Origin of the sequence: Herbaspirillum sp. NPDC101396, from assembly GCF_044767365.1 — a bacterium.
In the GTDB taxonomy this organism is placed as follows: Bacteria; Pseudomonadota; Gammaproteobacteria; order Burkholderiales; family Burkholderiaceae_D; genus Herbaspirillum.
Genome location: NZ_JBIWNT010000003.1, coordinates 511,741 through 734,741, shown reverse-complemented (window position 1 = coordinate 734,741; position 223,001 = coordinate 511,741). Strand labels below are relative to the sequence as shown.

Genomic DNA, 223,001 nt, shown 5'->3' with positions numbered 1-223,001 from the left:
TTCCGTGAGATGAAGGAGATGCGCTACCTGTGGCAACAGCCGGTGCGCATGGACAATGCGCGCCTGCTGCAGGTGCTGGGTGAAGAGCCGCACACGCCGCTCGATGAGGCCGTGCGCGCGACCCTCCGTGGGCTTGGTTGTCTGCCCGCGCAAGCCGGAACACAGACTCGCGCGGCGTAGGCAATACGTTCAAGCGCCAATCACACTGCCAGCCATGGCGGCGCAGCTTCCTTCACGTCGATCTTCTTCGGAATCAGTTTCAGGTCGAAGAAGGTATCGGCGATGCGCTGCTGCTCGGCCAGGATGGCGCCGGTGATCGGTTCGGTGCCGAAGCTGTAACGGCTGACCATGATGTCGACCACCGTCTTCGGCAAGCCGAGCACCGCCGACAGTTCCGCCGACAAGGCAGCGTGGTTGGCCTTGGCCCAGACGTCGATCTGGTTGAGCTCGTCGATGATGATGTTGATGACGTCCTTGTTCTTCTGCGCATAATCCTTCGACGAAAAATAGTAGGCGCGATTCTTCACCACGCCATTGGCATCCGCCAGGATTTGCGCGGACAAGGTGCTTTGCGCAGCGGCCAGGTAAGGCTCCCAGATCGCCCATGCATCGATGGCGCCTTTCTCGAACGCGGCGCGCGCGTCGGCCGGCGACAACCACACCGGATTGACGTCGGCGTAACGCAGTCCGGATTTCTCCAGCAGCTTGACCAGGAAGTAATGGACGTTGGAACCCTTGTTCAAGGCGATCTTCTTGCCCTTCAAATCGGCCACCGACCTGATCGCGGAGCCGGCCGGGAGCAGGATGCCTTCCAGACCGGGGCGCGGTACGGTGGCTGCGGCATAGATCAGGGGCGACCCTGCCGCCTGCGAAAAGATTGGCGGCGCTTCACCGACGTCGCCGAAGTCGATGGACCCCACGCTCAATGCTTCCAGTTGCACCGGACCGGCCGAGAATTCTATCCACTTGATCGAGACGCCCAAAGGGGCCAGGCGTTTTTCCAGCGTGCCCCGTCCCTTCAGCAGGCTGAGCACGCCCTTCTGATAACCGATGCGCAACTCGCGCGCAGCGGCCGATGCAGAGAGCGGGAACAACGACGTCAAGGCGGCGAAGGCGCTGAATCCGGCCCCGCCTCTCAGTACTTTGCGACGCAAGGTATTGGTGGCGGAGGCGGCGTTTGATTTCAAAGTAGTTGTTTTTTTCATGTGCTTCCCATGGTTGTAGATTTGCTTACTCTAAAGAGCAGAGCAGACCTCAGGGAACGAATAAAAAACCATATCAATATGCGGTAGCCGACGCTCTGCATCCTCTGTGCTGTATTCATCCGAGCACTCTCTGCCGCTCGTTCTGCGCTATCGCTTATCTGTTTTTCGAACTAGCGAACTCGTTTTTATTCGTTTTGTTTCAAATTGGCGGCCCGTACATTTATGTCAACGGCCTGCTGTCGTCTATCGCCACCAGAATGACCGCAATTGCGAGCAGGTCCGAGTCGATTCGTTGTCAGAACGTCAGAACAATCATCGAGGTCTCCTTCATGTCCGTCGCTTATTCGTCCGCACCTGTTCAATCCCCCGTATCCACTGCGGCCTTGCCTGAGGAGCTGGTCTCCATCAAGGCCGAGGCCACATCGTCTTCCCTGCCCTATGCCGGCGGCGTTCCGCCGGTGCTGGCCTGGAAGCTGTTCTCCACCCAACAGGTATTGCTGGTGGACGTCCGTACCAATGAAGAACGCAAGTTTGTCGGCCATGTTCCCGGCAGCATCCATGTACCGTGGGCGACCGGCACCGCGCTGACACGCAATCCGCGCTTCGTGCGCGAGCTGGAAAGCAAGATCGGCGGCAAGGATGTCGTCGCGCTGCTGCTGTGCCGCAGCGGCAAGCGCTCGGCGCTGGCGGCTGAAGCCGCAGCCAAGGCGGGTCTCACCTGTATTTTCAATGTCCTGGAAGGCTTCGAAGGCGAGATAGATTCGGAGCAGCAGCGCGGCAAGGCCGACGGCTGGCGCTTCCATGGATTGCCCTGGATTCAGGACTAAATGCAGGACTGAACAAAAAAATAAAAGTAAAGGAACAGCGTGGCCACTTTCGACATTCCCAACATCGTGCAGTCGCTGCATGAAGCGCGCCTGAACTGGCGCCAGGCGCAACGGCGCGCCAGCGAACCGGGGGGGCGCGAGTTTCCTTCGCGCGATGCGCTGTCGGAGGTCATCGAGAGCCTCAAGGGCGTGCTGTTCCCGATGCGTCTCGGCCCGCCCGACCTGCGCCAGGAAAGCGAAGACTTCCACGTCGCCCATGCACTCGATGCGGCCCTGCATTCGCTGCTGAAACAGGTGCGCCTGGAATTGAAATACAACGCGGCGCTCCACAGCGTGACCGGCGCCACCGACCGCGACATTGACCATGACGCACTGGCGGCAACCCGGACCTTCGCAGCAGCGCTTCCCGGCATCCGCACCCTGCTCGACAGCGACGTGCTGGCGGCCTACCAGGGCGATCCGGCGGCGCGCAGCGTGGACGAAGTCCTGCTGTGCTATCCCGGCGTGCTGGCGATGATCCACTATCGTCTCGGCCACCAGCTGTATGTCCTGGGCCTGCCGCTGCTGGCGCGCATCGTCGCTGAACTCGCGCATGGCGCCACCGGCATCGACATCCATCCGGGCGCCACCATCGGCGCCGGCTTCTTCATCGATCACGGCACCGGTGTGGTGATCGGCGAGACCGCGGTCATCGGTGAACGCGTACGCGTCTACCAGGCGGTCACGCTAGGCGCGAAACGTTTCCCTACCGATGCCGAAGGCAACCTGCAAAAAGGCCTGCCCCGCCATCCGGTGGTGGAAGACGACGTCGTCATCTACGCCGGCGCCACCATCCTCGGCCGCATCACGCTGGGCAAAGGCGCGGTCATCGGCGGCAATGTCTGGCTGACGCATGATGTGCCGCCGGGCGGTCGCATCGCGCAGGCGGAGTCGCGCGAAGGCGCGTTTGCCAACGGCATCGCTTCCACGTGAACACCATCGTGAACCGCCTCATCCGGGGGAGCTGACATGAATACAAGACAACACGCCGGCAAGCGCACCGACAAGGATGCGAAACCAGACCTCACCGACGACAACATCCCCAGCCCGTTGGTGCAGAGCTTCGGCATCGGCGTGCGGCAATTGCGCGAGGCGCAAGGCTGGTCGCAGGAGCGCCTGGCCGAGAACTCCAACCTGAACCGCTCCTACATCGGCGAAATCGAACGCGGCGGCGCCATTGCCTCGCTGGTTACCGTCGAGAAACTGGCCTTCGCGCTGAAGCTGACGCCCTCCGCGCTCGTGACACGCGGCGAAGCGATCAGCCAGATGAATCTGGTGCGCGGCATCAAGTTGATGGCTATAGCATGTTGAGGCATCGCTGCGCTGACGCCACACTCTGACGGTCAGTTTTCAGTCGTCTTTTTTATCTCACTTATTGAATTGGAGTCACGATGTCGGCAACAGTTGGCGGTACCACCGCGCTTGGCGATAACGCCGCACGGCAACTAGCAAACGCAACCAAAACCGTACCGCAACTGGAAACCATCAGCCCTCGCTGGCTGACGCATCTGTTGCAATGGGTTCCCGTCGAGGCCGGCATCTATCGCCTCAACAAGGTCAAGAATCCCGAATCGATCAAGGTCACCTGCACCGCACGCGAAGAAGAAAACCAGCTGCCGCGCACCTTCGTCGACTACGAAGAAAATCCACGCGAATACTTCCTCAACGCGGTCTCGACCGTGCTGGACGTGCATACCCGCGTCTCCGATCTGTACAGCAGCCCGCATGACCAGATCAAGGAGCAACTGCGCCTGACCATCGAGACCATCAAGGAAAACCAGGAAAGCGAACTGATCAACAATCCCGACTACGGCCTGCTGGCGCAAGTCACGGATGAACAGCGCATCTTCCCGCTGACCGGCGCGCCGACGCCGGACGATCTGGACGAGCTGCTGACCAAGGTCTGGAAAGAACCGGCCTTCTTCCTCACGCATCCGCTCGCGATCGCCGCCTTCGGCCGTGAAGCCACCCGCCGCGGCACGCCGCCGCCGACCATCAGCCTGTTCGGTTCGCAATTCATCACCTGGCGCGGCATCCCGCTGATCCCGTCGGACAAGGTGCCGGTCGCCGACGGCAAGAGCAAGATCCTGCTGCTGCGCGTGGGCGACAAGCGCCAGGGCGTGGTCGGTCTGTTCCAGCCGGGTCTGCCGGGCGAACAAAGCCCAGGTTTATCGGTGCGCTTCATGGGCATCAACAACCATGCGATTTCGTCGTACCTGATTTCCTTGTATTGCTCGCTCGCGGTGCTGACCACCGACGCGCTGGCGGTGCTCGACGATGTCGAAATCGGCAAGTACCACGACTATCCCGACACCTATAAATAAGCCGCGACGTGAGCCTACTTTCGCCCCCACCCTCATTGCCGTCCGGCCAGCCCGTCGGCGTTCCTGAAGCGTCAGGCGCGCCGTTCGATCCGGCGGTGCTGGCGCGCCTGGCGACCGAGTTCTTCTCGGCCCCGCCGGCGCCGCCGTTTGCGCCGCATGGCGTGCAGGCGCCCGCCAACATTGCACCGCCCGGTTCGCCGCTGGTCAGTCCGGCAGGTTTTGGACCAGGCGTACCCGGCACACCGATTCCGCAGGGCCAGATTCCCGGCACCAACCTGATCCCGGCGTCGCCGACTCAGGTGCTGTCGCTGGGCAATCGCGCTCCTGCGCTGGCGCCTGTTGCGCCGGCCGGCAACGGCGTTCCGGACAAGCTCCTGAGCGCCGGACCGGCCTACGATCCACGCAGCGGCGGCGGTTTGCTGGGCGTACCTGAATCAGTGGGTGGCGCCCGGCCGCAAGCCGGTGCATCACCTTACTACTTCCTCAGCGACAGCTATGGCCAGCCGGGCGCAGGCACATCCGTACCGGCGACACCGGATGCGCATCTGCCTTCGCCGTCGATCCCGGAACATCGCAGTCTGACTGCGCCGCCGGCAACCGGCATTCCGGGTGCGGCGTCGGCATCATCGTCATCATCGACACCCTCGCCATCGACTACACCGCAGTACTACTTTGTCGATTCAGTAGTCCTGCCGAGCGGTTACGTCACCCCTGCCAAGGCGCAGCCGCATGCGACGGCGCCGCTGGCCGGCGGCGATCGTCATCCGCCGTTCGACGTGAATGCGGTGCGACGCGATTTCCCGATTCTTCAGGAACGCATCAACGGTCGCCAGCTGGTCTGGTTCGACAACGCGGCAACGACGCACAAGCCGCAGTCGGTGATCGACCGCATCAGCTATTTCTACGAGCACGAAAACTCGAATATCCACCGCGCTGCACATGAACTGGCAGCACGCGCCACCGACGCCTACGAAGGCGCGCGTGAACGGGTGCGTCGATTCATCAATGCGCCGGACGTCAACGAAGTCATCTTCGTGCGCGGCACGACAGAAGCCATCAACCTGGTGGCCAAGAGCTGGGGCGCGCAGCATGTCGGCGAAGGCGACGAGATCATCGTCTCCAACCTCGAGCACCACGCCAACATCGTTCCTTGGCAGCAGTTGGCCGCCGCCAAGGGCGCCAGGCTGCGCGTGATTCCGGTGGACGATTCGGGTCAGATCCTGCTGGACGAGTATCGCAAGCTGCTCAACGACCGCACCAAGATCGTTGCGATCACCCAGGTGTCGAATGCACTAGGCACGGTCACGCCGGTCAAGGAAATCGTCGAGCTGGCCCATCGCGCCGGCGCCAGGGCGCTGGTCGACGGCGCGCAGTCGGTGTCGCACATGCGCGTCGACGTGCAGGAGTTGGGTGCGGACTTCTTCGTGTTCTCGGGCCACAAGGTGTTCGGTCCGACCGGCATCGGCGTGGTCTGGGGCAAGCGCGAAGTGCTGGAAGACATGCCGCCATGGCAAGGCGGCGGCAACATGATCGCCGACGTGACGTTCGAGAAGACGGTGTTCCAGCCGATTCCCAACAAGTTCGAAGCAGGCACGGGCAACATCGCCGACGCGGTCGGACTGGGCGCTGCGATCGACTACGTCAACAAGATCGGCATCGAAAACATCGCCCGCTACGAGCATGACCTGCTGGTCTACGGCATGCAGCAGCTGCGCGAAATCAAGGGCGTGCGCCTGATCGGCACGGCCGACGACAAGGCCAGCGTGATGTCCTTCGTGCTGGCCGGCTACAGCACAGAAGAAGTCGGTCACGCGCTCAACGAAGAAGGCATCGCGGTGCGTACCGGCCATCACTGCGCCCAACCGATTCTGCGCCGTTTCGGCGTCGAAACGACGGTGCGGCCGTCACTGGCTTTTTATAATACCTTCGACGAAATCGACCGTCTTGCGACGGTCATCAGCAGGCTCGCCGGACAACGGCGAACAGGCTGAACGGGTAATCGGCAGTCGGATGTGAAAACGGCCATGGAGCATTCCATGGCCGTTTTTTTAACTGCGGTGCTTGTGTGCAATCAGTGCGAGCTCGGCTCATTGAGCGCCGCCACGATGTCGGCGCGCTTGAGTTCCGGGGCGAATTGCAGGATGAAGTCGTAGGTGTAGGCGCGCAGGTAGGCGCCGCGACGCACTGCCAGACGCGTGATGTTGGAGGCGAACAGATGCGAGGCTTCGATCGCCTGCAGGCCGTGATGCTTGCCCTGCTCGATCGCCATCGAGGCGACGATGCCGACGCCCAGCCCAAGCGCGACGTATTGCTGGATCACGTCCGAGTCCATTGCGGTGAGCACGATGTCCTTCTCGATGCCGGCCTTGCGGAAGGCGTCGTCGATATGGCCGCGGCCCGTGAAGCCGACGTCATAGGTGATCAGCGAATGCGCCGCCAATTCCTCCAGCGTGATCGGATGCTTGAGCGACAGCAGCGGATGTCCTTGCGGCACCACGACGACGTGATGCCAGGTATAGCAGGGGAACGACACCAGGTCCTTGAACTGGCTCAGGCCTTCGGTAGCGATGCCGACGTCGGCCTTGCCCGACATGACCCATTCGGCAATGTGTTCCGGTGCACTTTGTTGAAGCGCAATACGGACCTGCGGAAACGCCGCGCGGAACGCCTGCACCACGCGCGGCAGCACGTAACGCGCTTGCGTGTGGGTGGTGGCGATGGTCAGCGTGCCGCTTTGCTCGCCGGCGTACTCCTGGCTGGCCTGGCGCAGGTTTTCCGCTTCCAGCAGCAGTCGCTCGACGATGTGCAAGATGCCCTTGCCCGGCTCGGTCAGGCCGATCAGGCGTTTGCCGTTGCGTTCGAAAATCTCGACGCCGAGCTCTTCTTCGAGCTCGCGAATCTGGCGGCTCACACCGGGTTGCGAGGTGAACAGCACATTGGCCACTTCAGTCAGGTTGAAACCGCAGCGGGCGGCTTCGCGGATCGAGCGTAATTGTTGGAAATTCATCGTGCATCCTTATTCCGGGCGGCTTCGGTAGAGGCCGCGTTGTCGACGAACACGTGCAGGCGGCGCGGTCGCACCACCAGCGTTTCGCCGTCTTTCAGATTCAATTGTGCAAAGCGTTCATTGGAGATGACGGCTTCGATCAGTTGCGCATTGTCTTTGCGCTCCAGTTCCAGTTGCGCCAGCGGACCGATGGCATGCGAGCGCCTGAGCTGAGCCACGATGCCTTCGGCGCCGGGCGAATAGCGGTCGACTTCGAGGTCGTGCGGACGCACGTAGCCGATGCCTTTTTCGTCCTGCGCCTGCGCGTGGTTGGGGGCGTCGAAGGTAACGCCGCCGGCTTCCAGCACGCCTTCGTGCACGCGGCCGTGGAACAGGTTGACGTTGCCGAGGAAACCGTACACGAACGGCGACGCCGGATGGTTGTAGACCTCGGCAGGCGACCCGATCTGCTCGACGTTGCCCTTGTTCATCAGCACGATCTGGTCAGCGACTTCCAAGGCTTCTTCCTGATCGTGGGTGACGAAAATACTGGTGACGTGCAGTTCGTCGTGCAGGCGGCGCAACCAGCGGCGCAGTTCCTTGCGCACCTTGGCGTCGAGCGCGCCGAACGGTTCGTCCAGCAGCAGCACGCGCGGCTCCACCGCCAGTGCGCGCGCCAGGGCGATACGCTGACGCTGGCCGCCGGACAATTGCGGCGGATAACGATCGGCCAGCCAGTCGAGCTGGACCAGCTCCAGCAGCTTGGTGACCTTGTCGCGAATCTGCGCTTCCGACGGACGCTGGGCGCGCGGTTTGACACGCAGGCCGAAGGCGATGTTTTCAAACACGGTCATGTGCTTGAACAAGGCATAGTGTTGAAAGACAAAGCCGACCTGGCGTTCGCGCACATGGCGCGCCGAGGCGTCGTCGCCGTCGAGCAGGACCTGGCCGGAATCGGGCGACTCCAGGCCGGCGATGATGCGCAGCAGCGTGGTCTTGCCGCAGCCCGACGGTCCCAGCAAGGCAGTCAGTTCGCCTGCAGGGAAATTCAGGGAAACGTTGTTGAGCGCGACGAAATTGCCGAAACGCTTGTTAATGTCTTTGACTTCGATGCTCATAATTGCTCCAGATCTGCGCCGGGATGGGCGACGTGTGCGGTCAACTGCTTGTGCAGACGCCACTCGATAAAGCTCTTGATCGCCAGCGTCACCAAAGCCAGGAAGGCCAGCAGCGACGCCACCGCAAATGCGCCGACGATATTGAATTCGTTGTAGAGAATCTCGACCTGCAGCGGAATCGTGTTGGTCTCGCCGCGGATATGGCCGGACACCACCGACACCGCCCCGAACTCGCCCATGGCGCGGGCGTTACACAGGATCACGCCGTACAGCAGGCCCCATTTGATATTCGGCAGGGTCACGTGCCAGAAGGTCTTCCAGCCCGAGGCGCCCAGCACCAGTGCGGCCTCTTCTTCTTCACTGCCCTGCGATTGCATCAGCGGGATCAGCTCACGCGCCACGAACGGGAAGGTCACGAACACCGTCGCCAGCACGATGCCCGGCACCGCGAACAGGATCTTGATGTCGTGCTCGCGCAGCCATGGACCGAAGTAACCCTGCAGGCCGAACAGCAACACATAGATCAGGCCCGAGATCACCGGCGACACCGAGAACGGCAAGTCGATCAGCGTCAACAGGATGTTCTTGCCGCGGAATTCGAACTTGGCGATCGACCATGCCGCCGCCACACCGAACACCAGGTTCAGCGGCACGGCGATGGCGGCGGTCAGCAGAGTCAGCTTGATGGCGGACCAGGCATCCGGTTCGATGATGTTGTCGATGTAGACGTCCCAGCCTTTTTTCAGGCCTTCATAAAACACGGCGACCAGCGGCACGAACAGGAACAGGGTCAGGAAGGCGAAGGCGATCCCGATCAGCAGGATGCGCACCCACAACGGTTCCAGCGTGGCGGCGGGCGCGTGGACAGGCTCGCCGCGCGGCGCGATGGAAGCAGCAGGAAGTCCCGGGGTAATGACGGCGCTCATGTCAGACTTTCTCGGCCTGGCCGCGCTTGCGGACCCAGGCTTGCAACAGGTTGATGGTCAGCAGCAAAGCAAACGACACGATCAGCATGACCACGGCGATGGCGGTGGCGCCCGTGTAATCGTATTGCTCCAGCTTGGTGATGATGAACAGCGGCGTGATCTCCGACACCATCGGCATGTTGCCGGCGATGAAGACGACCGAACCGTATTCGCCGGTGGCGCGCGCAAAGGCCAGCGCAAAGCCGGTCAACAATGCCGGGAACACGGTGGGGAAAATCACGCGCGCAAAGGTCTGCAGGCGTGAAGCGCCCAGACTGGCGGCGGCTTCTTCAAGCTCGCGCTCGGCGTCTTCCAGCACTGGTTGCACGGTGCGCACGACAAAGGGCAAGCCGATGAAGGTCAGCGCTACCAGCACGCCCAGCGGCGTGAACGCAACCTTGATGCCGAGCGGCACCAGGTAACGGCCGATCCAGCCGTTCTGCGAATAGAGTGTGGTCAATGCAATGCCGGCCACCGCGGTCGGCAGCGCAAACGGCAAATCGACCAGCGCATCGATGATGCGCTTGCCGGGGAATTTGTAGCGCACCAGCACCCAGGCCACGATGCCGCCGAAAATCACATTCAGGAAAGCGGCTAATAAAGAGGCGCCGAACGTCAGCCGATACGAGGCCATCACGCGCGGCGAGGTCACGGCGCTGACGAAAGCGTCCCAGGTCATCGTGAAGGTCTTGAGGAAGACCGCCGACAACGGGATCAGCACGATCAGGGTGAGATAGAACAGCGTGAAGCCGAGCGACAGGCGGAAGCCCGGCAACACCCGGAACGGCGCTTTCTTGTTCGTGGCAATGGAGACGGTCACGCTTGCACTTCCTTTTTATTGTCTTCTCCGGGGCTGGCTCGACACCTGCAAACGCGTATCAGCGCGACAACAACCGGAGGAATCTCTTATTACAAATACGACTAATGAGCGAGGATAATCGCATCGCATTGTTATAAAGAGAACGAATTTTTTTGCATGTCCATAGAAGTTTTACGCATAAAGAAGGGCTTCCCAAGTGATTTACCGAGGGATCGAAACCAGCCGTCAAAATCTGCGCAAAGTCGCTTCGGCGCTAGTCATCCGACGACTGATCACTCACGGAATCAACAAGTGGTCAACCACTTAACATCATGTAAAAGCCCATGCTTACAGCCCTGTAAGCCTTATAAAACAAGGATTCGGTCCACCGAAAAATAAACCGGCCAGACCATATTGCAATATTGGTCAGGCCAACTTAGAATGGCCTGACCAATTTTCAGGGACCTCCCCTTCAGCCCGTCATGCTCAAAGTCGTCACAGCCCTTGCCGAACTCAGCGCGCCCGAAACGCGCCTGTATCGCGTGGTCGCCGATCGTGTCCAGGCATACATCCGCGATGAACACATTGCGGCCGGCGAACGCCTGCCGTCGGAACGCGACCTGGCGGCGCAACTGAAGGTCAGCCGCGCCTCGGTGCGCGAAGCGCTGATCGCATTGGAACTGACCGGCGTGATCGAAGTGCGCGGCGGCTCCGGCATCTACGTGATTGAAAAGAAAGGCGCGGCGCCGGCCATCCAGGAAATCGGCCCGGGTCCGTTCGAGATCTTGTCGGCGCGCTGCCTGATCGAGGGCGAAGTTGCCGCGATCGCCGCGCGCATGGCCACCGACGGTGCGCTGGACGCCATCCTGCGCGCACTCAACGACATGGAGCGCTTCTATCACGACCGCCCCAACAATGAAGAAGCCGACCGCACCTTCCACCTGTCGATCGCCCGCGCCACCGGCAACAGCGCACTGGTCAGCGTGATCGAAAACCTGTGGGACCAGCGCGGCCGCCTGTGGATCAAGATGGAAGAACACTTCCATACCGAAGAATTGCGCCAGCAGACGCTGGTCGACCATCGCCGCATCCTCGAGGCCATCGTCGACCGCGATCCCGAAGGCGCGCGTAAAGCGATGCACTCCCACCTTGAACGCGTGACCACCGAGTTTTCGCGCGGCTGGGGCGGCGGCAAGGCTTATATGCCGCATCACCAGGAGTAGCAGCGCCAGATTCAACACGATAGACGCGACGACGTCCGCCAGAGGCCCGGGTAGCCAACACCCGACAGAGCCGAGGATGCCGGAAGCGATAAAGCCAGACTTTGGAATTCAGGAGACGACATGCCATTGCTGCACCCAGACCGACTGTTCCCCGCCGACCACGACACGCGCTCGATCGCGCGCCGCCTCTATAAAGAGATCAAGGACGCGCCCATCGTCAGCCCGCACGGCCACACCGACCCGGCCTGGTTCGCCGACAACGCCGCCTTCCCCAATCCGTCGGCGCTTCTGATCCAGCCCGACCACTATGTCTTCCGCATGCTGTTCAGCCAGGGCGTCAAGCTGGAAGAGCTGGGAATCCCGACCCGCGACGGCAGTACGGTCGAAGCCGATCCACGGCGCATCTGGCGCATCCTGGCGAAACACTGGCCGCTGTTTCGCGGCACGCCGTCGCGCATGTGGCTCGATCACGTGTTCGAAGAAGTGTTCGGCCTCGAAGAAGGCCTGACCGAAGTCAATGCCGACCGTCTCTACGATCACATCGACGCCTGCCTGCAGCGTCCCGAGTTCCGTCCGCGCGCACTGTTCGAACGCTTCAACATCGATGTCATCGCCACCACCGAGTCACCGCTGGATCCGCTGGCGCATCACGCCAAGCTGAAGAGCGATCCGTGGCAAACCGCCAAAGGCCGCGCCCGCGTGGTGACGGCTTATCGTCCCGATCCGGTGGTCGATCCGGAGTTCGAAGGTTTCACCGCCAACGTCGAACGCTTCGGCGCACTGACCGGTGAAAACACCCGCACCTGGGAAGGCTACCTGCAGGCGCACCGCATCCGCCGCGCCTTCTTCAAGGAACACGGCGCGACCTCGACCGACCACGGCCATCCGAGCGCGCGCACCGCCGATTTGCCGTTGGCCGAATGCAAGGCGCTGTTCGACAAGGCGCTGTCGGGCAAGATCAGCCGCGACGAAGCCGAACTGTTCCGCGCCCAGATGCTGACCGAGATGGCGGCGATGAGCATCGACGACGGCCTGGTCCTGCAGATCCATCCAGGTTGCTGGCGCAGCCATAGCCCTGCGATGCTGGCGCGTTTCGGTCGCGATAAAGGTTTTGATATCCCGATGCAGACCGAATACGTCGGCGCGCTCAAGCCGCTGCTGGATCGCTTCGGCCTCGATCCGCGTCTCTCCGTCATTCTGTTCACGCTGGACGAAACCAGTTACTCACGCGAACTGGCGCCGCTGGCCGGCGTGTATCCGGCCCTGAAACTCGGTCCGGCCTGGTGGTTCTTCGACGCGCCGGAAGGCATGCGCCGCTTCCGCGAGCTGACCACCGAGACCGCCGGTTTCGCCAACACCGTCGGCTTCAACGACGACACCCGCGCCTTCCTGTCGATCCCGGCCCGCCACGACGTCAGCCGCCGCATCGATTGCGGCTATCTGGCGCGCCTGGTGGCCGAGCATCGCCTGCATGAAGACGAAGCGCTCGACCTGGCGCATGACCTGACTTATCGATTGGCCAAGCAGGCTTATCGTTTGTAACCGTTTTTGAAAGAGAGCCACCGCAATCGCAGTACGGTTTGAAGATTCATCAGAGCGTCACAAGACGTCCGCTTTATCCCGGTACCCAACAATTCCATCTCTAGGAGGAGACATCAATGAAACAGGTTTTGAACACCTTGCACAAGGCGACTCGCCGCACCATCATGGCTGCCGCCATCAGCGTCGGCTTCGCTGCCATGGTCGGCAGCCCCGCTGCGCATGCGCAAGCAGCCGTCACTATCAACGTGGTCGACGTCGCCGGTTCGCTGGCACTGTTGCAGGAAGCGATCGAGTCATACAAGACCACGCACCCCAACGTCAAATTCACCTTCACCAAAGCGCCGGCGCCGGAACTGCCGAGCAAGCTGAAGGCGATGCAGAACGCCAAGCGCAGCGACATCGACCTGGTCCTCGGCGGCACTGACATTCTGGCGGCCGGCATCGAGCAGAATCTGTGGGTGACGCTGCTGCCCGAGAACAACGCCAAGTTCGCACCGTTGACCGAGAACTATCTGCCGGAAGTGAAGAAGATGCAGGAACTGGCGCATAACCAGGGTCTGGCCGTGGCCTTCATGCCGGCCGGTCCGCTGCTCGAATACAACCCCGACAAGGTCAAGCAGGTACCGACCTCGCCGCAGGAATTGCTGGCATGGTGCAAGGCCAATCCGAACAAGCTGATCTATGCGCGCCCGGCCAACTCCGGCCCCGGCCGTACTTTCCTGATGGGTCTGCCTTACCTGCTCGGCGACAAGGATCCTAAAGATCCGGTCAAGGGCTGGGACAAGACCTGGGCCTACCTGAAAGAACTGAACACCTGCATCGAGTACTACCCGGGCGGCACGGGCGCCGTGATGAAGGAACTCGGCGAAGGCTCGCGCGACATGACGGTCACCGTGACCGGCTGGGATATCAACCCGCGTGCACTGGGCGTAGTGCCGAAGGAATTCAAGGTCGGCGCCTTCAAGAACATGACCTGGGTCAACGACACCCATTACATGATCGTGCCGAAGGGCCTGGCCCCCGCCAAGCAAGCCGTGGTGCTGGACGTGATGGCTTACCTGCTGCAACCGAAGCAACAGGCGCAGACCTACGACAAGGGCTACTTCTACCCTGGTCCTGCGATCAAGAACGTGCCGGTGACCATGGCGCCGCAAGCCAGCCAGGACACTCTGAAGGAATTCGGCCGCGCCGAGTACGCCGACTGGATCGCCAAGTTCCCGCACGTGCAACCGCTGGACGCGCAGGTGATGGTGAAAGCATTCCGCATCTGGGATGAACAAGTCGGCGCTCAAAAGTTTAAATAAGCAAAGTAGCAGAGACAAAGCAGAACCAGCCGGGCGGCAACGAAACATTCCACGTCGCCCGGCTCATTACGATCAATTAGAGGCAAGCATGAAACCTGACTTCAAGACATTGCGACTGGATCGCGTGACACGTCGCTTTGGCGGCCCGGCTAAAACCAACGATGCACCGCAGATTGCTGCGCTGGATGGTTTGCAGATGGACATCGCGCGCGGCGAATTCATCGCCCTGCTCGGCCCTTCCGGCTGCGGCAAGTCGACTGCATTGAACTGCATCGCCGGCCTGCTGCCCTTGTCGGACGGTGGCATCTATCTTGACGATCACCGTATCGATACCTTGCCGCCTGAACAGCGCGGCTTCGGCATGGTGTTCCAGAACTACGCCCTGTTCCCGCACATGACGGTGGCCAAGAACGTCGGCTTCGGCCTGCTGATGCGCGGCGTTCCCGCCGCCGACATCCAGACCCGCGTCAAGCGCGCCCTTGATCTGGTGCAACTGGCGCAACACATGAACAAGCTGCCCGGACAGTTGTCCGGCGGCCAGCAGCAGCGCGTGGCGATCGCGCGCGCCATCGTCATCGAACCGCCGCTGATCCTGATGGATGAGCCGCTGTCCAACCTCGACGCCAAACTGCGTCTGGAAATGCGCTCCGAAATCCGTCGCATCCATGGCGAACTTGGCCGCACCACGCTCTACGTCACGCATGACCAGGACGAAGCGCTGTCGCTGGCCGATCGCATCGTCGTCATGAAGGACGGCAAGGTGCAGCAGATCGGCACGCCGCCGGAAGTCTACGGCCAGCCGTCCAATCTCGCCGTGGCGCGCTTCATGGGTTATCGCAACGAGTTGATCCTGGATGTGGTCGGCCAGGATGCTCAGACCGTGACCCTGGCCGGTCCCGGCGTCAATCTGGTCGGCATTCCGAAGATGCGCCTGAACGCCCGCGCTGCTGTATCGATCCGTCCGGAAGAATTCAGCATCTGCGCCGATGGCAGCAACCCATCCAACAGCATCAGCGCGCGTGTCGAGTCGGTTGAATATTACGGTCGCGAATCGCTGTTCATGCTGCGCACGCAAGACAACACGCGCCTCTACGTACGCGCCGAAGGCAAAGCTTCTCCGGGCGAGACCATTCGCGTCGCGGTCGCAGCCGATCGCGTGCTGGCCTACCCTTCCGAACAGGTGGCATGATGCTGACGTCCTCGCAAACCGCCGGCGCGCGCTGGCGCGATCCTGCCATGTGGATGGCGGCACCTGCCGTGATCTTCATGCTGGCCGTGTTCGTCTATCCGTTCATCCACGGCCTGATCCTGTCGTTTCAGCCGCTCGAAGGCGGCGGCATGCTGTCGAACTACATCAAGTTCTTCAACACCGAGAACCTGTGGATGACCATCGGCGTGACGCTCAAGCTGGCCTTGCCGGCGACGCTGATCAATATCCTGATCGCGGTGCCGGTGGCTTATCGCCTGCGTCACAAGACGCCGTATCAAAAAATTGCCACGACGATCCTGGTGATTCCGATCACGCTGGGTACGGTGTTGATCGCCGAAGGCATGCTGACTTACTTCGGCCCGAAGGGCTGGTTCGCACAGATCCTGCAGACGCTGCATATCTATGAAGGCGCGATCCGCCTCACTCACAACTATGCGGGCGTACTGATCTCGCTGGTGATCTCGGGTTTCCCGTTCGCCTTCCTGCTGATCCTGTCGTACATCACCGGCATCGATCCGGTGCTGCCGCGCGCGGCGGCGACACTGGGCGCCAATCCGTTCAACCAGTTCCGCTACGTGATCTTCCCGCTGATCCTGCCGGGCCTGGCGATGGCGTTCTGCCTGTCGTTCGTGCAGGCGTTCTCGGTCTTCCCGTCAGCCGTGCTGCTGGGTTCACCGGCCGGGGCGACGCGTGTGATTTCGATTGCGGCGTATGAAGCGGCGTTCGAAAACTACGACTATTCCATGGCCTCGGCAGTGGCGATGATCATGGGTGCAGTACAACTGGGCGTGGTGGTGATCGTGCTCGGCGCACGCAACCTGTTCTATCGCGGTCCGGTCACCGGCGGCAAAGGCTAATCATGAATCAAGCAACGACAACTACTTCTCCCATGATGACATCGCAATCCATCTCCAGGCAGCCAGCACCGAAGCGCCGCACGCATTGGGGCAGCCGCGCCTGGAGCGGGCTGGTGGTCGGCCTGATGACCTTCTTCCTGATCAACGTCGGCCTGATGATCGCCTCGGTCGCCACCAACTCGGTGGCCAAGCGCTGGCTCGGCACCTGGCTGCCGAGCGGCTGGACGCTGGAATGGTATTCCGCCGCCTGGCAGGAGTTCCAGCTCGGCGACGTCTTGCTGGTGACTGTGCAGGTAGTGCTGTCGGTGGTAGTGCTATCGATCCTGATCGGCGTGCCGGCGGCGTACACGCTGGCGCGGCGCAACTTCCGCGGCAAGAAACTGCTGACCGGCCTGTTCCTGCTGCCGCTGATGATCCCGCCGATTACTTACGGCATCCCGCTGGCGACATTGATGTATGAACTGCACCTGGCCGGCACCCTGCCTGGCGTGATCATCGCCAACCTGTTGCCGGCGCTGCCGTTCGTGATCCTGGTGATGACCCCATTCATCGAGCAGATCGATCCGAACCTGGAGTCAGCCGCACGCGTGTTCGGCGCACGCACCTTCACGATGTTCCGCCATGTGCTGGTGCCGCTGCTGGCGCCGGGCATCCTGGCCGCTTCGCTGCTGGTGCTGGTGCGCACGATCGCGATGTTCGAGCTGACCTTCCTGACGGCCGGCGCGGATACGCAGACGCTGGTGGTGGCGCTGTACTACTCGGTGTTCGCGGCGGGTGTGCGCGCTTCGCAATCGATCGATGCGATGGCGATGGTGTACATGATCGTCACGCTGATCTGGCTGCTGATCGCGATGCGCTTCGTCAGCCCGACACAACTGGTGTCGCGCGTCAAAGAACATCCGCAAAACTGATGAACATTGACGCGGGAACACGATGAAGCTGAACAAGCAAACGCTAACGCATGCCGGCAAGCAGGCGACGCTCCCGACCTACGACAGAACCGCCCTGCTGCCCGGCATCGTGCATCTGGGCTTGGGCGCCTTCCATCGTGCGCACCAGGCGGTCTACACGGACACGGTGCTGGCGCAGGGCGATCTGCGCTGGGGCATCGTCGGCGTATCGCTGCGCAGCCCTGATACGCGCGATGCGCTGGCGCCGCAGGACAACCTCTATACGCTCGGCATCAGAGGCACGGAAGGCGAGCAACTGCGCATCATCGGCTCGCTGATCGAGTCGCTGGTCGCGCCGGAGTCGCCCGCCGCCGTGCTGGCGGCGATGAGCCACCCGCATTGCCACATCGTCAGCCTGACCGTGACGGAAAAAGGTTACTGCCACGATCCGGCGTCCAATACCCTGCGCTTCGATCATCCCGACATCGTCCACGACCTGGCGCACGCAGATGCCCCGAGTTCGGCGATCGGCTTCATCGTGCGCGCCCTCGACAAGCGCCGCGACGCGGGCTTGCCGCCGTTCACGGTGCTGTCCTGCGACAACCTGCCGTCCAACGGCAACACCTCGCGCGCGCTGGTGCTGGCGTTTGCCGAGCGCGTCGATCCTGAATTGTCGAAATGGATTTCCCAGCATGGCGCTTTCCCCAACTCCATGGTGGATCGCATCGTGCCCAAGACCACCGATGAAGATCGCGCCGCCATCGCTGCGCGCCTGGGCCTCGACGACGCGTGGCCGGTGGTGACGGAGCCGTTTTCGCAATGGGTGATCGAAGACCGTTTCGCCGGCCCGCGACCTGCCTGGGAGACCGCCGGCGCGACGCTGGTGGAAGAAGCCGAACCCTACGAACACGCCAAGCTGCGCATGCTCAACGGCAGCCATTCCAGCCTCGCCTACCTGGGTTCGCTGGCGGGCTACGTTACCGTTGATCAAGCCATCCGCGACGACGGCTTGCGCGATTTCATCGAACAGATGATGACGCAGGAAATCGCACCGACTTTGCAACGCCCCGGCCTGACGGAATATCGCGACGAGCTGGTGGCACGCTTCCGCAATCCGGCGTTGAAACATCGCTTGCAGCAGATCGCCATGGACGGTTCGCAGAAATTGCCGCAGCGTCTGCTCGGCACCATCCGCGCGCGTCTCGATGCGGGACTGCCTTGCGCGCGGCTGTGTTTTGCGGTGGCGGGTTGGATGCGCTATCTGCGCGGAGTCGATGAAGCCGGCCTGGCGTATCCGGTCTCTGATCCGCTGGCGGATGCGTTGCAAGCAGCAGCACGCATCGCCGACATTAATCAGCGCGTGGACGCCTTGCTGGCGCTGGAAGCCGTGTTCGGCAATGACTTGGCAAAACGGGTGGAGTTTGTTACTGCGGTGAAGACATTCCTGCGCAGTATCCAAGAACAAGGAGTTTTACAGGCGCTGAGCAGAATCGATGCAAAGAATGCCTGATTAGCGGATTAAAGAAAAGCGCCCCCCCGTTTCTTGTGGGCGCGCCTTTCTGATTTTTCCATGCCATATCAGCACACAGATACCGTCCGGGTCGGATAGTCTTTGGACGGTATCTTCCACAGGCAGTCGATGACAAGCTATTCACGCATCGCACTGGCCCATGTCACGATGGATTGTTACAACAAGAACACAACGCGCGGCACCAGATATCCACCGCCTTCACGCAATGTCCCGGTTTGTGTGGAAACGTAGCTGCTACACAACGCTCCCGCGTCCTCGTCGCTTTGTACAGGGAATATCGGCTGGCCCTTGGAGTCTTGAGTCAACAGGGCAATTTCTTTATCGGTGAAAGCGCTTTCACGTTGTAAATCTTCCATGTCGCCCATACGTCCATTGAAGCGCGCATTCTCCGCCTGTCTGGCCAACTCAGCCTTGTCGTCGAAAATCTTTTGCAGTTCAGGATTCTTGACCTTGGCCTTCTCAAAATTCTGCCAGGCCTGATGGTTATAGCGATCGTGTTCCGACGGCGGCTTGGTTTGCCAGGTGCGCAACTTCTCAGTCTTCTCTTCCGCGCTCACGTAGCCGCCCAGATAGAACCCGGCCAGAGAATCATGCACTTGTTCTTCCAGCAGAGCGATACCGTCGGCTCTCGACTGACCTCGTTGTTCTTCAAATACCTTCAAGGCCAGGGTTTCCGTGGCGTCGGGAGCCTGACGTGTATCCGCACGCAACAGCTGCTGTTGATTGGCAAGATGACTGTGGCCCGGCCCGTAGAATTTGATTTCATCGCCATTGTCTCTATACCTCCTTGGAGGACCGCCCTTGGTGCGCTCGCGCAGCAGTTCCATGTCGCCCTTGAACAGTGCATCGTAGCTGGCGATATCCTGCTGCTCTTGGGGCGTGGCGCGCTGATATGCCGGCAGTTGCGCCATGCGGCCCAGCCAATGGCTGCGAAAACGGTAGTACATGCGCAGGTGTTCGCGCACCTGTGCTTCATAGGTGCCGGCGAAATCCCCTGCCGCCATATACGCGTTCCAGTTGGCCGCCAGTTCTGGGCTGAGGGCGTAGTCGGCCTGCAGGTCTGAAGCCATGCCCCTGTAACCTAGTAACGGTACGCCCGCCAGGCGCGCGATTTTATGCATATGCAGCAGCGGCACTTGCGACACCATCTGTCCCACCGTCATGCCACGGCCTTGCTCCTTGGGGCAGTAGCCGCCGCCCACATCAGCATGCATGCCGGGATACAACATTTCCTGCACGTTGTTTCCTTGGACGCGCGTGACGGGGAAGTTCATGCGCTGTTCGTGTGCGGCGATGTAGTGCACCGTCTTTTTGACCAGCGAGGGGAGCGGCGTCAAGGTCTCCGCCGCCCAGCTGAAGTGGCCGTCAATGAAGCGGAACGGCGTGGTTTGCGCAGCCGAATGCGGCAGGCCGACCGAGGCGACTGAGTCGAACAAGCCGAGAAAGTTGATCTCGATGGGCATGCCTGCGAGCGTGGATTTCTCTTCCAGCGCGGCGTGAAGCCAGTAGCAGAAACTGCGCGCTTCTATCGCGCCGCGTGAGAAACCGAATAAGGCTACGCGAATTTTAGGAATGCGCGGCTGGATGATGATGTTGCGCCGGGCTTGCAGCGTGTCGTTCAACTCATCGCGCAATTGGGCGAACCAGCGTTTGCGGCGCTCGTGTTCGGGGTATTCCTTGTCGTAATTCGTCTCGACGTCGCGGACGTAGCTTTTTAGTTTGGCTGTGAGTTGGGCTTCTTCATATAGAGGCGCTCCGTAGTTAAACGCACGATAGACAGCATCATAAACACGCAAGATGCCGTACAAGATTCGTGCTTGCCCGCCTTTACCCATGGCTTTGCCTTCCTGGGTCTCTTTCCATTCTTGATTTTCTGGGAAGCGTGTCCCGACACCGGGAATATAAAAACTAAAGCAACTGGAATCCTTAAGATGACCTTCGCCCTTGATATCTTTGTGTGCATTAAACAGCTTGACGATATTGGTATGCGCTTGATTAGGTTCATCCCGATATTTGTTGTTACTAGTGCCATCGAAAAACAGACCAATGCGCACCAGCTTTTGACAGGGCGGTAGTTTATTACCACTCGGTGCGTACTGCGCAGGCATGTCGTCAAGCCGGCTGATCGCGATATATTCGCACATGGTGAATTCGAGTTCTGCACTTGCAGTGTCCGCTATCGTCGGCGGGGCTGAATGAATTGGTGTACTCACGATTATTGCTCCTCCGGTGGCGGGACGGTGGCATTTTCCGATATAGGATGTTTTGGGCTTTCTGGATAAAAAATGGAAGATACAACTCGAACCTGATCATTCGGAAAGAAATGAACAACTACCTTGTCAGCTTTCTCATACCGCATGATATTGGTCGTCTTTTCCACCCATTCCCGCCCATTGGGTTTCCAGCGAACTTTGACTTTCATCCCAGGAAACCAGGTCTTGGGCAGAGCGTAGCCCGCCGCAATGATGCCCCCGCAGTTAGTGCCGCCCGCTTCCCGACCACCCAACCGACTGCTTGAAGCCGGTTCTTCAATGTAAAAAGAATGGATATAGCCTGTCCCGTGTGTCACGCAAGAGACCGAGACATATTCTCTCGATATAGGTACATACGACAGCGTGGATGTCTTTGCAGGCGCTTCCGGCGCGGTCGCATTGCAAGCCGTCAAGGTAGAGATGCTGGCAAATAGCAGCAGTGGCAGCAGTAGCCTTTTAATCGTCATCGTTGTTTTCCTTGGCAAGTACTTCTTGAGAAAAATACAGTCTGCCAATGTCCGTGAAGATACGAAGCTTGTAAATATGCGCGGAACTACAGGCCAAAAGAATCAGGAAAAACCGTTAAATATGGAGAAAGGATTCCTGCCGGCTATTGAATTGATTTGTCAGTTGGCGGGATTTAGCAACGTGTTCATGCTCGTCCCGAGAAACCGGGCAATACGAGATTTGAAGAGATTGTTCTCCCGCTGCAGATAAAAAGGAGGCATACGAAGCCGTGCCACGGTAGATTTATACGAAGTATTCTGCACGTTGCACATCAAGGATGCTGCTCGAAGACCACCGAATATGGAAAGACGCATTGCTACTTTGCAGCGTGGAGCGGGCCCGACCCGGATGGCATAAGCGTATTGAAGAGGTGCTTGAGAAATCAGGTGAGCGCGGCCTACGAGAAACTGAACGCGACGCCAGTTTGTAATTCTCCAATCCTACATCCTTGTCGGGATTGCTCAGGATATCGTGACCGAGTTTTAGGCGGAAGCGCGTACCTTGCTCTTCGCCTCTTCGGTATCCTTTACCGGCGGCAGGCCGAACATCCTGCCGTATTCGCGCGTGAACTGCGGCACGCTTTCATAGCCGACCGCAAACGCCGCACTGCTGGCGCTGACGCCGTCGGCCAGCATCAGTCTCCTGGCCTCGATCAGGCGCAACTGCTTCTGGAACTGCAGCGGCGACAACGATGTCACGCTGCGGAAATGCTGATGGAACGACGACGGGCTCATACCTGCCACCTCCGCCAGGCGTTCCACCGGCAAGGCCTGCGCGAAATCGCTTCGTAACACCTCCACCGCTCGCGCCACGCGCCGCGCCTGGCTGTCCGGCCATCCCAGATTGCGAATCGCCGCGCCATGTTTGCCCGCCAGCAGCCAGTAATGCAGCTCGCGCGTCAATTGCGCCTGCAGCACCGGCAACGCCGCCGGACGATCGAGCAAGCGCATCAGCCGCAGCGCGGCGTCGGCGACTTCGGCATCGGTCGGATCGACGCGTACCGGCGCCTGCACAACAGCCGGCGCCGCTTCCATCTGCATCGCCAGGTCGGCAATCACGGCAGGATCGAGTTCCAGCACCAGCGACAGATAAGGCGCGGCGAGACTGGCCCGCGTGATCTGGCTGACGGTCGGCACATCGGCCGTGATCAGCAACGAATCTCCCGCCGAGAAGGAGAAGGCCTGCGCGCCCATGGCAACGCGCTTGCCGCCCTGCACGACCAGGCACACCAGCGGCCGTGAAATGGCGTAGAGCAACTCGCTGACTTCGGTCGCGCGCACGATGGTGAGCCCGGCGATGGGCGTGTGCGCCAGCCCGTCCCGTTCGGCATGGGCGTCGGCATAGCGGTGTACGGCAGTGAGCAGGGTCGTCATGATGCAAGCCTACCTTGTCGGCGACTGTCTTGCACGCGACTTGCGCGCGACTTGGAGGATCAGGCAAGGAACGTCGAGTTTCCGGTAACCGGGCCTGTCCCCTGCGTCTGATACTGCGGTCTCCATCAACGCACCAGCACAGGAGCCCCATCATGACCATGACCAAGATCACCCTCGTCACCGGCGCCAGCCGCGGACTCGGCCGCAACACCGCCCTCAGCATCGCCCGCCATGGCGGCGACGTCGTGGTCACCTACCACAGCCGCAGCGATGAAGCGCAAGCCGTGGTCGCCGAGATCCACTCCCTCGGCCGCAAAGCCGTCGCGCTGCAACTCGACACCGGCGACGTCGCCGCATTCGCCTCCTTCGCCGACCGCCTGCGCGCCGCGCTGCGCGACACCTGGTCGCGCGACACCTTCGATCATCTGGTCAACAACGCCGGCCACGGCGACTACGCCTTGATCGGCGACACCACGGAAGCGCAGTTCGACGGCCTGGTGAACGTACATTTCAAAGGCGTGTATTTCCTGACGCAAACCCTGCTCCCACTGATCGCCGACGGCGGCCGCATCGTCAACCTGTCGTCAGGCCTGACGCGCACCTCGTTCCCCGGCTATGCGGTCTATGCGGCCGCCAAAGGCGCGGTCGAAGTGCTCACGCGCTACATGGCAAAAGAATTGGGCGCACGCGGCATCGCGGTCAACACGGTTGCGCCCGGCGCCATCGAAACCGACTTCGGTGGCGGCGCCGTACGCGACAACCCGGACATCAACAAACTGTTTGCAGGACTGACCGCACTGGGCCGCGTAGGCGTACCGGACGACATCGGCCCGATGATCGCGAGTCTGCTGTCGAAGGACAATCGTTGGGTGACGGCGCAAAGAATTGAAGTGTCCGGCGGACAAGGAATTTAAGAAGGGAACGAGGGAGCAGGAGTAAAAGAAACCAACGATCTCAATACCATCTCAGTCCCCTGGCGATGCGCAGCGAGCCAGTCTGGAATTCCGCTTGCGAGTAGCCGGTGGCGGCAGGTGCAAATCGGATAAAGAGGGGAAACTTGTCTGAGCGCAGCGAGTTTGTTTCCCCTCCCGATTTGCGCCTGCCGCCGCCGGGAACCCCGAAGGGGCTACGAACTTGCGGTCGCCTTCTTTTGCTTACTTTTCTTGGCGAAGCAAGAAAAGTGAGCGGCTGCCGGGCCGCCCCCGGCTTGGTCGATCGAAGAAAGAAAAGATTTAACGAGAACAGGAAGACAGATCAGGCAGAAGCCACAGAATTGCGGTTACCAACCCGCTTGACCAACGCCGCCAACACATCCTGCCCGTCAAGCCAGTCGCCCAACCCCGAAGCAGTATTGATATGCCCCACCGCCCCCGCATTGACAAACTCGCTCCCCCAAACGCCCGCCCAATATTCAGCGCGTTCCGCCGACATCCAGGGATCATCAGTACTGCCGATCACGACCGAAGGAAACGGCAACCGCGTCTGCACGACATCGGCCACCTTGAATTTTTCAGGATCCGCCGGCGCCACCAGCAATGCACCGACGATATGACCTGCATCCAGACCCACACGATGCACCGTCGTCAGACAGCCAAAGCTGTGCGCAACGATCACGGTCGGACGCGCATCCTGTGCCAGCACCTCCTGCAAACGCGACGACCACACCGGCAAATCAGCAACATCCCAGTGATCCTGCTCAACCCGCTCGAAGGCCGGATACAACCGCTGCCAGCGCGACTGCCAATGCTCGGGACCGCTGCCGTCAAGTCCCGGCACCACCAGCACACGGAAATCCGCAATGCGTGGGACACCGGAGCTGCCTTGATTGCGTGCGGTCGTGTTTCCCATGTCAGGCCACCTTGCTTTCGGCGTTTGGAATCGGAGGCAGGAGCGCCAAGGTAGATTTCGGCGTATCCCACAGATAGCCCTGAGCATACACCGGCGTTGCCAGCTTGCCGCCAAACTCCTGCAGCCGCGCGAATACGTCCGGATTCTCGACGCGTTTGAACACGACGCGAATGCCAAGTGAGCCTGCCTGGCGCAGCAGCTTTTCAGTGCCCTCTTCATCGACCAGTTCGCGCGCGTCGACCTTGATCATGTCAGGCTTGACCTTCTCCAGCAAGGCCAGCGCGTCGCGCGCATCGGCGGCGCTGATGCCGAGCCGGAAACCGTTGCGCCGGTAATTGTCCAGCACATAGTTGAGCAGCCAGCCCTGGTTCTGCGTCACCACCGGCATCTGCAGCACGATCTTGTCATGCGGCAGCTCCAGCAGGTTGAGGATGCGACGGAAAGCGATGCCGTGATTGCTGTCCACGGCTGCCAGCAAACGCGCATGCACGCTCAGGTGCAGACTGACGTCGTGGTCCACCTGGCGATAGAAATTGATCGAATGCAGCATGCGGCACAGGCGGTCCAGTTCGACCGACTCGTCATCGCTGGCGGCCTGGTCGAGCAGGCGCCACAGATGCAGGCCGCTGTCGTCTTCGGAATAACTGCGCGCAAAACCTTCATGCGCGACGATGGCGGCGTCCGGCGTGCCGGCGCTGCCGAATACGCGTATCGGCTGGAATGCAGAAGTGAGCGTGGTGTTGAAATACTTGCCCTGCGCCCGCCCTTCCGCATCCAGCCAGACCCTGGATTCTTCTTTCACAGACCCGTTGAGGCGGGCAAGATATTTTTCCAGGGCTTGATACTTCATCAATGGCTCCGTGATGGAATCGGATCAGAGCTTGGCGATCGAGACTTCGGTCGCCTTGACCAATGCGACGACTTCGCTGCCGATCACCAGGCCCAGGTCCTTGACCGAGCGAGTGGTGATGACCGATGTGACGATGCCGGCAGGGGTTTCGACATCGACTTCGGAGACGACGGAGCCTTCGATGATGGCTTTGACTTTGCCCTTGAATTGATTGCGGACGTTGATGGCTTGAATGGTCATGCTTGACTCCTGGTGAGGTAGAAAACTGCGTTAAAAAATAAAAACAAAAACTTAAATTGCCCACTGCACCTGATTGACGGTCTTTTGCAGCGAGACATCGCCGAGCGCGCTGTCCGGCGCATTGGCCGGATGTTGCAGCACGCGCGACAGGATGTACTCTTCCATCTGCGCGAACGCAGGGTTGCCGCGGGCCCGCGGACGCGGCAGGTCGATGGCCTGGTCGAGCGTGATGTTGCCGTCTTCGATCAGCACCACGCGATCGGCCAGCGCGATTGCTTCCTGTACGTCATGCGTGACCAGCACGGCGGTGAAGCCGCGCTTCTGCCACAGCGATTCGATCAGCTGCTGCATTTCGATGCGGGTCAGCGCATCGAGCGCGCCCAGCGGTTCGTCCAGCAACAATAATTCAGGGTCGTGCACCAGCGCGCGCGCCAACGCCACGCGTTGACGCTGGCCGCCGGACAGCACGGCCGGCCATTCGCCGGCGCGTTCTTCCAGCCCGACCTGGCGCAGAGCTTGCGACGCCGAGGGCAAGGCCGCCTTGGGCAAGCCCAGCGCGACATTGTTGAGCACGCGTTTCCATGGCAGCAGGCGCGAGTCCTGGAACATGATGCGGGTCTCCGGCTCGAAGCCCGGTTGACGTCCGCCGGCATCCTTGGCGAAGACGACTTCGCCGCGGGTCGCCGTTTCCAACTTGGCGATCAAACGCAACAAGGTGCTTTTGCCGCAGCCGCTGCGACCGACGATAGCGACGAATTCACCGGGCTTGACGTCGAGCGCGACGGTTTTCAGTACTTCGCGGCCGGCATAGGATTTCGACAGGCCGTCGATGGCGACGCGCACACCGCGGCTCTGCTTGTCGGACTGCGCTTCGGCGGCATGCTTTACTTGCGTGGTTTCGACCGGATTGTTTTGCATCGCGACGTCCTTGTTCGTTGCTTGGTTCGTTGCCGTGTTCATTGATAGCCCGGATGCCAGCGCAGCCAGAATTTTTCCAGGCCGCGCGCCAGTACGTCGGCCAGTTTTCCAAGCAGCGCGTACAGCAGGATGCCGACCAGCACCACGTCGGTTTGCAGGAATTCGCGGGCGTTCATGGTCATGTAGCCGATGCCGGCCTGCGCCGAAATGGTTTCGGCCACGATCAGCAGCACCCACACCAGGCCGAGCGCAAAACGCACGCCGACCAGGATCGACGGCAACGCGCCGGGCAGGATCACGTCGCGATACAGCGGCCAGCCGGACAAGCCATAGCTCTTCGCCATTTCGATCAGGCCCTTGTCGACCGAGCGGATGCCGTGGAAAGTATTGAGGTAGATCGGAAAGAACACGCCGACCGATACCAGGAACAGCTTGGAAGTCTCGTCAATGCCGAACCACAGGATCACGAGTGGAATCAAGGCCAGCGCCGGGATGTTGCGCACCATCTGCAGCGTGGTGTCGAGCAGCACTTCCGCCTGGCGGAAGGTGCCGGTCAGCAGCCCTAGCAGCAGGCCGAGCCCGCCGCCGACGGCGAAGCCCGAAGCGGCGCGCCCGGTGCTCACGCCCAGATGCGTCCACAACTCGCCCGACGCCGACAGGTTCCAGGCTGCACGCAGCACAGCCCACGGCTCGGGCAGGATGCGGCTGGACAGCCAGCCTGCCTGCGCGGCGATCTGCCACACGACGATCAGGCCGACCGGCAAGGCCCAGGACAATAATTGCGTGGCGCCGAAACGATTGCCACTGCCGCTACTTTTAGCGGCAGCGATCTTGCGTGGAGTTTCGGTGGTGTCGACGCCAGAGCTGGCGATGCTTGCACTCATGATGGATCCTTAACTCTCGGACACTTGCTGCGCCGGCTTGGCGGCCGGTGGCGGCACGTGGGTGTTGCCGACGATCTCGCCGAACGGACCGGTCAGGTTGAAACCGGGCAGCGTTTCCTTCTGCTTGCGCGGCAACAGCGGGAACACCAATTCGGCAAAGCGATACGATTCTTCCAGATGCGGGTAGCCGGACAGGATGAAGGTGTCGATGCCGAGGTCAGCGTACTCCTTCAGGCGTGCCGCCACGGTCGGACCGTCGCCGACCAGCGCGGTGCCGGCGCCGCCTCGCACCAGGCCGACGCCGGCCCAGAGGTTCGGGCTGACTTCCAGCTTGTCGCGCTTGCCGCCATGCAGCGCGGCCATGCGGCGCTGTCCCTCGGAGTCCATCTTGGCGAAGGTCTTCTGCGCCTTTTCGATGGTGGCGTCGTCGAGCTTGCTGATGAGCTCGTCGGCGGCGCGCCAGGCGGCTTCCGTGGTTTCTCGCACGATCACGTGCAGGCGGATGCCGAAGCGCAAAGTGCGGCCGGCTTTGGCGGCGCGTGCACGCACGATGGCGATCTTCTCGGCGACTGCTTCGGGTGGTTCGCCCCAAGTCAGGTAGACGTCGACCTGCTCGGCGGCGAGGTCGATCGCTTCGTCCGAGGAACCGCCGAAATACAGTGGCGGATACGGCGCCTGCACCGGTGGATAGAGCGCCTTGGCACCCTTGACGCTGAGGTGCTTGCCTTCGAAATTGGTTTCGCCACCGGTGTGCGTCTTGCTCAGCACGTCGCGCCAGATCTTGAGGAACTCGTCGGAGATTTCATAGCGCTCTTTGTGCGTGCCGAAGATGCCGTCGCTTTCCTGCTCGGCAGGATCGCCGCCGGTGACGACGTTGACCAGCAGGCGACCGCCGGACAGGCGGTCGAAGGTGGCGGCCATGCGTGCCGACAGCGTCGGTGCGCTCAGGCCGGGACGCACTGCGACCAGAAATTTCAATTGCTTGGTTTCACCGATCAGGCTGGCGGCGGTGACCCAGGCGTCTTCACAGGAACGTCCGGTCGGCAGCAACACGCCGTCATATCCCAGGGTATCGGCAGCGACCGCGACCTGCTTCATGTAGTCATGACTGACCAGACGTCCGCCTTCTGCGGTGCCGAGGTAGCGGCTGTCGCCGTGCGTGGGGATAAACCAGAAAACGTTCATTGCAAACTCCAATCGATATCAGGTGAAACCAGCGGTGCGCCGATCTCTTGCAAGCCGGCGCATCCATGATGCGTATTGCGCGTATTTACTTCAGCACGGCGTCCTTGACGCTGAGTTTTTTCGGGATCAGCTTGAGCTCGAAGAAGGCGTCAGCGATGCGTTGCTGCTCTTCCAGCACCTTGGCGTCGATCGGCCGGAAGATGTGTTCGTAGCGCTTCAGGCTGACTTCGATGACGTCGGTGTCCAGGCCCTGGATAGGCGCGAGCTGGGCCGCGGCTTCCTTGGTGTTCGCGCGGATCCATTGGCCTTCCTTGGTGATTTCTTCCAGCAGCACCTTGAGGACGGCGGCATTCTTTTCCGCGAACGGACGCGCGCTCAGGAAGAACTGGTGATGGCTGACTGCGCCCACACCGGTTGCCAGGCGACGCGCGCCGATCTGTTTTTCAGCCGCGGCCTGGAACGGATCCCAGATGGCCCACGCGTCGATGGCGCCTTTTTCAAACGCGGCGCGGGCATCGGCCGGCGCGAGGTAGACCGGCTGGATGTCGCTGTAGTTGAGGCCGGCTTTCTTGAGCAGGGCCACGACCAGCCAATGCACGTCGGAGCCTTTGTTGAAGGCGATTTTCTTGCCCTTCAGTTCGGCCACGCTCTTGATCGGCGAATCCTTTTGCACCAGCAGGCCTTCGGCGTTCGGCGTCGGGATTTCATAGGCGGTGTAGACAAAGTCGGCGCCTGCCGCCTGGGCAAATACCGGCGGCGCTTCGCCGACATAGCCGAAGTCGACCGAGCCGACGTTCAGCGCTTCCAGCAATTGCGGACCGGCAGTGAATTCCGCCCATTTGACTTCCACGCCTTGCGCTTGCAGACGTTTTTCCAGCGCGCCGTGCGCCTTGAGCAGCACCAGCGTGCTGGCGGCTTTTTGATAGCCGATGCGCAGCACTTGCTTGGACTGGGCCGCGGCGAAGTTGCTCACGCCAAGGCCTGCAGCGGCGATGGTCAGTGTGGTCAGCGCGGACAGCAGGCCGAGGGTACGGCGTCTGGCGGAACGTTGTTGTGCACTCATCTGGTTTTCCCGTAACTGTTATTTTGTGTAATTTGGCGTAACAAGGCCCCTCCGCTCCTGCCGCGGATAGCGGGTCTTGCACGAGTGATCAATGAAGCGGGAGGACGCGGCCCGCGCTTAAACGCTACATCGGATCTGCGAAAACGGTATATCGGTGAATACGCCCGGCGCGGTCTTGTGCAAGGCCAGCAGGCTGCTCGACAACTGGTCGACGCCTTCCTGCACGCGCGCCACGATGGGCGCATCGAGCACCAGGCCGTCCTGCTCGGACCAGATCACCTGCGCCTCGGTGGCGTAAATACTCGGCAGCACATGTTTGGGATTCAGCGACGACAGCACAGGACGCAGCGCGTAATCGAGCGCCAGCATGTGCGACTGACTGCCGCCGGTAGCCAGGGGCAACACCAGCTTGTCGGTCAGGCCGAACTGCGGCAACAGGTCGAGGAAAGCCTTGAGCGCGCCGCTATAGGCCGCCTTGTAAACCGGTGTCGCCACAACCACGGCCGAAGCCTCTTCGACACGCGCCAGTGCGGCCTTGATCTCGGGATCGTTGAAGTCGGCGCGGATCAAGGCCTGACCCGGCAGATCGCGCACGTCCAGTTTGGAATAGCGGTGCCCGAGCGCGGCCAGCTTTTCGCCGACGTGGTGCAGCAAGCGGGTGGAACGGGACGGAGCGGAAGGACTGCCGGCCAACAAGAGAATCGTCATGGTCAACTCAAAGGGTGAATCTGGTACCTGGTGATGATTCCGGAAGCCCTGCTGCGGGCTTCCGGAGTGTGATGCCGATGTGCCGCAATTACTTCTTGTTCGGCACGTACAACTGGTCGAAGCTGCCGCCGTCGGAGAAGTGATCCTTCTGGGCCTTCTGCCAGCCGCCGAAGGTATTGTCGACCGTGATCAGGTTGACCTTCGGATATTGCGAGGCGTACTTCGCAGCGATCTTCGGGTTGATCGGACGGTAGTAGTTCTTGGCGATGATTTCCTGGCCTTCGTCGGAATACAAATGCTTCAGGTATTCTTCAGCGACCTTGCGGGTGCCGCGTCGGTCAACGACTTTGTCGACCACAGCAACAGGCGGTTCAGCCAGGATGGAAATCGATGGGGTGATGACGTCGAACTTGTCCGGGCCCCATTCTTTGAGCGAGATCAGCGCTTCGTTTTCCCATGCCAGCAAAACGTCGCCCAGACCGCGCTCAACAAAGCTGATGGTGGCGCCGCGTGCGCCGGAATCCAGCACCGGCACGTTCTTGAACAGCTTGGAGATGTAGTCGCGCGCAGCGGCGTCATTGCCGCCCTTTTTCAGCGCGTAGGCCCATGCCGCCAGGTAGTTCCAGCGTGCACCGCCGGAGGTCTTCGGATTCGGCGTGATCACCGAGACGCCAGGTTTGATCAGGTCGTCCCAGTCCTTGATCTTCTTGGGGTTGCCCTTGCGCACCAGGAACACGATGGTCGAGGTGTACGGCGAGCTGTTGTGCTCGAGGCGCTTTTGCCAGTCGGGCGGCAGCAGCTTGGCCTTTTCGGAGATTTCGTCGATGTCATACGCCAGCGCCAGCGTCACGACGTCAGCGTCGATGCCGTCGATGACGGAGCGTCCCTGCTTCCCGGAACCGCCATGGGATGCTTTGATGGTCACGTTGTCGCCGGTCTTGGCTTTCCAATACTTGGCGAAGGCCTTGTTATAGTCGGCGTAGAGTTCGCGAGTCGGGTCGTAGGAGACATTCAGCAAGGAAACATCCGCGGCGTGGGCCAGCGGCACAACCTGCGAGAACAAGGCTGCGACGGCAACCGACTTGATAAGCTTTTTCAACATGATCTGCATCCCTCTTGGTTCAGTTTTGTTCTGGAGAGCACAGGTTAATGAGGCGGCAAGAAAAAACGAACGAATACTTTCTTCTCTCAATATGCGGAAAACAGATAAGCAACAACAAGGCTGCCGAATATAGAGAGGCGCTGTTCATATCAAATTCGCATAAGAGAATCACCTGCAGCAATATAGCCGGGAGGCATGGGCGAACGGGGAATTCCCGGCGAATCGTAATATCGGCCTTTATGACGCAATCACGGAACTGCCCTCTCCTTTGAACCTGTCGTCGCCGTTTCATTTTTGTCCTCGTAAAACTACCATCCCGCCCGGAAAACGCCTCTTCCTGGCGCACCGCCTTCTTCTCCTTTTCACAATGTGGTATAAAGAACCTATTGCAATGCATCAGAAATCGAGATGAAAAAAGAAGCCCACGACGAGACAGGCGCGATATCGATCCAGGTCATTGAACGGATGGTGTCCCTGCTGGACGCGCTGGCGATGTATCCGGATCCGGTCAGCCTGAAGGAATTGTCGGCCGCCACCAAGCTGCATCCCTCCACCGCCCACCGCATCCTCAACGACCTGGTGGTAAAGCGTTTCGTTGATCGCTCGGAGCCCGGCACCTATCGCCTCGGCATGCGTCTGCTTGAACTCGGCAACATCGTCAAGAGCCGCCTGAGCGTGCGCGAAGCGGCGCTCGACTTCATGCGCGCCCTGCATCGCAAGACCCATCAGACCATCAACCTGTCGGTGCGCCAGAGCGATGAAATCGTTTATATCGACCGTTCCTTCTCCGAACGCTCGGGCATGCAGGTGGTACGCGCCATCGGCGGCCGCGCGCCGCTGCACCTGACCTCGACCGGCAAGCTGTTCCTCTCCATTGACGACCCCAAGGCCGTGCGCGCGTACGCCACGCGCACCGGACTGGCCGGCCACAACAAGAATTCGATTACCGATCTGAGCAAGCTGGAGCGCGAACTGAGCATGGTGCGCGCGCTCGGTTATGCACGCGACAACGAAGAGCTGGAGCTGGGTGTGCGCTGCATGGCGGCAGGCATCCGTGACGACTCCGGCAAACTGGTCGCGGGACTGTCGATTTCGGCGCCGGCTGATCGCCTGCAGGAAGATTGGGTGGAAGATCTGGTCACCACGGCGGCGCAGATCTCCTCAGCGCTGGGCTTCGTGAGCCAGCAAAGCCTGCAGGATGGCGCGGCATAGTTTGAACGACTTCTACGTGCCGGGGCAGGAATAAAAAAGGCGAACCGAAGTTCGCCTTTTTTTATTGTCTGGTGACTTTAAAACCCGGATCAGCCTTCGTCCGCACGTGCACGCAGGTTCACGCGGGTCAGGTTTTGCGGGCCTTGCTCGGACAGCCATTTGCGCATGCGTGCAGCATCGCCCACGTGCGACAGCTTACCCTTGGAATCGAGGAACACCATCACTACCGAACGGCCTTCGATCTTGGTCAGCATGACCAGGCAATGGCCTGCTTCATTGATGTAACCGGTCTTTTGCAGGCCGATGTCCCAATCCTTGCTGGCGACCAGGCGGTTGGAGCTGGCGTATTGCAGGGCGTGGCCGCTGGGCTCGACCATGTATTTGGCGTCGGTCGAGTATTGGCGAATGATCGGATAGTTGTAAGCCGCGACCACCAGTTTGGCAAGGTCGCGTGCGCTGGCGACGTTGTTGCTGGAGAGGCCGGTTGAATCAACGTAGTGCGTATCCATCATGCCCAGCGAGCGCGCCTTGGCGTTCATTGCGGCGACGAATGCCGGCAGTCCGCCCGGATAATTGCGACCGAGCGCCGATGCCGCGCGGTTTTCGGAACTCATCAGCGCAATGTGCAGCATGTCGTCGCGCGACAATTGTGCGCCGACACGCAGGCGCGAGCTGCTGTGTTTTTGACGATCGACGTCGTCATCGCTGACGGTCAGGACTTCTTCCATGTTCTGGCGCGCTTCAACCACCACCAGCGAAGTCATCAACTTGGTGACGGACGCGATCGGCAAGGCAACAGAGGAGTTTTTTTCAAACAGGACTTGCGAGCTGGCCTGGTCGATCACCAGCGCGACATTGGAACGCAGCGCCAACGGGTCTTGCGTCAGGTTGAGGCCGGCCATGTCGCCGGCGGTCATGACGGGCGGCACCACCGGGACAGTCGGCATGGCGGCTACGCGCTGATACACCACGCGGCGCTTGCCGTGGACCACGGCGACCTTCTTGACCAGTTTTTCACGGCGATCCAGCGAGGCTTGGGGAGCGCGCCTGGGCGCGGCGACTGGACGACGATTGACGACGTTCTTCTTGATTACAGTCTTTTTAACGACCGTTTTCTTGGAATTAGGTGAAGTTTGCGCTTGCACCGAGGATATGCCGACCAAGACCAGAAGTGCCGTAGCGACGGCAGCTAGCGCAGATTTGAGCATTGGTGAACCTCCCCCTGATTGATACATACAAGAAACTGTTGGCAGTGTAGCAAACCAAGGGAAAATCGCAAGATAATTAGGTAGTTAGCGCAACTTTTTAATCAATTTTCTTGAAAAAGTGCGCTTTTTTAATTTTTGGAAACCCCGCGCGACTTTTTAACGGTCGCGATACCTCTGATTTGCTATAAACAGACCCGCCAGTACAAAAATAAAACCCACAGCATGATACCAGTGTAACGTCTCCCCCAGCCAGGCCATCGCGATAACAGAGGCGAATACCGGGACCAGATGAACGCATTGCGATGCCCTCACGGCGCCGATCCGATCAATGCCGTAGTTGCACACGAGCGTGGCCAGGATACTTGGAAAAACAGCCAGATAAAAAACACCGGTCACACTGGTTTGGCTGAGCGATATAACGAACGTCCGCCCGCCTCCGTTGACGAGCATCAGCAAAGTCAATGCAAACAATCCGAGCACGCCCGTGACCCACAAAAAACAGAAGCTCGGCAAGACACGCGGGCGACGCGGCAACAGCAAGAGATAGACACTCCACATCACCATCGCCACCAGCATCCAGGCATCGCCGCGATTGAGCTGAAAGCTTGCCAGGCCGGTAATCGAGCCATGGCTGATGATGGCGGCAACGCCGCAGAGGGAGACGCTGACGCCTAGCAGCTCCATGCGACCCGGCCGACGCCTGTGTATCAGCACGGAGAGCAACACGGTCCAGACCGGAATCGAGGAATTGAGCAAGGCGGCGTTGGTCGCGCTGGTGAAATGCAGCGCGCCGAAAATCAGCGCGTTGTACAAGCCGGTGCCGAGCAAGGCCAGCAAGCTCAGCAGCGGTAAAGCCGCACGGATGTCCGCACGATAACGTACCACGTCGCGCCACACGAACGGCGCCAGGATCGTCAGGATCAGCACCCAGCGCCAGAACGCCAGCGTCAGCGGCGCGACCTGCTCATTGAGCGCTTTGCCGACCAGCATGTTGCCGGCCCAGAACAGGGCCGCGGTGGCGAGCGCGAGGACGGCGAGGAAATCGGAGGAGCGCAGTGCTTTCATGGCTGAGCGGCGTGCCTGACGCTGACGTAAGGAAAATGCCGCCCAGCATAAGCATCGACTCATATGGGGTCCAATATATTATTAGACGCCCTTTAAGTCGGTTTCCGTATGAGTTGCCTGCTCCCGCCGGTTACTTCTTGATCGCCTCCACCAGCACGGTGTCGATATCGAAGGAATAATCCTCGGCCACGTTGAAATAGGTGCGCACTTCCGCCGGCGCGGCGCGCCACAACGACTTGATGGCGGCAATGTGTTCCGGCGAAGTGCGCATGCGCGCGACCCAGGAGGAGAATTCCAGCGTCAGTTTCCAGCTCTTGGAGAACTCGACCTGCAGGCCGGTCTGCGCAATCAATTTTTTCCATGACGACAGACTGACGTTGCGCACATGCGAAGTGTCGCGCAGCAGCTCGATGCCCTGCACGTAGGTGTCGGCCAGCACATCTGCGGGCGCTGCAGTGTCGATCATCACAAAGCGGCCGCCCTGCTTCAGCACGCGTGCGGCTTCGTGCAAAGCCTGCGGCAGATTGCGCCAGTGGTGTGCGCTGAAACGCGTGCACACGACGTCGAACGAGGCATCGGCAAATGGCAGGCGGTCGGCGCTGCCCTGCTGCACCTCGATGTTTGGCAGCTTGCGTTCGACGGCGGCGGCGCGCACCACTTCCAGCATCTGTGCCGACAAGTCGTAGGCGACTACCTGCGCGGCGAACGGCGCCGTCGCAAAGCTGGCATGACCGCCGCCACAGCCCAGATCCAGTACGCGGGCATGCGGATAGGCAGCGGCATACGCCGCGAGGTCTTGCAGATCCGCCCCCTGCGCATGGACGGCGCTGGTCAGATACGAGGCGGCGGTGGTGCCGAACTGTTCGGAAATCACTTCATTGTGGCTACGCATTCCTGGCTCCTGTGTGATGTGCTACGTGGTTGTTGACTGGCTGGAGACGCAAGTTTAGTTGTTCTGTATCCTGGTACAAGTTCACCATTTATACTATTACCAAAACCAATAGCCTGAACCCTCCGCCATGCCCTCCGACGACACCAGACAGGATAAAACCCTCAAACCCGACATCAAGCGCAAGGCGCTGGGTGAGTTCATCAAATCGCAGCGCGAACAGATCTCGCCGACGCTGGCCGGACTCGGTCATCTGGCGCGCGGCACGCGCCGCCGGACACCGGGACTAAGGCGCGAAGAAGTGGCGCAGCTGTGCGGCATCAGCGTGACGTGGTACACCTGGATAGAACAAGGCCGCACCGATTCGATTTCTCCGCAAGCGCTGGCGCGCATCGCCGACGCGCTGCACCTGCCGCGCGCCAAACGCACCTATCTGTTTGAACTGGCGGAAAAGAAGGATCCGGTACATCAGGACGATCACACCGAAAGCATCGCGCCGGAAATCCTCGAGGTCGTGCGCAGCATCCGGCAGCCGGCCTATGTGCTGGACCGCTACTGGAATGCGCTGGCCTGCAACGCGCCCGCGCGCAAGCTGTTCACGGGCTGGCTCACCGCCGGCAGCGAATACGACAATCTGCTGTTTTTCACGTTCTGCACCACGGCCTCGCAAGAGTTGATCACCGACTGGGAACAGCGCGCACGCCGCCTGGTCGCGGAGTTTCGCGCCGATTGCGGGCAATACCTGGACGATCCGCAGATCAAGACGATGGTGGAAGAATTATCGGCGCGCAGCGCGCTGTTCAAGCGCGCCTGGGGCCTGCAGGATGTGGTCGAACGCGAAGGCGGCAAGCGCCTGTTCCGCCATCCCGTACAAGGCGAGCTGACTTACCAGCAGGTGAATTTCCGCGTGGCGAACCGGCCGGATCTGAAGCTGATCACCCTGATGCCGGTCTGAACGGATTACTTGCGCACCACGAAAGCGACGCCAATCACGGCCACCACCATGCCGATGATGCCGACCACGCTGAAGACTTCGCCGAACATCAGCCAGGCCATCACTGCAGTGGTCGGCGGCGTCAGGTACAGCAGGCTGGTGACGGCCGTGGCCGCACTGCGCCGGATCAGCGCGAACAGCAGGAAGATGGCGCCGATCGACAGCGCCAGGATGGACCACAGCAAGGCGCCGATGAACTGCGGCGTCCATGCGACCGCGTGCAAACTCAGGTCGAAGTCTTCCACGAAAATCGCAAACGGCAGCACCACCAGCAACGAAGCGACGAACTGCACGATGGTGCCGGTGCGCAGGTCGAAGTGCGGGCAGAAACGCTTCTGATACAGCGTGCCGATGGTGATCGTCACCAGCGCCATGACGCACAGGGAAATCGCTTCCCATGACAGGCCGATCAGTGAAATCTTGTTGGCCACGACCAGCCCGACGCCGCACAAACCCAAGCCCAGTCCCAGCCATTGGCGTCCCTTGACGCGCTCGCCGACGAAGGGTGCCGCGAAGGCCGTGAGTACCGGTTGCATGCCGACGATCAACGCGGTCAACCCGGCCGGCATGCCCATCTTGATCGCGCTCCACACGCCCGCGAGATAACCGGCATGCAACAGCACGCCGGCGACGGAGATGTGTGCAACCTGCAGCCCTTGCGGCCATGGCGCGCGCAAGATCAGCACCAGCGGCACGAGGAAGATCAGCACGCCGACGAAGCGCAGGATCAAAAAGGTCAGCGGCGGCGCATACGGCAGGCCAAACTTGGCGACGATGAAGCCGGTGCTCCAGATCAGCACAAAGGACAGCGGAACGAGATTGAGCAACAGGGGATTCCAGGAACGTTTGTCCTGGGCTGCGCCGGCGGCGATGCGAGTCATAGTTATCCAAAACACACTGCGGGAAGTCTGCGCCGGAGTGCGGTGAACGTTTTGGCTCCGGAGCTCAGTTCCAGTCGGCAGCGTATCGACTGGCAAGCGTTATTGTTTGTACGTGGACGGCGACGGTGTCTTCGATGTTTTTTCCGTAACCGCCCGCCATCGTAACCGCGATCGGAATTCTTTGCTGACGGCCCAGTTCGAACACCAGCGTGTCGCGCGCCGCCATGCCGGCCATGCTCAGTTTCATGCGCCCGAGGCGGTCGCCTTCGTGCGGATCGGCGCCGGCCAGGTAGATGATGAGTTGCGGATCGAAGCGTGCCATCAGCTGCGCCAACGCCGCCTCCAGTGCCGCCAGGTAGGCGGCGTCGCCGACGCCGTCGGGCAAGCCGACATCGAGATCGCTGCGTTCTTTCTCGAATGGGTAGTTGTGCTCGCCATGCAGCGATAAGGTAAACACCGAATCGTCCGTCGCCAGAATCGATGCAGTACCGTTGCCCTGATGGACGTCGAGGTCGACGATCGCCACGCGTGCGGCGCGACGTTCAGCCTGCATCAGGCGGGCGGCGACGGCGGCGTCATTGAACACGCAAAAGCCGGCGCCGCGATCGGCATAGGCGTGATGCGTGCCGCCGGCCAGGTTGACCGCCACGCCCTGCTCCATGGCGCTGCGACAGGCGGCGATGGTGGCGCCGGCGGATCGGCGCGAACGCTCGACCATTTCCGGCGACCACGGGAAACCGATGTCCTTTTGCACCTGCTCCGGCAACGCGCCGCGCGAGACCAGATCGACATAGCGCGGATGATGCGCCAAGGCCAGCACGCCATCAGTGGCGGCCTGGGCTTCGTGGAATTCCAGATCCGCCACTGCACGCGCGGCTCCCTCGCGGATGAGGCGATACTTGATCATCGGGAAACGATGTCCGGCCGGCAGCGGCAGGACGAAGTGGTCGCTGTAATAGGCTCTCAACAATAGGCTTTCAAAAACAGACTTTCAATAGGCTTTCGTTAGCCTGATACAGACGTGATACTGGCGAAATACTGGCCAGAAAAAACCGACTCGGAAGTATGTTTGACGCCTGCGGAAAATAGACCACAATCTTTTTCAAAATCGTCGGCAAACCTATTGACATGCCGGTGTTTTCACCTAAAATCCGAATTGTGCACCGCACAAAAGAGTGTCCAACAATAGCGTGCATTTTCCCCTGCCCCATTCCATTCAATCTTGATATCGGACCAAAGGACTACGCAAAATGACGACTCTCACCGAACAATTCTCCGTCGCAACCAAAGCAAACTTCGAAGCGCAAATCGCACTGTTTAGCCAGTTCGCTAACAAGACCTTCGAGGGCGTCGAAAAGCTGGTCGACCTGAACCTGAAAGCCACCAAGTCTTCCCTGGAAGAATCCCGCGAAGCAACACAAAAATTGCTGACGGCGAAAGACGCGCAGGAATTCTTCTCGCTGTCGACCGCGCAAGCCCAGCCTACCGTTGAAAAGAGCCTGGCATACGGCCGCCATCTGGCCGGCATCGTGTCGACCACGCAAGCAGAACTGACCAAGACTGCCGAAGCGCAACTGGCTGAAGTCAATCGCAAGGTGATTTCGCTGATCGACGAGGCTTCCAAGAACGCCCCAGCCGGTTCGGAGAACGCAATTACTTTCGTCAAGACAACCATCGGCAACTTCAATGCCGGCTACGAACAGTTCACCAAGAGCGCCAAGCAAGCAAGCGAAGCGCTGGAAGCAAATGTCTCGAGCGCCGTTGATCAGCTGTCGCAAGCAACCGTAAAAGCAACAGCCCGTGGCAGCAAGAAATAATTTCAACGAATAATTCGAGCTTCAACAACACCCGGGCAGACAATATTCGTTATGATGACTGTTCTGCCCGGTTTGCTTTACAGGTTTGTTGACACAGTTGTAACGCTGCAAGATTTTCTGCAGGTGGTTGCAAGTAGTGCTTGTGCAATACCCGTTATTCAGCAATGAGGCGTATCCCCGTTCTACCCGTAGCGCCTCAGAGCAATCTTTGTCTCCTCGGTATCTGATTTCCTCCTAAGATACCGTTTCTGATGCCTCGGTGAGCCGGGGCATTTTTTTGCCCACGGCATTCACTTCCGCTCAGATCAGCCTGCTTGCTGGTAATCAGCCTTCAACTGGCGCAGGCCTTCTTCCATCTTGCGGAAAGCATCTTCCACTTGCGATGGATCGCCTTTGACACCGAGGTCAATGTGGCGACGGGTCTTGTCGTCGCCCACGTGCGGCAGGCTGAATACTTTCACCAGCGCAAACTCTGCCTCGATGGCTTCCATCAGCGGCGTCAGCGTCGACTCCGGCATCTCGAACACCAGCACCGATTTTTCCGCGCGTGCGACTTGATGGAACAGATGCGCATAGTGCGTATCGAGCACCCATTCGAACATCGGCCACGCCATCACCGGGAAACCCGGGGCGAAATAATGCGCGCCCTCGCCGCTGACGTTCGGCACAAAGAAGCCGGGAATCTTGTTGAACGGATTGGGAATAATCGAGGAACCAACCGGAAACTCACCCATCTTCAGGCGATGCAGGTTTTCCGGTGCGTCGAACACCGGCGTGATGCCGGCTTCGCGTGCGGTATCGGCGATACGCTCCTGGATTTTCACCTTGGCATCGGGATGCAGCGCGAGCCCGACGTCCAGCGCCGCCGCCGCGCACTGGCGCGTGTGATCGTCGGGTGTGGCGCCGATGCCGCCGGTGCAAAACACGATGTCTTCGCTGGCGAAGGTGCGCCTGAGCGTGTTGGTGATGCGTTCGGGATCGTCGCCCACATACTCCACCCAGGCCAGTTGCAGGCCACGTGCGGTGAGCAATTCAAGTACTTTGGGAAAATGTTTGTCGACGCGTTTTCCGGAAAGGATTTCGTCGCCGATGATGATGAGTCCGATAGCCATAAATATCCGTTCGCTTCTGCAGGTGGTAACCCGGAATTATGCCCTGATCCGGATAATCCGGCTGCGCCCGGCTCAGTTGCCGGCGGAAGAAGCGGCAACCGTGTCGGCGTTAGTTGCAGCGCGCAGGCGGCTCAACGCTTCCAGGCAATAATATTGGAACCACAGTCCCGTGAACACGAACACCAGCACGTACAGCCAGATCGCACCGGCCGCGAGGATGGGAAAAAAAATCACCGACAGGGCGCCGCCCAGCCACAGCAGGGTCGGCGCGGCGCCCATGGTGCCGGCGATGGCGCCGACCAGCAGCAGCGGCCAGCGATGCGCATGCAGGATGGCGCGGCGCTCTTCCGGCGTGGCGTAGTCAGCCAGCGTGTCATAAGCCATCACGCGATACGTCAGCCAGCCCCACAGCAGCGGATGGATCACGAACGCCAGCGGCGGGAAAATCGACAGAGGCAAGGTCACGATCCAACCGAACACGAACACCGCAAAGCACCACAGCGAGGTCCACAGGCTGCCCGCCACCGAACCGCCGTGGCGCTGCTCGAGATATGAATAATGACGACCGCCGACGTGGCGTGCGATGGCCGGCACCGCCCACAAGCCGACGAACACCAGCGCCGTCAGGATCATCAGCGGCAGCAAGGCCCACATGGCGATCAGCGGCACGATGACGGTCTTGAGCGCGCCCATGTTGAACCAGCTGAGAATGGAGCCGGCCACGCCAAAGCCGTTGTGGCCGACGAAGTAATCCTGCAGCCAGTCGATCATCGGCTGCAGCCCGAGCCACAGCGCCACACCCCAGAGCACGATGGACATCACGAACGGCAGCACCGTCAGCAGCAGCATGCGGATATGCAGCTGCGACAGCAGCGCGCGTCCGAAGGAGACGGTCATCAGGCGCATCAGCGCGCCGCCTTGCGGGAAAATTCGACGATGCGCTTCAGGCCCAGCCATTGCTGCGCCCAGAAGCCACGACCGTAGTTGCGCCCCTTGCCGGCCGGTGGCGGCAGCTGGTCGCGCACGCCGGTCATGGCGAAGCCGGAACCGACGTGGCGGGTGCGGAACAGCACATCCCAGATCGGGAACAGCACCGCGAAGTTATGACCACCCAGCGAATTCTTGCCGCGGCTCTCATGACCGATGCCGATCGCGTGATGCAGACGATGGAAGCGCGGCGACACCAGCAGCCACTCCCCAATGCGGCCGAAATGGATGCGCACATTGGCATGCTGCAGACTTTGCAACATGCGCGACGCCGACACCAGCAGGATGTATTGACCCGGCTGTACGCCGATAGCCAGCGCCACGATGCCCATCAGGACGTCGCGCACCAGGTCGTCGAGCAGATGGTTGCGGTCGTCGCTCCACAGGTTCATGTTTTCCTGGCTGTGATGCAGGCTGTGCAAGGCCCACAGCCAGCGCACGCCATGTTGTGCGCGGTGATACCAGTAGTCGCAGAAATCCAGCACGATCAGGTAAAGCAGGAAGCTCACCAGCGCCTGATCGGTGACGCCCGGCCAGACGTCGTCGAGGTTGAAGGTGCCCCAGCCTTCCCAGTGCAGGAATTCGCTGAGAGTAGACATGAGCGGGTCAAGCAGGAAAAACACCAGGATCGAGAACGCGCCGAGACGATGCAAGGCGGTATAGATGAAATCGTTCCAGCGCGCGCGCCGGTCGGTGAACGCATGCACGGGAATCCAGGCCTCCAGCGGGCGCAGGATGATGAACAGCACCGCCAGCTCGCACACGCCGACCAGGAACCATTCGGTGCCGGTGAACGCCTCTTCGACGAATTCTCCGAGGCCGAGATTGAACACCATCGGCTGGACGACGGTTTCAAACAACCATCCCTGGACGGTGGCGAACAAATCGGAAAATGCCTGAATCATGTGCATCATGAGGATTGCCTGGGTAAATGCTGTAATTACTGAAGACGCTGCGCTGGTGCGTGCTTATTTGATAACGGCGGTCTGCTGCCTGTCGAGCGCAGCCCGGTAAGCCGGATGTTCGCGCAAGGTGGCGAAGCAGAAACCCTTCCGCTCCAAGCCGGAAATCAACGGCTCCAGCACGGCCGGCGCCCATGGATCCTTGCGCGACCAGATGCCAAGATGGGCCATGACGATGTCGCCATCTTTCAGTTTGCGCAAAGCTCGTTGCAGCAACATGGCATTGGGCCACTTTTCGCTCGGCAACTCGTCGCCCGAGAAACCGGCTTCGGCCCACGCCACATGAGAATAACCGCAAGCGCGCCCTGCCGCCAGCAGCTGCGGCGTCAGCTTGCCGCCGGGCGCGCGCCACAGATGGTCGAGCGTGGCGCCGGTCAGTTCCTTGAAACGATCCGCCACGCGCTGCAGCTCGCTGCAATACTGGGCGGCGCTCCAGACCTGCTTCTGGCCGGCGTGCGCGCCAAATTGTGGTTTGACTTCGATGCGGCCGTCGGGCAGATCACGCTGGACGTAGACATGGTCGAAGGTGTGCGTGCCGAAAGCATGGCCTTCGGCGACACGCGCTTTCCAGTATGGTGCCCAGGCCGGATCGAGCGTGTAATCGCCGTTGACGGTTTTTTCGTTGGCGAGGAAGAAGGTCGCCTTGATGTGATGCTTGTTGAGCGTTTTGGCGATGAACTCGGCCTGCGACTGGCTGCCGGTATCAAAACTGAGGTAGATCGTGCCCTTGCAGGATGATGCGGCATTGTCGGTCGCCGCCTGCACCGGCCAGATCGAGACCACTGCGGCTACCGCAGCGCCCATGGCAGCGAACCTGCCAAGGCGAAGCGAACCTGCTTGCAGCGCCCTCTGCATCAGAGGTCGGCAGCCCGATTGATGAAGTAGATGCCGTGCGGCGAACGGCCGACCGGGATGATTTTCGTGATCTTCTTGCTGGCAAGATCAATTACGGCGACCTTCTTGACCCAGCGCAACGTAACCCACATGGTCTTGCCGTCGTCAGTCACTTCCATGCAATCCGGGCCGCCGGGCACGGAAATGACGCCGACGCTTTCCAGCGTTTGCAGGTCGATGATGTTGATGGTATTGGAGACGCGATTCGAGACATAGACATAGCGCTTGTCGCCGTGGGCGCGGAAGTTGTGCGCGCCTTCGCCGGTGCGGATGGTCTTGACGGTCTTCTGCGTGCGCCAGTCGATCACCTGCACGTAATCCTTGCCCATGATGCCGACCAGCAAATACTTGTTGTCCGGGGTCATGAAGATACCGGCAGGCAACTTGCCGACTGGCATGGTCCATTTGACCTGCTGGGTGGCAAGGTCAATGGCGCTGATCTCGTTGCTGCCCTGCTGAGTAATGAAAGCGGTGGTGCTGGCGGCGTCGAAGGCGATATGGCTCGGCGTCTTGGCCAGGCGCACGCGCTTGGCCAGGTCGAGGTTATGGCCGTCGTAGCGGTACACGTCGACGCGGTCCAGGCGCAAGCCGTTGGCGATGAACCATTTCTGGTCCGGGGAGAAGCCGATCTGGTACGGATCGATGATGCCGCGCAGCTGGCGCTGCACTGCGCCCGTCTTGGGATCAAGGAAAATCAGCTGGTTGCCGGTAGCGCTGGCGACGATGAGCGACTTGTTGTCGGGCGTCGCCATCAGGTGATGCGGCTCCTTGCCGACCGAGAAAGTGTTGATTTCCTTGTAAGTCGACTGATCCAGCAACGTCACCGTGGCGTCGCCGGAATTGAGGACCACCACCACGTTCGCAGATACCGGCGCAGTGATGACAGCGGACAGCGCGCACAGCGCCAGAAGAGAGAGCCGGGAAAACCGGGCAAAACTATGCAGCATGAAGAACTTTACTTTAAAAATTGCGATCTTACCGTGCATGAAATCCGTAACAAATCCGTAAAAAAAGCACGCCCCACGGTACCTAACGCTTGTGATGCCGATTTGGCTGACACGAGTGGCGTTGATCCCGGTGTTTTGCGGTGTTTTGGTTTACACTGCCACCAACCCCGTTCAGCAACGCAGCATGTACATGCGCAGAACGCAGGGAGGACGGGCCTTTCAGCGCCCTTTTCTCCCGGACGCGCGGCTAAAAACACAGCACAAACAAACTCTTTGAAAGGAACAAAATGTCTACTATCGCTACCTCCTCTGGACTGCAATACGAAGAAATCCAGGTTGGCGCCGGCGACGAAGCCAAGGCAGGAAACCATGTCAGCGTGCATTACACCGGCTGGTTGCAAAATCCGGATGGCACCGCCGGCAGCAAATTCGACTCGAGTAAAGACCGCAACGATCCATTTGCGTTCCCTTTGGGCGCAGGTCATGTGATCAAGGGCTGGGATGAAGGCGTCCAGGGCATGAAGGTCGGCGGCGTCCGCAAGCTGATCATCCCTGCTGCGCTGGGCTATGGCGCACGCGGCGCCGGCGGCGTGATTCCGCCGAACGCGACACTGATTTTCGAAGTCGAACTGCTCGCGGTCTAAGCGGTTTAACGCCGTCCCAAGGCCATTCAGGAGGAAACATGAGTTTGCAGGAACAATTTGAACAGACCGTCGCCGAGTCCAAGAACCTCTCGGAACGCCCCGACAACATGACCCTGCTGAAGATGTACGGCCTGTACAAGCAAGGCAGCAGCGGCGATGTGCAAGGCGATCGTCCTGGCATGACCGACTTTGTCGGTCGCGCCAAATGGGACGCCTGGGAAGCCCTCAAAGGCTTGCCGCAAGAGGAAGCGCAGCAGCAGTATATTGACCTGATCGCCGATCTGAAGGGCTGATCTATTCCTTGAAAACAGCGTCCGGAAAATAAAAAACCCGCCTCGGCGGGTTTTTTATTGCCTTCATGACAATGCCGGATGAATGCCAGATGATTACGGCTTCGGCTGGACATCACGATTCAGCAGGTTCGGCGGCGTCTGCCCCGACAGCGCGGCGATCAGGTTATCGGCCGCGCAGTTTGCCATCGCCAGTCGCGTCGGCGTCGAGGCGCTGGCGATGTGCGGCGTCAGCACGACGTTCGACAAACCGAGGAAATCCGGATTGAAGGCAGGTTCGTTCTCGAACACATCGAGGCCCGCAGCAGCAATCTTCCTGTCGCGCAAGGCGGCGATCAGCGCCGCGTCGTCGACAATCCCGCCGCGCGCCAGATTGATCAGCGTGGCCTGCGGTTTCATCAGGGCCAGATCGGCGGCCTTGATGGTGTGATGCGATTCTTTCGAATACGGCAACACCAGGATGACGTGATCGGCGGTACGCAGCAGTTCTTCCTTGCCGACATACTTTGCATTGTTGGCGCGCGCTTCCAGTTCCGGTGAAAGTTGCGAACGGTTGTGATAAATCACATTCATGTCGAAACCCAGCGAACGCCGTGCGATGGCCTGGCCGATGCGGCCCATGCCGATGATGCCCAGCGTCGAACCATGCACGTCCGATCCGGTGAAACTGTCGTAGCTCCACTTTTTCCAGTGCCCGGCGCGCAGCCAGTGTTCCGACTCGGTGACGCGGCGCGCGGTCGCCATCAACAGCGCCCAGCCGAAGTCGGCGGTGGTTTCGTTGAGAACATCAGGCGTGTTGGTGGCTTGCACGCCGGCCTTGGTGGCGGCGGCGACGTCGATATTGTTGTAGCCGACCGCCATGTTGCACACCGCCTTCAATTGCGGATTAGCCGCGAACAAGGCGGCGCTGACCGGTTCGCTCGGCGTCGAGAACAAGCCGGCCTTGCCCTGTACCTTGGCAATCAGTTCATCGGCCCCGAAAATGCGGTCTTCCTGATTGGACTCGACGTCGAAATGTTGCGCCAGGCGCTCCAGCACTTCAGGGAAAACGGCGCGTGCAACGAAGATCTTTGGTTTCATGCTTGTCTCTTTATCGTTAAACAAAAAACAGGAAGGTCATGATGACGAACAGCGGCACCAGGATGGCGAACGACCAGGCCATATAACCGAAGAAGGACGGCATCTTGATGCCGCGCTCTTCGGCGATGGCCTTGACCATCATGTTGGGCGCATTGCCGATGTAGCTGTTGGCGCCCATGAACACGGCGCCGGCCGAAATCGCCGCCAGCGTCGAACTCAACTTGGTCATCAGCGTATGCGCGTCACCCGACGCGGTGTTGAAGAACACCAGATAAGTCGGCGCGTTATCGAGGAATGACGACAGCAGCCCCGTGATCCAGAAATACATCGCGTCGACAGGCTGGCCGTCCGGGCCGGTGACGGCACGCACGACGGCGCCGAACGCACCCGCTTCGCCTGCCCGCAGCATGGCGATCACGGGAATGATGGTGATGAAGATACCCGCAAACAACTTGGCCACTTCGAGGATCGGCCCCCACGAAAAATCGTTGCCGGCACGTGCAGATTTCGGTGTACTCCACAGCGAAATCACGATGATCGCGACCAGCGCGAGGTCGCGCAGCAGGTTCTGCAATTCGACCGGCGTGCCCATGACATCGAATGCCACGCCTGACTTCCAGAAGCCGCTCATGAGCACCAGCGCGATCACCGCCAGCAGCAGCACGAAATTGAATTTCCCTTCGAAGCTGATGCCCGAGTCGGGCGTCGGATCGCGCGCCGGCGGCAAGGCTTCTTCCTTGTTCTTGTAGTAGTGGCTATCGAGCAGATAGAAAATCACCAGCAGCGACACGCAAACGAACAAGGTCTCGGGGAAGATGTTCTGCATGGTCCAGAAAAAATCCACGCCCTTGAGGAAACCGAGGAACAGCGGCGGATCGCCCAGCGGCGTCAGCGAGCCGCCCGCATTGGCAACCAGGAAGATGAAGAACACCACAATGTGCACCGCATGCTTGCGGTTGTCGTTGGCGCGGATCAGCGGACGGATCAGCAGCATCGACGCGCCGGTGGTGCCCATGATGCTGGCCAGCACGGTGCCCAGCGCCAGCAGGCCGGTATTGAGCGCCGGCGTGCCGTGCAGGTTGCCGCGCACGCAGATGCCGCCGGCCACCACGAACAAGGCGGTCAGCAAGGCGATGAAGGGGATGTACTCGGCCAGCAGCGCATGGACGGTACCGGCGGCGGCCGTATGCACGCCGAACGTCGCCGCAAATGGCAGCAGGAATGCCGCGCCCCAGGCCAATGCGATCTTGCCGAAATGATGGTGCCAAAAATGTTCGAAGAGCAAAGGCCCGAGCGCAATCGAGAGCAACAAACCGATGAATGGAATACCCCACAACGCAGACAATGCGCCGCCGTCAAGATCGGCTGCATGAGCCAGTTGAGGAAGCATCAAAGCAAGGCCGAGACCGGCCGATGTCGTGAGGAGTTTTGTGCGCAATGTGAGACCTTGTGAAGAGGAAAAACCGTAACAAACGAGGCCACACTATACCAGCAAGACCGGCCATGGCGGCCGGAATCCGAATGCATTAAAACATTTCAACCAAGACTTTGGGGCAGAATCTGAACCGGCGAAAATTCTCTCGCCGCGGCCATGCTGCGAGGGCTTACTTGATCTCGAATACCTGCCGCAGATACTTCACGTAGGCTTCATCGTCGCACATGTTCTTGGCCGGCGTATCGGACAGTTTCGCCACCGGCTGGCCGTTGCAGCGCACCATCTTCATGACCACCTGCAGCGGCGTGTAGCCGAGATCGTTGGTCAGGTTGGTGCCGACGCCGAAGGCCACTTTTGCGCGATCCTTGAAGCGCAAATACAGCGACACCACCTTGTCGAAATCGAGGCCATCGGAAAACACCAGCACCTTGCTCTTGGAGTCGACGCGGTTGTTGTCGTAATGCTTCAGCAGGCGCTCGCCCCATTCGAACGGATCGCCGGAATCATGGCGTGCGCCGTCGAACAGCTTGCAGAAATACATGTCGAAATCGCGCAGGAAGGCGTCCATGCCGTACACGTCCGACAAGGCAATGCCGAGGTCGCCGCGGTATTCGCGCGCCCACATTTCAAAGCCGTAAATCTGCGAATCGCGCAGGCGTGGACCGAGCGCCTGGCAGGCTTGCAGGTATTCATGCGCCATCGTACCCAGCGGCGTAAGGTCGTGCTGCATGGCGAACTGGACGTTGGAGGTGCCGGCAAAATGACTGCCCATGTGGTCCTTCATCGCCAGGATCACTTCGGCGTGCCAGCTGCGCGAGAAGCGGCGGCGTGTGCCGTAGTCGGCGATCTTGCAACCGTCCAGCGCCGGGTTGTCGGTCAGCAGCGCGATCTTGTCGCGCAGGCGCGCACGGCCGGTCTCGTAGTCGGGAGCGCGCTGAGTGGCGCGAAAATACACTTCATTGACGATCGCCAGTACCGGCACTTCAAACAGGATGGTGTGCAGCCACGGACCTTTGACCTGAATCTCGATCTCGCCGTTGTCAGCCGGCGACGGCGTGACGCTGATGTACTTTTCGTTGAGATGGAACAGATCGAGGAAGTCGACGAAATCGCTCTTGATGAAACGGAAGCTACGCAGGTAGGCCAGTTCCGATTCGCGGAAGCGCAAACGGCACAGCGCGGCGATTTCCGCCTTGATCTCATCGATATACGGCGTCAGGTCGACATCGTCGTTGCGGCATTTGAAACGGTACTCGACCTGCGCTCCCGGGAAATGATGCAGCACCACCTGCATCATGGTGAACTTGTAGAGGTCGGTGTCGAGCAAGGAAGAAATAATCATGGCGCCTGACGAGTCAAAAATGATCGTGTGCTGGAGAGGACAAGGGGCACTATCTTACCTTGGATAGGGAAGATCGTGCCCCGCCCGCGTGGAGGGTTAATCAGTCAGCCGATCAGCCGGCCGGATCGATCATGCGCCGCGCAAGGATTGCGGCATGATCAGCGCATCGCCGAAGCCGGCCTGCGTCCCTTGATGTAATTGTCGTCCGGCATGTAGCGCGCGCCGTCGAGGTAATGCCATTCGGTCATGTTGCTGCGCCCATCCTTGCACACCAGCGTCGCGACGAACGCCCCCATGCTCGACTGCTGGTCGTGGGCGCGGAAGGTGATCGGCCCGACCGGCGTCTCCACGCTCAGGCCGCGCATGGCCGTCACCAGTTTTTCGGAATCGACCGATCCGGCCTTCTTGATCCCGGCGGCGATCGACATCACGGTGCTGTAGCCGAACACCGCCTGCAACAACGGACGATCGTTGAAACGCTTCAGGTAGGCCTCGCGGAAGCGCTGATGCTCGGGCGTGGCGAGTTGCTCCGACGGATAACCCAGCACCACCCAGTTTTTGGTGCCTTCATATTGCGCCAGCACATCGCCCAGCGCCGGGCCGGCCGACATTGAAAACACCGTGCTGGCGGCGAACAAACCCTGACGGCTGCCCTCTTCCGCGAATTGCTGCAGGTCGCTGCCGAAGGCGGCGTTGAAGATCGCATCAGGGCGCGCCTGGCGCAAGGCCTTGACGACCACCTCGGCGCGCATCTTGCCCAGCGCCGGCCATTGCTCGGCGACGAATTCAATGTCCGGACGGCGCTCTTTCAGCAGCAGCTTGAAGTTGGCGACCGCGCTTTGTCCATATTCGTAATTGGGCGCGACGATGGCCCAGCGCCGTCCCGGCACCTTGGCGGCCGCTTCCGCCAGCATGGCGGCCTGGGTATAAGTCGACGGCCGCAGGCGGAAAGTGTAGCGATTGCCCTTGTCGAGCGTGATGGCGTCCGACAAGGCATCGCCGACGACAAACAGCTTCTTTTCGGATGCAGCTGTCCTGGCGACTGCCAGCGCCACGTTCGACAGCATCGAGCCGGTCAGCACATCGACGCGATCGGTCTTGATCAGCGCCTCGGCGTGCCGTACGGCCTCATCGGGGCTGCCGCTGTCGTCGCGCGAAATCAGTTCGAGGTTGCGTCCCAGCAGGCCTCCGGCGGCGTTGATTTCGACCACGGCCAGGTCGGCGCCGTTGCGATAGGCCTGGCTCGACTGCGCCACGCCGGTATGACTGTTGATTTCGCCGATGCGGATGTTCTCGGCCCGAGCGGCAACCGCCAGCGCCAAACCCAGCCCCAGCGCCGCCGTCAGCCCGGTCAGCGCGCGTGTCACGAAACCCGTCTTTGCTTGTTCGTCGTTCACTTTTGATCTTGTCCTTGGACGAATGAATATTTCATATTTACTTATACGTAATTTGTATAAGCCTCATTTGTGAGAAAAGTTGAATTGCCTTAAAATACAAGGCTTTCCAGCCGGTTGTATAGGGATTGTCGCGCGACCAGAAGATTTGCCTCAGATCTGCCTGCAAATTGCGAAGCAATCAAGGAACAATCAGGAATTCCGGCTGCAATCGAAATTTGCCTCGATTGAACCGCGCCATATTGCCACTAATTCCGGCTGAGTTTGCCCAGGTTTTAAAGAAATTTTACAGATAGGACTGTTATGACCCACGTTGTGACCGACTCCTGCATCCGCTGCCGTTACACGGACTGCGTCGATGTATGCCCGGTTGATTGCTTCCGCGAAGGCCCGAATTTCCTCGCCATCGATCCCGACGAGTGCATCGATTGCGCCGTTTGCGTAGCCGAGTGCCCGGTCAATGCGATCTATGCGGAAGAAGACGTACCGGCCGATCAGCAGGAATTCATCAAGCTCAATGAACAACTGGCGCGTTTCTGGCCTTCAATCACCAAAACCAAGGCGCCGCTGGCCGAAGCCGAGGAATGGAAAGACGCCAAGAACAAACTGGAGTTCCTGCAGCGCTGAGCCTGACAGCGCCGCAACGGAGCGGCGCCGGCAACCGGCCGGCACGCTCCTTCAACAGACAGCCTTCACTTCTAGCCATACAGCCAAGATCGGGAATGCACGCGCAAGCCGCTACGCAAACCTGCCTTGGCCGATAGCCAATTGAGTCTGGAAACACCCTCAACTGAAACGGAAATTGGATTTTTTTATGGACAACTTCAAGATTGCCGCGGCTGACGCCGGCAAGACAACGCCGATCGAAACCGATGCCGTCATCGTCGGCGCCGGCCCGGTCGGCCTGTTCCAGGTATTCGAACTCGGCCTGCTGGAAATCAAGGCGCACGTCATCGACTCGCTCGCCAATGTCGGCGGCCAATGTGTCGAACTGTATCCGGACAAGCCGATCTATGACATTCCCGCCGTGCCTGTCTGCACCGGCCAGGAACTGACCGACAACCTGCTGAAGCAGATCGAGCCCTTCGATCCGACCTTCCATCTGGGCCAGGAAGTCACCGTCGTGCAAAAGCGCGAAGACGGCCGTTTCGACCTCGAAACCTCGGCAGGCACCAAGTTCATCACCAAGACCATTTTCATCGCCGCCGGCGTCGGCTCGTTCCAGCCGCGCACGCTGAAGGTCGACGGCATCGAAGCCTTCGACGGCTCGCAACTGTTCTACCGCGTCAAGAATCCGGCCCAGTTCGAAGGCAAGAACATCGTCATCTGCGGTGGCGGTGACTCCGCGCTGGACTGGGCGCTGAACTTCGTCGGCAAGGCCGAATCCGTAGTGCTGCTGCACCGTCGCGAAGAATTCCGGGCGGCGCCGGCATCGGTGGCCAAGATGAAGGAACTGTGCGAACAGTACGAAATGCAACTCATCGTCGGCCAGGCTACCGGTTTTGAAGCCAAGGACGGCAAGTTGTCCGAAATCAAGGTCACGGGCGCCGACGGCGTCACCCGCCGCTTGCCGCTGGACATGTTGCTGGTGTTCTTCGGTTTGTCGCCAAAACTGGGCCCGATTGCCGAATGGGGCCTGGACATCGAGCGCAAGCAGTTGAAAGTGGTCGACACCGAAAAGTTCGAAACCAATGTGCCGGGCATCTTCGCGGTCGGCGACATCAACACCTATCCGGGCAAGAAGAAGCTGATTCTGTCGGGCTTCCACGAAGCCGCGCTGGCCGCTTTCGGCGCTGCGCCGTACATCTTCCCGGACAAGAAGATCCACATGCAGTACACGACGACATCGCCGAAACTGCACAAGATTCTCGGCGTGGAAACTCCGGTCTTCGATTAAATCCGATCACCCGTGCTTCACAAAAAAAGCCTCTTCCATTCGGACAGAGGCTTTTTTCTTTGTGCATTGGCGTGCATATTGATTCAAAATCAACATTCTGATGCCGATAATGTCGCTATAAATCGTTGAATAAAAAGGCATAATTTGTTCCACAACCTGAAAATTCTTTGTCGACATTTAGTGTTTTTATCATGCCCCGGCGCACCACGGTGAACACCGAACCGTGTTAAAATATTGCATTGCAACATAGCAAGAAAATAGAGCTATAACAGAGCAATACTTGTAGTCTCGACAGCACACAATGCCGTTATGGACTAACCAGCCAGCTTCATGCGTACTATGTGTAAAGGTCAGCCATGCTTTATCAAATTCACGAATTAAACCGTGCCTTTCTCACCCCCCTGATGCAATGGGCGGAGACCTCGGCAAAACTGTTTTCCGATCCTGTTTCCCCGCTGGCCCACACGCCATTCGCACAACGTATCGCCGCCGGTTACGAACTGCTCTACCGCCTCGGCAAAGACTACGAAAAACCAGAATTCCAGATCGAATCGACCGAAATCAATGGCAAGACCATCGGGATCGTCGAGAAAACCGCTGAAACCAAGCCCTTCTGTCGCCTGATTCATTTCAGCAAGGACCTGGACAGCAAGCAGTACGCCGCGCTCAAGCAGCCCACCGTGCTGCTGGTTGCACCGCTGTCCGGTCACCATTCCACGCTGCTGCGCGACACCGTGCGCGGCCTGCTGCCGAATCACGACGTGTTCGTCACCGACTGGACTGATGCACGCATGGTGCCGCTCGATAAGGGCGCGTTCCATCTGCATGACTACGTTTATTACATCCAGGACTTCATCCGCACCCTGGGTCCGGACGTGCACGTGATCTCCGTGTGCCAGCCGACCGTACCGGTGCTGGCCGCGATCGCCCTGATGGCGAGCGCCAACGATCCCAAGCTGCCCAAGAGCATGACCATGATGGGCGGTCCGATCGACGCGCGCAAATCGCCGACCGCGGTCAACGACCTGGCCACCGAAAAGCCGTTCAGCTGGTTTGAAAACACCGTGATCTACAGCGTGCCGGCCAACTTCCCCGGCTTCGGCCGCAAGGTCTACCCGGGCTTCCTGCAGCACGCCGGTTTCGTCGCCATGAACCCGCGCCGCCATGCGCAGAGCCACTGGGATTTCTACATGCACCTGCGCGACGGCGACGACGAGTCGGCCGAAAGCCATCGCAAGTTCTACGATGAATACAACGCCGTGCTCGACATGCCGGCCGAGTTCTACCTGGAAACCATCAAGATCGTATTCCAGGACTTCGACCTGCCGCAAGGTACGTGGAAGATTGACGGCAAGCTGGTGCGTCCGCAGGATATCAAGTCGGTGGCGCTCTTTACCATCGAAGGCGAACTGGACGACATCTCCGGCTCCGGCCAGACCCAGGCGGCGCAAGACCTGTGCTCGTCGATTCCGAAGTCGCGCAAGCAGCACTTCACCGCGCCCAAGTGCGGCCACTACGGCATCTTCTCGGGCCGCCGCTGGCGCGAAGTGATCTGTCCTAAAATCGGCGAATTCATCAAGGCGAATTCCTGAGCGGTCTGCAGTCCAAGATCCGCAAGCCTTTGCCCGTAACAAGGCAAAGGCTTTTTTATTGCCTGCACGCAGCGATTCCCTCACGGCGCCGGTTTCCGGGATAATACGGCTTCCCGTCCGTTCAGCCATTTTTTACCAGCCATCCAACGTGTCTTCCTCCGCTGTCCTCACACTCGCCGACCAGATCGAAAACCTGCTGCCGCAAACCCAATGCGGCAAGTGCGGCTATCCCGCCTGCCGGCCGTATGCGGAAGCGATCGCCGACGACAGCGCAGGCTACAACCAATGCCCGCCGGGCGGCGCCGAGGGCGTGGCGCGCCTGGCGCAACTGCTGTCCCGCCCGCTGCTGCCGCTCAACCCGGTCAACGGACTGGAGCGTCCGCGCACGCGCGCCGTCATCGACGAAGCCGCCTGCATCGGCTGCACGCTGTGCATCCAGGCCTGCCCGGTCGACGCCATCGTCGGCGCCGCCAAACAGATGCACACCGTGCTGCCCGATTTGTGCACCGGCTGCGATCTGTGCGTGGCGCCCTGCCCGGTCGACTGCATCGCCATGGTTGAAGTCACGCCGGGCCTGACGGGCTGGCAGGCATGGTCGCAGGAACAGGCCGATGCCGCCCGCGCGCGGCATGACTTCCGCAGCTTCCGCCTGCGTCGCGAGAAGCAGGAAAACGACGACCGCCTGGCCGCCAAAGCCGCCGCCAAGTTGAAGGAGGTGGAAGCCGCCGATGCGCTGACGCCAGCTGAGAAAGCCGAGCAGGACCGCAAGAAAGCCATCATCCAGGCCGCCATCGAACGCGCGCGCCTGAAAAAAGAACAAGCCGCCGCCAATGATCAACCAACAGCCAAGCCCGTCCGCCAGCCATGAACAGCGAAAAGCGCCGTGAAATATTCAGCCGTCTGCGGCAAGCCAATCCGACTCCGACCACCGAGCTGGAATACACCACGCCGTTCGAACTGCTGATCGCCGTGCTGCTTTCAGCGCAGGCCACCGACGTCTCGGTCAACAAGGCCACGCGCAAGCTGTACCCGGTCGCCAATACACCGGCCAAGATCTACAAACTGGGCGTGGACGAGCTGATTCCCTATATCCAGACCATCGGCCTGTTCCGCACCAAGGCCAAGAACGTCATCGAAACCTGCCGCATCCTGCTGGAACAGCACGGCGGCGAGGTGCCGCAGACGCGTGAAGAACTGGAAGCCCTGCCGGGCGTGGGGCGCAAGACTGCCAATGTGGTGATGAATACGGCCTTCGGTCATCCGACTATCGCTGTGGACACGCACATTTTCCGCGTGTCCAATCGCACCGGCATTGCGCCGGGCAAGGACGTCGATGAGGTCGAACGCAAGCTGATGAAATTCGTCGCTCCGGAATTCCTGCAGGACGCCCACCACTGGCTGATCCTGCACGGCCGCTACACCTGCATCGCGCGCAAACCGCAATGCTGGAACTGTCTCATCGCCGATCTATGCGAGTTCAAGAAAAAGACGCCTCTGCCCGAAAAAGGCGTGTAGCCGCCCGGGTCAGTTGGCGCTGCCGCTGATGACCTTCCTGACCACCCAACTTTGGTTTTCCACCTCGTAAATGGTGAAGGTGGGATTGTTGAGGTCGCCGTCCTGGTTGAACGAGATCGTGCCCGTCATGCCGTTGAAGCGGATTTCATGCAGCGCCTCGGCGACCTTCTTGGGATCCGTTGAATTGGCCTGCCGCATCGCTGCGATCAGCACTTGCGTGGCGTCATAGGCGAACGGTGCAAAGAGCTCGATGTTGCTGTCGAATTTCTGCATGTAATTCTTTTCAAAATTCTTCCAGCCCGGCATCTTGCCCATCGGCAGCCCCGGCTCCAGCACCACGCTGCCGTTGCCGTCGGCGCCCGCCGCGCGCAGGAACGGCAAACCCACGGTGCCGCTGGAACCGATGAAGCGGACCTCGGGATTGCGCCGCTTCAGGCTGCGCGCCAGCGTCGAGGCCTGCAGCTCGAGGCCGCCGAACATCACCGCGTCGGGACGCAGCCTGGCGGCGTCGGTCAGCACTGCATTGAAATCCGAGGTCTTGTCGCTGACGCTGTGGGAGCCGACGATCTGCGCGCCCTGCTCCTTGGCCGAGCGGATGAATTGTTCGACGAAACCACGCCCGAACGCCGTGCCGTCATCCACCACCAGAAAGCGCTTGGCCTGGAGCGTGCGGACCGCATAGTCGGCGGTGTGGCTGCCGGCGCTGCCGTTGTTGCCGATGGTGCGGAAGGCGGCGCGATTGCCTTGCTGAGTGTATAGGGTGCTCATGCTGGCCGGCGAGATCTGGATCACGCCGCCGGCATTGTAGATCGGCGCGGCAGCCAGGCTGGCGGCGCTGTTCCAATGGCCGATGACGCCCACCACGCCGCTGCGCACCAGATAGCGGGCGATCAATTCGGCGGTGCGCGGATTGCTGCGGTCGTCCTGGATCAGCAATTTCAATTGGACCGGCCGGCCCTGGATTTGCAGGCCGCGCTTGTTGGCCTCATCGACCGCCAGTTGCGCGGCGTTGGCCATGCTTTTGCCGACGGCGGACGACGTGCCGCTCAACGGACCTGCATAGCCGATCAGCACGGTGCGGCTGTCGTCGTCTTCCGGGCTGGTCTTGGTGACAGCGGTGGCCGAGGCGATTGAGGCGTACGAGGAAATGGAAAACAACGAGAGCAACAGCAGCGACGACGACAATAGCGCCGGCAACAGGAACGCGAGCTGCACCCTGCAGAGCCTGAGTTTCATGAATGGTGTCCCCTCATTTCGCGAGATGTGACGATGTTTTTGCTCGTCTTGTAGGGACATATTACCGCAGGACAATTTCGTGCGTATGACTGGTTTTTCCTGCGCCGGCCGAGTTGGCCGACACGGCGTACAATACGGCTTTTACGCGTTTCGCCAGCCGCCGCAATGTTCAACCCCTCCCAGCATGATGTCCGCCGCTTCTTTTGCGAAGCATTCCGCAAGTATCGCGCCAACGAAATTCTGACTCCTCTCGAAGCCATCGCCCGCGACTGGATCGTCGAGCATCCCGAATACGATGATTCGCTCAAGGACGTCGAGCAGGCGCTGGCCGCCGATTACTCGGTCGAGCAAGGCCACAACCCCTTCCTGCACCTGTCGATGCATCTGTCGATCAGCGAGCAGATTTCCATCGACCAGCCGCCCGGCATTCGCAAGGCTTTCGAAGCGCTGGCGCAGCGCAAGGGCTCGGCCCACGACGCACATCATGAAATCATGGAATGCCTGGGCGAGATGATCTGGAATTCGCAGCGCAGCGGCCTGCCGCCGGACGGTGCGGCCTATATCGAAAGCATCAAGCGCCGCTGATCTTCCCGTTCTGGCGCAGCGTCCATGAAAAAAGCCACGGCATGCCGTGGCTTTTTACGTTGAGGCCAGGCCTCGGCTACCGGTTTTACTTCTCCAGCACCAGCGAACCAGGCAGCTTGTGCAGGTAAGCGGCGATATCCTGGATATCCTTGTCGGTCAGCACCTTGGCCTGACCGGCCATGATGGCGTTGGTGCGGCCGTTCATGCCGTCGTTGCCGCGGCGATACGACACCAGCGCATGCTGCAGGTAATCCTGATGCTGGCCTGCCAGCTTCGGATACGAAGGATCGATCGGGGAATTGAAATCTTTGCCGTGACAGGAAGCGCAGTTGTATTTTTCAACCAGCAGCTTGCCAGATTCGGCATTGCCCGCCGCAGCTGCTTGCAGGGAAACAACGGAGGCAGCGGCGAAAGCTGCCAAGGTCAGGATCTTGTTCATCTCGTGCTTCCCTTATTTTTGCTGTGAGTAGTAAGCAGCCAGTTCAGCGATGTCCTTATCGGACAGGCTGCCGGCGATGCCCTGCATGGACGGATGCTTACGCTCGCCTTTTTGATAGGCCTTCAGCGCGTTCTCGATATATTTTTCAGACTGGCCGCCCAGCATGGGGACCTGGTAGACCTCGGGGAAAGTCGCCTTGTAGCCTGGAATCCCGTGACAGCCGATGCACATCGACACATTGACCTTGCCGGTGTTACCTGCAAGATCGACGGCCGAGGCCGCGCTGGCAACACCCGCGAGAGCGAGCAGTACGAAGAGTTTTTTCATATTGGCAGGGGTAAATAAAATCAACTAAAGCGAAACACATGACTGTTCGAAGCTGGTTTCACAGGTTTGGCTATACATTATTGGCTCAACCAATTTGGCTTATTGGATTACTTGAGCATTCTCGCCCGTCCCCTGCGACGCCAAAAAACCGGTTGATTTTACCCCAACAACGCCGTGAGTCAATCTGTCGCAGCGCTCCAAATTACAACATCCCCCTCTGCGCCCACCCCATATTGCGGTGCTTCACCGCTCCTCTTCGGTCTCCGATTCGCTCGGAACGGGCCTTAAGGCGGCGCTGGCGGCCTTTTCAGGGAATAAAAACGTCCACGGCGAAGCCGCAAAACGTCGCAATACAGCACGAAAAACCACGCGCCGGATGCGCGCCGGGATTTCCCGCGCGCGCAAGGCCAGCGCCATCGCACACAAGAACGCGATGCCGACGTTGAGCGCGCCGATCACCATGATGCCGCTGACGGCCAACCAGAATGCCGGCGTCGACACAATACCCCAGCCAAGACTGGCCCCGGCGGCCACCAGCGTGCCGGTCGCCAGCGTGACGTGGCGCACGTCCAGCGGCAGTCCGAAGAACTCGGCCACCACCGGCCCCATACCGAGCAGCACGCCCAGCGAGACATTGCCGACGATGGCGGCGACATGGCGCTCCAGCCAGATGGCCCAGCGCGCCGCGCGTGCAGCGCCCAGCGCGTGCACCAGCCGGCGCTGATGCGCCAGTGCTTCGCGCAGGCGGCGCAAGGCGAACCAGTTGTCGGCAAATCCCGCCGCCAGGCTCGACAGCCACAGCAGGATGCCGGTCAAGGCTGCGTACAAGGGCGCCGGTCCGACCAGCGACAGGCTGTGCAAGGCCGCGCGGGCTTTTTCCGGCGTCATCAGCGTCGCGCCGGAGGCCAGCAGGAAGCCGGCCGTGATCAGCAGCATCGTCGGGATCACCGCAATCAGGTTGCCGAAAATCGCCGCCGCCTGCGAACGCAGCAGCATGGCGGTCTCGCCGATCAGTGCCCGCAGGCCGTCAACGGTGTCCAGCTCGCCCATCTTGGCCGCCAGCGCCGGTGCAGTCACGGCCGGCTGTTTGGTTGCCAGTACGCCACCCAGGGCGGCAATCAGCAGGAAGCTGAAGGCGTAATTGATTGATGCGAACACGCCCTCGAAGAAATGCGCCAGTCCCAGCCTGGCCAGGGCGATCTTGCCCAGCACCGTGAACGCCGTGACCACGCCGCCGATACAGGCGGCCTTGAGCATCGCACGGTAACCGGCGCTGTCGCGCGCGATGTAATGTTCGCCGTGATCGGCGCTGCGTTCGACCATCTTGCGCGCCAGCAGCGCGAAGCTGCGCCGCACCAGGCTGCGCACCGACGAGCGGCTGTGATGGGCGGCGATCAGGTCGGCCAGCAGCAATTGCACGCGACCGGCTCCGCGCCCCGCCTTGGGTTCCCGCCAGGTAGCCGAACGCACGTCGATGAGACGCCCCATGCGCGTCAGTTGGGCGCGCATGCGCTCGATGCGGTAGACCAGGCTGACCGAAACGCCGTATTCATCCAGATGCGCATAAATGCGATCGGTCTGCGCCTGGCACACCGCGATCAGCATGCGCGCGCTGCGCAACGGGCCTTCGTCGTGCGGGCTGGCCCGCAGATAGGCTTCCATTTCGCGTCGCAGGGCCATGAAAGGCGTGGCCTGCAGCGGCATCTTCGGCTCCAGCCGCTGGCGGAACGCCGGGCTGATACCGTCGGCCACCACCACCGTGGTGAGATAAGTCAGCGCCTCTTCAATCTGCTGCCAGTAGGTATGCGAGATGCCGTCGTCGGCTGCCAGCTTCCACAGCCGCTCCTGCAGCTCCTGATCCAGCTCGAGCAGCCATTCGGCGTCGTCCGGATCGGGGAACATCGCGGCGAACAAGGTCGGCAACTCGCTGGGCGACAAATGCCGCGGCAGCACCATCTTGAAAGCGCGTTCAGTCAGCTCGGTAAAAAAGGCCGGTTCATGCGGCAAGCCGGTGACCGAGAACAGTTCCGGCCCACTCGCCTCGCGCAGGGTCTTCTGCAGGCAGCCCTGCACCTGGCGGCGAATGTCGCGATGCGCGTCGAGCCAGTCCAGCATGGCGCGCACGCGCTGGTGCTTGACCCGGCGCCAGCCTTCAGCGTCGAGCAGGGAAACCTTGGGTTGATGGCGCACCCATTCGGCGACGTCGATCATCCAGTTGGCGCGGTCATGCCAGGCGGAATCGGGATCGGCGCGGCGCATCAGCACTTCCAGCTGCGGCCCATGTTCGCCGTGGTGTTCGTAACGCGCTTGCAGACCATGGCGGAAACGCCGCCAGATCACGCGCATCTTAAGAAAAAGAAACTTCATGCCTCACTCTGTTTTTATAAGGAAAATCACATGCAGCAGCATCAGCGCCGCAGCAAATTCCTCTGATTTCACTATATGGGGACGAAAAGCCCGTTTTCAAGCAAAGCCGGACCGTCTGCGCCGGCAGGTACGCGGGAAGCCTGAATCTTTTTACCTTATACTCGGATTTATTTTCGTCCTGATGACACCCCCGCCATGCGACAAGAAACACGCTTCGAAGGTTCCTCCAGTTACGTCGCGACCGACGACCTGAAACTTGCGGTGAACGCCGCGCTGACCCTGCAACGCCCCTTGCTGATCAAAGGCGAGCCCGGCACCGGCAAAACCATGCTGGCCGAAGAAGTCGCGGCAGCGCTTAACCGGCCATTGCTGCAATGGCACATCAAATCCACCACCAAGGCGCAACAAGGCCTGTATGAGTACGACGCAGTGTCGCGGCTGCGCGATTCGCAGCTCGGCGATGAGCGCGTCAAGGACATCCACAACTACATCCTCAAGGGCGTGCTGTGGCAAGCCTTCACCGCCGACGAGCCGCAGGTGCTGCTGATCGATGAAATCGACAAGGCTGACATCGAGTTCCCCAACGACTTGCTGCGCGAGATCGACCGCATGGAATTCTATGTGTATGAAACCCGCGAAATGGTGCGCGCCAAGCATCGCCCGCTGGTGATCATCACGTCGAACAACGAGAAGGAATTGCCGGACGCCTTTTTGCGCCGCTGCTTCTTCCACTACATCAAGTTCCCCGACAAGGACACCATGCAGCAGATCGTCGACGTGCATTTCCCGCACCTCAAGCGCGATCTGCTGGCGCAGGCGCTGCAGACCTTTTATGAAGTGCGTGACATTCCGGGCCTGAAGAAGAAGCCGTCGACCTCGGAACTGATCGACTGGCTCAAGCTGTTGCTGGCCGAAGACATCCCGACCGAGACCCTGCACAGCAAGGACGGCAAGGCCGCCATCCCGCCGCTGCACGGCGCGCTGCTCAAGAATGAACAGGACGTGCATTTGTTCGAACGCCTGGTGTTCATGTCGCGCAATAATCGATAATTTCGACAGCCCGATCCATTCAGTCACGCAAGGAGTCCGCCATGCAATTCCTGCATCCGATCACGCTCAAAGGCCACTACGCCACGCTCGAGCCGCTGTCGCTCGACCACCACGATGCGCTGATCGCGGCGGCCTCCGACGGCAAGCTGTGGAAGCTCTGGTACACAGCGATTCCCAAACCGGAAAACATGCGCGCCGAAATCGAGCGCCGCCTGCGGCTGCAGGAACAGGGCTCGATGCTGCCCTTCGTCACGCGCCGCCACGACACCGGCGCGCTGTGCGGCATGACCACCTACATGAACGCCGACGCCGTCCATCGCCGCGTCGAAATCGGCTCGACCTGGACCGCCGCCAGCGCCCAGCGCACCGGCATCAACACCGAGTGCAAGCTGATGATGCTGAGCCATGCCTTCGAGACGCTGCACTGCATCGCCGTCGAATTCCGCACCCACTGGATGAACCAGCAATCGCGTGCAGCCATCCTGCGCCTGGGCGCGAAGCAGGACGGCATCCTGCGCAATCATCAACGTGCGCCCGACGGTTCATTGCGCGATACGGTGGTGTTTTCCATCATCGAATCCGAATGGCCGGCAGTCAAACGCCATCTGCAATTCAAGCTCGGACACTGATTCGGATTCAATTATTTCTTCTATGCTGATCGACTTCTTTTTCACGCTCAAGGACGCACGGATCCCGGTCTCCATCAAGGAGTTCCTGATCCTGCTTGAAGCCATGCAAAAGAACGTGATCTCGCCGGACATCGACGACTTCTACTATCTCTCGCGCATCACGCTGGTCAAGGACGAGGCCAATTACGACAAGTTCGACAAGGCCTTCGGCAGCTATTTCAAAGGCATCGAAACCATCTTCGAAAAGAACCCCGAGATCCCGCTCGACTGGCTGTTGAAGCGCATGCAGCGCGAACTCACGCCGGAGCAGAAAGCGGCGCTGGAGAAGTTTGGTTATGACAAGCTGATGGATCGCCTCAAGGAGTTGCTCAAGGAGCAGCACGAGCGCCACGAAGGCGGCAACAAATGGATAGGCACCGGTGGCAGTTCGCCCTTCGGCAACAGCGGCTACAACCCGGAAGGCATCCGCATCGGCGGCGAGAGCAAGAACCGCAGCGCGGTCAAGGTGTGGGACGAACGGACCTACAAGGACTACGACAGCGAACGTGAACTCGGCACGCGCAACATCAAGGTGGCGCTGCGCCGCCTGCGCAAGTTTGCACGCGACGGCGCCGAGGAGGAACTGGCGCTCGACGACACCATCCGCGCCACCGCCAACAATGCCGGCTACCTCGACATCCGGATGCAGCCGGAACGGCGCAACAACATCAAGGTGATGATGCTGTTCGATGTCGGCGGTTCGATGGACGACCACATCGCACGCACCGAAGAACTGTTTTCCGCAGCGAAGACGGAATTCAAGAACATGGAGTTTTTCTACTTCCACAACTGCGTCTACGACTACGTATGGAAGAACAACCGCCGACGCCATGCGGAGCGCTTTCCGACCTGGGATCTGCTGCACAAATACTCGCCGGACACCAAACTGATCTTCGTCGGCGACGCCACCATGAGCCCTTACGAGATCGTCCAGCCGGGCGGCTCGGTGGAATACAACAATCCGGAAGCCGGCGCGGTCTGGCTGCAGCGCTTCACCAGCACCTTCGCCAACTTCGCCTGGCTCAATCCGGAACCGGAAGGCCTGTGGCAATACCGCCAATCGATTTCCATCATCCAGCAACTGATGAGCCAGCGCATGTTTCCGCTGACCATCGACGGCCTGGAACGAGCGATGCGTCTGCTCAGCAAGTAGCCAATCTAGGCGGCTACAGGCGTATAACCGGCTTCCTTGATCGCCTCTTCAAACTCGGCTGCGGCGACGCTGCTGTCGATGTTGACGCGCTTTTCAGCAACCTGGACGTCGACCTTGGCGTCGGCGTCGACTTCCTTGACGGCACGCGTAATGGCGCTCGCGCAGTGGTTGCAGGTCATGTCCTGGACGTTGAATGTCAGCATGGTGTTGCTCCTTCGTGATGGAAAGATGTCAGCTTAAACCTTCCCACAAGGAGAAGGTCAAGCACCTCATTGCGTGATATTTCATGAATCATGTCAAAATAGGCCTTGACCTTACCATGATGGGAAGGATCATGCTGAACCCGTGATCAATCCCTCAATGAGCCAAACATGAACTCCGCCACACCCGCCCCAACGCTGCAGGAAGTGACGCTCGCCGTCGAAGGCATGACCTGCGCCTCCTGCGTCGGTCGCGTCGAGAAAGCCTTGCGCGCGATTCCCGCCGTCCATGACGTCAGCGTCAACCTGGCCACCGAACGGGCGACCATCCAGGCTGAACCGGGCGTGCACGCCGACCAGCTGATCGCCGCCGTCAACAAGGCCGGCTACGACGTCAAGCAACAGGAAATCACGCTCGACATCGACGGCATGACTTGCGCATCCTGCGTCGGCCGCGTGGAGAAGGCACTCTACAAAGTAAGCGGCGTCAGCGCCGTCTCGGTCAATCTCGCCACGGAAAAAGCCACGCTGACCACCACCAGCGAAGTCACGGTAGACACGCTGATCGCCGCCATCGACCGCGCCGGGTACTCCGCCAGCCTGCCCGCCGCAACACAGGCAAGCGCACAGAAATCCCCCGCCGCGCCGTCGTGGTGGCCGGTAGCCGCCGGCGCCCTCTTCACCGCGCCGCTGATCCTGCCGATGCTGCTGATGCCGTTCGGCATCGAATGGCAATTGCCCGGTATCTGGCAATTGCTGCTGGCGACGCCGGTGCAGTTCTGGCTCGGCGCCCGCTTCTATCGCGCCGGCTGGCGCGCCGTGAAGGCATACGCCGGCAACATGGACCTGTTGGTCGCGCTCGGCACCAGCGCCGCCTACGGTTTGTCGCTGTATCAGTTATTCAATCAATGGCAAGGCGAATATGCTGGCCATGCCGGCCATGGCGCGGCGCATTTCTACTTCGAAGCTTCGGCTACCGTCATCACCCTGGTGCTGCTCGGCAAATGGCTGGAAACCCGCGCCAAGCGCCAGACCGCCGACGCCATCCGCGCGCTCAATGCATTACGGCCGGACACGGCGACGGTGCGGCGCGACGGCGTCGACAGTGAAGTCGCCTTGTCGGCCATCCGGCTCGGCGACCTGGTCGTGGTGCGTCCCGGCGAACGCGTCGCAGTCGACGGCGTAGTGCGCGAAGGCGCCAGCCATCTGGACGAATCCATGCTCACCGGCGAAAGCCTGCCGATGGAAAAACACGGCGGCGACCACGTCACCGGCGGCGCCATCAACGGCGACGGCTTGTTGCTCATCGAAACCACCGCCGTCGGCGCGGAAACCGTGCTGGCCCGCATCATCCGCATGGTGGAACACGCCCAGGCCGCGAAGGCGCCGATCCAGCGCCTGGTCGATCAGGTCAGCGCGGTGTTCGTGCCGGTGGTGCTGGTGCTGGCCTTGCTGACGCTGCTGGGCTGGGGCCTGATCGCCGGCGACTGGGAGCAGGCTCTGCTCAACGCCGTGGCCGTGCTGGTGATCGCCTGCCCGTGCGCGCTCGGTCTGGCCACGCCGACTGCCATCATGGCCGGCACCGGCGTCGCAGCGCGTTACGGCATCCTGATCAAGGATGCGGAAGCGCTCGAAATCGCCCATCGCATCGGCGTGGTCGCCTTCGACAAGACCGGCACGCTGACCGAAGGAAAACCGGTGCTGGCAGCCATGCATGCGATCGACCACGATGACGACAAGCTGCTCGCTCTCGCCGCCGCATTGCAACGCAACAGCGAACATCCGCTGGCGCATGCCGTGATGGCTGTCGCAGCACAAAAACAAATTGCTCCGGCTGCGGCCGACGACAGCAAAGCCGTCCCCGGTCGTGGCACCCAAGCGCTGATCGGCGATCGCCTGACCTACCTCGGCAGCGCGCGCTGGATGCAGGAACTCGGCGCGACACCCGATCAACACGCGGAACTGGCCGGCATTGCAACGACACTGGAGCAGCAAGGCCGCACGATTTCCTGGTTGGCGCAAAGCGAAGCCGAGGGTAGCAACATCGCCCTGCTCGGCCTGCTGGCCTTCGGCGACACACTCAAGGCCAGCGCGCGGCAAGCCGTGGACAGCCTGCATGCGCTCGGCGTACGCACCGTCATGCTCAGCGGCGATAACCACGGCGCCGCTGCACACGTGGCGCAGCAACTGGGACTCGACGATTTCCGCGCCAACATCCTGCCGGCCGACAAGGCGCAGGCGATCGGCGGATTGCGCAAGGACGGCGCATTGGTCGCCATGGTCGGCGACGGCATCAACGACGCGCCGGCACTGGCTGCGGCCGACGTCGGCATCGCCATGTCGACCGGCACCGACGTCGCCATGCAGGCCGCCGGCATCACGCTCATGCGCGGCGATCCATCGCTGGTGGCGGACGCCATCGACATCTCGCGACGCACTTACGGCAAGATCCGCCAGAACCTGTTCTGGGCATTCATCTACAACATCGTCGGCATTCCGCTGGCAGCATTCGGATTGTTGAATCCGATGATCGCCGGCGCGGCAATGGCGATATCCAGCGTGAGCGTGGTCAGCAATGCGCTACTGCTCAAGCGCTGGAAGCCGCAACAAACCCGCCAATCAGAGGGAGAAAAATCATGAGCATGAATATCGGCGAAGCTGCACAGGCTTCCGGCGTCTCCGCCAAGATGATCCGCCACTACGAAGACATCGGCCTGGTGCCGAAAGTGGCCCGCACCGACGCCGGCTATCGGATCTACGGCGAGCGCGACGTGCACCTGCTGCGTTTCATACGACAGGGTCGCGTGCTCGGTTTTTCGATGAAGCAGATCGGCGACCTGATGGGATTGTGGCTGGACCAGTCGCGCCCCAGCCGCAAGGTCAAGCAACTGGCGAATGACCACATCGCCGAACTCGATATCAAGATCCGCGAACTGCAGGCGATGAAATCAACCTTGCAACAACTCGCCCACGATTGTCACGGCGACAGCCGGCCCGATTGCCCCATCCTTGACGCATTGAGTGCGGAGCTTCCGGGTGAACACATCGAAACACATTGATTATCGGATCAGGCCTATGACAAGTACGCTTCCCGACACCATTCGCTGGGGCATCATCGGCTGCGGCGCCGTCACTGAACGCAAAAGCGGTCCCGCCTATCAGCAAACGGCCGGCTTCGCGTTGCATGCCGTGATGCGCCGCGACGCCGCCAAGGCTGCCGACTACGCGCGCCGGCACGGCGTGCCGCGCCACTACGATGACGCCGATGCGCTGATCGCCGATCCGGACATCGACGCCGTCTACATCGCCACGCCGCCCGACACGCACTTGTTCTACGCCCTGAAAGTGGCGGCGGCGAACAAGCCCTGCTGCATCGAGAAACCAATGGCGCCCACGTTCGCCGAATGCGAAACCATCTGCGCGGCATTTGAAAACCGCGGCCTGCCTTTGTTTGTCGCCTATTACCGGCGTTCGCTGCCGCGCTTCGCGCAAGTCAAACGCTGGCTCGACGAAGGCCGCATCGGCGCGCCGCGCAGCGTCAACTGGCAATTCAGCCGCACACCCTCGCCGGTCGACCTGAGCCGCGCTTACAACTGGCGCACGGATGCGGCGATCGCGGCCGGAGGTTACTTCGACGACCTGGCCAGCCACGGCATCGACCTGTTTGCACATTTGCTGGGCGAGGTGGTGCAGGCGTCCGGATGCAGCGCCAATCAGCAGGGATGGTATTCAGCGGCCGATACGGTCAGCGGTGCCTGGTTGCACACCTCGGGCGTCACCGGCAGCGGCAGCTGGAACTTCGGCAGCTTCGAGCGCTGCGACAAGGTGGAGATCACCGGCAGCCTCGGCAAGATTGCCTTTTCAGTGTTTGAAGAGGCTCCTCTGCAGCTGACTACCGCTGCCGGCGTCGAAGAGGCTGTCATCGCCAATCCCGACAATATCCAGCTGCACCACGTACGCAACATGCACGAGCATCTGCGCGGCAGTGCGGCTCACCCATCAACAGGGCGCACCGCCGCGCGTACCAGCTGGACGCTGGATCGCATTCTGGGAAAAATTTCTTAGAAGGGTTCGACCTTTTTGACGTCGATGGTGGCGTCCTTGCCGAAATGCTTGTCGACCTTGCCGTAGATGCGCACCTGGGTGGTTTCACTGATCGGCGTGGACGGGAAATGCTTGTCGTCGATTTCGATCTCGATCTTGCCGCTGCCGTCCTGGAAGGTGTAATGCTCGTCGCGCAGCTTCGCAATGATGGCGCCGACCAGCACTACATGCGTGTCGTCGGCGGATTTGGCGGCGCTGGCGACGGTCTGGATTGACGGCTTGTGCGAGGGGCCGGTGTATTGCGCGAACGCTGGAATAGCGGTGGCGGTCAATAGCGCCGAAAAGGCGAGCGCGCAGGCGGAGGATTTTTTCATGGCTGTTCCTTGTTTTTCATCTCGGGAGGAACAGGTTGGAAAACTCCATGCAGTATTGGTTCCGGCTTCACCCGTTTGCGGGAGACAACATGTTCACCGCGAGCGGACACGGTATTTGCCCAAGGCGATGCGCTCGCCGTGGACTGCAATCTGTCCGGCATCCGCCAGATATTGCAAACGCGAGCTCCAGAAGACATCCCCTTGCGCATTCCGCGGGTCCACTCGCCCCATCGCTTCACCCACGACCGCCACGGCGCGCTGCCATTCCCGGGAACAGCAAGCCAGCAACAGATCGTCGTGTACGTTCATGGGGCGGCAATGCAGGCGATCATTTTCATCGCACTCGCGCAACATCTCAGGTTGCGCGGCAATCGCTGCGAATTCGCGTGCATACTCGTCCCGCTGCAATGGCGACAATGGCACGGCATGCGCGATGAACTCCCTCAATTGTCCTGGCGGCCATGCCGCCGTCGCATGAACGCCGTCGCGCGCAGGCACCCGGACCGTCAGCAAGGCATGGTGAAGTCCGGCCAGCCGATGACAGGCCATCCGGAGGAACACCTGTTCCGACCCGCTTCCGCTATGCCAGACACATATCCTGGAAGAAGCCGCGGCGGCCAGCGTCGATTTCATCTCATGCCATGGCGCGAAACAATCAGGCGCTTCCTTCAGCCATTCTTCGCTGTATCCTCGCCCCATGTCGCGCCAGAAAGCGCCTCGTTCATTGCCATCCTCCAACGGACCCAGACTGTAATCGTCCCCGGCGCAAAACACGCGCGCGTCCGGGAATGCGATGCGCAGTGCGTTGGCGGTGCTGTCAAAACTGACCAAGTGAAATTCCATCATGAACGCCTTTCGTTTCAATAAGCATCACTCCTGAAGCGTCGCGCCGCGGAGGAATGTCATTGGAACAGGCTTGGCTGTCTGCGTTCGTCGTAAAAATTCTGGAAACGGCGCTTAGCGCCGCAGGCAAGGAGGAGCAATGCGGCCAGCGGCGTTTTGTCAGCGACTCTTAATGACAACCGCTGCCGTGGCTCCCGAGATTGACCGGCTTGCTGTCGTCGCTCATGTTGGCCAGGCCTTGCAGGATGCCGCAATCGCGCGTCGCCTGCGCCGTGTCGCATTGCGCGCGCAGGCCTTTCAACTGCACCTGCAGCTTCTTCAATTCGGCAATGCGCTGCGCGACGTGGCCGATGTGCTTGTCGAGCAAGGCATTGACCTCGCCGCAGTTTTCCTCGGGCGCATCACGGAATTGCAACAGGCTGCGCACCTCGTCGAGCGTCATGTCGAGCGAACGGCAATGGCGGATGAATTGCAGCCGTTCAACATGCGTGTCGCCGTACAGGCGGTAATTGCCCTGTGAGCGCGTGGGCGCGGGCAGCAAGGCCTCGCGCTCGTAGTAGCGGATGGTTTCAACCGGGCAATCGGTGCGCGCCGCCAGTTCGCCTATCTTCAGTGCATCCATGCTTTCTCCAGAACAACCAGCCTGCAAGCAAGGTTATAAAAGGCTTGACCTTGTAGCTGGTTCAGGGTTTTTAATATACAGCAAGCCTAGGGCCTGCTATCAAGTAATTTGCGAATGCGAACGCGCGGCAGGCGTTGACTGCCTAGGCGCAGCGACGCGACGTAGCGGCACTACGGCAAGGAGCTGCAACAACGGCAGGCGACGCCTGCAGCCGTTCCCGAAGGGTTTCAACCAGAAGGCGCTGGCGGCGTTGCATGGCTTGCAGGTGGGCCCACCACCTGCGACGCCACGCGCCTTGCCAACACGCCTTCTGGTTGAAACGCATCTCGCAAATTACTTGATAACAGGCCCTCATCTCGCTTGTCAGGAGCACGCATGTCGAATTGCTGTAATCACGATCACGACCATAATCATGGCAAGAAAGCCGGCCATGTCCACGAGCACGCCCATGAGCATGCGCACGACCACGCAGCATCGTCGGCGGACAACGCCAAACCGGCCGGCCTCGCCGACGCCGAAGAAGCGGTGTTCTTCATCCAGAAGATGGACTGCCCCACCGAAGAAAAGCTGATCCGCGAACGCCTGGCCAACATGGACGGCATCGCCGCCATGCAGTTCAACCTGATCCAGCGCGAACTGACGGTGCAGCATCGCCTGCCTTCGGTCGAGCCCATCGTCAAGACGCTGGCAGCACTCGACATGCTGCCCAAGGTCAAGAGCGACACACTCGATGCCGAGGCCGGCAGCGATGACGATCACAGCGCATCGTATGCGATTCCCGCGCGTAAATGGCTGATGGTCGGCGTCGCCGGTGTGGCGGCTCTAGCTGCCGAAGTGGTGGCCTGGAATAGCGGCGATGACGGCTCGCTGACGGTGATTGCGCTGGCGTTGTTTGCGATTGCGGTCGGCGGTCTCGACACGCTCAAGAAGGGCTGGATCGCGCTGCGCCACCTGTCGTTGAACATGAACTTCCTGATGTCGCTGGCCGTGATCGGCGCCACCATCATCGGCCAGTGGCCGGAGGCTGCGGTCGTCATCGTGCTGTTCACGCTGGCCGAGATGATCGAGTCGCTGTCGCTGGACCGGGCACGCAACGCCATCGCCGGACTGATGGCGATGTCGCCCGACAAGGCTACCGTGCTGCAGGACGGCGCCTGGATCGAGGTCGCGGCGAAACAGGTGGCATTGAACACCGAAGTGCGCGTCAAGCCGGGCGAGCGCATCCCGCTCGACGGCGTGGTCACGCAAGGACAGCCGGCGATCAACCAGGCGCCGATCACCGGCGAAAGCATGCCGGTCGCCAAGCAAATCGGCGAGCAGGTCTTTGCCGGCACCATCAACGGCAACAGCGCCTTCGACTATCGCGTCACGGCACTCCAAAGCGAATCGACGCTGTCGCGCATCGTCAAAAGCGTGCAGCAGGCGCAAGGCCAGCGTGCGCCGACGCAACGCTTCGTCGACCAGTTTGCGCGTTATTACATTCCTGCGGTCGTCATAGTTGCGGCACTGGTGGCGATCGTGCCGCCGCTGTTGCTGGGTGCGGCTTTCTATCCCTGGCTCTACAAGGCGCTGGTGCTGCTGGTGATCGCCTGCCCTTGCGCGCTGGTGATTTCCACGCCGGTGACCATCGTCAGCGGACTGGCCGCAGCGGCGCGCCACGGCATCCTGATCAAGGGCGGCGTATATCTGGAGCAGGGACGCCAGATCAAGGCGCTGGCGCTCGACAAGACCGGCACCATCACGCACGGCAAGCCGGTTGTGACCGATGTGCAGTTGCTGTCGGACGGCGACCAGGTCCTGGTATTGCAGCAGGCCGCCAGCCTGGCGCTGCGCTCCGATCATCCGGTGTCGGCGGCGATTGCGGCCTACTGGACCCAGCAGCAAAGCCAGCAACAACCCCGTGCAGACGAAGTCACCGACTTCGAAGCGCTGAGCGGACGCGGCGTCAAGGGACGCATCGGCGACAGCGAATTCCTTCTCGGCAATCACCGTCTGGTGCATGAAATGGGCATGTGCAGTCCGGAGCTGGAAGCACGTCTGCAGGTACTGGAAAAACAAGGCAAGACCACCACCATCCTGTGCCGCGACGGCCGCGTGCAATTGCTGCTGGCGGTCGCCGACACGGTGCGCGACAGCAGCCGCGACGCCATCGCCCAGTTGAAGCAACTCGGTGTCAGCGTCACCATGCTGACCGGCGACAACGCGCACACTGCGCGCGCCATCGCCGACATCGTGCAGCTCGACGATGCGCGCGGCGACCAGCTTCCTGAAGACAAATTGACGGCAATCGGCGAGCTGATCGACCGGCACGGTTACGTCGGCATGGTCGGCGACGGCATCAACGACGCGCCGGCCTTGGCGCGCGCGCAGATCGGTTTCGCCATGGGTGCGGCCGGCACCGACACCGCGCTGGAAACCGCCGACGTTGCCCTGATGGACGACGACCTGCGCAAGATTCCCGACTTCATCCGCCTGAGCAAAAAGACCCACAGCGTGCTGATGCAAAACATCACGATTGCGCTCGGCATCAAGGCGGTCTTCCTGGCGCTCGCGCTGGCCGGCGAAAGCTCGCTGTGGATGGCGGTATTCGCCGACATGGGTGCGAGCCTGATCGTGGTGTTCAACGGCTTGCGATTGGTGCGCTCTCTGTAGAAATCCTCACCACACCGGCTGCGCCGACCCGAGCGGCGCAGCCGGCCTGTCCCAGGCCATCGCCGTTCCACCCACCGTCACTGCACCGCGCACACGTTGCGCCGGCCCCCAGAAAGTCTGTTCGATCGCCGGCGCCAGATCGCCGGCGTTTTCCGCTGCCAGCGCCGCATCAACCTGATTGCCCGATCCCGTCACCAGCAACTGCGCCATGCGCGCCAGCGACGTGCGTACCTCGCTCCCCTTGCCGGTTTTCAAACGCTGCGTCAATCCACGGATCGCCGCTGTCGCCATCAGGTAACCGGTGGCGTGGTCCAGCGCCTGCACCGGCAACGGCGTCGGCTTGTCGCGGCCGAGGCGGCGCATGCCGGCTTCGGCGATGCCGCTGCTCATCTGCACCAGGCTGTCGAAACCGCGCCGCGTTTTCCACGGACCGCTCCAGCCGTAAGCGTCGAGGCTGACGTCCACCAATGCGGGATTGACGCGGCGGCGATTGGCGGCGTCGAAACCCATGCCGGCCAGCGCATCGGAACGATAGCCGTGCACCAGCACGTCGGCCTGCGCCAGCAATTGGGTGAAGATTTCCTGCCCCTGCGACGTGCGCAGATCGAGCCGAGCGCAACGCTTGCCCGGCACGAGGTCGGGCACCACGCCCGGCTCGTCCCAGCTGGGCGGGTCGAGCCGCAGCACGTCGGCGCCAAAGCCGGCCATGAAGCGCGTCGCGGTCGGCCCCGCCAATACACGCGTCAGGTCGAGCACGCGAATCCCTTGCAAGGGACGTTGCGGATTGACAGGCCAGCCGGGCTTCGCGCTCGCGGGTGCATCGGCGACGTGCAGCAGCGGTTCGGCGTTGACGGCGACTCCCTGCGGATGAACCCGCCATTCCTCCATGGTCCGCATTCTGGCGGCGCACCCGCCTTGCGCGACGACGGCGGTTTCCAGTTCCTCGGCGGTCCATCGCGCCACGACCTGTGCGACGGCGGTCCGGTCGACCGGCGGCTTCAGCACCGCCAACGCCGCCGCACGATGATGCGGCGCGTTGGTGTGCAGGCGTATCCAGCCGTCGGCCGTCCGGTAGTCGCCGGCAACCGCATCCCACAAGGGCGGCGCTTCCCAGCCTTGCGGCCGCAGCGAGGTGCCGAACCAGAACGAGGCCAGCCGGCGGTCGACCGCCACTTCCCGTTCAGCGCCGCCGACGGCTTGCACCAGCTCCGCAACCGCCAGGCCGGCGGCCCCGACGGACCCCGCCGCCAGATCGGTCACTGCGAAGACCGACGGCAGACTACCCTCGCCGCTCATGCGGACTTGTTCAAGGAAAGCCGACTCGCCCTGCGCGGCCAGCCAGATCTCGCGCAGGAAAGCCTGCGTGCTTGGGTGTGATTGAGCAGACATCATGACCTTTCATCGGAAGATTGGTGGAGATGACTGAAGCATATTCCGCTCGTTTTAATTGTCAATATTGATTAATATAATCAACATAACTCTCTACCGGAACGACTATGCCCACCTACCTCAGCTCCGCCGAAGCCGCTGCTGCGCTCGGCGTTTCGCGCCAGACCCTGTATGCCTACGTCAGCCGCGGCCTGCTCAGCGCGCAGCCGGACGGCACTGCGCGTGAAAGCCGTTACCTGGAAGAAGAAGTCACACGCCTGGCGACCCAGCGCACGCGCGGACGCAAGCCGAAGGAAGTCGCCAAGGCCACGCTCAACTGGGGCTTGCCGGTGCTGGAATCGGCCATCACGCTGATCGAAGACGGCCGGCTCTACTATCGCGGCCGCGACGCCGTCGCCCTGGCCCAATCGGAGTCCGTAGAAGACCTCGCCGCACTGCTGTGGAACGCCGAAGTACGGCAAGCATTCGGCCCCGGCGAGGTGGCGGCTCATCCCGCTTACGCCGGTTTGCTCAAACATTTCGCCGGACGCCGCGCGGAAGAATCGCTGCTGCCGTTGTTCACCGTCGCCAGCGATGACGCCGCCACCGCGCAATGGCAAACCTCGCCCGAGCGCACCGCCGAAGGCAGCGGCGCGCTGATGCGCCTGCTCGCCGCCTGCCTGCTCGGCACGCGACCATCGGCAGCGCCCATCCACGAACAATGCGCCAAGGCGTGGAAGCTGGATGCGCATGGCGCGGCGCTGGTGCGCATGGCGCTGGTGCTGTGCGCCGACCACGAGCTCAACGCCTCGAGTTTCACCGCACGCTGCGTGGCGTCCACCGGCACCAGCCTGCGCGCCTCGGTGATCGCCGGACTGGCGGCACTGACCGGCGGCAAGCATGGTGGGACCACGGCGCGCGTGGAAGCCTTGCTGGATGAAATCGGTGAGCATGATGTCGCTCCCGGACTGCAACGGCGCCTGGCGCGCGGCGACGACTTGCCCGGCTTCGGTCATCATCTCTATCCGGACGGCGACGTGCGCGCCAACGCCTTGCTGGCGGAAGTGTTGCCCCATCATCCGGCATGGGGCGACATCATCGCCGCCACCCGCGGCCTGATCGGCCAGCATCCGTCGGTGGACTTTGCGCTGGTGGCGCTGCGCCGTCATCTGCAATTACCGGTGGGCGCCGCCTTCGGCCTGTTCGCGCTGGGGCGCGGCATGGGCTGGATAGCGCAGGCGCTGGAGCAGCGCGCAAGCGGCGAACTGATCCGGCCGCGTGCGGCATACACCGGCCCACGGCCGATTCCGCTTACTGCCGGTCTCGCAAAATAACGAGGCCCTTTTCCGGCAGTGCTACACTACGGCCCATGACTTCGCGCGTAAAGATCCTCCTGCTCTGGCTACTGGCCTTTGCGATTCCCGTCCAGGGATTCGCTGCCGCCGTGCAGGCCGGTTGCGCGCCATCACATCCGATGCAGATGTCGGCGATGGTTGCACCTGCTGCAGCCGATGCACATCATCACGCTGGTCATGACATGCACGACGTCAACACGCAAGCCGACACCGATCATCCGTCTCACACTCAGCATCAGCACAAGGCTTCCTCGGCCTCGTGCAGCTCCTGCAGCGTCTGCACCATCGGCGCGGTCCTGCCGCTGGCGCTCGACAAGCTCATCATCCTGCCTGTATCGGCAGACATCCACGTCGCCGACACCCCGCACGGCTTCGTCGGCTATACGCCGGAAAATCCTGAACGTCCCCCTTCACTGTCCGTGTAACCACTGAAGCTGCACCGGCGTAAGCCGCCTGCAGCTTCCTGCAACCGTTCCGGCGCGTGATCCTGATCGTGCGCCGGCAAACTTGTCGTTTGCACGAGGCTTACATGAATGCATTTCCCTTCTTGCGCAGATTTTTGCGTCCACTCGCGCCGCCGCTGCTTGCCGTCTTTCTTGCGGGCTGTGCGAGTTTCAGCGACGACGGCGGTTTCAACACCGTCAACCAGGCCGCACAACAGCGGCTCAACAAAGAAACCAGTTGGACGCGATCCGAACAGGACGCCGACAACGTCGCCCGCCGCGTCCGCACCATGCTGGCACGACCGCTGGCCGTCGACGACGCGGTACAGATCGCCCTGATCAACAACCGCGAATTGCAGGCGTCCTACAGCGAACTCGGCATCGCCGAGGCCGACCTGGTGCAGGCCGGACGACTGCCCAATCCAGGCTTCAGTTTCGGGCGAACGCACAGCGGCGACGAGATCAAGATCGAGCGCAGCCTGTCGCTGTCGGTGATGCGTCTGCTGACCATGCCCGCCGCATCGCGCATCGAGGCGCGACGCTTCGAGCAGACCAAACTGAAGGTCGCCGACGTCATGCTGCGCACCGCCGCGCAGACACGCAAGGCTTACTACCAGAGCATCGCGGCGACGCAGACCGTGCTTTATCTGGAGCAGGTGAAGCAAGCCGCCGAAGTCGCTCATGAACTCGCCGCGCGCATGGCGAAGAAAGGCAACTTCTCGCAACTCGACGCCGCGCGCGAGCAGGCCTTCTACCTCGACACCTCGGCCCGGCTGACGCGCGCACGCACGCAAGCGGTACAGGAACGCGAGAACCTGATACGCCTGCTTGGACTGCGCCGGCAAGACGGCGAACTGCAATTACCGCAACGCCTGCCCGATCTTCCCAAGCAGCCGGTCACCCTGGCCGACAGTGAACAGGTCGCGATGGAACAACGGCTCGACGTGCAATCGGCGAAGCTGGAAGTCGCCGCGCTACAAACCTCGCTCGGCCTCAGCAAAGCCACCCGCTTCATCAACGTGCTCGACCTCGGCTACGTGCGCAATTCGGAAACCGGCAAGGCCGCCGAAGTCGGTTACCAGGCCAGCATCGACATCCCGCTGTTCGACTGGGGCGGCGCGCGCGTGGCCAAGGCCGAAGCGATCTACATGCAGGCAGCGCACCGGCTCGCCGCCACCGCCGTGCAGGCGCAGTCGGAAGTACGCGTCGCCTATGCCGCGCAGCAGCACGCCTACACCCTGGCGCGCCAATACCGCGACGACGTGGTGCCGCTGCGCAAGCGCATCTCCGACGAATACCTGCTGCGTTACAACGGCATGCTGGTGAGCGTGTTCGAACTACTCGCCGATGCGCGCGAACAAGCCGAGGCCGTCAATGCCGCCATCGACGCATCACGCGACTACTGGATCGCCGACAGCGACCTGCAGCTGGCGCTGGGAGGGCGGAGCGCTCCTGCACCAAACAATATTGAAGGAACAAAACATGACTGACGCCGCCAACAAACTGAGCCGTCGCGCCTTCCTGCAAGGGTCTGCGCTGGCGGTGGGCGCCACCGCCGTCACGCGCATCGGCGCCGCCTCGCTGCCCGAAGCCGCCGTGCAAAGCAGCGCCGCCACGCAAGCGCCGCTGATCCCGCCCAACGGCCGCCCTTACCACCCCGTCGTCACCCTCAACGGCTGGTCGCTGCCCTGGCGCATGAACGACGGCGTCAAGGAATTCCACTTGGTCGCCGAACCGGTGGTGCGTGAAATTGCCCCCGGCATGAAAGCCAACCTGTGGGGCTACAACGGCCAAAGTCCCGGCCCCACCATCGAAGTCGTGGAAGGCGACCGCGTACGCATCTTCGTCACCAACAAGCTGCCGGAACACACCTCGGTGCACTGGCACGGCCAACGCCTGCCCAACGGCATGGACGGCGTCACCGGCCTGACCCAGCCGGGCATCCCGCCGGGCAAGACCTTTGTCTACGAATTCACGGCGCGCCGGACGGGCACCTTCATGTACCACCCGCATGCCGATGAAATGGTGCAGATGGCGATGGGCATGATGGGCTTCTGGATCACGCATCCCAAGGACCCGAACTTCATGCGCGTGGACCGCGATTTCGTCTTCCTCCTGAACGCCTACGACATCGAACCGGGTGCGGCCACGCCCAAGGTCAACACCATGCTCGACTTCAATCTGTGGACCTGGAACAGCCGCGCCTTCCCCGGCATCGACGCACTGCCGGTGCGACAGAACGACCGCGTGCGCATCCGTGTCGGCAACCTGACCATGACCAATCATCCTATCCATTTGCATGGTCACGAATTCGTCGTCACCGGCACCGACGGCGGCTGGACTCCGCCCGCTTCACGCTGGCCTGAAGTCAGCGCCGACATCGCCGTCGGCCAGATGCGCGCCATCGAATTCGACGCCACCGAAGAAGGCGACTGGGCGCTCCATTGCCACAAGTCGCACCACACCATGAACGCCATGGGCCACGGCGTGCCGACCATGATCGGCGTCGAACAGACCGACCTCGCCAGGAAGATCAACCGCCTCATCCCTGATTACATGGTGATGGGCGACAAAGGCGGCTCCATGGGCGACATGGAGATGCCGCTGCCCGACAACACGCTACCGATGATGGGCGGTGCCGGACCTTACGGATCGCTGGAAATGGGCGGCATGTTCAGCGTCGTCAAGGTGCGCAAGAACCTGGCCCGCAACGACTATCGCGACCCCGGCTGGTACAAGGCGCCGCCCGGTACGGTCGCCTACGAATGGCGCGGCGCCGACCAACCTGCCGCTGCGGCGCCCGGTCCGAAAAACCAAGCCGACGACAACACCGTCAACGTGATTCGCCGTCCACACCAACATTAATCAAGGAGTTACACCATGCACCATCGCCATTTCTTCGCAGCACTCAGCATCGCCATTGCCGGCGGCAGCGCCTCTGCCCAATCCATGCAATCCACCCACCATCACGACGCCCATGCCGACGGCGGCATCGGACAACCCGGCATAGAGGCGAACGTCACCCGCACCGTCAAAGTCGACATGCGCGACAACATGCGTTTCACCCCCGATGCCATCCGGGTCAAGGCCGGCGACACCATCCGATTCATCGTCACCAACAGCGGCAAAATCCGGCACGAAATGGTGTTCGGCAGCGATGCCCAACTGAAGGCGCATTACGCCGCCATGTTGAAGAATCCGGAAATGGAACACGCCGACGACAACCAGATCACACTCGCGCCCGGCAAGAGCGGCGAACTGCTCTGGCAATTCAGCCAGGCAGGCACCGTCAATTTCGCCTGCCTGCAGCCGGGACATTACGATGCCGGCATGAAAGGCAGCGTGACCGTGGCCGGCACTGCGCACAAACATTGACCAACGTTGAAAGGATGATCATGAAACACCTTAATTTCTTCGCCCCGCTGCTGGCGCGGCTTGCGCTGACGGCAGCCCTGGGCGCATCCCTCTGCGCAGCGGCGCAGCAAGCTCCGGCTGCGTCAGGAGATTCCCCGCCGCAGGTTGCCGGCGAAGTCCGCAAAGTCGATGCCGAAGCCGGCAAGATCACCCTGCGTCATGGCGACATCCCCAACCTGGAGATGCCGCCCATGACCATGGTGTTCCGTGTGGCCTCGCCGGACTTCCTGAGCCGGGTCAAAGCCGGCGATCAGGTGCTGTTCTCCGCTGAAAAGAGAAATGGCGCGCTGACGGTCACCGCCATCGAGGTCAAGCCGGACCAGTAAGACTCCCGACAGAAAATCGGGCTATCATCTTCCCTCTGACAAGGGGGCCGGCGACCGCATCAATGCGGTCGCCGCTCCACCATAACAACGACTGGAGACCGTATGAGCCCCCACATCATCGACACCACGCCCGAGGCATACAGCTATCCGCTGCTGATCAAGCAATTGCTTCACTCCTCCATGGCGACCGCGCCCGACCAGGAAATCGTCTACGGCATCGACAACCAGCGCCGCCACACCTACGCCGACCTCAACGTGCGCATCCAGCGCCTCGGCAACATGCTGCGCGAACTCGGCCTCCAGCGCGGCAACACCGTCGCCGTGATGGACTGGGACAGCCATCGCTATCTCGAATGCTTCTTTGCCGTGCCGATGCTGGGCTGCGTGCTGCAGACCGTCAACGTGCGCCTGTCGCCGGAGCAGATCGCCTACACGCTCAACCATGCGCAGGCCGACGTGCTGCTGGTGAATTCGGATTTCCTGCCCGTCCTCAAACAAATTCGCGGCGAGCTCAAGACGCTCACGCGCTGCGTGCTGATCACCGACGACGGCACGCCGGCGCCGCGCGGTCCCGGCTTCGCGGGCGAGTACGAAGAACTGCTGGCGCAGGCGTCGCCGACCTGCGAGTTCCCTGACTTCGACGAGAACGCGCGCGCCACCACCTTCTACACCACCGGCACCACCGGCCTGCCCAAGGGCGTCTACTTCAGCCATCGGCAGCTGGTGCTGCACACGCTGGCGGTCACGGCCGGCCTGGCGCTGGCGCCGCAGCAAGGACGCCTGCATCGCGACGACGTCTACATGCCGCTCACGCCGATGTTCCACGTGCATGCCTGGGGTCTGCCCTACGTCGCCACGATGGCCGGGCTCAAACAGGTTTATCCGGGTCGCTACGTGCCCGACACCATTCTCAAACTGATCGATACGGAGAAGGTCACCTTCTCGCATTGCGTGCCGACGATCCTGCACATGGTGCTGAGCGCGCCGGCAGCAAAAGACGTCGATCTGTCGAACTGGAAAATGATCATCGGCGGCTCCGCCATGACCAGTGCGCTGGCGCAGGCGGCGCGCGAACGCGGCATCGACGTTTTCACCGGCTACGGCATGTCGGAGACCTGCCCGATCCTGTCGCTGGCGCACGTGCCCACCGCCGAACTCGGCACCGGACAAGACGTTGCCACACGCGTGAAGACCGGCCGCCCGATACCGCTGGTGGCGCTGCGCACGGTCGACGCCGACATGAACGACTGCCCGCACGACGGCAAGAGCACCGGCGAAGTGGTGGTGCGCGCGCCCTGGCTCACGCAAGGCTACCTGCACAATCCGGAGGCGTCGCAAGGCCTGTGGGAAGGCGGCTGGCTGCACACGCAGGACATCGGCAACATCGACGCGCGCGGCTACCTGCAGGTCACCGACCGCATCAAGGATGTGATCAAGACCGGCGGCGAATGGGTGTCATCACTGGAGATCGAAGAAATCATCGCGCGTCACCCCGCCGTGGCGGAGATCGCGGTGATCGGCGTGAAGGATGCCAAATGGGGCGAACGTCCGGTGGCGCTGGTGGTGCTCAAGGCCGACCAGGCCGGCAAGATCGATGCCGACGACATTCGCAAGCTGGTGCTGGCAGCCGCCGACGACGGCGTGATTTCAAAATACGGCGTGCCGGACCGCATCGAGTTCGTGAAAGAACTGGCGCGCACCAGCGTCGGCAAGCTCAACAAGCGCGTGATGCGCGAGCAATATCCGTCCTGATCAACTTATGTGATTGAAAAGCAAGACGTTCAGAACAAATTCAGTCGTCCTGCGACATCACGCGGTTTTTTCCGCCCTGCTTGGCCTTGTAGAGACGTTTGTCCGCCAGGCGAATCAGGTCGCTCTGGGTCTGCTCTTCCTTCGGAATCACGGTCGCCGCACCAACGCTGACGGTGACCCATTCGCCGGTGGTCGAATGCGCATGCCCGATGTGCAAGGCTTCCACCATCTCGCGCAATTTTTCGCCGGCAGCGCGTGCGCCTTCGGCATCGGTGCCCGGCAGGATAACCGCGAACTCTTCGCCGCCGTAGCGTGCGCTGAGGTCGGATGAACGCACCGCGCTGGCTTCCATCGCCCGCGCGACGTTCTTGAGCACCTGGTCACCCGCGACGTGGCCGTAGTTGTCGTTGTACAGCTTGAAGTTGTCGACGTCGATCAGCAGCAGTGAAATCTCTTGCTGCACGCGCTTGGCGCGCTTCCATTCCGCATTCAGGTAATCATCGAAATAGCGCCGGTTGGCGATACTGGTCAGGCCGTCGGTATTGGTCAGGCGCTGCAGTTCGAAATTGCTCTTCTGTAGCTGCTGCTGGCTCTCGCGCAGGGCGCGGTAGGCTGCGTCGCGTTGCAACTGGTTGTTGTACGAGCGCGAGTGGTAGCGGATGCGCGCGATCAGTTCGATCGTGTCCGGCAGCTTCACCATGTAATCGTTGACGCCGGTGGCGAAGGCATCGCGCTTGACCAGCGCGTCTTCCTTGCTCGACAGCACGATGATCGGAATATCCATCGTCAGCGGATTGCTGCGGTACTGCTTCACCAGCGTGAGGCCGTCGACGCCGGGCATCACCAGATCCTGCAGGATCACGGTGGGCTGCGTCTTTTCGGCAATGCCCTGGGCTTCTTCAGCGCGCGAGCAGAAATGGAAATCGATGTCGGATTCGGTCAACAACGCACGCCGGATCGCTTCACCGACCATGGCCTGGTCATCGACCAGCAGCACCATGATCTTGTAGTCGGCCGGCGGCAGTTGTATGCCGAGGTCGCTGTCGTTACTATCATTGCTGACATTACCGGTAAGAGTCGGAGACTCCATGTTGTCGTTCCTTTGCATCATGTAAATTGACTGACCAGCGCCTTGGCGATATCCGCTATCGGCAAAATTTCGGTGGCGGCATCGAGCGCCGCAGCGGCCTTCGGCATGCCGTAGACGGAACTGCTCTCGCGATCCTGGGCGATCGTGTGATAGCCGGCGTCGCGGAGGGCCTTGAGACCGGCGGCGCCATCGCGCCCCATGCCGGTCAGCAAGACGCCCACAGCCTGGCCACGCCACTGTCGCACCACGCTGTTGAAAAACACGTCGATCGATGGATGGTAGACATCCTCGGGCGACTCCGGCGCATAGCCGAGGCTATCGCGATTCCTGAACAGCAAATGCTGATTGGTGCCGGCCATGAGCACCGTGCCGCGTTGCGGACGATCGCCCTCTTGCGCCACCTTCACCGCCAGTCTGCTTTGTTGCTGCAACCAACCCGCCATGCCGCCGGCAAAACCGGGGTCGATGTGCTGCACGATCACGATGGCCGCCGGAAATGTATCGGGAAGCGTGCGCAATATGGTCGCCAATGCGCCCGGACCTCCTGCCGACGCACCGATCGCCACCAACTTGTCGGAAACTGTCGGCGCCACCGGAATTCGCCTCGGCTCGATGGTCGGGCGCGCGACCGATGACTGCGCAGGCTTGCGTTCCATGCGACCTATCCGGTCGATTTTTTCCATCAGCACGGCCGAACCCTGGCGCCAGTCGCTGCCCGACAGCGCCGGGGTATCGACGGCGTCAAGCGCGCCATGGCCGAGCGCCTGGTAGACCTTGTCGGCGCAGGCGCCGATGTCGGCCGTGACGATCAGGATCGGGCACGGCGTCTGCTGCATGATGCGGCGCGTGGCTTCGACGCCATCCACGCCCGGCATGACGATGTCCATCAGGATCAGGTCCGGTAATTGCCAGGCGCATAGCTCAACCGCTTGCGCGCCGTCCTGCGCCACCCACAGCAACTGGTGTTCGGGCCACTCCGCCAGCACGCGGCGCAGGATCTCGACCACCATGGGGACGTCATTGACGATGGCGATCTTCATCAGGCCGCTCCGATCAGATCGACCACCGCCTGCAGCAGTGTCTCGTCGTGGAAGCTGCTCTTGGTGAAATAGTGATCGGCGCCGGCTTCGAGGCCGCGCTGGCGATCTTCTTCACGGTCTTTGTACGACACGATCATCACCGGCAGATTGCGCAGGTGCGATGCCTGCCGGATCAGCGTGACCAGCTCGATGCCGTCCATGCGCGGCATGTCGATATCGGTGATGACCAGGTCGAACTGTTCGGTGCGCACGGCGTTCCAGCCGTCCATGCCGTCGACCGCAACGGCGACCTGGTAACCGCGGTTGCTCAGCAGCTTGCGCTCCAGTTCGCGCACCGTCAGCGAATCATCGACCACCAGCACTTTCTTGCGCGCGGCGCCGGCATCGTCGGCAGTCGCCTGGCCGACGTTTTCGAGCTGACCGGCGACGCTGAGCTTCTCCACTGAACGCAGCATGTCGGCCACGTCCAGGATCAGCACCGGTGCGCCGTCTTCCATCAGGGCGCCGGCCTGCACGTTGGGGATCTTGCCCAGGCGCGCGTCAAGCGCCTGCACCACCAGCATGCGTTCGCCGAGGAAGCGGTCGACCGCCAGTCCGTAGGTATGTTCGTTGTCGCCGATGACCACCACCATGACCGACTCGCCCTTGGCCCGCAATTCGCCTTTTTGCAAAATCTGGTGCGCGCTGACGAGACCGATCTGGCGGCCTTCGAAACTGAAATGCTGGTAGCCCTCGAGCACGTCCAGCTCTTCGCGCTGCAACTCCAGTGTGCGATTGACGTAAGCCAGCGGGAACGCGTACGGCTCGCCGTCGATGCTGACCAGCAGGCTGCGGATCACCGACAGCGTCAGCGGCAATTGCATCTGGAAGCGCGTGCCCTGACCGGCCGTGCTGGTGATGCGCACGGTGCCGCGCACCTGCTTGAGCATGTCGGCGACGACGTCGAGGCCGACGCCGCGGCCGGAGATATCGGTGACCGTGTCGCGCAGGCTGAAACCGGGCAACAGCAGGAATTCCAGCAGCTCGGCTTCACTCAGGCGCGCAACGATGTCGTCGGTCGACAGCTTGCGTGCGACGATGGCTTTCTTCAATTGCGCCATGTCGATGCCGGCGCCGTCGTCGCTGACATTGACCTGCAACATGCCGGCGCTGTGACGCGCCTCCAGAGTAATACGGCCCTGCTCCGGCTTGCCGGCCTGCAGGCGCTGTTGCGGCGATTCGATGCCGTGGTCGACGGCATTGCGCAGCAGGTGACCGATAGGCGCATCGAGTTTTTCCAGGATGTCGCGGTCGATCTGGGTGGCGTTGCCGACGATGTCCAGCCGCACCGACTTGCCCAGCGTGTTGCCGACGTCGCGCACCATGCGGGCGTAGTTGCCGGAACCTGCCCCGGCGCCGTCCGAAAACGGCCGCATGCGGCAGGCCAGCGCCTCTTCGTAGAGACGCTGCGACAGGTTGACGGAATGACGATCGAACATCTCAAGCTCGGCCAACTGATCGCCGACCATGTGCTGCGACTGCAGCATCAGCGCGCGCACTTCATTGAGCGCGACTTGCGCGGCCTCGCCGCCGGCGCTCATCTTTTGCTGCAGCATGTCGAGCGCTTGCGCAGCTTCGCGCTGCAGGCGCTTGACGCGCAGCATCGATGCGGCAAACGGTTTGAGGCGGCGCGATTCCACCAGCGATTCGCCGCTCAGGCTCAGCAGGCGGTCGAGATTGTCGGCGGAGACGCGCACCGAACGGCCGCCGCCAACGTGGGCGCTGTCGCGAGCTTCGATTGATGTGGCCGGTGTCGGCGTCGCGACAGAAGTTATTGCAGGCTGGTTTGCAACGACTGGTATTGCTCCCCCTGTATCGTCACTGCTGTCGGTCATGGCCACACTGAGCGCCAGCATGAAGGCGTCGATCTCTGGCTTGCCTTCCTTGTCGCCCCAGGTTTCGTCGTCCCCCGGCGCATTGGCGATACGTTCCAGCAAGTCGACGCCCTTGAACAAGGCGTCGATCTGCCGTCGCCGCAAACTGAGCTTGCCCTGCTGCGCCAGCACGAAACAGTCTTCCATCACGTGCGCGACGTTGACGCCGGCGTTGAGCGTGATGATGCGCGCCGCGCCCTTGAGCGAATGGGCGGCGCGCATGCACGCTTCCAGCGGCTCGGCCAACTGTTCGGGATCGACGTCAACACCGTGGCGTTCCAGTTCGAGCAGGCCGGCGTTAAGCACCTGCACCTGGCTTTCCACTTCATGCCGGAACAATTCCAGCATGGTCATCTGCCGCAGATCGGGCGAACTCATGTCAGGCTCCGATTCAGGGCATAAAACAGCAGACCGCAGTCGATCAGGCCAAGTTGCCGCTCGCGCCACGAGATCAGCGATTGCGTGTACGTCATGCCCGCATGCGCCATGGTCGAGGGTGGCGGCTGCACGGCATCGGCGGCATAGCCGTAGACGCCGGCGACTTCATCGACCGGGAACACCAGCACCTGCTGTTCATGCTCCACCACCAGAAGGCGTTGTGCAGTCTTGGCTGAAGCAGCATCGGCAGCGGCCATGCCGAGCATGCGACCCAGCGATACGCAGATTTTCAGTGCGCCGCGGATATTGGTCAGCCCGAGCACGGCAGGATTGGCCTGACCCGGCAAGCTATGGACGGCGCGCGCCTCGATCACTTCGACCACGGCGGCGGTCGGAAACGCCAGCCACTCGGCGCCGACGCGAAACGCCAGCATCGATGCCGTGGCGTCGCCGCGACCACGCACTTGCGCCTCGCCCTCGCCGATGGGCGAAAACAAGGCATCGCTCGCATCGTCGCCAAACACGGGCCGGTCGAGCAGCGCCGAGGCGGCCGACGCGAAGGTCGGGCAATTGAGGCAGCGGAAATATTCTTTCAATTTGGCGCAGCTGTTGTCGCCGCGTACGCCGATACGATTCCAGCAATCGTCGACGGCGATTTCCACGACGACCGGCGAAGAGACAAAATCAGGCATCCGAGCGCTCCCCATTGACCGGTTTCAGTTGCGCCTTCCGGGCTCGTTCCGCGCGTTCCTGCAAACGCTGCGCACCCGCATCGTCGCCCTGTGCCGCCAGCAAGGCCGCCAGATGCAACAAGGCTTCGCGGTGGTCGGGTTGCAGGTAGATCGCCTTGCGGTACAGCTGCTGCGCGGCGCTGGCATCCTGGCGCGCATCGCTGATCAGGCCTTGCAAATGGTAAGCGTCGGCGTTGGGACTGACAGCATTCAGTTGCTCGCACAGCGCCTCGGCCTGTGCCAGTTCGCCGCGATCGGCGCGGGCGCGAGCCTGCGCGAGCAGGTCATTCTGTACAACGGCAGATGGCGTCCCGTCTGGAACACGTTGACGAAACGGTGCAACCTGCACAGGCCGGACTCGCGGTGGCGGCGCAGGTTCAGGCGCGACAATCCGGGGAATTGCCGCCACCATCTTCAGTGGCGGCAGCGGCAAGTCCACACGATCAACCGATTTCTTGCGTCGGAACCCGAAACTGAGCGGGATGCCGATCGATTCGATATGCGGCTTGAGCAGCAATCCGGCCTCGGCCGGGCCGACGAAAATGCAACCGTCGCGGTCCAGCAGGCGCTCCAGCACCTGCACCGCCTGCTGTTGCACGTCGCGGTCGAAGTAGATCAGCACGTTGCGGCAAAAGATGAAATCGTAAGGCGCTTCGTTGCGCATGAAGTCGGGCGACAGCATGTTGCCGAAGCGGAAAGCGACCTGCTGCCGCACGTCCTCGTCAAGCGCCCAGTCGTGCTGGCCGGCGCCTTCGTGACCGTCGGTGAAATGGCGTTCGCGATACTCGAGCTGTTTGCCGCGGAACGAATTGCGGCCGTAGACCGCGCGCTGCGCTGCGGCCAACGAACGATGGCAGATGTCGACGCCGTCGATGCGGAATTGCGCGGGCGGCACGCCGGCCTCGAGCAGCGCCATCGCGATGGAATACGGTTCTTCGCCGGTCGAACAAGGCAGGCTCAGGATGCGTACGGTGGCGTTGGAGGCGTTAGGCGCGCGAATAATTTTTTCGCGGGCCAGCCGCGCCACGGCGAGGATCGCTTCGCGGTCGCGGAAGAACCAGGTTTCCGGCACCACCACGAGTTCGATGAGCTCCTGCAATTCGCCCACGCCGGATTGCAGGACATGCAGGTATCCGGTCATGTCGGCCTGGCCCAGCACCTTCATGCGCTCGCGCACTCCGCGCTCGATCAGCGCGCTGCCGACAGCGGCAATGTCCAGCCCCATGTTTTGCTTGAGCATGGCGGCAATCGGTTCGACTGCCGCGTGGTCATCGTGGGAAATCAGGGAAGCATTGGCGCTCATGCCGGGCTCTCCTCGGGGAACAGCAAGGCCTGGACGTCGGCGTCGAGCATGTCGGCCACCTTGACCCATTGGATCAGATTGTCGCCTTGGCGCATGACCGGACCGAGGTAGCGCGCGTTGTCGTGCATCAGCCCAGAGCCGGTGAAATCGGCGACTTCGCAGCGCAGCGTGTCGGTGGCGCGCTCGACGATCAGTCCCAGCAGTTGCGGCGTTTGCCCTTCAGGCATGTAACGGACCAGCACCATGCGCGTGCTCAAGCGTGCGGCCGCAGGCGTGCCGAGCGCCAGCATGCTGACGTCCAGCACCGGCACGTTGCGGCCGTCGTGGCTGAAGATGCCGCGCACCCATGGCGGCGCTTCGGGTACCTGCTTGCACGGCGCCGGCGGCAATACCACCGCCACCTCGGCGGCGTCGAGCGCATAGCGTTCATTACCGATCTGGAAAATCAGGAACAGCATGGCAGGCCGCTCAGGCCGATACCTTGAAGCGCGACACACCGTTGCGCAGGCCGTTCGACACCAGGTTCAGTTCGTCGATGGCCTGGCTCGATTGCTGCAGCGATTCGACGGTCTGCTGGGCCGCTTCGCTCAGTTGCAGCAGCGCCTGGTTGATCTGTTCGGCGCTGTTGGCCTGCGCCTGCATGCCTTCGTTGACCACCTGGAAGCGCGGCGCCAGCGCCTGCACCTGGGCGATGATCTGCGACAGCTGGGTGCCGACCTGCTGCACTTCGGCCATGCCGCGACGAACCTGGTCGGAGAACTTGTCCATGCCCATGACGCCGGCGGCGACCGCCGACTGGATTTCCTTGACCATCAATTCGATGTCGTACGTGGCCACCGCAGTCTGGTCGGCCAGGCGACGGATTTCCGTCGCCACGACCGAGAAGCCGCGGCCGTATTCGCCGGCCTTCTCCGCCTCGATGGCGGCGTTCAGCGACAGCAGGTTGGTCTGGTCGGCGACCTTGGTGATGGTGGTGACGACCTGGTTGATGTTGCCGGCTTTCTCGTTGAGGATGGCAAGCTTGCCGCTGACCGAGCCGGCCGCTTCCATGACGTCCTGCATGGTGTCTTCCATGCGCGTCAGGCCGCTCTGTCCGCTGCCGGCCAGCGTGGCGGCCTGTTCCGACACCAGCGAGACTTCGTTCATGGTGCGCACCAGGTCGCGTGAGGTGGCGAAGATTTCTCGCGAGGTGACGCCGATTTCGGTGGTCGTGGCGGCCGTCTCGGAGGCAGTCGCTTGCTGCTGACGCGAAGTCGCGGCGATTTCAGTCACTGAGGTGGAGACCTGCGCCGACGATTTCTGCGCCTGGCCGACCAGCGCGGTCAGCTCATCGGTCATGCGGTTGAAGCCCGCCGCCAGATGCGAAAACTCGTCGCGGCGCTCGAAATACAGCCGCTGCGAAAAATCGCCGGCGCGCATCACGTCGAGGATGCCCATCAGACGCTGCATCGGACCGGTAATCGCGCGCAGCAGGAAGTAGCCGCACACCACCGCTGCCGCCAGCGCGGCGATCACTGCGATCAGCATGCTGGTCTTGGCCTGGGTCACGGCATCGGTGATGCGTTGCGCCGAATCGTCGGAAATGGTCTTGTTGATCTCGACCATCTTCTGCGTCAGCGTATAACCGGTGCGCCAGGCCGGACGCAGCTGGTCCGAAATGATCTTGTAGACGGCCGGATTGGGGCTGGACAAATCCATGCGCAGGATTTCCTGCTGGATCTGCCGGTATGCCATGCGAGCCTGCTTGAACTGATCGAACAAGGTGCGATCGCGGGTGGTGAAGATGGTCTTTTCGTATTCTTCCTGCAGATGATTGAGGCGTTCGCCGTTGGCGCGCAGCAGTGCGATGTCGGCCTGGCGTGTCGCCTCGGTATCGTCAACCTGGGCGATTTGCTGGCCCAGCAGCAGGTTTTCATACCAGGCGGCGTTGATCATGGTGCTGTAATACAGCCCTGGCGTGGAGTCCTGACGCAGGCTGGTGGCCTCGTCGTCGATCTTGGCCAGCCTGGTGTAGGCGATGCCGGCCATGACCGCCATCAGGATCAGGATGACCGCAAAGCTGCCGAGGATTCGCTGTTTGATCGTCCAATTTTTCATGCTGACGGGGCTCTCTCAATAGGATAAAAGTTGCTGCAGAAGATGATGCGAAATCTGGCGTGAAATTAATATCGAAAAATCATCGAAAAACCGCTAGATTCTTGCTTCCCGCGCATTATCGCTGAATCGCCTGCGCATTGCCACTCGCGGCCCCAATGAAAAACGCCGGTGCAGATATCTGCACCGGCGTTTTCGCCTGCAAGCTCACAAAAGCGTGATCAGTTGAAGATCACCGTCTTGTGGCCGTTCAGCAGGATGCGGTGTTCCGTGAACCATTTGACGGCGCGCGCCAGCACCACCGACTCAATGTCGCGGCCAATGGCGGTCAGCGTATCCGGTCCCATGGAATGGTCCACGCGCTCGACGCCCTGCTCGATGATCGGGCCTTCGTCGAGGTCGCTAGTGACGAAATGCGCAGTGGCGCCGATCAGCTTCACGCCGCGGTCATGCGCCTGGTAATACGGCTTGGCGCCCTTGAAGCTGGGCAGGAAGGAATGGTGGATGTTGATCGCCCGGCCTTTGAGCGCAGTGCACATCGACGGCGACAGGATCTGCATGTAACGCGCCAACACCACCAGGTCGATCTGGTTGTGCTCGACGATTTCCAGGATGCGCGCCTCCTGCGCCAGCTTGGCCTCTTCCGATGCACCAGCGGCCAATGGCAGATGATGGAAGGGAATGTTGTAGCTTGCCGCCAGCTGATAGAAATCGGTGTGATTGGACACGATGGCCGGGATTTCCACCGGCAGCAGGCCGCTCTTGTAGCGGAACAGCAGGTCGTTGAGGCAATGGCCGATCTTCGACACCATCAGCAAGACGCGCGGCTTGGCGGCGGCGTCGTGCAGTTCCCAGTCCATGTTGAGCGAACCGCCCAGCAGTGCGAAATCGGCGCGCAGCACTTCGTCGCTGATCGAGGCGTCTTCCGACGCGAAATGCACGCGCATGAAGAACAGCTTTGACTGGGCGTCGCCGAACTGGGCGGAATCGATGATGTTGCAGCCGTGATCGGCAAGAAAGCCCGACACGCGATGAACGATGCCGCGCTGGTCGAGACAGGAGATGGTGAGGATGTATTCCGGGTGAGTCATAGTCGATCTTGAAAGCGCTGTCGCCTGCCGCCAAGTCCCGGAAAAAGACTCCGGAATGCAGCCGAATGGCGAAAAACCGCTATTGTCGCATGCCCGGCGCACGCGCACAAAGCGCCAAACCCCCACCAGGGGTCTGGAAAGCACGAAAAACGGCCAAAAACCGTTAAAAACAGGCGAACAAGGTCAGCAACCCGTCCGGAACATTCCGGAGAGCATCGCGCTGTTTCAGCCGACTTGATCAATAATCCGATAGACGGCCACAGGCGGACACGCCGCTGCCGCGCCTGCGGCAAGCAGCTGACGATCGCCGCTTACTCGATCAAGTAAGACGGCCAGGTGAAATTGATGCGTCCGTTAAGCCGTTTTAGCCTGCAACAGTTCGCGCTGCTCTGCGCTGCCGCCGACCTGCACATCGCCGCTGAGCTGGCCGCCTTCTTCGATCACCAGTTTGCCGTAACGGATCTTGCCCGATACCCGGCCACTCGAATAAATCACCAGTTTCTGGCGCACGGTCAGATCGCCGTCGAAGTCGCCGCGAATTTCAGCCAGGTCGATTTCAGCCGATCCCTTGAACGCGCCCTTTTCGGCGATCTGGATCACGCGCGAATCCATGGTGGCTTCCACGCGGCCTTCGACCACGAGCGTGTCGCAATCATTGATTTCGACACCCTTCAATTTGATGTTGGGTCCGACGATCAGCTTGCTGCCCATTTCGTTGGAGCCGGAGCTGTTGTTCGGCTGCGAACCGGACGAAGAAGTGGAAGTCGGAGTCGCCGTCTTGGACACATTGGATACGCCCGGTTGCGTCAAGTTGTTGTTGGCGCTGAAAGGGGAATTTGGCGAATTGGTTTCTCGTTTGCCAAAGAGAGTTTCTGAGCGAAGCATGGTATCTCCTGAAGATAGATGTGCGGTGCAAGACGTGGCACTGATAAAACAAATCGGGGACATGATCCTCATATGGTGGCGCCCTGTTTCGACGCGATGATGAACACTGTCCTCCGCGGAGGATGAGATCGCTGTAATGCTGATGCCGTTTGCGTTTTCACGACATGAGTTGTGCAGCGATATCAGGCGATTCGGCACATCATGAAATAGAAAGTTCACGAGAATTTTGTAACAGAGCAATGAGTTTGCGGAACATCGGCGCAATGCAAATCGCAGCACGAATTTTTTATGCGTATAAAATTTTCGCGACACGCAAATATCACCTCGTGCGTCGTCGTTTTTTTTGCGCGTTTTCACTCTGTGAGGGCGATTATTTTTCATGACGCTGATGATGGTGTCGCCAATCGGCGACACCATCGTTTTGGTCCATCGCATGACGGATGTCGGTTACATTTTTCGGCGCATTTTTTTCTTTTTTTATTTTTCTTCCGCATCTCTTTTTTATTTTTCACGTCGTCGACATCGTGCGTCGCCCTCCTTCAACAGCTTGACTTTTTGCAGGCCGCAAGAGATTCTTTGCCGCACTCAACGACGCGCCGACTCATTGCTCACGTCGCGTATCTATTTCCATAACAACGAACGGGGTAAACATGAGCGACACTTTCGATCCGGCGGGACAGCCTCAACCTAACCAACCGGTCAGCTTTGCCTCGCTGCTGCCGGCACACACCGGGCCATCGGCGCAAGCGTTTTCGTTCAGCGGACGCGGCTCCGAATATTTCCGCATATGGATAGTCAATCTGCTGCTGTCGGTGGTCACCTTCGGCATTTATTCGGCGTGGGCCAAGGTGCGCCGCCTGCGTTATTTTTATGACAACACGACGGTGGCAGGCACCAGCTTCGAGTATCACGGCAACCCCATCGCTATCCTCAAGGGCCGCATCGTTGCGGTGGTGCTGCTGTTCGGCTACCAGTTCGCGTTCAACTACAACCCGCTGCTGGGCGTCATTGCGCTGCTGGTGTTTGCGCTGGCGGTGCCGTGGCTGATCTGGCGCAGCTTGCAGTTCAAGCTGTACAACTCCAGCTACCGCGGGATCCGCTTCGGTTTTCGCGGCAACGCCGGCGGCGCTTACAAGACCTATCTGCTGCTGCCCATCCTGACCGTGCTGACGCTGTACCTGCTGACGCCGTTCACGCATCAGCGCATCAAGCGCTTCCAGCACAATGAATCGCGCTTCGGCGCCAGCCATTTCTCATTCGACGGTTCGGTGGGCAGTTTCTACAAGACCTACCTGATCGGCTTCGGGATTTACCTGGCCGGCTTCATCGCGATCGTGGTGGCGCTGGGCGGCACCGCGCTGATTGCCGCCGGGCGCGATTTCGGCGCGCACAGCGTGTTCTCGTTCATGCTGCTGTTCTTTGCGCTGTATGTGTGGACGTTCCTGATGTATCCGCTGTTCCTGACGCTGCTGCAAAACCTGATCTGGAACCATACCCGTCTTGGCGAGCACCGCTTCCATAGCACGATGCGCTGGCCGCGCATGATGTTCATCGCCTTCACCAACATCATCGGCATCGTGCTGACGCTGGGATTGTTCACGCCGTTTGCGCAGATCCGCGCGCTGCGCTACAAGATCGAATCGATGAGCCTGCATGCGGCCGGCAATCTCGACGAGTTCATCGCCGACAATGCGGCGCAAGGTTCCGCCGCCGGTGAAGGCCTGAGCGACCTGCTCGACTTCGATCTGTCGCTTTGAGCGCCCCGATGCAGGTTGCGGCGTTTTACTTCGACGGCAGGACCTCGCGTCGCCACGCGGTCACGCTGGACGTGGCCGACGGCATTGCCACCATCAGCGGCGATGCCGAGCGGACCTGCCCGATTACGCAACTGCGCGTGTCCGAACGACTCAACCGGGCGGCCCGCAAGGTGACCTTCCCCGACGGCGCCTATCTCGAAATCCAGGACAACGCCGCCTTCAACATGCTGCTGCAAGCCACTGCGCACCGCGATTCGCTGGTGGTGCGCATGCAGCAGAACTGGCGCGCCACGCTGGCCGCGACCGCGACCCTGGTGGCGGTGCTGGTGCTGGGCTACCTCTATCTGCTGCCGCTGGCGGCGGAAGTCGTCGCGCGCTCGCTGCCGATCAGCGTCGAGCAGCGCATCGGCGACGGCGCGCTGGACTTCCTCGACGACCATATCCTGCTGCCGACGCAATTGCCGGCCGCACGGCGCACCGCCATCACGACGCGCTTTCGCGCACTGACGGCAGAAGTCGAAGGTGTACCGCACTACGAGATCGTGTTCCGCAAAAGCCGCATCGGGCCGAATGCGCTGGCGCTGCCGTCGGGTCAGATCGTGCTCACCGACGAGATCGTCACGCTGCTGGACGACGACGACGCCGTCATGGGCGTGCTCGCGCATGAACTGGGCCACGTGCACCGGCGCCACCTGATGCGCCGCCTGATCCAGAGCTCGGCCATCGGCGCAGCCGCGACGGCGCTGTTCGGCGACGTCTCGGCGGTGATCGCCAATATCCCGACCGTGCTGCTGGACATGAAATATTCACGCGACGTCGAGCGCGAGGCCGACGACTATGCCGTGGATCTGTTCAGGGCCAACGGCATCAGCCGCAAGAAGCTGGCGTACGTTTTCGAGAAGCTGGGCGAGAAGGAAGCTGCCGGCGGCGGTGTACCGCCTTACCTGTCGAGTCATCCGGCCAGCGCCGAGCGGGTTGAGCGCATTCTCAGCGCCCAATAGCTGGCCGGCGGCCGTTCAGACTCAGGCCGGCACCTGATCGAGGAAGCCGGTCACGCTGCGCAGGCGTCCTTCCTGCAGGACGGCGTAATCGGTGCCTTTGATCATGGCTTCTTCATCATCCAATCCCAGCGCCCACGAAAAGCGCAGATGATCGCCATGGAAGTCGGCCGCGCCGATGCGGCTGAAGCGAAAGCCCGGGAAGCGCTCGTGTACCGCCGCCACCAGTTGCGAGATGGCGGCATGACCATCGCCCTGCATCAGCGGATCGCGATAGCTCGCGTCGGCGGTCCACAGTTCCTCGATCAGGCCGGCGCGGCGCGCTGCATCGGGTTCGTTCCAGACGGCGATGTAGAGGTCGACCAGCTTGCTCATGTGTGCGTTGTTCAGGTTTGTCATGTTCGGCTCCATACGGGTGAATGAAAAAAGGCGTTCAATCGATCGCCGCCCGGTGCATCTGCAACACATCCGGTGCGGCGTCAGACAGATCTTTGCGCAGACCCGGTAGCACCGGCAATTACCTCGGAGGTAATGTGAGGATGCCGGACGATGCGCTATGATCCGCTCATGATCACGACACCTCCCTTGACTACGACACCATCCCGCACCGCTGCGCGCAGCGCCAGCGACCTGCTGCGCGAATGGCGCCTGCGCCGTCGCATGAGCCAGCTCGACCTGGCTTGCGAGGCTGAAATCTCGACGCGTCATCTGAGCTTTCTCGAAACCGGCCGCTCGCAACCGAGCCGGGAGATGCTGTTGCGGCTGGCCGAACGACTCGAGATCCCGCTGCGCGAACGCAATGCCTTGCTGATGGCGGGCGGCTTCGCGCCGTTGTTTCCGGAGCGCGCATTGGACGATCCGGCGTTGCAGGCGGCGCGTGCCGCGATCGAACAGATCCTGACCGGACACGAACCATTTCCGGCGCTGGCGATCGATCGCCACTGGAACCTGGTGTCGGCCAATCGCGTCATTGCGCTGCTGCTCACCGGCGTGGCGCCGGAACTGCTGGCCGCGCCCGTCAACGTCATGCGCCTGAGCCTGCACCCGCAAGGCTTGGCGCCGCGCATCGTCAACTTTCCGGAATGGCGTCGCCACATGCTTGATCGCCTGCGTCAGCAGATCGCCTTGAGCGCGGATCTGGTGCTGATCGACCTGATGAAGGAGCTGCAAGGCTACCCGGAGCCGCCCGGGGCCGGCGCCGATGCCCATCCGGCCTCGCCATATGCGGCCGTGGCGGTGCCGTTCCAGCTGGCGACGGACCGGGGCACGCTGTCCTTCTTCAGCACCACCACCATCTTCGGCACGCCGGTCGACATCACCTTGTCGGAACTGGCGATGGAGTGTTTTTTTCCGGCCAATGCGGAGACTTCCGCAGCCTTGAGGGCAATGCTGCCGGACTGAGGCGCACAAAAAATTTCCTCGCGACACTATTCCCTCGTTTTTGCCTCAATCCGGCTACGGTACTTTTACGATCGCAGCAGAAAGCGGTTTACATTTCGCACTAGTGTGCTAAATTGACGGCCATGGATACCGTCATCACCCGTACCGCCAAAAGCGAACTGACCCTGGCCGCGATCGTCGACACCGCCCTTGAGATGGCGGCAAACGAGGGGCTGGAGTCGCTGTCGCTGGGCGAGGTCGCCAAGCGGCTCAACATCAGCAAGAGCGGCGTGTTTTCGCGCGTCGGCTCGCGCGAAGCCTTGCAGCAGGCGGTGCTGGACGAGTTCGACCGGCGTTTCGTGGAAGAGATCTTCAAGCCGGCGATGGCGCTGCCGCGCGGCCTGCCGCGCCTGAACAAGATGATCCGCAACTGGCTGCAGCGCACCAACAACGACGTCAGCTGCCTGTACATCGCCGGCGCTTTTGAATACGACGACGTGGTGGACAGCCCGATGCGCGACCGCATCAAGAAGAACATCCTGCAATGGCGCGGCATGCTGCACCGGACCATCGAGCAGGCGCTGGAAGAAGGCCAGTTGCGCCCGGACACCGATCCCCAGCAACTGGTGTTCGAGCTGTATTGCCTGATGGTCGGACTGATGCACGATGCGCGCTTCCTGCGCGATCCGGAGGCGCTGGGGCGCGTACAAACAGCTTACGACCGGTTGATTTCGACTTACCGCAGCTTCAATTATCACGGCTGAGGCTGCTGCAGCGCCCCTATGGCAGGCGCCGCCGGCAGAAATTGTGTTTGTTTTTTTATTCAAATTTCGCACTATCGTGCTAAACAGGGAGTGAATCATGTGGATTATCATCGGTGCTATTGCACTGCCCATCGCGGCATCGTTGTTGTTCCAGTTATTGCAGGCGATGAACCTGGTGCCTGACAGTAATGAGGATTTCGTCTTCATCGAGGCGGCAGAACTCGTAGAGCAGCAGACGGATGCTGCGGCCAGGAACAATGTTTTCGTTGCGGCGGTCAATATCCAGGTTCCGGTGAAGGAGTTCTGAGCGTCTGCTTTGGTCGCTGCGGTATTGCCGTCACTGGATTGACGATCTCCTTATCAATACCAGCCCCCGACGAACTGCCGATGTCTACGCCAAACAACGAACCCACCCTGTCCGCCGAGATCTTCCCCGACCGGCAACTGACCACCCTCGCCTGCATGCTCGCCCTGCTGATCGCCGTGATCAGTTGGTTCGCGCTGAGCGCCCAGACCGACATCACCATCGACCGCCTGCTCGACCGCGGCATGACGGTCATGGACGGCGTCGAACGCTTGACGAGCTATCTCACCAACCTGACCATCCTGCTGAGCGCCGTGAGTTTTTCCGCGCTCGCCCTGCCCGGTGCGAATCCGGTCAGCCGTTTTTTCCGCAGGCCGCAGGTCATTACGGCAGTGGTGGCCTACATGATCTTCGTCGGGATTGCCTACAACCTCCTGCTGCGCCAACTGTGGCAGCCGACCGGCTTTCGCGCACTGGTCAACGAAAGCCTGCATACCGTCACGCCGTTGCTGGCGCTGGTCTATTGGATCTTCTTCGTCCCCCGCTTCCAGCCCAGCCTGAAGAAATGCCTGCTGTGGCTGGTCTACCCGCTCGGCTACCTGAGCATCACGCTGTGGCGCGGCGGCAGTTCCGGCTTTTATCCCTATCCCTTCATCAACGTCCGCGACCTCGGCTATCCGCACGTGCTGCTGAACGCCACCGGCCTGTTCGCAGGATTCCTGGCGCTGATGGGCTTGTTGCTGATCATCAACAACGCCGGCAAGAATCTCCTGCTGCGTCGCTGAGGCGGCGTCCGGCACACGTTCGCCCAAAGCTGAAGTCGACGCATGGAATGCTTTGCGGCAAGTCATGTCCAACCGGCGTCCGGCGGCTTTCCGGGTCGTGCCGGCACACTTCATTCGTCTGCGCATGTAAAAAAATGTTGTCGAAAAACGCTGCGATCGAGGTTTCTTTCTCAAGTTGTCACGCAGATGACCGATATAGGCTGTGGACAGACTGTATTCCCCATCATTGGAGCACGATCATTTCTCTCACCTACATGCCTGACCCCGCCACAGGCAGGCGCCGCAACCCGGCCACGCACGATGCCATCCTGGACGCCACTTGCGTCCTGCTCGATGAGATCGGCTTCGACAAGCTCTCGCTTGAAGGCGTGGCTGCGCGCGCAGGTGTAGGTAAAGCGACCATCTATCGCTGGTGGCCGAACAAAAGCTCGCTGGCCATGGAAGCATTGCTGCGCGAAGTCGGTCCGACTGTCGCCTTCCCGGAGACAGAATCGGCCCGCCACGACATCGAAAATCAGATCCGCAAGCTGGCCAAGCTGTATCGCGGCAAAACCGGCCGTGTGGTATGCGAAATGATCGGACTGTCACAGTTCGACGCCGAGACCATGCGGCTGTTCAACGACAACTTCCTCGATCCGCGCCGCAACGCCGCCAAACAAGTGCTGTTGCGCGGTATTGAGAACGGCGAATTCAAGCCTGACCTCGATTTCGACGTCATCTTCGACCTGCTGTACGGCCCGATCATCCAGCGCATGCTCATGCGCCATGCCGGCATCGATGAACGCCATATTGACCTGCACGTCGCATTGGTGCTCGACGGCATCACTCCCGCCAAAACCAATATCGAATTAATTTAACAACATTCTCGCAAGATTTGTTGCGCCGTAGGAATTTTGCACCTAGAATTAGAGACGAAACGTATCGTCTTGTTTTTCTTATTGCACAACAACGCATCCCGGCCCTCGGTCAGGGATGCGCTCAACCTCAGCGAGAACCGTAAATGCCCTGTCCTCATTTGGCGACCTCCGGTCAGCCAGAGACACGACCGCTTGTTCGCACCTCTACGCCAGGGCTGCACGTCCGACTTCCCCTTTCCCGGTTCGTCTTTGATCTTCTGCAGCGTCTTGCGCCTGAACGGCGCGACGACGGTCCGCATCTGCGGCTTTGCCTGTCGGAATAAGACGTCGGCGCCATGCCGAGAATGAAATAAGAAACCCAATAAATTCAATCAAGTCAGTTTGCAGATGCGGGGGCACTATGCAGAACGATGTGGCAAATGCGGAAAAAAATAACGCGAGCAGTCAACACAACCACTGTCATGAACAGGGCCGCATAAACGTGCGCTCATGTTCAGCGCATGAAGCGACGTACCGCAGTGGTCACGATGAAATCAACTCTTCCTCATATGCAAACGTCCGTGTGCATCGCACTGTCTCGTTCTGGAGTTTTCTGCTGATTCCGATGGCCGTCATACTCGGATGGACGCAATATGCTTCCCTCAGCGCAGCGCCGTGGATGGACATGACCGACTTGCAGAATCCCGGTCACTGGAACGAAGCGATGCGTTACTACATCTGGCTGCAACTGGTCTGGGTGCCCGCCAACATGGTCATCTTCCTGGTTTGGTGCGCACTGGGCGTGCGGATCTGGAACTGCAAGCGCAAAACATCGGCGCCCTGAACACATGATTTCAGCCGGCCCTCCCCGGGATGGCTGGCCACCTCCCTCAGCCAACCAGGCGTGCTGCGTAATGCGCATGCGCGCTTCTGCCTGCCGTGACGACTGCCACATGACGGACAATGCATCCACACGGACAGTTGAAAAAGTCTGTTCAAAGACGCCCCCGGATCGTATGAATACGCTAACGTTTCTATATAATCATTTGCAAAAATAGAATTACTTTGAGCATGTCCGCCTCATGCTCCTGAACAGCTGCTTGAACAAAAAATAACAAAAAAGGACCTAAAGAAAGCGTCAGCATCGCCGATCACCTTACGTATTGCCGTATTGCCGTATTGCCGTATCGCCGTATTGCCACCGGGTCGCTCCTCAGATCTTGAAATTTTTTATAAGCCAACAACAGTGAAGAAGCGCCTACCCAAAGTCCTCAGCATTCTGGCCTGGCCCCTTGGGTGCCTCATCCTGGCAATCGTCATGTGGTCGCTGCTGCTGGCGCGTCTCAACGATCGCGAAGCGGAAATCGGCAAGAACGCGTTGCAAGACGCCAGCGTCCAGTCGAAGTCCTATGCCGAACAACTGGCGCGCGCCATCAGCCAGGTCGACCAGATCACCCTGCACCTGAAGTACTACTGGAATTTCACGAATGGCCACCTGAGCGTGGAAGATCAGCAGCAGCAAGGTCTCTATCCGACCTCATCGCTGCTGTACGTGACCATCTCGGACCGCGATGGCCAGCTCATGACCAGTTCGCTGTCGCTGCAGAAGCTGGCCAACATCGCCAATCGCGATTATTTCCTCAACCACAAAAATCATGCGCACAGCGGCTTGTTAATCAGCAACCCGGCGATAGGGGTACGTTCGCAGCGTATGCTAATCCGCTTTTCGCGCCGTCTCAACGATGCCGAGGGCAACTTCAACGGCATAGTCATGGTCGCGGTGGAACCGGCCTTCCTCGCGCCTTCACAAGATGAATCCGCGCTCGGCAAGAAAGACTTCATCGCCTTGTTCCAACCGGACGGCACGCCGCTGCTGTCACGCACGATGGACGCGCTGCAGACGCAGGAGACCGTGTTCAAGTCCCGGCCGCCGCTGGTCGGCGCCAACGCCGCCATGGTCATGCCCGGCTCCACCTTCGGCGATGGCGAAGAACGCATCGTCGCCTGGCATACGGTGCGCGGTTATCCCCTGGTGGCTGCGGTCGGCGTGTCGACGCGCGACGTCTACGCGGCTTTCCGAGAGCGCGCCGCCGACTACATGTTCATCGCCAGCGCCTGCTCGGTGTTCCTGGCGATTTGCGCGGTGGTTGGCATGCTGTTCTCGATGCGGCTTGCGATCCGCAAGCACGAAATCGAAAAAGCGCGCGAAGCCTACGGCATCGTCACCGAAGGCGGTGCCGACGGGTTCTACATGTGGCTGGCTCTGCGCGGCAAGGACGGCGAGATCAGTGACTTCCAGGTGCTCGATTGCAATGAACGCGGCGCCGCCATCTTCGGCATCAACAAGTCCGAACTCATCGGCAGTCACATGTCGCGCTTTTATTCGCCGGAATACTTCACGACGCTGATGCCGACCTTTCGCAGCGCCATGGAAAACGGCGAATACGAAGACGAATTCGAGACCCCGCCCGAAAGCCCGCTCGGTGCGTCGTGGCTGCATCGGCGCATGGTACGCACGCGCTTCGGACTGGCCATCACCGTGCGCGACATCAGCGAAAGCAAGGCGCATGAACTGGCCCTGCTGGAGCAGCTCAATACCGACGAACTGACCGGCCTGCCCAACCGTCACTGGGTCATGCGCTACCTGAACCGGCTGTTGCACGACGCCGCCGGCGACGGCCACGGCTTTGCCGTTCTGTTCGTCGATCTCGACGACTTCAAAAACGTCAACGACACGCTCGGCCACTCCAGCGGCGACCTGTTGCTGCAAGCGGTGACACAGCGGTTGCGCGAACTGGTTCCCGCACCGCATCAGGTGGTGCGCTTCAGCGGCGACTCGTTCACAGTGATCCATCAGGGCGGCAGCATCGATGAAGCCGCGCAACTGGCCGATGGCATCCTGTCGGCGTTCTCGCGGCCGCTGATGCTGTCCAATCAGAATATCCTGCAAATCAACCTGTCGATCGGCATCAGCATGTTCCCGCGCGACGGCAACAGCGTCGATGCCTTGCTCAAGCATGCCGACACTGCCATGCACGCGGCAAAGTCGGAGGGCAAGAAACGCTTCCGCTTCTACCAGCCGCAATTGTCCGAGCGGCTGCAAATCAAGATAGAAAACGAAAACGCCCTGCGCCTGGCGATCGAACGCGACGAGTTTGTGCTGTATTTCCAGCCGCGCGTGAACACGGTCAGCGGTGAATTCTGCAGCATGGAAGCGTTGGCGCGCTGGCAGCATCCGGTGCGCGGCATCGTGTCGCCACTCGAGTTCATCCCGGTGGCGGAAGAAACCGGTCTGATCCTGAAGCTGGGCGAACTGATCATCCGCAAGGCTTGCGCGCAACTGGCGCAATGGCGCATCGCCGGACTGCCGCTGTTGCCGATGTCGGTTAACGTCTCCTCACGCCAGCTGAACCAGGGCAACCTTAACGACATCATCGCCACTGCGCTGGCCGAACACGCCGTCGACCCGGCCCAATTGGAAATCGAACTGACCGAATCCTGCATGATGGCCGACGCCCTTGAGGTGGCCGAAGAACTGGCGTCGTTCCGCCAGCTCGGCATCAAGCTACTGGTGGACGATTTCGGCACAGGCTATTCCTCGCTGTCGCAACTGCAGCGTCTCGACCTGGACGTGCTGAAAGTGGACAAGGCCTTCACCGCCGAACTGGGCGTGCGCGCCGAAAGCGAAGTGCTCTTCAACGCCATGGTGTCGATGGCGCATGCCTTGCACATGACCGTCGTGGCCGAGGGCGTGGAAACTGAAGCGCAGCTGCATCTGCTACAGGCGCTGGGCTGCGACGAGGTCCAGGGCTACTATATTTCGCACCCCGTCCCCGCCGCCGAGATCCCGTCGCTGATGCGACGGCGCTATCTGTTCCCTGCTTCCCCGGTGACGCTGGCCTGAGTTACTTCGCCTGCACCAGCACCGCTTTGGAAACGTCTGCCGCGGCATTGCCTTCCATGACGACGATGCGCGCCGCAGCCGTAGCCATGCTTGCAGCATCCGGGGCCGCCAGTTCTCGCAACGGGCCGATAGCAGTGCCGTTCGACATGCCCTTGGCATCGGTGACAAAACGCGCCACCGGCGCTGCCTGACCATCCAGATAGACGCTGTACGCGGTCTGTGGCTTGAGCTTGAACAGCGATACTTCCAGCGCATCGACCACACCGAGATTGCGCGAAACCACAAAGCCGCGCGCGTCAGCCGGACCGCCAGCGGCCGCTTGCAAACGGATGTTCAGCGGATCGCTGTTCACGCGCGCAACGAGATTTGCCGCACCGCCGTCAGCGCCTGCAACATGCGACAGATACACCAGCGCCTGCGGCGCCTGGCCGCCGCCGATATGCGCGATCACCTTGTTGGAGGCCGTGTCGATGACTTCGACGCCGTCGCCATTTTCCAGGCCGACGTAGACGCGGCTGCTGTCATCCGACGTCCAGATGCCGTGCGGCAAGGCGCCGGTGGCAATCGTGGCGATGAGTTTAGCGTCCTTGTCGGTGGTGTAGACCTTGACGACGTTTTCCCCGCCGATGGTCACGTACGCCAGCACCTTGCCGCCGATTTTGGCAAACGACAGATGGTTGGTGATGAAGCCTGTGTCGATCACGCCGACGACTTGCTGCGTGCGCGTATCGATGCGCGTGACCTTGCCGACGTCCTTGTGCGTCATCCAGACCTCCTTGTAGTCCGGCGTGAATTGCAGGAACGGCGAGAACGGACTGACGACGTCGATTTTCCTGATCACCTTATGGGACTGGACATCGATCACGTCGACCTGCGGCGTGAAGCTCGACACCGCAAACGCCAGCTTGTTGTCCGGCATGAACTGCACCATGCCGGGACCGACGCCGGTCTGGATGCGGCCGGTTTCCTTGAAGCTGACCGGATCGATCACCGAGATGTAATCCTCGCCGCGCACCACCACCCAGACCTCCTTGCCGTCGGCGCTGAAGAAACCTTCATGCGGCGAGCGGCCGACATAGGTCGTGCCCTTGACTTTGTTGGTGGCGGTGTCGATGAAGGTCACCGAATTGGAGCCGTTGGACACCACCAGCAGCGTCTTGTGGTCGGGCGAAAAGCCCATCCCGTGCACGTTGATCTGTCCCTTGTACAGCGGCGACAGCACGTCCGGGCGCGGATTGCCGAGGCGGATCTGGCCGACCAGCGTATTGGTCGCAGGATTGATGACGCTGACGGTATTGCTGTTCTGGTCGGCGGTGTAGACGCGATCGTCGCCCGCCGGCAAGGCCGAAGCGGCGTGTGCGAACAAGGCTGCGACGGCGCCCAGCGCCAGTGAGGATTTTTTCATGTTGATGGTGTCCCTGAGTTGGATTGTGATGATGAAATTACTTGCCGTCCGTGCCGCCATGACGCTGCAGCCAGGCTTGCATGACCTTGATTTCGTTCTGCTGCTCGGTGATGATGCCCAGCGCCAGATTGCGGATTTCCGGATCATCGGAATACAGCAACACCGCCTTCGCCATGTCGATCGCCCCCTGGTGATGCGGCATCATCATTGTGATGAAATCGTGCGGCGGCTTGCCGTTCATCGGCGCCTGCGCCATGCCGTGGTCCATCACCGCCATGGCGTCGTCCATCAATCCTGAAAATGGCTTGGCCGTGCTGGCGATGAAGGCCGGCGGCGCCATGTCATGTGTGGCGCCATGGTGATGCGGCATGTCCTGCGCCAGCGCGTTGCTGCTGGCGCACAGGAAAATCGTCGCCGCCAGCACCGAACCGGCAACCGCCATCGCTGCGGCAAGGTGGCGTTGGGCGGAAATGAATCGCTTTGTTTGTTCCATGCAAACTCCCTTGTATTTTTAATCTGTAGTCGATCCCGCACGCCGACGAACGGTGCACAGGATTGACGATCAGTGTAGGAGGCGCAGCGGGTTAAACGGATGACAAAGCGGTGACAAATTTGTCATCCTTCCCTTCTCGCGAAAGGAAGCATGCGGACAAATTATTTGCTGGAGACGAGGACCGGCGCGGCGCGATAGTCGGAGGGGAACATTTGCTTGAAATTCTCGATCTTGGGCAGATCGAAACGCGCGATATAACCTTGTGTCGGATGCAGCGTGGCGAAATCCTGGTGATAATCCTCGGCCGCATAGAACGCCGTCGGCGCCAGCGGCGTCAGTTGCGTGACGATGCGCGCAGGATAGACCTTGGCCGCATCGAGCTGGGCAATGTAGTCGGAGGCAATGCGCTTCTGCTCGTCGCTTTGATAGAAGATGGCCGAGCGATATTGCGTGCCGCTGTCCGGTCCCTGGCGATTGAGCTGGGTCGGATCATGCACCACCGAGAAATAGATTTGCAGGATCTTGCCGTAAGAAACCTTGCGCGGATCGAAGGTGACCTTGACCGCTTCGGCATGGCCGGTGGAACCGCTGCCGACCATATCGTAGCGCGCCGTGTCCTTGGCGCCGCCAGCATAGCCCGACACTGCGCTGGTCACCCCCAGCGTGTGCTGGAACACCGCCTGCACGCCCCAGAAGCAACCGCCGGCGAGGACCACCGTCTCAGTGGCAGCTGCGTTGGCTGGTGCACTTTTCGGCGGCGGAATCCTGAATGCCGATTCGGCCGCGAACACCGGCGATGCCGACAACGCCAGCGCCGAAGCTGCAAGCACGAACGGCAGACCGTATTTGTACAACGTGTTTTTCATCATTTACTTTCTTTCATCAAAGTAGTTCCCGTCGTTCCTGCATTGCCGGCACTGCGCCGCGACCATAATTGCGCCATCCGTTGGCGGTTATTTTTCGACAGCACGCGCGTCAGCAACAGCAGCGCCACGATGGTCATAAACAGGATCGGTTGCGCCAGCAGGTTCTTGCCGGCCTTGACCCACCAGAAATGCAGCACGCCCAGCGGCACGATCACGTAGGTGAGGCGGTGCAGCCATTGCCAGCGCTTGCCGCCGAGCCTGCGCACCATGCCGTTGGTGCTGGTGACGGCCAGAGGAATCAGCAGCACGAAGGCCAGCACGCCGACCGTGATGAATGGCCGCTTGACGATGTCCGCCCACATTTCCTGCACGTCGAAGAAATGATCGAGCCAGAAGAAAATCGTGAAGTGCAACGCCACGTAAAAGAACGCGTACAAGCCCAGCATGCGGCGCAGGCGCACCAACCAGTTCCATTTGGTCAGCTTGCGCAGCGGCGTCACCGCCAGCGTGATGCAGAGGAAATACAAGGCCCAGTCGCCGGTATTGCGCGTGATGAATTCGATCGGATTGGCGCCCAACCGGTCCAGGAAACCGAATGCCACCAGTCGCACCAGCGGCAGCAGCGCCAGCACGAACAGCAGGTTGCGCAGTCGCAGTACCCCGCGCGGTGACAAGCCCGACAGCTTCTTGAGAAATTGCATGCTTGCTCCGGCGTCAGAAGTACTTCTTGAGGTCCATGCCGGTGTACAAGCCGGCCACATCGTTGTAGCCGTTGAACATCAGCGTCTTGCGCTTGCGTGCGAAGAAGCCGTCTTCACCGATGCGGCGTTCGCTGGCCTGCGACCAGCGCGGATGATCGACGTTGGGATTGACGTTGGAATAGAAACCGTATTCCTGCGCGGCATACATGTTCCAGGCCGTCTTCGGCTGATCCTTGAGGAAGCGGATCTTGACGATGGACTTGGCCGATTTGAAACCGTACTTCCACGGCACGATGACGCGCACCGGCGCGCCGTTCTGATTCGGCAGCACTTCACCGTACATGCCCATGGTCAGCAAGGTCAGCGGATGGTTCGCTTCGTCCATGCGCAGGCCTTCGGTGTACGGCCATTGCAGGATCGGATCCGACAAGCCGGGCATCTGTTTTTTGTCGGCCAGGGTGACAAATTCGATGTACTTGGCGTTGCCGGTCGGGTCGGCTTTCTTGATCAACGCCGACAGCGAATAGCCGATCCACGGAATCACCATCGACCAGCCTTCGACGCAACGCAGGCGGTAGATGCGTTCTTCCAGCGGCGCCAGTTTCATGAGCGCGTCGAGGTCGAGCGTGAACGGCTTTTTGACCTCGCCTTCAATGCTGACGGTCCACGGCGTGGTCTTGAGCGTGCCGGCGGTGCGCGCGGGGTCGGCCTTGTCGGTGCCGAACTCGTAATAATTGTTGTACGTCGTCGCGTCCTGGTAGGCGGTCGGCTTGTCCATCACCGCGTAGGCGCTGTTGAGCTTGGCAGGCAATTTGCGCGCCGTAGCCGACTGAGCAAACGCGCTGCCGGCGCCGAGCAGGCCGCTGCCAGCGATTGCGCCTGCCGCCACCTTGCCCATGAAAGCGCGGCGCGAGGCGTAGACTTCTTGCGGCGTGATCTCCGAAGCGAGCGGAATATCGATCTGGTCTGGACGGATTTTGATCAGCATGGCGGTTTCCCTGGAATAATGAATGGATGCGATTTGTTGCCTGACAGCACGATACGAGACGATGATGCATGGCGTGGACGCTTCTTTTGCACCATCATCCTATGGCAGGGGCAGTGTCATCAAGATGGCAATTTGATGACAAATTTGTCATCGAGCGCCCGCCCCGAATTGCTAGAATGCAGCCACATCTACTGTCCAACCTCTGAACCCTACTCAAGCCCAGCATGGCCATCCTTGTCATCGAAGACGATCCGAAAACCGGCGACTACCTCAAGAAGGGCTTGCGCGAATCCGGCTATACGGTCGATCTCGCGCGCACCGGCACCGACGGCCTGCACATGGCGATGGAACAGAACTACGACCTGGTGGTGCTCGACGTCATGCTGCCTGGCACTGACGGCTGGCAGGTGATGAGCGCGCTGCGCGCCAAGCGCGACCTGCCGGTGATTTTCCTGACCGCGCGCGACCACGTCGACGATCGCATCCGCGGGCTGGAACTGGGCGCCGATGATTACCTGGTCAAGCCGTTTTCATTCACCGAGCTGGTGCTGCGCATTCGCACGCTGCTGCGCCGCGGCGTCACGCGCGACGCCGAGGTCTATCAGGTGGCCGACCTGCAGCTCGATCACGTGCGCCACAAGGTCACCCGGCAAGGCGTCAATATCGTGCTGACCAACAAGGAATTTCTTCTGCTGCATCTGCTGATCAAGCGCCAAGGTGAAGCCTTGTCGCGCTCGGTAATCGCCTCGCAGGTGTGGGACATGAATTTCGACAGCGACACCAACGTCGTCGACGTCGCAGTCAAGCGCCTGCGCGCGAAGATCGATGCGCCGTTCGAAAAGAAACTGATCCATACCGTGCGCAGCATCGGCTACATGTTTTCGGAAACGCCATGAAGGACGCGCAATGAAAGTCCGGCAATGAGACCGTGGCGTTCCTGGACGCTGGCGTTCCGCGTCAGCGCGCTGTTTGCGTTGATCGCCTGCCTGGTGGTCACCGGACTCGGCATGTACCTCTACAACTCGGCGCGCCAGTCGCTGGAAGTGCGCGCCGACTACACGCTGATCGGCCGCGTGGAACATTTCCGCAACCTGCTGCACGACCTCTACAACGTCGAGCAGATGGAGCAGCGCCCCGCCCTGTTCGAGAGCATGCTCGGCAACGAGCAGGATGTGCGCATCTTCCGCCGCCAGGGCGAAGCGCCGTTCATCAACATGAATCCCGACAACCTGACGCCGCCGGCGATGACGCCGGTCGCCATCGGCGTGCCGCTCAGGATATCTTCTCTGCATGACGGCATGCGCGCCGACGGTGTGCGCGTACGCTGGGTCGCCGCGCTGGCGGACGTCGGCAACCACAACGATACCGTCGAGATCGTCGCCGCCTATGTCATGACGCAAGAGTCGCGCATGATGACGGTGTACCTGTGGCGCGTGGTCGCCGCCGTCGCGCTGGCCGTGTTGCTGACCTCGGTGCTCGGCTTCGCCGTGCTGCGGCGCGACCTGATGCCGCTGACCCGCATGAGCCGCCGCGCCGCCGAGATCACGCCGGCCAACCTCAGCACCCGGCTGCGCGAAGAAGACGCGCCGGCCGAATTGCGCCAACTCGCCGGCGCCCTCAACGCCATGCTGGACCGGCTCGAAAACGGCTACGAACATCTGTCGCAGTTTTCCGCCGACCTGGCGCATGAGATCCGTACGCCGGTCAACATCCTGATGGGGCAGACGCAGGTGACCCTGGGCCAGCGCCGCAACGTGGAAGAGTATGAGCAGCTGCTGGAATCGAACCTGGAAGAATTGACACGCCTGTCGCGCATCATTGAAAACATCCTGTTCCTGGCGCAGACCGATCACGCGGAACTGGTGGTCGACCGCAGCGCAATCGACCTGAAGGAAGAGTTGCAGAAGATCGCCGATTATTTCGAAGGCGTGGCCGCCGAGCGCGACATGCAGTTCGAAGTCGATGTGGCGCCGGGTCTGGCCTGCAGCGCCAACCTCGTGATGTGGCGACGCGCAGTGAGCAACCTCGTCGTCAATGCGGTGCGCTACGGCGACGCCGGCACCGCCATCAGGATCAGCGCTCGGCCGACTGCCGACGGCGTCACCATCGATGTCGCCAATCGCGGTGCGGCGATGACGCGGCAACAGATGGAACGCATGTTCGACCGCTTCTATCGCGGTGACAAGTCTCGCAGCGAATTCACCGAATCCAACGGTCTCGGCCTGGCGATCGTCAAGGCCATCATGACCGTGCACGGCGGCACGGCGGCAGTGGCGTGTTCAGCCGACGGCTGGATCGCCTTCAGTCTGCTCTTCTCCACTCGGGGGAAGGTCACTCTGCGCTGATCAGCCGGCGGCTTGCTTCAGCGCCGCCAGTTCCGTCCGAACACGCGTCATCACTGCATCCCAGTCACCTGCCGTCGTCTGCCTGAACAGACGCGCCGAGGCATACCAAGGGCTGTCGTCGCGTTCCAGCAGCCAGCGCCAGTCGGCGGCGTGCGACAGCAATATCCAAACGGGAACACCCAACGCGCCGGCCAGATGCACAGCAGCGGTATCGACGCCAACTACCAGATCCAGATTGGCAATCAGCGCAGCGGTGTCGTCGAAGGCTTGCAATTCACGTCCGGGCCATTGCAGCGCAGATGTGCTCTGCAACCAGTCGGCGTCACGCTGGCGCAGCTCCGGTTGCAGCAGGAAGAATTCGGCGTTGGCGATATCCAGCAAGGGGCTAAACGCCTGCAAGGGAATCGAACGGCGGCGATCGTTGTGGTTGCCGGCGTTGCCCGAGCAGACGATGCCGATGCGCAGCGGCCGGTCGCCTTCCGTGCCCTGTTCCAGCGATTGCGCCCAGCTCTGTTGCATGTGCGATCCGGCGCGCAGGTACGCCTGCGGTGACGGGATCGTATCCGGGCGCGTGCCGAACATCAGCGGCAGGCTCATCAGCGGCACCTGGTAATCGACTGCCGGCAAATCTTCGCCAATGGCTTTCACGATGATGGGTGTGGGCTTGCCCGAGTCCAAATCGGTTTTCAGCGTTTCCAACAGCGTCTTCAGCGCGGCATGCACTTCAAGCACGACATTCGCACCGAGCGCGGCAACCTGTTGCGCATAACGCGAAAATTGAATGGCGTCGCCCAGGCCTTGCTCGGCCCACAACAGCACGGTCTTGCCGGCGGCGGCACCCACTCCGGGCCAGCGCGCAATACCGCCATGACGCTGCGGATCGGCGCGCTCGCCCTGCCAGCGCGATTCATACAAGGGCCAGGCTTCGTCGAAACGTCCCAGCGCCAGCAGGGTCAGCGCCAGGTTGACGCTGGCGTCGGCATAGCCGGCGCGCAAGTTCAAGGCTTTCCGGGCGGACGTGATCGATTCCTCGTAGCGGCGCAGGCGTCCCAGCGTCGCCGCGCGGCACACCCAGCCGTCGCCGAACTCCGGCTCCTGCGCCAGCACCTGGTCGACGCTGGCCAGCGCCTCTTCGTTGCGATGGAGTTCGTACTGCAGCAAGGCCAGATCAAAGCGATACACGCTCTGTGCGGGCGCCAGAGAAACTGCTTGCTGCAGGCTCTGCAAGGCGTCGCCCGGACGTTGCAGGCGCTGCAGCAAGACGCCGTGACGATGCCAGGCATCGGGGTTCTGCGGCGCCAGGCGCAAGGCGTGTTCGACTGCTTGCAGCGCTTCTTCATTGCGATTGAAGTCCTGCAGCAGCAAGGCAGCGGCGTGGAAAACATCGGCATGCTGCACGCCGGCGGCGATCAGTTGCAAATAGAGGCTCAGCGCTTCCTGATGCTTGCCCGCGTCATACAGGACACGGCCGAGCTTGTAGCTCACTGCAAGGTCGCCCGGCGTCAGCGCCAGCGCGCGGCGGTACAACTCGATCGCCTGCGCGTGCAGCTGCAAGCCGGCGGCGACGGCGCCGGCCAGGTGCAGCAAATTGAAATCGGCGGCGGCCTGCTGCGCCAGCGGCTGCAGGATGGCGTGAGCCGCTTCCAGCTGGCCGTGCTGGAAAAACAGGTAAGCCTGGGCGATGGCGTCGTTATTATTCATGGGCGCGATGTTAACACGCATGCGCCCCGACTTGTTTCGGCTAGGCGCCGACGTTACCATTGAAATTGCCGCTGACATTGCCGTTGAAATAGCGCCCCGGCGATTCGCCGAAACAGCGCCGGAACATGGCGATGAAATTGCTCGGCGATGCATAGCCGAGCGCATCCGCCACCGATGCCACCTGCTCTCCCCGCGCCAATCGCTCGAGCGCATGCGTCAGCAGTGCTTGCTGCCGCCATTGGGCGAAACTGCAACCAACCTCAACGCGAAACAGCCGGCTCATGGTGCGCGGCGACAGACCGGCCCATTCGGCCCATTGTTCCAGCGTGCGGTTGTCCGCCGGCTCCTGCATGATGGCCGAGACGATACGCAGCAGGCGGCGATCCGTCGGCAACGGCAGATGCAGCGGCTCGTGCGGCGCTTGCCGCACTTCGTCGAGCAGCACGTTCATTACGCGCCGTTGCGCCGGCGACAACGCATCCTGAGTGCTCCACGTCACCGCGCGCCGCACCAGCGCCCGCATCAGGTCGGAGACACCGATCACGCACGGCTTGTCAGGCAGCCCGCGACAGGCTTCCGGTGAGATCAGGATGCTCCAGCCGCTCATCACGCCGAGGATGTCGGCCTGATGCAATTCACCCGGTGGAATCCAGCCGGCGCGCTGCGGCGGCAGCAGCCACGAACCGTGCCTGGTGCGCGCATGCACCAGGCCGCTTTCGATGCAGAAAAGCTGGCCGCGCAAATGCGTGTGCCAGTCGTATTCGCGCGTACCGATCTTGAGCCGCTCGAATTCGTCGGCGCGCAAATCGTCGCCCCAGATCGCAATCAGAGGCGGTCCATCGGCGCGGTCGCTGACGTCGGCGAATTGTGCGTAGAGTTCTTTTGTCATGGCCGGATTTCAATATATTCTGTCCAAACAACGTTATCACGCTTTCCCGCTTTCGCTCAATACTGTCCATCCCGACAGTTCTGCACAGTGATTCTGCATCCCTCCAGCGAAAGGAAAAACGTGAAGCCATTCCCTTCTTCATCCCTGCATGTGATCGTCATCGGCGCCGGTCTGGGCGGCCTGTGCCTGGCCCAAGGTCTGAAGCAAAACAGCATCTCGGTCGCCGTCTATGAAAAGGACGCGTCGCCGTTCAGCCGCACACAGGGCTATCGCATCCGTATCGACCACAACGGCCGAGATGCGCTGCAAGCCTGCCTGCCGCCAGAGCGGTACCGGCTGTTCAGCGCCACCTGCGCACAGGCGGCCGCCGGCGTCAACACCGTCAACGGACAATTGCAGCCGCTGGCGGGTAAATGGGTCAGCAGCTGGCGCAAGGGCGCGGCGGAAGGCGGCGCGGCGGACAGCCTGGCCGACCGCCAGACCATGCGTCAGGTGCTGTTGGAGGGCTTGCGGCGCGAGGTGCATTTCGGCACCCAATTCCTGCACTACGAAGAAACTGTCGATGGCCGCGTGACGGCGCATTTCGTCAATGGCGGCAGCGTCACGGGAGACGTGCTGGTGGCGGCCGACGGCGTCCATTCGGCGGTGGCGGCGCAACGCTTTCCGGCGATGCGGCCGCAGGACACCGGCGACGTCTGCGTCTACGGCAAGACGCCGTTGACCGCAGCCTTGCGTGCGACGCTGGCGCATCAGCTGCAAGCCGGCACCAGTGTGATTTTTGAAAAAGGATTGGCGGGCGTGATCGACGCCATGCGCTTTGGCGACAATGACTTTGACGACGGCCTGCCGCAACCGGACGACTATCTGTACTGGGCTCTGGTCGGCGCGCGTGAACGCTTCGGTCTGGACCAAGGTGCGGATGCGGCGCTGCGCCTGAGTGCGGCCGAGCTGACGCAAAAGATCGGCGCCGTCACCGCCGGCTGGTCGCCGGCACTGAAGCTGGTGTACGAGTCCTGCAATCCGGCCATGCGTGCGCTGGTGCCGATACGCACGGCGAGCCTGCCGTGCCTGTGGAAGGCGTCGCGGGTGACGGCGCTGGGAGATGCGATCCATGCGATGAGTCCGGCCGGCGGTCTGGGCGCCAATAGCGCGCTGGCCGATGCCGCACTGTTGACGCGCGCATTGGTCGAAGCACAGCGCGAGGCCGGTGGCGTCGAGAAGGTGGACACCATCACGCCCGCCATCGATCTCTATGAAAGCCTGATGTGCGCACGCAGTTTTGCCGCGCTGGAGTCATCGCAACAAGGCAACCGTCAATTGCTCGGCCGCGACGAAAACGCCGTGACCGACTGAGGCAACAACCACCCCAGGTCAGCCGCCGGATGCGCGCAATTGTGCGCGCGAGCCATAGCGATTGGCGTACACCCAGGTAAATTCCGCTCCCAGCAGGAAGATCTGCGCTGAATAATAGATCCACGCCAGCAGCAAGGCGAACGAACCGGCCGCACCGAAACCCGAGGTCATGCCCGCGCGCCCCAGGTACAGCCCGATCAGGTATTTGCCGATGATGAACAGGATGGTCGTGGCGACCGCGCCGGCGCGTACGTCGTGCCACGCCAGCCGCACGCTCGGCAGGTATTTGTAGATCACCGAAAACAACCCGGTAAAAACAGCGAATGAAATCGCGAAGTTCAGCACCTGCAGCAGGATTTCCCAGCCGATAAACCAGCTGCCCCACCATTTCCCCAGCGCCGCCAGTCCGGCGCTGGCCACCAGCGAAATGATCAGCATGAAGCCGAGGCCGAGAATCAGGCCGAACGACAGCAGACGCTTGCGGATCAGCAGCCAGATGCCGCTGTCGCGGGGCGCCGCCGGGATGTGCCAGATGCGGTCGAGCGCGCTTTGCAATTCCGCGAACACGGCGGTGGCGCCGATCACCAGCGTGACGATGCCGAGACCGGCGGCGATGATGCCATCCCGCGGCTCGCTCACCGATTTCAGCAAACCCTGCACCGCCATCGCGCCTTCCACCCCGACCACGCCCTGGATCTGCCCGACGATTTCGCCTTGCGCTGCGTCATGGCCAAAGATCATGCCGGCCACCGCAATCGCTATCACCAGCATCGGCGCCAGCGAAAAGATCGTGTAGTAAGCGATGGCCGCGCCCATGCTCGGCGCAAAATCGTCCAGCCACGCGGTCACGGCGCCTTTGCTGAGCTGCCAGGCCTGTTGCGCGCGGGTTTCGTCGGGCAGTTTGCGGATGAAGGTGTGGGGCATGGTGTTTTTCCGTACAAATAAGTGGTCGGATCGCCCGGAAGCCGGTTTGATTCCCGAAAGATGCTGTTTTTCGCAGTTTTTTGGAGGTTTTTCGACACCGGCGCGTCGTCATGCGGCAACGCAGCGATTGTTTGGATTCCTGAAATGTCGTATATTTCAGTAATTACTGAAAATTCAAAACAATCCACGATGCCGCTCCGCCCCCTCCCCCAGGAATTTTCCATGGAACCCAACACCCTCAGCCCCCTGATGCAGCGCTTCATCCTCCATTTCGGCGAGATGGGCAGCCGTTGGGGCATCAACCGCACCGTCGGCCAGATCTATGCCCTGCTGTATGTGCAGGCGCGTCCGCTGAACGCCGATGAAATCGCCGATTACCTGAGTTTCTCGCGCTCCAACGTCAGCATGGGGCTCAAGGAGCTGCAATCGTGGCGGCTGGTCAAGCTGCTCCATCAGCCCGGCGACCGCCGTGAATATTTTGAACCGCCGAAGGATATTTGGGATATCTTCAAGGCCTTGCTGGAAGAGCGCCGCCGCCGCGAAATCGAACCAACGCTGTCGATGCTGCGGGATGCGTTGCTGGAAACGCCGGCCAGCGTCGACGACAAACATGCACAAAAGCGCATGCGCGAAATGTACGACCTGATCGAGCTGTCCAGCTCCTGGTTCGACGACGTACAGCGGCTGTCGCCGGAAACCTTGTCTTCGCTCATGAAGATGGGCTCGAAGATCAAGAAGCTGCTGGACGTCAAGGACAAGTTCCGCTTCGGCGGAGAGAAGAATGACAAAAGCAACGACAAGGGCGACAAGAACGAAAAAAGCGAGAAGGCTGCCCTAGCCTCTCCCGACCAAGCCAAGGAGTGACCCATGTCCAGACCTTCATGGTTGCTGCGCACGCATAGCCTGTGGCGCCTGCCGCGCCTGACCAAATTGCCGCTTGGCGCTGAAATCGCCTTGATCCTGGTGGTCAAGATCGCGCTCCTGACGGTGCTGGCAAAAACCTTTTTCTCCGAACCGCAGGCCAAGAAGATGCGCATGCCCACCGCCCAGGTGGAACAGCATCTGCTGGCGCCGGCGCCGGAATCTGCATCTCCCGCATCAATTACAACCAACGCATCACCTTCCACCTCCGAGGTCCCTCATGCTTCCCATTGACGAAGTCGTCAGTCTGTCGCGCCTGCAGTTCGCCATCACGGCGCTGTATCACTTCCTGTTCGTTCCCCTGACGCTCGGCCTGTCCTGGATCCTGGTCATCATGGAATCCGTCTACGTCATGACCGGCAGTCCCATCTACAAGGACATGACGCGCTTCTGGGGCAAGCTGTTCGGCATCAACTTCGCCATGGGCGTGGCCACCGGCATCACACTCGAGTTCCAGTTCGGCACCAACTGGTCGTATTACTCGCACTACGTCGGCGACATCTTCGGCACGCCGCTGGCGATCGAAGGCATGGCGGCGTTCTTCCTGGAGTCGACTTTCGTCGGCCTGTTCTTCTTCGGCTGGGACCGCCTGTCGCGCGTCAAGCATCTGATGGTGACCTTCCTGGTGGCGCTGGGATCGAGCCTGTCGGCGCTGTGGATCCTGATCGCCAACGGCTGGATGAACAATCCGGTCGGCGCGGAATTCAACTTTGAAACTATGCGCATGGAACTGGTCAGCATGACCGACGTGATCTTCAATCCGGTGGCGCAGGTGAAGTTCGTGCACACGGTTGCGGCCGGTTACGTCACGGCGTCGATGTTCGTGCTGGGCGTGTCCGCCTATTACCTGCTCAAGGGCCGCGACACGGCGTTCGCCTTGCGCTCGTTTGCGGTTGCAGCCGGCTTCGGCCTGGCCTCGACGCTGTCGGTGATCGTGCTCGGCGATGAGTCCGGCTACACCGCCGGCGAAGTCAACAAGGTCAAACTGGCCGCCATCGAAGCCGAATGGGAAACCCATCCTGCGCCCGCCGGCATCACCGTCTTCGGCCTGCCCGACAACAAGGGCGAACGCACCGACTATGCCTTCAAGGTGCCTTATGTGCTGGGCCTGATCGCCACGCGCTCGGTCGATACGCCGGTGATCGGCATCAAGGACCTCAAGAAAGAACACGAAGTACGCATCCGCAACGGCATGCTGGCCTACGCTGCACTGACGCGCTTGAAGTCCGGCGACAAGTCGCCCGAGGCGCGCGCCGAATTCGACAAGCTCAAGCAAGATCTCGGCTACGGCCTGCTGCTCAAGAAGTACACCCCCAACGTGATCGACGCCACGCCGCAGCAGATCGCCAAGGCGGTCGACGACACCATCCCGAACGTGGCGCCGCTGTTCTGGTCGTTCCGCGGGATGGTGGCGCTGGGCATGCTGTTCCTGTTCATCTTCTCGGCCTCGTTCTACTTCCTGGTGCGCAAGCAACTGGCGCCGCAACGCTGGCTGCTGCGCCTGGCCGTGTTCAGCATCCCGCTGCCGTGGATCGCCGCCGAGCTGGGCTGGATCGTGGCCGAATACGGCCGCCAGCCGTGGACCATCGCCGGCATCCTGCCGACCCATCTGTCGGCCTCGACCCTGCAACCGTCAAGCCTGTATTTCAGCCTGGCCGGATTCATCCTGTTCTATACCTTTCTGCTGGTGGTGGAAATGATGCTGATGATCAAGTACGCCAAGCGCGGACCGAGCAGCCTGCACACCGGCAAGTACCACTGGGAGCTGCTGGAGAAGGAAAAGAAACCGGCTGTTGCAGCCAAGCCGCCGGTGCCGCCGCAACCACCGCGGCCACGTCCGCCGCTGTCGAAGCCGACGCGCTGATGCCAGTGTTTATGCAACTGATCACATTCACGAAGAAGTACACAAGGAAATCCTCATGATCTTCGATTACGAAACCTTAAAAATCATCTGGTGGGCCTTCGTCGGCGTGCTCATCATCGGCTTCGCGCTGACCGACGGCTTCGACTTCGGCGTGGGCATGATGTTGCCCTTCGTCGGCAAGACCGACGCCGAACGCCGCGTGCTGATCAACTCCATCGGCCCCACCTGGGAAGGCAACCAGACCTGGTTCATCACCGCCGGCGGCGCCACCTTCGCGGCCTGGCCGCTGGTCTATGCGACCGCCTTCTCCGGCTTTTACATCGCACTGATGGTGCTGCTATTCTCGCTGTTCTTCCGCCCGGTCGGCTTCGACTATCGCAGCAAGGTGGCCGATCCGCGCTGGCGCAACGCCTGGGACTGGGGCCTGTTCGTCGGCGGCGTCGTGCCGCCGCTGATCTGCGGCGTGGCCTTTGGCAACCTGCTGCTGGGCGTGCCGTTCCACTACGACGACACCATGCGGGTGGAATACACCGGCAGCTTCTTCGAACTGCTCAATCCCTTCGGCCTGCTGGCCGGCGTGCTGAGCGTGGCGATGCTGCTGACCCACGGCGCCACCTTCATCATGGTGAAGACCGAAGCGGCGATTGCAGTGCGCGCGCGCAAGATTGCACTGTGGGGCGCACTCGCCACCCTCGCCTTGTTCGTCGCGGCCGGCTTCTGGGTCGCGTACGGCGTCGACGGCTACAGCATCACCGACATGCCGAGCGCCAACAGCGCTTTCATGCCGCTGGCGAAGACGGTTGAAATCGTCTCCGGCGCATGGATGGAAAACTACACGCGCTGGCCCGCCACCAAGGCGATCCCGATCGCCGCCATCGCCGGATTGCTGCTGGTGCTGATCTTCGGCGCGTGGCGCAAGGCGCGGCTGGCTTTCATCAGCAGCGGCATTGCGGTGACCGGCATCATCCTGACCGCAGCCACCGCCATGTTTCCGTTCATCATGCCGTCGTCGCTGGACCCGCGCAGCAGCCTGACGGTCTGGGATGCGGTGTCGAGTCACAAGACGCTGGGGATCATGTTCTGGCTGGTGCTGTTCTTCCTGCCGCTGATCATGCTCTACACGGCCTGGGTGTATCGCGTCATGCGCGGCAAGGTGACGCTCAAGCACATCGCCGACAACGAACACACCGCCTACTAACCAATTACATCGTCGAGAAGGAGAACATCATGTGGTATTTCGCCTGGATACTCGGAGTCGGCCTGGCGCTGGCCTTCGGCATCATCAACGTCATGTGGCTGGAGGCGAACTACGCCTTCGGCCGCCGCAAGGAAGACGAAACCCGCGAACGCTTTGTCGCCGCCAGCGCCCAGGCCGAGCTGGCAAAAAAACGTCCGCTCAAACCGTGAGGCCGCGATGAAAACACCTTCCGCCCACCTCGTCGATACCGACGCCGCCCTGCTGCAGGCGCTGCCCGGCGCCGGTTTTGCCGATGCATTCCGCATTGCCCTCAGCGATGAACAAGCACGCCAGTCGGCTGCCCAACTGGCTGAACAGATGTTCCGTCGCGCGCCGTCCTGGGTCACGCTACTGGTGTCGATCCGCAATCGCGCGGTGGCAGTGTTCGGCCTGCGCGCAGCCGACATGCAGGTCGGCGACGACAGGCACAGTGGCGTGGCGGGTTTTCCGATCATTGCGCAGAACGACGACCTGGTGCAGCTCGGCTTCGACGACAAGCATCTGGATTTCCGTGTCTGGGTCCGGCGCGATGCCGCCACACCGACGTCACCGGCCCAGCTGACGCTGACCACGGCAGTACGCACCAATCAGTTGCTCGGCCGCGCCTATCTCGGTGTGATCATGCCGTTTCACCGGTGCATCGTGCCGGCGATGCTGAACAACTTGCGTAGCTGAACTCTACTTGTTCCGTAAAAACAAAAAGCCCCGCCGTTTGACCGGCGGGGCTTTTTTCATCGATGATCGCGATGTGTGAAATTGATACCAGTATTAAACCAGTGTCAGTGTCACGTTGATGTTGCCGCGTGTGGCGTTCGAGTATGGGCAGACTTGATGCGCCTTGTCGATCACCGATTGTGCAACTGCGCGATCCAGGCCCGGCAGGGAAATGTTCAGTGCCACTTCGATGCCGAAGCCGCCTGGAATGGTGCCGATGCCGACGGTGCCGGTGATGCTGGTGTCAGCAGGAATGGCGATCTTTTCCTGGCCGCCGACGAACTTGATCGCGCCCAGGAAGCAAGCCGAGTAACCGGCTGCGAACAGTTGTTCAGGATTGGTGCCGTTGCCGCCTGCGCCGCCCAGTTCTTTTGGTGTGGTCAGCTTGACGTCCAGGATGCCGTCGGACGACTTGGCCGAGCCTTCACGGCCGCCGGTTGCAGTTGCAGTCGCTTGGTAGAGTGCTTTTTCGATTTTCATTTTGTTTCCTTTCGAGTGGTTCAGAAGAAGATGCGGGGAGGCATCGATTATTGGTAATTCAGGGTTGAAACCAGGGTAAAAAATTCATTTAAATCCCAAACGCCGCAAACTGCAAGGAATTTAAATTTTAAACAATAAAATTGCTAACAATATAAATAATAAGCGAGTAAAACCAAATACGACTGCTCCTGCAGATACCAGAAGCACACAACGGCATCAAGAACCCTCGGCGTCGTCCAGCAAGCCCTTGCGCAGATCTTTCAATTGCTCGCGCAGGTTGGCGACTTGCTCCAGCGGCGGCAAGGCGCACATCAGCCGCTCCGGCACCGCCATCGCCCGCTTGCGCAGGGCACGTCCATCCTGGCTGAGCCGGACCACGACGCGACGCTCATCTTCAGTGTCGCGGGCGCGGTGCAGCAAACCCATCGCTTCCATGCGCTTCAACAACGGCGTCAGCGTACCCGAATCGAGGAACAGCTTGCCGCCCAGGTCGGACACGGTGACTTCGTCCTTTTCCCACAAGACCAGCATGACCAGGTATTGCGGATAAGTGATGTCGAGATCCTTCAGCAACTTCTTGTAGACCTTGGTCATCGCCAGTGACGCCGAATACATGGCGAAGCACAATTGATTTTCAAGCATCAGGGCCTGATCAATCGCTGCTGCGTTCTTCGATGTGTTTGCGTTTGCCATGGAGTGAATAATACATAGCCAAAAATTAAATTGCAAGCAATTTAAATCAAAATCTGCATTGATTTAAAAATACAACAAACTTGCAGATACTTGCCGATGCGCAAGACCCCCTCCCTGCCGGCCGCCAACAGAAAAGGATCACCGCTCGAAGCGCTGCTCCACCATCTCCTTGCCCCACTGCGCTCCCGGCCATTCTTCCTTGAGCCGGAATCCGCAGCTCTCATACAGACGGCGCGCCGCATCCAATCCCTGGAAAGTCCACAACTGCACCGACGCAAATCCCTGTGCATCGCAAAACGCCATCGCCGCCGCCATCAGACGGCGCCCCACGCCTGCTCCGCGCAGACCGTCATCGACGATGAACCAACGCAAATGCGCCTTGTTGTCGCCCAGATCCTGGCCGTCGATGGCCACCGAGCCGACGATGCGCTGACCTTGCACCGCCAGCCACAAACCATTGCGCGAATGATCCAGACGCGGCACGAATTCTGCCAGTCCCGCCGCCACCTTGCTCTCGAAAAAGCAGCCGAAGCCAACGCTGCGCGCGTAAAACATCGCATGCATCTGAACGATACGGCCGATCACACCAGCCTGATAACCGGCGACGATGCGAATCTCGTCGGCGTGCACGATTGCCTCGCCCGACCGGCGCGCTTCCAGCGCCAGCGCATAGACACTCAGCCCTTGCGCTACGGCGGCTTGCTGATCCGCACTCAATTGTTCGAGCGCCCCGAGGACCTGCTTGCGGCCGAACGCCTGGACGGCAGTCAGTGTACGTCGGCCTTGCGGCGTCAACGCCAGCCATTTGACGCGGCCATCGACGTCGCTGGCCCGCTCCTGCAATTCCCCTGCCTCGACCAGCTTGCGCACCATACGACTGACGCTGGACTTTTCAAGACCGAGGAATTCGGCAAGCTGCGCTGCGCTCATCGATTTGCGCGCGCCGATCTCGATAATGGCGTGCACGGCAGACGGCGGATAGTCGGTCGCCGCCAGCGTGGATTGCATGAAGCCCAATTCGCGCACCATCCGGCGCGAAGCGGTACGGATGCCGTCGACAAAAGAAAGGTCCGGCGGAGAGCCTGGTTTTTGCATATTTTTCATCCTTCGTTTTTATATAGTTGTATTATACAACTATAAATCACGGGAAGATTATTGTGATTCAAATGCGCCCCTCAGGAGAAATGCCATGGAAACGATGCCGCAAAAGGAATGCAGCGCCCGTCCGTACGACATGACCGGACAAGTTGCCCTGGTGACCGGAGGCGGTAGCGGCATCGGTCGTGCCGCTGCGATTCGCATGGCGCGTGCGGGCGCCAGCGCCGTGGTGATTGCAGGCCGGCGTCAGCCGGAGGGAGAAGCCGTGGCCGCCGAATGCCGCGCCGCCGGTGCACAAAGCCTCTATGTGCAAACCGATGTGACGCAGGAAGGCGACGTTCAACGACTGATCGACACCGTACTGACGCAATTCGGACGCCTGGACGCAGCCTTCAACAATGCCGGGCGACAGGAACGACGGGCATCCCTGCACGCGCAGGAATCCGCTGTCTACGACGCCATCTTCGACGCCAACGTGCGTGCCGTGTTCTTGTGCCTGAAATACCAATTGCCGCCGATGGCGGCTCGCGGCAACGGCAGCATCGTCATCAATACCTCCGTCAGCGGCGTACGCAATCCCAATCCGGGGCTTGCCCTCTACTCCGCCTCCAAGGCGGCCGCCATCTCGCTGATGCGGTCGGCGGCCATGGAATATGCGCCCCACGGCGTCCGCATCAACGCGATCGCTCCCGGCAGAGTGGTCACCGACATGATGCTTTCATCAGGCATTGCCGACATGTCCGCAGTGGCCGCAGGCTTGCCGCTCAGACGCATGGGGCAACCGGAGGAAGTCGCCGAAGCCGTGTTATGGCTGCTGTCCGGCGCAGCATCGTACGTCGTCGGACACGTGCTGGCAGCAGATGGCGGATTCCTCGCTTCGTGAGCCCATCCTGTATCATGCGGACCAGCTTGACTGCGGTCTCAATGGTCGCACTCATGCCGCTTATTTCTTGCCCTCCGACATCCCGCACACTCCGGAAATGCTTTCAACAACATCCTCGCAGGCGCCGCACGCCATCTCCCTCGCCCTGTTCTGCAAGGTGGTCGACAACTATGGCGATATCGGTATCTGCTGGCGGCTGGCGCGGCAATTGCAAAAGGAACACGGGGTTGTCGTCACCTTATGGGTCGACGATCTGAAGAGTTTTCAGCGGATCTGCCCGGAGGTCGCGACCGCTTGTGAGACGCAGGAAATTCAAGGCGTCGTCGTCCGGCATTGGCGCGATCAGGACGGCGTATTCGGCGTCGCTGACATACCGGACATCGTGATCGAGTTTTTTGCCTGCAACATCCCGCCCGGTTATATCAAGGCCATGTCGGAATGCGCGCCACGTCCGGTCTGGCTGAACCTGGAAGGCCTGACGGCGGAAACCTGGGTGGAAGGCTGCCACACGCTGCCTTCGCCGCATCCGCAACTGCCGTTGACGAAGTACTTCTTCTTTCCCGGATTCAACCAACGCACCGGCGGCCTGCAGATCGAATCCGGCCTGACTGAACGACGCGACGCTTTTCTTGCCGATCCGCGCGCCGCCGCCGGCTTCCTTGCGCAATTCGGCGTAACCGAGGCCGAGACGGCCGCGCTCAAGGTCTCGCTGTTCTGCTATCCGCAGGCGCCGATCACGGACCTGTTCGCCGCCTGGGGCGACGGCGGCCGCGCCGTCACCTGCCTCGTCCCGGAAGGCGTCGCAACCGACGCCGTGCAAGCCTTCCTCGGCCGGACACCGGTTGCCGGCGCCCATGCCACGCAAGGGACGCTGACGGTGCGCGTGCTGCCGTTCGTGCCACAACCCGATTACGACAAGCTGCTATGGGCCTGCGACCTCAACTTCGCACGCGGAGAAGATTCCTTCGTGCGTGCGCAACTGGCCGGCAAGCCCTTTGTCTGGCACATCTACCCGCAGGATGAAAACTTGCACCATATCAAGTTGAAGGCTTTCCTCGCCATCTACAAAGCAGCCACACCGGCGATGCAAGCCATGATGCTGACCTGGAACGGCGCCTTCACGGAACAGACCGACATGGCGACGCGCTGGCCGCTGCTTGCTGCCGAATTGCCACAGCTTGCCGATCTGTCCATGGAATGGCGGCAACAGCTGTTGGCAAATGGCGATTTGACGTCAAATTTGCTGAAGTTTGCGGCGTCGGTGCGCAAGTAACCACGAGTAACAGCAAAATCGGCCCGGAAATGGGTTAAAATATAGGGCTAATTTTTAGGCATCATCGATTCAGCAACATCAATTCAATCGTACGTGGGCTTGCGGTGTGGTTCTGCCAGTAGGCTACAGAAGATTTTTACGCAACCTACTTTTTACGTATATTCGCTATGAAATTTGCAAAAGAAATTCGCGTCGGCAACATCATTATGGTCGACAGCAAGCCAATGATCGTCCTGCGCTCCGACGTTAACGGCTCGAGCCGCACCGGCTTCACTTACAAGTGGAAGATGAAGAACCTGCTGACCAACAGCCCGCAGGAAAACGTTTTCCGCGGCGACGACAAGTTCGACGTGGTCGTGCTGGACAAGAAGGCAGTGACTTACTCCTACTTCGCCGATCCGCTGTACGTGTTCATGGACTCCGAATACAACCAGTTCGAAATCGAAGGCGAAAACCTGGGCGACGCACTGGGCTACCTGAAGGACGGTATGGAATGCGAAGCGGTCTTCTATGACGGCAAGGCAATCTCGGTCGAACTGCCAACCACCATCGTGCGCCAGGTCGTGTACTCGGAACCAGCCGTCAAGGGCAATACTTCGGGCAACGTCCTGAAGGAAGCCAAGATCGAAAACGCGATCGAAGGCAATCAGATCGTCGTGATGGTCCCGCTGTTCGTCAGCCAGGACGACCAGATCGAAATCGACACACGCACCAACGAATACAAGAAAGTTGTGCGTAACTGATTTCAGCTGTTCCGCTGTACAAGTAAAAAAGCCGCGTTCTTCGCGGCTTTTTTCATCCTCCGTCAGTCGTTGCTCCCTCCCCCTTTTTCCAAAAAACCTCATCGTCTTTTCAATGTAGTTGCATTGCGAACTAATTTGCAGTATTGTGAATCCATGTTTGATCACTGCCTCTATTTCAATACCGCAGCACTGTCCCGCCGCTTGGAGCGCGAGTGGGCGGAAGCGTTCGCGCCGTTCGGCCTGACAGCGCCGCAGGGCTTCATGCTCAGGGCCATCATCGACAGGCCGGGAATGCTGCAAAGTGAATTGGCGGCGGAGCTTGCCATCGCCCGCTCCACCACCACACGTGCGCTCGATACGCTGGAGCAAAAAGGTTTGCTTGAGCGTCGCAGGACCGACGGCGACGGCAGGGAAATCTCGGTGTATCCGACGCCCGCCGGCGTTGAAATCAAGGTGGCGCTGAATGCATCGGCGGGCGGCGCAGCGGAGAAGATCCGCAAGATCCTGGGCAAGCAGGAATTTGCCGATGCCGTCCTGAAAATCAGGGACGTACGTTCAGCCCTGGAGTGATTGTTTTTCGTGCGCGTGTTTGCGCTTATTTTTACCCCATATAGTTGCATTGCTAATTATATTGATGAAGGCGTTTTTTCGCTTTTCACCAATGATCCCGCCTGACACGCTCAGGTCCGACTTATCGGAATTCCATCCAACCTCAAGGAGAACACCATGTTTGCAATGCAATACGGATTTGATGTCCCAGATGCAGAACCAGTCAGAGCGCGCGTCAGAGAAATTGGCAGCCGCTTCGACCAATTGCCGGGGCTGTACTCCAAGGCCTTTCTGGTCGCCGATGCCATCGACGGCAGCCCGGCGCGCTATACCCCGTTCTATCTCTGGGATCAGCTCGACGGCATGAGCGACTTCCTGCTGTCGGATGCATTTCGCGCGGTAGTCGCCAAATACGGTCGCCCGATTGTGCAGCGCTGGAACAAGGTCGCCTTTTTAAAAGGAGCGGCGGTCGCACAAACGCCGACGTTCGCGACTCAGCAATTCATCGACATTCCTGCCGACGTCGACCTGGCGCAGCTTTGCGAACTGCACGCTACCGACGCAGAAGCGATGATCTGCGAACACGACCTGCATTCGGTTTTCGTCGGGCTGGATACCAATAACTGGAAGCTGATGAGGATAGCGCTGTGGCAGGCACGGCCGGTTCAATCCCCGTCGCACGGCAAAATCTTTGAAGTAGCCCACCTTTCCGCGCCCGCGCTGAAGAAGGAACCCGGGGTCTGATTCAATGCGCGGGAAATCGCCGGCGGCGCCTTGGGCACAGCGGAAACAAGTCTTGCCCGGGCCGGCTGCGCTCTATTTAAGCCCCTTCGTCTGCGCCAGACGCCGCGCGGCCTTGCCGCCTTCGCTGGCCCAGAACGCGGTATCCGCAGCCTGGATGCGCTGCGCCGAATTCTCCATGTGACGCAAGGCCGCCGCGCGCGCTGCATCGGCGTCGCCGTCGTCAATCGCCTGCGCAATCACGGCGTGCTCATTGCGCACCTGCTGGCTGAAATCCTCGCGACGCGCCTCATTGATCCGCGCCACACGAATCGCCGCCTGCAGGAACTGGCTCAGGAACTGCAGCAGCGAGGTGTACAGCGGATTGTGCGCGGCCTCGGAAATCGCTGCGTGGAAAGCAAAGTCTTCCGGCACCCCGTCGCGCCCTTCCAGCACCGCCTTGTCGATATCCTTCAGCGCCTGCCGGATGCGCTGATTCTCCGCCTTGGTGCGGCGCTGCGCCGCCAGTGCCGCCATCTCGCCCTCGACGCCGCGGCGCAACTCGATCACGCGCAGCACCGCCTGGATCGAATCCTGCACATCGATGTCGAGCCGGAACGGCGTCGCATTGTTCGGCGCGAGGACGACAGTGCCGCTGCCCCGGCGCGAACCGACCAGGCCTTCCGATTTGAGACGAGAAATGGCTTCCCGAATCACGGTGCGGCTGACCTGGAAGCGTTCAGTCAATTCATTCTCGGAAGGCATGCGTGCGCCGGGCGCGAAATCACCCTGACGGATCTGTTCGTACAATGCGCCTGTCACGCGATCGGCCAGTGTGCCCTTGGCGGAATCGAGCGGTCCTGGCGAAGCGATGCGCGAAGCCATCTTCGAAAGCTGAGTATTTTTCATGTTGATTGACATGATACCGCTTTCTTTTTACACTGGCTGCAAAGTTGTATGACAACTTTCGGAATTCATTCCCTGCACATCGTAAAAATCGAGGAGATAAAATGCATATCGTTATCACCGGCGGCGCCGGCTTTCTGGGCAGCCGCCTGGCGCGTCAATTGCTCAAGCGCGGTCAGCTGACCGGCAGCGACGGCAAGCAGCAGACCATCAGCCGCATCACCCTGCTTGACGTCGTGGCCGCGCAAGGCTTCGACGACGCGCGCATTGACGCAGTGGTTGGCGACATCGCCGATGCCGCCGTCATCGAACGCGCGATCACCAAGGACACGCAATCGATCTTCCATCTGGCGGCCATCGTCAGCGGCCAGGCCGAAGCTGATTTCGAACTCGGCATGAAGATCAATTTCGACGCCACCCGCCTCATCCTGGAACGCGCCCGCGCGCTGGGCACCAAGCCGCGCGTGGTGTTCACCAGCTCGGTGGCGGTGTTCGGCGGCGACCTGCCGGCGCAAGTGCCGGACAACGCATTGCTGATGCCGCAGAGTTCCTACGGCGCGCAAAAGGTGATGGGTGAATTGCTCGTCAACGACTACAGCCGCAAGGGTTTCATCGACGGCCGCGCGCTGCGCATGCCGACCATTTCAGTGCGTCCGGGCGCCCCCAACAAGGCCGCGTCGAGCTTCGCCAGCGGCATCATCCGTGAACCGCTCAACGGCCAGCCATCTGTCTGCCCGGTCGCGCCCGACACGCGCATGTGGCTGATGTCGCCGCGCAAAGCCATCGACAACCTGATCCACGGCCATGAAATCAACGGCGCCGACCTTGGCCTGGCGCGCTTCCTCAGCATCGACGGCCTGTCGGTGTCCGTGCGTCAGATGGTCGATGCGTTGGAACAGGTTGCCGGTGCCGACGTCGTCAAGCTGATCGAATGGAAGGAAGACGACGCCATCAAGCGCATCGTCAACTCCTGGCCGGGCAGCTTTGAGGCCAAGCGCGCCAAGGCGCTGGGTTTCACGGCGGACAGCGATTTCGCCGGCATCGTGAAGGCGCATATCGAGGATGAAGTGAAGAAATAAGTTCTTCCGCTCATTTCGTAAAAAAACGGCGCCTGCAACGGCGCCGTTTTTTTGATGCATCATCTGCCACGCCATAAAAAAAGCGCGGACAAACCCGCGCTGAATTGGAGACTGCCGGCCGTGTCGTTTTCCCCCGCCACGGCCATCAGTACAGCAGCAACAATTTCTCGTTACTTCGCTTTTGCCAGCATGTTGAACACGCTGGAAAAATCCAGTCCGCCGGACCCCGACTTGCTGTGGATGTCGTAGAGATTGCGCGCCAGTGCGCCCATCGGCACACTGCTGCCGGTCGCCAGCGCGTTCTCCACCGCCAGGCCCAGATCCTTGAGCATCAGGTCGACGCCGAAACCGCCGGCGTAGCCCTTCGATGCCGGCGCATTTTCCATCACGCCGGGGCAAGGATTGTAGACTTCCAGCGTCCAATTGCGGCCCGAGCTCTTGGACATCACTTCCGACAGGACCTTGGGGTCCATGCCATTGGCGATGCCGAGGCGGATCGCTTCGGAGGTGCCGATCATCAGGATGCCCAGCAACATGTTGTTGCACACCTTGACGGTCTGGCCGCTGCCGCTGGCGCCGGCGTGGTAGATCGCCTTGCCCATCTTTTCGAGATAAGGTTTGGCGAGACCGAAGCCGTCGTCGGTGCCGCCGACCATGAAGGTCAGCGTGCCGGCGGTGGCGCCGCCGGTGCCGCCGGAGACCGGCGCATCCAGCATGGTGTAGCCTTTTTCCAGCGCAGCGGCGGCGACCTTGCGGGCGCTTTCCGGCGCGATGGTCGAACAGTCAATCAGCAAGGTGCCGGGCTTGATGTGGGCCAGGATGCCCTTGTCGCCGAGGTAAATCGATTCGACGTGCTTGCTGGCCGGCAGCATGGTGATGACGACCTTGGCTTTGGTTACTGCAGCCATGGCGTCGGCTTCAGTGACGCCGCCGCTCTCGACCAGCTTGTCGACGCTGGCCTTGACCAGGTCATGCCCGCTGACCGAATAACCCGCCTTGACCAGGTTCTGCGCCATGGGCAAGCCCATGTTGCCCAGGCCAATGAAAACGATATCGGCGCTCATGTTGTTCTCCTCTTCCTCTTCGTCTTTGGCTGCTTACTTCAGCGAAATCGTCGTGTTGACCTGACCTGCTTCTTCGTCCGGTGCGTACCAGCGTGCCGTCACGGTCTTGGTCTGCGTCCAGAACATCACTGCCTGTTTGCCATTCGGGCCGAGGTCGCCGAGCTTGGAAGCACGCGAGCCGGTGAAGCTGAAGTACGCCACAGGCACCGGAATAGGCACGTTGATGCCGACCTGGCCGACGTCGATTTCATTCTGGAACTTGCGCGCCGCCCAACCGGACGAGGTAAAGATCGAGGTGCCGTTGCCGTTCGGATTGGCGTTGATGAAAGCGATCGCCTCGTCCAGGGTTTCGACTTCAACGATGCACATCGCCGGTCCGAAGATTTCCTGTTCATAGATGTCCATGCCGGCCTTGACGCCGGTGAACACGGTCGGGCCGACGAAGTTGCCGGACTCGTTGCCCGGCACTTTGCAATTGCGGCCGTCCAGCAGCAGCTTGGCGCCCTGCTCCACGCCGACGCCGATCAGGCGCTCGACACGTTCCTTGGCAGCCTTGGAAACCAGCGGGCCGACGTCGGCCTTGCGATCGCTGCCCGGGCCGACTTTCATGGCCTTGGAGCGCTCGACGATCTCCGGGATCCATTCCTTGGTCTTGCCGACCAGGACCACCACCGAGTTGGCCATGCAACGCTGGCCGGCGGCGCCGAATGCCGCGCCGAGCAGGTTGTTGATCGCTTGGTCCTTCGGTGCATCAGGCATCACGATGCAGTGGTTCTTGGCGCCCATCATGCACTGCGCGCGCTTGCCGGCTTCGCTGGCGCGACGATAGATGTGAGTGCCGACATTGGTCGAACCGATGAAGGAGACGGCCTTGATATCGGGATGGTCGCAGATCATGTTGGCCACTTCCGGACCGCCGTGAACCACGTTCAGCACACCCGGCGGCAGGCCGGCCTTGTTGGCCAGTTCAACCAGGAACAGCGACGAAGTCGGATCCTGCTCGGACGGCTTCAGCACGAAGGTGTTGCCGCAGGCGACCGAGATCGGGAACATGAAGCAAGGCAGCATCACCGGGAAGTTGAACGCGGTGATGCCGGCGCCCACGCCGATCGGCTGGTGAATGGTGTAGACGTCGACGCCGCCGGCCACGTTCTCGGCCAGTTCGCCCAATTGCAGCGAGGTGATCGAGCAGGCATGCTCAACCACTTCGAGGCCGCGCATGACTTCGCCTTCGGCGTCGGGCAGGGTCTTGCCGTGTTCGCGGGTGATCATCTCGGCCAGCGGTGCGATATTGTCGCGCAGCAGTTGCTGGAACTTGAGCATGATGCGCATGCGTTGCGCCAGCGAAGTATTGCGCCAGGTCTTGAACGCTTCCTTGGCGTTGGCGACGGCGCGGTCGACTTCCTCTTTGGTCGCGAACGGAACGCGCGCGACGACTTCCTGCGTGGCCGGATTGATCACGTCGCGCCATTCTTTCGAAGTCGACTGGACGTGTTCACCGTTGATGTACAGGGGAACGTTAGGAATATTGGCTTGGCTCATGATGCATTTTCCATAGTGATGAAGAAGAAACCGGGGTCGTGTCGGAGATGTATGGCAGGTAAAACACGACTCCCGGAAAAACTTATTTGACCAGCGGGCAGGCCGCGTCCATCGGACGGAAGGCTTGTTGCGCAGGAATGGTCGACAGCAATTTCAGGTAATCCCAGGGCGCCTTGGATTCAGCCGGCGACTTGACCTGGTACAGGTACATGTCATGGATCACGCGGCCGTCAGGACGGATCGAGGCGTTGCGCATGACAACGTCGCTGATCGGGATCTCGCGCATTTTTTGCGAGACGACTTTCCAGTCCGAAGTCTTGGCGGCGGCGCGCGCCTTCAGGAAGTGGTACACGCTGGAATACACGCCGGCCTGGACCATGGTCGGCTTGTTGTTCTTGAACTGCGCTTCGAAGCGCCTGGAGAAGCCACGCGTCTGTTCGTCGTAATCCCAGTAGAAGCCGTCTGTGTAGACCAGGCCCTGGGCTGCATCGAGACCGAGGGCATGGACGTCGGACAGGAACACCAGCAGCGCCACCAGGCGTTGATCCTTGCCGCCCACGGCGAACGAACGCGCCTGCTTGATGGCATTGACGACGTCGGTGCCGCCGTCAGCCAGGCCGATCACCTGGGCCTTGGAAGCCTGCGCCTGCAAGAGGAAGGACGAGAAGTCGGAAGCATTCAGCGGATGACGGACCGAACCCAGCACGGTGCCGCCGTTGGCCTTGACGACGTCGGACGCATCCTTCTCCAGCGAGTGGCCGAAGGCATAGTCGACAGTCACGAAATACCAGGACTTGTTGCCCAGCTTGGTCAGCGCAGCAGCCGCGCCGGCCGCTTGCGAATAGGTGTCGAACATCCAGTGGAAACCATTGGTCGCGCATTCGGCCGTGGTCAGCGCGCCGGTGGCGGGACCACTGTACATGGCGATGCCGCCCTTTTCCTTGATCAGCTTTTGCACGGCCAGCGCCACCGACGAATTGGTCAGGTCGGCGATCGCCTCGACCTTGTCGCGGTCCAGCCATTCACGCGCGCGCGTGACGCCAACGTCGGGCTTGTTCTGGTTGTCGGCCGAGAGGACTTCAATTTTCATGCCCTTGCATTCGGCCTTGAGGCAATCCTCGATCGCCAGCTTGGCGGCAACTACCGAGCCCTGACCGCCCATGGCGGAGTACGGGCCGGACATGTCGGTCAGGATGCCGATTTTGACGGTGTCTGAATTTTGCGCCTGGACGGCGCCGGCAATACAGGTCAGGGAAAGCGCGGCGACGGCGAGGCCGGCGCGGATGTTCTTTTGCATTGAGTCTCCTCGTTTATATGTTTTTTATGAAATTGCTCTGCGGCGATTTCGAGCCTCATTTTGCATGTGCGTTAATATCGTTACAATAGCCAATAATTCAAAAGCCTTTTGCATAATTGCAAACGCAATGCAAACGGCTCACAACAATGCACAAGCACGTACAACGGAGACAAGATGCTGGATTGGGACAACCTGCGGGTATTCCTCGAACTTACACGCAGCCAGGGCCTGGTTGATGCCGCCAAGAAACTCGGCATCGATCATTCGACCGTATCGCGGCGCATCAAGCGCTTTGAAGAACAGGTTGGCAGCCAGCTGTTCGACCGCAACAACCACGGCTACAGCCTGACCGCAGACGGTTACCGTCTGGTCGAATACGCGGAAAAGATAGAAAGCACGGTCTACGCCGCTGCCGAAGAACTGGGCGGCCATAACAGGCTGTTGTCGGGCCAGGTGCGCCTGGGCGCGACGGAAGGCTTCGGCACCTTCGTGCTGGCGCCGCATATCGCCCACTTCTGCGCGCGCAATCCGCACATCTCGGTGGACATGCTGCCGATGCCGCGCTTCGTCAACCTGTCCAAGCGCGAGGCCGACATCAGCGTGACCATCGAGCGGCCGGTCAGCGGTAATTACGTTGTCACGAAACTGGCGGACTATGCCTTGAGGCTGTACGCCACCCCGGGCTATCTGGGCAGCCATCCACCCGTGCGCAGCGTGGCCGATCTCGAACCGCACGCCTTCATCGGCTATATTGACGATCTGGTGTTCAGTGAAGAGCTGCGCTACAAGGAAAACATCGCGCCCGAGGCGTTTCGCGCCTTCCGCAGCACCAGCGTGATTGCACAGTACACGGCGGCGCGCAGCGGCCAGGCGTTGGCGATCCTGCCCTGCTTCCTGGCCCAGCAGTCGGATGACCTGGTGCCTGTGTTGCCTGATGAAGTCGAGATCAAGCGTTCGTTCTGGCTGGTCGCCGCCAGCGAGCAGCGGCACGTGGCGCGGGTGTCGGCGCTGTGGAGTTACCTGCGCGACTGCATGGAACCGAATAAGGAATTTTTGATGGGGAGGTCGCGTCAGATGACCTGGATGAAATGAGAACGCGCAACCAGCGCGCATTGTATTGAGTTGTTCGCAATCCCACCTGAGCCCCCCCCGGCTCGAACACAAGGAGATCAGCATGGCAGCAAAGAAGATTTTATTGTTGACCGGCGACTTTGCCGAAGATTACGAAACCATGGTGCCGTTCCAGGCGCTGCAAATGGTCGGCCACACCGTGCACGCTGTCTGCCCCGGCAAGAAGGCGGGCGACAAGATCAAGACCGCCATCCATGACTTTGAAGGCGACCAGACCTATACCGAAAAACCGGGTCACCAGTTCGCTCTCAACGCCAGCTTCGACGAGGTCGATCCGGCCAAATACGACGCCATCGTCATCGCCGGCGGGCGCGCGCCGGAATACCTCCGCCTGGACGCCAAGGTGATCGCCATCGTGCGCCATTTCGCCGAAGCCAAGAAGCCGATCGCGGCGGTCTGCCACGGCGCGCAATTGCTGGCGGCGGCGGGCGTGATCGAAGGCAAGAAGATTTCGGCCTATCCGGCCTGCGCACCGGAAGTCAAACTGGCCGGCGGCCACTATGCCGAGATCGCTGTCGATAGCGCCATCACCGACGGCAACTTCGTCACCTCGCCGGCCTGGCCGGGTCATCCGGAATGGCTGGCGCAATTCCTCAAGGTGTTGGGTACGGAGATCAAGCTGTAGTCTTTCGCTTCGCCCGTTAAAAAGCCGCAGCCTGTGACGGGCTGCGGCTTTTTTATTTACTGCAGATGCCGCTCAGGCTTTGGTAATCCAGGCCGGTGATTCTTTTTCGAGGAAGGCGCGCAAACCCTCCTTGCCCTCTTCCGACGCACGCAGATCGGCGATCACGCCGGTGGTGTAATCGCGCAGCGCCGGCGTGGCCGGCAAGGGGTTGGCGACCTGCGCCAATTCCTTGGCGCGTCGCATTGCCTGCGGACCGTTGGCCAGCAAGGTGGCGATGATTTGCTCGGTCTTTGCTTCCAGCTCGGTGGCCGGCACCACTTCATGCACCAGGTCGATGGCGGCGGCGCGGATGGCCGAGAAGCGCTCCGCCGTGACGAAGTAGCGACGCGCCTGCGAGGTGCCGATCTTGGCGATCACGTAGGGGCTGATGACGGCCGGCGCCAGGCCGAGCTTGACCTCCGACAAGGCGAAGAAGGCATTGTCGCTGGCGATCGCGACGTCGCAGCAGGATACCAGGCCGACGCCGCCGCCCATCACGGTGCCCTGGATGCGGGCCACGGTCGGGCATGGAAAATTGTTGAGGTTTTCCATCAGCGCGGCGAGCTGGTGCGCATCCTTGAGATTGTCTTCGCGCGAAGCGTCGGCCATACGGCGCATCCAGCCGAGGTCGGCGCCGGCGGAGAAGGATTTGCCGGTCGAGGCCAGCACCAGCACATTGACTTGCGGATTGTCGCGCGCTTGTCCGATCAGGTCGATCAGATGGGCGATCAGCAGGTCGTCGAAGGCGTTGTGGACTTCGGGGCGGTTCAGGGTGATGGTGGCTACCCCGCGCTCGTCGATGGTCAGATCGGCGGCTTGGCTCATGGTGGGCTCCTTTGTCTTTTATTGATTGCTTGATGGCTGATGGTAAAAGAAAAATGCGATCAAGGGGATGTGGGTGAGGAGATTAGCGGGAAATGGGGGGATGGGTTGTCTTTGGAAGGACAAAGGTGGTGGTGGTTGCTGGATTTGCGGCGGGGTTCGCCTGCTCTGCAGGCGTGCTGGTTCCGGCTTTGCCGGAACATCGCTGTTTGTTCTTTGACTTATTTTTTTGCGACGTTGGCTTGACCGCCGGTTCGCCCGCTTTGCGGGCGCGTTCGTTTCGGCTTTGCCGAAACATTGCTGTTTTTCTTGGATTGATTAATTGACGGCGTCGGCTCGACCGCCGGTTCGCCCGCTTTGCGGGCGTGCTCGTTTCGGCTTTGCCGAAACATTGCTTTTTGTTCTTGGGATTATTTTCGTTTTGAGCGAGATCGCCGGTCGGCTAACGAACGCTGCGCGTCCGGGGATTCGCCTACCTTCGGCAGGCCGCGGTTTCGCCAGCAGGCGAAACCCTTCGAATCCCCCGCGTGATGTGCGCAGGCACATCACTTGGGGACGTCAAAATAAAAATGCCCGCATAAGCGGGCATTTTTGTTTTGGCGTCCCCAGGGGGATTCGAACCCCCGTACTCACCGTGAAAGGGTGATGTCCTAGGCCTCTAGACGATGGGGACAATTGTCCTGTACTGCAGTAACCATTCAATAGCACTTTGTAAAAGCTGGCGTCCCCAGGGGGATTCGAACCCCCGTACTCACCGTGAAAGGGTGATGTCCTAGGCCTCTAGACGATGGGGACATCGCATACATCATGTCCCGCAGCTGTTACCGTACTACGACTGTGTGGCATCACAGTTTGTTACCTGCATCTTACTGCTACTTCTACTACTCAGTTACTACTGAGTCGCTGGTGGAGGTAAGCGGGATCGAACCGCTGACCTCTTGCATGCCATGCAAGCGCTCTCCCAGCTGAGCTATACCCCCTTGCGAAGAAGCGAGATTATGCAACATGCATTGGTAAATAGCAAGAGGGTTTTCGGAAAAACCCTCTTCTTTATTACAAATAGTTTTGCAAACGCGCCAGCACCGCTTCGCGGCCGAACAATTCCAACACCGCGTCAATCGCCGGCGTCTGCAACTGACCGGCCACGATCAGGCGCAATGGCATCGCCAGCAACGGCATCTTCAGCGTGTGGGCAGCAAGCACTTCCTTGATCATTGCGCCCAGCGCCGCCTTGCTCCACTCCACCGTCGCACAGCGTGCAGCGAAATCCTGCAACGCCGGCTTGATGGCGTCGGTGATGTGTTGCGCCACCAGTGCAGCATCAGGTGCAGGCTGGCGATAGAACATCAGCACCGCAGGAGCGAGTTCGTTGACGGTATTGGCGCGCTCCTTGAGCAATGCAATGGCCTGCGCCAACGCCGGCGCGCCGTCGAACTGCGCGCCTTCTTTTTCCAGCAGCGGACGCACCAGCGCAGCGAGGCGCTCGTTGTCGGCCAGCTTGATGTAGTGGTTGTTGAGCCAGGCCAGTTTTTCCGGATTGAATTGTGCCGGCGACTTCGACAAATGGTCGAGGTCGAACCACTCGCAGAATTGTTCCATCGAGAAAATTTCTTCGTCGCCGTGGCTCCAGCCCAAGCGCGCCAGGTAGTTGAGCATGGCTTCCGGCAGGAAACCTTGCGCCGGATAATCCATCACACTGACCGCGCCGTGGCGCTTGGACAGCTTCTCGCCGTCGGCGCCGAGGATCATCGGCACGTGGCCGTACAGCGGCAGCGTGCCGCCCAGCGCCTTGAGGATGTTGATCTGGCGCGGTGTGTTGTTGACGTGGTCGTCACCGCGGATCACGTGGGTGATTTTCATGTCCCAATCGTCCACCACGACGCAGAAGTTGTAGGTCGGCGTGCCGTCCGGACGCGCAATCACCAGGTCGTCCATCTCGCGATTGGAAATCGTGATCGGGCCCTTGACCACGTCGTCCCAGGTGACGTCGCCGTCGAGCGGATTGCGGAAGCGCACCACCGGCTTGCGGCCTTCGGGGATCGCCGGCAAGGTCTTGCCGTCTTCGGGGCGCCAGGTGCCGTCGTAACGCGGCTTCTCGCCTGCGGCGCGTTGGCGTTCGCGCATGGCTTCGACTTCTTCCGGCGAGGAATAGCAATGGTAGGCGGTGCCCTGTTGCAGCATCTGCGCCACCACTTCGCGGTAACGGTCCATGCGCTTCATCTGATAGAACGGGCCTTCGTCATGCGCCAGACCCAGCCACTGCATGCCCTCGATGATGGCCTGCACCGCTTCCGGGGTGGAACGCTCCAGATCGGTGTCTTCAACGCGCAGGATGAAGGTGCCACCGAAACGGCGCGCATAAGCCCACGAGAACAAGGCCGTGCGTGCGCCGCCCAAGTGGAGATAACCAGTCGGGCTGGGCGCAAAGCGGGTGCGGACGGGAGTGGTAGGGGCTGTGGATGTCATGATAAATAAAAACGGCCTTGGAACGCCAAAGCCGTTGTCAGTCTGATCGGAAAGCCGCCATTTTACCGCGTCAGCCGCTGCGATGGAACGCAGCGACGGCAGACGGCAGGCGACGCGTGGTTTTACTTGACGGTGATGTTGATGGTCTTGCTCAAAGCCGGACCGTAGGACTGGTGCGCACCGTCGGCGAACTGCATGGTCAGCTTGTACTTGCCCGGCGGCAGCGTCACCTTCGCTTCAGTCTGGCCCTTGCCGTAATGCAGGTGGGTGTCGTCCATCGGAATCGGCGTCCCCTTGGCGATCGGACCGGTGTTGATCAGCAGGTGATGATGGCCGGTGTTGGGCGCCATCTCGCCGGCCGGCTTGACTTCCATGCCGGTGACGGCGAACTTGACGTCGAACGGACTGGTGACGACGGCGCCGTCCATCGGCGCCGTGAACGACACCGACGGCTCGGCCGCCTGGGCTGCCGCGGCGAACAGGACGGATGCGGCGAACAGGGTCGTGACGAATCGGGATGGGCGGAATGTCAGGGATTTCAGGGATGTCATGGCAATTCTCCTTGCTGCGTTCTACGTTAGTGGGATTCCCCCCATGGCGTCACCGGCATTGACCGACCAATAAATCGATCAGTCGTTCTGGATCACGATGCTCGGGAACTTGCTGGTCATGTCCTTGGCTTTTTCCGCCACTTTGACAGCGACCTTGCGCGCGATGTTCTTGTAAATTTCCGCCACCGCGCCATTCGGCTCGGCCACCACGGTCGGACGACCGGAATCGGTTTGCTCGCGGATCGCCATCGTCAGCGGCAAGGCGCCGAGGAAGTCGACGCCGAAGTCGGCGCACATCTTCTCGCCGCCGCCGCTGCCGAAGATCGCCTCTGCATGGCCGCAGTTGGAGCAGATGTGCGTGCTCATGTTCTCGACAATGCCCAGGATCGGGATGCCAACCTTCTCGAACATCTTCAGGCCCTTGCGCGCGTCCAGCAAGGCGATGTCCTGCGGCGTCGTGACGATCACCGCGCCGGTGACCGGCACCTTCTGCGACAGCGTCAGCTGCACGTCTCCGGTGCCCGGCGGCATGTCGACGATCAGGTAGTCCAGGTCGCGCCAGTTGGTCTGGTCGAGCAGCTGCTGCAAGGCCTGCGTGACGATCGGGCCGCGCCACACCATCGGCTCGTCCGGATCGATCATGAAGCCGATCGACGACACTTGCAGGCCGTGGTTTTCCAGCGGCTCCATGGTCTTGCCGTCCTTGGTCTCGGGCTTGGCGTCGATGCCCAGCATCATCGGCTGCGACGGACCGTAGATGTCGGCGTCGAGGATGCCCACGCGCGCGCCTTCGGCGGCCAGCGCCAACGCCAGGTTGGCGGCGGTGGTCGACTTGCCGACGCCGCCCTTGCCGGAAGCCACGGCGATGATGTTCTTGACGTTGGATTTAAGCTTGATGCCGCGCTGCACCGCATGCGCGACGATCTTGAAATAGACGTTGGCCTTGACCGCGCCGACGCCGGTCACGGTCCGCACGGCGGCTTCGGCGGCGCTGCGGATCGGTTCGATCTGGCTGTTGGCCGGATAGCCCAGCTCGACGTCGAAGGCGACGTCGGCGCCGGCGACCTGGATATTCTTGACCGACTTGCCCGCCACCAGATCCTTGCCGGTGTTGGGATCGATGACCTGGGACAGCGCTGCTTTGACGACTTCTGCGGTGATGCTCATTACCTCTCCTTGATTGACTTCCGCAAGTCTAAACCAATCGCAGCGCCGGGGTTGCCGCATCGATACGGCAAGCTTCACGAAAAATTGCCATGCAAACATGAAAATCGCCGTTTTCACCGGCTTGCTTCCGGCTTGTTTGCGGCTAGTTTATGGATCAACCCTGCGCCAAAGCCCCTGCGGCTGCTAAAATGACCCTCTTTCCTGATCACCAACCCAAGCACGCATTGCCAATGAGCACTTCATCGCCACGCCAACTTTTCGTTACCACCGCCCTTCCCTACGCCAACGGCGCGTTCCACATCGGCCACATCATGGAATATATCCAGGCCGATATCTGGGTCCGGGTCCAACGAATGCAGGGTAATGAAGTCCATTTCGTCGGCGCCGACGACGCCCACGGCGCACCGATCATGATCGCGGCTGAAAAAGCCGGCGTGACGCCGCAGCAGTTCGTTGCCGACATCGCGGCCGGCCGCAAGCAATACCTGGACGGCTTCCACATCGCCTTCGACAACTGGAGCTCGACCGACAGCCAGGAAAACCACCAGCTGTCGCAAGACATCTACCGCGCCCTGCGCGACGATGCCAAGCTGATCACGACCAAGACCATCGACCAGTTCTTCGACCCGGTCAAGAGCATGTTCCTGCCGGACCGCTACATCAAGGGCGAATGCCCGAAGTGCGGCACCAAGGACCAGTACGGCGACTCCTGTGAGAACTGCAGCGCCGTCTACGCGCCGACCGACCTGAAGAATCCGTACTCGACACTGTCGGGCGCAACACCGGTGATGAAATCGTCGGAACACTTCTTCTTCAAGCTGTCGGATCCGAAATGCGTGGCCTTCCTGCGCGAATGGGCGCTGGACAACAACCGCCTGCAACCGGAAGTGGCCAACAAGTGCCGCGAATGGCTGGATGGCGAGAGCGGCCTGGGCGACTGGGACATCAGCCGCGACGCGCCCTACTTCGGCATTGAAATCCCTGACGCGCCGGGCAAGTACTTCTATGTCTGGCTGGACGCGCCGATCGGCTACCTGGCTTCGCTGAAGAATTACTTCGAGAAGACCGGCCGCGACTTCGACGCCTTCATGGCCGACGACAAGACCGAGCAATATCATTTCATCGGCAAGGACATCACGTATTTCCACACGCTGTTCTGGCCCGCCATGCTCAAGTTCGCCGGCCGCAAGACGCCGACCAACGTGTTCGCGCACGGCTTCATCACCGTCAGCGGTGAAAAGATGTCAAAGTCACGCGGAACCGGCATCTCGCCGCTGCGCTACCTAGACATCGGCATGAATCCGGAGTGGCTGCGCTATTACATTGCCGCCAAGCTCAACGCCAAGGTGGAAGACGTCGACTTCAACCCTGACGACTTTGTGGCACGCGTCAATGCCGACCTGATCGGCAAATACGTCAACATCGCCAGCCGCGCCGCCGGCTTCATCGCCAAGCGTTTCGACGGCAAGCTGTCGACCACGTGGGCAACTGCCGACGATGCCTTCCTGGCCAAGCTGCGCGGCATCGCACCGGACATCCTGGCGCTCTACGAACAACGCGAATACGGCAAGGCCCTGCGCGCGATCATGGAGCAAGCCGACGTCATCAACGCCTACGTCGACGCCAACAAGCCATGGGAACTGGCCAAGGACACCGCCAAGGACGCGCAACTGCATGAAGTCTGCAGCCGCCTGCTGGAAGCCTTCCGCATCCTGACCGTGTACCTGAAACCGGTGCTGCCGCAACTGGCCGCGCAGGTCGAGGGCTTCCTCAATGTGGCGCCGTTCGCCTGGGCCGATGTCCAGACCGCGCTGCCTGACGGCCACGTCATCAACGCTTACGCCCACCTGATGCAGCGCGTCGATCCGAAGATGCTCGATGCGCTGTTCGATGCGCCCGAGCCCGCTGCCGCGCCTGCCGAAACGGCTGATGCCGGCATCGAAGAACTCGCGCCTGAAATCAGCATCGACGACTTTGCCAAGATCGACCTGCGCATCGCCAAGATCGTCAACTGCGAAGCCGTCGAAGGCTCGACCAAGCTGCTGCGCCTGACGCTGGACGCCGGCGAGGGCAAGACGCGCAACGTGTTCTCCGGCATCGCTTCGGCCTACAAGCCGGAAGAGCTGGTCGGCAAGCTGACCGTGATGGTCGCCAACCTGGCGCCGCGCAAGATGAAGTTCGGCATTTCCGAAGGCATGGTGCTGGCCGCTTCCGCCAAGGATGAAAAAGCCAAGCCGGGCATCTATGTGCTCAATCCGTGGCCGGGCGCCGAGCCGGGCATGCGGGTTCGTTAATCTCAGCGATCACTCGCCATGGCAGACATTGACCTTCTGATTCGTGAAGCCACCGTCGACGATGCGGAGCTGATCGCCGAGCTCACGCGCGGCAGCTGGGCCAACAAGGTTGCGCCCAGTTCGAGCGGCCACCGTGAAGAACCCAAACGCGTCGCCGAAGACCTGCAACGCGGCGGCGGCTTCGTGCTGCTGCGCGGCGACGTACCGGCCGGCTCGGTGCGCTGGTTGCCGCTGGACACCGAACTCGACGTCTGGGAAATCCTGCGCATGGGCATCCTGCCCGACTATCGTGGCGAACGCCTGTCGCAACATCTGATGGAGGCCCTGATCCATCGCGCCCTGGCCGCCGACATTGGCGAACTGCGCCTGGCGGTCCGCAGCGATCAGGAACAACTGCTCGACGTCTACGCCGCCTTCGGTTTTGAAATCGCCCCTGAACTGGAATACACCCGCGCCAATCCGATGGAGCCGTCGCCCATCGTGATGCGTCGCTGGCTGCGCAACTAACTCCCTGCCTCAGCCTTGCCCCGAGCCGTCGTCCGCGCTGCAATCGCAGTCGCGCACGACGGTTTTTCTTTCCCGCCGCGCTGCTTCCCATCGTCATCTTGCCGGCGCGCACGTGCTCGCCGATGCTGCACGGCGTCAAGGCTCAGGCTTGATTTCTCGAATCAATTCGATTATTGTACAAACGTTCAACAACAATGATCATCTGTTCAAAGACAAAATGGCAACCACAGACCGTCAGGATATTGCTTATTCCGCTGTGCGCGTCGCGCGTCTGTACTATTTCCAGAACATGACGACGGCGGCCATCGCGGAAGAGATCGGCACCTCGCGCGCGACCGTGTCGCGGCTGCTGTCGTACGCCATGGAGAACGGCCTGGTCGAGATCCGCGTGCATGATCCGCAGGAACTCTCGGGCAATCTCGAAGCCGCCATCACCAAACACTATCCGCTGCGCTCGATCCAGGTGGTGCCGGTGCCGGCCGCCGCCACCGAGCGCGAAAGCATGCAGCGTGTCGCCGCGCACACCGCCGCCTACCTGAATACGCTGATGCAACCGTCCACCGTCATCGGCCTGGCCTGGGGCAACACTGTCGCCGCCATTGCCGACAACCTGAGTCCGAAGGCAGTGCACGACGTCGACGTGGTCCAGCTCAATGGTTCGGGCGCCGGCGCCAACATCGTCAACACCTTCGGCGAATCGCTAGTGTCGCGCTTCGCCCAGAACTACGGCGGCCGCGCCCACAGCTTCCCGGTGCCGGCCTTCTTCGACTACGCCGACACGCGCACCGCGCTGTGGCGTGAGCGCAGCATCAAGGCCATCCGCACGCTGCAGAACGACGCCACCATCCTGCTGTTCAGCATCGGCGCGGCCGAAACCGGCAGCCACATTCACACCGGTGGCTACCTCGACAAACAGGACCAGCAAGACATCCGCCGCGACGACGTGGTCGGCGACATCGCCACCGTGTTCTTCCGCGACGACGGCAGCTGGCGCGACGTGGCGCTCAACGCGCGCAGCAGCGGCCCCGACCTCGACCGCTTTCAGCGCGCCGCGCATTCGATCTGCGTGGTATCCGGCAAGGGCAAGATCCCGGGCCTGCGCGCAGCACTATTGGGCGGCTTCATCAATGAACTGGTGATTGACGAGCCCACCGCCCGCCTGCTGGTGCAGCAACTGGACGAAGACAAGAACGAGGCGATGCAGGAAGCGCCTGCCGGCAAGACCGCAAACAACAAAACCAACCGCAAACGAGCAAAGTAATGAGTACAGCGACCACTTCAGAAACCTACGATCTCCTGATCATCGGCGGCGGCATCAACGGCGCCGGCGTGGCGCGCGACGCCGCCGGGCGCGGCCTCAAGGTCGCCTTGTGCGAGCAGAACGATTTCGCCGGCGCCACCTCCTCGGCCAGCACCAAGCTGATCCACGGCGGCCTGCGCTATCTTGAATACTATGAATTCCGCCTGGTCGCTGAAGCGCTGGCCGAGCGCGAACACCTGCTCAACATCGCACCACACATTGCGTGGCCGCTGCGCTTCGTCATGCCGCACGTCAAGGGCCTGCGCCCGCGCTGGATGATCCGCCTCGGCTTGTGGATGTACGACCATATCGGCGGCCGCATCACGCTGCCGCATTCGGAAGGCATCGCGCTCGACCGGATGAGCGCGCCAAGCGGCCTGCGCGCCGACATCACGCGCGGCTTCGCCTATTCCGACGCCTGGGTCGACGACGCCCGCCTGGTGATTCTCAATTTGCTGAGCGCACAGGAACACGGCGCCGATATCTTCGCCCGCACGCGCCTGGTCGACGCCAAACGCAGCAACGGCCAATGGCAATGCGAAGTCGAGAACACCGTCACCGGCGTGCGCAAGCAGCTCACCGCACGCGCCGTGGTCAACACCGCCGGCCCGTGGGTGGCGAAGATGGACCAGCTGCTTAATCCGGCCCAGCAAGGCAAGGCGCACGCCGCCGTCAAGCTGGTGCGCGGCAGCCACATCGTGGTGCCGCGCCTGTTCGCCGGCGAGCATGCCTACATCCTGCAGAACGACGACAAGCGCATCGTGTTCATGATTCCCTATGAAGACAAGTTCACGCTGATCGGCACCACCGATGTGCCGCAGGAGAACATGGATAACGGCGCCAAGATCAGCGCTGACGAAGAAGCCTACCTGCTGCGCGCGGTCAATCAATACCTGGCCAAGCCGATAGCCCACGCCGACATCGTCTGGCGCTACGCCGGCGTGCGCCCGCTGTTCGACGACGAATCCGACAATCCCTCGGCCGTCACGCGCGACTACACGCTGGTGCTGCAGGATGCGGACAATACGCCTTGCGTGTCGGTCTACGGCGGCAAGATCACCACCTACCGTCGCCTGGCCGAATCGGTGCTGGAGAAACTGGCGCCCTGGACCAAGACCCGTCGCGGTCCGTGGAGCAAGGACGAAGCCCTGCCCGGCGGCAAGTTCAAGCGCGCCGATCGCGCCCAGGAACTGGATTACCTGAAAAAGAAATACGCCCAGCTCGACGCCCATTTCCTGACTCGCCTGTTCGGTCGCCACGGCCGCATCGCCCACGTCATCCTCAAGGAAGCGCAGACGCCGGCCGAACTCGGCCGCGACTTCGGCGGCGGCCTGGTGCAGCGCGAGGTCGATTACTTGATCACGCACGAATGGGCCTACCAGCCGGACGACATCCTGTGGCGCCGCACCAAGTGCGGCTTGCACATGAGCGAGCAACAGCGCGCCGAGTTCGCCGCCTATTTCGACGAACACTGCACCATCCGAAAACACCTGGCCGCACAGATGGCGCAGACCTGAGCGCGACCGCATTGATTTGCATCACCATTCATTTCTTTACCGAGGGGACACCGCGATGGCAGCAATTTCGCTCAAGGGCATTACCAAGAACTGGGGAGACGCCCAGGCAGTAAAAGGCATTGATTTCGAAGTGAAGTCGGGCGACTTCACCGTGTTGCTGGGACCGTCCGGCTGCGGCAAGTCGACCACGCTGCGCCTGATTGCCGGCCTCGATACGCCGTCCACCGGCGCCATCCGCATCGGTGAGCGCGACGTCACCAACCTGCCGCCGGCGCAACGCAAAATCGCCATGGTGTTCCAGTCGTATGCGCTGTTCCCGCATCTCAACGTGCGCGACAACATCCTGTTCGGCGTGCGTGTGCGCAAGGAGCCGGCCAAGCATTTCGACGAACGCCTCAAGCGCGTCGCCGACATCCTCGGCCTGAGCCACCTGCTCGACCGCCGTCCAGGCCAGTTGTCGGGCGGCCAGCAACAGCGCGTGGCGCTGGGCCGCGCCATTATCGCCGATGCGCCGGTCTGCCTGATGGATGAGCCGCTGTCGAACCTCGACGCCCAGCTGCGCCAGGAAATGCGCCGTGAAATCCGCGCCCTGCAACAGCAGCTCAACATGACCATGATCTACGTCACGCACGACCAGACCGAGGCGATGAGCATGGCCGACCAGGTGATCCTGCTGCGCGACGGCAAGATTGAACAGAACGCGCCGCCGGCCGAACTGTATGCGCAACCTGCTTCAGTGTTCGCCGCGCGCTTCATCGGCACGCCGCCGATGAACATCCTGCCGCTGTCGAACAGCGCCGCCGGCCTTGTCATCGAAGGCAGCAGCGGTCCGGTGATCCATCCGCACAACGTTGATGAAGAATGGCAACTGGGCGTGCGCCCAGAGCACATCCATCTGGTTGAGCAAGGCATTGCCGCCACCGTCGACACGATCGAATACTTCGGCGCCGACACCATCGTCGGCTGCCGCGTCGGCCAGGCCTCGCTGCTCATGCGCGTGCCGGGCCAGCTGACGCTGGTGCCGGGCGATGCGGTCCAGCTCGGCTGGGATCGTGGCAGCCAGTATTTCTTCGACCGGAAATCGGGCTTGCGTCGCCTTCCGATGTAATCGTTTTCATCGCTTTTGCTTTGCACGACAGACGTACCACCATAACTAAATTGGGAGACAAACATGCGTAGAGTCATTCTGAAATCCATGGCCGCAGCAGTGACAGCAGCCGTCGCAGGCGCCTTCGCCGCTCCGGCATTCGCCGCCAATCCGGTCGAACTGACCTTCTATTATCCGGTCGCCGTGGGCGGCCCGATCACCAAGACCATCGACACCATGGTCGCCGATTTCGAAAAACAGAATCCCGACGTCAGGATCAAGGCGGTCTACGCCGGCACTTACCAGGAAAGCATCGTCAAGGCGCTGACCGCGTTCAAGAGCGGCACGCCGCCGACGCTGGCCGTGCTGCTGTCGACCGACCTGTTCACGCTGATCGATGAAAACGCCATCGTGCCGATCGACGGCCTGGCCAACAAGCCGGAAGACAAGAAGTGGATCGAAGGCTTCTACAAGGGCTTCATGGACAACAGCCAGACCGGCGGCAAGACTTGGGGCATTCCGTTCCAGCGCTCCACCATCGTGATGTTCTGGAACAAGAACCTGTTCAAGGAAGCCGGCCTGAATCCGGACAAGGCGCCGGCCACCTGGGCCGAGACCATCACTTATGCCAAGAAGCTGACCAAGAGCGATGCCAACGGCAACGTCTCGCAATGGGGCCTGAAGATTCCATCGACCGGCTTCACCTACTGGATGTTCCAGGGCCTGACCACGCCGAACGACACGGCGCTGATGAACACCGCCGGCACCAAGACCTACTTCGACAAGCCGGCCGCAGTCGAGTCGCTGCAATACTGGGTCGACCTGTCGGCCAAACACAAAGTCATGCCAAGCGGCGTGATCGAATGGGGCACCACGCCGAAGGACTTCCTCGAACAGAAGGCCGCGATGGTCTGGACCACCACCGGCAACCTGACCAACATCCGCGCCAACGCCAGCTTCCCGTTCGGCGTGGCGATGCTGCCGGCCAACAAGCATCCGGGCAGCCCGACCGGCGGCGGCAATTTCTACGTGTTCAACAAGACCTCGCCGGAACAGCAGCAAGCTGCCGTGAAGTTCATCCGCTTCGCCACCGAGCCTGCACGCGCGGCCCAATGGTCGATCGCCACCGGTTATGTGGCGCCGCGCCAGGACGCCTGGGATACGCCGGAAATGAAGAAGTACCTGCAGGAAGTGCCGGCCGCCGCCGTGGCGCGCGAGCAGATGAAGTACGGCGTGGCCGAACTGTCGACGCATGACAACCAGCGCGTCACCAAGGCGCTGAACGACAATCTGCAGGCTGCTCTGTCCGGCACCAAGACGCCGGAAGCGGCACTGAAGGATGCGCAACGTGAATCCGATCGCATCCTGCGCAGCTGGAATCGTTAATTGACGCTTTGGCGAAGCAAAGGTCTGCAATCGCCGGTGCAGGGACAGGTTCCTGCACCGGCATTGCACCTGGTCTGAGACAGCAAAAGGCTTTACATGAATCGCACACAATTTTCCATCACACCCTGGCTGCTGCTGATGCCGGCCATGGTGCTGCTGGTCGCGTTCACCCACTATCCGGCGGTGGCGACGATCTGGCACAGTTTCTTTTCCACGCCCAAGGGTGCCAGCCCGTCGGTGTTCGTCGGCCTGGAAAACTATGCGCTGATGGCCGACGACCCGGTCTTCTGGCGCGCGCTATTCAACAACCTGTGGTTCGCGCTGGGTACCATCCCGGTCTCGATCGCGCTGGCCATCATGATGGCGCTGTGGGTCAACGACAAGCTGCTGGGCCGCGGCCTGCTGCGCCTGGCTTACTTCACGCCGACGGTGCTGCCGATGATTGCGGTGGCCAATATCTGGTTGTTCTTCTACACGCCGCAATACGGCTTGCTGGAGCAACTGACCAATGCGCTTGGCCTGCCTTCGCATAACTGGCTGGGCAATCCGGACACCGTGCTGGGCTGCATGATGGTGGTGGCGATCTGGAAGGAAGCCGGCTTCTTCATGATCTTCTACCTGGCTGCGCTGCAGCAGATCTCGCCGGTGCTGGCGGAAGCCGCCGGACTGGAAGGCGCGTCGCGCTGGCAGTATTTCTGGAAGGTGCAGTTCCCGCTGCTGATGCCGACCACGCTGTTCGTGCTGATCAACGCGCTGATCAATTCCTTCCGCCTGGTCGACCATATTGTGGTGATGACCAAGGGCGGACCGGACAACGCCAGCTCGCTGCTGCTGTACTACATCTATGAAGTCGGCTTCAGCTTCTGGGATTCGTCCTACGCCGCCGCGCTGACCGTGGTGCTGCTGATGATGCTGGCGGTGATCGCCTTCGTCAAATTCCGAATTCTCGACCGCAGGACTCACTACCAATGATCGCTCAAGCCACCAATCCGTTCGGTGAACGGAACAAGATACTGGAAACCATCGCGGCCTGGGTGCTCGGCCTGCTGTGGCTGCTGCCGCTGATCTATGCGGTCTGGACCGCATTCCATCCAGCCGAGTTCGCCACGCGCTTCTCGCTGACCGCGCCGCTGACGCTGCAGAACTTCGTCAACGCCTGGAATGCGGCGCCATTCCCGCGCTACTTCCTCAACACCTTCCTGCTGGTGTCGATGATCCTGATCGCGCAGATGGTGCTGGCGACGATGGCGGCCTATGCATTTTCGCGCTACCGCTTCCGCGGCGACAACATCATGTTCATGCTGGTGCTGATGCAACTGATGGTGATGCCCGACATCCTGATCGTCGAGAACTACAACACCATGAACCTGCTCGGCCTGCGCGACACCATCCTGTCGATCGGCCTGCCCTACTTCGCCTCGGCGTTCGGCATCTTCCTGCTGCGCCAGACCTTCAAGACAGTGCCGCGCGAGCTGGATGAAGCCGCCACCGTGGAAGGCGCCAGCGCCATGCAAGTGCTGTGGAAGGTGTACGTGCCGCTGGCCAAGCCGATCTACCTGGCGTTCGGCCTGGTCTCGATCAGCACGCACTGGAACAATTTCCTGTGGCCGCTGATCGTCACCAACTCGGTCGAGTCGCGTCCGCTGACGGTCGGTCTGCAGGTGTTCTCGTCCACCGACCAGGGCGTCGACTGGTCGATTATCACCTCGGCCACGCTGATGACCTCGGCGCCGCTGTTGCTGGCGTTCCTGCTGTTCCAGCGCCAGTTCGTGCAGTCGTTCATGCGCGCCGGCATTCGCTGATTTGATGAGGACATTGCGATGAAACTCATCAGCTGGAATATCCAATGGTCGCGCGGCGTTGACGGCGTCGTCGATCCGGCGCGCATCGTGCGCGACGCAAAGAAGCTCGGCGACTTCGACGTGCTGTGCCTGCAGGAAGTGGCGGCGAATTTCCCGTCGCTGGCCGGCAGCGCCGGCGAGAACCAGTTCGAGATCTTCGCGCGGCTGTTGCCGGACTTCACGGCCATCCCGGCGGCCGGCGTCGACGTCGCCGCACCCGACGGCAGCCGGCGCTGCTTCGGCAACATGATCCTGTCGCGCTATCCGGTCTCGCGCGTGCTGCGCCACCAGTTGCCGTGGCCGGTCGACGCCGACGTCATCAGCATGCCGCGCGTGCTGATCGAGGCGACGCTGGACACGCCACTGGGCGCTGTGCGCGTGATGAACACGCACCTGGAATATTATTCCCTGCTGCAACGCCGCGCCCAGGTCGAGGCGATCCGCGCGATTCATGCCGAGACCTCGCTGCGGGCGGCCCGCAGCCGCGTGCGCGACCTGTCTGGTTCGCCTTACCATGCGTTCGAACAGACATCCAAAACGATCCTCACCGGCGACTTCAATTTCCGCCCGGAAGATCCGCTGCATTCGCGCCTGCAACATCCGTTCAAGGACGGCGTGCCGAGACTGCGCGACACCTGGGAATACCTGCACGGGAACAAACCGCATCCGCACAATGTCGGTCTATATGATCGCGAACAATGGCCGGAAGCCTTTGCCTGCGACTTCATCTTCGCCAGCGAAGATTTGTTGCCGCGCGTGCGCGCCTTTGACATCGACAGCGACACGCACTCTTCCGACCACCAACCGCAATTACTGGAATTGAAATGAAATCCGTAGACCAATTGCCGCGCGCACAGGTCACGACCGTCTTCACCGACATCGACGACACCCTGACCACCGACGGCAAACTCAGCGCGCAAGCGTACCAATCGCTGGAGACTTTGCAGCGCGCCGGCCTGCGCGTGATCCCCGTGACCGGCCGTCCGGCCGGCTGGTGCGACCAGATCGCGCGCATGTGGCCGGTCGACGGCGTGATCGGCGAGAACGGTGCGCTCTATATGTGGCATGACCGCGCCGCCAACAAGCTGCGCACACGCCATCTGCTGGATGAAACAAGCCGCCGCAATAACACCGACAAGCTGGCAGCAGTGCGCGACCGCATCCTGCGTGAAGTGCCGGGTTGCGCCGTAGCGTCCGATCAGTTCTGCCGCCAGTACGACCTGGCCATCGATTTTTGTGAGGATGTACCGCCGCTGGACCGCGCAGCCGTTGATCGCATCGTGCAAATCATGGAAGATGCAGGGATGACTGCAAAAATCAGTTCCATCCACGTCAACGGCTGGTTCGGCGACTACGACAAACTGAGCATGGCGCGCCTCATGATGCAGGAGCGCTACGACGTCGACCTCGCCGATGACGAAGAACGCAGCCGCTGCGTATTCGCCGGCGACTCGCCCAACGACGCACCGATGTTCGCCTACTTTCCGCTGTCGGTGGGGGTGGCCAACGTGCTCGAATTTGCTGATCGCCTGCAACATCCGCCGCGCTTCATCACGCGGCATCCTTTCGGCGCCGGATTTGCCGAATTGACTCAACATTTGCTGGAGCCATGACCACCCTTCTCAACCTGCTTTCTGCACTGGCCCTGCTGGTATGGGGCACCCACATCGTTCGTACCGACGTGCTGCGCGTCTACGGTGCGCAGCTGCGCCGCATCCTGAGCACCAGCATCAAGCGCCGCGGCCTGGCCTTCCTGGCCGGCGTCGGCGTCACCAGCCTGGTCCAGAGCAGCAACGCCACCGCCGTCATCGTCTGCTCCTTCGTTGCCCAAGGTCTGGTCGGGCTGACGCCGGCGCTGACCATCATGCTCGGCGCCGACGTCGGCACCGCGCTGATGACGGGCGTGCTGAGTTTCGATCTGTCGTGGATTTCGCCGCTGCTGATTTTCGGCGGTGTGGTGGTGTATCTGTCGCGCCGCCATACCTCGGTGGGACGCCTGGCGCGCGCCGTGATCGGCCTCGGCCTGATCCTGCTGGCGCTGGAACTGATCACTGCGGCGACGCGGCCGATGATCACGGGCGCCGGCATCAAGGTACTGTTTTCCACACTGACCGGCGACATCATTCTCGACGCGCTGATCGGTGCGGTGTTCGCCATGCTGACCTATTCCAGCCTGGCTGCCGTGCTGCTGGCTGCGACGCTGGCCACCTCCGGCATCATTTCGCTGAAGGTGGCGCTGTGCCTGGTGATCGGCGCCAACCTCGGCAGCGGCATCCTGGCGCTGCTGACTGCCGCCAGCCAGAACGTCGCCGGCCGACGGGTGGCGCTGGGCAGCATGCTGTTCCGCCTGTCCGGCGCGATCGTGGTGCTGCCCTTCATCAATTACATCGACTTGTGGATTGCCCTGCTGGGCAAGGACCTGCGCTTCAGTGTGGTGGCCTTCCACGTGCTGTACAACACGGTGCGTTGCGGCCTGCTGCTGCCGCTGGTGGAACCGATGGCGCGCCTGTGCGAACGACTGTTGCCGGCGTCGCAGAAGGATGAAGAAGACGCCGCCGTCGCGCGCCACCTCGACCTTGCCGCAATCGACACGCCCTCGCTGGCGCTGGCCAATGCCTCGCGAGAAGTGCTGCGTATCGGCGACCTGATCGAGAAAATGTTGACGAGCCTGTTGCCGGTCATTCGCGACAACAACCAGCTGCGCGCGCAACAGATCCGCAAGCTCGATGACGACGTCGACAAGCTGTATACGGCGGTGAAGATGTATCTGGCGCGCGTCTCGCGTGAAGAACTCAATGAAAAGGAAGTGCGCCGCTGGACCAATATCGTCACGCTGACGATCAACCTGGAACAGGCCGGCGACATCATCGAGCGCATCGTCAAGGGCATCGAAAGCAAGAAGATCGCGCTGCAGCGCAGCTTCTCCGCTGCCGGCATGAACGAGGTCTGCGAAATGCATGCACGCCTGGTGGCGAGCCTGCAACTGGGCCTGTCCGTGTTCATCGACGGCGACCTCAAGAGCGCGCAAAAACTGCTGGCCGAGAAGGAAGCGTTCCGCGACCTTGAACGCGCCTACTCCAAGACACACCTGACGCGTCTGGCCGGCGAAACCCAGCAGAGCATCGAAACCAGTTCCTTGCATCTGGACCTGATCAGCGACATGCGCCGCATGCATTCGCTGTTCTGCTCGACCGCCTATTCGGTGCTGGACGAAGCCGGCATGCTACGCCGCAGTCGCATGGACATCGGTGAAGATCCGGTGGTGGTGCAGGAGCGCCAGGAGTTCGGCGACTACTCGCACCCGCCCTGATCTGATCGGCGCCCACCGGCGCTGATCCTGCGCTGATCCTGCGCAATGCAGGTCAGTGCCCGGATATCTCCGAAATCGACATGCGCACGACCTTGCCGGTCTGCATGTCGAAATGCACGTTGAACAGTCGTTCTTCATGGACGTACAGGTATTTCCAGTCCCACACTTCTTCCTGCTTGCGCGCGAACGGCACCACGGTGCGCGGACGACCGAGCATGTTGCGCACTTCTTCGCGGGTCATACCCTTCTGCACCCGGTCAAAGTTTTCGGCGGTCAGCACTTGTTGATAGTCTGACAATTTTCCATCGGCGCCGATGCGGAACATCCAGGTGCGAACACCTTGGGGTCCTTTCGGGTATTCCAGCGTGCGGCCGCCGTCGCTCTCCTCGCGCACGCTGTCCGGCTGTCCCATCACGCCGCGCACGTCGGCCTCGGTCGATACGCCTTTGTTCAACTTGTCCAAACCGAATTCCTCCACCGGATTGCCGTTGCGGTCGCAGCCGAGCGCGAGCACAGTCGCGCAGACAGCCAGCAGCCGGGCCAGCAAGTTGTTTTTGATCATGGTCATCTTTGCGTCTGCCATTCTATGCGGGCTTCAAGACAGGGTAGAATAGCGGTTATTAGCCAGTTAACAAGAATTCCCGGGATAAATCATGTTCTTCAGCAAACTTTTCACCTCGTACGAGTCGGAAGCCACCAAGTTCATCGCCGAACTCAAGGAAAAGAATCCCGACCTCGAAGAACAGCAACGCGCCGGCCGCGCCCTGCTGTGGGACAAGACGCCGCTGGATCTGGACAAGACCGCGCGCGACAAGGAATCCCGCGTCAAGCAACAGCCTTACGTTTACCAAAATCACTGATTCGCCAGCATGATCGAAAACGCCGGGAATCCATCCTCCGACGCTGCCGAACTGACGCTGGAAGGCCAGCCGGACTCGACCCCCAATGTGGTCGACGGCGTCGCGTTCGCGAAGCTGTACGGCGAGCCGCTGTTCAAGCTGCCCACCGATCTGTACATTCCGCCGGACGCGCTGGAGATTTTCCTGGAAGCGTTCCAGGGACCGCTGGATCTGTTGCTGTACCTGATCCGCAAACAAAACTTCAACATCCTCGACATCCCGATGGCGCAGGTTACCCTGCAATACCTGGAATACGTCGAACAGATCCGCAAGCACAACCTTGAGCTGGCCGCAGAATACCTGCTGATGGCGGCGATGCTGATCGAGATCAAATCGCGCATGCTGCTGCCGGTCAGGAAGGCCGATTCCGGCGAAGAAGCCGAAGATCCGCGCGCCGAACTGGTACGCCGCCTGCTCGAATACGAACAGATGAAGCTGGCCGCGCAAGAGCTCGACTCGCTGCCGCAAGTCGGCCGTGACTATGTGCGCACCCAGGTTTACGTGGAACAAACCGTCGTCACGCGTTGGCCCGACGTCAACGTCGACGACCTGCATGCGGTGTGGGCCGACATCATGCGGCGCGCCAAGCTGACCGCGCATCACCATATCAGCCGCGAAGAATTGTCGGTGCGTGAACACATGACCGGCATCCTGCGGCGCCTGCGTTCGGCGCGCTTCGTCGAATTCGCCGACCTGTTCGATCCGGCCCGCGGCGTACCGGTGGTGGTGGTGAATTTCATCGCCCTGCTCGAGCTGGCCAAGGAAACCCTGATCGAAATCACCCAGGCTGAAGCCTTCGCGCCGATCTACGTGCGGCTGTCCTATTCACCGAGCTGAGCTGCCGAACTCACCCTTCAGCTCCATCGGCCCAGTACATCGCAGCCTGCTTCCGCATCCATTCACGACACCACGCCATGAAAATCATCTCGTCCATCGAAGAACTGCGCGACCAGCTGCGCGGCCAATTGCGCACCGCTTTCGTCCCCACGATGGGCAACCTGCATGAAGGCCACCTGTCGCTGATGCGCCTGGCGCGCACCCATGGCGATCCGGTGGTCGCGTCGATTTTCGTCAACCGCCTGCAGTTCGGACCGAACGAAGACTTCGACAAATATCCGCGCACCTTCCAGGCCGACATCGACAAGCTGGAGAAGGAAGGCGTCTACGTCCTGTTCGCACCGACGGAAAGAGATCTCTATCCCGAGCCGCAGGAATACCGCGTGCAGCCGCCGGATGATCTCGGCAACATTCTCGAAGGCGAATTCCGTCCCGGCTTTTTCACCGGCGTGACCACCGTCGTGCTCAAGCTGTTCTCCTGTGTGCAGCCGCGCGTGGCGGTGTTCGGCAAGAAGGATTACCAGCAGCTGATGATCGTGCGCAATATGGCGCGCCAGTTCGCGCTGCCGACCGAAATCATCGCCGCCGAAACCTGGCGCGCCGACGACGGCCTCGCGCTGTCCTCGCGCAACGGCTACCTGTCGGCCGACGAACGCGCGGAAGCCCCCGAGCTGTACAAGGTGCTCAACCAGGTCGCCGACGAAGTGCGCGGCGGCCATCCCGACATTTCCAGACTGGAACGCAAGGCCATGGATGCGCTGACGCAGCGCGGCTGGCAACCCGATTACATCTCGATCCGCAAGCGCAACGACTTGCAGCCGCCGTCCGCCGGCGACCTGGCGCAGGGCGAACAACTGGTCGTGGTCGCCGCCGCCAAACTCGGCAAGACGCGCCTGATCGACAATCTCGAAGTCTGATGCGCTATCGGCTGATGCCGCTGCGGTTCGCTGTGCCGGCGGCGCTGGCGTTGCTTTGGGCCGGCAACGCCGCCGCAAGCATCACCGTCACCGATGATTTCGGCAACGACATTCGTCTCGACAAGCCCGCCCGCCGCATCGTCAGCTTGTCGCCGCATACCACCGAATTGCTCTACGCCGCAGGCGCCGGACCGTATGTCATCGGCGTCAGCAACTACAGCAACTATCCTCCGGCTGCGCTGCAAGTGACCTCGGTCGGCCGCATCAGCGCGGTCGACATAGAAAAAATCCTCACGCTCAAACCCGATCTGATCCTGGCCTGGCGCAGCGGCAACTCAGCCTCGCAGTTGCAGCAGCTGCGGGCGTTCGGTTTGCCGGTGTTCGAAAGCCAGCCGGCCGATTACGCAACGATTGCGACCTCGCTGGAACGGCTGGGTGTACTCAGCGGCACCGACGAACAAGGCCGCAAGGCGGCCGCGGATTTCCGCGCGCGCTGGCAGGCACTGAGCCGCAACTACCGTGACCGCAAGCCGGTCAACGTGTTCTATCAGATCTGGGGACGACCGCTGATGACGCTCAACGGCAAGCACATGGTGTCGACGGTGCTGCGCACCTGCGGCGGCAACAATATCTTCGGCGACTTGCCGCAACTGGCGCCCCACGTCAGCCTGGAGTCGGTGATTGCCGCCAATCCCGAGGCCATCCTTGCCCCCGACGACGCCAAGGATCATCCGCTCGATGAATGGCGTCAGTTCGGCAAGATGAAGGCGGTGGTCGCCGGCAACCTGTTCACGGTCAACGCCGACTGGCTTAACCGTCCGGGTCCGCGCGTCCTGGATGCGACCGAAGAAGTCTGCAAGATGCTCGATACAGTGCGCGCGCGGCGTCCGCCTGGCTAAAAAACTCAGGCCGGCATCAGCCACCGTCCTCCGGCAGATTCCACTATCTCGAAACGGCAATCGTAGGCCGCCTCCAGCAGGTCCGGGCGCAGAATATCCGTGGCCCTGCCCTGCCAGACTTTCCCCTCTGCGATCAACAACACATGCGACGCAAAACGCGTCGCCAGATTGATGTCGTGCATGGTGGCGACGACGGCGTGGTCAGCGTCCGCCAGTTCCTTGAGCGTGCGCATCACCAGCTGCTGCGCGGCGACGTCCTGATGCGAGGCCGGCTCGTCCAGCAGATAAAGTTGCGGCGCCTGCAGCATCAGCGTCGCCATCGCGACACGCTGGCGCTCGCCGCCCGACAAACGCATCACGTCGGCATCGGCGTAAGACGCCATGTCCAGACGTTCCAATGCATACAGCGCAGCGCGCCGGTCGGCTTCATCCGGCCAGCCCCAGCCCGGACGATACGGATGCAAACCCGCCATCACGCTGTCCAGTACGCTGCACGCAAACGCGTCGACCTGTTGCTGCACCTGCAAGCCGCGCCACAAGGCCAACTGCTGCGGCGCGGTTCGTGCGATGTCGCCATCCGGGGAACAGACGCGGCCGGACACAGGCTTCAACAAGCCTGCAACGGCATGCAGCAAAGTGCTTTTGCCGATGCCGTTTTTGCCGAGCACACACCAGAATTCACCGGCGCGCACTTGCCAGTTGAAGTTCTCCAACAAGGTGATGTCGCCGGCGCGCAAGGTCAGCGCCTCCACCTGCAGCAACAGGCCCGCCGTCATGCGCGACTCCGCGCCAGCAGCCACAGGAACAAGGGCACGCCGATCAAGGCCGTGATGACGCCGACCGGCAATTGCATCGGCGCGACAATCGTGCGCGCTGCCAGATCGGCCAGCGTCAAACCGGCTCCTCCGGCCAGCGCCGAGGCCGGCAGCAACACGCGCTGATCGTTGCCGACCAGCAGGCGCAGACCGTGCGGCACCACCAGCCCGACGAAGCCGATGGTGCCGGCCAGCGTCACTGCGGCAGCCGTCGCCAACGACGCCGCGCACAAGGTCGCCACGCGCAGTCGCACCACCGGCACCCCCAGCAACTGCGCAAAACTCTCTCCGCGCGCCAGCAGGTTCAAGCGCGGTGCATTCCATGTCGACCACAGCAAGACCGCGCCCGCGATGGCGGCGGCCACCGGCAGGAAGCGGCTGTCTTCGAGATCGCCCATGAGCCAGAACACCATGCCGCGCAATTGCGTATCTCCCGCCAGCGTCAGCACCAGCGTGATGACGGCGCCGAAACCGGCCGCCAGCATCACACCGGTCAGCAGCAGCCGATGCCCGGCCGCCATCGGCGACAGCGGCAAGCGCCGCAGCGATTTCCCGACCAGGCCGAACAGCAGCAGCACCGCCAGGCCGGCGCCCAATGCAGCGCCGACGGCAGCGATATTCTGGCGCGGCAAACCGATGGACGCAGCCAATAGCATCGCCAGCAAGGCACCCGCCGCAGATCCGCCGGAGACGCCAAGCACATAGGGTTCAGCCAAGGGATTGCGTAGCAATACCTGCATCAGCGCGCCCGCCATCGCCAGCAAGGCGCCGACGGTGAACGCCGTCAACGCGCGCGGCACGCGCAATTGCAGCAGCATGGCGATATCGGCAGAATCGCCGCTTGGGCGCAGACAGCCGGTGCTGCCGCACAGACCCGCCAGCACGAGCGCCAGCCCGGCCAATACGGCCAGGCAGGAAAGCACCAAGATCGCTCTGCGCATGAAGTCCTTGAGGTGATTTAAAAGTCGTAACGGGCGGTGAATTTTACTGCACGGCCGCTTTCCGGATAGATGCCCGAGGCGCAGCCGAAGGCTTGCGAGAAATAACGCCGGTCGCCCAGGTTGCTGCCGGTCAGCGCCAGCTCCCACGTACTCACGCGCATCGCGTAGCGCGCATCGACCGTGGTGTACGACGGCATGCGCGCATTGCAGGTATTGCTGAAGTCACTGCCGTAGCGCTGCGCATCGGCCCACAGCACGCCGAGGTTGACGGTCTGGTTGCCGGACTGCCAGTTGAGCCGCGCCGAGGCAGTATTCTTTGGCACCAGCACCATTTCCTTGCCGGCATTCGGACCGTCCGTGAAGGCGGCTGCAATGTGTTGGAAATTCGCCTTGAGGCTGAAGTCGGCGTTCAGGCGCGCGGCGGCGTCCAATTCGACGCCCTGCCGCTTGGTCGGATCGAGATTGACGTTGGCACCAAATGCGCCGACGGTGGGATCGTAAAACAACTCATCCTTGATGCGATGTCGAAACCACCTGAGCGTGGCATTGTTGTCGGCGCCGCCCCAGGTGGCGCCGAACTCCAGGTCATGCGAAGTCTGCGGCTTGAGGATTTGTCCGGCCGCCAGCACGATGCCGCGGTTTTCGTCCGCGGTCGGCAACCGGTAGCTTTGACCGGCTTTACCGAACAGGCGCAGCGACGGCAGCACCGCGTGGCTCGCCTGCACCTCCCAGGCGTTGACGCCTTGCGCCTTGTCGTAGGCGTTGGCGGTGCTGCGCTTGTCCATGACCTCATGGCGCAAACCCAGCGCGATACGGGTGTTGCCGGCGATCTGCACTTCGTCGCGCACGTAGGCCGCGCGCGCAGTCTGCGCCGCGTCGCCGCTGCCGTCGACGTTGCCGATCCCCCATTCGGAGAAATCGACGCCGGCCACCAGTTCGTTCTTCAACACGCCACCTTCGGCGATGTGGCGCAAGCGCGGCGAGAACTGCGTGGTGCGGCTATGCACTTCACTGACCGCGCCTCCGCCATAGCTGGAACGCGAAATCTTTTCGCGATGCGACAACTCGGCCGCGGCTTCCAGCGCGCCGAACTTGCGCTCGAAGAAAGCGGTGATGCGGTCGCTGTCGTAGGAGCCGTAATCTTTCGGCGTGGTGGCCTGACGCGGATTGGTAAGGAATTGCGCCATGCTCAGCGAGCCGGCCAGGCCGTAGTCGGCGCGTGCGAGATCAACCCGCAAGCCGAAGCGACCTTGATTGGAAAACCATTGCGCCGTGCCGCTGAAATTCTCCTGGTTGGAAGCATTGTTGTCGCGGTAGTTGTCGGCATGCTGTTTGCTGTACGCGGCATTCAGGGCGAAGCCGTCCCAGCCCTTGGCGACGCTGGCGCGGCCGCTGCGCAAACCGTTGCTGCCGATTTCGCCGACCACGCTGCCGTGGATTGCATCCGCAGCCGGGCGCTTGGTGATGATCTGGATCGTGCCACCGGTGGCGCCGTCGCCATACAGCACACTGCCGCCGCCGCGTACGATCTCGATGCGCTCGACCGAGTCGATCGGCACCGACGACAGCAAGGCGGTCGACAACTCGTTTTCCGACAGTCGGACGCCGTCGATCAGGATCACCATGTTCTGATCGCCATTGCTGCCGAAGCCGCGCATGTCTAGCGCGAAGTCGCCCGGCCCCGCCAGGCTTTGACGGCCATACACGCCACCCAGTTTGCGGATCGCCTCGTTGATGTTGTCGATACCGGCGTTGCGGATGTCTTCGGCGCCGATCACGGTCGCGCCCACGGGCGGAAACGCAGGATCGTTCGGAAAGCGCGACGCCGTAACGACGACCGGCGTGAGGCCGGGGTCGTCGGCGGCCTGCGCCAGCGATTGTGCAAGTGAAAACACAGCGCAGGCGATCGCGGCGCGGCGGGATGGGACGGTGAATTTCATGATGTCGTTTTGCAATGATCTCCGGGCCTGCCTCCCCGCAAGCCGGATTGAAATGGAACGCCTGGGCGTTCCCCTGTCGTGGCCGGTATCCGGGCTGCAAGCCTGGCCCGCCGCGCCTTCCCATGCCTTGCCGCGCGAAAGATGCGAGAGGGTCACAGTGGCGAAGTCGGCAGGTTGCCGTTCCGACAAGGAACGGCGCTTGCTTACCGTTGCGGGGGCAGCGCACGTTGGCGGAGGTCCTGGTTTCCCAGGCGACCGCGCCGTGCTTCCCGTTTAACTGCCGGCACGAACATGCCGGCGAGCACCAAAACGGCGCAATTGTATGCGCCAACGCCACAGGCGGCAATCATCCGTGACAAACGAAGCGGGCTTGCATTATGATTGCCCGAAGATCAACAAGATCGTCATAACGCCATTTAAATGGGGAATTTTCATCGCTTTTTAGCCGATGGAGCCGCTTGACAGGGACTTATAATCCATTCAACAAATAGCGGAAGTCCGTCCCTACCGGGACACTCTCCGGGGGATCGGGCAAAAACAGGGGCAAGCTCTCTACAGATTTTTTATTTGTTGCCGATATGCAATGGATATCCGGCGGCCGCTGCCGCGCACTTACAGCAACAGGAGCTTCATATCACCGAACCATCTCGTCGAACCATGTAATTCAGTTGTGACAGATTACCTGCCTCGCGGCGGAAGCAAATAACGCATCAAATTTGTATGGAGATACCAAGATCATGAGTGACGACGTTGATTTAGAAGCACTATTCGACGAGATTTCGGCGCAAACCCTGCCGGCTTCAGTCCCGGCAGCCGCGCCGGCAGTTTCGGCCCCCTCGGCCGCAACAGAAGATCCGCTCGAAGACCAGACCGACAAGCCCATGTACGAACGCCTGGGCGGCATCGTTCGCTTGTTGCACGACTCCATGCGCGAACTCGGCTACGACCGCTCGCTGTCAGACGTCGCATCGCAGATCGGCGATGCCCAGGGTCGCCTGGAGCATGTCGCCACGCTGACCGAACAAGCCGCCAACAAGGTGCTCAATTCGATTGACGCCGGCATGCCTGCGCAGGACGCACTCGCCAGCAAAGCCAAGGACATCGATGACCGCTGGGCGCGCCTGTTTGCCGGCCAGATGACCATCGACGAATTCAAGAACCTGGCCAACGATTCCAAGAAATTCTCTTCCGCCGTGATCGAAGCCACCGAGGTCGAAAAAGCCCGCATGCTCGAAATCATGATGGCGCAGGACTTCCAGGACATCACCGGGCAGTTGATCAAGAAGATCGTCGGCATCACCGCCGTGGCGGAACGCGAACTTGCGCAACTGCTGCGCGACAACGCACCGCCGGAAGTCAAGGCGGCGATCCAGGCCGACAAGCCGGTTGAGTTGTTGAACGGACCTTCTGCTCCCGGCTCGGCCATGGCGCAGAATGATGTGGATGACTTACTCGCTAACCTGGGGTTCTAATGGATGACGAAATGCTCAAGGATTTTGTCGTTGAGGCCTTGGACCTCGCGACTAGCGTTGAAGAGCATCTGCTGACTCTTGAACGGCATCCTGACGATCTGGAAATTCTGAACGCGGTTTTCCGCGCCTTCCACACCATCAAGGGCGGTGCGGGCTTCGTCAATTTGCCGGCCATGGTATCGGCCTGTCACCTGACGGAAAACCTGTTCGACGCCCTGCGCACCGGCAAGGCGCCGGTCACGCCGCTGGCGATCGAAGCGGCGCTGCAGGCCAGCGGCTTCGTCGCCGACCAGCTCAACGAGCTGGCCAACGGCGCCGATCCGGCCAGCCTGGCGTCGATGCCGCAGGACCTTGAAGACATTCTGACGCAAGCCATTGAAGGCAATGCGGCGGCGCCTGCTGTTGCTGCGCCTGCTGCTGCTGCTGCACCTGCTGCCAGTGCTGCAGCGCCTGTCAGTGCGGCCGCTCCGGCTGCCGGCTCGACGCCTTCCGCCAACGGCGGCGCCAGCGTTCTCGGCGCTGACGGCTCGCTTGACTGGAACGCCTTGTACCAGGCTGTGTCCGGCGGTACCGGAGAAGTTGCGCCAGTTGCTGCTGCAGCCGCCGAAGCAGCGCCTGCGGAAGCAGAAAGCAGCTCCGGCCATCCGAAGTCGCTGCCTTCGGCGACGCCGACGCCAAAGCCGGCCGCTGCCCCCGTACAAGCGCGCCGCGCCACCGACAATCAACCCGGCAACGCCAAGGAAGAAAGCATCCGTATCGATGCCGGCAAGCTCGACGCGCTGCTCGAAGTCGCCGGCGAATCGGTGCAAGCCGCCAACCAGGCCGCCGTGCTGCTGGAAAAACTGCAACAGTTCAAGTTCGAAGGCACCGCCGCATCGCTGATGTCGACGCTGGCCGAAACCCTGGGCCGCGCATCGCGCTACTCCAGCGAACTGCAACGCGCCACGCTGTCGACGCGCATGCAGCCGGTCGGCCGCCTGTTCCAGAAATTCCCGCGCCTGGTGCGCGAACTAGCCAAGGATCTGGGCAAGGACGTCGACCTAGCGATCTCGGGTGCGGAAACCGAAGTCGACCGCGTGGTCGTGGACAGCCTCTACGATCCGCTGGTCCACATGCTGCGCAACTCTCTCGATCACGGTATCGAAACCGATCGCGGCGCTGCCGGCAAGCCGAACAAGGCAACCATTTCACTCAAGGCATGGCAGGAAGCCAGCAGCGTCATGATTGAAATCTTCGACGACGGCAAGGGCATGGATCCTGATTTCCTGCGCAAGAAGGCGATCGGCAAGGGCCTCATCGGCGAACACGAAGCGCAAAGTCACGACGAAGCGCTGCAACTGGTGTTCCTGCCGGGCTTCTCGACCAAGGAAGTGGCGTCCAGCGTGTCCGGCCGCGGCGTCGGCATGGACGTGGTGAAAACGGCCGTGGAAAAACACCGCGGCACCATCCGCATCGATTCGACACTGGGCGTCGGCACGCGCTTCTCGATCCGCCTCCCGATCGAATTGTCGATCATCCCGACCATGCTGGTGCGTACCGCCGGTGCTGCATTGGCCTTGCCCATGGCAGTGGTGGAACGCGTGGTGGAATTGCCGGCCGAGTTCGATGAAGTCGGTGGCGCGCCGGTGTTGCGCGATCAGGGTCGTCCGTTGCCGGTGCATTCGCTGGCCGGCGTACTTGGCTATGAACCGGGCAATGAACGTGTCGGTATCGTCATGGCGGTGCCGCATCCGTACATCCTCAGCGTCGGCGCCGTGGAAGGCACGGCCGACCTGGTGATCAAACCGTTGACCGCGATCCAGACCAACGGCATTACCGGCACTGCACGCTCTGCTGAGGGTGAACTGGTGCTGGTGGTCGGCCTCTCGTTCCTGCTGGAAGGCTGCCGCTCCGCTGCCAAGGCTGTGGCGCAAGTTTAAGCAAACTCTTCAAGTCCCATCGAAAAAAGCTGAGCCCGTTCGCGGGCTCAGCTTTTTTTATGACCTGAGCAAATCCTTCTCAGGGCATCATTTGACGGTGGCGTGCGCGTAGCGCTCCGACAATGCCTCATACAGCGGCGGCGCAAAGAAGCGCGAGACGCGACTGCCCAGTAAGGCTGTCGCCATCAATGAAATCACCAGCGCATGGCCGTTGATCATTTCCATGACGATCACGAAGGCGGTGATCGGCGATTGCGTCACTGCAGCCAGATAGCCCACCATCGCCAGGGCGATCAGCATCGACAGCGACGTATGCTCGAACACCATGTGCAGCAGATTGCCGAAGCCGGCGCCGATCGACAGCGACGGCGCAAAGATGCCGCCCGGAATCCCCGGCAGGTAAGACCCCACCATCGAGGCCATCTTGGCCAGCGGATACCACGCTGACAACTGCGTCTGGCCGCTCAGCAAACCCTTGGCTTCGGCATAGCCGCTGCCGAAGGTCATGCTGCCTGCACACAAACCGACGATCGCGACGATCAGACCGCACACGGCGCCAAACACCACCGGACGCTCTGCGCGCAAGGCGCGCAGCGGTGCCGGAATCCACTTGTGCGTATTGAGCAGCAGCCAGCAAAAGATGCCACCGGCCACGCCCATCAGGATGCCGCTGACGATGACCGCGACGATCAGTTCGCGCGCGCTGTCATTGCCGGCATTGATGGTGCCGAAGTAGGTATAGTTGCCGTTCAGCCCGAGCGCGACGATACCGGCGAAGATGATGGTCGTGATGACGATGCCGCTGGCGCGTTGCTCGAAGCTGCGTGACAGCTCTTCAATCGCGAACACGATGCCGGCCAGCGGCGTATTGAAAGCGGCCGACAAGCCGGCAGCGGCGCCGGCCAGGATCAGGCGTCGTTCCAGAATGGCGCTGGGACGCGGATAGAAGCGGCGCATGTTGTACATCAGCGCCGCGCCGACGTGCACCGTCGGTCCCTCGCGGCCGATAGTGAAGCCGCCCAAAATACCCAGAAAAGAGATGCCGATCTTGCCGGCCAGGATCTTCAGCGTCAGCAACGCAGGCGCACGGGAAGGACGTGGCGTTCCGCGATCATTCTCCTCCGCCAGCGAGGCAATCACCTGCGGAATCCCGCTGCCCTCGGCGCCCGGAAAGAAGCGGCGCGTCAGCCACACGCACAAGGCGCTCATGGCCGGCGTCAGGACCAGCGGCAGCCAGGCGTGATCGCGCCGCATGGCGCTGAACATTTCGAAGCCGAAATCGATCAGCCAGGCATACATCACCGCCACCAGGCCGACCAGCACCGCGCCCAGCCACAGAATTCCGTATTGCATCCACAGCCGGCGCGCCCGGCGGAGAGTATGGCCATGCAGGCCGGCAAGCATAGACATCATCGCGTTTCAGTTCCCATCGTTGATCCGGCTGCCCGCAGGCAACTCAGAGCTCGTACATGTCCTTCTCGCCTTCCATGACCTGACCGATCAACTTGCGGTTGAGCGTCGGCGCCAGCAATTCGATGAAGGTGTAGACATAGCTGCGCAGGTAGGCGCCCTGCTTGAGCGCCACGCGCGAGACATTGGTGCCGAACAGGTGTCCGGCCGGCAGGGAGCGCAGACCGCGATCGCGCTCGGCGTCGAAGGCCATGCCGGCGATGATGCCCACGCCCATGCCCAGCTCGACGTAAGTCTTGATGACGTCGGCGTCGATGGCTTCAAGCACGATGTCCGGCTTGAGGTCGCGCAGCGAGAACGCGTGATCGATCTTGCTGCGGCCGCTGAAGGCGGCGTCGTAGGTGATCAGCGGATAGCCGGCGATTTCTTCCAACGACAGGTTTTTGGATTTCAGCAAAGGATGGTCGGGCGGCACCACCACCACGTGCTCCCATTGATAACATGGCAAAGAGACAAGTCCCTCTCCCGATGCCAGCGCTTCGGTGGCGATGGCGATGTCGGCCTGGTCGTTGCGCACCATCTCGGTAATCTGTTTGGGATTGCCTTGCAGCAATGACAACCTGACCTTGGGGTACTTTTGCGTGAAGGCCTGCACCACTTTCGGCAGCGAATAGCGGGCCTGGGTGTGGGTGGTGGCGATGGTGAAACTGCCGCTGTCGTGGGCGGCGAATTCCTTGCCGATGCGCTTGAGGCCATCCACTTCCTGCATGATCAGTTCAACCGAGCGCAACACCGCGCGGCCCGGCTCTGTGAGGCCGCGGATACGCTTGCCGTGACGGGTGAAGATGTCGACGCCGAGTTCTTCTTCCAGCTCGATGATCGCTTTCGAGACGCCGGGTTGCGAGGTGAACAACGCTTTGGCGGCTTCGGTCAGATTGTAGTTTTGCCTAACCGCTTCCCTGACGAAGCGGAATTGATGCAGATTCATGGCTTGTCCTTCGATATGCTCAGCAAATGAATTTGTATATGCCGATTGTGCATATAAGCAAATAAATAGTATGTAGTTTGGTTTGAAGGCTAAGTTTATTACGATTCGAGCTGTTATAGACGAGGTGTTATGACTGTTTCTTATGTAGTCAGTGGTTTTGCTGTCGGTGTGCTGGTCGGATTGACCGGTGTCGGCGGCGGCTCGCTGATGACGCCCTTACTGACGCTGCTGTTCGGCATCCACCCCAGCGTGGCGGTCGGCACCGATCTGGCCTTTGCTTCGGCGACGAAGACGGCCGGCACGTTCGCGCATCGCTTCAAGGGCACCGTGCGTTGGGACATCGTGCGCCGCCTGTCCTACGGCGCCCTGCCCGCAGCCGTGGTCACCACGCTGCTGCTCAAGCACTTCGGCGCGGTGAGCGAGGGCATGAGCCTTGTCATCCGTTATTCCATCGCAATCTCCGTTTTCCTCACGGTGATCGCTTTGCTGTTTAAGAGTAAACTTCAGGTTTGGCTGAATGCCCATCCGGAGCGCCAGTTGCAAGGCCTCAAGCTGTCCCGGGCGACCATCCTGGCAGGCGCCGTGCTCGGCACGCTGGTGACGATCTCCTCGATCGGCGCCGGTGCGGTCGGCGCCACGCTGCTGGTGTTGCTGTATCCGCGCCTGTCGCCGGCGGAAGTCGCCGGTACCGACATCGCTTATGCGGTGCCGTTGACGGCGATTGCGGCATTCGGTCACTGGTGGCTGGGTTCGATCGACTGGAGCCTGCTCGGCGCGTTGCTGCTGGGCTCGGTACCGGGCATCACCATCGGCTCCTTCGCCGCGCGTGCGGTGCCGGAGAAATTTTTGCGTGGCCTGCTGGCGATTACGCTGACGAGCGTTGCCTTGAAGCTGATTTGGTAGGCTGTTTTTTTTATCACATGAAGTCTCCATGAAAGACTTCTGCAAGACGTTAACAGGGATGACAAGATGTACCGTTATGACCAATACGATCACCTGATCGTCAAAGAGCGCGTTGCCCAGTACCGCGACCAGGTCCGCCGCCGCCTCTCCGATGAACTGATCGAGGACGAGTTCCGCATCCTGCGCCTGCAGAACGGTCTTTACCTGCAGCGCCATGCGTACATGCTGCGCATCGCGGTTCCCTACGGTCTGCTGGCATCGCGCCAGGTCCGCATGTTTGCCCACATCGCGCGCAAATACGATCGCGGCTACGGTCACTTCACCACGCGTCAGAACATCCAGTTCAACTGGATCAAGCTGGAAGAATCCCCGGACATCCTGGCCGAGCTCGCAACGGTCGAGATGCACGCCATCCAGACCTCCGGCAACTGCATCCGCAACACCACTTCGGACGAACTGGCCGGCGTCGCCGCCGACGAGATCGTCGATCCGCGTCCTTTCGCCGAACTGATCCGCGAGTGGAGCACCTTCCACCCCGAGTTCGCCTACCTGCCGCGCAAGTTCAAGATCGCCATCAGCGGTTCCGAACAAGACCGCGCCGCGACCGCCGTGCATGACATCGGTCTGCACGTGATCAAGAACGACGCCGGCGAAGTCGGTTTCCGCGTACTGGTCGGCGGCGGCATGGGCCGTACGCCCATCCTCGGCAGCCAGATCCGTGACTTCCTGCCATGGAAACACGCGATGTCTTACCTGGAAGCGATCCTGCGCGTGTACAACCAGTACGGCCGTCGCGACAACATCTACAAGGCGCGCATCAAGATCCTGGTCAAGGCCATCGGCGCCGAAGAATTCGCGCGCCAGGTCGAAGCCGAATGGCAGGACATCAAGGACGGCCCGTCGACGCTGACCGAAGAAGAACTGCAACGCGTGGCGAACTACTTCACCGAGCCTGCATACGAAACGCTGCCGGCCAACGACGCCGAATACGAACGCCTGAAGGCCGAAGACAAGGGTTTCGCCAACTGGATCAAGCGCAACGTCAAGGACCACAAGGTGCCCGGCTATGCCGCCGCGATCCTGTCGCTGAAGAAGACCGGCGTGCCGCCGGGCGACATCACCGCTGACCAGCTCGACTTCGTCGCCGACCTGGCCGACCGCTACAGCTTCTCGGAACTGCGCGTCACGCACGAGCAGAACCTGGTGCTGGCCGACGTCAAGCAAAGCGAACTGTACGCGCTGTGGAAAGAAGCCAAGGCGCACGGTCTGGCAACGCCGAACATCGGCCTGCTGACCGACATCATCTGCTGCCCCGGCGGCGACTTCTGCTCACTGGCCAACGCCAAGTCGATCCCGATCGCGCAAGCCATTGCAGAACGTTTCGACAATATCGACTTCCAGCACGATATCGGCGACATCGAACTGAACATCTCGGGTTGCATCAACGCGTGCGGCCACCACCATGTCGGCAACATCGGCATCCTGGGCGTCGACAAGGACGGCGCCGAGTGGTACCAGGTGTCGCTGGGCGGCGCCCAGGGCAACACGTCCAGCATCGGCAAGATCATCGGCCCATCGTTCTCGGCGCATCAGATGCCGACCGTGATCGATCGCCTGCTGCAGGTCTATGTCAAACAACGCATCGAAGACGAACGCTTCATCGACACCGTGCGCCGCGTCGGCGTCACGCCGTTCAAGGACTTCGTCTATGCCACCCCGATCAAAGCTGGTCATGTCACCGGAGAAGACGTCTGTGCCTAATTCCACCCACATCATCAAAGACAAAGTCGTCATCAGCGATGACTGGACCGTACTGCGCCTGAACGAAGGCGAAACCCCGGAAGGCGTCGCCGTCCCGGAAGGCAAGATCATCGTGCCGCTGAAGGTATGGCAGGCGCAACGCGCCACGCTGCAAGGTCGCCCGGAACTCGGCGTCTGGTTCGCCAGCGACGAGCGTCCGGAAGCGTTGAAAGACGACCTGGCGCCGTTCAAGGTCATCGCCGTGGATTTCCCCAAGTTCGCTGACGGCCGCGGCTATTCGATCGCCTACAACCTGCGCGCCCGCCTCGGCTATACCGGCGAACTGCGCGCCGTCGGCGATGTGCTGCGCGACCAGTTGTTCTACATGCAGCGCGTCGGTTTCAACGCCTTCGCCGTGCGCGCCGACAAGGACATCCACGATGCATTGAAGGGCCTGACCGATTTTTCGGAAAAATACCAGACCTCATGGGATGAGAAGAACCCGCTGTTCCGTCGCGCCAAACGCGAGACGGTTGTTACCCGCGATTAAGAGCAAGTAAGCGTCATTTGAATCAAGGGAAGGAAGTAACGCCATGTCCGAACAAGCTTTGCAAGCGCTCATCGAAGCTACCCGCGCCACGCTGGAAAAGATCGCCGCCGACTACACGCCGGCCGTGTTCGCTTCCAGCATGGCGGCGGAGGACATGGTGCTGACCGACCTCATCCTGCGCGGCAAGCTGCAGGACAAGATCGGCATCTTCACATTGGAGACCGGCCGCCTGCACAAGGAAACTTTGGGCATGCTCGACCGCATCAAGGAAACCTACGATTACGACGTCACGCCGTTTCGTCCGGAACCTGCCGCCGTCGAACAGTATGTCAGCCAGAACGGGCTCAACGCCTTCTACGACAGCGTCGAGATGCGCAAGGAATGCTGCCGCATCCGCAAGATCGAGCCGCTCAACCGCGCGCTGGCCGGCAACAAATCCTGGATCACCGGCCAACGCCGCGCACAGTCGGTCACGCGCGCGGCGCTCGACGTGCAGGAAGACGATCCGGCACATGGCATGGCCAAGTTCAATCCGCTGGCAGACTGGTCGGAAGAAGACGTCTGGCAATACATCCGCGACAACCAGGTGCCGTATAACCCGCTGCACGACCAGGACTATCCGTCGATCGGCTGCGAGCCCTGTACCCGCGCCATCGAGCCGGGCGAAGACGTGCGCGCCGGCCGCTGGTGGTGGGAGAACCCTGACTCCAAGGAGTGCGGCCTGCATGTGGTGGACGGCAAGCTGATCCGCATCAAATCACAGACCGCGCCGGCCTGATTTTTTCCACGACAAACAACATGTCGATGCGCGGCCCTTGCCGGCCTCGCCGTACTCGATATTCCGATATCCGTTTTACATCCGACTTGAACCAAAGGTCATCGCATGAACACAGCAGTTGAACAACTCTTCCTGGACAACGCCAGCAGCCGTCATCTTGACTGGCTGGAATCCGAAGCGATCCACATCATGCGCGAGGTCGCGGCCGAGTGCAGCAACCCTGCCCTGCTGTTTTCCGGCGGCAAGGATTCCGTGGTGCTGCTGCGCATCGCCGAGAAGGCCTTCCGTCCGGGCAAGTTCCCGTTCCCGCTGGTGCACATCGATACCGGCCACAATTTTCCGGAAGTGATTTCCTTCCGTGACCAGCGCGCCGCCGAACTCGGTGAGAAGCTGGTGGTGCGTTCAGTCGAAGACTCGATCAAACGCGGCACCGTGCGCCTGCGCAATCCGCTGACCGATTCGCGCAATGCCGCGCAAGCCGTGACGCTGCTGGAAACGATTGAAGAATTCAAGTTCGATGCCTGTATCGGCGGCGCCCGTCGCGATGAAGAAAAGGCGCGCGCCAAGGAACGCATCTTTTCCTTCCGCGACGAGTTCGGCCAATGGAATCCGAAGGCACAACGTCCTGAACTCTGGGACCTGTACAACACCCGCGTGCATCCGGGCGAAAACATGCGCGTGTTCCCGATCTCGAACTGGACCGAGCTCGACGTTTGGCAATACATCGCCCGTGAAAAACTGGCGCTGCCACCGATCTATTTTGCGCACGAGCGCCAGGTGATTCCGCGCAACGGCCTGCTGGTGCCGCTGACCGACCTGACGCCGGCCAAAGAAGGCGAAACCGTCGAGAACCGCGTGGTGCGCTTCCGCACCGTAGGCGACATTTCCTGCACTTGCCCGGTGGCCTCCGATGCGGCTTCCGTGGAAGCCATCATCGCCGAAACCGCCGTCACCCAGATCACCGAACGCGGCGCGACGCGCATGGACGACCAGACCTCCGAAGCGTCGATGGAAAAACGTAAAAAAGAAGGATATTTCTGATGAATGCCGCTGTTGCCGAAAAAGATCTCAACGTAACTTCGCACGAACGCGGCCTGCTGCGCTTCATCACCGCCGGTTCGGTGGATGACGGCAAGAGCACGCTGATCGGCCGCCTGCTGTTCGACAGCAAGGGCATCTTCGCCGACCAGCTCGCGTCCATCTCGCGCGCCAAGCACAAGCGCACCGTGGGCGACACCATTGATTTGTCCTTGCTCACCGATGGCCTCGAAGCCGAGCGCGAGCAAGGCATCACCATCGACGTGGCGTATCGCTACTTCGCCACGCCCAAGCGCAAATTCATCATCGCCGACACGCCGGGCCACGAGCAATACACGCGCAACATGGTGACCGGCGCTTCGACCGCAGACGCCGTGATCATCTTGATCGACGTATCCAAGGTCAAGCTGAACGACGACGGCAGCGTTGAGCTGCTGACGCAAACCAAGCGCCACTCGACCATCGCCCATCTGCTGCAAATCCAGCACATCGTGGTCGCCGTCAACAAGATGGACCTGGTCAACTACGACCAGACCGTGTACGACCGTATCGTCGGCGCGTATCACGAATTCGCCGCGCAACTGGGCCTCAAGGATGTGCGTCCGATTCCGCTGTCGGCGCTGGCCGGCGACAACGTCGTGACCGCCGGCGACAATCTGTCGTGGTACAAGGGCCCGACGCTGATCGAGCTGCTGGAGTCGCTATCGGTGTATGAAGATGCCCACGAAGAACCGTTCCGCTTCCCGGTGCAACTGGTGGCACGCCACAACGGCCACGAAGCCAACGACTTCCGCGGCTACATGGGCCGTATCGAAGCCGGCAAGGTGAGCAAGGGTGACAAGCTGCTGGTGCAGCCGAGCGGCCAGAGCGCGACTGTGAAGGACATCCTGACGCTGGACGGCTCGTTGCAATCGGCCGCGGCCGGACAGTCGGTGACGATCTTGCTGGACGAATACCTGGACATTTCGCGCGGCGACATGCTGGCTTCCGCCGAGCAGGCGCCGACGCAACTCAAGACCGTCAACGCCGACCTGTGCTGGCTGTCCGAGGATGCGCTTGATCCGCGTCGCAAGTACTGGCTCAAGCACACCACCAAACAAGTGGCGGCGCGCGTGAGCAAAGTCGATACCTTGCTCGACATCAACACGCAGCAACGCCATCCGGCCGAGTCGCTCAAGCTGAACGACATCGCCCGCGTGTCGATCAATGTGCAGCAGCCGATTGCCGCGGACAGCTATGACGCCATCCGTGCCACGGGCGCCTTCATCCTGATTGATGAAGTCACCCACCAGACCGTTGCCGCTGGCATGATCCGCCTGGATGCCTGATAATCGCTGCTGTACCGTTTCACCCGCTCAGGCGGGCTGAAACGTACAGCAGCCGGTATGTGCCGGGCTGCGATTCTTATCTTTTTCAGCATGAGCTCAGCCCCAGCCAATCCAGTCAACGTGCCAACGCCTCCTGTTTCCATAAAACCCGTCGGCAAGGTCTATCTGATCGGCGCCGGCCCCGGCGCGGCCGATTTGATCACCGTGCGCGGGGCGCGTCTTCTCGCCCAAGCGGATGTCGTCTTGCACGACGCGCTGGTCACGGAAGAAATGCTGGCGCTGTGCCCGCAAGCCGTCAAGATCTCCGTCGGCAAACGCAGCGGCCAGCGCTCCACCGCCCAGCAAGTCATCAATGAACGCCTGATCGAATCCGCGCGCCAATACCGTATGGTGGTACGCCTGAAAGGCGGTGACCCGATGCTGTTCGGCCGCGCCGACGAAGAATTGCGCGCACTCGACAGCCAGAACATCCCGTACGAAATCGTCCCCGGCATTACCGCCGCACTGGCGGCGGCATCCTCGGCGCAACGACCGCTGACCAAGCGCGGCATCGCGCGCAGCGTCTCGCTGTTCACGTCCAGCACGGCCCCCGACGAGCCCAGCGAATTCATCATGCCCAACGGCGACACTTTGGTGCAGTACATGGGCGGCCGTGAAGCCGCCGCGACGGCGCAACGCTTGCTATCGCTCGGCTATGCCCGCACGACGCCGGTGGTGGTAGTGGAAAACTGCAGCCGCGACAACGAACGCATCCTCGATCTCGAACTCGGCACGCTGGAACAGGGACTGGCCCAGTGCAGCGGCCCGGTGCTCGTCATGATCGGCGAGGCGCTGGCAAGCCGTGACTGAACACCGTCTGACTATTTTTTCGAGCACATCCCCATGCACTTGCTACACGACCCCAGCGCGCCTGCAGCGCCGCTGATCACGTTCGACGATTTCCTCAAGGTGGATATCCGCATCGGTACAATCGTCTCGGCCGAAGCCTATCCAGAAGCCCGCAAACCGGCCTACAAGCTGAAAATCGACTTCGGTCCGACCATCGGCGTCAAGCAGAGCAGCGCGCAGATCACGGCGCTCTATCAGCTGGAGGAACTGGTGGGGAAACAAGTGGCGGCGGTAGTCAACTTTCCTCCCCGCCAGATCGGCAAATTCATGTCGGAAGTATTGACGCTGGGTTTCCCCGACGCACAGGGAGAAGTGGTGTTATTCGCGCCGGACCGGTCGACGCCGAACGGCGGTCGCTTATTCTGAATCGTTTGAACTGCTGATGCAATATTGCGCCAGCGCCTGCAGCACGCCGTCGTCTTCACCGGCCGCTGCGGCCACCTGAAAATCCACGCCGGGATGATCCCGGCGCAACTGTTCGATCAATACCGGCAGATCGCGCCGGACATGTCCGCCCTGCCCCAAAAATACCGGCACGATCGTCACCTGCTGTGCGCCGTCGGCGATCTGCTGCGCCGCCAGTTGCGGCAAGCCCGGGGACATCAATTCCAGGAAAGCCAACTCCACCACCACGTCCGGCAGGTTCGCCTGCGTCAGTGTGCGCAAACGCTTGAACGGCTCGGCCCAGTTGGGATCGCGTGCGCCATGTGCAAACAGGATCAGTGATTTCTTCATCATGGTCAGCGCCGCTCGACCCAACGCAACGCCACGATCGCCATCAACATGAACAGCGTGCTCGGCAGCGCGGCGGTCACCAGCGCCGGCCAGGTGTTGAGCAAGCCCAGATGCGAGAACAGGTTGTTGATCAACTGAAAGCTCACGCCGATCATGATGCCGGTGAAAATCTTCAGGCTGACGCCGCCGGTACGGAAATGCAGATAGGCGAACGGCAGCGCCAGCCCCATCATCACGAAGATCGATAGCGGATAGACGATCTTTTTCCAGAACGCGATTTCATAGCGCTCGGTGCGTTGGTTATTGGCTTCCAGATGCTTGGTATAGGCACGCAGATCATAGGCCGACATCCGATCCGGATCGGCGAACAGCACCGACAGGATTTCCGGCGTGACTTCGGAGACGAAACTGACCGTCTTGATCTTTGCGGTGGTGATCGGCGCAGTGATCGAGCTGACCTTCTCGTCGACGATGAAGGTCGTTTTCTGCACGTCGGACAATTGCCAGGTATGGTCGCCCTGGTAGTCGCCGCGCGCCGCGACGATCAGGTCGGACAAATGGAAGTTCTTGTCCAGTTCATAAATCTTCACGCCTTCCAGCCTGCCGTCAGTCTGGATACGCTGGATGTTGAGGAAGCGCGTGCCGATGACGTCGCCTTCCAGGCCCTTGCTCTTGATCACGTCCTTGGCCCAGAGGCCGGAACGGAACTGCTGCGACAGCGACGAACCCTGTGCCTGCAACTTGATCTTCTCGCCCAGCTCGGTGGCCTTGGGCGCCACCAGTTCGCCGAACAGGATGGTGACGATGGCGAAACCGAGGCCGACCTTGGCCAGCGCCTTGGCGGTCATGCGTGTCGACATGCTGGACACGCGCATGATGGTGAATTCGGAACTTGCGGCGAACTGCGCCAGCGCGTAAATGGTGCCGATCAGCACCGCAATCGGCATCAGTTCATACACATTGCCGGGCAAACCCATGATCACGTAGAGCACGGCGTTCTGCAGTTGATAGCCATTGCGGCCGACTGCTTCCAGTTGCCCCATCATTTCAAAAAATGCGAACAACGCGAGGAAGGCCGCCAGCGCGAATGCGACCGAACGGACAATCTCGGTGGTGATATAACGTTGCAGGACTCTCATCAGGCTTGCCGTTTCAGGAAAAGCGCACGCCGTACGCGAGACAACATGACTGCGGGGTGATAGTGGCTATTGACCTTCAGCCGCAGGAAGAACAGGCCGACCACCAGCAAGGCCACCACCAGATGCACCGGCCACCAGGCCAATAGGAACGACGTGCGGTTCTGAATCACGGAAGACTGCATCACGCTGACGGTGTTGCTGTAGACGACGAACAGCAGCAGTGCGACCAGCAGGCCCATCGAACGGCCCACGCGCGGATTGACGAAGGACAGCGGAATCGCCAGCAGCATCAGGGTCGAGGCCATCAGCGGCAAGGCCATGCGCCACAGCAGCTCTCCGCGCGTGAACTGGTTGTCCAGCGCCAGCAACTCCCAGGTCTGCAGCGCACGCGCCGACTTGTCGCCGGCGGCGGCTTGCGACTGCCCGCCCACCAGCAAGCCGTAGCGTTCGAATTCAACCATCTGGAAATCGGGCTGGGTTGGCATGCCGTCGTAACGGCGTCCCTTGGTCATGACGACGAATTTTTCGCCGTCCTTGTCGACTTCCATTTCGCCTTCCTTGGCGACCACGATGCTGTTCTTGCCATCGCGGAAGGTATTGACGAAGACGTTCTTGACCTTGTTGGCGTCGCCGGAAATACCCTCGACGAAGAAAATGCGGTTGGCAGTGGCGGACTCCTGGAACTTGCCGGGAGAGACACGTGCGATGTCTTCGCGCTTTTCAAAGCGTTCGCGGAATTGCGCACTCTGCTGGTTGGCCCAGGGAGTGGCGACGAAACTGAGCACTGCGGTCAGCAGGATGATCGGCCAGCCGAAGCGCAGAACCGGCCTGATCCAGCGCGTCAGGCTCAGTCCCGAAGCGAACCACACCACCATTTCGGAATCCTGGTAGCTGCGCGTGACCACCAGCAATACGGAAATGAAGCCGGTCAGGATCAGGATCACCGGCATGTAGTTCAGCGCCTGGAAACCGATCAGGGCGAGCACGTCCTGCGAGCTCACCTGTCCACCCGCAGCCTGACCAAGAATCTTGATCAGCATCACGGTGAGGGTGATTGTAAATAGCGTTGTGAACACTGCGCCGGCGGTGCTCATCAATTCGCGTCGAAGAGCGCGCTCAAAAATCATTCGGGGCTTATAATCGCAGAGGTAGATTGATGCAAACAGAAACTAGCAAACTAAGGACAAGCGATGGACTTTAGCATAAAAACATTGGACGCAAAAACCTCTGTCAACGCCGCCAAGACCGGCGTGCTCGTCGTCGGCGTGTTTGAAAACCGCAAACTGACACAAGCTGCACAAGCCCTGGACAAATCAGGCGCGATCAGCGACGCACTGAAATCCGGCGACATTACCGGCAAGCCGGGTTCCACCCTGCTGCTGCGTGGCGTGGCCGGCGTCGCCGCCGAACGCGTGCTGCTGGTCGGCCTGGGCGCCGATGAAGAAATTGCCGACAAGAGTTTCTCCTCCGCAACACAAGGCGCCGTACGCGCACTGACCACCGTCGGCGCCGTCGATGCGCTGATGGCGCTGCCGCTGGACAAGATCAAGGGTCGCGATGCGGCTTGGGCTATCCGCTCGCTGGTGCTGGCCGCACGCGACAACAATTACCGCTCTGACGTCCTGAAGAGCAAAAAAGATCCCGCGCCGACCGGCGTCAAAAAAATCGCAGTGGCAGTCTCCACCGCCGCCACTGCCGCCGCCAAGACCGGCCTGGCCGAAGCGGTTGCGCTGGCCAACGGCATGGAACTGAGCAAGGACCTGGCCAACCTGCCGGGCAACGTCTGCACCCCGACCTACCTCGCCAACAGCGCCAAGAAACTGGCCAAGGAATACAAACTCGGCGTCGAAGTGCTGGATCGCAAACAGCTCGAAGCGCTCAAGATGGGCAGCTTCCTGTCGGTCACCAACGGCAGCGACGAACCGCCGAAATTCATCGTCCTCAAGCATCTCGGCGGCAAATCCAAGGATGCGCCTATCGTTTTGGTCGGCAAAGGCATCACTTTCGACACCGGCGGCATCTCCCTCAAACCGGGTGCCGGCATGGATGAAATGAAATACGACATGTGCGGCGCCGCCTCGGTGCTGGGCACCTTCCGCGCCATCGCCGAGCTGCAACTGAAACTCAACGTCATCGGCGTCATTCCGACCTGCGAAAACATGCCGTCGGGCCGCGCCACCAAGCCGGGCGACATCGTTACCTCGATGTCGGGCCAGACCATCGAAGTACTCAACACCGACGCCGAAGGCCGCCTGATCCTGTGCGACGCGCTGACGTACGTGGAACGCTTCAAGCCCGCCGCCGTGGTCGACATCGCAACGCTGACCGGCGCTTGCGTGGTGGCGCTGGGTCATCACAATACCGGCCTGTTCACGCGTGAAGACGACGCCCACGACCAGCTCGCCAACGACCTGCTGGCAGCCGGTAAATCCAGCGGCGACACCGCATGGCGCATGCCGGTGCAGGACGCCTATCAGGAGCAGCTGAAGTCGAACTTCGCCGACATCGCCAACATCGGTGGCCAGCCTGGAGGCAGCGTGACGGCAGCATGCTTCCTTGAGCGCTTCACCAAGAAATACACCTGGGCGCATCTGGACATCGCAGGCACCGCGTGGCGCGGCGGCGCGACCAAGGGCGCCAGCGGCCGTCCGGTCCCGCTGCTGACGACCTTCCTGCTGAATGAAGCGAAGAAGTCGCAAAAAGCGCGCGCGTAAGTTGCACGTGTAAGTTCGCACGCTCCGCAATCAAGCCGTCATCCGCAAGATGACGGCTTTTTTATTGGGCATCGCGCTTCATTGCAGCAGCGGCAGCGGCAACGGCGGCGTCTGCGGGATGATGGCACGACGTCGGCGCAGCCTCGCCTGCAGCAGCGTCGCCAGCACCAAGGTCGGCAGCGCCGCGAACAGCATGTTCAGTTGATCGCCGTGACTGCGAAAATCAACTGGTCGCGCCAGGTGATACAGACAATTGACGAAGTCGCCGGCGGTGTTGAGCAGCGCCGTATTGGCGACGCCCGCAATCGTCGCGGCAATGAAGAACAACAGGTGCGCCACGATTGCCAGCAAGGCAATCGCGACGCAGTCGACGGACGATAATGCCGCTGTCCTGCCGCCGCTCACCGCATGCCCCATCCCGCGCATGGCGGCCCAGAAAGCCGTCAGTGCAAGATAGGATGGACCACACAGGATGCCTGTCGCCGCCAGTGTCTGCCAGATGCTGCCGCGGTCTTTGAGCATGAGGTGATCGAGTACCAGGATGAATGCAGTCAGCCCGGCGCCCATCGCCCACCAGCGGCGCCGACGGTGCTGCCAATACAACAACGCCGGCAGCATCGCAAACAGCACTGCCATCAGCGAAAAGTGCACAAGGCTCGCAACAGAGCCGCCCCCCGCAGCGAAATGAGGCAGCGTGAGAAAACCGCCAGGTGTCAGGCACAGGGATGTTTTGAACGGTGGCATCGGTGTCGGGAAATCAATCGTGTTTTTCGCTCAGCTCCGGCCACAGTTTGGCCCAGTCCTCGGGAAACAGGTCTTTGCGGGTAATCACGCCCTGCGAAACGCGTTCCAGACACACCGCGATCAGCGGCGAACACGGGCGATTGCCATAGCCGATCTGACGCAAGTAGTCGAACGAGGTCTCACAGTACGCAGCAAGCGCGGAGCGCCTGTCCATCGGAACGGAATTGAGATAGTCGATCAGTGTCATAACGACAATTTAGCATCTGCTACAGACAAGTCAAGCAAAAGCTAATTTACCAAATGCTAAATTTGCGTTCAAATGCAGGCATGGACATGCATGAACATCGACGGAAACGTTTGCTTGCGTTGATCGCGGATCGCTACGACGGCGACCGCCAACAGGTTTGCGACGCCAGCGGCATGAGCGAGTCGCGCCTGGCGCAATTATTGTCGTCCAGTTACCGGGGCGGCCAGGGCTTCGGCGAGAAGGCCGCCCGTGCGCTGGAAGAGCGTCTGCACCTCGATCCGCTGTATTTCGACCAGTTCGCCGTCGGCGAGATGACGACGCCCTATGTCGTGCGCCAAACACCGAAGACGGATGCGGACGACGCCGTCACCGTGCGCCAGGTTGTACTGACGCTGACCGCAGGCTCGGCGCGCACATCCATGCAAGAGATCGCGCCGACACTGTGCCTGTGGAGATTCCCGAAAAGCTGGCTCAAGGCACACGGCCTGCACGCCGACAAACTGTTCGCCGTCACCGTCACCGGCGCCGGCATGGCGCCGCGCTTGCATGAAGGCGATGTCGTGGTGGTCAATGGCGGCGACACTGCCTTGCAGGACGGCGCCGTGTATCTGATCAATTACCGCGGCGAAGCCATCCTCAAACGCCTGGCGCTGGACCTCGGGCGCTGGTTCATGACCGCCGACAACAACGCCGGCAAACGCTACCCTCGCCTTGAATTCGACCAGCCGGATTGCATCCTGCTGGGACGCGTCATCTTGCTCGCCAGCGAACGGATCTGATTCCGCTTTGCCCTCGCCACTTCATGGGTGCGGCATGTACCGCAAACTCCAGCTCCAGAACATCAGGCCCAGTACACTGACGGCGGCGCCCAGCGCGCATACGCCGCCCCATCCCCAGGCGGCAAACGCCGAGGTCGACAGCACCGCACCGGCGCCGCTGCCGACCGCATAAAAAATCATGTAGCAAGCCACAAGCCGGCTGTGCGCCGTCGCATTTGCGCGAAAAATCATGCTCTGGTTCGTGACATGGATCGCCTGCGCCGCCAGGTCCAGCAACAGCACCCCCGCCGCCAACGCCCACAGGCTCCACGACAGCAGCGACAGCGGTAGCCAGGCCGCGGCCAGCAACGCCAGCGCCACGCCGCTGGTCCACTGGCCGCGCCCACGGTCGGCCCAGCTGCCGGCCTTGGCAGCGCCCAGCGTGCCGACCACGCCGATCAGGCCGAAGGCGCCGATCGCGGCATGCGACAGCGAGTACGGCGGCGCACTCAGGGGCAGCACCAGGGCGCTCCAGAAGATGTTCAGCACGGCAAACATCAGCATTGCGATCACGCCGCGAATTTGCAGCACGCGGTCATGCAGCATCAGCGTCGCCATCGACGCCAGCAGTTGTCCATACGACAAACGAGTGACGCCGGCGTCCGCAGGACGCTGCGGCAGGCGGCCATGCAACAGCGCCAGCATCAGCAGCGCCAGCACAGCCGACACCGCGTACACCATGCGCCAGCCGGCGACGTCGGCGATCAGCCCGGCCAAGGTGCGCGCCAGCAGCAAGCCAATCACCACGCCCGCCTGCGCCGTGCCGACCACGCGGCCGCGCTCCTGCGGTGCCGCCAGCGCCGCCGCATACGAGATCAGTCCCTGCGTCATGGCCGTGCCAAGCATGCCCACCGCCAGCATGCCCACCAGCAGCCATGCCGGCGATGACGCCAGCCCGACGCCGACCAATGCGGCGAACAGCAGCAGCAACTGCGCCAGCGTCAGGCGACGGCGGTCCAGCAAATCCCCCAACGGCACCACCAGCACCAACGCCAGCGCGGAACCGAGCTGGGTTGCGGTCACCACCAGGCCGACCGCCGCCTGGCTGAAGCCAAACTCTGCCGCCAGCGCATCCAGCAAGGGCTGGGCGTAATACACGTTGGCGACGCTGACGCCGCAGGCCATCGCAAACAACAACACCATGGCGCGCGGCATCACCGCGGAGGCCCGCTCCGGGCCTGCCTCTTCGAATCGGCACGCATCTGCCCCGCCATCGTTTTGCGCCATTGCTTCGCTCCTTTTCAATTTTTACATGTGGTTTCAAATTAAAACCAGTTGAAGTGTAGGCGAGCGAGTTTTAAAATGCAACCATCAGACATGCACGAGGAAGCGGCAATACGATGGCCAAGCGGAAAAGTCTCATGAGCGATCCCTGCCCGGTAGCAAGGTCGATTGACGTGGTCGGCGACCGCTGGGCGCTGCTGATCATTCGCGATGCCTTCGACGGCATGCGCCGTTTCGGCGAGTTCCAGAAGAGCCTGGGCGTAGCCAAGAACATCCTGTCGGCGCGGCTGCGCGACCTGGTCGACGCCGGCATCCTCGACGTCGCCCCGGCCTCCGACGGCAGCGCCTACCAGGAATACATCCTCACCGCCAAGGGCAAGGAATTGTTCACGGTGTTGCTGGGCCTGCGCCAATGGGGCGAGGGTCATTTGTTCAAGAAGGGTGAATCCATCGCGCCGATGGTCGACCGCGACAGCGGCAAGCCGGTCCCGAAAATCGCTTTGCACACTTGTGAAGGCAAACCGCTGAAGCCGGAAAACGCCTTCGTCAAAAGAAAGGCCAGAGCTTGATGCCGCGGCCACTATTCGTGCAAGATGCGTCTTTAACGCGGCTGACAGTGCCGGCGACATCATCCCAATTTCACCCATCGAAAGCCAACATGAACAAAACCCTGCTGTGCGCCCTGCTCCTGTCGTTCGCCGGCCACGCCTCTGCCCAGCAAGCTGCGGAAGCCGACTTCCCCGACCACCTGCGCGGCGACATCGGCCCGGGCGTGTTCCGTCTCGAACGCAATATCCTCGGCAAGAGCGACGTCACCCAGGTGCTGCCGTACGCCTACTTCGACTACGGCCGCTTCTTCGCACGCCTGGATACCTTCGGCGTGAAAACGGTGAAATTCGGCGCCGGCTATCTGGAACTGGCGGCGCGCGTCAACTTTGACCACATGGACGCCGAACGCGGCCTGAACCGCCGCTCCAACTCCGTGCCGATCGGCATCGGCACGCTGCAGGAAACCCGCTTCGGCGCGTTCTTCCTGAATGCCTTCTACGACGTCAACAAATCGCACGGCACGCTGCTGGAAGCCGTCTACGCGGCGCAATTCGACCTCGGCCGCGCCAGCGTCTACCCGCAGATCGGCATTGAGCGCCGCAGCAGCTCCTACAACAACTACTTCTACGGCGTGACCGGCCAGGAATCGTCCGCCAGCGGTTTCCGCGAATATCATGCCGGCGCCTCGACCACGCCGATGCTGGGCCTGACCATCGAAATGCCGGTGGCCGAGAACTGGGTCGCCAACGTCACCTTCCGCCGCAAATGGCTGGGCAACGGCATCGCCAATAGTCCGATCGTCAACCACAGCACCGAGAACATGGGGCTGGTGGCGATCAACTATCACTTCAAATAATCTGGCTTCAGATGTACCGGGCGATGCAGGCAATCGCGGCATTGCTGGCGGGAATCATGATGAGCCTGCCTGCAACGGCATCTGCCGCACCGCCCGACACGGTGTATTTCCCGGGCGGCGACGGCACTGAACTGGTGGGGTATCTGTTCCATCCGCCTGGCAATGCCGGTCAGCAGCGCCATCCCGCCATCGTGATGCTGCATGGCCGCGGCGGCCCCTACTCCAGCAACGTCAATGCGGCATGCTCACGCATCGGCCGCGATATCAGCTCGCCTTGCAACACGGGAACGCTGTCGCAGCGGCACAAGATGTGGGGTGAATACTGGGCCGCGCGCGGCTACCTCGCGCTGCACGTCGACAGCTTCGGCCCGCGTGGACGCGCCCACGGCTACGGCAGAAACTCGCACGACCTGCCGGAACGCCAGGCCGTCAATGAACTGACCGTGCGCCCGCTCGATGCCGAAGCCGCGCTGGCCTATCTGGCCGCACGCGATGACGTGCGGAAGGACAGCATCATGCTGCAAGGCTGGTCCAACGGCGGCAGCACTGCACTCAATGTGATGTATCGCCAGGCGCAGGGGAATTCATCGTTCGCGGCTGCGCGCTTCCGGGCTGCACTGGTGTTCTATCCGGGCTGCGGTGCACGCGCGCTCCTGAGCCGGCGCTATCGCAGCGACACCGACGTCCTGGTGTTCCTCGCCTCCAACGATGAAGAAGTGTCGCCGCGCAATTGCCTGCGTGCGCTGCAAGCCAACAACGAACCCGGCAAGGTCAAGGTGATTGAATACGCGGGCGCGATGCACGACTTCGACGACCCCGGACGCGCACGGCAATCGGTTCCTGAAAATCGTGCGGCAAAAGAAGATGCCATGCGCCGGGCGGCGTTGCTGCTCGAAGAGTTCTCGAATTCCGCAAACCAGCCTGCCGTGCCGGATAATCGCAAGTAAAACTCATCATCCATCCGTCGGTGAAACTCACTCCACCGGTTCAGGCGCCTGATTTTTCAACGCCCCGGACAATACGGATTTTGGATCCTCTCCACGCGCGCAGACTCCGGCAACCGGGAAGGACACGTGCGACAGGCTATGGCCATCCGGCCCGCGTCCTTTCGCCTCAATGACTTCAACCCGATGACCGGCCGCCGCCAGCTTGTCGGCGAAACGTTTCTGCAAAAAGAACACGGTGTTGCGGTCCTCCGGATTGGCGATCAGGTAAAACACGCGCTGCGGATCGGCCACGACGGCGTCCACGTGATCGATGACCTCATAGGCGTCGCAATAATTGGTGACATCGCAACCGGGCCGTGAACGCATGTAGTTTTTGGCGCGCTTGATTTCCGCCAGCTCACTGACCGCATACACGCCTGATGACGCCGCCACGCACATCACGTCGGTGCGGCCCAGCGACAGCAACGCCGCTGCGGTATAAGCGCCGCCGGACTGCCCCGCCAGCACCACCTTTTGCATGCCATAGCGCGTCTTGATCGCATCCACGGCAGCGTTGAGTGAATACGATTCCTTGAGGCGTCTGCGCTGCGTGTGATCGCCTGATGAACCGTACACGCCGGGCCGCCCGATCAGTACGTACGGTACTCCGAACTTGCGGTAGTACGACTGTACGCCGTCGAGCAGTTTCTGCGGCGTGATTTTTCCGTAGTTGCCCAGCGGCGCCGAACCTGCCAGATGATCGCCGTGGAAATACATGACGGCGACATTCGGCTTTTCTTCCGGCGACAAACCGCTCGAGGGGTAATAGCGGATGCACTCCGTCCCGAGACGGTGTTCCACCCAAACCGCATTGGTCTGGCGCTCGCAGGCTTCTTTCGTGGAAGTGGTGCCGTATTGCAGGTCGCGTTCAAGAAATGGCCGGGCGTTTTCGTCGCCCGTGTCCTGCGCTAACGCTGCCGGGTTCGTCAGCATCGCGCCCAACAGCGCGGTCAACGACCAGAATCGCCTGTGGCCGCCAAACTCATCGAGTCTGCAGATTGTCGCGCAGAACGTTCTCATCCCATTCCCCTGAATTTTGTTATGCAGGCTATTTTAGCGGGAGTAAATGCAGGAGGAAGATGACCGCGGATCGAATGCGGTAATATTCCACTCCGCAGCCAACGTGCCGACGATTTCCGGCCGCGACAGTGCTCACAAACGCAGGGAACCGGCAGAAAGCCGGCAGAAAACAGCTATACCCACAAGGATTCGCAAACGCAATGAAGATCGCCACCTGCAATCGCGATTCATGTGTCACGACGTTTCAATACGTTTCACGCCTCGCTTAATCCCGCTCCAGCCCTTGTTCTCCAGTCTCACAGCGTGCCAAGATGCGCCCCTACATCTCACGCTTACTGGTAGCTAGGTGGGTAGCCAGAGTGGCTATTCGTTCTTAGCTACCCGCATTCACCTGGGGCGGCATGGCGAAACTCACTCACATTCTCAGCGACATTCAAATCAGAAATTGGATTTCGAAAGGCGCCCCCGTCGCTAAGTCGGATGGCGACGGCCTAACCTTTACGCTATCAGCTGCAGGAACCGCGACCTGGGTGCTTCGGTATCAAATCGGCAGAGGCCAGCGCCGAGAACTGACTATTGGCAACTACCCGGATATCTCGCTATCGATTGCCCGCGAAAAGGCTCGATCATATCGAGTCGCTATTGACGAAGGGCGTGACCCATCGATCGAAAAGCAGGAGGAGAAAAGCAGGATTCAAGCAGCCTGGACTATTGCGGATTTGCTCGAAGATTACCGTACGAAATGCCTGGTGGAGACAGATTTCGCTGTAAACACCATCAAGTATCGCAACTACGATTACGACCAAGTCGTCCTTCCGTTTCTGGGCTCACGGCAGGTACAACGCGTGACGCCGGTGGACATCGTTTCTATGCTGGCCGACTGCAACCGGACATGGACCATCACCAAGCGCATCCTGACCGCAACTTCGATGCTCTTTGACCATGCGTGCGGCCTGAAAATCACCCCGTCAAACCCGTGTGCCGGCATCAAGCTTTCCGCGATCAAGGGGCCGCGGCCAAAGGTTCGCAAGCGCGTAATGCTTCTGGAGGACGAGCTTAGAAAGCTTCTTCCGGACATTGATCTGATCGGAGTTGAGAACGCACTGGCGTTCAGAATCTTGCTGGCCACCTGCGTGCGTGGGATTGAGCTGGCCAAGGCTAAGAAAGAGGATGTATTTCTCGACCGCGGGCAATGGTGGATTCCTGACGAGTCCGTGAAAACAAGAAATGGATTTCTCGTTCCGCTCGTGCCGGCAGTCGTTGAATGGTTCCGAGAGTTAATTGAGATGTCCGGCGAATCCGAATATGTCCTACCTGCTCGACATGAGCGACGCCGACGCAATCAAGGCGGTGATACGCATGTGTCACCAACAACGCTCTGGGCCGCGATCACCCGCGCTTTTGATCGTCATGACATCGAAATCCGCAAGTTCACGCCTCACGACACCCGGTCGACAGCGAAGGGCCATATGCGCAACATGGGAATATCTAGAGAAGTTTCGGAGATAGCGCTTAACCATAAGCTGAAGGGAATGGAAGCGATTTACGACGTACGGGAGGAAATCCCAGAGCGTCGGCATGCATTGGAGAAGTGGACGGAATTTTTACTTGCATGCGAAACAGGAGAGCCAGTCCCGGCGGCACCTGGCAACGTCGTGCCCATAAGGCCTGCCGCGTGAATAGGTCAACGGCTCGAAGGTTTTATTCATTGCAAAATAGACAAACATTTACTTTCGAGAAATAGTCGATTGACCCTGGCCTATCGCTAGTTGCACAAACAAGTAAATGCTGCATATGTTGTAAATTGGGACCTATTCTCTTTTTAGACATATTTAAGTTCTTTGATATACTCGCGGGCATGAATAAATATCCCGGCATTTTAATAGTCTTCGACGGCATCGATGGAGCCGGCAAGACAACCCAAGTCCGCATGCTAGAGTCAGCGCTCGCCGGGATTGGGGAAAATGTCGTCCTGTCCAAAGAGCCTACAGATGGAACTTGGGGGAAAAAGCTGCGCGAATCGGCCTTCTCGGGACGGCTTCCTTTTGAGGAAGAGCTAGACGCTTTTATTCGTGATCGCCAGGAGCATTTGCAGACAAAGATTATTCCAGCCCTCCAAGCTGGAAGCGTCGTGATTCTCGACCGCTACTTCTACTCGACGATTGCCTACCAAGGAATTTTGGTCGAAGATCATCATTCTATCGAAGAGCGTATTCGCGCTGATGTCGTTGTGCCGGACGTGGCATTTTGGATGGACTTGCCGACCGAAGTAGCTGTTGGTAGAGTTAAGACCAGAGACGGAAAACTGAACGCTTTTGAGCGGCAAGATGATCTGGAAAAGGCCGCGAAGATATTCGAAGCTATTTCCAAGCACGACAATGCCGTCGTCAGAATTGAAGCTACGATGCCGATCCCTCTCCTTCACAAGACCATTTTGAATCATTTGGTAGAAGGTGCACTGAAAGCCAAGCGTTGTGCGAAGCCCTACGGCTGCGATGATCCGGTTTACTGCGGCCCACGCATGACCGATTCCTGCGATTGGGCCACCGCCACGCGGCGCCTCTACGCAGCCATGTAAGAGACACTCCACAACCATGCCAAACCGCCCCCAAGGCGGTTTTTTTACGCCTGCACAGGGCTACTGTCTTGCGGTAGAGTTCCGGGTGGGAGGGAATATGAAAACTTTGAAAATGGTCGTAGCGCTTTGCCTAGGCCTTATCTCTATTAACGTACAGGCCGCGACAGATTGGCAGGTCATCACATATACGGATTCTTATGTCGTAGCGATCGACAAAAATAGCATCGCGTCTACCGGCGCGTATAAAAAAGGATGGGTGCTTTATGATTACCAGAGCGAACAAGCAAGCGAGACGCCCTATCAAAACAAGAAATACAAGTCAGCACTTTACTTACAATATGTAAACTGCCCAGAAAAAACCCTTGCATCGAAAGAAGAACTTCTTTACTCGGGAAATCAGAAGCAAGGCGAGGTAGTTTCTACCAGGAGTGGCCAGCTTTCATCGGAAGCCTTCCGCGAAATTGTGCCTGACTCCATCGGTGAAGCCATCTTTGACTATCTTTGCAAAGCGAGAACGCAAGCAAAATCAAGAAAATAGAAGGCAATTCCACTTCCCAGCCCTCTAGCGTGGGCTTTTCTTACGCCTCGGCCTTTTAATACCGGCAATGTTATCCCCAATTTTTGTGCGTAAGCTTGTGGATAACCTGAGCGAATCCTACCTATCTCATTGATTTGATAGAACATCGCACCTGTGCATGAAAAAGCCCCGACGTTTCAAAGATGCCGAGGCTTTTACTGGGTGAACAAATCACGCCCTCACATTGAATTACGTCTTAACGCATTTAAGCAACCGAACACTTGCCGCCAGATTGGCAGTGCCGCCTGTAGAGGCTGTCTGTTCCGAGGAAAATGATCCTCGTCCTCCGTCCCCCGTTGCACCTGGTGCTGATGGTGCCGCGTAGCCATGGGTATGAGCTATTACCTGTCCGACTGTCTGGGTTCCGACGTTCGCATTCGCTTGCGACGATACGTAATCGGCAGGAAACCACGGTAGTCCGAACGTCGTGCTGCCGTCTCCAGTGCCCCAAGTGGTGCCGATAGCAGCGAAAAGTACTGCATATGTGGTCCGTGAAACGTTAGTTTGCGTTACCGGGCAAGCGAGATACCCTGCTGGCGCGGTCGTCCCCGCGAAGTCGATGATCGTTCCTGCCGGAATCGTTGACGCCAGAAGTGCTTCTACCTGTGCTTTCGTGATTGCATGATGGCTCTTGGTCGCATCGGCGATCTGCTGGGCACCGCCTTCGCATTCCAGGAGCACCCAACATAGAGCTCCTGAATTCAAAAGAGTGCCGATGTACGAAACCAACGTCACAATACCACCGGCGACGATTTCGTCACCCTGCAGCTGCTGAGCACCCAATCCGAAGATTGGCGCCGCGGCCAAGCCATCTGGTGCGTATGTCGCACTCGCGGGGTTGGTGGTGACAGCTACGAATGTCTGGATAATTCCATTAGTGGTGGGCAGCGCGCCCATAGGTACTGAGTTTGAAGCTGTATATGCTGTTGTCATTGTTATTTCTCACATAAGGCTAAGTTTCAACGGCTCGATCAAAATTGACCGGGCCATCAAATGTAAGGGAAAACTATGACATTTCCGTTACCGCACGGACATACTTTTGCGTATGCCGAAAAATTTGCCTGTAATCTCAACCAGACAATCTACATCCCGTTGAACGAACGTAAAAAAACTACCCATTTCCGGCTGCGGGCAAGTCCGCCCCGAAGGTAGGAGGACACGACTGTAAAATGCAATCCATGCAAACATTTGGAGAGGAACATTGCTTAAGCGCCTTCGCGACAACATTTGCAACAAGGGATGGCCAGCGTATATCGAGGTCCCGCTTGCCTCCGTCGTCTACCTGGTTGCGTTTGGTCTGGGCGTTCTGCTTTTCGGCCTTTGCTGCCTAGCGGTCTTCCTTGGAAGTTTGGCGGTGCGGGCTTGGCTCATCTCGCCATAGGAAAACATAACGTCGATGCAATAAGGAAAGCAATGGACGATGAATTAATGAGCATTGACGACATTGCTGAATTGCATAAATGCAGCCGGCAGCATGCACGCGATACCATCGTCAAGATTCCTGGATTTCCTGCCGAAGCGCCGACGAGCCGGCCACGTCACAAATTGTGGGTACGAGAAGAAGTCATCGCCTTTGTCACTCGACGGCCGAGCACCATTGAATAGATCGATAGGAGAGCGAATGTTTCTGACTGACGAAGAACTTGTCCGCTTAACCGGGCGGAAGATGAAGAGCAAACAAATCGAAGCGCTGCGAAAAATGGCAATTCCATTTTTTGTAAATGCGTTGGGACAGCCCATTGTCGCGAGAGCGCAGTTTGAACCTGGACAAAGAAATTCGGCGGCCGAGCCACCGCGTAAACCTTGGGTGCCGCGCGTCTTGCTGGCCGGTGAGTCAAACATTTGAGAGTAGAGGAAATCATCGTGCCAAGACTAATTCCTATTATGGAATGGGCCAAGCTTGTGTTTGGCGAATTCGCACCTCACCGCAACACGTTACATCGTTGGATACGAGACGGAAGAATCTATCCTCAACCGAAAATGGTTGGGAAGAATTGGTTTGTCTCTCCTGCTGCTGACTACACTGGCAATAAATAGGATGAAACATGTTTCTCAACGACGAAGAGCTATTGCAACTAACTGGAAAAATGCGCTCTCGCGCTCAACAAAAGGCGCTGAACCAAATGGGCATACCGTTCAAGGTCCGGGCTGATGGCCGGACGCTAGTTTTAATCACAGTTGTGGAACAACTTTTCGGCGCCACGAGCAAGAAGAAAGAGCGCGAGATCACCATGGACTTCTCTAAGGCTTAGCCAGAACACCCCCCGAAGAGCAAAGGAGTACCGGCTGGCATTCAGGGTGCGGCAGTAGTCTGATTACGCACGGGAATCTGAAAATGCACGCCAGTCAACCTGCCCATCGGCACCGCGAGGAAAATTGGGGTCGACATGTTCGCGCAACACCATTGAGGCTCCGCCTAGACCGATGTTCGACACCCTTGTTGCCGTTGCCCACGGCACCTGAGTGGTATCTATAAACAACATCTGCAACAACTGTGCACCCCGTGTAAAAAAGTCGATTTTTAATCTTATAGATCCGTTTACAGGATCCGGAAGAACCACCGATATCGGCATTGCAAAGCCCTTGCGAAGCATGTGCTTACCGTAGTTTTGTGTATAGGAGTTATATCTCTGCTGGTCCAGAAGCCCCGACACTGCTGCCGCTCGAATAACGTCGCTTACACCGTTCAAATCGGTAATGAGCACCTCAACATCAGGAATATTGTAGTCACCGGTATGGCTTATATACCCACTTCGCATGCGCGGACCCGTAGACAGGTCCGTTAAAAATAGATGACAGAAACTATCGCCGCCAGTTATATGGCCAACCAAATTTTGGGTTTTAGCGTCCAAGTCTCCAATCATGTCCTTGATGCGGCTTTCAATCGTTTTTAGCCCGCTTGCGGTTTGACGATTTTTTCTGACTCGATTGATGTTGTTTGTGAATAACCCAACAAACACGAATGTAGATCCCCATGTGCCGAGCAGGGTCGTCCAGACCGGACGTGGGCTAGTTTCGAAATAGACAACGAGAACCCAGATCACTGCCGCTATTGCTGGCGCTAAAAACTCAAGAAAAAGCTGCTTCGCAACTTGCCATCCCTCTTGCCAGCTCTCATTATTTATTTTCATGGCGTTGTGTTTTTTATGGACTGACACTCATTTTCGCATGAGATCGTAGCCAAGAATCAAAACGGCGCCGTCTGCGCTTTCTCTCCACACCGCCCGCGACCCCCTACGCCACAGGCTTTGAGGTCTAGATGATGTGATTGCCTTAGTAGACTTTATTGAGCGAATCCAATATCGTTGACGGTGTAGACAACCTTGCCAATACGCGCCGGCAAAGGAATTAAAACCTCCAAACGCGGGGGGCGTCGTACCGAATTAGATATCTTGCCGCCCCAATACTCGCGATAGTTTTGGATAGTCTGGATTGGATCGGAGGCAAAATCTAACCAGTTCATATCCAGTGTCCAGAATTTTGTGGCAAAGACTTCAAAAATACGTATTGGTTTGAGGGGAACAGGTGTTATCGACCGAGCAAACCATATAGCATCTTCGATAGTGTTTGCCCCAAACATTGATTGAAGTCGAGAGCTATAAAAATGAAAAGATGGATCTTTTTTAACCTCTTCCAATAGAGCCTCTCTTTTCGCAGCTGGAGATAGATCTTCAAATGGAGTCTCTACGATTGCGTCCCAATATGCATGTCCAAATCGCGATAGATCCATATTGTTGAGGACCACCATTTGACCTTCTTGCAAAGTACCCTCTCGATCAGCATGAAAGAAGCAATGCTCGGTAATTTGCATAGATATCCTTAATTTATTATGTAATGATTATTTTAAGGGATCAGCGGACTGCCAAATTCTGGCTAATTTATCTACTACAAGGGGATGGAGGCGATGACAAATTCTGAAGGGGATAAAATCCGAGCTGAAATTACAGGCTTGAAAGCAGTCCTGTACTCAATCTGCGCCGTACAGACGCAGGAACAGGCCACCCTATTTCACTCGCTTCTGCAGCGCCAGTTGGATGAGATCGAAGCCAACCTTTCACCCTCGCCCGACGCAGCCGAGTTCATGCAGAAGACCGTTTCAGTGATTCAGGGTTTCATGCTTTTTTGGAAAGAAAACGTAGGAATTGCGGGAGGGAGGCGCCGTGGCAGAAGAGGAATTCGAGTACAAGGGCAAACGGGTCAGCATAAAAAAGATGCAACCGCTAACAGGTGGATGGCTCTGGCAAACGGAAATTGAAGGGACGCGCTTGGAGTCTCCCCGCCGCGCACCTATAAAGTATCGGCAGGACGCATTGCAGTACGCGACGATGGAAGCGAAAGAAGTGATCGACGGGGGGAAATAGATCTGACTTTCGCGCCACAAGTTACTTCTGCCTTAGGCCAAAAGTGGGCGGTCGGAACACTTGCTTTAAGTCAGGCAACGGTTAACGCTCCCGCCGCGCCTTACTTTCTATCTGGGAGTGACTGGAGAAAAAAATGAAAACGACTCATACGCCGATTCGAGCATTGCTAGTGCTAGCTTTCGCGATATCAACGTTGCAAGCATTCGCCGCTGATAAAACAAACGAGGGGGCAAAATCTAGCAAAGCTGGTCAAGAGGTGGTGACATCCAGTGAGGGAGTAAAAGTGCACCAAATGAAAACTACAGAACAGATGAAAGAGAGAACAAAGGCGCAGAAAGAAAGGGAAGCGAAAGGTAAAAAATAGTCGACTTACAGCAAGCGAACGTCCGCTCCAATCAGGAGCGGACGTCGCCGCAGCTACCGCCCAACCACATGAGGCTATTTCGTCAGGTTGGCGATCGACTGGTCTTTGACCTGCGAGCTCCGGCTGGAGCCGAATTCGAATTGATGGGCATCGCGCAGGCACAGGCCGAACGTGGCGGCCACCGTTGAGATCAGGCCGACAGCCTCACCCGGGATGCGATCGCGGAAGAAGCACAGCACCACAAGGCAGGAGATCAGGCCCACTACGTCCAGCAGCACCATGACGTCGGCCCGGATATTCCGGCGCCCGGCCTTGGCCAGCTCGACGTCGCGCGAGCGGGCGCTCTGCACGTCGGCCAGCATGGCCTTCACCATGTCGGTTTCGTTCGCCATCACCGCCGTCTGGAACTGGATGACTAGCGCCGGGTCGGCCTGCAATGCAGCCTGTGCAGCTTCCGGCGTGTCCTTCCCGGTCACGGTCTTGGCGATGTCGACCACCTGGCCGGCCACGGTTGCGGCGGTGTCGCTGTTGGTGAAATACTTGATGATGCTGGGCGCGAACTGCGAGGCCAGCGCAAGGCCAATAGTGATCGGGTCCATTATGCCTCCAGGCGAATAAGATTTGCGGCGACTCGGCGCGCCCAGCCCTTACCAAAGGCCGACCAGCCAGCCAGATCGGTCATGAACTGCAGGCGCTGACCGTTGAAGCGTGCCGCCAGCATCGGGCCTGCAGACGCTGCGGCGGCGAGAGTTGCCGGACCAATCAGCCCATCATCCTTGGCGTCGACTGCGCGCTGGAGCCACTTGATCGACTGGTTGACGCCGGAATTCACCGCAGCGTCGAACACGTCGAATCGAATGAAGTCGGGCAACTCGTCGGCGCGAACTGCATTCCAGTACTTGGCGCGGTAGATGGCCTTCGCTGCGTCACGCGGGAAATCCTTCATCGCGCCGGCGTAGCCATTCGCCCGGGCCACCGTCGCCGTCACGCCCCACATCGTTTCACCGCCCGGATCGCGCGGGTCGTTTGCATAACCGCCTTCATGGCCGATCAGCAGATCGAATGCTTGGTCGAAATTCATTGCTTCGGCCCTTCCTTGATGTACCAGAAGAGGGCGGCACTCACAAACACGACGACCGCCCAGATGCCCTTCTCTGCCAGCTTGACGCGGAGCTCAGCGTAGAACCGCGTGCGCTCCTCGGCCTTGTGTATCAGCGCCTCATGGTATTTCCGATGCGCCTCGGCATCCCCATCAATATTAAGACCACGATGCACCAACTAAGGAATGTCTCTCGATATGAACAACGAACCAAAGAAAATCGCCCTGTGTGAAATCAAGGATTCTGTCGATGCAAATCTGACTGGAGCGGCTGCGATCATCGATTGCGTGCGCGTGATATCAGAAAAATCTGGCGAGTTAGTTTGTCGCGCAGACAGCCTATCTCTTGCATTGCATCACGCCCTTAAGATGATCGACAAATCAAAGGCAGATGTAGCTTCCATTGAAGCTTAAAAAGAAAAACCCCGAACAATCTTGGCGGATAGGTTCGGGGTTTGGATCAACCACCAGCAAAGGAAGTTAAGCCATGTCAAATACTAACACGGTTGCAAAGAGCGTCAAGACAGACGAGCCAGCAATAGCAAACCATCCACGCTTCAAATCCCTTGAGGGCGTCGTCTATGACGTCGACGCAATGTCCCAATCTGGCTTTGACCGGATTGAAGCGATTGCAAAGCTGATTTCCATCAGCCTTGAAAGCCCCTCCGGATATTTTCCCCCGCACATCAGTACGATCTCCCATGCCATGGACGCGATCCGCGCCATTGCCGAGGAGGCCAGCAACTGCATCAACAGCCGCGCCGAAGAAGTCGGATGCAACTACGTAGACGACGGCATTAAGCGTCGCTTCGATGCGGAAAAGCTGGGCAAGCAGCAGTGGCAAAACATCTTGTCAGGCAGTGCGTCATGAATGACGTGTCACCAGCCGAAATGCGCTTCATCCGAGCTTTCCGCGTGCTGGATCCAGGCGAACGCGTATTCGTTTCCGATCTTACCCATAGCCTCGCGGCGGACAGGAAGTCCGAAAGGCCTTGCCTGCACCTGGTACGTACGCAACAGACCTCGGTAGCAGTATCGGGGAAGGAAGCGCAGGCATGAACAACTCTGATCGAGAAAAGAGCCTTGTGGATGCATTCCGGGCGATGCCGGCAGTCGATCAGAACATGCTTCTCCGGTTTGCTATCGCTCACGCCAACAACACCAAACGCCCAGCGCCGACACTGCGCCTGGTGCAAACAACAAAGCCGTCCGGTGCGTCAACACCGAACGGCTCCCACACAAAGCGCACCCTATCAAGAGTTTGAATCGTGAATTCAAATAGTACATCAATGGGCGATCTCGTCCAACTCAAAGACGGCGAGGCCGTCACGACATCCCTGGCGATTGCAGAAGGTACCGCGAATTCTCACGAAGCCGTGATCAAGCTTGTGCGGACCTATCCGACGGATTTGGAGCAGTTCGGCTTGGTCCGATTTGAAATCCGACCAAGATCTCCTGGCCAACACGGTGGCGCCGACGTTCAGTACGCGCTACTGAACGAACAACAATCCGCGCTCATCATTGCCTACATGCGCAACAGCGAAATCGTGCGCCGCTTCAAGGTTGCTTTGATCAAGGGTTTCTATGAGATGCGGACGAAGCTTACCGCGTCCGATCCTCTTGCCGAACTGCCGCCAGAGCATCGCGCCCTCGTTGCCCTCATGGTCGACAACGCTAAGATCAAGGCGAGGCAGGAAGAGATTGTGGCGACGCAGACCGAGCAACAAGATGCGCTCAGCCGAATTGAGGCGAACCAGTCAGCGGCAATCGCAAGCGTTCGCAGTTTCACTGCGCTGGGATATTCGATCTACCGGGAAATCCCGATGAGCAAGATTGAACTCACCCGCCTCGGGAAGAAGGCTGCAGCGCTGAGCAAGGCCCGCGGTCTGACCGTCGACCATGTCAGCGATGGCCGATATGGCCGTGTCGGCTCCTATCACATCAGCGTCTCGGATGACGCGCTTGAGGAGATTTCCAAATGAACCGCTCCGACGAACGCAATCCAAATCCCCTGCACCTGAAAATGTTCATGGTACTGATTCGCGATGACGACTGCTTTATCGAGACATGCAACTGCGTAGTGAGAATCTACCTGACGAGGATAGCATGAGAGTGGCGTTTTTAACCCGCGGTCATGCCGCTCGACTTGATGTGCAGGGCGTCAGCTTGTGCCCTGCATCCAGCGATGCTGGTCGAAATCTTTCCGATCGTGATGGACATTGGCTGTTGGCATTCCCTCGCGAATTTCATCCGACCTTCCGACGTACGGACGTCATCCCGGCGGATCAAGTCCTGAAGGATGCGTTGCGTGGTCAAGATTTGATCTCGCGCCTCCGCCAATTGAATCGCGATCGCCGGCAGCGGCGCCATGTGGATCAGTTCATCCATGGACCAAAGATCAATATCGTCAATGTCTCGCGCCAAGAGTATGTGCACGGTCAGCGCTTCATCCGTCGATGCCAAGGAAACCAGCTTTTCGGCGATTTTTACCATGACCGATTCGGCGTGAGCCAGCCGCAACACCATGCTAGCTGCAACGAGTTGAGCGGTCCTAAGGCCGAGCGCTTCGCGGTTCCGTGCCTCGCTGCTCGCAATCCAGATGGTGCCGGCGAACGCCAAGCCTGCAAAAATTGCGCCAGTCCATGTTCCCCAGTCAGAGGCCGTCAAACCTCTCCAACAAATTCTTTCGTACCCCACAAATCCGACCACAACAAACAACGCGAGAATTCCATAGCGGTTATACCAAGTGTCGAGCGACTCTTTCATGTTTCCTCCCATTTTTTTGGAGGGATGCTAGCACAAGAGGGCCGCTTCGTTGGGATGAGTAAAGTGTCAGGGGCGCATCCGTGGAGCGCTTTCGTTCTCTTCGTCAGCTTCGTCATCATCGAGATCTGGAAGCTGATCGGAAGACAGAATTTTCACGCTCACCGGGGGAAACTCCTCTCGGCAGCTCGCCAGTGTTTTTTTCAGGAGGCAGGACGAGAATGCGCTTGCCATGGTGCCGGACGCGAAGACGTAGACGTCGTTTCCCAACTGGACTTCATTTTCGGTAGCCATGGAACCCTTTTTCGTTTGATGAACTATTCAGGATCGTAGCACAGCCGAAACAATGATTTCGCCACTCAAAGCCCGAACCGTGAAGATACATCTGAAGCCCGCAAGCGCGGAAAACTGAAACAACGTTACGTAATACGACCATGCCAATATACTTGCGAAGTTCTTGTCGACCAAACGAGTATCGTGAACATAGCCGAATCGGAGGATAGCCAATGTTGCCTGAAAAATCACTAGTGGACCGCTTGCTGCGAGGCAGCGATGGTAAGAATCAGAACGATCAATTTTCTGAAAATGCTGAATTATCTGATGCTGAGCTGTATCGCATCGTTGTCGCAGATTTGATGAGATCAGGCATCATCGGTACCAAAGCCGATTTCGATGCCGAAGTACGTCGCACGTGTACGCTCGCAACCGCCGATGAGATTATTCGATTCCGCGAGCGTCGCCCTGGATGCAAGGCGTGGCTTTCCGGCAAGAAAATGATCTGCGAGTGTGGGAACGTGTGGTCATTGATCAATCCGCAGCCGCCTCATTGTAAAACGGAACCGCAGTAGCTTGTCAGCTCGCGATGAAGCCATACGCCAGGATAGTACGCGTGCGGCCGCCTCAATCTGCTTCGTAGAAAACGAATGACCAATTCCGCCGACGACAAATCGATCGAAACCAGCGAGGATGATGCTGAACCGTTTCCCGATCTACGCTTCACTAATCCATTATTAGTCCGACTGGAACGTGCAGAAAGGGCGTTGCAGCTTGCCGGCTTTACCCTCTCGGCAAGTGGCGAATGACTAGCACGATCAACCGCCGGAGCCTCGAATAACGCAGTCCCAAAAATGGAAATTCTCACCAACGCTGACTTGGTCGAATTAACAGGCGGATTGAACCAGGGCGCCGCACAGATCCGTTGGATTAAACAGTATTTGAACATTGACGCGCCGCGCAAGGTTGATGGACACCCGTTGCTGACTTGGCGTCAACTCGGGCGCTCCGACGACGCTCCTAGCACCAGATCAAAGATCAATTGGACAAAGCCATGAACCACGCCACCCCATCTACAGCAATCACATATCGAGTCAATGTTGCAGAAGCAAAACTTGGTATTTCGCGCTCCACAATTTACCGTTTGGTGAAAAAAGGCGACCTGGTACTGGTCAAAATTGGAGAGCGAGCCAGCGGTATCATCGCCGATAGCATCCACGCGCTGATCGAACGGAACAAGCCACAACAGGGGTGATATAGTGGCATCCGCGCAACAGTGAGTGCTGTCTTAGCAGCACTTAAATCTGGGTAGCTAGCTGGGTAGCTAAGTAAAAGTCAGGCCTCAACTACCGCAGTAACCATTTGATAATTAAAGATTTCCTACACCACATGAAAATCGCCACCTGGAACGTCAACTCCCTCAAAGTCCGCCTGCCGCAGGTATTGCAATGGCTGGGCGACAATCCGGTCGATGTGCTGTGCCTGCAGGAAACCAAGCTCACCGACGACAAATTCCCGCAGGCTGAAATCAACGCCGCCGGTTACGAAGTCGTCTTCAGCGGGCAAAAAACCTACAACGGCGTAGCGATCCTGTCGCGCCATCCGATCACCGACGTGATCAAGAACAACCCGCTGTTCGAAGATGAACAGCAACGCATCATCGCCGCCACCATCGAAGGCGTGCGCTACGTCTGCGCCTACATCCCCAACGGCCAGGCGCCCGACTCGGAGAAATACCTGTACAAGCTGAAGTGGCTGGCGGCCCTGCATGAATGGCTCGCGCAAGAGCAACTACAGCATGAAAAACTGGCGCTGCTGGGCGACTACAACATTGCGCCGGCTGACCGCGACGTCCATGACCCGGCCGCCTGGGTCGGTCAAAACCTCGTGTCGGAACCGGAACGCGCCGCCTTCTTCCACCTGGAAAAAATGGGCTTCACCGACGCCTTCCGCAAGTTCGAGCAGCCGGACAAGCTGTTCAGCTGGTGGGATTACCGCCAGATGGGATTCCGCCTCAACAAGGGCATGCGCATCGATCACATCCTGCTGACGGCGCCGCTGGCCGCGCAGTGCACGGCATGCGTCATCGACAAGGTGCCGCGCAAGTGGGAGCAACCGTCGGATCATGCGCCGGTGATCGCCACGCTGAACTGACGCCATCGTAGCAATGAAAAAAGCCCTCCTTGGAGGGCTTTTTTCATTCCATCTCGGATTGCCGTGACGCTCACGCATACCGTGGCGTCAGGCCGCGCTCATGGCGCCGTATGCAGTACATGACGACAAGGGTGAACAATCCGCCGCACGCCATGCATGCCGCCAGGAACAACATGGGTGCAATCGTGCTGCCGGTGCTTTCACGAATCATCGGTACAACGTTCTGGGCAATGAAGCCACCGAGGTTTCCGATCGAGTTGATCGCCGCAATACCTGCAGCGGCGCTTGCACCGGTGAGAAACCTGCCAGGCAGCGTCCAAAAGCACGGCAGAACGGTGAAGCTGCATGCCGCGGCAAGGCAGAGCATGGCGAACTTCACGAAGGAATTGTCGAAGTACACGCTGCCGACCAGGCAGCAAGCGCCAAACAACGCCGGCAAGAGAATGTTCTTGATCGGATCTTCCGTGCGTCCCGGCTTGCGCGGCACCCACCACAAGACGAGGGTCACCAGCAACCACGGAATCGTATTGATGAAACCATTGAGCGTATTGCCGACGCCAAAGCTCTTCACGATGGTCGGCAGCCAATAGCTCAAGCCGTAGGACGACAACGGGAAAAAGATGAGAAAGAACGCCAGCAGCAGGACACGATAGTCCAGCAGCGTCTTGAAGGGATTGCCATGCCCTCCCTCTCCGCTTTGCTCCAGCGCCAGTCTTTCCCGCGTCAGAACTTCCTGCAGCCAGTTGCGCTCTTCAGGATCGAGGAAGCGCGCCTGCGCAGGAGACGCCGGCAACCGGAAAAACACAACAAACGCCAACAACACCGCCGGCAATCCTGTGAAGATGAAAGTCAGCTGCCACCCGTACATACCGAACAGGCCGTCCAGATCCAGCAGCGCCCCGCCGATGGGAGCACCGATCATGTTGGCGATGCTGCTCCCGATCAGGAAGTAACCGATCATGCGACTGCGATGTTGCCGCGGAAACCATAGCGTCAGGTAGTACAACACACCGGGATAAAAACCGGCCTCGGTTGCGCCCAGCAAGAATCGCAGGACGTAAAACATCGTCGCATTCTGCGTGTAAGCCAGCCCCAGTGTCACCAGTCCCCACGAAAACATGATGCGGGCAAACCAGACACGCGCGCCGACCTTGTGCAGGATGATGTTACTGGGTACTTCAAACAGCAGGTAACCGATGAAAAACAGAGAAGCGCCCAAACCATACGACGCCTCGCTCAGCCCCAGGCTGGAGACCATTTGCAGCTTGGCGTAGCTGACGTTCTGGCGATCAATGTAAGCGACCAGATATAACAGGCCCAGAAACGGCATCAGTTTCCAGGCCATTTTGTCGATCAGTTTTTGCTCGTCGATGGCAATGTGCACGGATATCTCCTTCGTTGTCGATTGATCGGATCACGCTCGTCCGATCAATCGAAAAATATCACGCCACATTATCTTTTAAACAACCTCACTGCACTCAGCAGCCCGCATTGCGCAATCTGTTTCGATATGCAGATATTTTACGAATTGCTTCCCGACAGAATGCTGAAAAACCTGGTCACCGATGCGATCGCAGCACGACCTTGGTGTCGGTATAGGGTGTTGTATCGCGTCATATCCAGACGTCATTGGCACGCCTGCGCTCGCTTTCTTCTGCCCCGGTATTGACCACACCGCGCGGCTCGACCAGCAGGATGCTGGCCTCCTCTTCAGCATACGGCTTGTGCTCGACGCCCTTGGGAATCACGAACATCTCGCCGGCCTTCAGGTGCACCGCGCCGTCACGGAAGTCGATGCGCAATGCGCCGTCCACCACGATGAAGACTTCATCAGTATCGGCATGGTCGTGCCAGATAAAGTCGCCTTTGACCTTGGCCAGCTTGAACTGGTAGTCGTTCATTTCGGCGATGACGCGTTGCGACCAGTGCTCGCTGAACAACGAAAGCTTGTCGGTGAAATTGATGGCGCGGTATTCGCGCAGATTGGTGGCGGCTGACATGCTGGCTCCGTAGATAAGTAACAGAAGCAAGCCTACGCGAGCGAAACGCCGCGGTCTTGAACGATCGTGCAACTAGCACGACATCTACGAAATCAGGTCCCCCGCCGCATGATGCGGAGCCAGTGCGCCGGCGCAATGCCGTAGGTCTTGGTGAACAGACGCGTCATGTGGCTCTGATCGGCAAAGCCCGACATGGCGGCGGCGTCCGCCAGCGGCAGGCCCTGCGCCATCAGGCGACGCGCCATGTCGAGCCGGCGCATGCTGAGGTAGCGATAGGGACTGGTGCCGAAGAAACTGCGAAAGTCGCGCGTCAGGCTCCAGCGGTCGCGACCGCTGGCCTGCGCCAGCTCGTCCAGCGTCAGCGTGCGGTCGAGCGCGCCGTGGATGTATTCGCGCGCCAGCTGAGCCGCTCCGAAGTCGGCCGCGTGGCGTCGCGGCCGCTTGCCGGACACCGCATCCATCGCGCGCGCCAGCTCGAAGATGCCGTCGTCTTGCTGCAAGGGTTCGACCTCGTCGTCCATGTGCAGCAACAAATTGCGCACGGCGCCGAACAGGCGCGGATCGGTCGAGATGCCGCCTTCGATGAAAGGCAATGCGACACCGCCGAGGGCGTCCTGCAGCAAGGACGGCTCGATGTACAGCATGCGATAGCGGAAACCCGCTTCGCTGCCGGCCTGGCCGTCATGCGGCTCATCGGGATACAGCGCCATGGTGTTGCCAGGCAGGCTGTGGCGCATCGATTTCTTGTACTGGAACGATTGCACCCCGCCCAGCGTGATGCCGATGGCGTAGGTGTCGTGGCGGTGCATGGCATAGCCGCGCCCATGGAAAAACGCCTCGATGCGCTCCATGCCGGACGACTGCGACCGCAGTATCCAGTCCTTGCGCTTTTGCTGGCGGGGGCGCGTTGAGGCCACGATGTCTTGCTTCCTTACTCTTCGCGCTTCTTCGCGAGTTGCTTTTCAAAGGCGACGTCGAGCTTGCTGATGCGCTTCGGCTTTTGCGGCCCGTAGGCATTGACGAAGGTGACGAACTCATCCAGCGGCAGCGGCTCGCTGAGCTTTTCAGCAGGATTGTCGGGCGTGCGCTGGAGCAGGTAAAACAGTTCCGCAGAAGTGCGGCCCATTGAATACTGCTTCGTCCCTGCACGCGTGTTGAGGCGCTCGATGGCGCCGGTTGCTCTGGTCGATCTGGCCATGTGTGCTCCTAAGAACTCATTTCATAAATAGGTGTGAGTGCGAGCGAGTCCTGTTTGGGATGAGATGCAAGGCGCGAATCGGGGTCAAGACTGGGCGTCTTGACCCCGATTCGTAACGCAGCAGATCGCCCAAACAGGCCGCTCCCTTCGGGTTCTTCCAAGAAAGGGCGCTGGCCGCGTTGCGCTCCTTGCGCGTGGCACCGCCACGCGACGCGTCGCACGCCTTGCCAGAGCCCTTTCTTGGAAGAACGCATCTCACACCTATTTATGAAATGAGTTCTAAAGAATCAACTGCCAATAGGCGACGTCAATCCATTGATCGAATTTCCTGCCGACTTGCGCGAAATGGGCGACTTTGACGAAGCCCATTTTCTCGTGCAAGGCGATGCTGCCGGGATTCGGCTGGGCGATGCCGCCCATGACCGCGTGCACCCCCAGCGCCTTCAATCCGCTAAACAAGGCGCGGTACAACTGCGTACCGACGCCCTTGCCGCCGCTGTCCTTGGCCATGTAGACCGAACTCTCGACGGACTGCTGGTAGGCCTTGCGCGCCTTCCACTTGGTGGCGTAGGCGTAGCCCAGGATGCGGCCGCCTTCCTCGTACACCAGCCATGGAAATATCGCGGACACCTCGACGATGCGCTGCGCCATTTCCTCAGTGGAAACGGCTTCCAGCTCAAAGCTGATGGTCGTCGTCAGAACGTAGTGGTTGTATATCTCGCAAATGGCGGCGGCATCGGCCGTCGTCGCCGGGCGTATCGATGTAGTCATGAAAGCTGGGAAGAAAGTGCGGTAGCACGTAGTGTACCCAAAATGACGACGTCCGGCGCAGGGGCCGGACGTCGTCGCTGCCGCTTCCAGCGTATTTCTATGCTTGCAGTGCCGCTTTGATTTGTTGCAGCGAGGTTGGATCTTCGATGGTGGTCAGATCGCCCGGATCGCGTCCCTCGCAGATGGCCTGGATGGAACGGCGCAGCAGCTTGCCGGAACGCGTTTTCGGCAACAGGCTGACGAACAACACGCGCGAAGGCCGGCCGACGGCGCCGATCTGCTTGTCGACCACGCGCATGATTTCCGCCTCGAGCGCCTGGCGACCCGTCGCCGTGGCCACGGCGTCGGCCTGCTTGGGGATCACGAAAGCGATCGCCACCTGGCCCTTGAGCTTGTCCTCGACGCCGACCACGGCCACCTCGGACACGTTGGCGTGGCTGGAAATGCTCTCTTCGATCTCGCGCGTGCCGAGGCGATGACCGGCGACGTTGATGACGTCGTCGGTGCGGCCGAGGATGAAGTAGTAGCCGTCTTCATCGCGGATGCCCCAGTCGAAAGTCGAGTACACCTGCGTCCTGAAGTTGGACCAGTAAGTGTTGACGAAGCGCTCGTCGTCGCGATACACGGTCTGCATGCAGCCCGGCGGCAACGGTCCTTCGATCACCACCACGCCTTTTTCGTTGGCGCCGCACAGCTCTCCGGTGGACTCGTTCATGATGTGCATCTTGTAGCCATACAAGGGCACACCCGGGCTGCCCAGCCGGGTCGCTTTGTCGTCGACGCCCTTGGCAATGGAGAGGATGGGCCAGCCGCTTTCGGTCTGCCAGTAGTTGTCGATCACCGGCACGCCGAGCGCACCCGAAATCCAGTTCGAGGTGGTCTCGTCGAGCGGCTCGCCGGCCAGATACAGACTCTTGAGCGACGACAAGTCATGCCGCGTCATGCAGTCGGCCGGCTGCTTCTTGAGCACACGGATCGCGGTCGGCGACGAGAACATGCGCGTCACCTTGTACTTCTCCACCAGGTTCCACCAGATGCCGCCGTCCGGCTTGTCGCCCGCAAGCACCGGCAGGCCTTCGTACAGGATGGTCGCCATGCCGGCCATCAAGGGCCCGTAGACGATGTAGGAATGGCCGACCACCCAGCCGATGTCGGAGGTGCAGAAATAAGTCTCGCCGGGATTGCCGCAGAACACGTAGGGCATCGATGCCGCCAGCGCCACCGCATAACCGCCGACATCGCGCTGCACGCCCTTGGGCTTGCCGGTGGTGCCGGAGGTATAGAGGATGTAGGACGGCTCGTTCGATTCCAGCCAGGTGATCGGCACTTCAGCGTCGAGATATTGCGCGCGCAGGCTGGTGTAGTCGACGTCGCGTCCGGCGGTGCGCGGCATGGCGGCCAATCCGCGATCGGTCAGCAAGACATGCGCCGGCTTGTGTTGCGCCAACCGGATCGCCTCGTCAAGCAAGCCCTTGTAGGCAACCACCCTGCCGCCGCGCGAGCCGGCATCGGCGGACACGATCAGCGTCGGCTGCGCATCGTCGATGCGCGTCGCCAGACTGTTCGACGCGAAGCCGCCGAACACTACCGAATGCACCGCGCCGATGCGCGCACACGCCAGCATCGCGAACACTGCTTCGGCAATCATCGGCATGTAGATCAACACGCGGTCGCCGCGCTTGACGCCGAGCGACAGCATGATCGCCGCCATCGCGCTGACTTCGCGATGCAGCTCGCGGAAGGTATAGGTTTTTTCGGTATTGGTTTCGGTCGATACCGCAATCAGCGCGGCCTGATCGGCGCGTTGCGCCAGATGGCGATCGACGGCGTTGTGGCACAGATTGGTCTCGCCGCCGATGAACCAGCGCGCAAAAGGTGGGCGTGTGTAATCGAGCGTTTGGGTGAATGGTGTATGCCAGTCAATCCGCTTGGCTTCATTGGCCCAGAAGGACTCCGGGTCGTCGATGGACTGCTGGTAAAACGATGCGAAACTCATGATGTCTCCTCATGGCGATCGGATGCGCATCGACCTTGTCGGAGGGTCGTTGCGAGCGGTGTGCCGTGTCTTTGCTCGGCATCTCTTCTGCTTGTTGTGTGTAGTTGTTTACTGTCTCAGAACATGCTTACGTGCAGCTTAATCCGCTTCGTTTTTTCCTTAAAAAATGCGATGGCAATCTGCGCTATGCAAAAAAAAGGATGCATAGCCGCATCCTTTTTTATCGCCTGCAAAGCAAAAGGCTTTATCGATTCTTGCAATCGTTCGCGAGTTGCTGGCCGACCTTGGAATTCAGCAGCATCGACTTCGACGGGATCTGAATCCAGACCAGGCCATCGCCCTTGTCTTCGAAACGCAAGGCGCCGGTGGATGTCGATACCGGCGTCATCTTGTAGGTGCTGCCCTTCCACACCAGGCTCACGTTGTTGTTGCCGTCGACCTTGACTTCCACCTTGTTGCCCATCTCGCAGGAGAAGCTACCGGTCGCCAAACGGCCGGCCCAGGCAGGATTGACTGCCGCGGCCACCGGTTGCAGCGGCGCAGGCACCGGTTTGGTTTCGGTCAGCGGCACCGTTTCAGCGCAGGCAGCCAGCAGGATGGTGAGGGTCAATACGGAAGCACGTTGCAAGAAAGTCATGTTTTGGTCCAATGCCGGGATGAAAAGGAATGTGGACGGCATCTTACCAACTTTCGTTCCGCAACTCCGGTTTTGTCGCGCCGCGGCGCAGCATCCGTAGCCCCCCGCTCTCATCCGGTTATCAGAACGCGTCGCCCGGCACGCGCACCGCCCCTTCCATCAGCACCCGCGCGCTACGGCTCATGATGGCCTTGGTCACGCTCCACTCACCATCGACCTGCTGCGCTTGCGCGCCGACGCGCAAGGTGCCGGACGGGTGACCGAAGCGCACCGCCGTGCGTTCGCCACCACCCGCCGCCAGGTTCACCAGCGTACCGGGAATCGCTGCAGCGACGCCGATGGCAACCGCCGCCGTACCCATCATGGCATGGTGCAGCTTGCCCATGGACATGGCGCGCACCAGCAGATCGACGTCGCCGGTGGTGACCTTTTTGCCGCTGGATGACGTGTAGTCGCGCGGCTTGGCGACAAAGGCGACCTTGGGCGTGTGCTGGCGCTTGACGGCTTCGTCGACATGCTTGATCAGGCCCATGCGTACGGCGCCATGTGCACGGATGGTCTCGAAACGCGCCAATGCTTTCGGGTCACCATTGATGGCGTCCTGCAATTCGGCGCCGGTGTAACCGATATCTTCCGCGTTCAGGAAAATCGCCGGAATGCCGGCGTTGATCATGGTCGCCTTGAAGGTGCCGATGCCGGGCACTTCCAGGTCGTCCACCAGGTTCCCGGTCGGGAACATGGCGCCGCCTGCCCCCTCTTCTTCCGCTGCCGGGTCCATGAATTCGAGTTGTACTTCGGCCGCCGGGAAAGTCACTCCATCGAGCTCGAAGTCGCCGGTCTCCTGCACCTGGCCGTCGGTGATCGGCACGTGCGCAACGATGGTCTTGCCGATGTTGGCCTGCCAGATGCGCACGATGCAGACACCGTTCAACGGAATGCGATCGGGATCGACCAGGCCGTTGCTGATGGCGAACGGACCGACCGCCGCCGACAGATTGCCGCAGTTGCCGCTCCAGTCGACGAAGGACGTATCGATGGAAACCTGGCCGAACAGATAGTCGACGTCGTGCCCGGCCCGGGCGGACTTGGACAGGATCACCGTCTTGCTGGTGCTGGAGGTGGCGCCGCCCATGCCGTCGATCTGCTTGCCGTAGGGATCGGGGCTGCCGATCACGCGCATGAGCAAGGCATCGCGCGCCGGGCCGGGCGCCTGCGCCGTGGCCGGCAAGTCCTGCAGGCGGAAGAACACGCCCTTGCTGGTGCCGCCGCGCATGTAAGTGGCGGGAATCTTGATTTGGGGTGCGTGGGTCATATGCATGCTTTCTTCAATGTCGGGGCGATCACGCGGCCTTGACGGTCGACGCCAGGAAGTCCTGTGCAAAACGCTGCAGCACGCCGCCGGCTTCATAGATAGAGACTTCTTCGCCGGTGTCGAGGCGACAGGTCATCGGCACTTCGACGCGTTCGCCGTTCTTGCGGAGGATGACCAGCGTCAGGTCGGCGCGCGGAGTGCGCTTGCCGATCACGTCGAAGGTTTCGGTGCCGTCGATGCCCAGCGTCTTGCGGGTGGTCCCAGGTTTGAATTCCAGCGGCAACACGCCCATGCCGATCAGGTTGGTGCGGTGGATGCGCTCGAAGCCTTCGGCCGCGATCACTTCCACGCCCGCAAGACGCACGCCCTTGGCTGCCCAGTCGCGCGACGAGCCTTGGCCGTAATCGGCACCGGCGACGATGATCAGCGGCTGCTTGCGGTTGAGGTAGGTCTCGATCGCTTCCCACATGCGCATGACCTTGCCTTCCGGCTCGACCCGGGTCAACGAACCCTTCTTGACTTCACCGTCGACCACGGCCATTTCATTGACCAGTTGCGGATTGGCAAAGGTGGCGCGCAGCGCGGTCAGGTGATCCCCGCGATGCGTGGCGTAGGAGTTGAAATCTTCTTCCGGCAGGCCCATCTTGGCAAGATATTCACCGGCCGCCGAATCAGCCATGATGGCGTTCGACGGCGACAGGTGGTCGGTGGTGATGTTGTCGGGCAGCACCGCCAGCGCGCGCATGCCGGTCATCGTGCGTTCGCCGGCGAGCGCGCCTTCCCAGTATGGCGGACGGCGGATATAGGTGCTCATCGGACGCCAGTCGTACAACGGTTTGGCCGGCTCGCCCTTGTCCACCTGTACGGCGAACATCGGCGTGTAGACGTTGCGGAATTGCTCGGGCTTGACCGAGGACTTGACCACGGCGTCGATCTCTTCGTCGCTCGGCCAAATGTCCTTCAGGCGGATTTCCTTGCCGTCGACGACTGCCAGCACGTCCTTCTCGATGTCGAAGCGGATGGTGCCGGCAATCGCGTACGCCACCACCAGCGGCGGCGATGCCAGGAAAGCCTGCTTGGCGTAAGGATGGATGCGGCCGTCGAAGTTGCGGTTGCCGGACAGGACTGCTGTCGCGTACAGATCGCGGTCGATGATCTCTTTCTGGATCACCGGATCAAGCGCACCCGACATGCCGTTGCAGGTGGTGCAGGCAAAGGCGACGATGCCGAAGCCGAGCTTTTGCAACTCGGTGCTCAGGCCCGCTTCATCGAGATACAGTTCCACGGTCTTGGAACCCGGCGCCAGCGACGACTTCACCCAGGGCTTGCGGGTCAGGCCGAGCTTGTTGGCGTTGCGCGCCAGCAGGCCGGCGGCGATGACGTTGCGCGGATTGCTGGTATTGGTGCAGCTGGTGATGGCGGCGATGATGACGGCGCCGTCCGGCATCAGGCCTTCGGCTTCCTGCGCCTGCGCCTTGTCCAGATCGACGGCGATGCCGCGTTCGGCCAGCGCCGACACCGGCAGGCGGCGATGCGGATTGGACGGACCGGCCAGCGTGCGCACCACGGTCGACAGATCAAATTTGAGCGTGCGTTCGTACTGCGCCGTGGTCAGGCTGTCGGCCCACAGGCCGGCTTCCTTGGCATAGGTCTCGACAAGCTTGACCTGATCGTCTTCCCGGCCGGTGAGCTTGAGGTAGTCGATGGTTTGCTGGTCGATGAAGAACATGGCGGCGGTCGCGCCGTATTCCGGCGCCATGTTGGAGATCGTGGCGCGGTCGCCCAGCGTCAATGCGGAGGCGCCCTCGCCGCGGAATTCCAGGTAGGCGCCGACCACTTTTTCCTTGCGCAGGAACTCGGTCAGCGACAGCACGACGTCGGTCGCGGTAATGCCCGACTGGGGCTTGCCGGAGAGCTCGACGCCGATGATTTCCGGCAGGCGCATCCACGATGCGCGACCCAGCATGACGTTCTCCGCTTCGAGGCCGCCGACGCCGACGGCGATCACGCCCAGTGCGTCGACATGCGGCGTGTGGCTGTCGGTGCCGACGCAGGTGTCCGGGTAAGCCAGGCCGTTGTCGTTATGAATGACCGGCGACATTTTTTCCAGGTTGATCTGGTGCATGATGCCGTTGCCGGGCTGGATCACATTGATGTTCTTGAAAGCGCGCTTGGTCCAGTTGATGAAATGGAAGCGGTCTTCGTTGCGGCGATCTTCGATGGCGCGGTTTTTTTCAAACGCCTGCGGATCGAAACCGCCGCATTCCACCGCCAGCGAATGGTCGACGATCAGCTGTACCGGCACCACCGGATTGACCTTGGCCGGATCGCCGCCCTGGTCCGCAATGGCGTCACGCAGGCCGGCGAGGTCGACGAGTGCGGTCTGGCCGAGGATGTCGTGGCAGACCACGCGCGCCGGGAACCAAGGAAAATCCAGGTCGCGCTTGCATTCGATGATCTGCTTCAGGTAGTCATTGAGGAGGGCCGGATCGCAGCGGCGCACCAGGTTTTCGGCGTGCACGCGCGAGGTATAGGGCAGCGTGTTCCAGGCGCCCGGCTTGATTGCCTCCACTGCGCCGCGCGCATCGAAGTAATCCAGCGTGGTGCCGGGCAGAGGTTTGCGGTGTGCGGTATTCATGGCTCGATCCCGAGAAAAACATTGGTAAGAGAAATTGCAAGAGCGGCAGCCTGCCCGCCGTGGCGGCATGGCAGACTGCTGTGCTACGTGTGAAACTTGTTCGCGTACCTGCTGCTTATTTGCGCTTGCCGATCGGCACGAACTTCAGATCCTCCGGACCGACATAGTTGGCCGACGGACGGATGATCTTGTTGTCGATGCGTTGCTCGATGATGTGCGCCGCCCAGCCGGAAGTGCGCGCGATCACGAACAGCGGCGTGAACATCGCCGTCGGCACACCCATCATGTGATAGGACACGGCCGAGAACCAGTCAAGATTCGGGAACATCTTCTTGATATCCCACATGACCGTTTCGAGGCGCTCGGCGATGTCGAACATCTTGACCGAACCGGCATCCTTGGACAGCTTGCGCGCGACTTCCTTGATGACCTTGTTGCGCGGGTCGGAAATAGTGTAGACCGGATGGCCGAAGCCGATCACGACTTCCTTGTTCTCGACGCGACGCTTGATGTCGGCTTCCGCTTCGTCGGGATTGTCGTAGCGCTTCTGGATTTCAAACGCAACTTCATTGGCGCCGCCGTGCTTGGGACCGCGCAATGCGCCGATGCCGCCGGTGATGGCCGAGTACATGTCGGAACCGGTGCCGGCGATGACGCGGCTGGCGAAGGTGGAGGCGTTGAATTCGTGTTCGGCGTACAGGATCAGCGAAGTGTGCATCGCTTTTTCCCACAGCTCGGATGGCTTTTCGCCGTGCAGCAAGTGCAGGAAGTGGCCGCCGATGGATTCGTCGTCGGTTTCCGTTTCAATGCGCTTGCCGTTCTGGCTGTAGTGATACCAGTACAGCAGCATCGAACCCAAGGACGCCATCAGGCGGTCGGCGATGTCGCGCGCGCCCGGCGTGTTGTGATCGTCTTTTTCCGGCAGCACACAGCCCAATGCCGACACGCCGGTGCGCATGACGTCCATCGGATGCGACGCCGCAGGCAACCATTCCAGCGCCGCCTTGACGTTGGCCGGCAGGCCGCGCAGTGCTTTCAGCTTGGCCTTGTAGGCCTTCAGTTCGGCCGCGGTCGGCAGTTTTCCATGCACCAGCAAATGGGCGATTTCTTCAAACTCGCAGCTGTCGGCGACGTCGAGGATGTCGTAGCCGCGATAGTGCAAGTCATTGCCGGTCTTGCCGACGGTGCACAGCGCAGTGTTGCCGGCGGTGACGCCGGACAGCGCGACGGATTTCTTCGGTTTGAAGCCTGGTGCCGGTGTTTGTGTTTCGCTCATGCGTATCTCCTGAATGATGTATTGGGGTATGAATACTGATGTTGATGTTGATGCTGAATCCGGATTATTTTTCCGCGTATTTCTTTTCCAGCAGATCGAACATCGGCTTGTTGACGAGGCGCTGGCGCTCGGCGAACGGCGTCACGAAATTCGGGTCTTCGTCGAGGCGATGGTTGTCGCGCAACACGGTCAGGGCCTTTTGCATGCCGGCCACGGCGCCTTGCAGCGCGGCGTTGGCGTACAGCACGATACCGTAGCCCAGCTCGCCCAGCTCGTCGGCGTTGAAGATCGGCGTCTTGCCGCCGATCACCAGGTTCATCAGTTGCGGCTTGTCCAATGCCTGCGGCAGACGGCGGATTTCATCTGCGGTCTCGACTGCCTCCACAAACAGGATGTCGGCGCCGGCTTCGCTGTAGCGGGCCGCGCGTTCCAGCGCATCGTCAAAACCATGGACGCTGCACGCATCGGTGCGCGCCATGATCAGCATGCCGTCGTTGCTGCGCGCATCGACGGCGGCGTGGATCTTGCCGACCATTTCGGCGCAGGAGATGACTTCCTTGCCGCTGAAGTGCCCGCAACGCTTGGGCGAGACCTGGTCTTCCAGCTGCACCGCATCGGCGCCGGCGCGTTCCAGCGTGCGGATCGTGTGGCGCACGTTGAGTGCATTGCCGAAGCCGGTGTCGGCGTCGACGATCAGCGGGATCTCCACCGCATCGCGAATGCGTGCGGTATGGTCGGCCAGTTCGTTGAGACCGATGAAGCCTTGATCCGGCATGCCGAAGTACATGTTGGTCACGCCGGCGCCGGTGATGTAGAGCGCCTCGAAACCGAGATCGGCGATCACGCGCGCCGACAGCGCATTGAACGCGCCGGGGACCAGCAGGCCTTTGCGGGCATTGACCTTGTCGCGCAGGATTTGTTTGGTGGTTTGGGAAAGGTTGGTCATACGGAGTCCTTGAAGTTGCGTGCGTCGTTATGTCTGGCGTTGCGTGTTTCAGCGAGGTGAATGCCCTGCTTATTGCAATGCGCATGCCATCTCAAACGCTGCTGAATGTTGCATCGCGGAAGAAATCGATGTTTCAGAACAAGCTGTCGTTAAATCAATGAGTTACAGCTATTTCTCTCTAGACAACATCCATTTTCAAGCCAGACGACGGCCGCGGCGATGTGTTACATTTGAAACACTTGAAACATTAATCTGAAACGTGAAACATGAAGCGCCCCGCCCCTCAGCATCGTGATCAAAGCGACAAGCCGGTCATCTGGACCGTCTCGGTATCGCGCCTGTTCGAACTGTTCCGCGACATCACGCTGGAGTTCGACGACCAGGCCGAGATCGAACCGATCCCGCTGGGCTTCGAGGATGCGGTGCGGCATATACGCGAACGCCTCGCCACCGAACGCTGCGATGCGGTGATTGCGGCGGGTTCGAACGGCGCCTACCTGAAGAGCCGCTTGTCGGTGCCCGTCATCATCGCCAAGGCCAGCGGCTTCGACGTGATGCAGGCGCTGGCGCGCGCACGCAAGATCACGCCCGAGATCGGCCTGATCACCTATCAGGAAACCATGCCGGCGCTCGGCGAATTCCAGAGCACCTTCGGCCTCAACATTGCCCAGCGCACTTACGCCACCGAAGAAGATGCACGCTCGCAGATCAGCGAACTCAAAGCCGCCGGCATCAAGGCCATCGTCGGCGCCGGCCTGATTACCGATCTTGCCGAGGAAGCGGGACTGGCGGGCGTCTTCGTGTACTCCGCCGCGTCCATCCGCCAGGCTTTCGACGATGCACTGGAACTGGCGCGCCTGACGCAGCTGGAGTCGACGCGCGGCCGCAGCTTTCCGGTGGCAGATACCTTGCGCGCCAAACATCACATCAACGATTTGCGTGGCGATTCGGCGGCGATGGAAAGCGTGCGGCAATCCATCACGCTGTTCGCCAAATCACCGGCAACGGTGCTGATCCAGGGTGAGACCGGCACCGGCAAGGAACTTGCCGCGCAAGCCATTCATCGCGCGCATCCGCAAATGCAGGGCAAGGTGCAGGCGCACCATCCGTTTGTGGCCGTCAACTGCGGCGCGCTGGCGGAGTCGCTGCTGGAGTCCGAACTGTTCGGCTACGAAGAAGGCGCCTTCACCGGCTCGCGCCGCGGCGGTCGCGCCGGCCTGTTTGAAGCCGCGCATCGCGGCACCCTTTTGCTCGATGAAATCGGCGAGATGCCGCTGCCGCTGCAAACGCGTCTGCTGCGCGTGCTGGAAGAACGCGAAGTGGTGCGCGTGGGCGGCACCCGGCCGATACCGGTCAGCGTGCGCATCATCAGCGCCACGCATTGCGATCTCGATGCACGTGTGCGCGAAGGACGCTTTCGCGCTGACTTGTTCTATCGCCTGAGCGTCTTGCGCATGACGCTGCCGCCGCTGCGCGAGCGGCCCGACGATCTCGCGCCATTGGCGGAATGGTGCCTGAAGAATGCGCTGGCGGCGATGGACATCCGCCCTCACGCCAACCTGCATGCCGAGATCTTGCGTTGCACGCCATTGCTGGCGCGCTACGGCTGGCCCGGCAATGTCCGCGAGCTGCGCAACATGATGGAGCGGCTGGCGTTGTTCCTGGCGGCCGAACCGCTGCAGGCGCTGACGCCGAATCTGATCGCGCGCATCGCCCCGGAGATCCTGCGTGATGACGGATCGACAACGACGGCGTCCGACGCGCCGGCTCCACCCCCAGCGCACATCGGCGGCGAAGAATCATTGCAGGACGTGCTGGCGCGCTTCGATGGCAACCGCGCCGCTGCTGCGAGTTACCTGGGCATCAGCCGCACGACGCTGTGGCGTCGTCTGGGCGAGAAAAACTGAAACGCCGGCATGTGCGCGCGGCATGCGCTGGTCTTTACATGTCGACGATTTTGATTCACCTGTGAAGCAGACTGGAGGCGATTCCCGCCATTCGGGAATCGCGCTGAATGTGCTCTGCCTGACACCTTCCTTTCCACGCGAAACCTGATTGACAGTCGCGCGCGCATGCACGTATTCTCGCTCGATCGCATCTCTCAACGGCATACTGTTTACGCATTGTTCATGATGTGTAAACAACATGACGCTGAATGATCTGCGGTGCGATGCACCACCATAAAAAAAATCATCTCAATCACTTCATTCCGGGAGAAACATGAACGCCATCAGTTCAGCAAACACGGGCGACGCCAAGTCGGTCAAATTACATCCGCAAACCTGGCGCGCGGTCATTTCGTCATCGATCGGCAACGCGCTCGAATGGTTTGACGTGCTGATCTACGGCGCCTTTGCCGTAATCATCGCCAAACTGTTTTTCCCTACCGAGAACGAGACGGTCTCGTTGCTGGTGACCTTCGCCACCTTCGGCGTGTCGTTCTTCATGCGTCCGCTCGGTGCGGTCATACTCGGCGCGTATTCCGATCGCGTCGGCCGCAAGGCGGCGCTGTCGCTGTCGATCGTGCTGATGACGATCGGCACCGCGATGATCGCGTTCATGCCGACGTATGCCAGCATCGGTCTGTGGGCGCCTGCCGGCATCGTGCTGGCGCGCCTGATCCAGGGCTTTTCGGCCGGTGGCGAGTTCGGCAGTTCGACCGCGTTCCTGGTGGAACATGCACCGCATCGCCGCGGCTTCTTCTCCAGCTGGCAAGTTGCCAGCCAGGGCCTGAGCCTGCTGATGGCGGCGGTTTTCGGCGCCGGTCTGAACGGCTTGCTGACGCCTGAGCAGCTGTATTCCTGGGGCTGGCGCCTGCCGTTCCTGTTCGGTCTGCTGATCGGCCCTGCCGGTTACTACATCCGCCGCCATCTCGATGAATCGCCGGAGTTCGCCGCTGCGGAACGCACCGAAACACCGCTGCGCGATACCTTCTCCAACCAGAAAATGCGCCTGCTGATCGGTACCGGCAGCGTGATCATGGCGACCGTGTCGGTCTACCTGGCGCTGTACATGCCGACCTATGCGATCAAGCAACTGGGCATGCCAGCGTGGTCATCGTACGCAGCGACCATCGTCTCCGGACTGATCATGATGGTGTTCTCACCGCTGGTGGGCGAGCTTTCCGACAAGTACGGCCGCACACCATTCATGATCGGCAGCAGCCTGGCGTTCGTGGTGTTCACGTATCCGATGTTCGTATTCCTGACGAGTGCGCCGAGCTTCGTCAACCTGCTGTTGCTGCAGATCGTGATCGGCGTGCTGATGACGATGTACTTCGCGTCGATGCCTGCATTGCTGGCCGATGTGTTCCCGGTGCAGACGCGCGGCACCGGCATGTCGCTGAGCTATAACATCGCCGTAATGCTGTTCGGCGGTTTCGCCGGCCTGATCATCACCTGGCTGATCCAGTTCACCGGCAACAAGCTGTCGGTAAGCTTCTTCGTGATCTTCGGCGCAGCCCTGAGCTTGATCGCGTCGACGGCGGCGCGCTACGTCCTGCGCGTGCGTTGATGATCGACTTCACGCCTGATCGGCTCAGCCGGTCGGCGTGAAGGAAAAGCTGCTCGAAAAAATGGGCCGGTTTCATCGCTGAAACCGGCCCTCATGTTTTTGATGTTATTGATCCGCATCGCATGTGCAGATGGTGTTCCTGCACTGCGGCTTGTTCTGTTCCCTCTTCCCCTCAAACCCCTTCTTTCAATCTTTCAACCTTTCATTCTTTCGCTCTTCCGTTCAATCGTCTTCAGCGCCGCCGATGCCAAGTTCCTGAATCTTGCGCGTGATCGTGTTGCGACCGATGCCCAGGCGCACGGCTGCATCGTTCTTTCGACCGTGGGTATGCTTGAGCGCGATCTTGATCAGCGTCGCTTCGAACTGGCGACCGAGGATGTCCATGACTTCCGGGCGCTCTTCGGCCAGCATTTGCGCTGCCTCCGTTTCCAGCAGGCTGATCCAGCTGCGATCAGCGTCGCCGTCATAGCTGGCAGCCACGCCGCCGGACATCTCCGCAGGCGCTGCCGATGAAACGGCATGCGTCTGTGTCGGCTGGAAGTTACTGCTGCGCTCCTCGATCAGATCCTGCGGCAAATCCTTCACTTCCACGGTCTGGCCTGGCGCCATGACGGTAATCCAGTTGCACAGGTTTTCCAGCTGACGTACGTTGCCGGGCAGTTCCAGTTGCGACAGGAACTGCATCGCCTGCGGTGACAGGCGCTTGGCTTCAACGCCGAGCTGACGCGCGCTTTGCGTGAGGAAATGGCGCGCCAGGATCGGGATGTCTTCGCTGCGCTCACGCAGACTTGGCAGTCGCAGGCGGATGACGTTGAGGCGATGATACAAGTCTTCCCGGAACAGGCCTTCGCGCACGCGATGCTCGAGGTTCTGGTGGGTGGCAGCGATGACGCGGACATTGGCCTTGAGCGATTGATGGCCGCCGACGCGATAGAAATGGCCGTCCGACAACACGCGCAGCAAACGCGTTTGCAGGTCGAGCGGCATGTCGCCGATTTCATCAAGGAACAGCGTGCCGCCTTCAGCCTGCTCAAAACGGCCGCGACGCATCGCCTGCGCGCCGGTGAAGGCGCCGCGTTCGTGGCCGAACAGTTCGGACTCGAGCAGGTCCTTGGGGATCGCTGCGGTATTCAGTGCGACGAACGGCTGCGCCGCGCGCGGGCTGTGCTTGTGCAGGGCGCGTGCGACCAACTCTTTACCTGAGCCGGATTCGCCGGTAATCAAGACGGTCACGTTCGATTGCGACAAGCGGCCGATGGCGCGGAAGACATCCTGCATGGCCGGCGCCTGGCCGAGGATTTCCGGTGCGTTGGCCGACGATTGCTCGACGTCGGTTTCGCGCAGGCTTTCTTCCAATGCACGACGGATCAGCTCGACGGCCTTGTCGACGTCGAAAGGCTTGGCCAGGTATTCGAAGGCGCCGCCCTGGAATGCCGAGACCGCCGAATCGAGATCGGAGAAAGCGGTGATGATGATGACCGGAATGCCGGGATGCTTGGCCTTGATGGTCTGCAGCAGCTCCAGGCCGGATGCGCCGGGCATGCGGATATCGGAAACCAATACTTGCGGCGTGCCGCTCTCCAGTGCCTGCATGGCGTCGCGTGCGCTGGAAAAGCTTTGTGTGGCGAGATTTTCTCGCGCGAGGGCTTTTTCCAATACCCAGCGTATCGATTCGTCGTCGTCAACAATCCAGATCGGTTTCATAGTGTTATCTTTTCTTGCTTATCGTTGCGTTTGGTAGCGTGTGTGGACAGCCTGAAAGGCCTGTGCCGGTGTTGCCCTGCTCGATACCCGCTCACCCGATGAACTGCCATCAGGGAAGCGGAATCAATATTCTGAAATCCGTACATCCCGGCCGGCTTTCGCATTCGATCACCCCCATGTGCTGCTGAACGAATGTTTGCGCCAACGTCAGTCCCAAACCGCTGCCTCCTTCCCGACCGGATACCAGCGGGTAAAAAATGCGGTCCTGGATATCCGGTGAAATGCCGGGGCCGTTGTCGATGATATGCAAGTCTAGTGCCAGCCGATACCGGACCTTGGCCAGCGTCACTTGACGCATGACGCGCGTCTGCAAAATCAGCTCGCCGTCACCGGTGCGGATGCGTTCGGCGAGCGCTTGCGCGGCGTTGTGAACGATGTTGAGCAAAGCCTGGATCAACTGCTCCTTGTCGCCGCGGAATTCCGGAATCGACAGGTCGTAATCGCGCTTGATGGTCAGGCCGTTGGGGAACTCGGCCAGGATCAGGCTGCGCACGCGCTCGCAGACTTCGTGGATATTGACGTCGCCGACGATGTGCGGCCGCCGGTGCGGCGCCAGCAGGCGATCGACCAGCGTTTGCAGGCGGTCGGCCTCCTTGATGATGACCTGTGTGTATTCGCGCAGCTCTTTCAGGTGACGCTCAGGCAACTCCAGTTCCAGCAGTTGCGCCGCGCCGCGAATGCCGCCGAGCGGATTCTTGATTTCATGCGCGAGGTTGCGAATCAGTTCCTTGTTGGCCTGGCTCTGGTCGAGCAGGCGCTCTTCGCGATCGAGCTTGAGTTGCTGAACGTTTTCCCGCAGCTCCAGCAGCACCGGCGTGTCGGCGTTGTCGAGCGCGGTGACGATGGTGTGCACCTGCAGCGGCTCGCGGCCGACGCGCTCGAGCACGAGGTCGAGCCGCTTGTCGGCGAACTGGTGCGCCACCGCCTGGTAGAACAAGGTCGCGAGCTCTTTGCCGTTGAGGAACAACTCACTGAGCTTTTGCTGGGACAGCACCTTGAAGGAACTCTCCAGCAGGTTTTCGGCCGCAGCGTTGGCGTACACGATGCCGCCGTTGGCGTCGAGAATGATGACTGCCGATGCCAGCAGGTCAAGACCATCGAGTAAAGGTAAAGTTGTTTTCATGCGTTCCGATAAATTAATGCCGCATCAAGTATGCCGTCGCGGCTTGTGGCCGCAGGCTCGGATTTGTCAGCTTCCCCTCAGCTAAGCAAGATTTGGGCAAGCCTGCAATATGACTGACTTCCCGGCTTGCCGACCGTATCGGGCAACTAACGCAGCCTGGCCAGCTCGCGTCGGAGAGCCTCGACATTGCGTTCCGTGCGGGCGATGTCGTCCTTCATGGCGGCAGCGCGTTCCTGGTATTTTGCATAGTTGCGCTCATCGCCGCGCCGTTCAGGTTCACCGTTGCTGTATTCCGCTTTCAGGCTTGCCAGCTTGCCCTCTTCCACCCTGAGTTCATCCTGCAATATCAGCTTGCGATCGCTGTCGCGTACTTTCTGCGCCTGGCCGTCGGCCTTGGGGAAAGGGCTTGCCGCCATCGCAGGCTTGTTCGGTGCGACGCGTTTATTCTGCGTCGGCGCCGGTGCACTTGCAGCCGGTATATCCAGTTTCCGGCAAGCTTTGTTGATGCCGGTGTTGCGGTATTCGGTCGCGCCATTCGGGTCGATGCAGACATAGACCTCATCTTGCGCCGGAGCTGCGTGTACGACGGCCGCGCAGGCCACGCCCGAGAGTACGGCGAGCACAAAAAATTTCATTGGTCCATGCCTCAAAAATGCAATGAAACCAAGTGTATGACAAGACTCGCCGACGGACAAACGGGCTCCGCCCGACGTAAACGGAAAATGCCGCGCGCATAAAAAAAGGGAAGCAAGCTTCCCTTTTTTATCAATGCAAAATCGACGATTACAGCGAGTAGTACATGTCGAATTCGATTGGGTGTGTCGTCATGCGATAGCGTTGCACTTCCTGGCCCTTCAGGTCCAGGTAGGCATCGATCATGCTGTCGGTGAAGACACCGCCGCGTGTCAGGAACTCGCGGTCCTTGTTCAGTGCATCCAGCGCTTCTTCCAGCGATGCGCACACTGTCGGGATCAGCTTGTCTTCTTCCGGCGGCAGGTGGTACAGGTCCTTCGAAGCAGCTTCGCCTGGATGGATCTTGTTTTGCACGCCGTCCAGACCTGCCATCAGCAGAGCCGAGAAGCACAGGTATGGGTTCGCCAGTGGATCAGGGAAACGTGTTTCGATACGGCGACCCTTAGGATTCGCAACGTGTGGAATACGGATCGATGCGGAACGGTTACGCGCCGAGTACGCCAGCTTGACCGGTGCTTCGAAGCCTGGAACCAGACGCTTGTACGAGTTGGTGCCTGGGTTGGTGATCGCGTTCAGCGCCTTGGCGTGTTTGATGATGCCGCCGATGTAGAACAGCGCGAATTCGGACAGGCCAGCATAGCCGTCGCCTGCGAACAGGTTCTTGCCGTCTTTCCAGACCGATTGGTGAACGTGCATACCGGAGCCATTGTCGCCGACCAGTGGCTTAGGCATGAAGGTCGCTGTCTTGCCGTAGGTGTGGGCAACGTTCCAGATCACATACTTCAGTGTCTGTGTCCAGTCAGCGCGCTCAACCAGTGTCGAGAACTTGGTGCCCAGTTCGTTTTGACCTGCGCCGGCCACTTCGTGGTGGTGCACTTCAACAGGGATACCCAGGGATTCGAGGATCAGGGACATTTCCGAACGCATGTCCTGGAAGCTGTCGACTGGTGGCACTGGGAAGTAGCCGCCCTTGACGACCGGACGATGGCCGGTGTTGCCGCCTTCGAGCTTGGCGCCGGAGCTCCACGATGCTTCTTCGGATTCGATCTTGACGAAGGAACCGGACATGTCCGCACCCCAACGTACGCCGTCGAAGATGAAGAATTCTGGCTCAGGACCGAAATAGGCGGTGTCGCCCAGGCCCGAGGACTTCAGGTAAGCTTCAGCGCGCTTGGCGATGGAGCGTGGATCACGGTCGTAACCCTTGCCATCGGATGGCTCGATCACGTCACATTGCATGAACAATGTGGTTTCTTCCATGAACGGGTCGATGTTGGCGGTGTTTGGATCAGGGATCAGCAACATGTCCGAAGCTTCAATGCCCTTCCAACCGGCGATCGAGGAACCGTCGAATGCGTGACCCGACTCGAACTTGTCGATGTCGAAGTGGGAAACAGGCACAGTTACGTGTTGCTCTTTACCCCGGGTATCGGCAAAACGGAAATCAACAAACTTGACTTCATTGTCTTTCACCAACTTCAAAACCTCTGCGGCCGTCCTTGCCATGCGAATCTCCTAAAACGAGGAAGTAGTATAAATTTGTACAATTTGGGTGATGAGCCGACTACGTGCGACTTGATGTGTGCAGCAAATACAACAGATAGTGCGCCAGAACTCAGGCGGGAATGATAGCAGATTCCATGCCATCAACTGCCTTGCGTTCATGCTTATGACATATTTTAGGGAGTTATTGACGGGTGGGCGTTTCCGAGCAGTGCATGCCAATTCCAATAATGAGCAATTATGGTGCAAATGAATATTTATGCACCAATAAAATGCGATTTATGTGAAATGCTTAATTTTGGTGCAAATACTCCGCGCTGCTGGCGTTGAAATAATAATTTAGGTATCTTTTCAGCAATTCTCAAAGGACTCTGATGACGACTTCCAACGAAATTCTTTCCACCGCCGCCCAACGCGCTCAGTCCGGCCAATTTCCGTATGCCGGTGCGGTAACGCCGCAAGAGGCGTTTGCCCTGCTGCAGGGCGACCCGGCCGTGAAACTGGTCGACGTCCGCACCAAGGCGGAACGCGACTGGGTCGGCCAGGTCGTCATTCCCGCCGAACAGCATCTCGCGGTGCAATGGAATCTCTACCCGGAAAGCGTGCCCAATCCGCAGTTCCTGGAACAACTGGGCGCTGCCGCCGGCAAAGAGACTACCCTGCTGTTCCTGTGCCGCTCGGGCGTGCGTTCCCGCCATGCCGCCAAACTGGCGACCGAAAGCGGCTATGTGCGCTGTTATGACATCCTGGAAGGCTTCGAGGGCAACAAGGACAGCGCTGGGCATCGCAAGACCATTGAGGGATGGTGCAAGGCCGGCCTGCCGTGGGTCGGGGCTTGAGTTGACTTGAATCGGGCGACGCCGCTCTGGCGTTCCTTCATCGCAAAAGCCAAACGGCCCGCATCAGCGGGCCGTTTGGCTTTTTGCAAACTTGAATCAGATGGATTGCAATTGCCGTTCGAGCACACTGACTTCAGCGCTCAGATCAGACGGCGGCTGCGCGCGATGCACGGCAATTGCTTCGATACGCTCCAGTGTCCTGACAATCTCGCCTGCCGCCATCGTCAAGGCAGCACCTTTCATCCGGTGCGCCAGCCTTCCGACTGAAGTAATGTCAGCCTCATCCATGGCCGCCCGCAACGCAGCGAAGTCCTCGAGGGAGGTTGTGCGGAACAACGCGGTCAGATCCACGCTGCGCATGTCGTCGATATGCATCGGCGCCGCGTCTGTCACGTCGACATCGCACCACAGCGAGAGCATTTTTTTCAGTTCGTCGACCGGCAAGGGCTTGCCGAGTACACCGTCCATGCCGCTGTCGAGGCAAAGCTGCATATGCCCTGTATCCGTTTCTGCGGAAATGGCGATGATGGGCGTATGCACAAGCTCTTCTTCCCGCTCACGCCGACGGAAGATCTTCGCCACGTCGTAGCCGCTCATGTCGGGCATCTGGCAGTCCAGCAGCACCAGATCGAACTCGCCCTCCTGCAATGCCGCAAGACCCGCGGTACCGTCTTGCGCCATCGCGACTTTGCAGCCCAGTTTCTTCAGTTGCTTCTCGATGACGACGCGGCTGGTCGCAGAATCGTCGACGACAAGAATCTGCAGCGAAGGAGCCGGGGCAATCGTGTTCATGGTGCGTCCTATATGTCTTGGAGTTGATGCTGAATCTTGAACAGTTCATTGTCGTTGCGCACTCCCAGCTTGCGGAAGGCCGCCTGCTTCTGTCCGCTGATGGTCTTGACGCTGCGCGCGAATTTTTCCGCAATCTGCGTGACGCTCATCCCTTCAAGGCAGCAGCGCAACACTTCTCGCTCGCGCGGCGACAACTCGACGTTGTCGGTGAGCGAATCGCCGTTTGCAGACTCTTCGTCCGAACCGTTGCTGGACAACATGGAGGATATCTCCGCCGCCATCAACGGATTCAGATGCACGCGCCCCACCGCCACGGAACGCACGGCAGCAATCAGCTCGGACAATTCCTGCTCCTTGCCCACGAAGCCGCGCGCACCGGCGCGCATCGCCAACGCGACCGTAGCAGGATTGTAGTGCGAGGAAGAGACTAGAATTTTACTTTCCGGGAAACGCACCTTGAGGGCCCGGATCAGGTTGAGGCCGTCGATATCGTTGGCCCCGAGGGAATAGTCGATCAGCAGGATATCGGCCGGCGAGGCGCGCAAGGAGGACATCATGTCCTTGCTGGCGGCATAGGCGCCGACCACCTGGAAATCGGATTCTTCCGTCAATCGCGCCGCGAGACCATGCCGGACCACGGCATGATCGTCGAGCAATGCAATACGAATTGCCTTTGTCGCAGTCCAGGTCATCATGGCGTCCTTTCGCAGACGGTCATTCACGCAGAAAACCGCTAGACATCGAAATCGATGCTCGCTTCGCCTGGATGCGATGGTGAAAGGTGCGATTGCCGACCAGCCGAATTATGGTCGAGTGTATCAAAAATAGTAAAAATACAATAGAAAACTCAGGCATTGATGAGGCCATTATTGAACAGTTGATTGGCTCCGACCTTGTTAAGGAACTCTTCCTGGCGCATCGGGGCGGCAATATAACCCTGCCCGCGCCCACATCCCATGGCGGCCAGGACCTCCATTTGGCGGGCGTTCTCGATCCCTTCCGCCGTCACGGTAAGTTGCAGGCGCTTGGCAATGCCGATGATTGATTCGACGATGACACGGCATTGCGCCTGACGCAGAAACTGGCGCACGAAGTGGCGGTCGATGCGGATTTCGGTGAAAGGCATTTGCGACAGCAGCTTCATGGTTGAAATTCCTGAACCGAAGTCGTCGATCGACAAGCCGAATCCGCGCACGCGCAAGCGGTTGAGCGACGCTGCCAGCCTCAGCGCATGTTGCGACGGCTCTTCTTCTGAAATGCCCACGGTAACAAGGTGCGAGCCGATGCCGTAACGCTGCGAACGCTCGTAAAGGTAATCGGCGATCTCGGGCGTCTCCAGTGTCGAAGCGGAGGCCTTGATGCAAATCGGGATGCTGCAGCCTATCTGCTCCAGCTTCTGTTGCGTTTTCAGCACATGATTGACGGTGCGGTAGAACAACATGAGGCCAAGCCCCTGCCGTTCGATCAGCGTCATGAACTGCTCCGGAACGAGATAACTGAATTTGGGATGGCTCCAGCGCACCATGGCGTCAGCGCCGACGATGGTTTTGGTTTCCAGCGAAACCTGCGGCTGGTACCACACCTCGAATTCGCTGGTGTCGCAGATGGCCCGCAGGATGTCGTCGTCGCCGATGGCGCCGTCCGCCGGGGGTGTTTTTCCGCTCTTTCCCGGCAATGGCCTGGTCGCGTTCATCAGCGTCAGCGAGGTTGCCAGGATGGTTTGCAACGCGGGCAAACTGAGCGGCTTGGCGATCGCCTCGACGAAGGGAAAGCCGGCCGAGTACGCCAATTGCAGATGCGACTCGCGTACGTCTTCGGGATGCGCGCTCATCCACACCAGCATCGGTAATTCCTTGCCTGCGGATTGCGCTGACCGGTCTTGCGCCAGCACGAACTGCGAGCCGTCCATGTTGGGCATGCCGATATCGCAAAAAATCAGATCGATGCGGCGTTCAGCCAGTCGCTCCATTGCTTCCATGCCGTCGGCGGCATCAACCACGTCGACGCACCCAAGCTCGCGCAATTTTTCGATTGCAAATATTTTTTGCAATGGCTCGTCTTCTACGACAAGAACAGAGAGATTCGCGACAGTTTTCATCTTTACCCCAAGCGAGATGTGCACCGCAGCTGCGGCATAGACTTGATTGACCAGGTGCAATTCTGATCATCTTGCCGACATCCGTATATGAGAATGATCTCAATTCGGCCCAGCTTATTTGCTAGCAAACGCTCAAAAAAAGACGAGTTCGCCACAGCCGTGATGTTTTTTCATCCGTTTCCGATATTTTCATTGGATGAACATCTCGCCAACGTTATCCTTGCCTGATCAAATCAAATAGCCAGCGACATGGGGAAAGCATGAAAAAGGCCGTATCGCAGATGCTGTTGCATGGCATCGCACTCCCTCTGCTTGTCGTCGCGTCCACCGCCGGCGCAACGGAATTGCGTGTGACGGGCAAGATCGTTCCCAACGCCTGCCTGCCGGTTTTTTCAGATGCCGGCGTGGTGAATTACGGACCGGTTTCGTCAGAGCGCGGTGCGGCAAAAATCCTCAATAAAAAAATCTTTTCGCTTTCCGTTTCCTGCGCACTCCCTTCACGTCTTGCGATCCGTTTGATCGACAATCGCGAGAGCGCTCCGATACCGCAAATGCAGACAGTCGCGATACGGAATCGCAGCAAAAAACATCTGTTCGGATTGGGCGCCGAGAGCGGACAAAACGCCGGCGCATACATCGTCTCGTTCGAGCCTGCGCATCCGACCGCGACGTCTCCGGCCATGCTGGAATCCGCCACCGGCATCAACGCCACGCAGTGGATGCTGAGCAGCGACAACACCATCCGCAAGAACGTGCTTTACGCTTGGGATGCCGAACACAAAATCCATCCCGGCGGCACCCTGAATTTCGAGGCGAAACTGAGTGTCCAGGCCTTCATCGACAACGCCGACAATACCTCGGTGAAAGAAGATGCGCCATTGAACGGCTCGGCCACCTTCGAACTGTTGTATCTGTAAATGCCGATCACCCGAGAAAATGAAGGAAGCGCACCCGTGAAGAACATCGCGTCCACTCCAATCATGACGCTGGGAATTTTTTGCATTGCAGCGGCAACGATCACTGTCACGCATGCCGCCAACATGGTGGAAATGCAGGTCGTGAGCGTCATCACCCCTGCAGCGTGCACGCCGATGTTGTCGGGCGGAGGCGTCGCCGACTACGGCACCATCCCGGCGCAGTCATTGAAACCCGGCGCCGTGACGCCCCTGCCCGCCAAGTCGCTGTCGTTCAGCATCAACTGCGACGCCGCCGCTAAAGTCAGCATCAGGGCCATCGACAATCGCACCAGCTCGGTCATTGTCGGTATCCTTGCGGCCGGTTCCGGTGACG

At 60.5% G+C, this 223,001-nt stretch carries 226 protein-coding genes, 3 tRNA genes and 1 riboswitch (2 of these 230 only partly in view); of the genes, 118 read left to right on the top strand and 111 right to left on the bottom strand.

Annotation, left to right across the window (positions count from 1 at the left end; genetic code table 11):
* Positions 1-180: the 3' end of an SDR family NAD(P)-dependent oxidoreductase gene (locus ACIROY_RS13165; RefSeq protein ID WP_402279222.1), read on the top strand. Its footprint begins 816 nt before the window's first position; only the last 180 of its 996 coding nucleotides appear in the window; its start codon lies beyond the left edge, outside the window; the stop codon is at positions 178-180.
* A gap of 20 nt (positions 181-200) precedes the next feature.
* On the opposite strand, the gene ACIROY_RS13160 is transcribed toward ACIROY_RS13165, so the two are convergent.
* A complete protein-coding gene (locus ACIROY_RS13160; RefSeq protein ID WP_402279219.1) occupies positions 201-1,205 on the bottom strand; it encodes a sulfonate ABC transporter substrate-binding protein in 1,005 nt (334 codons plus the stop codon).
* Positions 1,206-1,534: 329 nt separating this feature from the next.
* On the opposite strand from ACIROY_RS13160, the gene ACIROY_RS13155 reads away from it, so the two are divergent.
* The 5 genes from ACIROY_RS13155 (at position 1,535) to ACIROY_RS13135 (ending at position 6,386) form a co-directional block, all read left to right on the top strand.
* Positions 1,535-2,032: a rhodanese-like domain-containing protein gene (locus ACIROY_RS13155; protein WP_402279217.1), complete on the top strand. Its 498-nt coding sequence runs from the start codon at positions 1,535-1,537 to the stop codon at positions 2,030-2,032.
* Between the two features lie 39 nt (positions 2,033-2,071).
* Positions 2,072-3,004: a serine O-acetyltransferase EpsC gene (gene epsC / locus ACIROY_RS13150; protein ID WP_402279214.1), complete on the top strand. Its 933-nt coding sequence runs from the start codon at positions 2,072-2,074 to the stop codon at positions 3,002-3,004.
* Between the two features lie 36 nt (positions 3,005-3,040).
* On the top strand, positions 3,041-3,382 hold the full coding sequence (locus ACIROY_RS13145) for a helix-turn-helix domain-containing protein (RefSeq protein ID WP_402279212.1): 342 nt from the start codon (positions 3,041-3,043) through the stop codon (positions 3,380-3,382).
* An 80-nt stretch (positions 3,383-3,462) separates the two neighbouring features.
* The gene (locus ACIROY_RS13140; RefSeq protein WP_016835647.1) at positions 3,463-4,395 is read left to right on the top strand and encodes a family 2A encapsulin nanocompartment shell protein; all 933 of its coding nucleotides are present in this window, start codon (positions 3,463-3,465) and stop codon (positions 4,393-4,395) included.
* 8 nt (positions 4,396-4,403) lie between these two features.
* The gene (locus ACIROY_RS13135) at positions 4,404-6,386 is read left to right on the top strand and encodes a family 2A encapsulin nanocompartment cargo protein cysteine desulfurase (RefSeq protein WP_402341905.1); all 1,983 of its coding nucleotides are present in this window, start codon (positions 4,404-4,406) and stop codon (positions 6,384-6,386) included.
* Between the two features lie 80 nt (positions 6,387-6,466).
* Here ACIROY_RS13135 and ACIROY_RS13130 read toward each other — a convergent pair whose 3' ends face one another.
* Genes ACIROY_RS13130 through cysT form a run of 4 tightly spaced genes read right to left on the bottom strand, consistent with a single transcriptional unit; the run spans position 6,467 to position 10,284 of the window.
* Entirely contained in the window at positions 6,467-7,402 is a 936-nt protein-coding gene (locus tag ACIROY_RS13130) for a CysB family HTH-type transcriptional regulator (protein ID WP_402279205.1), read from the bottom strand.
* Positions 7,399-8,499 carry a sulfate/molybdate ABC transporter ATP-binding protein gene (locus ACIROY_RS13125; protein ID WP_402279203.1) on the bottom strand — a complete coding sequence of 367 codons (1,101 nt, stop codon included), beginning with the start codon at positions 8,497-8,499 and terminating at the stop codon, positions 7,399-7,401. Before ACIROY_RS13125 ends, ACIROY_RS13130 begins: the two co-directional genes overlap by 4 nt.
* Positions 8,496-9,425: a sulfate ABC transporter permease subunit CysW gene (cysW, locus tag ACIROY_RS13120; RefSeq protein ID WP_402279200.1), complete on the bottom strand. Its 930-nt coding sequence runs from the start codon at positions 9,423-9,425 to the stop codon at positions 8,496-8,498. Before cysW ends, ACIROY_RS13125 begins: the two co-directional genes overlap by 4 nt.
* A 1-nt stretch (position 9,426) precedes the next feature.
* Positions 9,427-10,284, bottom strand: a complete 858-nt coding sequence (gene cysT / locus ACIROY_RS13115; protein ID WP_116433251.1) for a sulfate ABC transporter permease subunit CysT — start codon at positions 10,282-10,284, stop codon at positions 9,427-9,429.
* 461 nt (positions 10,285-10,745) lie between these two features.
* Here cysT and ACIROY_RS13110 point away from each other — a divergent pair, with 461 nt between their 5' ends.
* From ACIROY_RS13110 to ACIROY_RS13080, 7 genes are all read left to right on the top strand, one after another.
* The gene (locus ACIROY_RS13110; protein WP_402279197.1) at positions 10,746-11,486 is read left to right on the top strand and encodes a FadR/GntR family transcriptional regulator; all 741 of its coding nucleotides are present in this window, start codon (positions 10,746-10,748) and stop codon (positions 11,484-11,486) included.
* Between the two features lie 120 nt (positions 11,487-11,606).
* Positions 11,607-13,028 carry a glucuronate isomerase gene (uxaC, locus tag ACIROY_RS13105; protein ID WP_402341903.1) on the top strand — a complete coding sequence of 474 codons (1,422 nt, stop codon included), beginning with the start codon at positions 11,607-11,609 and terminating at the stop codon, positions 13,026-13,028.
* Between the two features lie 116 nt (positions 13,029-13,144).
* A complete protein-coding gene (locus ACIROY_RS13100; protein WP_402279191.1) occupies positions 13,145-14,332 on the top strand; it encodes an extracellular solute-binding protein in 1,188 nt (395 codons plus the stop codon).
* 88 nt (positions 14,333-14,420) lie between these two features.
* Positions 14,421-15,521, top strand: a complete 1,101-nt coding sequence (locus ACIROY_RS13095) for an ABC transporter ATP-binding protein (protein ID WP_402279189.1) — start codon at positions 14,421-14,423, stop codon at positions 15,519-15,521.
* Positions 15,518-16,399 (top strand): ABC transporter permease, encoded by an 882-nt coding sequence (locus tag ACIROY_RS13090; RefSeq protein ID WP_402279186.1) that lies wholly within the window; start codon positions 15,518-15,520, stop codon positions 16,397-16,399. The genes ACIROY_RS13095 and ACIROY_RS13090 overlap by 4 nt, the downstream gene beginning before the upstream one ends.
* Before the next feature lie 32 nt (positions 16,400-16,431).
* On the top strand, positions 16,432-17,310 hold the full coding sequence (locus ACIROY_RS13085) for an ABC transporter permease (RefSeq protein ID WP_402279183.1): 879 nt from the start codon (positions 16,432-16,434) through the stop codon (positions 17,308-17,310).
* A 22-nt stretch (positions 17,311-17,332) separates the two neighbouring features.
* Positions 17,333-18,799 carry a mannitol dehydrogenase family protein gene (locus ACIROY_RS13080; RefSeq protein WP_402279181.1) on the top strand — a complete coding sequence of 489 codons (1,467 nt, stop codon included), beginning with the start codon at positions 17,333-17,335 and terminating at the stop codon, positions 18,797-18,799.
* Between the two features lie 176 nt (positions 18,800-18,975).
* Here the strand turns inward: ACIROY_RS13080 and ACIROY_RS13075 are convergent, their stop codons facing one another.
* The 3 genes from ACIROY_RS13075 to ACIROY_RS13065 all read right to left on the bottom strand — a co-directional run bounded on the left by ACIROY_RS13075 (position 18,976) and on the right by ACIROY_RS13065 (position 22,952).
* Positions 18,976-21,033, bottom strand: a complete 2,058-nt coding sequence (locus ACIROY_RS13075; protein WP_402279179.1) for a T6SS phospholipase effector Tle1-like catalytic domain-containing protein — start codon at positions 21,031-21,033, stop codon at positions 18,976-18,978.
* Between the two features lie 2 nt (positions 21,034-21,035).
* Positions 21,036-21,539, bottom strand: a complete 504-nt coding sequence (locus tag ACIROY_RS13070; protein ID WP_402279176.1) for a DUF3304 domain-containing protein — start codon at positions 21,537-21,539, stop codon at positions 21,036-21,038.
* Positions 21,540-22,061: 522 nt separating this feature from the next.
* A complete protein-coding gene (locus tag ACIROY_RS13065) occupies positions 22,062-22,952 on the bottom strand; it encodes an AraC family transcriptional regulator N-terminal domain-containing protein (protein WP_402279173.1) in 891 nt (296 codons plus the stop codon).
* Between the two features lie 158 nt (positions 22,953-23,110).
* On the opposite strand from ACIROY_RS13065, the gene ACIROY_RS13060 reads away from it, so the two are divergent.
* Positions 23,111-23,866 carry an SDR family NAD(P)-dependent oxidoreductase gene (locus ACIROY_RS13060; RefSeq protein ID WP_402279382.1) on the top strand — a complete coding sequence of 252 codons (756 nt, stop codon included), beginning with the start codon at positions 23,111-23,113 and terminating at the stop codon, positions 23,864-23,866.
* Between the two features lie 340 nt (positions 23,867-24,206).
* Here the strand turns inward: ACIROY_RS13060 and ACIROY_RS13055 are convergent, their stop codons facing one another.
* From ACIROY_RS13055 to ACIROY_RS13015, 9 genes are all read right to left on the bottom strand, one after another.
* A complete protein-coding gene (locus ACIROY_RS13055; RefSeq protein ID WP_402272493.1) occupies positions 24,207-24,800 on the bottom strand; it encodes an RBBP9/YdeN family alpha/beta hydrolase in 594 nt (197 codons plus the stop codon).
* Between the two features lies 1 nt (position 24,801).
* On the bottom strand, positions 24,802-25,650 hold the full coding sequence (locus ACIROY_RS13050; protein ID WP_402341901.1) for an EAL domain-containing protein: 849 nt from the start codon (positions 25,648-25,650) through the stop codon (positions 24,802-24,804).
* Positions 25,651-25,674: 24 nt separating this feature from the next.
* Positions 25,675-25,890, bottom strand: a complete 216-nt coding sequence (locus ACIROY_RS13045) for a molybdopterin-binding protein (RefSeq protein ID WP_007884497.1) — start codon at positions 25,888-25,890, stop codon at positions 25,675-25,677.
* A gap of 51 nt (positions 25,891-25,941) precedes the next feature.
* Positions 25,942-26,808 (bottom strand): ATP-binding cassette domain-containing protein, encoded by an 867-nt coding sequence (locus ACIROY_RS13040; protein ID WP_402341899.1) that lies wholly within the window; start codon positions 26,806-26,808, stop codon positions 25,942-25,944.
* A 38-nt stretch (positions 26,809-26,846) separates the two neighbouring features.
* Positions 26,847-27,692, bottom strand: a complete 846-nt coding sequence (ssuC, locus tag ACIROY_RS13035; RefSeq protein WP_402272502.1) for an aliphatic sulfonate ABC transporter permease SsuC — start codon at positions 27,690-27,692, stop codon at positions 26,847-26,849.
* Positions 27,693-27,701: 9 nt separating this feature from the next.
* Positions 27,702-28,877: an FMNH2-dependent alkanesulfonate monooxygenase gene (gene ssuD, locus ACIROY_RS13030; protein ID WP_116433264.1), complete on the bottom strand. Its 1,176-nt coding sequence runs from the start codon at positions 28,875-28,877 to the stop codon at positions 27,702-27,704.
* Between the two features lie 85 nt (positions 28,878-28,962).
* Complete coding sequence (locus tag ACIROY_RS13025) at positions 28,963-29,940, bottom strand: sulfonate ABC transporter substrate-binding protein (RefSeq protein WP_402341896.1); 978 nt, start codon at positions 29,938-29,940, stop codon at positions 28,963-28,965.
* A 117-nt stretch (positions 29,941-30,057) separates the two neighbouring features.
* Positions 30,058-30,648, bottom strand: a complete 591-nt coding sequence (gene ssuE / locus ACIROY_RS13020; RefSeq protein WP_402272508.1) for an NADPH-dependent FMN reductase — start codon at positions 30,646-30,648, stop codon at positions 30,058-30,060.
* An 88-nt stretch (positions 30,649-30,736) separates the two neighbouring features.
* Positions 30,737-31,750: a sulfate ABC transporter substrate-binding protein gene (locus ACIROY_RS13015; protein WP_402272511.1), complete on the bottom strand. Its 1,014-nt coding sequence runs from the start codon at positions 31,748-31,750 to the stop codon at positions 30,737-30,739.
* A gap of 408 nt (positions 31,751-32,158) precedes the next feature.
* Between ACIROY_RS13015 and ACIROY_RS13010 the strand changes: the two genes are divergently transcribed.
* Positions 32,159-32,962, top strand: coding sequence for an IclR family transcriptional regulator (locus ACIROY_RS13010; RefSeq protein ID WP_402272513.1), 804 nt, complete (start codon positions 32,159-32,161; stop codon positions 32,960-32,962).
* 89 nt (positions 32,963-33,051) lie between these two features.
* Here the strand turns inward: ACIROY_RS13010 and pbpG are convergent, their stop codons facing one another.
* From pbpG to ACIROY_RS12995, 3 genes are all read right to left on the bottom strand, one after another.
* Positions 33,052-34,170 carry a D-alanyl-D-alanine endopeptidase gene (gene pbpG / locus ACIROY_RS13005; protein WP_402272516.1) on the bottom strand — a complete coding sequence of 373 codons (1,119 nt, stop codon included), beginning with the start codon at positions 34,168-34,170 and terminating at the stop codon, positions 33,052-33,054.
* 156 nt (positions 34,171-34,326) lie between these two features.
* On the bottom strand, positions 34,327-35,235 hold the full coding sequence (locus tag ACIROY_RS13000; RefSeq protein ID WP_402272518.1) for a DMT family transporter: 909 nt from the start codon (positions 35,233-35,235) through the stop codon (positions 34,327-34,329).
* A 130-nt stretch (positions 35,236-35,365) separates the two neighbouring features.
* On the bottom strand, positions 35,366-36,127 hold the full coding sequence (locus tag ACIROY_RS12995; RefSeq protein ID WP_402272521.1) for a class I SAM-dependent methyltransferase: 762 nt from the start codon (positions 36,125-36,127) through the stop codon (positions 35,366-35,368).
* A 127-nt stretch (positions 36,128-36,254) separates the two neighbouring features.
* On the opposite strand from ACIROY_RS12995, the gene ACIROY_RS12990 reads away from it, so the two are divergent.
* On the top strand, positions 36,255-37,079 hold the full coding sequence (locus tag ACIROY_RS12990) for a helix-turn-helix transcriptional regulator (protein ID WP_402272524.1): 825 nt from the start codon (positions 36,255-36,257) through the stop codon (positions 37,077-37,079).
* A 5-nt stretch (positions 37,080-37,084) separates the two neighbouring features.
* Here the strand turns inward: ACIROY_RS12990 and ACIROY_RS12985 are convergent, their stop codons facing one another.
* Both ACIROY_RS12985 and ACIROY_RS12980 read right to left on the bottom strand, forming a co-directional pair.
* The gene (locus tag ACIROY_RS12985; RefSeq protein WP_402272527.1) at positions 37,085-37,999 is read right to left on the bottom strand and encodes a DMT family transporter; all 915 of its coding nucleotides are present in this window, start codon (positions 37,997-37,999) and stop codon (positions 37,085-37,087) included.
* Positions 38,000-38,063: 64 nt separating this feature from the next.
* Positions 38,064-38,966 carry a histone deacetylase gene (locus ACIROY_RS12980; RefSeq protein ID WP_402272529.1) on the bottom strand — a complete coding sequence of 301 codons (903 nt, stop codon included), beginning with the start codon at positions 38,964-38,966 and terminating at the stop codon, positions 38,064-38,066.
* A 283-nt stretch (positions 38,967-39,249) separates the two neighbouring features.
* Between ACIROY_RS12980 and ACIROY_RS12975 the strand changes: the two genes are divergently transcribed.
* Positions 39,250-39,816, top strand: coding sequence for a phasin family protein (locus ACIROY_RS12975; protein WP_402341894.1), 567 nt, complete (start codon positions 39,250-39,252; stop codon positions 39,814-39,816).
* 305 nt (positions 39,817-40,121) lie between these two features.
* Here the strand turns inward: ACIROY_RS12975 and ACIROY_RS12970 are convergent, their stop codons facing one another.
* The 5 genes from ACIROY_RS12970 to ACIROY_RS12950 form a co-directional block, all read right to left on the bottom strand.
* Positions 40,122-40,928: a competence/damage-inducible protein A gene (locus ACIROY_RS12970; RefSeq protein WP_402341892.1), complete on the bottom strand. Its 807-nt coding sequence runs from the start codon at positions 40,926-40,928 to the stop codon at positions 40,122-40,124.
* Positions 40,929-41,000: 72 nt separating this feature from the next.
* Positions 41,001-41,834 (bottom strand): EI24 domain-containing protein, encoded by an 834-nt coding sequence (locus ACIROY_RS12965; RefSeq protein WP_402342027.1) that lies wholly within the window; start codon positions 41,832-41,834, stop codon positions 41,001-41,003.
* Entirely contained in the window at positions 41,834-42,820 is a 987-nt protein-coding gene (locus ACIROY_RS12960; protein WP_402273798.1) for a sterol desaturase family protein, read from the bottom strand. Before ACIROY_RS12960 ends, ACIROY_RS12965 begins: the two co-directional genes overlap by 1 nt.
* A gap of 63 nt (positions 42,821-42,883) precedes the next feature.
* Entirely contained in the window at positions 42,884-43,681 is a 798-nt protein-coding gene (locus ACIROY_RS12955) for a polysaccharide deacetylase family protein (RefSeq protein ID WP_402341890.1), read from the bottom strand.
* A gap of 50 nt (positions 43,682-43,731) precedes the next feature.
* Positions 43,732-44,718 (bottom strand): cytochrome D1 domain-containing protein, encoded by a 987-nt coding sequence (locus tag ACIROY_RS12950; RefSeq protein WP_402341888.1) that lies wholly within the window; start codon positions 44,716-44,718, stop codon positions 43,732-43,734.
* Between the two features lie 287 nt (positions 44,719-45,005).
* Here ACIROY_RS12950 and ACIROY_RS12945 point away from each other — a divergent pair, with 287 nt between their 5' ends.
* Both ACIROY_RS12945 and ACIROY_RS12940 read left to right on the top strand, forming a co-directional pair.
* Positions 45,006-45,362 carry an FKBP-type peptidyl-prolyl cis-trans isomerase gene (locus ACIROY_RS12945; protein ID WP_116433276.1) on the top strand — a complete coding sequence of 119 codons (357 nt, stop codon included), beginning with the start codon at positions 45,006-45,008 and terminating at the stop codon, positions 45,360-45,362.
* A 38-nt stretch (positions 45,363-45,400) separates the two neighbouring features.
* Positions 45,401-45,655 carry an acyl-CoA-binding protein gene (locus tag ACIROY_RS12940; RefSeq protein WP_402341887.1) on the top strand — a complete coding sequence of 85 codons (255 nt, stop codon included), beginning with the start codon at positions 45,401-45,403 and terminating at the stop codon, positions 45,653-45,655.
* A gap of 93 nt (positions 45,656-45,748) precedes the next feature.
* Here ACIROY_RS12940 and ACIROY_RS12935 read toward each other — a convergent pair whose 3' ends face one another.
* The 4 genes from ACIROY_RS12935 to ACIROY_RS12920 form a co-directional block, all read right to left on the bottom strand.
* Positions 45,749-46,732, bottom strand: coding sequence for a 2-hydroxyacid dehydrogenase (locus ACIROY_RS12935; RefSeq protein ID WP_402272543.1), 984 nt, complete (start codon positions 46,730-46,732; stop codon positions 45,749-45,751).
* Between the two features lie 16 nt (positions 46,733-46,748).
* Positions 46,749-48,122 carry a sodium:proton antiporter gene (locus tag ACIROY_RS12930; RefSeq protein WP_402272546.1) on the bottom strand — a complete coding sequence of 458 codons (1,374 nt, stop codon included), beginning with the start codon at positions 48,120-48,122 and terminating at the stop codon, positions 46,749-46,751.
* Positions 48,123-48,336: 214 nt separating this feature from the next.
* Complete coding sequence (gene pncB, locus ACIROY_RS12925; protein ID WP_402272548.1) at positions 48,337-49,509, bottom strand: nicotinate phosphoribosyltransferase; 1,173 nt, start codon at positions 49,507-49,509, stop codon at positions 48,337-48,339.
* A gap of 158 nt (positions 49,510-49,667) precedes the next feature.
* Positions 49,668-50,906, bottom strand: coding sequence for an ABC transporter substrate-binding protein (locus tag ACIROY_RS12920; RefSeq protein WP_402272551.1), 1,239 nt, complete (start codon positions 50,904-50,906; stop codon positions 49,668-49,670).
* 300 nt (positions 50,907-51,206) lie between these two features.
* On the opposite strand from ACIROY_RS12920, the gene fdxA reads away from it, so the two are divergent.
* The 5 genes from fdxA (at position 51,207) to nth (ending at position 55,907) form a co-directional block, all read left to right on the top strand.
* A complete protein-coding gene (fdxA, locus tag ACIROY_RS12915) occupies positions 51,207-51,530 on the top strand; it encodes a ferredoxin FdxA (RefSeq protein ID WP_053198552.1) in 324 nt (107 codons plus the stop codon).
* A 187-nt stretch (positions 51,531-51,717) separates the two neighbouring features.
* Complete coding sequence (locus ACIROY_RS12910; RefSeq protein WP_402272553.1) at positions 51,718-52,800, top strand: NAD(P)/FAD-dependent oxidoreductase; 1,083 nt, start codon at positions 51,718-51,720, stop codon at positions 52,798-52,800.
* 356 nt (positions 52,801-53,156) lie between these two features.
* Positions 53,157-54,392 carry a polyhydroxyalkanoate depolymerase gene (locus ACIROY_RS12905; protein WP_402272556.1) on the top strand — a complete coding sequence of 412 codons (1,236 nt, stop codon included), beginning with the start codon at positions 53,157-53,159 and terminating at the stop codon, positions 54,390-54,392.
* 148 nt (positions 54,393-54,540) lie between these two features.
* Positions 54,541-55,260, top strand: a complete 720-nt coding sequence (gene rsxB / locus ACIROY_RS12900; protein WP_402272558.1) for an electron transport complex subunit RsxB — start codon at positions 54,541-54,543, stop codon at positions 55,258-55,260.
* Positions 55,257-55,907, top strand: a complete 651-nt coding sequence (nth, locus tag ACIROY_RS12895) for an endonuclease III (RefSeq protein WP_402272561.1) — start codon at positions 55,257-55,259, stop codon at positions 55,905-55,907. The genes rsxB and nth overlap by 4 nt, the downstream gene beginning before the upstream one ends.
* A 9-nt stretch (positions 55,908-55,916) precedes the next feature.
* On the opposite strand, the gene ACIROY_RS12890 is transcribed toward nth, so the two are convergent.
* Complete coding sequence (locus ACIROY_RS12890; RefSeq protein ID WP_402272563.1) at positions 55,917-57,143, bottom strand: branched-chain amino acid ABC transporter substrate-binding protein; 1,227 nt, start codon at positions 57,141-57,143, stop codon at positions 55,917-55,919.
* A gap of 165 nt (positions 57,144-57,308) precedes the next feature.
* Between ACIROY_RS12890 and ACIROY_RS12885 the strand changes: the two genes are divergently transcribed.
* The gene (locus tag ACIROY_RS12885; RefSeq protein WP_402272566.1) at positions 57,309-57,728 is read left to right on the top strand and encodes a DUF1841 family protein; all 420 of its coding nucleotides are present in this window, start codon (positions 57,309-57,311) and stop codon (positions 57,726-57,728) included.
* An 85-nt stretch (positions 57,729-57,813) separates the two neighbouring features.
* Here ACIROY_RS12885 and ACIROY_RS12880 read toward each other — a convergent pair whose 3' ends face one another.
* The 3 genes from ACIROY_RS12880 to ACIROY_RS12870 all read right to left on the bottom strand — a co-directional run bounded on the left by ACIROY_RS12880 (position 57,814) and on the right by ACIROY_RS12870 (position 60,861).
* A complete protein-coding gene (locus tag ACIROY_RS12880; RefSeq protein WP_265214495.1) occupies positions 57,814-58,167 on the bottom strand; it encodes a cytochrome c in 354 nt (117 codons plus the stop codon).
* Between the two features lie 12 nt (positions 58,168-58,179).
* Positions 58,180-58,494 carry a cytochrome c gene (locus ACIROY_RS12875; RefSeq protein WP_053198566.1) on the bottom strand — a complete coding sequence of 105 codons (315 nt, stop codon included), beginning with the start codon at positions 58,492-58,494 and terminating at the stop codon, positions 58,180-58,182.
* A 243-nt stretch (positions 58,495-58,737) separates the two neighbouring features.
* The gene (locus ACIROY_RS12870; protein WP_402272570.1) at positions 58,738-60,861 is read right to left on the bottom strand and encodes a site-specific recombinase; all 2,124 of its coding nucleotides are present in this window, start codon (positions 60,859-60,861) and stop codon (positions 58,738-58,740) included.
* 195 nt (positions 60,862-61,056) lie between these two features.
* On the opposite strand from ACIROY_RS12870, the gene ACIROY_RS12865 reads away from it, so the two are divergent.
* The 3 genes from ACIROY_RS12865 to ACIROY_RS12855 are packed head-to-tail and all read left to right on the top strand — an operon-like array spanning position 61,057 to position 63,732.
* A complete protein-coding gene (locus tag ACIROY_RS12865) occupies positions 61,057-61,911 on the top strand; it encodes an AAA family ATPase (RefSeq protein ID WP_402272572.1) in 855 nt (284 codons plus the stop codon).
* A gap of 41 nt (positions 61,912-61,952) precedes the next feature.
* On the top strand, positions 61,953-62,540 hold the full coding sequence (locus ACIROY_RS12860; RefSeq protein ID WP_402272574.1) for a GNAT family N-acetyltransferase: 588 nt from the start codon (positions 61,953-61,955) through the stop codon (positions 62,538-62,540).
* A gap of 22 nt (positions 62,541-62,562) precedes the next feature.
* Positions 62,563-63,732 (top strand): VWA domain-containing protein, encoded by a 1,170-nt coding sequence (locus tag ACIROY_RS12855; protein ID WP_402341885.1) that lies wholly within the window; start codon positions 62,563-62,565, stop codon positions 63,730-63,732.
* Positions 63,733-63,737: 5 nt separating this feature from the next.
* Here ACIROY_RS12855 and ACIROY_RS12850 read toward each other — a convergent pair whose 3' ends face one another.
* Entirely contained in the window at positions 63,738-63,935 is a 198-nt protein-coding gene (locus ACIROY_RS12850; RefSeq protein WP_402272578.1) for a heavy-metal-associated domain-containing protein, read from the bottom strand.
* Positions 63,936-64,103: 168 nt separating this feature from the next.
* Between ACIROY_RS12850 and ACIROY_RS12845 the strand changes: the two genes are divergently transcribed.
* From ACIROY_RS12845 to ACIROY_RS12835, 3 genes are read left to right on the top strand one after another with little or no spacing between them, the layout of a single operon-like run.
* Complete coding sequence (locus ACIROY_RS12845; RefSeq protein WP_402341883.1) at positions 64,104-66,572, top strand: heavy metal translocating P-type ATPase; 2,469 nt, start codon at positions 64,104-64,106, stop codon at positions 66,570-66,572.
* 2 nt (positions 66,573-66,574) lie between these two features.
* Positions 66,575-66,991: a Cu(I)-responsive transcriptional regulator gene (gene cueR / locus ACIROY_RS12840; RefSeq protein WP_402342026.1), complete on the top strand. Its 417-nt coding sequence runs from the start codon at positions 66,575-66,577 to the stop codon at positions 66,989-66,991.
* A gap of 16 nt (positions 66,992-67,007) precedes the next feature.
* Entirely contained in the window at positions 67,008-67,997 is a 990-nt protein-coding gene (locus tag ACIROY_RS12835; RefSeq protein WP_402341882.1) for a Gfo/Idh/MocA family protein, read from the top strand.
* On the opposite strand, the gene ACIROY_RS12830 is transcribed toward ACIROY_RS12835, so the two are convergent.
* The 3 genes from ACIROY_RS12830 to cadR form a co-directional block, all read right to left on the bottom strand.
* On the bottom strand, positions 67,994-68,350 hold the full coding sequence (locus ACIROY_RS12830; protein ID WP_402272584.1) for a NirD/YgiW/YdeI family stress tolerance protein: 357 nt from the start codon (positions 68,348-68,350) through the stop codon (positions 67,994-67,996). The genes ACIROY_RS12835 and ACIROY_RS12830 overlap by 4 nt on opposite strands.
* A 93-nt stretch (positions 68,351-68,443) precedes the next feature.
* Positions 68,444-69,196, bottom strand: coding sequence for a DUF3658 domain-containing protein (locus ACIROY_RS12825; protein ID WP_402341880.1), 753 nt, complete (start codon positions 69,194-69,196; stop codon positions 68,444-68,446).
* 166 nt (positions 69,197-69,362) lie between these two features.
* On the bottom strand, positions 69,363-69,815 hold the full coding sequence (cadR, locus tag ACIROY_RS12820; protein WP_402272588.1) for a Cd(II)/Pb(II)-responsive transcriptional regulator: 453 nt from the start codon (positions 69,813-69,815) through the stop codon (positions 69,363-69,365).
* Between the two features lie 375 nt (positions 69,816-70,190).
* Here cadR and ACIROY_RS12815 point away from each other — a divergent pair, with 375 nt between their 5' ends.
* Positions 70,191-72,467, top strand: a complete 2,277-nt coding sequence (locus ACIROY_RS12815) for a heavy metal translocating P-type ATPase (protein WP_402341878.1) — start codon at positions 70,191-70,193, stop codon at positions 72,465-72,467.
* Between the two features lie 6 nt (positions 72,468-72,473).
* Here ACIROY_RS12815 and ACIROY_RS12810 read toward each other — a convergent pair whose 3' ends face one another.
* Positions 72,474-73,859 carry a CoA transferase gene (locus ACIROY_RS12810; RefSeq protein WP_402341876.1) on the bottom strand — a complete coding sequence of 462 codons (1,386 nt, stop codon included), beginning with the start codon at positions 73,857-73,859 and terminating at the stop codon, positions 72,474-72,476.
* A 104-nt stretch (positions 73,860-73,963) separates the two neighbouring features.
* On the opposite strand from ACIROY_RS12810, the gene ACIROY_RS12805 reads away from it, so the two are divergent.
* From ACIROY_RS12805 to ACIROY_RS12775, 7 genes are all read left to right on the top strand, one after another.
* A complete protein-coding gene (locus tag ACIROY_RS12805; RefSeq protein ID WP_402341874.1) occupies positions 73,964-75,169 on the top strand; it encodes a citrate synthase in 1,206 nt (401 codons plus the stop codon).
* Positions 75,170-75,204: 35 nt separating this feature from the next.
* The gene (locus tag ACIROY_RS12800; protein WP_402272596.1) at positions 75,205-75,615 is read left to right on the top strand and encodes a hypothetical protein; all 411 of its coding nucleotides are present in this window, start codon (positions 75,205-75,207) and stop codon (positions 75,613-75,615) included.
* A gap of 104 nt (positions 75,616-75,719) precedes the next feature.
* The gene (locus tag ACIROY_RS12795; RefSeq protein ID WP_402341873.1) at positions 75,720-77,123 is read left to right on the top strand and encodes a TolC family protein; all 1,404 of its coding nucleotides are present in this window, start codon (positions 75,720-75,722) and stop codon (positions 77,121-77,123) included.
* Positions 77,116-78,498, top strand: a complete 1,383-nt coding sequence (locus tag ACIROY_RS12790; RefSeq protein ID WP_402341871.1) for a multicopper oxidase family protein — start codon at positions 77,116-77,118, stop codon at positions 78,496-78,498. Before ACIROY_RS12795 ends, ACIROY_RS12790 begins: the two co-directional genes overlap by 8 nt.
* 15 nt (positions 78,499-78,513) lie before the next feature.
* A complete protein-coding gene (locus ACIROY_RS12785; protein ID WP_402341869.1) occupies positions 78,514-79,008 on the top strand; it encodes a plastocyanin/azurin family copper-binding protein in 495 nt (164 codons plus the stop codon).
* Between the two features lie 20 nt (positions 79,009-79,028).
* On the top strand, positions 79,029-79,373 hold the full coding sequence (locus ACIROY_RS12780; RefSeq protein WP_402272605.1) for a copper-binding protein: 345 nt from the start codon (positions 79,029-79,031) through the stop codon (positions 79,371-79,373).
* A 102-nt stretch (positions 79,374-79,475) separates the two neighbouring features.
* Complete coding sequence (locus tag ACIROY_RS12775) at positions 79,476-81,125, top strand: fatty acid--CoA ligase (RefSeq protein ID WP_402341868.1); 1,650 nt, start codon at positions 79,476-79,478, stop codon at positions 81,123-81,125.
* Between the two features lie 40 nt (positions 81,126-81,165).
* Here ACIROY_RS12775 and ACIROY_RS12770 read toward each other — a convergent pair whose 3' ends face one another.
* From ACIROY_RS12770 to ACIROY_RS12730, 9 genes are all read right to left on the bottom strand, one after another.
* Positions 81,166-82,125, bottom strand: a complete 960-nt coding sequence (locus ACIROY_RS12770; RefSeq protein WP_402273803.1) for a diguanylate cyclase — start codon at positions 82,123-82,125, stop codon at positions 81,166-81,168.
* A gap of 107 nt (positions 82,126-82,232) precedes the next feature.
* The gene (locus tag ACIROY_RS12765) at positions 82,233-83,255 is read right to left on the bottom strand and encodes a chemotaxis response regulator protein-glutamate methylesterase (protein ID WP_402272609.1); all 1,023 of its coding nucleotides are present in this window, start codon (positions 83,253-83,255) and stop codon (positions 82,233-82,235) included.
* Entirely contained in the window at positions 83,255-85,546 is a 2,292-nt protein-coding gene (locus ACIROY_RS12760; RefSeq protein WP_402341866.1) for a hybrid sensor histidine kinase/response regulator, read from the bottom strand. The genes ACIROY_RS12765 and ACIROY_RS12760 overlap by 1 nt, the downstream gene beginning before the upstream one ends.
* Positions 85,543-86,238: a chemotaxis protein CheW gene (locus ACIROY_RS12755; RefSeq protein ID WP_402341864.1), complete on the bottom strand. Its 696-nt coding sequence runs from the start codon at positions 86,236-86,238 to the stop codon at positions 85,543-85,545. The genes ACIROY_RS12760 and ACIROY_RS12755 overlap by 4 nt, the downstream gene beginning before the upstream one ends.
* Complete coding sequence (locus ACIROY_RS12750) at positions 86,231-87,580, bottom strand: CheR family methyltransferase (RefSeq protein WP_402272615.1); 1,350 nt, start codon at positions 87,578-87,580, stop codon at positions 86,231-86,233. The genes ACIROY_RS12755 and ACIROY_RS12750 overlap by 8 nt, the downstream gene beginning before the upstream one ends.
* Positions 87,577-88,038, bottom strand: a complete 462-nt coding sequence (locus ACIROY_RS12745) for a chemotaxis protein CheW (RefSeq protein ID WP_402341862.1) — start codon at positions 88,036-88,038, stop codon at positions 87,577-87,579. The genes ACIROY_RS12750 and ACIROY_RS12745 overlap by 4 nt, the downstream gene beginning before the upstream one ends.
* Positions 88,039-88,048: 10 nt before the next feature.
* Positions 88,049-89,677, bottom strand: a complete 1,629-nt coding sequence (locus ACIROY_RS12740; protein ID WP_402272619.1) for a methyl-accepting chemotaxis protein — start codon at positions 89,675-89,677, stop codon at positions 88,049-88,051.
* A gap of 218 nt (positions 89,678-89,895) precedes the next feature.
* Entirely contained in the window at positions 89,896-90,765 is an 870-nt protein-coding gene (gene purU / locus ACIROY_RS12735; protein ID WP_402272621.1) for a formyltetrahydrofolate deformylase, read from the bottom strand.
* A gap of 354 nt (positions 90,766-91,119) precedes the next feature.
* Positions 91,120-91,650 carry a polymer-forming cytoskeletal protein gene (locus ACIROY_RS12730; RefSeq protein WP_402273805.1) on the bottom strand — a complete coding sequence of 177 codons (531 nt, stop codon included), beginning with the start codon at positions 91,648-91,650 and terminating at the stop codon, positions 91,120-91,122.
* A gap of 650 nt (positions 91,651-92,300) precedes the next feature.
* Here ACIROY_RS12730 and ACIROY_RS12725 point away from each other — a divergent pair.
* Both ACIROY_RS12725 and ACIROY_RS12720 read left to right on the top strand, forming a co-directional pair.
* Positions 92,301-93,407, top strand: a complete 1,107-nt coding sequence (locus ACIROY_RS12725) for a YjgN family protein (RefSeq protein WP_402341861.1) — start codon at positions 92,301-92,303, stop codon at positions 93,405-93,407.
* An 8-nt stretch (positions 93,408-93,415) separates the two neighbouring features.
* Entirely contained in the window at positions 93,416-94,408 is a 993-nt protein-coding gene (locus ACIROY_RS12720) for a M48 family metallopeptidase (RefSeq protein WP_402342024.1), read from the top strand.
* Between the two features lie 21 nt (positions 94,409-94,429).
* Here the strand turns inward: ACIROY_RS12720 and ACIROY_RS12715 are convergent, their stop codons facing one another.
* On the bottom strand, positions 94,430-94,804 hold the full coding sequence (locus tag ACIROY_RS12715) for a nuclear transport factor 2 family protein (protein ID WP_402341859.1): 375 nt from the start codon (positions 94,802-94,804) through the stop codon (positions 94,430-94,432).
* 168 nt (positions 94,805-94,972) lie between these two features.
* On the opposite strand from ACIROY_RS12715, the gene ACIROY_RS12710 reads away from it, so the two are divergent.
* The 7 genes from ACIROY_RS12710 to ACIROY_RS12680 all read left to right on the top strand — a co-directional run bounded on the left by ACIROY_RS12710 (position 94,973) and on the right by ACIROY_RS12680 (position 102,378).
* Positions 94,973-95,806: a helix-turn-helix domain-containing protein gene (locus ACIROY_RS12710; RefSeq protein WP_402341857.1), complete on the top strand. Its 834-nt coding sequence runs from the start codon at positions 94,973-94,975 to the stop codon at positions 95,804-95,806.
* A 122-nt stretch (positions 95,807-95,928) separates the two neighbouring features.
* Complete coding sequence (locus ACIROY_RS12705; protein ID WP_402272633.1) at positions 95,929-96,549, top strand: TetR/AcrR family transcriptional regulator; 621 nt, start codon at positions 95,929-95,931, stop codon at positions 96,547-96,549.
* Positions 96,550-96,646: 97 nt separating this feature from the next.
* A complete protein-coding gene (locus ACIROY_RS12700; RefSeq protein WP_402272635.1) occupies positions 96,647-96,856 on the top strand; it encodes a hypothetical protein in 210 nt (69 codons plus the stop codon).
* 80 nt (positions 96,857-96,936) lie between these two features.
* On the top strand, positions 96,937-97,638 hold the full coding sequence (locus ACIROY_RS12695; protein ID WP_402272638.1) for a Pr6Pr family membrane protein: 702 nt from the start codon (positions 96,937-96,939) through the stop codon (positions 97,636-97,638).
* A 254-nt stretch (positions 97,639-97,892) separates the two neighbouring features.
* Positions 97,893-98,495 carry a TetR/AcrR family transcriptional regulator gene (locus tag ACIROY_RS12690; protein WP_402272641.1) on the top strand — a complete coding sequence of 201 codons (603 nt, stop codon included), beginning with the start codon at positions 97,893-97,895 and terminating at the stop codon, positions 98,493-98,495.
* A 562-nt stretch (positions 98,496-99,057) separates the two neighbouring features.
* Positions 99,058-99,318, top strand: coding sequence for a hypothetical protein (locus ACIROY_RS12685; protein WP_402341855.1), 261 nt, complete (start codon positions 99,058-99,060; stop codon positions 99,316-99,318).
* A 474-nt stretch (positions 99,319-99,792) separates the two neighbouring features.
* Entirely contained in the window at positions 99,793-102,378 is a 2,586-nt protein-coding gene (locus ACIROY_RS12680; protein ID WP_402272647.1) for an EAL domain-containing protein, read from the top strand.
* 1 nt (position 102,379) lies between these two features.
* On the opposite strand, the gene ACIROY_RS12675 is transcribed toward ACIROY_RS12680, so the two are convergent.
* The 5 genes from ACIROY_RS12675 to msrP all read right to left on the bottom strand — a co-directional run bounded on the left by ACIROY_RS12675 (position 102,380) and on the right by msrP (position 106,831).
* Positions 102,380-103,783 (bottom strand): hypothetical protein, encoded by a 1,404-nt coding sequence (locus ACIROY_RS12675; protein ID WP_402341854.1) that lies wholly within the window; start codon positions 103,781-103,783, stop codon positions 102,380-102,382.
* Positions 103,784-103,820: 37 nt separating this feature from the next.
* Positions 103,821-104,225 carry a DUF305 domain-containing protein gene (locus tag ACIROY_RS12670; protein WP_402273807.1) on the bottom strand — a complete coding sequence of 135 codons (405 nt, stop codon included), beginning with the start codon at positions 104,223-104,225 and terminating at the stop codon, positions 103,821-103,823.
* A 212-nt stretch (positions 104,226-104,437) separates the two neighbouring features.
* Positions 104,438-105,145, bottom strand: coding sequence for a peptide-methionine (S)-S-oxide reductase MsrA (msrA, locus tag ACIROY_RS12665; protein ID WP_402341852.1), 708 nt, complete (start codon positions 105,143-105,145; stop codon positions 104,438-104,440).
* Positions 105,142-105,843 carry a sulfite oxidase heme-binding subunit YedZ gene (locus ACIROY_RS12660; RefSeq protein WP_402341850.1) on the bottom strand — a complete coding sequence of 234 codons (702 nt, stop codon included), beginning with the start codon at positions 105,841-105,843 and terminating at the stop codon, positions 105,142-105,144. Before ACIROY_RS12660 ends, msrA begins: the two co-directional genes overlap by 4 nt.
* Before the next feature lie 13 nt (positions 105,844-105,856).
* A complete protein-coding gene (gene msrP / locus ACIROY_RS12655) occupies positions 105,857-106,831 on the bottom strand; it encodes a protein-methionine-sulfoxide reductase catalytic subunit MsrP (RefSeq protein ID WP_402272656.1) in 975 nt (324 codons plus the stop codon).
* Between the two features lie 224 nt (positions 106,832-107,055).
* Between msrP and ACIROY_RS12650 the strand changes: the two genes are divergently transcribed.
* Positions 107,056-107,727, top strand: coding sequence for a heavy metal response regulator transcription factor (locus ACIROY_RS12650; protein ID WP_402272659.1), 672 nt, complete (start codon positions 107,056-107,058; stop codon positions 107,725-107,727).
* A gap of 24 nt (positions 107,728-107,751) precedes the next feature.
* Complete coding sequence (locus ACIROY_RS12645; protein ID WP_402341848.1) at positions 107,752-109,176, top strand: heavy metal sensor histidine kinase; 1,425 nt, start codon at positions 107,752-107,754, stop codon at positions 109,174-109,176.
* On the opposite strand, the gene ACIROY_RS12640 is transcribed toward ACIROY_RS12645, so the two are convergent.
* Together ACIROY_RS12640 and ACIROY_RS12635 are read right to left on the bottom strand one after the other, a co-directional pair.
* On the bottom strand, positions 109,177-110,877 hold the full coding sequence (locus ACIROY_RS12640) for a tetratricopeptide repeat protein (RefSeq protein WP_402341846.1): 1,701 nt from the start codon (positions 110,875-110,877) through the stop codon (positions 109,177-109,179).
* A 40-nt stretch (positions 110,878-110,917) separates the two neighbouring features.
* Positions 110,918-111,766 (bottom strand): AraC family transcriptional regulator, encoded by an 849-nt coding sequence (locus ACIROY_RS12635; RefSeq protein WP_402341844.1) that lies wholly within the window; start codon positions 111,764-111,766, stop codon positions 110,918-110,920.
* A 120-nt stretch (positions 111,767-111,886) separates the two neighbouring features.
* Here ACIROY_RS12635 and ACIROY_RS12630 point away from each other — a divergent pair, with 120 nt between their 5' ends.
* The gene (locus ACIROY_RS12630) at positions 111,887-113,119 is read left to right on the top strand and encodes an FAD-dependent oxidoreductase (protein ID WP_402341842.1); all 1,233 of its coding nucleotides are present in this window, start codon (positions 111,887-111,889) and stop codon (positions 113,117-113,119) included.
* Between the two features lie 18 nt (positions 113,120-113,137).
* Here ACIROY_RS12630 and ACIROY_RS12625 read toward each other — a convergent pair whose 3' ends face one another.
* Positions 113,138-114,043 (bottom strand): YihY/virulence factor BrkB family protein, encoded by a 906-nt coding sequence (locus tag ACIROY_RS12625; RefSeq protein ID WP_402272672.1) that lies wholly within the window; start codon positions 114,041-114,043, stop codon positions 113,138-113,140.
* A gap of 222 nt (positions 114,044-114,265) precedes the next feature.
* On the opposite strand from ACIROY_RS12625, the gene ACIROY_RS12620 reads away from it, so the two are divergent.
* Genes ACIROY_RS12620 through ACIROY_RS12595 form a run of 6 tightly spaced genes read left to right on the top strand, consistent with a single transcriptional unit; the run spans position 114,266 to position 118,740 of the window.
* Positions 114,266-114,907, top strand: a complete 642-nt coding sequence (locus tag ACIROY_RS12620; protein ID WP_402272674.1) for a GbsR/MarR family transcriptional regulator — start codon at positions 114,266-114,268, stop codon at positions 114,905-114,907.
* Positions 114,908-114,910: 3 nt separating this feature from the next.
* On the top strand, positions 114,911-115,198 hold the full coding sequence (gene cydP, locus ACIROY_RS12615; protein ID WP_402341840.1) for a cytochrome oxidase putative small subunit CydP: 288 nt from the start codon (positions 114,911-114,913) through the stop codon (positions 115,196-115,198).
* On the top strand, positions 115,185-116,828 hold the full coding sequence (locus tag ACIROY_RS12610; RefSeq protein ID WP_402341839.1) for a cytochrome ubiquinol oxidase subunit I: 1,644 nt from the start codon (positions 115,185-115,187) through the stop codon (positions 116,826-116,828). Before cydP ends, ACIROY_RS12610 begins: the two co-directional genes overlap by 14 nt.
* Positions 116,829-116,883: 55 nt before the next feature.
* Positions 116,884-118,026 carry a cytochrome d ubiquinol oxidase subunit II gene (gene cydB, locus ACIROY_RS12605; protein ID WP_402272681.1) on the top strand — a complete coding sequence of 381 codons (1,143 nt, stop codon included), beginning with the start codon at positions 116,884-116,886 and terminating at the stop codon, positions 118,024-118,026.
* A 29-nt stretch (positions 118,027-118,055) separates the two neighbouring features.
* Positions 118,056-118,235, top strand: coding sequence for a cytochrome bd-I oxidase subunit CydX (cydX, locus tag ACIROY_RS12600; RefSeq protein ID WP_402272683.1), 180 nt, complete (start codon positions 118,056-118,058; stop codon positions 118,233-118,235).
* Between the two features lie 7 nt (positions 118,236-118,242).
* Entirely contained in the window at positions 118,243-118,740 is a 498-nt protein-coding gene (locus tag ACIROY_RS12595) for a DUF2867 domain-containing protein (RefSeq protein ID WP_402272686.1), read from the top strand.
* A gap of 93 nt (positions 118,741-118,833) precedes the next feature.
* Here the strand turns inward: ACIROY_RS12595 and ACIROY_RS12590 are convergent, their stop codons facing one another.
* The 3 genes from ACIROY_RS12590 to ACIROY_RS12580 all read right to left on the bottom strand — a co-directional run bounded on the left by ACIROY_RS12590 (position 118,834) and on the right by ACIROY_RS12580 (position 121,047).
* Positions 118,834-119,259 (bottom strand): organic hydroperoxide resistance protein, encoded by a 426-nt coding sequence (locus ACIROY_RS12590; RefSeq protein ID WP_402272688.1) that lies wholly within the window; start codon positions 119,257-119,259, stop codon positions 118,834-118,836.
* 216 nt (positions 119,260-119,475) lie between these two features.
* Positions 119,476-119,952, bottom strand: a complete 477-nt coding sequence (locus tag ACIROY_RS12585; RefSeq protein WP_402272690.1) for a MarR family winged helix-turn-helix transcriptional regulator — start codon at positions 119,950-119,952, stop codon at positions 119,476-119,478.
* A gap of 138 nt (positions 119,953-120,090) precedes the next feature.
* Entirely contained in the window at positions 120,091-121,047 is a 957-nt protein-coding gene (locus tag ACIROY_RS12580; protein WP_402341837.1) for a GNAT family N-acetyltransferase, read from the bottom strand.
* 94 nt (positions 121,048-121,141) lie between these two features.
* On the opposite strand from ACIROY_RS12580, the gene ACIROY_RS12575 reads away from it, so the two are divergent.
* The 5 genes from ACIROY_RS12575 to ACIROY_RS12555 all read left to right on the top strand — a co-directional run bounded on the left by ACIROY_RS12575 (position 121,142) and on the right by ACIROY_RS12555 (position 125,242).
* Positions 121,142-121,933 (top strand): SDR family NAD(P)-dependent oxidoreductase, encoded by a 792-nt coding sequence (locus tag ACIROY_RS12575; RefSeq protein ID WP_402341835.1) that lies wholly within the window; start codon positions 121,142-121,144, stop codon positions 121,931-121,933.
* A gap of 97 nt (positions 121,934-122,030) precedes the next feature.
* Complete coding sequence (earP, locus tag ACIROY_RS12570; protein WP_402341833.1) at positions 122,031-123,206, top strand: elongation factor P maturation arginine rhamnosyltransferase EarP; 1,176 nt, start codon at positions 122,031-122,033, stop codon at positions 123,204-123,206.
* A 167-nt stretch (positions 123,207-123,373) separates the two neighbouring features.
* Entirely contained in the window at positions 123,374-123,949 is a 576-nt protein-coding gene (locus ACIROY_RS12565) for an elongation factor P (RefSeq protein ID WP_402272700.1), read from the top strand.
* 153 nt (positions 123,950-124,102) lie between these two features.
* Positions 124,103-124,519, top strand: a complete 417-nt coding sequence (locus tag ACIROY_RS12560; RefSeq protein ID WP_402272702.1) for a MarR family winged helix-turn-helix transcriptional regulator — start codon at positions 124,103-124,105, stop codon at positions 124,517-124,519.
* Between the two features lie 156 nt (positions 124,520-124,675).
* Complete coding sequence (locus tag ACIROY_RS12555) at positions 124,676-125,242, top strand: DUF4865 family protein (protein WP_402341831.1); 567 nt, start codon at positions 124,676-124,678, stop codon at positions 125,240-125,242.
* 72 nt (positions 125,243-125,314) lie between these two features.
* On the opposite strand, the gene ACIROY_RS12550 is transcribed toward ACIROY_RS12555, so the two are convergent.
* Positions 125,315-126,103: a FadR/GntR family transcriptional regulator gene (locus ACIROY_RS12550; RefSeq protein ID WP_402273810.1), complete on the bottom strand. Its 789-nt coding sequence runs from the start codon at positions 126,101-126,103 to the stop codon at positions 125,315-125,317.
* Positions 126,104-126,228: 125 nt separating this feature from the next.
* Here ACIROY_RS12550 and denD point away from each other — a divergent pair, with 125 nt between their 5' ends.
* Complete coding sequence (denD, locus tag ACIROY_RS12545) at positions 126,229-127,203, top strand: D-erythronate dehydrogenase (protein WP_402272706.1); 975 nt, start codon at positions 126,229-126,231, stop codon at positions 127,201-127,203.
* Between the two features lie 170 nt (positions 127,204-127,373).
* On the opposite strand, the gene mmsB is transcribed toward denD, so the two are convergent.
* The 3 genes from mmsB to ACIROY_RS12530 all read right to left on the bottom strand — a co-directional run bounded on the left by mmsB (position 127,374) and on the right by ACIROY_RS12530 (position 131,106).
* Positions 127,374-128,267: a 3-hydroxyisobutyrate dehydrogenase gene (gene mmsB / locus ACIROY_RS12540; RefSeq protein WP_402341829.1), complete on the bottom strand. Its 894-nt coding sequence runs from the start codon at positions 128,265-128,267 to the stop codon at positions 127,374-127,376.
* A gap of 33 nt (positions 128,268-128,300) precedes the next feature.
* Positions 128,301-129,809, bottom strand: a complete 1,509-nt coding sequence (locus ACIROY_RS12535) for a CoA-acylating methylmalonate-semialdehyde dehydrogenase (RefSeq protein ID WP_402341827.1) — start codon at positions 129,807-129,809, stop codon at positions 128,301-128,303.
* Positions 129,810-129,891: 82 nt separating this feature from the next.
* Entirely contained in the window at positions 129,892-131,106 is a 1,215-nt protein-coding gene (locus ACIROY_RS12530; RefSeq protein WP_402272712.1) for an ABC transporter substrate-binding protein, read from the bottom strand.
* A gap of 174 nt (positions 131,107-131,280) precedes the next feature.
* Here ACIROY_RS12530 and ACIROY_RS12525 point away from each other — a divergent pair, with 174 nt between their 5' ends.
* Both ACIROY_RS12525 and ACIROY_RS12520 read left to right on the top strand, forming a co-directional pair.
* Positions 131,281-132,198: a LysR family transcriptional regulator gene (locus tag ACIROY_RS12525; protein ID WP_402272714.1), complete on the top strand. Its 918-nt coding sequence runs from the start codon at positions 131,281-131,283 to the stop codon at positions 132,196-132,198.
* Between the two features lie 82 nt (positions 132,199-132,280).
* Entirely contained in the window at positions 132,281-132,862 is a 582-nt protein-coding gene (locus ACIROY_RS12520; protein ID WP_402341825.1) for a DJ-1/PfpI family protein, read from the top strand.
* A gap of 72 nt (positions 132,863-132,934) precedes the next feature.
* Here the strand turns inward: ACIROY_RS12520 and ACIROY_RS12515 are convergent, their stop codons facing one another.
* The 7 genes from ACIROY_RS12515 to apbC form a co-directional block, all read right to left on the bottom strand.
* Complete coding sequence (locus tag ACIROY_RS12515; protein WP_402272718.1) at positions 132,935-133,726, bottom strand: enoyl-CoA hydratase-related protein; 792 nt, start codon at positions 133,724-133,726, stop codon at positions 132,935-132,937.
* Between the two features lie 594 nt (positions 133,727-134,320).
* Positions 134,321-134,396, bottom strand: a tRNA-Glu gene (locus ACIROY_RS12510).
* 46 nt (positions 134,397-134,442) lie between these two features.
* Positions 134,443-134,518, bottom strand: a tRNA-Glu gene (locus ACIROY_RS12505).
* A 109-nt stretch (positions 134,519-134,627) separates the two neighbouring features.
* A tRNA-Ala gene (locus ACIROY_RS12500) sits at positions 134,628-134,703 on the bottom strand.
* Positions 134,704-134,776: 73 nt separating this feature from the next.
* Complete coding sequence (gene gltX / locus ACIROY_RS12495; protein ID WP_402341823.1) at positions 134,777-136,189, bottom strand: glutamate--tRNA ligase; 1,413 nt, start codon at positions 136,187-136,189, stop codon at positions 134,777-134,779.
* 122 nt (positions 136,190-136,311) lie between these two features.
* Complete coding sequence (locus ACIROY_RS12490) at positions 136,312-136,740, bottom strand: DUF4399 domain-containing protein (RefSeq protein WP_402272722.1); 429 nt, start codon at positions 136,738-136,740, stop codon at positions 136,312-136,314.
* Between the two features lie 78 nt (positions 136,741-136,818).
* A complete protein-coding gene (gene apbC / locus ACIROY_RS12485; RefSeq protein ID WP_402341821.1) occupies positions 136,819-137,907 on the bottom strand; it encodes an iron-sulfur cluster carrier protein ApbC in 1,089 nt (362 codons plus the stop codon).
* 230 nt (positions 137,908-138,137) lie between these two features.
* On the opposite strand from apbC, the gene metG reads away from it, so the two are divergent.
* The 11 genes from metG (at position 138,138) to ACIROY_RS12430 (ending at position 151,149) form a co-directional block, all read left to right on the top strand.
* Positions 138,138-140,201 (top strand): methionine--tRNA ligase, encoded by a 2,064-nt coding sequence (metG, locus tag ACIROY_RS12480; protein ID WP_402341819.1) that lies wholly within the window; start codon positions 138,138-138,140, stop codon positions 140,199-140,201.
* A gap of 27 nt (positions 140,202-140,228) precedes the next feature.
* Positions 140,229-140,708 (top strand): GNAT family N-acetyltransferase, encoded by a 480-nt coding sequence (locus ACIROY_RS12475; RefSeq protein WP_402342022.1) that lies wholly within the window; start codon positions 140,229-140,231, stop codon positions 140,706-140,708.
* A 217-nt stretch (positions 140,709-140,925) separates the two neighbouring features.
* A complete protein-coding gene (locus ACIROY_RS12470) occupies positions 140,926-141,969 on the top strand; it encodes a sugar-binding transcriptional regulator (RefSeq protein ID WP_402272730.1) in 1,044 nt (347 codons plus the stop codon).
* Entirely contained in the window at positions 141,969-143,525 is a 1,557-nt protein-coding gene (glpD, locus tag ACIROY_RS12465; protein ID WP_402272732.1) for a glycerol-3-phosphate dehydrogenase, read from the top strand. Before ACIROY_RS12470 ends, glpD begins: the two co-directional genes overlap by 1 nt.
* A gap of 55 nt (positions 143,526-143,580) precedes the next feature.
* A complete protein-coding gene (locus ACIROY_RS12460; protein ID WP_402341818.1) occupies positions 143,581-144,633 on the top strand; it encodes an ABC transporter ATP-binding protein in 1,053 nt (350 codons plus the stop codon).
* A 63-nt stretch (positions 144,634-144,696) separates the two neighbouring features.
* Positions 144,697-145,998 carry an ABC transporter substrate-binding protein gene (locus tag ACIROY_RS12455; protein WP_402272738.1) on the top strand — a complete coding sequence of 434 codons (1,302 nt, stop codon included), beginning with the start codon at positions 144,697-144,699 and terminating at the stop codon, positions 145,996-145,998.
* 96 nt (positions 145,999-146,094) lie between these two features.
* Entirely contained in the window at positions 146,095-146,970 is an 876-nt protein-coding gene (locus ACIROY_RS12450) for a carbohydrate ABC transporter permease (RefSeq protein WP_402272741.1), read from the top strand.
* On the top strand, positions 146,967-147,800 hold the full coding sequence (locus tag ACIROY_RS12445) for a carbohydrate ABC transporter permease (RefSeq protein WP_402272744.1): 834 nt from the start codon (positions 146,967-146,969) through the stop codon (positions 147,798-147,800). Before ACIROY_RS12450 ends, ACIROY_RS12445 begins: the two co-directional genes overlap by 4 nt.
* Before the next feature lie 18 nt (positions 147,801-147,818).
* Complete coding sequence (locus tag ACIROY_RS12440; RefSeq protein WP_402341816.1) at positions 147,819-148,667, top strand: endonuclease/exonuclease/phosphatase family protein; 849 nt, start codon at positions 147,819-147,821, stop codon at positions 148,665-148,667.
* Positions 148,664-149,452, top strand: a complete 789-nt coding sequence (locus tag ACIROY_RS12435; protein ID WP_402341814.1) for an HAD family hydrolase — start codon at positions 148,664-148,666, stop codon at positions 149,450-149,452. The genes ACIROY_RS12440 and ACIROY_RS12435 overlap by 4 nt, the downstream gene beginning before the upstream one ends.
* Positions 149,449-151,149, top strand: coding sequence for a Na/Pi cotransporter family protein (locus tag ACIROY_RS12430; RefSeq protein ID WP_402272753.1), 1,701 nt, complete (start codon positions 149,449-149,451; stop codon positions 151,147-151,149). Before ACIROY_RS12435 ends, ACIROY_RS12430 begins: the two co-directional genes overlap by 4 nt.
* Before the next feature lie 52 nt (positions 151,150-151,201).
* Here the strand turns inward: ACIROY_RS12430 and bamE are convergent, their stop codons facing one another.
* Positions 151,202-151,717, bottom strand: coding sequence for an outer membrane protein assembly factor BamE (gene bamE, locus ACIROY_RS12425; protein WP_402341812.1), 516 nt, complete (start codon positions 151,715-151,717; stop codon positions 151,202-151,204).
* A gap of 85 nt (positions 151,718-151,802) precedes the next feature.
* Here bamE and ACIROY_RS12420 point away from each other — a divergent pair, with 85 nt between their 5' ends.
* The 4 genes from ACIROY_RS12420 (at position 151,803) to ACIROY_RS12405 (ending at position 154,701) form a co-directional block, all read left to right on the top strand.
* Positions 151,803-152,009, top strand: a complete 207-nt coding sequence (locus ACIROY_RS12420; RefSeq protein WP_402272759.1) for a DUF3460 family protein — start codon at positions 151,803-151,805, stop codon at positions 152,007-152,009.
* A 9-nt stretch (positions 152,010-152,018) separates the two neighbouring features.
* Positions 152,019-152,885, top strand: coding sequence for a segregation and condensation protein A (locus tag ACIROY_RS12415; protein WP_402272761.1), 867 nt, complete (start codon positions 152,019-152,021; stop codon positions 152,883-152,885).
* A gap of 77 nt (positions 152,886-152,962) precedes the next feature.
* Complete coding sequence (panC, locus tag ACIROY_RS12410) at positions 152,963-153,802, top strand: pantoate--beta-alanine ligase (protein ID WP_402272764.1); 840 nt, start codon at positions 152,963-152,965, stop codon at positions 153,800-153,802.
* Positions 153,802-154,701 carry a cobalamin-binding protein gene (locus tag ACIROY_RS12405; RefSeq protein WP_402341810.1) on the top strand — a complete coding sequence of 300 codons (900 nt, stop codon included), beginning with the start codon at positions 153,802-153,804 and terminating at the stop codon, positions 154,699-154,701. Before panC ends, ACIROY_RS12405 begins: the two co-directional genes overlap by 1 nt.
* 5 nt (positions 154,702-154,706) lie before the next feature.
* Here ACIROY_RS12405 and ACIROY_RS12400 read toward each other — a convergent pair whose 3' ends face one another.
* The 3 genes from ACIROY_RS12400 to ACIROY_RS12390 are packed head-to-tail and all read right to left on the bottom strand — an operon-like array spanning position 154,707 to position 158,397.
* Positions 154,707-155,477, bottom strand: a complete 771-nt coding sequence (locus ACIROY_RS12400; RefSeq protein WP_402341808.1) for an ABC transporter ATP-binding protein — start codon at positions 155,475-155,477, stop codon at positions 154,707-154,709.
* Complete coding sequence (locus ACIROY_RS12395) at positions 155,474-156,457, bottom strand: FecCD family ABC transporter permease (RefSeq protein WP_402341806.1); 984 nt, start codon at positions 156,455-156,457, stop codon at positions 155,474-155,476. Before ACIROY_RS12395 ends, ACIROY_RS12400 begins: the two co-directional genes overlap by 4 nt.
* A gap of 17 nt (positions 156,458-156,474) precedes the next feature.
* Positions 156,475-158,397 carry a TonB-dependent receptor family protein gene (locus ACIROY_RS12390; RefSeq protein ID WP_402341805.1) on the bottom strand — a complete coding sequence of 641 codons (1,923 nt, stop codon included), beginning with the start codon at positions 158,395-158,397 and terminating at the stop codon, positions 156,475-156,477.
* Between the two features lie 62 nt (positions 158,398-158,459).
* Positions 158,460-158,721, bottom strand: a riboswitch (cobalamin riboswitch).
* Positions 158,722-159,134: 413 nt separating this feature from the next.
* On the opposite strand from ACIROY_RS12390, the gene ACIROY_RS12385 reads away from it, so the two are divergent.
* The gene (locus tag ACIROY_RS12385) at positions 159,135-159,869 is read left to right on the top strand and encodes a protein phosphatase CheZ (RefSeq protein ID WP_402341803.1); all 735 of its coding nucleotides are present in this window, start codon (positions 159,135-159,137) and stop codon (positions 159,867-159,869) included.
* Positions 159,869-161,788 (top strand): chemotaxis protein CheA, encoded by a 1,920-nt coding sequence (locus tag ACIROY_RS12380; protein ID WP_402341801.1) that lies wholly within the window; start codon positions 159,869-159,871, stop codon positions 161,786-161,788. The genes ACIROY_RS12385 and ACIROY_RS12380 overlap by 1 nt, the downstream gene beginning before the upstream one ends.
* An 87-nt stretch (positions 161,789-161,875) precedes the next feature.
* Here ACIROY_RS12380 and ACIROY_RS12375 read toward each other — a convergent pair whose 3' ends face one another.
* Together ACIROY_RS12375 and ACIROY_RS12370 are read right to left on the bottom strand one after the other, a co-directional pair.
* Positions 161,876-163,201, bottom strand: a complete 1,326-nt coding sequence (locus tag ACIROY_RS12375; protein ID WP_402341799.1) for a chloride channel protein — start codon at positions 163,199-163,201, stop codon at positions 161,876-161,878.
* 43 nt (positions 163,202-163,244) lie between these two features.
* Positions 163,245-164,186 (bottom strand): CysB family HTH-type transcriptional regulator, encoded by a 942-nt coding sequence (locus tag ACIROY_RS12370; protein ID WP_116433367.1) that lies wholly within the window; start codon positions 164,184-164,186, stop codon positions 163,245-163,247.
* Between the two features lie 129 nt (positions 164,187-164,315).
* On the opposite strand from ACIROY_RS12370, the gene ACIROY_RS12365 reads away from it, so the two are divergent.
* The 8 genes from ACIROY_RS12365 to ACIROY_RS12330 all read left to right on the top strand — a co-directional run bounded on the left by ACIROY_RS12365 (position 164,316) and on the right by ACIROY_RS12330 (position 171,777).
* Complete coding sequence (locus ACIROY_RS12365; protein ID WP_402272787.1) at positions 164,316-165,089, top strand: sulfite exporter TauE/SafE family protein; 774 nt, start codon at positions 164,316-164,318, stop codon at positions 165,087-165,089.
* Between the two features lie 66 nt (positions 165,090-165,155).
* Positions 165,156-166,850, top strand: a complete 1,695-nt coding sequence (locus ACIROY_RS12360) for a nitrite/sulfite reductase (protein WP_402341798.1) — start codon at positions 165,156-165,158, stop codon at positions 166,848-166,850.
* Positions 166,843-167,379, top strand: a complete 537-nt coding sequence (locus ACIROY_RS12355) for a DUF934 domain-containing protein (protein ID WP_402341796.1) — start codon at positions 166,843-166,845, stop codon at positions 167,377-167,379. The genes ACIROY_RS12360 and ACIROY_RS12355 overlap by 8 nt, the downstream gene beginning before the upstream one ends.
* Positions 167,380-167,422: 43 nt before the next feature.
* Positions 167,423-168,157, top strand: coding sequence for a phosphoadenylyl-sulfate reductase (locus ACIROY_RS12350; RefSeq protein WP_402341794.1), 735 nt, complete (start codon positions 167,423-167,425; stop codon positions 168,155-168,157).
* Between the two features lie 105 nt (positions 168,158-168,262).
* Positions 168,263-169,198, top strand: coding sequence for a sulfate adenylyltransferase subunit CysD (gene cysD / locus ACIROY_RS12345; protein WP_402272795.1), 936 nt, complete (start codon positions 168,263-168,265; stop codon positions 169,196-169,198).
* On the top strand, positions 169,198-170,523 hold the full coding sequence (locus ACIROY_RS12340) for a sulfate adenylyltransferase subunit 1 (RefSeq protein ID WP_402341792.1): 1,326 nt from the start codon (positions 169,198-169,200) through the stop codon (positions 170,521-170,523). Before cysD ends, ACIROY_RS12340 begins: the two co-directional genes overlap by 1 nt.
* 90 nt (positions 170,524-170,613) lie before the next feature.
* On the top strand, positions 170,614-171,372 hold the full coding sequence (gene cobA, locus ACIROY_RS12335) for a uroporphyrinogen-III C-methyltransferase (RefSeq protein WP_402341790.1): 759 nt from the start codon (positions 170,614-170,616) through the stop codon (positions 171,370-171,372).
* Positions 171,373-171,405: 33 nt separating this feature from the next.
* Positions 171,406-171,777 carry a tRNA-binding protein gene (locus ACIROY_RS12330; protein WP_402272802.1) on the top strand — a complete coding sequence of 124 codons (372 nt, stop codon included), beginning with the start codon at positions 171,406-171,408 and terminating at the stop codon, positions 171,775-171,777.
* On the opposite strand, the gene ACIROY_RS12325 is transcribed toward ACIROY_RS12330, so the two are convergent.
* Genes ACIROY_RS12325 through lptF form a run of 3 tightly spaced genes read right to left on the bottom strand, consistent with a single transcriptional unit; the run spans position 171,769 to position 174,412 of the window.
* Complete coding sequence (locus ACIROY_RS12325) at positions 171,769-172,146, bottom strand: sirohydrochlorin chelatase (protein WP_402273817.1); 378 nt, start codon at positions 172,144-172,146, stop codon at positions 171,769-171,771. The two genes, ACIROY_RS12330 and ACIROY_RS12325, sit on opposite strands and share 9 nt — an antisense overlap.
* A gap of 5 nt (positions 172,147-172,151) precedes the next feature.
* On the bottom strand, positions 172,152-173,285 hold the full coding sequence (gene lptG / locus ACIROY_RS12320) for an LPS export ABC transporter permease LptG (protein ID WP_402341788.1): 1,134 nt from the start codon (positions 173,283-173,285) through the stop codon (positions 172,152-172,154).
* Positions 173,285-174,412, bottom strand: coding sequence for an LPS export ABC transporter permease LptF (gene lptF, locus ACIROY_RS12315; RefSeq protein WP_402272807.1), 1,128 nt, complete (start codon positions 174,410-174,412; stop codon positions 173,285-173,287). The genes lptG and lptF overlap by 1 nt, the downstream gene beginning before the upstream one ends.
* A gap of 63 nt (positions 174,413-174,475) precedes the next feature.
* Between lptF and ACIROY_RS12310 the strand changes: the two genes are divergently transcribed.
* On the top strand, positions 174,476-175,999 hold the full coding sequence (locus ACIROY_RS12310; protein WP_402341786.1) for a leucyl aminopeptidase: 1,524 nt from the start codon (positions 174,476-174,478) through the stop codon (positions 175,997-175,999).
* A gap of 78 nt (positions 176,000-176,077) precedes the next feature.
* On the opposite strand, the gene ACIROY_RS12305 is transcribed toward ACIROY_RS12310, so the two are convergent.
* Positions 176,078-176,635, bottom strand: coding sequence for a hypothetical protein (locus ACIROY_RS12305; protein ID WP_402341784.1), 558 nt, complete (start codon positions 176,633-176,635; stop codon positions 176,078-176,080).
* 121 nt (positions 176,636-176,756) lie between these two features.
* The gene (locus ACIROY_RS12300) at positions 176,757-176,990 is read right to left on the bottom strand and encodes a transcriptional regulator (protein ID WP_402272815.1); all 234 of its coding nucleotides are present in this window, start codon (positions 176,988-176,990) and stop codon (positions 176,757-176,759) included.
* A gap of 110 nt (positions 176,991-177,100) precedes the next feature.
* On the opposite strand from ACIROY_RS12300, the gene ACIROY_RS12295 reads away from it, so the two are divergent.
* Positions 177,101-177,769: a helix-turn-helix transcriptional regulator gene (locus ACIROY_RS12295; RefSeq protein ID WP_402341783.1), complete on the top strand. Its 669-nt coding sequence runs from the start codon at positions 177,101-177,103 to the stop codon at positions 177,767-177,769.
* 21 nt (positions 177,770-177,790) lie between these two features.
* Here ACIROY_RS12295 and ACIROY_RS12290 read toward each other — a convergent pair whose 3' ends face one another.
* Positions 177,791-179,035: an MFS transporter gene (locus tag ACIROY_RS12290; RefSeq protein ID WP_402341781.1), complete on the bottom strand. Its 1,245-nt coding sequence runs from the start codon at positions 179,033-179,035 to the stop codon at positions 177,791-177,793.
* Positions 179,036-179,148: 113 nt separating this feature from the next.
* On the opposite strand from ACIROY_RS12290, the gene ACIROY_RS12285 reads away from it, so the two are divergent.
* From ACIROY_RS12285 to ACIROY_RS12275, 3 genes are all read left to right on the top strand, one after another.
* The gene (locus tag ACIROY_RS12285; protein ID WP_402341779.1) at positions 179,149-179,601 is read left to right on the top strand and encodes a winged helix-turn-helix transcriptional regulator; all 453 of its coding nucleotides are present in this window, start codon (positions 179,149-179,151) and stop codon (positions 179,599-179,601) included.
* Between the two features lie 89 nt (positions 179,602-179,690).
* On the top strand, positions 179,691-180,437 hold the full coding sequence (locus tag ACIROY_RS12280; protein WP_402272823.1) for a MipA/OmpV family protein: 747 nt from the start codon (positions 179,691-179,693) through the stop codon (positions 180,435-180,437).
* A gap of 56 nt (positions 180,438-180,493) precedes the next feature.
* On the top strand, positions 180,494-181,384 hold the full coding sequence (locus ACIROY_RS12275) for a dienelactone hydrolase family protein (protein WP_402341778.1): 891 nt from the start codon (positions 180,494-180,496) through the stop codon (positions 181,382-181,384).
* 27 nt (positions 181,385-181,411) lie between these two features.
* Here ACIROY_RS12275 and ACIROY_RS12270 read toward each other — a convergent pair whose 3' ends face one another.
* Entirely contained in the window at positions 181,412-182,377 is a 966-nt protein-coding gene (locus ACIROY_RS12270; RefSeq protein WP_402341776.1) for an alpha/beta hydrolase family protein, read from the bottom strand.
* Between the two features lie 467 nt (positions 182,378-182,844).
* On the opposite strand from ACIROY_RS12270, the gene ACIROY_RS12265 reads away from it, so the two are divergent.
* From ACIROY_RS12265 to ACIROY_RS12255, 3 genes are all read left to right on the top strand, one after another.
* Positions 182,845-184,122: a tyrosine-type recombinase/integrase gene (locus ACIROY_RS12265; RefSeq protein WP_402341775.1), complete on the top strand. Its 1,278-nt coding sequence runs from the start codon at positions 182,845-182,847 to the stop codon at positions 184,120-184,122.
* A 179-nt stretch (positions 184,123-184,301) separates the two neighbouring features.
* The gene (gene tmk, locus ACIROY_RS12260) at positions 184,302-185,021 is read left to right on the top strand and encodes a dTMP kinase (protein ID WP_402341774.1); all 720 of its coding nucleotides are present in this window, start codon (positions 184,302-184,304) and stop codon (positions 185,019-185,021) included.
* A gap of 97 nt (positions 185,022-185,118) precedes the next feature.
* Positions 185,119-185,559, top strand: coding sequence for a surface-adhesin E family protein (locus ACIROY_RS12255; RefSeq protein WP_402341773.1), 441 nt, complete (start codon positions 185,119-185,121; stop codon positions 185,557-185,559).
* Positions 185,560-185,787: 228 nt separating this feature from the next.
* Here the strand turns inward: ACIROY_RS12255 and ACIROY_RS12250 are convergent, their stop codons facing one another.
* On the bottom strand, positions 185,788-186,531 hold the full coding sequence (locus ACIROY_RS12250; RefSeq protein ID WP_402341771.1) for a phage tail protein: 744 nt from the start codon (positions 186,529-186,531) through the stop codon (positions 185,788-185,790).
* Between the two features lie 480 nt (positions 186,532-187,011).
* Between ACIROY_RS12250 and ACIROY_RS12245 the strand changes: the two genes are divergently transcribed.
* The 4 genes from ACIROY_RS12245 to ACIROY_RS12230 are packed head-to-tail and all read left to right on the top strand — an operon-like array spanning position 187,012 to position 187,850.
* Positions 187,012-187,203: a hypothetical protein gene (locus ACIROY_RS12245; RefSeq protein ID WP_402341769.1), complete on the top strand. Its 192-nt coding sequence runs from the start codon at positions 187,012-187,014 to the stop codon at positions 187,201-187,203.
* A gap of 16 nt (positions 187,204-187,219) precedes the next feature.
* On the top strand, positions 187,220-187,444 hold the full coding sequence (locus ACIROY_RS12240; protein WP_402341767.1) for a DUF4224 domain-containing protein: 225 nt from the start codon (positions 187,220-187,222) through the stop codon (positions 187,442-187,444).
* Between the two features lie 38 nt (positions 187,445-187,482).
* The gene (locus ACIROY_RS12235) at positions 187,483-187,635 is read left to right on the top strand and encodes an excisionase (protein ID WP_402342020.1); all 153 of its coding nucleotides are present in this window, start codon (positions 187,483-187,485) and stop codon (positions 187,633-187,635) included.
* An 8-nt stretch (positions 187,636-187,643) separates the two neighbouring features.
* Positions 187,644-187,850 carry a DUF4224 domain-containing protein gene (locus ACIROY_RS12230; RefSeq protein ID WP_402341765.1) on the top strand — a complete coding sequence of 69 codons (207 nt, stop codon included), beginning with the start codon at positions 187,644-187,646 and terminating at the stop codon, positions 187,848-187,850.
* 63 nt (positions 187,851-187,913) lie between these two features.
* Here ACIROY_RS12230 and ACIROY_RS12225 read toward each other — a convergent pair whose 3' ends face one another.
* The gene (locus ACIROY_RS12225; RefSeq protein ID WP_402341763.1) at positions 187,914-188,729 is read right to left on the bottom strand and encodes a hypothetical protein; all 816 of its coding nucleotides are present in this window, start codon (positions 188,727-188,729) and stop codon (positions 187,914-187,916) included.
* Positions 188,730-188,881: 152 nt separating this feature from the next.
* On the bottom strand, positions 188,882-189,409 hold the full coding sequence (locus tag ACIROY_RS12220; RefSeq protein ID WP_402341761.1) for a hypothetical protein: 528 nt from the start codon (positions 189,407-189,409) through the stop codon (positions 188,882-188,884).
* 93 nt (positions 189,410-189,502) lie between these two features.
* Here ACIROY_RS12220 and ACIROY_RS12215 point away from each other — a divergent pair, with 93 nt between their 5' ends.
* Together ACIROY_RS12215 and ACIROY_RS12210 are read left to right on the top strand one after the other, a co-directional pair.
* The gene (locus tag ACIROY_RS12215; protein WP_402341759.1) at positions 189,503-189,853 is read left to right on the top strand and encodes a hypothetical protein; all 351 of its coding nucleotides are present in this window, start codon (positions 189,503-189,505) and stop codon (positions 189,851-189,853) included.
* A 239-nt stretch (positions 189,854-190,092) separates the two neighbouring features.
* A complete protein-coding gene (locus ACIROY_RS12210; RefSeq protein WP_402341757.1) occupies positions 190,093-190,323 on the top strand; it encodes a hypothetical protein in 231 nt (76 codons plus the stop codon).
* Between the two features lie 74 nt (positions 190,324-190,397).
* On the opposite strand, the gene ACIROY_RS12205 is transcribed toward ACIROY_RS12210, so the two are convergent.
* The 3 genes from ACIROY_RS12205 to ACIROY_RS12195 are packed head-to-tail and all read right to left on the bottom strand — an operon-like array spanning position 190,398 to position 191,601.
* A complete protein-coding gene (locus ACIROY_RS12205) occupies positions 190,398-190,922 on the bottom strand; it encodes a hypothetical protein (RefSeq protein WP_402341755.1) in 525 nt (174 codons plus the stop codon).
* On the bottom strand, positions 190,922-191,404 hold the full coding sequence (locus ACIROY_RS12200) for a glycoside hydrolase family 108 protein (protein WP_402341753.1): 483 nt from the start codon (positions 191,402-191,404) through the stop codon (positions 190,922-190,924). Before ACIROY_RS12200 ends, ACIROY_RS12205 begins: the two co-directional genes overlap by 1 nt.
* Positions 191,401-191,601 carry a hypothetical protein gene (locus ACIROY_RS12195; protein WP_402341751.1) on the bottom strand — a complete coding sequence of 67 codons (201 nt, stop codon included), beginning with the start codon at positions 191,599-191,601 and terminating at the stop codon, positions 191,401-191,403. Before ACIROY_RS12195 ends, ACIROY_RS12200 begins: the two co-directional genes overlap by 4 nt.
* A gap of 19 nt (positions 191,602-191,620) precedes the next feature.
* On the opposite strand from ACIROY_RS12195, the gene ACIROY_RS12190 reads away from it, so the two are divergent.
* The 4 genes from ACIROY_RS12190 to ACIROY_RS12175 all read left to right on the top strand — a co-directional run bounded on the left by ACIROY_RS12190 (position 191,621) and on the right by ACIROY_RS12175 (position 193,404).
* Positions 191,621-191,836 (top strand): hypothetical protein, encoded by a 216-nt coding sequence (locus ACIROY_RS12190; protein WP_402341749.1) that lies wholly within the window; start codon positions 191,621-191,623, stop codon positions 191,834-191,836.
* Between the two features lie 73 nt (positions 191,837-191,909).
* Positions 191,910-192,293 (top strand): hypothetical protein, encoded by a 384-nt coding sequence (locus ACIROY_RS12185; RefSeq protein ID WP_402341747.1) that lies wholly within the window; start codon positions 191,910-191,912, stop codon positions 192,291-192,293.
* A gap of 184 nt (positions 192,294-192,477) precedes the next feature.
* Positions 192,478-192,687 (top strand): hypothetical protein, encoded by a 210-nt coding sequence (locus ACIROY_RS12180; protein ID WP_402341746.1) that lies wholly within the window; start codon positions 192,478-192,480, stop codon positions 192,685-192,687.
* 24 nt (positions 192,688-192,711) lie between these two features.
* A complete protein-coding gene (locus ACIROY_RS12175) occupies positions 192,712-193,404 on the top strand; it encodes a Rha family transcriptional regulator (protein ID WP_402341744.1) in 693 nt (230 codons plus the stop codon).
* 139 nt (positions 193,405-193,543) lie between these two features.
* On the opposite strand, the gene ACIROY_RS12170 is transcribed toward ACIROY_RS12175, so the two are convergent.
* Entirely contained in the window at positions 193,544-194,188 is a 645-nt protein-coding gene (locus tag ACIROY_RS12170; RefSeq protein ID WP_402341742.1) for a hypothetical protein, read from the bottom strand.
* A gap of 66 nt (positions 194,189-194,254) precedes the next feature.
* Positions 194,255-194,479, bottom strand: a complete 225-nt coding sequence (locus ACIROY_RS12165) for a hypothetical protein (RefSeq protein WP_402341741.1) — start codon at positions 194,477-194,479, stop codon at positions 194,255-194,257.
* A 212-nt stretch (positions 194,480-194,691) separates the two neighbouring features.
* Here ACIROY_RS12165 and ACIROY_RS12160 point away from each other — a divergent pair, with 212 nt between their 5' ends.
* From ACIROY_RS12160 to xth, 5 genes are all read left to right on the top strand, one after another.
* Entirely contained in the window at positions 194,692-195,033 is a 342-nt protein-coding gene (locus ACIROY_RS12160; protein ID WP_402341739.1) for a hypothetical protein, read from the top strand.
* Between the two features lie 75 nt (positions 195,034-195,108).
* The gene (locus ACIROY_RS12155; RefSeq protein WP_402341737.1) at positions 195,109-195,267 is read left to right on the top strand and encodes a hypothetical protein; all 159 of its coding nucleotides are present in this window, start codon (positions 195,109-195,111) and stop codon (positions 195,265-195,267) included.
* A gap of 45 nt (positions 195,268-195,312) precedes the next feature.
* A complete protein-coding gene (locus ACIROY_RS12150) occupies positions 195,313-195,516 on the top strand; it encodes a DUF4224 domain-containing protein (protein ID WP_402341735.1) in 204 nt (67 codons plus the stop codon).
* On the top strand, positions 195,513-195,713 hold the full coding sequence (locus ACIROY_RS12145; RefSeq protein ID WP_402341733.1) for a helix-turn-helix transcriptional regulator: 201 nt from the start codon (positions 195,513-195,515) through the stop codon (positions 195,711-195,713). Before ACIROY_RS12150 ends, ACIROY_RS12145 begins: the two co-directional genes overlap by 4 nt.
* A gap of 134 nt (positions 195,714-195,847) precedes the next feature.
* The gene (gene xth / locus ACIROY_RS12140) at positions 195,848-196,612 is read left to right on the top strand and encodes an exodeoxyribonuclease III (protein WP_402341731.1); all 765 of its coding nucleotides are present in this window, start codon (positions 195,848-195,850) and stop codon (positions 196,610-196,612) included.
* A gap of 70 nt (positions 196,613-196,682) precedes the next feature.
* Here xth and ACIROY_RS12135 read toward each other — a convergent pair whose 3' ends face one another.
* The 11 genes from ACIROY_RS12135 to ACIROY_RS12085 form a co-directional block, all read right to left on the bottom strand.
* Entirely contained in the window at positions 196,683-197,957 is a 1,275-nt protein-coding gene (locus tag ACIROY_RS12135; protein ID WP_402342018.1) for an MFS transporter, read from the bottom strand.
* 268 nt (positions 197,958-198,225) lie between these two features.
* Positions 198,226-198,612, bottom strand: a complete 387-nt coding sequence (locus ACIROY_RS12130) for a cupin domain-containing protein (RefSeq protein WP_402341729.1) — start codon at positions 198,610-198,612, stop codon at positions 198,226-198,228.
* Positions 198,613-198,704: 92 nt separating this feature from the next.
* Positions 198,705-199,463 carry an AraC family transcriptional regulator gene (locus tag ACIROY_RS12125; RefSeq protein ID WP_402273822.1) on the bottom strand — a complete coding sequence of 253 codons (759 nt, stop codon included), beginning with the start codon at positions 199,461-199,463 and terminating at the stop codon, positions 198,705-198,707.
* A gap of 80 nt (positions 199,464-199,543) precedes the next feature.
* Entirely contained in the window at positions 199,544-199,810 is a 267-nt protein-coding gene (locus tag ACIROY_RS12120; protein ID WP_116433389.1) for a hypothetical protein, read from the bottom strand.
* A gap of 279 nt (positions 199,811-200,089) precedes the next feature.
* Positions 200,090-200,581 (bottom strand): arsinothricin resistance N-acetyltransferase ArsN1 family B, encoded by a 492-nt coding sequence (locus tag ACIROY_RS12115; protein ID WP_402341727.1) that lies wholly within the window; start codon positions 200,579-200,581, stop codon positions 200,090-200,092.
* Positions 200,582-200,678: 97 nt separating this feature from the next.
* Positions 200,679-202,577, bottom strand: a complete 1,899-nt coding sequence (locus tag ACIROY_RS12110; protein WP_402272837.1) for a propionate--CoA ligase — start codon at positions 202,575-202,577, stop codon at positions 200,679-200,681.
* A 244-nt stretch (positions 202,578-202,821) separates the two neighbouring features.
* Positions 202,822-203,214 carry a hypothetical protein gene (locus tag ACIROY_RS12105; RefSeq protein ID WP_402272839.1) on the bottom strand — a complete coding sequence of 131 codons (393 nt, stop codon included), beginning with the start codon at positions 203,212-203,214 and terminating at the stop codon, positions 202,822-202,824.
* A gap of 121 nt (positions 203,215-203,335) precedes the next feature.
* Positions 203,336-204,526: a 2-methylaconitate cis-trans isomerase PrpF gene (gene prpF / locus ACIROY_RS12100; protein ID WP_402272842.1), complete on the bottom strand. Its 1,191-nt coding sequence runs from the start codon at positions 204,524-204,526 to the stop codon at positions 203,336-203,338.
* A 28-nt stretch (positions 204,527-204,554) separates the two neighbouring features.
* Positions 204,555-207,164, bottom strand: coding sequence for a Fe/S-dependent 2-methylisocitrate dehydratase AcnD (acnD, locus tag ACIROY_RS12095; protein WP_402341725.1), 2,610 nt, complete (start codon positions 207,162-207,164; stop codon positions 204,555-204,557).
* A gap of 115 nt (positions 207,165-207,279) precedes the next feature.
* Positions 207,280-208,440 carry a 2-methylcitrate synthase gene (prpC, locus tag ACIROY_RS12090; protein ID WP_402341723.1) on the bottom strand — a complete coding sequence of 387 codons (1,161 nt, stop codon included), beginning with the start codon at positions 208,438-208,440 and terminating at the stop codon, positions 207,280-207,282.
* Between the two features lie 64 nt (positions 208,441-208,504).
* Entirely contained in the window at positions 208,505-209,386 is an 882-nt protein-coding gene (locus ACIROY_RS12085) for an oxaloacetate decarboxylase (protein ID WP_402272848.1), read from the bottom strand.
* 266 nt (positions 209,387-209,652) lie between these two features.
* Here ACIROY_RS12085 and prpR point away from each other — a divergent pair, with 266 nt between their 5' ends.
* Positions 209,653-211,293 (top strand): propionate catabolism operon regulatory protein PrpR, encoded by a 1,641-nt coding sequence (prpR, locus tag ACIROY_RS12080; protein ID WP_402341721.1) that lies wholly within the window; start codon positions 209,653-209,655, stop codon positions 211,291-211,293.
* Positions 211,294-211,606: 313 nt separating this feature from the next.
* Positions 211,607-212,899 (top strand): MFS transporter, encoded by a 1,293-nt coding sequence (locus ACIROY_RS12075; RefSeq protein ID WP_402272852.1) that lies wholly within the window; start codon positions 211,607-211,609, stop codon positions 212,897-212,899.
* Between the two features lie 222 nt (positions 212,900-213,121).
* On the opposite strand, the gene ntrC is transcribed toward ACIROY_RS12075, so the two are convergent.
* The 4 genes from ntrC to glnA all read right to left on the bottom strand — a co-directional run bounded on the left by ntrC (position 213,122) and on the right by glnA (position 217,985).
* Positions 213,122-214,603, bottom strand: a complete 1,482-nt coding sequence (ntrC, locus tag ACIROY_RS12070; RefSeq protein WP_402272854.1) for a nitrogen regulation protein NR(I) — start codon at positions 214,601-214,603, stop codon at positions 213,122-213,124.
* A gap of 109 nt (positions 214,604-214,712) precedes the next feature.
* The gene (glnL, locus tag ACIROY_RS12065) at positions 214,713-215,786 is read right to left on the bottom strand and encodes a nitrogen regulation protein NR(II) (protein WP_402272856.1); all 1,074 of its coding nucleotides are present in this window, start codon (positions 215,784-215,786) and stop codon (positions 214,713-214,715) included.
* 146 nt (positions 215,787-215,932) lie between these two features.
* A complete protein-coding gene (locus ACIROY_RS12060; protein ID WP_402341719.1) occupies positions 215,933-216,421 on the bottom strand; it encodes a DUF4124 domain-containing protein in 489 nt (162 codons plus the stop codon).
* A 148-nt stretch (positions 216,422-216,569) separates the two neighbouring features.
* On the bottom strand, positions 216,570-217,985 hold the full coding sequence (gene glnA, locus ACIROY_RS12055) for a type I glutamate--ammonia ligase (protein WP_007880082.1): 1,416 nt from the start codon (positions 217,983-217,985) through the stop codon (positions 216,570-216,572).
* A gap of 371 nt (positions 217,986-218,356) precedes the next feature.
* On the opposite strand from glnA, the gene ACIROY_RS12050 reads away from it, so the two are divergent.
* Complete coding sequence (locus ACIROY_RS12050; RefSeq protein ID WP_402272860.1) at positions 218,357-218,821, top strand: rhodanese-like domain-containing protein; 465 nt, start codon at positions 218,357-218,359, stop codon at positions 218,819-218,821.
* Between the two features lie 96 nt (positions 218,822-218,917).
* Here the strand turns inward: ACIROY_RS12050 and ACIROY_RS12045 are convergent, their stop codons facing one another.
* The 3 genes from ACIROY_RS12045 to ACIROY_RS12035 form a co-directional block, all read right to left on the bottom strand.
* The gene (locus ACIROY_RS12045) at positions 218,918-219,613 is read right to left on the bottom strand and encodes a response regulator (RefSeq protein WP_402341717.1); all 696 of its coding nucleotides are present in this window, start codon (positions 219,611-219,613) and stop codon (positions 218,918-218,920) included.
* 8 nt (positions 219,614-219,621) lie between these two features.
* On the bottom strand, positions 219,622-220,305 hold the full coding sequence (locus ACIROY_RS12040; protein WP_402273825.1) for a response regulator: 684 nt from the start codon (positions 220,303-220,305) through the stop codon (positions 219,622-219,624).
* A gap of 155 nt (positions 220,306-220,460) precedes the next feature.
* Entirely contained in the window at positions 220,461-221,711 is a 1,251-nt protein-coding gene (locus tag ACIROY_RS12035) for an EAL domain-containing protein (protein ID WP_402272864.1), read from the bottom strand.
* A 260-nt stretch (positions 221,712-221,971) separates the two neighbouring features.
* Here ACIROY_RS12035 and ACIROY_RS12030 point away from each other — a divergent pair, with 260 nt between their 5' ends.
* Positions 221,972-222,628 carry a DUF1120 domain-containing protein gene (locus tag ACIROY_RS12030; RefSeq protein ID WP_402341716.1) on the top strand — a complete coding sequence of 219 codons (657 nt, stop codon included), beginning with the start codon at positions 221,972-221,974 and terminating at the stop codon, positions 222,626-222,628.
* Positions 222,629-222,664: 36 nt separating this feature from the next.
* Positions 222,665-223,001, top strand: partial view of a DUF1120 domain-containing protein gene (locus ACIROY_RS12025; protein ID WP_402272869.1) — the 5' end (the start) only. It continues 347 nt past the right edge of the window; 337 of the gene's 684 nt are visible here — the first part of the coding sequence; the start codon lies at positions 222,665-222,667; its stop codon lies off the right edge, out of view.

What these genes read in the sequence shown, in the direction of transcription:
- ACIROY_RS12885 (WP_402272566.1), top strand. Translation starts at nt 57,309, where the DNA reads ATGTTCAACCCCTCCCAGCATGATGTCCGCCGCTTCTTTTGCGAAGCA.
- ACIROY_RS12110 (WP_402272837.1), bottom strand. Translation starts at nt 202,577, where the DNA reads ATGAGTTTCGCATCGTTTTACCAGCAGTCCATCGACGACCCGGAGTCC.
- ACIROY_RS12275 (WP_402341778.1), top strand. Translation starts at nt 180,494, where the DNA reads ATGATGAGCCTGCCTGCAACGGCATCTGCCGCACCGCCCGACACGGTG.
- gltX (WP_402341823.1), bottom strand. Translation starts at nt 136,189, where the DNA reads ATGACATCCACAGCCCCTACCACTCCCGTCCGCACCCGCTTTGCGCCC.
- ACIROY_RS12200 (WP_402341753.1), bottom strand. Translation starts at nt 191,404, where the DNA reads ATGAATTTCGACCAAGCATTCGATCTGCTGATCGGCCATGAAGGCGGT.
- ACIROY_RS12565 (WP_402272700.1), top strand. Translation starts at nt 123,374, where the DNA reads ATGAAATTTGCAAAAGAAATTCGCGTCGGCAACATCATTATGGTCGAC.
- ACIROY_RS12555 (WP_402341831.1), top strand. Translation starts at nt 124,676, where the DNA reads ATGTTTGCAATGCAATACGGATTTGATGTCCCAGATGCAGAACCAGTC.
- ACIROY_RS12305 (WP_402341784.1), bottom strand. Translation starts at nt 176,635, where the DNA reads ATGGCAGTGCTGTTTGCGATGCTGCCGGCGTTGTTGTATTGGCAGCAC.
- ACIROY_RS12695 (WP_402272638.1), top strand. Translation starts at nt 96,937, where the DNA reads ATGTCTACGCCAAACAACGAACCCACCCTGTCCGCCGAGATCTTCCCC.
- ACIROY_RS13100 (WP_402279191.1), top strand. Translation starts at nt 13,145, where the DNA reads ATGAAACAGGTTTTGAACACCTTGCACAAGGCGACTCGCCGCACCATC.
- ACIROY_RS12585 (WP_402272690.1), bottom strand. Translation starts at nt 119,952, where the DNA reads ATGGCAAACGCAAACACATCGAAGAACGCAGCAGCGATTGATCAGGCC.
- ACIROY_RS12930 (WP_402272546.1), bottom strand. Translation starts at nt 48,122, where the DNA reads ATGCTTCCTCAACTGGCTCATGCAGCCGATCTTGACGGCGGCGCATTG.
- ACIROY_RS12285 (WP_402341779.1), top strand. Translation starts at nt 179,149, where the DNA reads ATGGCCAAGCGGAAAAGTCTCATGAGCGATCCCTGCCCGGTAGCAAGG.
- ACIROY_RS12520 (WP_402341825.1), top strand. Translation starts at nt 132,281, where the DNA reads ATGGCAGCAAAGAAGATTTTATTGTTGACCGGCGACTTTGCCGAAGAT.
- ACIROY_RS12625 (WP_402272672.1), bottom strand. Translation starts at nt 114,043, where the DNA reads ATGCCCCACACCTTCATCCGCAAACTGCCCGACGAAACCCGCGCGCAA.
- ACIROY_RS13060 (WP_402279382.1), top strand. Translation starts at nt 23,111, where the DNA reads ATGACCAAGATCACCCTCGTCACCGGCGCCAGCCGCGGACTCGGCCGC.
- ACIROY_RS12710 (WP_402341857.1), top strand. Translation starts at nt 94,973, where the DNA reads ATGATCACGACACCTCCCTTGACTACGACACCATCCCGCACCGCTGCG.
- ACIROY_RS12445 (WP_402272744.1), top strand. Translation starts at nt 146,967, where the DNA reads ATGATCGCTCAAGCCACCAATCCGTTCGGTGAACGGAACAAGATACTG.
- ACIROY_RS13070 (WP_402279176.1), bottom strand. Translation starts at nt 21,539, where the DNA reads ATGACGATTAAAAGGCTACTGCTGCCACTGCTGCTATTTGCCAGCATC.
- ACIROY_RS12155 (WP_402341737.1), top strand. Translation starts at nt 195,109, where the DNA reads ATGACCAATTCCGCCGACGACAAATCGATCGAAACCAGCGAGGATGAT.
- ACIROY_RS12855 (WP_402341885.1), top strand. Translation starts at nt 62,563, where the DNA reads ATGCTGATCGACTTCTTTTTCACGCTCAAGGACGCACGGATCCCGGTC.
- cydB (WP_402272681.1), top strand. Translation starts at nt 116,884, where the DNA reads ATGATCTTCGATTACGAAACCTTAAAAATCATCTGGTGGGCCTTCGTC.
- ACIROY_RS12455 (WP_402272738.1), top strand. Translation starts at nt 144,697, where the DNA reads ATGCGTAGAGTCATTCTGAAATCCATGGCCGCAGCAGTGACAGCAGCC.
- ACIROY_RS12635 (WP_402341844.1), bottom strand. Translation starts at nt 111,766, where the DNA reads ATGACAAAAGAACTCTACGCACAATTCGCCGACGTCAGCGACCGCGCC.
- ACIROY_RS12675 (WP_402341854.1), bottom strand. Translation starts at nt 103,783, where the DNA reads ATGAAAAAATCCTCACTGGCGCTGGGCGCCGTCGCAGCCTTGTTCGCA.
- ACIROY_RS12970 (WP_402341892.1), bottom strand. Translation starts at nt 40,928, where the DNA reads ATGGCTATCGGACTCATCATCATCGGCGACGAAATCCTTTCCGGAAAA.
- msrP (WP_402272656.1), bottom strand. Translation starts at nt 106,831, where the DNA reads ATGCTGATCAAAATCCGTCCAGACCAGATCGATATTCCGCTCGCTTCG.
- ACIROY_RS13015 (WP_402272511.1), bottom strand. Translation starts at nt 31,750, where the DNA reads ATGTTGAAAAAGCTTATCAAGTCGGTTGCCGTCGCAGCCTTGTTCTCG.
- ACIROY_RS12910 (WP_402272553.1), top strand. Translation starts at nt 51,718, where the DNA reads ATGGACAACTTCAAGATTGCCGCGGCTGACGCCGGCAAGACAACGCCG.
- ACIROY_RS12800 (WP_402272596.1), top strand. Translation starts at nt 75,205, where the DNA reads ATGACTTCGCGCGTAAAGATCCTCCTGCTCTGGCTACTGGCCTTTGCG.
- ACIROY_RS12935 (WP_402272543.1), bottom strand. Translation starts at nt 46,732, where the DNA reads ATGAAACCAAAGATCTTCGTTGCACGCGCCGTTTTCCCTGAAGTGCTG.
- ACIROY_RS12325 (WP_402273817.1), bottom strand. Translation starts at nt 172,146, where the DNA reads ATGAAGAAATCACTGATCCTGTTTGCACATGGCGCACGCGATCCCAAC.
- ACIROY_RS12945 (WP_116433276.1), top strand. Translation starts at nt 45,006, where the DNA reads ATGTCTACTATCGCTACCTCCTCTGGACTGCAATACGAAGAAATCCAG.
- ACIROY_RS12765 (WP_402272609.1), bottom strand. Translation starts at nt 83,255, where the DNA reads ATGAAGATCGCCATCGTCAATGACGTCCCCATGGTGGTCGAGATCCTG.
- ACIROY_RS12430 (WP_402272753.1), top strand. Translation starts at nt 149,449, where the DNA reads ATGACCACCCTTCTCAACCTGCTTTCTGCACTGGCCCTGCTGGTATGG.
- ACIROY_RS12955 (WP_402341890.1), bottom strand. Translation starts at nt 43,681, where the DNA reads ATGGGCGCTGCGGTAGCCGCAGTGGTCTCGATCTGGCCGGTGCAGGCG.
- nth (WP_402272561.1), top strand. Translation starts at nt 55,257, where the DNA reads ATGAACAGCGAAAAGCGCCGTGAAATATTCAGCCGTCTGCGGCAAGCC.
- tmk (WP_402341774.1), top strand. Translation starts at nt 184,302, where the DNA reads ATGAATAAATATCCCGGCATTTTAATAGTCTTCGACGGCATCGATGGA.
- ACIROY_RS12730 (WP_402273805.1), bottom strand. Translation starts at nt 91,650, where the DNA reads ATGCTTCGCTCAGAAACTCTCTTTGGCAAACGAGAAACCAATTCGCCA.
- ACIROY_RS13085 (WP_402279183.1), top strand. Translation starts at nt 16,432, where the DNA reads ATGATGACATCGCAATCCATCTCCAGGCAGCCAGCACCGAAGCGCCGC.
- pbpG (WP_402272516.1), bottom strand. Translation starts at nt 34,170, where the DNA reads ATGCTCAAATCTGCGCTAGCTGCCGTCGCTACGGCACTTCTGGTCTTG.
- ACIROY_RS12645 (WP_402341848.1), top strand. Translation starts at nt 107,752, where the DNA reads ATGAGACCGTGGCGTTCCTGGACGCTGGCGTTCCGCGTCAGCGCGCTG.
- prpF (WP_402272842.1), bottom strand. Translation starts at nt 204,526, where the DNA reads ATGACCCACGCACCCCAAATCAAGATTCCCGCCACTTACATGCGCGGC.
- ACIROY_RS12705 (WP_402272633.1), top strand. Translation starts at nt 95,929, where the DNA reads ATGGATACCGTCATCACCCGTACCGCCAAAAGCGAACTGACCCTGGCC.
- mmsB (WP_402341829.1), bottom strand. Translation starts at nt 128,267, where the DNA reads ATGAGCGCCGATATCGTTTTCATTGGCCTGGGCAACATGGGCTTGCCC.
- ACIROY_RS12170 (WP_402341742.1), bottom strand. Translation starts at nt 194,188, where the DNA reads ATGAAAGAGTCGCTCGACACTTGGTATAACCGCTATGGAATTCTCGCG.
- ACIROY_RS12365 (WP_402272787.1), top strand. Translation starts at nt 164,316, where the DNA reads ATGACTGTTTCTTATGTAGTCAGTGGTTTTGCTGTCGGTGTGCTGGTC.
- earP (WP_402341833.1), top strand. Translation starts at nt 122,031, where the DNA reads ATGCTTTCAACAACATCCTCGCAGGCGCCGCACGCCATCTCCCTCGCC.
- ACIROY_RS12130 (WP_402341729.1), bottom strand. Translation starts at nt 198,612, where the DNA reads ATGTCAGCCGCCACCAATCTGCGCGAATACCGCGCCATCAATTTCACC.
- uxaC (WP_402341903.1), top strand. Translation starts at nt 11,607, where the DNA reads ATGCCATTGCTGCACCCAGACCGACTGTTCCCCGCCGACCACGACACG.
- ACIROY_RS12985 (WP_402272527.1), bottom strand. Translation starts at nt 37,999, where the DNA reads ATGACTCGCATCGCCGCCGGCGCAGCCCAGGACAAACGTTCCTGGAAT.
- ACIROY_RS12590 (WP_402272688.1), bottom strand. Translation starts at nt 119,259, where the DNA reads ATGAAAATCGAAAAAGCACTCTACCAAGCGACTGCAACTGCAACCGGC.
- ACIROY_RS12125 (WP_402273822.1), bottom strand. Translation starts at nt 199,463, where the DNA reads ATGGAGCGCATCGAGGCGTTTTTCCATGGGCGCGGCTATGCCATGCAC.
- ACIROY_RS12845 (WP_402341883.1), top strand. Translation starts at nt 64,104, where the DNA reads ATGAACTCCGCCACACCCGCCCCAACGCTGCAGGAAGTGACGCTCGCC.
- ACIROY_RS12960 (WP_402273798.1), bottom strand. Translation starts at nt 42,820, where the DNA reads ATGATTCAGGCATTTTCCGATTTGTTCGCCACCGTCCAGGGATGGTTG.
- ssuD (WP_116433264.1), bottom strand. Translation starts at nt 28,877, where the DNA reads ATGAACGTTTTCTGGTTTATCCCCACGCACGGCGACAGCCGCTACCTC.
- ACIROY_RS12075 (WP_402272852.1), top strand. Translation starts at nt 211,607, where the DNA reads ATGAACGCCATCAGTTCAGCAAACACGGGCGACGCCAAGTCGGTCAAA.
- ACIROY_RS12940 (WP_402341887.1), top strand. Translation starts at nt 45,401, where the DNA reads ATGAGTTTGCAGGAACAATTTGAACAGACCGTCGCCGAGTCCAAGAAC.
- ACIROY_RS12185 (WP_402341747.1), top strand. Translation starts at nt 191,910, where the DNA reads ATGTCAAATACTAACACGGTTGCAAAGAGCGTCAAGACAGACGAGCCA.
- ACIROY_RS12825 (WP_402341880.1), bottom strand. Translation starts at nt 69,196, where the DNA reads ATGATGGAATTTCACTTGGTCAGTTTTGACAGCACCGCCAACGCACTG.
- ACIROY_RS12610 (WP_402341839.1), top strand. Translation starts at nt 115,185, where the DNA reads ATGCTTCCCATTGACGAAGTCGTCAGTCTGTCGCGCCTGCAGTTCGCC.
- ACIROY_RS12720 (WP_402342024.1), top strand. Translation starts at nt 93,416, where the DNA reads ATGCAGGTTGCGGCGTTTTACTTCGACGGCAGGACCTCGCGTCGCCAC.
- ACIROY_RS13050 (WP_402341901.1), bottom strand. Translation starts at nt 25,650, where the DNA reads ATGAAGTATCAAGCCCTGGAAAAATATCTTGCCCGCCTCAACGGGTCT.
- ACIROY_RS12535 (WP_402341827.1), bottom strand. Translation starts at nt 129,809, where the DNA reads ATGAGCCAAGCCAATATTCCTAACGTTCCCCTGTACATCAACGGTGAA.
- ACIROY_RS12150 (WP_402341735.1), top strand. Translation starts at nt 195,313, where the DNA reads ATGGAAATTCTCACCAACGCTGACTTGGTCGAATTAACAGGCGGATTG.
- ACIROY_RS12990 (WP_402272524.1), top strand. Translation starts at nt 36,255, where the DNA reads ATGCCCTCCGACGACACCAGACAGGATAAAACCCTCAAACCCGACATC.
- ACIROY_RS12210 (WP_402341757.1), top strand. Translation starts at nt 190,093, where the DNA reads ATGAAAACGACTCATACGCCGATTCGAGCATTGCTAGTGCTAGCTTTC.
- ACIROY_RS12435 (WP_402341814.1), top strand. Translation starts at nt 148,664, where the DNA reads ATGAAATCCGTAGACCAATTGCCGCGCGCACAGGTCACGACCGTCTTC.
- ACIROY_RS12280 (WP_402272823.1), top strand. Translation starts at nt 179,691, where the DNA reads ATGAACAAAACCCTGCTGTGCGCCCTGCTCCTGTCGTTCGCCGGCCAC.
- ACIROY_RS12850 (WP_402272578.1), bottom strand. Translation starts at nt 63,935, where the DNA reads ATGCTGACATTCAACGTCCAGGACATGACCTGCAACCACTGCGCGAGC.
- ACIROY_RS12890 (WP_402272563.1), bottom strand. Translation starts at nt 57,143, where the DNA reads ATGAAACTCAGGCTCTGCAGGGTGCAGCTCGCGTTCCTGTTGCCGGCG.
- ACIROY_RS12420 (WP_402272759.1), top strand. Translation starts at nt 151,803, where the DNA reads ATGTTCTTCAGCAAACTTTTCACCTCGTACGAGTCGGAAGCCACCAAG.
- ACIROY_RS12350 (WP_402341794.1), top strand. Translation starts at nt 167,423, where the DNA reads ATGTCCGAACAAGCTTTGCAAGCGCTCATCGAAGCTACCCGCGCCACG.
- ACIROY_RS12030 (WP_402341716.1), top strand. Translation starts at nt 221,972, where the DNA reads ATGAAAAAGGCCGTATCGCAGATGCTGTTGCATGGCATCGCACTCCCT.
- ACIROY_RS13140 (WP_016835647.1), top strand. Translation starts at nt 3,463, where the DNA reads ATGTCGGCAACAGTTGGCGGTACCACCGCGCTTGGCGATAACGCCGCA.
- ACIROY_RS12950 (WP_402341888.1), bottom strand. Translation starts at nt 44,718, where the DNA reads ATGCTGCATAGTTTTGCCCGGTTTTCCCGGCTCTCTCTTCTGGCGCTG.
- pncB (WP_402272548.1), bottom strand. Translation starts at nt 49,509, where the DNA reads ATGATTATTTCTTCCTTGCTCGACACCGACCTCTACAAGTTCACCATG.
- fdxA (WP_053198552.1), top strand. Translation starts at nt 51,207, where the DNA reads ATGACCCACGTTGTGACCGACTCCTGCATCCGCTGCCGTTACACGGAC.
- ACIROY_RS12370 (WP_116433367.1), bottom strand. Translation starts at nt 164,186, where the DNA reads ATGAATCTGCATCAATTCCGCTTCGTCAGGGAAGCGGTTAGGCAAAAC.
- ACIROY_RS12330 (WP_402272802.1), top strand. Translation starts at nt 171,406, where the DNA reads ATGCACTTGCTACACGACCCCAGCGCGCCTGCAGCGCCGCTGATCACG.
- ACIROY_RS12880 (WP_265214495.1), bottom strand. Translation starts at nt 58,167, where the DNA reads ATGAACAAGATCCTGACCTTGGCAGCTTTCGCCGCTGCCTCCGTTGTT.
- ACIROY_RS12680 (WP_402272647.1), top strand. Translation starts at nt 99,793, where the DNA reads ATGTGGTCGCTGCTGCTGGCGCGTCTCAACGATCGCGAAGCGGAAATC.
- ACIROY_RS12805 (WP_402341874.1), top strand. Translation starts at nt 73,964, where the DNA reads ATGCCCACCTACCTCAGCTCCGCCGAAGCCGCTGCTGCGCTCGGCGTT.
- ACIROY_RS12865 (WP_402272572.1), top strand. Translation starts at nt 61,057, where the DNA reads ATGCGACAAGAAACACGCTTCGAAGGTTCCTCCAGTTACGTCGCGACC.
- ACIROY_RS12135 (WP_402342018.1), bottom strand. Translation starts at nt 197,957, where the DNA reads ATGGCCTGGAAACTGATGCCGTTTCTGGGCCTGTTATATCTGGTCGCT.
- ACIROY_RS13125 (WP_402279203.1), bottom strand. Translation starts at nt 8,499, where the DNA reads ATGAGCATCGAAGTCAAAGACATTAACAAGCGTTTCGGCAATTTCGTC.
- ACIROY_RS12395 (WP_402341806.1), bottom strand. Translation starts at nt 156,457, where the DNA reads ATGCGCAGAGCGATCTTGGTGCTTTCCTGCCTGGCCGTATTGGCCGGG.
- ACIROY_RS12115 (WP_402341727.1), bottom strand. Translation starts at nt 200,581, where the DNA reads ATGACTACATCGATACGCCCGGCGACGACGGCCGATGCCGCCGCCATT.
- cadR (WP_402272588.1), bottom strand. Translation starts at nt 69,815, where the DNA reads ATGGATGCACTGAAGATAGGCGAACTGGCGGCGCGCACCGATTGCCCG.
- ACIROY_RS12760 (WP_402341866.1), bottom strand. Translation starts at nt 85,546, where the DNA reads ATGAGTTCGCCCGATCTGCGGCAGATGACCATGCTGGAATTGTTCCGG.
- ACIROY_RS12995 (WP_402272521.1), bottom strand. Translation starts at nt 36,127, where the DNA reads ATGCGTAGCCACAATGAAGTGATTTCCGAACAGTTCGGCACCACCGCC.
- ACIROY_RS12770 (WP_402273803.1), bottom strand. Translation starts at nt 82,125, where the DNA reads ATGGTGCTGCTGGTCGATGACCAGGCCATGGTCGGTGAAGCGATCCGG.
- ACIROY_RS12700 (WP_402272635.1), top strand. Translation starts at nt 96,647, where the DNA reads ATGTGGATTATCATCGGTGCTATTGCACTGCCCATCGCGGCATCGTTG.
- ACIROY_RS12620 (WP_402272674.1), top strand. Translation starts at nt 114,266, where the DNA reads ATGGAACCCAACACCCTCAGCCCCCTGATGCAGCGCTTCATCCTCCAT.
- ACIROY_RS12375 (WP_402341799.1), bottom strand. Translation starts at nt 163,201, where the DNA reads ATGATGTCTATGCTTGCCGGCCTGCATGGCCATACTCTCCGCCGGGCG.
- ACIROY_RS13110 (WP_402279197.1), top strand. Translation starts at nt 10,746, where the DNA reads ATGCTCAAAGTCGTCACAGCCCTTGCCGAACTCAGCGCGCCCGAAACG.
- cysW (WP_402279200.1), bottom strand. Translation starts at nt 9,425, where the DNA reads ATGAGCGCCGTCATTACCCCGGGACTTCCTGCTGCTTCCATCGCGCCG.
- ACIROY_RS12490 (WP_402272722.1), bottom strand. Translation starts at nt 136,740, where the DNA reads ATGACATCCCTGAAATCCCTGACATTCCGCCCATCCCGATTCGTCACG.
- ACIROY_RS12060 (WP_402341719.1), bottom strand. Translation starts at nt 216,421, where the DNA reads ATGAAATTTTTTGTGCTCGCCGTACTCTCGGGCGTGGCCTGCGCGGCC.
- prpR (WP_402341721.1), top strand. Translation starts at nt 209,653, where the DNA reads ATGAAGCGCCCCGCCCCTCAGCATCGTGATCAAAGCGACAAGCCGGTC.
- ACIROY_RS13000 (WP_402272518.1), bottom strand. Translation starts at nt 35,235, where the DNA reads ATGAAAGCACTGCGCTCCTCCGATTTCCTCGCCGTCCTCGCGCTCGCC.
- ACIROY_RS12205 (WP_402341755.1), bottom strand. Translation starts at nt 190,922, where the DNA reads ATGGACCCGATCACTATTGGCCTTGCGCTGGCCTCGCAGTTCGCGCCC.
- ACIROY_RS12755 (WP_402341864.1), bottom strand. Translation starts at nt 86,238, where the DNA reads ATGCCTGATTTTGTCTCTTCGCCGGTCGTCGTGGAAATCGCCGTCGAC.
- glpD (WP_402272732.1), top strand. Translation starts at nt 141,969, where the DNA reads ATGAGTACAGCGACCACTTCAGAAACCTACGATCTCCTGATCATCGGC.
- lptG (WP_402341788.1), bottom strand. Translation starts at nt 173,285, where the DNA reads ATGAGAGTCCTGCAACGTTATATCACCACCGAGATTGTCCGTTCGGTC.
- apbC (WP_402341821.1), bottom strand. Translation starts at nt 137,907, where the DNA reads ATGAGCATCACCGCAGAAGTCGTCAAAGCAGCGCTGTCCCAGGTCATC.
- ssuE (WP_402272508.1), bottom strand. Translation starts at nt 30,648, where the DNA reads ATGACGATTCTCTTGTTGGCCGGCAGTCCTTCCGCTCCGTCCCGTTCC.
- ACIROY_RS12390 (WP_402341805.1), bottom strand. Translation starts at nt 158,397, where the DNA reads ATGAAATTCACCGTCCCATCCCGCCGCGCCGCGATCGCCTGCGCTGTG.
- ACIROY_RS12180 (WP_402341746.1), top strand. Translation starts at nt 192,478, where the DNA reads ATGAACAACTCTGATCGAGAAAAGAGCCTTGTGGATGCATTCCGGGCG.
- ACIROY_RS12040 (WP_402273825.1), bottom strand. Translation starts at nt 220,305, where the DNA reads ATGACCTGGACTGCGACAAAGGCAATTCGTATTGCATTGCTCGACGAT.
- ACIROY_RS12725 (WP_402341861.1), top strand. Translation starts at nt 92,301, where the DNA reads ATGAGCGACACTTTCGATCCGGCGGGACAGCCTCAACCTAACCAACCG.
- ACIROY_RS12240 (WP_402341767.1), top strand. Translation starts at nt 187,220, where the DNA reads ATGTTTCTGACTGACGAAGAACTTGTCCGCTTAACCGGGCGGAAGATG.
- xth (WP_402341731.1), top strand. Translation starts at nt 195,848, where the DNA reads ATGAAAATCGCCACCTGGAACGTCAACTCCCTCAAAGTCCGCCTGCCG.
- ACIROY_RS12400 (WP_402341808.1), bottom strand. Translation starts at nt 155,477, where the DNA reads ATGACGGCGGGCCTGTTGCTGCAGGTGGAGGCGCTGACCTTGCGCGCC.
- cysD (WP_402272795.1), top strand. Translation starts at nt 168,263, where the DNA reads ATGAACACAGCAGTTGAACAACTCTTCCTGGACAACGCCAGCAGCCGT.
- ACIROY_RS13010 (WP_402272513.1), top strand. Translation starts at nt 32,159, where the DNA reads ATGAAAAAAGAAGCCCACGACGAGACAGGCGCGATATCGATCCAGGTC.
- ACIROY_RS12750 (WP_402272615.1), bottom strand. Translation starts at nt 87,580, where the DNA reads ATGAGCGCCAATGCTTCCCTGATTTCCCACGATGACCACGCGGCAGTC.
- prpC (WP_402341723.1), bottom strand. Translation starts at nt 208,440, where the DNA reads ATGAGCGAAACACAAACACCGGCACCAGGCTTCAAACCGAAGAAATCC.
- ACIROY_RS13160 (WP_402279219.1), bottom strand. Translation starts at nt 1,205, where the DNA reads ATGAAAAAAACAACTACTTTGAAATCAAACGCCGCCTCCGCCACCAAT.
- ACIROY_RS12300 (WP_402272815.1), bottom strand. Translation starts at nt 176,990, where the DNA reads ATGACACTGATCGACTATCTCAATTCCGTTCCGATGGACAGGCGCTCC.
- ACIROY_RS12045 (WP_402341717.1), bottom strand. Translation starts at nt 219,613, where the DNA reads ATGAACACGATTGCCCCGGCTCCTTCGCTGCAGATTCTTGTCGTCGAC.
- ACIROY_RS12790 (WP_402341871.1), top strand. Translation starts at nt 77,116, where the DNA reads ATGACTGACGCCGCCAACAAACTGAGCCGTCGCGCCTTCCTGCAAGGG.
- ACIROY_RS12310 (WP_402341786.1), top strand. Translation starts at nt 174,476, where the DNA reads ATGGACTTTAGCATAAAAACATTGGACGCAAAAACCTCTGTCAACGCC.
- ACIROY_RS12550 (WP_402273810.1), bottom strand. Translation starts at nt 126,103, where the DNA reads ATGGCTTCGCGCATCGCTTCGCCAGGACCGCTCGATTCCGCCAAGGGC.
- ACIROY_RS12230 (WP_402341765.1), top strand. Translation starts at nt 187,644, where the DNA reads ATGTTTCTCAACGACGAAGAGCTATTGCAACTAACTGGAAAAATGCGC.
- ACIROY_RS12385 (WP_402341803.1), top strand. Translation starts at nt 159,135, where the DNA reads ATGAGTGACGACGTTGATTTAGAAGCACTATTCGACGAGATTTCGGCG.
- ACIROY_RS12795 (WP_402341873.1), top strand. Translation starts at nt 75,720, where the DNA reads ATGAATGCATTTCCCTTCTTGCGCAGATTTTTGCGTCCACTCGCGCCG.
- ACIROY_RS12965 (WP_402342027.1), bottom strand. Translation starts at nt 41,834, where the DNA reads ATGCGCCTGATGACCGTCTCCTTCGGACGCGCGCTGCTGTCGCAGCTG.
- ACIROY_RS12875 (WP_053198566.1), bottom strand. Translation starts at nt 58,494, where the DNA reads ATGAAAAAACTCTTCGTACTGCTCGCTCTCGCGGGTGTTGCCAGCGCG.
- ACIROY_RS12415 (WP_402272761.1), top strand. Translation starts at nt 152,019, where the DNA reads ATGATCGAAAACGCCGGGAATCCATCCTCCGACGCTGCCGAACTGACG.
- ACIROY_RS12360 (WP_402341798.1), top strand. Translation starts at nt 165,156, where the DNA reads ATGTACCGTTATGACCAATACGATCACCTGATCGTCAAAGAGCGCGTT.
- ACIROY_RS12780 (WP_402272605.1), top strand. Translation starts at nt 79,029, where the DNA reads ATGAAACACCTTAATTTCTTCGCCCCGCTGCTGGCGCGGCTTGCGCTG.
- ACIROY_RS12975 (WP_402341894.1), top strand. Translation starts at nt 39,250, where the DNA reads ATGACGACTCTCACCGAACAATTCTCCGTCGCAACCAAAGCAAACTTC.
- glnL (WP_402272856.1), bottom strand. Translation starts at nt 215,786, where the DNA reads ATGAAAACAACTTTACCTTTACTCGATGGTCTTGACCTGCTGGCATCG.
- lptF (WP_402272807.1), bottom strand. Translation starts at nt 174,412, where the DNA reads ATGATTTTTGAGCGCGCTCTTCGACGCGAATTGATGAGCACCGCCGGC.
- ACIROY_RS13130 (WP_402279205.1), bottom strand. Translation starts at nt 7,402, where the DNA reads ATGAATTTCCAACAATTACGCTCGATCCGCGAAGCCGCCCGCTGCGGT.
- ntrC (WP_402272854.1), bottom strand. Translation starts at nt 214,603, where the DNA reads ATGAAACCGATCTGGATTGTTGACGACGACGAATCGATACGCTGGGTA.
- ACIROY_RS12190 (WP_402341749.1), top strand. Translation starts at nt 191,621, where the DNA reads ATGAACAACGAACCAAAGAAAATCGCCCTGTGTGAAATCAAGGATTCT.
- ACIROY_RS13095 (WP_402279189.1), top strand. Translation starts at nt 14,421, where the DNA reads ATGAAACCTGACTTCAAGACATTGCGACTGGATCGCGTGACACGTCGC.
- ACIROY_RS12255 (WP_402341773.1), top strand. Translation starts at nt 185,119, where the DNA reads ATGAAAACTTTGAAAATGGTCGTAGCGCTTTGCCTAGGCCTTATCTCT.
- metG (WP_402341819.1), top strand. Translation starts at nt 138,138, where the DNA reads ATGAGCACTTCATCGCCACGCCAACTTTTCGTTACCACCGCCCTTCCC.
- ACIROY_RS12340 (WP_402341792.1), top strand. Translation starts at nt 169,198, where the DNA reads ATGAATGCCGCTGTTGCCGAAAAAGATCTCAACGTAACTTCGCACGAA.
- ACIROY_RS12515 (WP_402272718.1), bottom strand. Translation starts at nt 133,726, where the DNA reads ATGAGCCAAGCCGCCGATCTGACCATCGACGAGCGCGGGGTAGCCACC.
- ACIROY_RS12740 (WP_402272619.1), bottom strand. Translation starts at nt 89,677, where the DNA reads ATGAAAAATTGGACGATCAAACAGCGAATCCTCGGCAGCTTTGCGGTC.
- ACIROY_RS12225 (WP_402341763.1), bottom strand. Translation starts at nt 188,729, where the DNA reads ATGAAAATAAATAATGAGAGCTGGCAAGAGGGATGGCAAGTTGCGAAG.
- ACIROY_RS12650 (WP_402272659.1), top strand. Translation starts at nt 107,056, where the DNA reads ATGGCCATCCTTGTCATCGAAGACGATCCGAAAACCGGCGACTACCTC.
- ACIROY_RS13090 (WP_402279186.1), top strand. Translation starts at nt 15,518, where the DNA reads ATGATGCTGACGTCCTCGCAAACCGCCGGCGCGCGCTGGCGCGATCCT.
- ACIROY_RS12835 (WP_402341882.1), top strand. Translation starts at nt 67,008, where the DNA reads ATGACAAGTACGCTTCCCGACACCATTCGCTGGGGCATCATCGGCTGC.
- ACIROY_RS12530 (WP_402272712.1), bottom strand. Translation starts at nt 131,106, where the DNA reads ATGCAAAAGAACATCCGCGCCGGCCTCGCCGTCGCCGCGCTTTCCCTG.
- ACIROY_RS12235 (WP_402342020.1), top strand. Translation starts at nt 187,483, where the DNA reads ATGGAATGGGCCAAGCTTGTGTTTGGCGAATTCGCACCTCACCGCAAC.
- ACIROY_RS12290 (WP_402341781.1), bottom strand. Translation starts at nt 179,035, where the DNA reads ATGGCGCAAAACGATGGCGGGGCAGATGCGTGCCGATTCGAAGAGGCA.
- ACIROY_RS12640 (WP_402341846.1), bottom strand. Translation starts at nt 110,877, where the DNA reads ATGAATAATAACGACGCCATCGCCCAGGCTTACCTGTTTTTCCAGCAC.
- ACIROY_RS12830 (WP_402272584.1), bottom strand. Translation starts at nt 68,350, where the DNA reads ATGAAAAAATCCTCCGCCTGCGCGCTCGCCTTTTCGGCGCTATTGACC.
- ACIROY_RS13155 (WP_402279217.1), top strand. Translation starts at nt 1,535, where the DNA reads ATGTCCGTCGCTTATTCGTCCGCACCTGTTCAATCCCCCGTATCCACT.
- ACIROY_RS12440 (WP_402341816.1), top strand. Translation starts at nt 147,819, where the DNA reads ATGAAACTCATCAGCTGGAATATCCAATGGTCGCGCGGCGTTGACGGC.
- ACIROY_RS13055 (WP_402272493.1), bottom strand. Translation starts at nt 24,800, where the DNA reads ATGGGAAACACGACCGCACGCAATCAAGGCAGCTCCGGTGTCCCACGC.
- ACIROY_RS13065 (WP_402279173.1), bottom strand. Translation starts at nt 22,952, where the DNA reads ATGACGACCCTGCTCACTGCCGTACACCGCTATGCCGACGCCCATGCC.
- acnD (WP_402341725.1), bottom strand. Translation starts at nt 207,164, where the DNA reads ATGAATACCGCACACCGCAAACCTCTGCCCGGCACCACGCTGGATTAC.
- ACIROY_RS12745 (WP_402341862.1), bottom strand. Translation starts at nt 88,038, where the DNA reads ATGCTGTTCCTGATTTTCCAGATCGGTAATGAACGCTATGCGCTCGAC.
- ACIROY_RS12810 (WP_402341876.1), bottom strand. Translation starts at nt 73,859, where the DNA reads ATGATGTCTGCTCAATCACACCCAAGCACGCAGGCTTTCCTGCGCGAG.
- ACIROY_RS12085 (WP_402272848.1), bottom strand. Translation starts at nt 209,386, where the DNA reads ATGACCAACCTTTCCCAAACCACCAAACAAATCCTGCGCGACAAGGTC.
- denD (WP_402272706.1), top strand. Translation starts at nt 126,229, where the DNA reads ATGCATATCGTTATCACCGGCGGCGCCGGCTTTCTGGGCAGCCGCCTG.
- ACIROY_RS12250 (WP_402341771.1), bottom strand. Translation starts at nt 186,531, where the DNA reads ATGACAACAGCATATACAGCTTCAAACTCAGTACCTATGGGCGCGCTG.
- purU (WP_402272621.1), bottom strand. Translation starts at nt 90,765, where the DNA reads ATGACTCACCCGGAATACATCCTCACCATCTCCTGTCTCGACCAGCGC.
- ssuC (WP_402272502.1), bottom strand. Translation starts at nt 27,692, where the DNA reads ATGAGTGCAAGCATCGCCAGCTCTGGCGTCGACACCACCGAAACTCCA.
- ACIROY_RS12580 (WP_402341837.1), bottom strand. Translation starts at nt 121,047, where the DNA reads ATGCAAAAACCAGGCTCTCCGCCGGACCTTTCTTTTGTCGACGGCATC.
- msrA (WP_402341852.1), bottom strand. Translation starts at nt 105,145, where the DNA reads ATGATGAAAAACACGTTGTACAAATACGGTCTGCCGTTCGTGCTTGCA.
- ACIROY_RS12160 (WP_402341739.1), top strand. Translation starts at nt 194,692, where the DNA reads ATGTTGCCTGAAAAATCACTAGTGGACCGCTTGCTGCGAGGCAGCGAT.
- cueR (WP_402342026.1), top strand. Translation starts at nt 66,575, where the DNA reads ATGAATATCGGCGAAGCTGCACAGGCTTCCGGCGTCTCCGCCAAGATG.
- ACIROY_RS13080 (WP_402279181.1), top strand. Translation starts at nt 17,333, where the DNA reads ATGAAGCTGAACAAGCAAACGCTAACGCATGCCGGCAAGCAGGCGACG.
- ACIROY_RS12175 (WP_402341744.1), top strand. Translation starts at nt 192,712, where the DNA reads ATGGGCGATCTCGTCCAACTCAAAGACGGCGAGGCCGTCACGACATCC.
- ACIROY_RS12165 (WP_402341741.1), bottom strand. Translation starts at nt 194,479, where the DNA reads ATGGCTACCGAAAATGAAGTCCAGTTGGGAAACGACGTCTACGTCTTC.
- ACIROY_RS12405 (WP_402341810.1), top strand. Translation starts at nt 153,802, where the DNA reads ATGCGCTATCGGCTGATGCCGCTGCGGTTCGCTGTGCCGGCGGCGCTG.
- ACIROY_RS13040 (WP_402341899.1), bottom strand. Translation starts at nt 26,808, where the DNA reads ATGCAAAACAATCCGGTCGAAACCACGCAAGTAAAGCATGCCGCCGAA.
- ACIROY_RS12035 (WP_402272864.1), bottom strand. Translation starts at nt 221,711, where the DNA reads ATGAAAACTGTCGCGAATCTCTCTGTTCTTGTCGTAGAAGACGAGCCA.
- panC (WP_402272764.1), top strand. Translation starts at nt 152,963, where the DNA reads ATGAAAATCATCTCGTCCATCGAAGAACTGCGCGACCAGCTGCGCGGC.
- ACIROY_RS12690 (WP_402272641.1), top strand. Translation starts at nt 97,893, where the DNA reads ATGCCTGACCCCGCCACAGGCAGGCGCCGCAACCCGGCCACGCACGAT.
- ACIROY_RS12145 (WP_402341733.1), top strand. Translation starts at nt 195,513, where the DNA reads ATGAACCACGCCACCCCATCTACAGCAATCACATATCGAGTCAATGTT.
- ACIROY_RS12870 (WP_402272570.1), bottom strand. Translation starts at nt 60,861, where the DNA reads ATGAAGTTTCTTTTTCTTAAGATGCGCGTGATCTGGCGGCGTTTCCGC.
- cobA (WP_402341790.1), top strand. Translation starts at nt 170,614, where the DNA reads ATGAGCTCAGCCCCAGCCAATCCAGTCAACGTGCCAACGCCTCCTGTT.
- ACIROY_RS12470 (WP_402272730.1), top strand. Translation starts at nt 140,926, where the DNA reads ATGGCAACCACAGACCGTCAGGATATTGCTTATTCCGCTGTGCGCGTC.
- ACIROY_RS12050 (WP_402272860.1), top strand. Translation starts at nt 218,357, where the DNA reads ATGACGACTTCCAACGAAATTCTTTCCACCGCCGCCCAACGCGCTCAG.
- ACIROY_RS12120 (WP_116433389.1), bottom strand. Translation starts at nt 199,810, where the DNA reads ATGGCCAGATCGACCAGAGCAACCGGCGCCATCGAGCGCCTCAACACG.
- ACIROY_RS12380 (WP_402341801.1), top strand. Translation starts at nt 159,869, where the DNA reads ATGGATGACGAAATGCTCAAGGATTTTGTCGTTGAGGCCTTGGACCTC.
- ACIROY_RS12560 (WP_402272702.1), top strand. Translation starts at nt 124,103, where the DNA reads ATGTTTGATCACTGCCTCTATTTCAATACCGCAGCACTGTCCCGCCGC.
- bamE (WP_402341812.1), bottom strand. Translation starts at nt 151,717, where the DNA reads ATGACCATGATCAAAAACAACTTGCTGGCCCGGCTGCTGGCTGTCTGC.
- cydX (WP_402272683.1), top strand. Translation starts at nt 118,056, where the DNA reads ATGTGGTATTTCGCCTGGATACTCGGAGTCGGCCTGGCGCTGGCCTTC.
- ACIROY_RS12265 (WP_402341775.1), top strand. Translation starts at nt 182,845, where the DNA reads ATGGCGAAACTCACTCACATTCTCAGCGACATTCAAATCAGAAATTGG.
- ACIROY_RS13025 (WP_402341896.1), bottom strand. Translation starts at nt 29,940, where the DNA reads ATGAGTGCACAACAACGTTCCGCCAGACGCCGTACCCTCGGCCTGCTG.
- ACIROY_RS12905 (WP_402272556.1), top strand. Translation starts at nt 53,157, where the DNA reads ATGCTTTATCAAATTCACGAATTAAACCGTGCCTTTCTCACCCCCCTG.
- ACIROY_RS12460 (WP_402341818.1), top strand. Translation starts at nt 143,581, where the DNA reads ATGGCAGCAATTTCGCTCAAGGGCATTACCAAGAACTGGGGAGACGCC.
- ACIROY_RS12670 (WP_402273807.1), bottom strand. Translation starts at nt 104,225, where the DNA reads ATGGCGGTTGCCGGTTCGGTGCTGGCGGCGACGATTTTCCTGTGCGCC.
- ACIROY_RS12525 (WP_402272714.1), top strand. Translation starts at nt 131,281, where the DNA reads ATGCTGGATTGGGACAACCTGCGGGTATTCCTCGAACTTACACGCAGC.
- ACIROY_RS12595 (WP_402272686.1), top strand. Translation starts at nt 118,243, where the DNA reads ATGAAAACACCTTCCGCCCACCTCGTCGATACCGACGCCGCCCTGCTG.
- ACIROY_RS12215 (WP_402341759.1), top strand. Translation starts at nt 189,503, where the DNA reads ATGACAAATTCTGAAGGGGATAAAATCCGAGCTGAAATTACAGGCTTG.
- ACIROY_RS12660 (WP_402341850.1), bottom strand. Translation starts at nt 105,843, where the DNA reads ATGCAATTTCTCAAGAAGCTGTCGGGCTTGTCACCGCGCGGGGTACTG.
- ACIROY_RS12575 (WP_402341835.1), top strand. Translation starts at nt 121,142, where the DNA reads ATGGAAACGATGCCGCAAAAGGAATGCAGCGCCCGTCCGTACGACATG.
- ACIROY_RS12450 (WP_402272741.1), top strand. Translation starts at nt 146,095, where the DNA reads ATGAATCGCACACAATTTTCCATCACACCCTGGCTGCTGCTGATGCCG.
- glnA (WP_007880082.1), bottom strand. Translation starts at nt 217,985, where the DNA reads ATGGCAAGGACGGCCGCAGAGGTTTTGAAGTTGGTGAAAGACAATGAA.
- ACIROY_RS12220 (WP_402341761.1), bottom strand. Translation starts at nt 189,409, where the DNA reads ATGCAAATTACCGAGCATTGCTTCTTTCATGCTGATCGAGAGGGTACT.
- ACIROY_RS12815 (WP_402341878.1), top strand. Translation starts at nt 70,191, where the DNA reads ATGTCGAATTGCTGTAATCACGATCACGACCATAATCATGGCAAGAAA.
- ACIROY_RS12105 (WP_402272839.1), bottom strand. Translation starts at nt 203,214, where the DNA reads ATGACTTTCTTGCAACGTGCTTCCGTATTGACCCTCACCATCCTGCTG.
- ACIROY_RS13045 (WP_007884497.1), bottom strand. Translation starts at nt 25,890, where the DNA reads ATGACCATTCAAGCCATCAACGTCCGCAATCAATTCAAGGGCAAAGTC.
- ACIROY_RS12245 (WP_402341769.1), top strand. Translation starts at nt 187,012, where the DNA reads ATGGACGATGAATTAATGAGCATTGACGACATTGCTGAATTGCATAAA.
- ACIROY_RS12775 (WP_402341868.1), top strand. Translation starts at nt 79,476, where the DNA reads ATGAGCCCCCACATCATCGACACCACGCCCGAGGCATACAGCTATCCG.
- ACIROY_RS13145 (WP_402279212.1), top strand. Translation starts at nt 3,041, where the DNA reads ATGAATACAAGACAACACGCCGGCAAGCGCACCGACAAGGATGCGAAA.
- ACIROY_RS12715 (WP_402341859.1), bottom strand. Translation starts at nt 94,804, where the DNA reads ATGACAAACCTGAACAACGCACACATGAGCAAGCTGGTCGACCTCTAC.
- ACIROY_RS12785 (WP_402341869.1), top strand. Translation starts at nt 78,514, where the DNA reads ATGCACCATCGCCATTTCTTCGCAGCACTCAGCATCGCCATTGCCGGC.
- cydP (WP_402341840.1), top strand. Translation starts at nt 114,911, where the DNA reads ATGTCCAGACCTTCATGGTTGCTGCGCACGCATAGCCTGTGGCGCCTG.
- ACIROY_RS12860 (WP_402272574.1), top strand. Translation starts at nt 61,953, where the DNA reads ATGCAATTCCTGCATCCGATCACGCTCAAAGGCCACTACGCCACGCTC.